We start from the raw sequence: 227207 nt of genomic DNA on the forward strand, positions 1-227207 counted from the left end.
GAGGGGAAACGCCCGGTCTCATTCCGAACCCGGAAGCTAAGCCCTCCAGCGCCGATGGTACTGCACTCGGGAGGGTGTGGGAGAGTAGGACGCCGCCGGACTCAACGTGAAACAGTAGGCCCACCCCATACGGGGTGGGCCTACTGTCATTTCTAGGCCTAAATCTGCAGTTCGAGTCGGGCCCTCACATTCGTGGGCCAGCCGATCTGGAGTGTGCGCTTTGCCGGCACTTCAGCCCACCTCTGATCGGGCGTCGGCGTCTTTGTCTTTACCCGAGCTTTCCGTCAGGCTCGAGCCGCTGGAGGCCGTGCGTAAGCCCCGTCCTGGTAACCGTGCTGCTCGACGAAAAAGGAAAGGCCGTGCTCTGTGAGCACGGCCTTTTTTGTTTGGGTCGTCAGCGCTTTTCGGCGGCGTTTCGGATGTCTCGCATCAGTGGGGCCGCCTCGGCTTCGGTGCGGTTGTTGAACATGGCCAAGGCCAGGCTGCCGTGGTCGGCCCAGCCGCAGACGGTCAGGTCGCCGTCTGGGGTCTTGGTGATTCCGCACTTCATGACGCCGGCCAGTGGGCCGGGGTCCACCTCGTGCAGGTTGGTGACCGAGCCCTCCTTGTCGGAGATCAGGGTCATGGCCGAGTCGAGGTCGCGGGACGGGGTCCAGATCAGGCCGGTGCCGCCCAGGAACAGGACGTCCTTCTCGCCGGCCTCCTGGTAGACGGCACCCACCGTGTGGTCTAGCTCTACCTCGGCGGCCAGGGCCGTCTGTAGGTAGTCGGCTGTGGTTACGCCGTTTTCCGAGCCGTCAACGACCAGGTTGCCGATGCGCTGAGGGACGGACATCGTCGCGTCCTTCTGGGCGATGATGCGCCAACTGGTTACACCCAGCGTTGCCACGCCTGCGGCCGCTATCAGGAGGACGACGACGATCAGGACACGGCGTACGGGGAAACGGGGTTTTGTCTCGGCATGCGCGTCGGCCTCGCCCTCGTCGGCGGCGAACTCCATGGAAGGGTCGGGCGGCAGGGTGCCGATGTCGATCGGGTTGGGGCCGGGCTCGGGCATTGCAGGAGCGTAGCAAGCACGGGCGATGCGAATTCGGGGTTCGGGCGAGGCATCACTAGACTTGTCGGGTGACCGAGACGACCCAGCAGCGCACCCCCGACAGCCGGCCCACCGGTGGCCTCTCCGCCCAGTATCAGCCGGGCGAGGTAGAGCAGCGGCGGTACGAGCAGTGGGTAACCGAGGGCTACTTCACCGCCGACCCGGCGAGCGACAAGCCCGCGTTCTCGATCGTCATCCCGCCGCCCAACGTGACCGGCTCCCTGCACGTCGGGCACGCCCTTGACCACACCATCCAGGACACGTTGTCGCGTCTCAAGCGGATGCAGGGCTTCGAGGTGCTGTGGCTGCCGGGCATGGACCACGCCGGCATCGCGACGCAGAACGTGGTGGAGCGTCAGCTCGCCGCGCAGCAGCTGTCGCGGCACGACCTGGGGCGGGAGGAGTTCGTCCAGAAGGTCTGGGAGTGGAAGGCCGAGAGCGGCGGCAAGATCCTCGGGCAGATGCGCCGGCTGGGCGACTCGGTGGATTGGTCGCGTGAGCGGTTCACGATGGACGAGGGCCTGTCCCGTGCCGTGCAGACGATCTTCAAGCGGCTCTACGACGACGAGCTGATCTATCGGGCCAACCGCATCATCAACTGGTGCCCGCGCTGCCTGACGGCGCTCAGCGACATCGAGGTCGAGCACACCGACGACGAGGGCGAGCTCGTCTCGATCCGTTACGGCGACGGGCCCGACGCGATCGTCGTCGCGACCACGCGGGCCGAGACGATGCTGGGTGACACCGCGGTGGCCGTCCACCCGGACGACGAGCGCTACAAGCACCTGATCGGCACCGAGGTCGAGCTGCCGCTCACCGGGCGGCGCATCCCGATCGTCGCCGACGAGCATGTCGACCCTTCCTTCGGTACGGGTGCGGTCAAGGTGACGCCGGCGCACGACCCGAACGACTTCGAGATCGGCCAGCGGCACAACCTGCCGAGCATCACCATGATGGACGAGCGTGCGGTAGTCACCGTGCACGGTCCGTTCGAGGGGCTCGACCGTTACGAGGCCCGGCCCGCGATCGTCGCCGCTCTGCGCGAAGAGGGCCGGATCGTGGCCGAGAAGCGGCCGTACGTGCACTCGGTCGGGCACTGCTCGCGGTGCAAGACGACCGTGGAGCCGCGGCTGTCGCTGCAGTGGTTCGTCAACACGGGTCCGCTGGCGAAGAAGGCCGGCGACGCCGTACGGGACGGTCGCGTCACGATCGAGCCGGCCGAGCTGTCCAAGCGTTACTTCGCCTGGGTCGACAACATGCATGACTGGTGCATCTCGCGTCAGTTGTGGTGGGGCCACCGCATCCCGGTCTGGTACGGGCCGGACGGCGAGGTCGTCTGCGTCGGACCGGACGAAGAGGCGCCGGCCGGCTACACCCAGGACGAAGATGTGCTCGACACCTGGTTCTCGTCGGCGCTGTGGCCGTTCTCGACCATGGGCTGGCCCCAGCAGACGGCGGAGCTGGAGAAGTTCTATCCGACCAGCGTGCTCGTCACCGGCTACGACATCCTGTTCTTCTGGGTCGCCCGGATGATGATGTTCGGGCTCTACGCGATGGACGACGTGCAGCCGTTCAACGTGGTCAACCTGCACGGCATGGTGCGCGACGGCCAGGGCAAGAAGATGTCCAAGTCGTTCGGCAACGTGGTCGACCCGCTCGACTGGATCGAGCGGTACGGCGCCGACGCCACCCGCTTCACGCTGGCCCGCGGCGCCAACCCCGGCTCCGACGTGCCGATCAGCGAGGAGTGGTGCCAGGGCTCGCGCAACTTCTGCAACAAGCTCTGGAACGCGACCCGGTTCGCGCTGATGAACGGGGCCACGGTCGAGGGTCCGCTGCCGGCTCAGGACGAGCTGTCGGCGATCGACAAGTGGATCCTGTCGCGCCTGCAGCACGTGATCGGCGAGGTGGACGAATACTTCGCCACGTACGAGTACGCCAAGGTCTGCGACACGCTCTACCACTTCGCGTGGGACGACGTCTGCGACTGGTACCTCGAGCTGTCGAAGCCGGTGCTGGCCTCGGACGATGCCGCCCCGAGCCGGCGCGTTCTGGGCCACGTGCTCGACCAGCTGCTGCGGCTGCTGCACCCGGTGATCCCGTTCGTGACCGAGGAGCTGTGGATCGCGCTCACCGGTGGCGAGACGATCGTCAAGGCGCAGTGGCCGGCGGCCGACAAGGAACTCATCGACGACGCCGCCGAGGAGGAGCTGGCCGCGCTGCAAAAGGTCGTGACCGAGGTCCGGCGGTTCCGCTCCGACCAGGGGCTCAAGCCGAGCCAGCGGGTCGCGGCGGCGCTCACCGGCCTGGGCAACGTCGGCATCGACACGCACGAGTCGCTGATCCGCTCGCTGGCCCGGCTCGACCCGCCGGCCGACGGCTTCACGGCCACGGCGACGCTCGCGGTGTCCGGGGCGATCACGGTCGACCTCGACACCCGCGGCACGATCGACGTGGCGGCCGAGCGGGCGCGCCTCGAGAAGGACCGCGCGGCGGCCGAGAAGGAAGCGGCCCAGTGCCGGGGCAAGCTCGGCAACGAGTCGTTCATCGGGAAGGCACCCGAGCAGGTCGTGGCGAAGATCAAGGATCGCCTGGTCACGGCTGAGGCCGATCTCACGCGAATTGCCGCGGCTCTGGAAGCGTTGCCCTCAGCATGAGCACTTACGCCGAGGTGGAAGCCGCGCTCGACGGGCGCGGCTTCACCCGCATCGCCTTCGACATGCAGAAGATCCGGGACCTGATGGACGTGCTCGGCAGCCCGCAGCGGGCCTACCCGGCGATCCACCTGACCGGCACGAACGGCAAGACCAGCACGGCCCGGATGATCGACGCGGTGCTGCGGGCGCACGGCCTGCACACCGGGCGCTACACGAGCCCCCACCTCGAGACCGTACGCGAGCGGATCAGCCTGGACGGCGAGCCGATCTCGGAGGAGAAGCTCGCGGCCACGTACGACGAGGTCTCGCCGCTGGCCGACCTGATCGACGCCCGCAACTCGGAGCCGCTGACCTACTTCGACCTGACGACCGCGATGGCGTACGCGGCCTTCGCCGACGCCCCGGTGGACATCGCTGTCGTCGAGGTGGGACTGGGCGGCGAGGAGGACGCGACCAACGTCATCGAGGCCGGGGTGTGCGTGATGACCCCGATCGGGCTCGACCACACCGAGTGGCTCGGCGACACCATCGAAGACATCGCCTGGGCCAAGGCCGGCATCATCCACAAGGGCGCCACCGTGATCAGCTCGCTGCAGACCGAGGAGGCCATGCGGCCCATCCTCGAGCGCTGCGCCGAGATGGGCGCAACCCTGGCCCGCGAGGGCAGCGAGTTCGGCGTGATCGAGCGGACCCAGGCGGTCGGCGGTCAGGTGCTCACGCTGCAGGGGCTCGGGGGCGTGTACGACGAGATCTTCCTCCCGCTCTTCGGGGCGCACCAGGCGCAGAACGCGGCGCTCGCGCTGGCGGCGGTCGAGGCGTTCCTCGGGGCGGGTTCCGGGAAGCAGTTGGAGCTGGAACTCGTACGGGAAGGCTTTGCTCAGGTCGACTCGCCCGGGCGTCTGGAGAGGGTGCGCAGCGCGCCGACGATCCTGCTCGACGGTGCGCACAACCCGCACGGCATGGCGGCGACGGTGAGCGCGCTGGAGGACGAGTTCTCGTTCCGGCACCTGGTCGCGGTGGTGGCGGTGCTGGCCGACAAGGACGCCTCGGGGCTGCTCGACCTGCTCGAGCCGGTGGCGGCGCGGATCGTGGTGACGCAGAACAGCTCGCCGCGGTCGATGCCGGTGGACGAGCTGGCACAGCTGGCGACGGACATCTTCGGCGAAGACCGGGTGACGGTCGCGCAGACCATGCCGGACGCGATCGAGGAGGCGGTGGTGATCGCCGAGGAGGACACGTCGGGCGAGCTCAGCGGGGTCGGCGTCATCATCACGGGGTCGGTGGTCACGGTCGCGGACGCCCGGAAGCTGCTGAAGCGATGACCACGCCCCCGCCACCCGCCGACGGAACGGACGGCGAGGCTCCACGGTCGGGGCTTCGCAATCCCCAGGCGGCCGTACGGGGCTTGGGTGCGGGAACCCTCGTCCTCGAGGCCATCGTGCTGCTGCTCGGTATTCAACCGATCCGGATCATGGGCGGCGACCTCAACGAGTGGGGTATCGCGTCGGTGATCGCTCTGGCCGTGCTGGCGGCGCTGCTGGCCGGGATGATGCGCCGCAGCTGGGCGTGGAACGCGGGCACCGTCCTGCAGGTCCTGTTGCTGGCCAGCGGCCTGTTCCACTGGTCGCTGGCCGTCCTGGGGCTGATCTTCGGGGCGGCCTGGGTCTACGCCCTCTACGTCCGGCGGACGATCCTCGGGTAGGCCTCCCGCCCAGGTCCGCTCCTGGGCGGGCCCGGTCGGGGTCGGCTCAGCGGATGGCTCGCCACTGGGTGATGGCGATGTTGTGGTCGTCGGGGTCGCGGAAGGTGGCCGACCAGAGTTCCAGGCGGTCGCCGCGGTTCACCGGGCGCGGCGGGTGGACGAACTCGACGCCCTTGGTCACCAGTTCCTGATAGACGGCTTCCACGTCGCCGACCTCGAGGTTCAGGTAGATGAGCCGGCCCGCCTCGGCGGACAGGTCGTGGACCGTGCGCAGGACCAGCCGGGTATCGCCCGAGGCGAGCACGGCGCTGCCGTCGCCGCGGTCGATCTCGTAGAAGCCGAGCGTGTCCCGATAGAACGCGGCCGACCGGTTCAGGTCGGTGACCAGCACGGTGATGCCTACGCCGTGGATCGCACCGGCGGGGCCGGGACGGGCGCTCGGATAGGCGGTGATCACGTCGGCGGCGCTGTCGTCCGGGTCGGAGTTGCCGGCCAGGTCGGCCCAGGGACCCCGGTCCTGTGCCGCGGCGGCGGCAGCGGCTGCGGCCAGTGCGGCCGCGGCGGGGGACGTCTTGGGATGCGTCGGGCTGCCCGGTCCGGCGACCGACGTGTGCGCGTTCCGGCCGTCGGCGGCGGGCTCGGAGCTCGTGGCCGCCTGCGGGTCGTCCGGCTGCTCGGAGGCGGGCGCTGAACTCGGATCGGGCTGATTCGATCCTTGGGCGGCCGACGACTGCACGAAACCGGGCGGGGGCAGGCGGGTGGTGGTCTCCTCGTCGAGCAGGGCGGACTCAAAGAACGGGGCGGCCTCGGGTGAGGGCGAACCGATACCCCCGGGACCGGAACTGGCCGAAGTGCCGGATGCAGGGGCGTCGGGTTCGCTGGGAATTGCGCCCGAGGCAGTGGCGGACGTGTCGCTCTGGTCGACTCCGAGGCGCCCAGTTCGCGATGCGTCGGAAGAGGCGGGTTCCCCGTGAGCCGTAGTGGGCGACGGCTCGTCGGGGAACGGGTCGGAGGCCGGACCCGTGGATGGCGCCGGAGATGTGGGCCGGGCGAGGGGTGTGGTGACCTCTTCGTCGGCGATCGGTTCGCGGGTGGGGCGGTCGCGGTCGGTCACCTTGCGGACGGCGGCTGCGGCGGCTGCGGCGACCGCGCCTACGGCTCCGGCGAACAGGCCGGTGTGCTTCTCGGGCTGAGCGGGAGCGGGCTCGGGCTCGGCGGGGGTGCTGGCGTCGTGGGCCGCGTTCGTGACGAAGCGGGTGGACGGGTGGACGCGTGGGTTCTCTTCGACCGGGGGCGCGATCAGGTCGTCGGCCACGGCGCCGGCCGCCGCTGGAGTGGACTCGGGGGCCGGGTCGGGGTCGCCGTCGAGGAGGAGGTCGATCTCGTCGTCCGGTGCCGGGCGGGCCGACGGGGTGGACGGGCGCGGTGTGGAGGGCGGGGGCGCGGTCGGCGGCGGAGTCGTCGGTGGCGGTGCCGTCGGGAACGAGCTGACCGGCGACGGGGTGGGCGGGGTCGACGCGACGGTCGGCTCGGGCCGCTCGTAGGGGTGCGGGTCGTCGAGCGGGATGTCGGTGCCCAGGGCGTCGTCGGGGTGGGGCTCACGCTGCGAGGGCGGACCGGACGGCTCGGCCGAGGCGGTGGCGGTCGCCCCGCGGCCTCGGGGGTGGGGGCTGGGACGCGTGCCGGTCGGGCGGGACGCCGCGGCGCCGGCCGCAGCACCGGCGGCGGCTGCGCCCGCGGTGGCGGCCGCGCTGGGCGACGCATAACCGGAGCTGCCGGCAGCGTCGGGCGATGCGTAGTCCGAGTCGGGCGACGGATAATCGGAGGCGGCGGCAGCGCGGGGCGGCGGGTAGTCCGAGTCTGCGTCCCGGCCAGGCGTCGCGTAGTCGGAGCTGGCGGCAGCGCGGGGCGCCGTGGAGCCCGAGTCGGTGGTAGCTGGGCCGGGCGGCGCGTAATCGGAGTCTGCGGCGGAACGAGGCGATCCGTGACCGGAGTCGGCCGGCGCCGAGTCAGGAGCGGCCGCGGATTCGTCGGCCGGGTCGGGATCGGGGTAGGACGAGGACGCGTACGCGGCGTTGTCGCGGGCGGCGGCCCGGCGGGGCAGCGGCGTCGGCCGGTCGTTGTGGTCGACGAACTCGCCCTCGACGATGCGGCCGGCCGGCGTGTCGCGGACCACGACCGGGCTCTCCGAATACTCCTCCGAGTCGTGGCTCGCGTCGGTGCGGGCGCCGCCGCTCGGGCCCGGCGGGGGCGGCGGTGGCGGCGGCGAACTGCCCGGCGGCGGTGGCGGCGGGGGATCGTCGTCGTCGCGGTTCCAGCCCTCGTCACGGGCGCGGTTGGTCCACGGCGGGGGCTCGAGGTCGCCCAGCAGGTCGGCGTCCAGGTCGGCGTCGGGATCGTCGTAGTCGTCGGTGACCGGTGGCGGCGGGTCTTCGCCGCGTTCGCGGGGCGCGGCCTCTTCCCAGTTGATCCGGACGCGGCGCATGTCGTCGACGTCGACCGTGATCGGCAGGGTGTCGCCGGGCTCGGGCCACTTCACGACCGGGATGCGGGACTCGTTGATCTCGACCTCGCTGGTCGGAAGACCGGGGGCGACGATCACCGCCTGGATGCGGGCCCGGCCGTAGACCGAAGTCGACGCCGGGGGCGGGGTGATCGAGCGGACCTCGGCGCTGCCGGCCACCCAGGCCCGGGCGCCCCGGCGCACCACGTTGACGACGCCCAAGGCCACCGCCAGGGCGAGCAGGGCGACCCCGAAGATGACCACCCCCAGGCTGGACATGCCGAAGCCCAGCGCGACCACGAAGACCGCGATCGTGCCTGCGACCGCCGCGACCAGCTTCCGTGCCGGCGCGATCGGACGTCCGGTCTGGTTTGCCAATGTGGACCTCCCGCTCGTCCCCGTCAGGTTATTGCCCGGCTCAGTGTGAGCGAAAGTGCGGTAGTACCGGCGTTGGTGCTCGCTGCCAACGTGGTACCGATAGGCTGAACGTAGCCCCTCAATACCCATGGAGGACTCGTTGTCCAGCCCCACCGAGCGTTCGCTCGTGCTTCTCAAGCCTGACGCGGTCCGTCGCGGACTGCTCGGCGAGATCCTCGGCCGGTTCGAGCGCAAGGGCCTGGTGGTCGAGGCGATGGAGCTGCGCACGATGGACGCGGCGCTCGCCGACCAGCACTACGCCGACCACGTCGACAAGGCTTTCTACCCGCCGCTCAAGGATTTCATGACGTCGGGCCCGCTGGTCGCGGTGGTCCTGTCGGGCGACGAGGTGATCGAGGTCGTACGCGCGATGATCGGTTCGACCGACGGCCGGAAGGCGGCCGCCGGCACGATCCGGGGCGACTTCGCGCTGTCGAACCGGGAGAACCTGGTGCACGCCTCCGACTCGCCGGAGAGCGCGAACCGCGAGCTCGCCCTTTGGTTTCCCAAGCTCTAGCTAGAGCGCGTCGAGCGACGCCCGCCGGCGTGACTCGACCTCGAATATCTTGAGCAGCACGACGGCCGCGACCGCGTAGCCCGCCCCGACCAGCAGTTCCTGGCCGAGCGCGGGTGCGGCCGCGGCCAGTCCGTCTCCGGCCGCGAGTCGCCGGGCCGCCTCGGCCGCGTGCGTGATCGGCAGCCATCCACCGACGGTGACCATCCAGCCGGGTAGCTCCGACGCGGGCACGTTGACCCCGGTGAGCAGCAGCAACAGGGCGACCGAGACGTTCGAGACGACCCACACGTCGCGGAACCGCAGCCCGAGCGCCCCCAGCGTCAGCCCGAAGAAGCCGCACGCCAGCGAACCGGCGGCCATGGCCAGCAGCAGCCCGGGCAGGGCACCGAGCGGAATCCGGAGCCCGAGCAGCAGGGCGCCCACGGCGAGTGTCACCACGGCAATCAGAAGACCATTTCCCGCGTACGGGATGACCCGCCCCCAGAAAATAGCCGTGCGACTGCGAGGCGACAGCAGCACATGGCCCAGCGTCCCGTAGCGGCGCTCGTTGGCGACCGCCATCGTGCCGCCGAACACGCAGGCCAGTGACGCGGTGAGCACGGCGTTGCCGACGATGTAGAACCGGTCGTCGGCCACCTGGAGCTGCCGGCCCAGATAGGCGAAGAACAGCAGCTGGAACAGCGGCCCGACCAGCAGCGTGCCGACGAACATGCCCGGCGTCGTCCAGTTGAACAGGGCGCGGTAGGCGATCACGCCGCCCAGGCCCATCAAGCGCAGCGTCTTCATGCGAGGGCCAGGGTGGCGGCCGCACGGGCGCGGCGTTCGACGTGAGTCAGGGCCAGTCCGCCCAGCACCAGGCAGAGCAGGCTGACGCCGAGGCAGATGCCCACCGACGGCCAGACCGGTCCGCCGCTGGTCGCCTCGCGCAACGCCCGCGCACCCCAGGTGGTGGGCAGCGCGGCCGCGATCGGCGAGGTCCAGGCGGGCAGCACGGTGATCGGCAGGAGCATGCCGGAGACCAGCCAGACCGGGTATTCGAGCGTGTTGGCCAGCGCGTTCGCGTTGCGCATGAGCACGAACGTCGACGCCAGCAGCAGCCCGAACATGCCCAGGGCGACCACGCAGACGACGGCCGCGACGACGAACGCCACCGGATGGGCGAAGTCGAGCTTGATCCCGTACAGGAAACGCCCCCAGAGCAGCGTGGCGAGCAAGGCGTAGATGCCGGTCAGGCCGGTGGCGATGGTGATCGGGAGGATCACCAGGACCGGACGCCGGGGCGCCAGCATGATCATCTCGAGGGTGCCCATCCAGCGCTGGGTCTGGATCGCGCCGCCCGACCCGAACAGCACCGACGACCACACGCCCATGACGCCGGCGCCGACCGCGGCCTCGAGCAGACGGTGCTCCTCGCCGCCGGAGCGGAACAGATAGACCGCCAGGGTGGCCTGCACGACCGGCACGACCAGGGCGATCGCGAGTTCGAAGGGGGAGCGGCTGATCTGCTTGACGTGCATCAGCGTCCCGATCGCGAGCATGCGGACGGTTCTCATGCGGCGCTCACGATCGCCACGTATGCGTCCTCGAGCGTCGGTTCGCGGCTGTTCACCCGGCCGAGCCGGATCCCCGACAGCTCCCGCAACACGTCACCCTGAACGTCCACGTGCGCGTCCGAGTGGACGGTCAGCAACTGCAGAGCCCCACGAGCCTCAACCGCCGTTTCCCGTACGCCCGGAAGTCCGCGCAACGCATCCACAGCGCTCTCCGGCACGCCGTACGCCTCCACCTCGACCACTCGGCGCCCGTCGGCCCGGCGGCGCAGTTCGGACGGCGTACCCAAGGCCTGGATCTGCCCGTCGGCGATCACCGCGATCCGGTCGCACAGTTCGTCGGCCTCGGCCATGTAGTGCGTCGTGAGCAGCACGGTCGTCCCGGTCGCGGCCAGGTCGGCCACCGTACGCCGCAGTTCCCGCGCGGCCACCGGGTCGACCCCGATCGACGGCTCGTCGAGAAACAGCACGTCGGGCCCGTGCAGCAGGCCCCGGGCGATGTGCAGGCGCTGCCGCATGCCCCGCGAGTAGCCCTCGACCCGCTCGCGTTCCCGCCCGGCCAGTCCGACCAGGTCGAGCAGTTCGGCGATGCGGCGCTTCTGCTCGCGCGGCGCCACCCCGTACAGCTCGGCGAAGTAGCGCAGGTTGTCCAGCGCGGACAGCCGGTCGTACAGGCCGCGATCACCCCCGAACACGTACCCGATCCGGCGCCGCACCTCCCGGGTGTCCTTCTCGACGTCGAAACCGCACACCCGGGCCGTGCCCGAGGTCGGGATGAGCAGCGTGTTGAGCAGCTTGATGGTGGTCGTCTTGCCGGCGCCGTTGGGCCCGAGCAGCCCGAACAGTTCGCCGCGGCCGACCGTGAAGGTCACCCCGCGGACCGCCTCGACCTCGGTGCGGGTGGGCCGGAGCCAGCCCGTACGGGCTCGGTAGGTGCGGCGCAGGTCCACCGCCTCGATGGCGTGGTCACTTCTCCCCATGCGCCGAACGCTAGGGAATCGACCGGCGTCTAGGAAACGAATTCGGTGCGCGCCGAATCCTCGCCCAGCAGGGTGACCAGGGCCGTCCCGGCCGGTTCGAGGCCGTAGAGGACCCGGCGGCCGGCCCGGCGCCGATGGACCACCCCGGCCGCGAGCAGGCCGCCGAGGTGTTCCGAGATGGTGCTGGGGGCGAGACCGAGCGTGGTGGCGAGGCCGGTGGTGGTGGCCGGGACGCTCAACGCGCGCAGCACGGCGGCGCGTCCCCGGCCGAGCAGAATCGAGAGGCGGTCGTCGGCGAGCGGGGGAGCCGGGGTCTCGGCCAGCACCGCCGCGCCCCGCGACTGGTAGGTGACCATGACCAGGTCGGGCTGGTCACCCGAGCACATCAGGGCACCCCGCGAGAAGATCAGCGGAACCAGGAGCAGCCGCTGGTTGACCGCCTCGAAGGACTGCTCGAGCGGCTTCTTGAGGGTGAGGACCGGCCGCTCCCAGCTGATCCGCTCGTGCAGCCGGGAGAGCAGCGCGTCGGGCCCGTCGGCGGCCAGCGCCCGGGCCCGCAGCAGCACCTCCTCGTCGAGCGCGGCCCGCATGACCGGCCAGTAGGGAGCGATCGCGGTGTCCCAGTACTCCTGCACGCCGTCGGCCAGCCGGCCGAGCGCCGCCCGCTGGTCGTCGCGGAAGGGCCGGATGAGCTCGGGCAGGTCGCCGTCCGGGTAGTGCTTGGCCAGCTCGGACTCGATCACCGCGGGTGAGGTGTCACGCAGCTGGTCGAGCTGCTCGCCGATGGTCGGCATCGCGGTCAGCGGCGGCGGGATGAGAAAGTCGGGCGAGACCGACGACAGCTGAAAATAGAGTGAGACCGGCCCGGTCAGCGCCCGCGCCCGGCGGGCCCACGCCTCGTAGGGCCACGGCACCGTGGCGGGGTTGCGCTGCAGCAGAAAGACACTGCACGCGACCTCGGCCAGCGGGCTGATCGCGATCCGCGTCCGCGACAGCGTCGGCTCATCGATCTCGATCCGGATCACCGGTGAATCGTAGGCCGTCGCCGGCGGATCTCGACCTCCTCGAAGCAGTGCCGAATGCCAACGTTCAAGGGGGCGTCACCCGGGGGCCATGCGGGATCGATAGGCATCGTAGTTATGACTTCGATCTCACGACGTAATCTGTTGCGCGCCGGGGTGGCCGGTGGCGTGGCCGGGCTGGCCGGGGCCGCGCCCGCGTATTCGGCGGCCGGGTCGCGGCCGGTGCTCACCCATGGCGTCCAGAGTGGTGATCCCTTAGGCGGGTCGGCCGTGGTGTGGAGCCGCGCGGACCGGCCGGGACGGCTGTGGGTGCATGTCAGCAAGCGGCCCGACTTCCGCGGGGCGCGGGTGCTGCGCGGGCCGGTGGTCACGCCCGGCACCGACTTCACCGGCAAGCTGACTTTGCGCGGGCTGCCGGCCGGCGAGCGGCTCTTCTACCGGGTGCGGGCGGAGAGCCTGGAACGGCCCGGACTGTTCGGCGCTCCGGTCAGCGGGTCGCTGCGGACGGCACCTGCCCGGCGCGAGGACGTTCGCTTCGTGTGGACCGGTGATGTCGCGGGTCAAGGGTGGGGCATCGATCCCGCGTACGGGGGAATGAAGCTCTTTGAATCGATGCGACGGCGGCGGCCGGACTTTCTGCTGCACAGCGGGGACACGGTCTATGCCGACGGGCCGCTGGCCGAGACGGTGACGCTGCCCGACGGGCGGATCTGGCGCAATCTGATCACCGAGGAGAAGCTCAAGGTCGCCGAGACCCTGACGGAATACCGCGGCCAGTACGCGTACAACCTGCTGGACGACGCCTACAAGGCGTTCGCGGCCGAGGTCGCCCAGATCAACCAGTGGGACGACCACGAGGTCACCAACAACTGGTATCCGGGCGAGATCCTGGACGACGCCCGCTACACCGAGAAGCGGGTCGACGTGCTCGCCCAGCGGGCCCACCAGGCCTACCACGAGTGGGTGCCGACGCCGATGCGGAGCGGGCCGGTCTACCGCAAGATCTCGTACGGGCCGCTGCTCGACATCTTCGTGCTCGACATGCGCACCTTCAAGGACGTCAACGACGGCAACACGTACGCCGACCCGAATCGTGGCCTGCTCGGGCGGGAGCAGCGCGAGTGGCTGATCCGGGGTCTGCGCGAGTCGCGGGCGACCTGGAAGGTGATCGCCAACGACCTGCCGCTGGGCCTGGTCGTGCCGGACGGGGCGACCGCGCAGGAGGGTGTGGCCCAGGGTGACCCGGGGGCGCCGAAGGGCCGCGAGCTGGAGTTCGCCCAGGTGCTGCAGTCGGCCCACCGGCACCGGGTGACCGGGATCGTGCTGCTCACCGCCGACGTGCACTACACCCAGGCCGTGCACTACGACCCGGCGCGGGCGGCGATCCAGGACTTCACGCCGTTCTGGGAGTTCGTGTCGGGACCGGCCCACGCGGGCGCCTTCGGTCCCAACGCGCTCGACGCCACGTTCGGCCCGCGCACGGCGTTCGTGAACGCCCCGCCGGTGGCCAACACGTCGCCCGCCGAGGGCTTCCAGCACTTCGGCGAGGTCGAGATCGACGCCGAGACCAAGGCGTTCACCGTCAACCTGCGGGACCGGGAGGGCACGTCGCTCTGGAGCACCACCTTGCCGGCGCCGCGGCGCTGAAACCGGGTGGGGCCTGGCGACCTTGCGCGCGCAGGCGGAAGCTGACCGTGTGAAACCGGCAACCCGGCCCGGAGATTTGCCGCCGTTGCGGTGAATGTCCGGGCCGGTCGCCGGAGTGGCAGGGACTTCCGGGATTTCGTCCGATACCCTGACCGCGCTCCCCACACGTTTGCGCACGTCCTTTGTCCCCCGGAGGAACCCCAGTTGCCGCTGCTCTATACGATCGGCAAGCTCACCGTCGGCAACGCGATGATGCTCGGATGGCGCCCGCGCGTCGAGGGCCTCGAGTACATCCCCAAGACCGGCGGTGTCATCTTCGCCGGCAACCACCTCTCCGTGGCTGACGAGCTCTTCCTCGGCTCGGCGCAGCCCCGCCACCTCGCCTTCTGGGCGAAATCCGACTACTTCGACGGCACCGGGGTCAAGGGCTGGTTCAACCGCAACCTGATGAACGGTCTCGGCGCGATCCGGGTCGAGCGCGGCGGCGGGCGGGCCGCGCTGACCGCTTTCGACGGTGCGATACCGGTGCTCAAGGCGGGTGACGCGGTCGCCATCTATCCCGAGGGCACCCGCTCGCCCGACGGCAAGCTCTACCGGGGCCGCACCGGGGCGGCCCGGCTCGCGGTCGCGGCCAACGTGCCGATCATCCCGGTCGGCATGATCGGCACCGAGAAGGTGCAGCCCATCGGCCAGGTTCTGCCCCGGCCGGCCCGGGGCGTGGTCACGGTCAAGTTCGGCAAGCCGATCGACCCCGAGGGCCGCGCCGACGACCGCACCTCGCTGCGGCAGCTCACCGACGAGTTGATGGCCGAGATCCAGAAACTGACCGGCCAGGAATACGTCCCGAGGTACGCCCCGGCCAAGGCACCCAAGGAGAGCTAAGGCGCTCGGCTCCCGCGCGCCTTCTCCTGCTCGACCAGCGCGTCCAGGTCGGCGAGCCGGCGCAGGCCGGTGAGTGGCTGCCGCATGCGGTGATTGCCGGTGAGGGCCTGCTCGTTCCGCGCGAGGAAGGCCCAATACCCGGCGGTGAACGGGCACGCGTCGTCGCCGACCCGCTTACCGGGGTCGTACCGGCATCCGCCGCAGTAGTCGCTCATCCGCTTGATATAGGCGCCCCCGCCCGCGTACGGCTTGGAACTCATCCGCCCGGCGTCGGCGAACTGGCTCATCCCGATCACGTTGGCCGTCATCACCCACTCGTAGCCGTCGACGAACGAGCGGTGGAACCAGTCGGCCACCGCACCGGGCCGCCAGCCGCGCTGCATCGCGTAGTTGCCCAGCACCATCAGGCGCGGAATGTGATGCACCCAGCCCCGGTCGCGGACCCCGGCCAGCACATCGGACAGGCAGCGGGCCTCGACCGCGTCCGCGTCCAGGTCGGCGAACCAGCGCGGCAGCTCCTTACGGGCGTGCAGTTCGTTGGCGGCGCGGTACTCGGGCTCGAAGTACCAGTACAGGTGCCAGATGAAGTCGCGCCAGCCGATGATCTGCCGGACGAAGCCCTCCACTCCGGCCAGAGGAGCATTCCCTTTCCGGTACGCCTCCTCAGCGCGCTCGACGACCTCGAGCGGGTCCAGCAGCCCGAGGTTGATCGACGAGCTGAGCAGGCTGTGGCTCATCCACGGGTCACCGGCGAGCATGGCGTCCTCGTACGGGCCGAACGTGGGCAACCGGTGGGTCACGAAGTGGCGGAGCCGGGCCAGCGCCTCGCGCCGGGTGGCCGGGAAAAGGCGCGGGCCGTCGTTGCCGATGAACTCGATGCCGTCCTCGCGCTGCCACCGGTCGAGGTCGGACCGCACCTGCTCGTCGATCTCGTCCTCGGTGATCGCGGGCGCGGGCGGGACGTCGAGCCGCTCGGCGCCGCGCGGTGGTGGTTCCCGGTTCTCGTGGTCGAGGTTCCACTTGCCGCCGGCCGGCTCGTCGCCGTCCATCAGGATGCCGTGGCGCTGCCGGGCGTCCCGATAGAACTCCTCCATGCGCAGGTGGTCGCGACCCTTGGCCCAGGCCGTGAAGTCGGCCGGGGCGGTCACGAAACCGCGCGGTGGCAGCACCTCGACGTCGGGCAGACGATGGACCAGCGCCCGGGCTGCCCGCGAGGTCGGGTGGCAGACGGTCACCTTCTGCGTGACCGCCTCGGCGTAGGTGTCAGCCCGGACCAGCCGGACGCCGTCGTCCTGGGCCCGGTGCCGCAGGGCGGACAGGATCAGGTGCGCCTTCTGCCGGTGGAAGGCCCGGCGCCGGAACACCGCCTTCGACTCGACCAGCAGCACCTCCTGGTTCGGCTCGTCCAGGAAGTGCGGGCCGAGCTGATCGGCGAAGAGCCAGCGGCGGGTCATGCCGTCATGCTGCCCGGTAACCCGGCCGATCAACCCGGAGTCAGCACCGCATCGCGCAGACGGGCGACCAGATCGGCGCTGTCGTCGATCGAGCGGCGGGTCAGCAGGACGGTGGCCAGGCTGCCGTGGTCGGCCCAGGCGCAGACGACCACCGCGGCACCGCCGTCGCGGCCCACCCCGCACTGCTCGTGCGCGCCGAACTCGCCCAGGTCGAAGCTCTGCACGTCCTTGAGGCCGTACTCGGCGGCGGTGCTGGTCAGGTGGGCCGACACGTCGGAACCCGGGGTCAGCCGGAAACCGGTCTCGCCGAAGACGGTGACCCGCTTGCCCCGGCTGTCGCGATAGACGCCGGCGAAGCCGTTGGGCCCGGTGTCCTCGGTGTCGCGCAGCTTGAGGTCGGCGAACGAGTTGGGCAGCGCGGCGGACACCGGATATTGGTCGCCGGCGGGGGACTGGGTCCAGGCCAGCGGGCCGCCGCAGCAGCAGACCACGCCGATCAGGCCGAGCAGGGCCAGGCGGCGGCCCCAGCGGCGCTTCCGCCGGGGCGGGGCCGGCATCGGGCGGGCGGCCGGGCGCGGGGCCGCCCACGGCGGTGGGGGCGGGACCGGGCGGGCGTAGACCGGCAGCCGGTTGACCGGGGGCGCGGCGTTCTCGCGGCGTTTGCGGGCCTTCCGCTCCTTACGGGAGAGCTTGGGGGCGTTCCGGGTCGGCGGCGGGGGCGCGGGGACAGGCGGACGGTTGGTCGGCTTCTGCACCGGCGGCGGAGGCGGCGGGGGCTGTGGCGGTGGGGGCTGTGGCGACGGGGGCTGTGGCGCAGCCGGGGGCTCGATCCGGGTCGGTGGCGGTTGCGGGGCGGCCGGGGGCTCGATCCTCGTCGGGGGCGGCAGCGGCGGGGCCGGTCTCGGGGTCGCCGCCTCGGCCTCGGTGCCCTCGAGGTCGAGGCCGTACGAGTCCCACGGCGTGTCCTGATCGGCCCAGGGGTCGACGGCGGGCGTGGTGGCCCAGTGATCGTCGTGCGCACCCGGCGCCGGGGTCTCGTGCGGCGCCTGGTTCCGGCGCCACCACGGCTTCTTCGGGTTCGTCTCGGGCACGGCGGCCGAGCCGCTCCAGCGGGCCGGCGCGTCCACCGTGGAGGGTTCCGAGCCGTTGTCCAGCCGGGTCGGGTCGGGCACTCCGTTCGCCGGTCGAGTCTCCTCCGGCTGCGGGTCGGCCATCCGTCGATCTCCTTCACTGCCGGGCATGATCCCCGGCGAGGCGGTCAACTCCCAGGTTAGAGGCGGTATGCCACCCACCCGCCCGGCCGGGGGACCGGACTCGGGATGCAAATGCCGGACAACCAGGGCGATGTGCAAGACGCTGTGGAGCCGTATGGTTACCGGGACATGAGAACGACACAGAGAAACGCCGTCACTTTGACCGGTAACGCGACCGGTCAGCCGATGGTTTTCGCCCACGGGTATGGCTGCGACCAGAACATGTGGCGCCTCGTCGCTCCGGCCTTCGCGGACTCGCACCGGCTCGTCCTTTTCGACCACGTCGGCAACGGAAAATCCGACCTGTCGGCCTATGACGATGACCGTTACTCCTCGCTCGACGGATACGCCGACGACATCCTCGAGATCCTGCGCGACAACGATCTGTGGAACGTCGTCTTCGTCGGCCACTCGGTGAGCGCCATGATCGGCGTGCTCGCGGCGATCAAGGAGCCGGAGCGGTTCGCCCGCCTGGTGCTGATCGGCCCCTCGCCGCGCTACATCAACGAGCCCGACGAGGGCTACACCGGCGGGTTCGGCCGGGCCGACATCGAGTCGCTGCTCGACTCGCTCGACAGCAACTACCTCGGCTGGTCGAGCACGATGGCCCCGGTGATCATGGGTAACCCCGAGCGGCCCGAGCTGGGCGAGGAACTGAACAACAGCTTCTGCCGCACCGACCCCGAGATCGCGAAGAAGTTCGCGCGGGTCACGTTCCTCTCCGACAACCGTGACGACCTGCTCAAGCTGCGGACGCCGGCCCTGATCCTCCAGTGTTCGGACGATGTGATCGCGCCCGGTGTCGTGGGTGACTACGTGCACAAGCACACGGCCGGGAGCACCCTCGTCCAGATGAACGCGACCGGCCACTGCCCCAACCTGAGCGCCCCGGAAGAGACCATCAACGCCATGAAGGCCTGGCTGTAGAAGCGGCGGACCGTGAGTGACTCTGGTGGGCCGGACGTGACGCAGGAGTTGCGCCCGCCCTGGGACGAAGACCCCGACGACCTGTACGACCACGCGCCGTGCGGGTATCTGACCACGCTCCCGGACGGCACCATCGTCCGGGTCAACCAGACGTTCCTGAACTGGACGGGATACACGCGCGGCGAGCTGGTGGGCCACCGGAGATTCCGTGACCTGCTCACCTCGGGCGGGCAGATCTATCACGAGACTCACTACGCCCCGTTGCTGCGCATGCAGGACGAGGTGCACGAGCTGGCGTTCGACGTGGTCTGCTCGGACGGCCGCCAGCTGCCCACCCTGGTCAACTCGACGCTGGGCCGCGACGACGCCGGTTCGCCCAAGGCGATCCGCACGATGGTCTTCAACGCCACCGAGCGCCGCCAGTACGAGAAGGAACTGCTGCTGGCCCGCCAGATCGCCGAGGCCTCCGAGCGCCGGGTCCGGGTGCTCCAGCAGATCGTGGCCGACCTGGCCGCGGCGCCGACCGAGGCCGAGGTGGCCGAGGCGGTGGTGCGCGCGCCGGAGTCCGCGTTCGGCGCCGCCAGCAGCAGCATCTATCTGGTCGACGTCGAGCGTGACTGCATCGTCGCGGTGGCCTCGACCGATCCCACCACCGGCAACTGGGACGACATGCCCCGCTCCTCGCCGCGGGCGGTGGCCCGGGTCGCCGAGCGCGGCGATCTGCACGTGGTCGGCTCGGTCGCCGAGGCCCGGACGCACTTTCCCGAGCTGGTCGAGACGATGCGCCGCTCGGGCCGCAACACGGTGGTGTTGCTGCCGCTGACCACCGGCCCGGCCGACGAGAGCGCCACGGTCGAGACGCTCGGGGTGCTGGCGTTCAGCTTCAAGGGCGAGCGCCGGCTGACCGACGGCGAGCTGCGGGTGGTCCGCCTCCTCGGCCAGCAGGCGGGTCAGGCGCTCGACCGGGCCCGCCTCTACGACGACGCCAACCGGCGCGAGGAACGGGCCACGTTCCTGGCCGAGACCACCCGGTCGCTCGACGAGGTGCACCGGCTGCTGGCGCGCACCCGCCGGCTGATCGAGCGGGCGGTCCCCGAGATCGCCGACTGGGCCGAGGTCCGGCTGCACGTGGGGGCCACCCCGGTCGTCGAGGCCGGCGGCGGACCGCGGCCCGACGAGGAGCTGCTGTCCCAGCGTCTGGGCAAGGTGGCCGCGAGCGGCGAGCCGGCCTTCCCCGGCGAGGGCGACCAGCTCGACTGCTCGGTGCTGCCGCTGACCGCCCGCGGGCTGGTGCTGGGCACGCTGGCGCTGCGGATGGCGCCCGACCGGCGGGGCGCCGCGGCCGAGCGGGCCTTCCTGGTCGAGCTGGCCGACCGGGCCGGGCTGGCGCTGGAGAACGCGCGGCTCTACGAGCAGGAACGCCAGATCGCCCGGACACTGCAGCGCAGCCTGCTCGCGGGTGCGCTGCCGGGCGGTGACACCAGGTTCGCGGTCGAGACCCACTATCAGGCCGCCGCGCACGATCTCGAGGTCGGCGGGGACTGGTTCGACGCGTTCCTGATCACCAAGGACAAGCTGGCCGTGGTGGTCGGCGACGTGGTGGGCCGGGGAATAGAGGCCGCCACGACGATGGGGCAGCTGCGCAGTGCCGTACGGGCCCTGGCCGGGAACGAGAACGGCCCGGCGCGGCTGATCGAGGGGCTGGACCGGTTCGTCGAACGGGTCGAGTCGGCGCGTATGGCCACGGTCGCCTACGTCGAGATCGACCTGCCGGCGGGCGAGGTGGCCTACTCGTGTGCCGGTCACCTGCCTCCGCTGCTGCAGGAGCCGACCGGGTCGCCGGAGTACCTGCTCCAGGCCCGCTCGGCCCCGCTCGGGTCGCGGGCCGGCAACACGGTGCGCACCGAGCACCGCCGCCGGCTCCCACCGGGCAGCCGGTTGCTGCTCTACACCGACGGCCTCATCGAACGCCGCACCCGCCCCATCGACAAGGGCTTCGAGCTGCTCGCCCGCGAATATGCGCGGCGGCGGGACGCGCCGCTGCAGGGCCTGGCCGCCGGTCTGGCCGACACCCTGGTCGGCCGCGACCACAGCGACGACGTCTGCATGCTCTGCCTGACGCTGGGCACCGAGGAACGCATCGAGCGCACGATCGGCGCCGACCGGATGCAGATCGCCCTACTGCGGGCCGACCTGCGCGCCTGGCTGGTCGCCCACGGCGTGGAAGCGGAGTGCCGCGACGCCGTGCTGCTGGCGTGTTCCGAGGCGGTGGCCAACGCGATCGAGCACGGCTATCGTGACGATCCGTTCGGGATGATCGATGTCGTGGCCACGGTGACCGACGACGCGGTCGAGGTGCGGGTGACCGACCGCGGCACCTGGCGCGGGCCGGTCACCGACGTGGCCCGCGGCCGGGGGCTGCAGCTGATCCGGGAATCGATGGATCAGGTGCTCTTCGACCGCGGCGACGGCACCACGGTCACCATGCGCAGGGGCCGCCAGGAGGCGTCGTAATGGAGTTCACGCGCGGTGGCCTTCCGGTGCCGACGGGGCAGCTGGAGCGGTGGGTCACCTTCTCGCGGTTCGGTGACGCCGAGCTCGTCTCGCTGAGCGGCGAGATCGACCTGGCCAACGCGCCCGAGATCGGCAAGGCGATCGTCGAGCGGATCCAGAAGGCCGGCAAGGTGCTGATCGACCTGACCACCGTCTCGTTCCTCGACAGCGCCGGGGTACGCCTGCTCGACGCGTTGATCGGTGATCTCAACGAGCACGGCAAGCCCACCCGGCTCGTGGTCGGGGAGTCGGGGGCGGCCCGGATGACCCTCCAGCTGTGCGCCTTCCGCGAGGACGTGCTGGCCACCGATCTGGACCGGGCGGCAGCGGAGATCGGCGGGTAGCCGCGTACCCTAGAGGCCCATGAGCGTACGTTCCGTCTTCCCGCAGCTCGAGCAGCTGCTGCCCCGGGTCAGCAAGCCGATCCAGTACGTGGGCGGCGAGCTCGGCGCCGTCGTCAAGGACTGGGACGCCACCACGGTGCGGTGGGCTTTGATGTATCCCGACGCATACGAGGTGGGCCTGCCCAACCAGGGCGTCCAGATCCTCTACGAGGTGCTCAACGAGCAGGCCGACGTGCTGGCCGAGCGCACCTACGCGGTGTGGCCCGACCTCGAGGCCCTCATGAAGGAGCACGGCGTCCCGCAGTTCACGGTCGACGCGCACCGCCCGGTCCGGGCGTTCGACGTGCTCGGCCTGTCCTTCGCGACCGAGCTCGGCTACACCAACATGTTCTCCGCCCTCGACCTGGCCGGCATCCCGATCGACAGCGCCGACCGCGGCGACGACGACCCGATCGTCCTCGCCGGCGGCCACGCCAGCTTCAACCCCGAACCGATCGCCGACTTCATCGACGCCGCCGTGCTCGGCGACGGCGAGGAGGCCGTCCTCGAGATCACCGGCATCATCCGGGAGTGGAAGGCCGAGGGCCGCCCGGGTGGCCGCGACGAGCTGCTGCTGCGCCTGGCCCGCACCGAGAGCATCTACGTCCCGCGCTTCTACGACGTCGACTACCTGCCCGACGGCCGCATCCAGCGCGTGGTGCCCAACCGGCCCGACGTGCCGTTCCGGGTCGCCAAGCGCACGACGATGGACCTCGACGCGTGGCCCTACCCCAAGAAGCCGCTGGTACCGCTGGCCGAGACGGTCCACGAGCGCTATGCGGTGGAGATCTTCCGCGGCTGCACCCGGGGCTGCCGGTTCTGCCAGGCCGGCATGATCACCCGCCCGGTCCGGGAGCGGTCGATCACCACGGTCGGCCAGATGATCAAGGACGGGCTCGAATACTCCGGATTCACCGAGGTCGGCCTGCTCTCGCTGTCCAGCGCCGACCACTCCGAGATCGGTGACATGTGCTCCGGCCTGGCCGAGCAGTATTCCGGCACCAACGTCTCGCTCTCGCTGCCCTCGACCCGGGTCGACGCGTTCAACATCGACCTGGCCCAGGAGCTGTCGAAGAACGGGCGCCGCACCGGCCTGACCTTCGCGCCCGAGGGTGGCTCCGAGCGCATCCGCAAGGTCATCAACAAGATGGTGACCGAGGAAGACCTGATCCGGACGGTCGTCACCGCCTACTCCAACGGCTGGCGGCAGGTGAAGCTCTACTTCATGTGCGGCCTGCCCACCGAGACCGACGAGGACGTGCTGCAGATCGGCCGGATGGCCCACGAGGTGATCAAGGCCGGCCGCATCGCCGCCAACAGCAAGGACATCCGCTGCACGGTGTCGATCGGCGGGTTCGTGCCCAAGCCGCACACCCCGTTCCAGTGGGCGCCGATGGAGCGTCCCGAGGTCATCGACGCGCGCCTCCAGATGCTCAAGCAGGAGATCAACTCGGACCGCTCGCTGGGCCGGGCGATCGGCTACCGCTACCACGACGGCGAGCCCTCGCTGATCGAGGGACTGCTCTCGCGCGGCGACCGCCGGGTGGGCACGGTCATCCGCCGGGTCTGGGAAAAGGGCGGCCGCTTCGACGGGTGGAGCGAGCACTTCTCCTACGCGCGCTGGGTCGAGTCGTGCGCCGAGGTGCTCCCGCAGTTCGGGGTCGACCTCGACTGGTTCACGACCCGCGAGCGCGAGCAGTCCGAGGTGCTGCCCTGGGACCACCTCGACTCGGGCCTCGACAAAGACTGGCTCTGGCAGGACTGGCAGGACTCCCTGACCGAGTACGAGCAGGACGACTGCCGCTGGACCCCGTGCTTCGACTGCGGTGTCTGCCCGTCGATGGACACCGAGATCCAGATCGGTCCCACCGGCAAGAAGCTGCTGCCGCTGACCCCGGTCACCTCGATGCGGATGCCGGTCTGACATGGCCAAGAATCAGCCCGTCGGCGGTCAGGCCCCGGTCGTCCAGCGCATCCGCATCCGCTACGCCAAGCGGGGCCCGCTGCGCTTCACCTCGCATCGTGACTTCGCCCGCGCGTTCGAGCGGGGTCTGCAGCGGGCCGGTGTGCCCATCGCCTACTCGCAGGGCTTCACCCCCCACCCCAAGATTTCGTACGCGAGTGCGGCGCCCACCGGTGTCGGCAGCGAGGCGGAATACCTGGAGATCGGTCTGCAGCGCGAGGTCGACCCGGCCGATCTGCGTATCGCGCTCGACGCCGCGCTCTCCCCGGGGCTCGACATCGTCGACGCGGTGGTGGCCGGGACGGGCAGCCTGGCCGACCGGATCGACGCCTCGCACTGGCTCGTGGAACTTCCTTCGGTCGATCCGGCCGACGCCGCAGCCGCCGTCAAAGCCTTCACCGAACTCGACGAAGTGCTGGTCGAGCGCATGACGAAGCAGGGCCGGCGCTCGTTCGACGCCCGGCAGGCAGTGACGAGCATCGCTGTCGTGGAGCAGTCCGGCCGACCTTCCGAGGCGGACGGCGCACCGTGTGCGATAATCGACCTTGTCGTACGACTGGTGACGCCCGCCGTACGTCCCGATGACGTCCTTTCCGGCCTGCGCGTGGCGGCGGGCCTGGAGCCGCCGGTGCCCGCGAGGGTGACCCGGCTGGCCCAGGGCACGCTCACCGCGCAGGGGGAGATCGTCGATCCGTTGGACGCGGATCGCGAGCCGGCCCTTCCGGGGTAAGGACTGCTTCATCGGCGGGCGCCAGCGGCAGCCGGCGCCCGTTGACAGACTTCGGCAGCCCGTCCGTTCATTCGGCGGGACCGAAAAACTTGCGGCGACCCTGCGTGGCAGCGCTCAAACGCGCCCGGGGCCGCCAGAACTGGAGAGCGCCCCATGCTCGATAACGAGCCCCGAGACACCTCGGGAGAACAGGGCGGTGAAGCGGGCGGAACCACTCCGCCCGAGACCGCCGCCGTCACCACCCCTGCGCGCCGCACGCGTGCACCGCGACGCAAGGCCGCGGCACCCGCGGCCGAGGCTCCGGCCGACACGTCCGGTGCCGAGCCGGCCGCCGACGCCGCCCCGGGTTCGTCCGACCCGGCGGCCGACGAGGCGCCGGTGCCCGCCAAGAAGGCGACCCGCAGCCGGCGTAAGGCCGTGCCGGCGGCTGCTCCCGCCGTGACGCCGGAGGATGCCGAGGCGGCTGTGGCCGCTGAGAACGCCGCTTCCGCGGAGGCGGCACCGCCGGTCAAGGCGACCCGGGCCCGCCGGAAGAAGGCGGCCCCCGCCGTGGCGGCGGAGGAGCCGGCGGTCGCCGAGACCCCAGCCGTCGCGGAAGCCCCAGCCGTCGCGGAAGCCCCAGCCGTCGCGGAAGTCCCGGTTGCCGCGGACGCCCCGGCGGTCGCCGAGACTCCGGCCGAGCCGGTCCGGGTCGAGGCCCTGGTCGAGGGCGAGGAGCCGGCCGTCGAGGAACCGGACGCCGAAGGCACCCCGATCATCGGGGTCATCCCGCTCGACACCGACTTCGTCGAGGAGACGCCGGCCCCGCGCCGGGGACGCCGTGCCGCGGCCCTGCCGCCGGCCGTGCTGTTCATGCCGCCCGACCCGACCGAGGCCACCCCGCCCCCGCCGGCCCGGCGCACCCGCCGCGGTGCCGCCGCCGTGCCCGCGGTGGCCGCCGAGACCCCGGCCGAGACTCCGGCCGTCACCGAGGCCGAGGCCGGGGTCGCCGAACTGCCGGTCGCCGTCGAGGAACCGGCCGAGACCACCCGGCGCAGCCGTCGCCGCCGCCGCGGTGCGGCCGACGACGCCGAGCCGGCCGCCGCCGAGGTGACCGCTCCGCCGATCGAGGAGCCGGTCGACGAGACCGACGAGAGCGCGGACGACGTCGAGGACGGCGTCGACGACGAGAACGAGGACGACGAGGACGGCGCCGCGGGTCGCCGGCGCCGCCGTCGGGGCCGCCGTGGCCGCGGCCGGGGCAAGGGTCCCGCCGAGGACGGCGAGCAGGACGAAGCCGAGGACGGCGCCGAGGCGTCGGCCGATGAGGAGTCCGAGGACGACGAGGAGTCCGACGACGGCGAGGGCGTGACCCGCCGCCGCCGGCGCCGGCGTCGCAAGGGCTCGAGCGGTGACGCCGAGACCGGCGGCATCGAGGACGGCGTGCACACCGTCGTCCGGGTGCGCGAGCCCCGGCGGACCGACGAGGTGCAGGGCGTCTCCGGCTCGACCCGGCTCGAGGCCAAGCGCCAGCGCCGCCGCGACGGCCGCGAGCAGCGCCGGACCCGTCCGCCGATCCTGAGCGAGTCGGAGTTCCTGGCCCGTCGTGAGGCGGTCGACCGGGTGATGGTCGTACGGCAGAAGCCCGACCGGACCCAGATCGCCGTGATGGAAGACGGCATCCTGGTCGAGCACTACGTGTCGCGCAGCACGTCCGGCACGATGGTCGGCAACGTCTACCTCGGCAAGGTGCAGAACGTGCTGCCGAGCATGGAGGCGGCGTTCGTCGACATCGGCCGGGGCCGCAACGCGGTGCTCTACGCCGGCGAGGTCAACTGGGACGCGACCGGGCTCGAGGGCCGGGCCCGCTCGATCGAGCAGGCGCTGCGCTCCGGCGACTCGGTGCTGGTGCAGGTGACCAAGGACCCGATCGGGCACAAGGGCGCCCGGCTGAGCAGCCACATCGCGCTCAGCGGCCGCCACCTGGTCTACGTGCCGAACGGCAACGCGTCCGGGATCAGCCGCAAGCTGCCCGACACCGAGCGCAAGCGCCTGCGGGACGTGCTGAAGAAGCTCGTGCCGGACGGCGCCGGCGTGATCGTGCGGACGGCGGCCGAGGGCGCCAGCGAGGACGATCTGGCCCGCGACGTCAAGCGGCTGCAGGCGCAGTGGGAGGAGATCCAGCGCAAGTCGGCCGAGGGCCACGCGCCGGTCGCCCTCTCGGAGGAGCCCGACCTGGTCATCCGGGTCGTGCGGGACCTGTTCAACGAGGACTTCCGTGAGCTCATCGTGCAGGGCGACTCGGCGTACGGGGAACTCGAGAACTATCTGAACTCCGTGTCGCCTGACCTGCTCGAGCGCATGCACCGCTACACGGGCACCGGGGACGTCTTCGCCGACAAGCGCATCGACGAGCAGATCCTCAAGGGCCTGGACCGCAAGGTGTTCCTGCCCTCGGGCGGCCACCTGGTCTTCGACCGCACCGAGGCGATGACCGTGGTCGACGTCAACACCGGTAAGTACACCGGGGCCGGCGGCAACCTCGAGGAGACGGTGACCCGCAACAACCTCGAGGCGGCGGAGGAGATCGTCCGGCAGCTGCGGCTGCGGGACCTCGGCGGCATCGTGGTCATCGACTTCATCGACATGGTGCTCGAGAGCAACCGCGAGCTGGTGCTGCGGCGGCTCACCGAGTGCCTGGGCCGCGACCGCACCAAGCACCAGGTCACCGAGATCACCTCGCTGGGTCTGGTGCAGATGACCCGCAAGCGGATCGGGTCGGGCCTGCTCGAGGCGTTCAGCGAGACCTGTGACCACTGCAAGGGCCGCGGCGTGATGATCCACACCGAGCCGGTGCCCGAGAAGCGGACCAACGGCGGCTCCAACGGTGGCGCCGGCAACCAGGTCAAGGCGGTCGCCGCGGCGCCTGCGCGGACCGAGTCGGCTCCGGCCGCCCAGCAGCAGCCGGCGAGCAGCAAGTCGCGGCGCCGTCGTGGTGGCGGTGGCGGTGACCCCGTTGCCGAGGCACCGTCCGAGGCGCTCGAAGTCGCGCCGCCCGCTCAGCCCGAGACCGCTCAGCCCGAGATCGCTCAGCCCGAGACGGTCCGGCCCGATGGGGACGACCCGGCGGCCGAGACCGCGGGGCTGCCGCCGGTGGCCGGGTCGGGCATCGTCACGGGCCGCGCTGTGGTGACCAAGGCCGACACGGCCGATGACGACTACGACATCAGCGGCTACGACCTGTCGCGTTACGAGTCGGAGCCCGTGGCCCCGCCGGCGGATCCGGAGCCGCTGCGGCTCACCGGGGCCGACGACCCGGACGCGGCCGACGACGAGGACGAGGACGACGAGGGCGACGACGAGCCGGTGGGCGCGGGTGCCGGTGGGCGCCGGCGTTCGCGGCGGGGCGGGGCCCGGCGGCGTACGCGTCCCTGACGACTGATCGATGGGGAGCGGTTCGGTAAAGAAAGTTAACTGACCGGACCGCTCTCGTCGTGATGTCGGTTACCCTCTCGGGATCGATCAGCCTTCCCCCGAGGAGACCGACCCCCCATGCACCGCTTCTCCCCGCGTCACGGCCTCGCCGTGTGTGCCGCCCTGGGCCTGCTCGCCCTGACGGCCGCCTGCTCCTCCGACGACGCGACCGATGCCGCCGCCGCGAACCCGTCCGCCGGCGCTGTGGGCGCCACGGCGTCGCCGCTCAACCCGCCGGACCCGTCTGTCGCGGCGGCCGCCGACGCCGCGCTGAGCGGCAACACCAAGGCCATCTGCGCTCAGGCTCAGCGGGCCCGCACGACCTTCGGCGAGCAGTTCGTGGCCAACCAGAAGCTGAAGATCGACAACGCGAGCAAGGACGCCGCGGCCAAGAAGGCGGCCGCCGACAAGTCGGCCCGCGACGTGAACAGCTTCTCCTATGCGCTGGCCGACATGGCCGGGCTCACCACCGACGCGCCCCTCAAGAAGGCCTTGACCGACATGAGTGCGCAGGTCAAGGCGCTCAAGGGCGATGTCGGCAAGCTGGACACCGAGAAGATGGACGCGTTCGCCGTTAAACTGGACAAGGCCTGCGGCAAGGCCTGACCTGCATCTGTTGCGGCCCCGCACGCGGCCCCGGTTTGGGATCGGGCCTCGTCATGAAGTACGCTTTCCAACGGCGCTTTTCCAGGCGTCGTGTTCTCGTGCAGGCCCGGGTTCGAGTCGGGCGAGAGCCGAGAGCCCAGCTCCATCCGCCAAGCAGCGATTGTCGCTGCGTAAGTCTCAGGGAGTCCGCGTCCGATGTACGCGATCGTCAAGACCGGCGGCAAGCAGTACAAGGTTGCCGAGGGCGACGTGATCGAGGTCGAGAAGCTCGCGGGTGCGCCCGGCGATGCGCTCAAGCTCGCCGCGATCCTCCTCGTCGACGGTGACAACCTGGTGACCGACGCGGCCAAGCTTGCCAACGTGACGGTGTCCGGCGAGATCGCCGAGCACACCAAGGGTCCGAAGATCCGGATCCACAAGTTCAAGAACAAGACCGGTTACCACAAGCGCCAGGGGCACCGTCAGCCGCTGACGAAGATCAAGGTCACCGGCATCAAGAGCGGGAAGTAGGACCACTCATGGCTCACAAAAAGGGTGCATCCAGCTCCCGCAACGGTCGTGACTCCGCCGCCCAGCGGCTCGGTGTCAAGCGCTTCGGTGGCCAGCTGGTCAGCGCCGGCGAGATCCTGATCCGCCAGCGCGGCACGAAGTTCCACCCGGGCGACCTGGTCGGCCGTGGCGGCGACGACACGCTGTTCGCCCTGGCGAACGGCAACGTGCTGTTCGGCACGAAGCGCGGTCGCAAGACCGTCAGCATCGTTCCGTCAGCGGAGTAAGTTTGCTTTCAAGCGGGCCGCGGACCTCCGGGTCCGTGGCCCGCTTTGTTTTTCCTCTAGGAGTGAGCAGTGACCACGTTCGTAGACCGCGTCGTGCTGCACCTGCAGGCCGGTGACGGCGGGCACGGCTGCGTCTCGGTGCGCCGCGAGAAGTTCAAGCCGCTCGGCGGCCCCGACGGCGGCAACGGTGGGCACGGCGGTGGGGTCACCCTGGTCGTCGACCCTCAGCTGCACACGCTGCTCGACTTCCACTTCCACCCGCACATCAAGGCCTCCAACGGCGGCGGTGGCGCGGGCGCCAACCGCGACGGCGCGAACGGCAAAGACCTCGTGCTCAAGGTTCCCGACGGCACGGTCGTGCAGACCGCCGACGGCGAGGTGCTGGCCGACCTGATCGGCGCCGGCACCACCTATGAGGTGGCCCGCGGCGGCCGCGGCGGCCGCGGCAACGCCTCGCTGGCCAACACCCGCCGCAAGGTGCCGGGCTTCGCCGAACTGGGCGAGCCGGGCGACCAGCTCGACGCCGTGCTCGAGCTCAAGAGCGTGGCCGACGTCGGCCTGGTCGGCTTCCCGTCGGCCGGCAAGTCGTCGCTGATCTCGGTCATCTCGGCGGCCAAGCCCAAGATCGCCGACTACCCGTTCACCACCCTGGTGCCCAACCTCGGCGTGGTGCAGGCGGGCGACCAGACCTTCACCGTGGCCGACGTGCCCGGCCTGATCCCGGGCGCGGCCACCGGCAAGGGCCTGGGCATGCAGTTCCTGCGGCACATCGAGCGCACCTCGGTGCTGGTGCACGTGCTCGACGCGGCGACGCCCGAGATCGAGCGGGACCCGCTGGCCGACCTCGACGCGATCGAGGCCGAGCTGGCGGCGTACGGCGGTCTCGAGGAGCGCCCGCGGCTGGTCGTGCTCAACAAGATCGACATCCCGGACGGGCGCGACCTGGCCGAGATGGTGCGGCCCGACCTCGAGGCCCGCGGCTACCGCGTGTTCGAGGTCAGCGCGATCACCCGCGAGGGCCTCAAGGAGCTCGTCTTCGCGCTGGCCGAGACGGTCGCGCAGCACCGGCTCGAGAAGCCCGCGCCCGAGCCCAGCCGGGTCGTGGTGCGCCCGCGGGCCGTCGACGAGGCCGGCTTCACGATCGAGCAGGACGACGAGGGCGTCTTCGTGGTGCGCGGCACCAAGGTCGAGCGCTGGGTGCGGCAGACGAACTTCGACAACGACGAGGCCGTGGGCTTCCTGGCCGACCGGCTCGACCGGCTCGGCGTCGAGGAGGCGCTCGGCAAGAAGGGTGCGAAGGCCGGCGACCCGGTGCGCATCGGTGAGCGCGAGTTCGACTGGCAGCCCAACGCGGGCGAATACGTGTCGGGCCCGCGCGGCTCCGACTCCCGCCTGGAAGAGGAGAACCAGCGTCCGTCGGCGGCCGATCGCCTCGCCGCGCGCAAGTCGCGCCGGGTGCGCTCCGACGACGAGCTGCTGCACATGGCGGCCGACGGAACGGTCACGACCGTGTCGAACGCCCACCGGCCGGTCCTGGTTACCGATGAGGACGACACCGACGAATAGGGCGTAGGCCAGCTTCACGCAACCATCCGGAAAGGGTGGGTGCCTAAGGTCACCTCGTGATGATCGAAGCCAGGCCCGCCCTGGACCCCGAGCTGGCCGCCCTCGTCGCGGCCCAGCAGCACGAGGGCGGCCAGGACTTCGTGCCGGACGACCGGGCCGCGTACTTCGTCGCGGTCGTCGACGGCCGGGCCGTGGCCTGTGCCGCCTGGCAGCCGGTGCCCGAGGCGGGCGTGGCCGAGCTGAACCGTCTCTACGTGCGACCGGCCTTCCGGGGTCGCGGCATCGCCCGGCAGCTGATCGTCGCGATCGAGGAGGAGGCGCTCGCCGAGGGCCGGCCCGTCGTCCGCCTCACGGCGGGGGCCGAGTCACCCGCGGCGATCGCCCTGTTCCAGTCCTCGGGGTACGACCGTTCCGGTGCCTGGTTCACGAAGCGGCTGGCGGCGTTAGTTCAGTAGACCGATGGCCTCCCGGGTGCGGCGTACGGTCTCAGCTGCTCGCGGCTGCACCGACGCACGCCCCTTGGCCAGAATCTCGCGTACGTGGGAAGGGTCTTCGGACAGCTCGGCATACCGGGCCCGGATCGGCGCCAGCACCGCCTCGACCGCGTCCGTGACCTCCCTTTTCAGCGCGCCGTAGGACGTGAACTCACCCGGCTCGCGATCGGTGCAGGCGCGCAGGATGTCGAGCAGATTGCTGACGCCGGGCTGCGCCTCCCGGTCGTAGCGCACGACGCCCACCGTGTCGGTGACCGCGCGGGAGATCACCCGGCGGATCGTCTCGGGCGGATCGAGCAGCCCGATCCGGCCCGCGGCCGACGGCGCGCTCTTGCTCATCTTGCGGACCGGATCGCTCAGGTCCATGATCCGGGCGGCCGACTCCGGGCGAATCCCCTCGGGGACGGTGAAGGCCGGGCCGTAGCGCGCGTTGAACCGGGTGGCGATCGTGCGGGCGAGCTCGAGATGCTGGCTCTGATCGTCGCCGACCGGCACCTGGTCGATGTCGTGGACGAGGATGTCGGCCGCCATCAGCACGGGGTAGGTGAGCAGGCTGAGCCGGACGTTGCCCCCGCCGGCCGACTTCTCCTTGAACTGGATCATGCGGGCCGCCTCGCCGTAGCCGGTGACGCATTCCAGCAGGTAGTGCAGCTCGGTGTGCTCGGGGATCTGGGAGTTGGCGATGATCGCGGTACGGGACGGGTCGACACCCGCCGCGAGCAGCACCGTTGCGACTGTGAGGGTGTTCTCGCGTACGCGGGAAGGGTCGTGCTCCAGGGTTAATGCGTGCAGGTCGGCGATCATGGCGATCGAGGGTCTGTCCTGAGCCGCCACCAGCGGGCGCATGGCTCCGATGAGGTTGCCGAGGTGCAGGTGGCCGGTGGGCTGGAAACCGGTGAGACGGCGTGTCATTTCTTCTCCCGAGGATGAGGGCTGCCTCTCCCGGGACATGACAACGGCCGCCCGGGAAGGGGCGGCCGCGAAGTGTGGATGCGCGTGGGGTGAGCCGCCCGTCAGGGCAGCCACCAGGCAAGGTTCGCGATGCGCATGGAACCCACGATAGCAGCGGTCCGGCGCGTATCGGATGATGGAGCGCATGCCTAGCTTGACCCGCGCCGAGGCCACCGCCCGGGCCGCCACCGTCGATGTCCAGGAGTACGAGGTCGATCTCGACCTGACCACCGGGGGCGAGACCTTCGGTTCCCGGACGGTGGTGCGGTTCGGCGCGCGGGAGGGCTCGTCGACCTTCCTCGAGTTCGAGCCGGTGTCGGTGGTCAAGATGACGCTCAACGGGTCGCCGCTGCCGGAGTCGGCGCTGGTCGACGGCCGGATCGAGCTGACCGGCCTGGCCGCGTCGAACGAGCTCGCGGTCGAGGCGGTCATGCGCTACTCGAACACCGGCGAGGGCCTGCACCGGTACGTCGACCCGGCCGACGGTTCGGTGTACGTCTATCAGCACATGTTCATCAACAACGCCGGCCGGATCCTGCCCGCGTTCGACCAGCCCGACCTCAAGGCGTCGTTCCGGATCAGCGTGACCGCGCCCGGGAGCTGGCGGGTGGCCGCGAACGGACCACTGGTGTCCGGCCGGGACGGGCGGTGGGAGTTCGCCGCGACCAAGCCGATCTCGACCTATCTGTGCTCGCTGATCGCCGGGCCTTACCACGAGGTCACCGACACCCACGACGGCATCCCGCTGGCCCTCTACGCCCGGGCCGCGCTGGCCGCCGAACTCGAGGCCGAGGCGCCCGAGATCTTCGAGATCACCAAGCAGTGTCTCGACCGCTACCACGAGATCTTCGACATCCGGTACCCGTTCGGCCACTACCAGCAGGCGTTCGCGCCCGAGTTCAACTTCGGCGCCATGGAGTATCCGGGTCTGGTCGTCTTCCGCGACGAGTTCATCTACCGGTCGGCGGTCACCGAGAGCGAGCGCGAGCACCGGGCCACCGTGATCGCCCACGAGATGGCCCACATGTGGTTCGGCGACCTGGTGACCATGGCCTGGTGGGACGATCTGTGGCTGAACGAGTCGTTCGCCGAGTACATGGGCACCCGGATCGCGGCCGAGGCCACCCGCTACACCGGCACGTGGACGACCTTCGCGATGCAGCGCAAGGCGTGGGGCCTGCGCGCCGACCAGCACCCGTCGACCCACCCGGTGGCGCCGGCCGAGGTCACCGACACCGACCAGGCGCTGCTCAACTTCGACGGCATCTCGTACGCCAAGGGCGCGGCCGTGCTCCGCCAGCTGGTCGCCTGGGTGGGCGACGAGGCGTTCCGGGCCGGGGTGAACGCGCACTTCGCGGCCCACGCCTACGGCAACGCCACGCTGGCCGACCTGCTGAGCGCGCTCTCCGAGTCGAGCGGGCGCGACCTGACCGCCTGGGCCGACGTGTGGCTGCGCCGGGCCCAGGTCAACACGCTGCGGTCCGCTGTCACTTCGGACGGCTCCCGCTACACCTCGGTGGTCATCGAGCAGAGCGCGCCCGACGCCTTCCCGACGCTGCGACCGCACCACCTGGGCATCGGCCTGTGGGACCGCCGGCCCGACGGCACGGTCGCGCGCCGCAAGCTGGTCGAGGTCGAGGTCGACGCCACCGGCCGGACCGAGGTGCCCGAGCTGACCGGTGAACCGGTGGCCGACCTGCTGCTGCTCAACGACGGCGACCTGACGTACGCGAAGATCCGGCTCGACGACGAGTCGAACGCCGCCGTGCCGGTCATGCTGCCGCTGCTCGGCGACTCGCTGGCCCGCGCCGTGCTCTGGGCGGCCACGCTGGACGCGGTCGTCGACGGTGAACGCCCGGTCGCCGAGCTGGTCACGCTGGCCCTGGCCGCGCTGCCGGCCGAGTCCGAGGTGGTGATCGTCGAGGACGTGCTGCGGGCCACCCGCAGCCTGGTCGACCGCTACTCGACCCCGGAGACCCGCCCGGCCGCGCTGGAACTGGTCGCGCAGGCCGCCGACCGCCTGCTCGCCGCCTCCGAGCCGGGGGGATCGCGCCAGCTGGCCGCGGCCCGCGGACTGATCGGCGCCACCGTCGACACCGCCCGCCTGGGCGACTGGCTGGCCGGTCGCGAGGTGCCGCCGGGGCTGGCCGTCGACGACGATCTGCGCTGGCTGATCGTCTATCGGCTGGCCGTGCTGGGCGCGGCCGGTCCCGAGGTGATCGACGCCGAGTTCGAGCGCGACCGCAGCGCCACCGGCGAGCAGTGGGCCGCCCGGTGCCGGGCCGCCCGCCCGGACGCGGAGGCCAAGGCGGCCGCGTGGGCGGCGATCATCTCCGACGCCACGCTGTCCAACCGGCTGGTCGAGATGACCGCCTCCGGCTTCTGGCAGGCCGAGCAGCTCGACCTGGTGCGGCCCTATGTGGCCCGGTACTTCGCCGAGATGCCGGCCATGCTGCGGATCCGCACCGGGATGAGCGCCGAGCGTACGGCCACGGCCGCCTACCCCGACGTGATGGTCGAGCCGGAGACCCGTGAGCTGGCCGCGCGCCTGCTGGCCGACGACGATCTCGACCCGATCCTGCGCCGGGTGGTGCTGGACGCCGACGACGATCTGCGGCGTGCGCTGGCCGCCCGCAGTTGATCTATGCTCGTTTCGTGCCAACAAGGCGGATAGGCATCATGGGTGGGACGTTCGACCCCATCCATCACGGTCACCTGGTGGCCGCCAGCGAGGTGCAGGCGCGCTTCGACCTGGACGAGGTCGTCTTCGTGCCGACCGGTCAGCCGTACGAGAAGGGCCGGGTCTCGCCGGCCGAGGACCGTTACCTGATGACGGTCATCGCGACGGCCTCCAACCCGCGCTTCCACGTCAGCCGGGCCGACATCGACCGCGACGGCCCCACCTACACCATCGACACCCTGCGTGACATGCGGGCGGTCTTCGGCGCCGACGCCGCGCTCTTCTTCATCACCGGCGCGGACGCGCTCAACCGCATCCTGAGCTGGAAGGACGCGCTCGAGATGCTGGCCGCGGCACACTTCGTGGGCGTGACCCGGCCCGGGTTCGAGCTCACCTCCGACCACCTGCCGGAAGACAGCGTCACGCTGGTCGAGGTGCCGGCCATGGCGATCTCCTCGACGGCCTGCCGCGACCGCGTGGCGGCCGGTCAGCCCGTGTGGTATCTGGTGCCCGACGGTGTCGTGCAATACATCGCGAAGCGGGGCCTCTATCGGGGGTCGGGAAATGTCCCACCTGTGTGAGAGGCTTGATGCACCAACCCTCCAACGAGAGGCCACTCTTGCCCGTCAGCGAACGCGCGCTTGAACTGGCGATGACGGCCGCACAGGCCGCCGCCGACAAGAAAGCGCAAGACATCGTCGTGATCGATGTCGGAGACCAGCTCTACATCACCGACGCCTTCGTGATCGCCTCCGCGTCCAACGAGCGCCAGGTTTCCTCGATCGTCGACGCCATCGAGGAAGCACTGCTCAACCTGCCGGAAAAGGCGAAGCCTGTGCGCCGTGAGGGCGAGCGTCAGGGCCGGTGGGTGCTGCTCGACTACGTCGACATCGTCGTCCACATCCAGCACGCCGAGGAGCGCGAGTTCTACGCCCTCGACAAGCTGTGGAAAGACTGCCCGACCATCCCGTTCGTCGACCGTGACATGGTCGAGGCCGACGCGTCGTGAGCCTCAGCCGACTCATCGTCTGGCGGCACGGCAACACCGACTGGAACGCGTCCAACCGCGTCCAGGGGCAGACCGACGTCGCGCTCAACGCGCTCGGCCGTCAGCAGGCCGTCGACGCCGCCGAGATCCTGGTCAAGCTGAAACCCGACGCGCTGGTGTCGAGCGACCTCAAGCGGGCGTCCGACACCGCGGCCGCGCTGGGCGCGCTGACCGGGCTGTCGATCGGCTACGACAAGCGGCTGCGCGAGCGCTACTTCGGTGCCTGGCAGGGCCTCACCATGCCCGAGGTCGCCCAGCTGCACCCCGACCAGCACGCCCGCTGGACCGCCGGGCAAGAGGTCGGCGGCGACGTCGAAACCCTCGACGAGCTGGGCCAACGGGTCGCCGACGCGCTGCGTGACGCGGCCGCACTGGCGCCCGCCGGGGGCACGGTCGTGGTCGCGACGCACGGGGCCGCCGCCCGGCAGGGCATCGGTCACCTGCTCGGCTGGCCGCTCGAGCAGCTGCGCACGCTGCGCGCCCTGCAGAACTGCCACTGGGTCGAGCTGACCCGCGACGACAAGCGGGGCTGGCAGGTCGCGGCCTACAACGTCGGGCCGTTCAGCGACCGGCCGGTGCCGCCCCCCGTCTGATCGGCCTGACGAGGGAACCGTCGATGATCCGGTAGCGTCCAAGCCATCATGGTGACTCGTACCGTTCCCGCCGTTCTGCTCCTTCTGCTGGTCACGGCCGGCTGTGCCAACAACGCGTCCGACACCGGGGCCGCCTCGGCGCCCGCGCCCTCCGCCTCGGCGTCCGACGTGGTCGACCTGCCCGTGCCGTCGGCCAAGACCAGCGGCCCGGCCGGTGAGCCGACCGGCCGGCCCAACGCCGGCGGCCAGACCATCACCGGCACGGTGACCGCCGGGGTCGAACCCAACTGCCTCGTCCTCACCGACGGCACCGGCTCCCACCTGCTGATCTTCGACGACGCGGCGATGCGGGCCGACGCGGTCGTGGGCAGCACGGTCACCGTCTCGGGTCAGTCCCAGCCGGGCATGATGTCGACCTGCCAGCAGGGCGTGCCGTTCGTGGTGGTGTCGGTCAAGAAGGGGTGACCCCCGCGCTCACCTGGGCTTCTGATCGGCTACCGTGCCCGCATGCCCGTCGCGGTCGTCACCGACTCCACCGCGTACCTGCCCGCCGAACTCCGCGGCTCGTATGAGCTGACCGTCGTGCCCCTCACGGTGATCATCAACGGCGCCGACGGGCTCGAAGGCATCGAGATCCAGCCGGCCGAAGTGGCTCGGGCCCTGGGCGAACGCCGGGCCGCGGTGAGCACCTCGCGGCCGGCCCCGGCCCAGTTCGCGGCGGCCTATCGCGAACTGCTCGACGGCGGCGCCGACGGCATCGTCTCGGTCCATCTCTCGTCCCGGCTCTCCGGCACCCACGAGGCGGCCGAGCTGGCCGCGGCCGAGTTCGGGTCGCGGGTCGAGGTGGTCGACAGCCACACGACGGGGATGGGGCTCGGGTTCGCCGCCCTGGCCGCGTCCGCCGCGGCCCGTCAAGGTCAAGACCTGGTTTCCGTACGCCGGGAAGCCGTCGAGAACGCGGAGCGGGTGAGCACGCTCTTCTACGTCGACACGCTCGAGTTCTTGCGGCGGGGCGGGCGGATCGGGGCGGCGTCGGCGCTGCTCGGCACGGCCCTGTCGGTCAAGCCGATCCTGCACGTGGTCGACGGGGCGATCGTGGTCAAAGATCGGGTCCGTACGGCCGGGCGGGCGCTCGCCAAGCTGGTCGATCTGGCCGTGGAAGCCTCCGGCGAGGGTGCTGTCGACATTGCCGTGCACCATCTGCAGGCCCCGGACCGGGCGGCCGCCCTGGCCGATCAGGTGATCATGCGGCTGGGGGACCGGCTGCGGGACTGCTACATCACCGAGATCGGGGCGGTCGTCGCGGCGCACGTGGGGCCGGGCGTGGCCGGGATCGTCGTGCACCGGCGCGCCTAAGCCTTTTTGTAACGGACCGGGTCGGGGCCTTCGGCGGGGATCAGGCTCGGGGCGAGCTCGGGCCAGGGGAGCGTACGGTCGCCGATCTGCACCTCGTCGGCCCGCGGGAGCAGGGATTTCTCGTCCCAGACGGCCCGGGTGCGCCAGCCCGTGTCGTCGTCGCCGACCAGTTCGATCCCGGCCGTCGGCTCGGTGAGGTGGGCGGCCTGGCGGGTGTACTCCTGGACGGCCAGGATGCGCTCGGCGCGCTGGACGGCGTGGTGCAACGGATTGCCGGGTCCGGCTGTGAGATGCACCGTGCACCCCTGGTCGTCGCTGACGTACGCCATCGGGGTGATCGGGCGGGGCGACCGGGCGTAGAGCTCCTCGGCCTGGGCGAACAGGGCCGGGAGATGCGGGCTGCCGGCCGAGGTGATCAGCAGGGTGCCGCGCTCCGGGGCGAACGCGACCGGTGAGCCGCCGACCTGCGGGTCGAGTCGTTCCAGCCAGTGCTCGAGGAGCAGGTGCGAGACCCAGTAGGCGTCGCCGTCGTCGACGAAGCGGATGACCTCGGTCGGGGTGCCGTGCAGGGTGACGGCCTCGAGGTTGGCGCGGGCGGCGGCGAAAACCTCGTGGGGGCGTACGGACCAGGAACGCAGTTGATCTTCGGTCACGTAGGTCATCGCCTCGGGATGGTCGATGACGACGTATTCGTACAGGTAGGGCATCGCTGGCCGGCGCAGCGAGTTGCCCGGGGTGGTGCCGCGCAGCACCGGGCGCAGCAGAGGTTGCGCGATCGGCCAGGTCGCCGGGACCGGATCGGGGGTGAGGCCGGCGACGTACGCATGGATGCGCTTCCGCCGACCCTTCCGGGGTTGCGTCAGCAGCGGCGTGAGCTCCAGGAACTCCGGTTCGATCTGGACATTTGTGGTGTATCGGACCTGAAAGGTGCGGGCGTCGTAGCGGACCGTCTCGAAACCGGCCCGGCGCAGGTCGCGCATCACCTGGGCGGCCAGCCTGGCCCGGGCGTAGCGTCGCAGCAGGCCCACCCCGTACGCCTCTTCCTCAGCTCTTCCGGACCGTCGCCCGGACCACTCGCGCATCGAGATCTTCGTCGTAGATGACCTCAGCGTCCAGACCCGACCGGGCGGTCGCGGCGATCGCCTCTCCGGCCTGCGCCTCGGTGATCTCGGAGAGCAGGATGCCGCCCTTTGCCAGCCAGGTGGGAGCGCTCCCGGCGACCCGGCGAAAGATATCAAGACCGTCGGGGCCGCCGTCGAGGGCCATGCGGGGTTCGTGGTCGCGGGCCTCGGCCGGCAGGAACGGGATGTGGTCGGTGGCGACATAGGGAACGTTGGCGATCAGGACGTCGACCCGGTTTTGGAGCGTGCTCGGGAGAGCGTCGTAGAGGTCACCGGTGTGCACGTCGGCGATGCCGTTGTCGCGGGCGCAGGCGGTGGCCACCGGGTCCAGGTCGGCGGCGTGCAGTTCGATGCCCGGACGCCGGTGGCGGACGGCCAGGCCGAGCGCGCCCGAACCGCAACAGAGGTCGACCAGAACCTTCGGGTCGTGCTCGGCGGCGACCCGGACGAGCAGCTCGCTGCGCACCCGGGGGACGAAGACGCCGGGCCGCAGCCGGACGCGGACACCGGCGAAATCGGCGTGCCCGACGACCTGCTCGAGGGGCTCGCCGCCCGCCCGGCGCTCGACCATGCGATCCCGGTGCTCAGCGTCTGTCGCGGTGGCTTCGATGATCGCCGCCTCGTCTTCGGCGAAGACACAGCCAGCCGCACGCAGACGCTCCACGACGGTGGCGCTTGCACACGCCGGCATGATCGCCGGGTTATCCACAATGCACCTCTGTCCACAGGGCTCGGAACTCGTCGGCGCGGAAACGCCTAGCTTCGTCGGCGTGCGAGAGCGGAAATCCACCGACGACGCCGCGGCGCAGAGGCTGCGGTCGGTGCTGGCAGGTTCGGTACGCGACCTGCCGGCATCGGCCGCTCCGCGCCCTGACCCATCCTTCACCTACCCGGCTGCTTCCGCTGCCCCCGGCCCGGCCTCCTACGCCTCCGGGCCGGTTGGGCCGTCGGCCTCCTACACCGCTGGGCCGTCCTCGGCCTCCTACTCCGCTGGGCCGTCCTCCGCCTCCTACGCCGCTGGGCCGTCCTCGGCCTCCTATGCCTCGGGGCTGGCCGGGCTGGCTGAGGTGGGTGACCCGTTGGAGTGGTCCGACATCATTCCGGGCTGGCCCGACGACGTGGACCTGGAGGCGGCGCCCAGCGCCGGGTTTCACCCACCCGAGGTGGTTGCGGCTTCCAGTCCTCCGGCTGGCCGCTCGTCGGCGGCCGCGGATCCTTATCGGCCGGGCACCCCGTGGGCCACGCCGCCGGCTGCGAGACCTACGCCGGACCCGGCTCTGACCGACGTGTCGGGCATCGAGCCGAGCGCCCCGTCTGCGTCGGTCGCGTCCGGCGCCCCGAGGCGGGCAGCTGCGCTGCTCGCGGATCGTGCGTCGGGTGTGGCGTCGGGCGTTGTCGCCGCGCCGGACTTAAGTGCTGCGTTGCTCGCGGATCGTGGGCCGGGCGTTGTCGCCGCGCCGGACTTGAGTGCTGCGCCGCTCGCAGACCGTGCGTCGGGCGTTGTCGCCGCGCCGGACTTGAGTGCTGCGCTGCTCGCGGATCGTGGGCCGGGTGTGAGCGCGGCGCCGACCGTTGCCACCGTGTCCGGCGTAGGTGCTGGGCCGTTCGCGGATCGTGGGCCGGGTGTGAGCGGCGCGCCGACCATTACTACCGCACTGGGTGCTCCTGCTTTGCCTACTGTCACGACCTTGCCGCAGGCTTCGGTTCCGCTGGGTGCGCTTGATCGGTCCGCTGCCACCACCCGGGCGGCTTCCGTCCCGCGTCCGGCGGGAGTGCCTCCGCGCTCGACGGGAGTGCCTCCGCGTCCGACGGGAGTGCCTCCGCGCTCGACGGGAGCGCCCCCGCGTCCGACGGGAGCGCCTCCGCGCTCGACGGGAGCGCCTCCGCGCCCTACGGGAGAGCAGGTCGGGTCATTTCCGTCTGCAGCCCTGGCTGGGGCAGGGCCGCAGGTGGTGTCGCAGTCTTCGGCGGCCGCCCTGAGGGCCGCTACCGGGGCACATCCCGTCACCGATCTTCGGAGCTCGCACCTCGCCGACGTGTTGCCGGCCGCCGAGCCGTTTCCGTCGGAGGCCGGGGTGTTGCCTGCGGGTGAGCCGTTTCCGTTGGAGGCCGGGGTGTTGCCTGCGGGTGAGCCGTTTTCGTCGGGGGCCGGGGTGACGCGCGCGGCCGAGTCATTTCCGCGGGGGAGCGATGTGATGCCTGAGGGTGATTCGTTTCGGTCGGCGGCTGACGGTGTCCGGGCCGCCGTGCCCGGTCAGCGGCCGGTGCCGTCGACTGTGTTGCCTGGTCAGCGGCCCTTGCCGCCGCCGGGGTGGGTGTTGCCGGACGCGACCGATCGGTTTACTGAGCCGCCCTCGGAGAGTTACGTGTTCGATCCGGACCACGATCGGTTCTCGGCCACCTCGTCGAGTCTGCCTGAGCCGGAGGAGCAGCTCAGTTCGGCCGGGGCGTTCGGTGGGGCGGATGACGGTGGGCGGCGGTTCGGGATGGGGGCGTTCGACCCGGGGCGGCGCGGAGTTCGCGCGCTGGCTGCGGTGGCGGCTGTCGTCATTGTGATCGCGGCCGTGCTCGCCTGGCGGGCCCGGCCCCAGGTCGACGCGGTGGCGCCGGGGCCGCTGGATGCGATCGAGACGACCAGCAGTGCCGACGGCGACGCGCCGGTGAGCGTTCGTGGTTCGGCGTCCGCGGCCAGTGAGGTGGTGGTCGCGGTCGGGGGCAAGGTGCGCAAGCCGGGACTGGTGCGCCTGGCCCCGGGTGCTCGGGTGGCCGACGCGCTCACCGCGGCCGGGGGCGCCGAACCGGGGGTGGACGTCGCCGTGCTCAACCTCGCCCGCAAGGTGGTCGACGGCGAACTCATCATGGTCGGGGTCACTCCGCCACCGGGCGTGGTGCTCCCGACCGGTCCGGCCGCGCCCGCGGGTGGAGCACCCGGTGCCGGTGGACTGGTCAACCTCAACACCGCCACGCTCGCCGACCTGGACGGCCTGCCCGGCGTGGGACCGGTGCTGGCCCAGCGCATCCTCGACGCCCGCGACGCCCAAGGCGGCTTCAAGGCCGTCACCGACCTGCGCAAGGTCGACGGCATCGGCGACGCGCGCTACGAGCAACTCAAAGACCTGGTCACCGTATGAGAGCCCAGCTTGGCCGCCGGTCGGCGTGCTGGAAGCGCCGTGCGGACCTGCTCAGACATCGTGCGCCGCGGGCGGATGTCACCGGCGACGATCGCTGGTCGACGAACCGGGCATCGAGGGGTGCGGGGGCCCGTTCAGCCCCCGGGAGGAGCGAGCAACCGTCGTGCGTTGGGGCGGGCGTTCGTTGAGCGGCGGTCAACGTTCCGGATCGGCTCCTCGGAGGGTGGATCAACCCCGGAAGGACGGCCAGCGCTCGGGCGACGAGCGGAAGAGTGTCGCTGACCTTCGGTTGGCGGGCTTTGCCGTCGCGGTGTGGTTGTCGGCGCTGGCCGCCCTCTACCTGTCGGCGCGGGTAGGCATCCTGCTCGGCGTGGGCGCTGCGATTCTGGCCGCGATGGTCGTCGCCTGGTTGGCCGCCGGGCACGGCCGGGCCGGGGCGGACCGTGCCCAGGCGGCCGCGGGTCTCCACGAGGCCGGCCTGTGGAGGCGAGGAGCTGGCGAAGGCGGCACAACGGCCCCGAAGACAAACCATTTTGCGCGAAACGCTGGGTCGGCGGCTGCGAGTGGTGTCGGCTCTTCCGGGTCGGCGGGTGTTCCGGGGTCTGCGGTGGGGCGTTGGGCGTGGGCGGGGCGGTGGGTGGGGGTGGCTGTTCTGCTCGGGGTGGCGTGCGGGGCGATCGCGACGGGAGCGCGGGTCAGCGTTCGGGAGGCCGGGCCGCTCGTGGACCTGGTGCGGGCCGGGGATCCGGTGTGGCTGGACATGGTGGTCCGGGATGATCCGCGAGCTCTGCGTGGGTCGGTGGGCGGGCCTCCGATGTACATCGTGGCGGTTGATCTGAAAGGGGTGCGGGCGGAAGACGCGGCGCCGCTGCGGCTGTCGGCGCGTGCTCTGGTGCTGGGCAGCGATCCGGGGTGGCGCGGGTTGTTGCCGGGGCAGCGGGTGACGGCGACCGGCAAGCTGTTGCCGCCGCGTGGTGGGGACCTGCGGGCCGTGGTGGCCTCGGTGCGGGAGGCGCCGCGACCGGTGGGGCGGTCGTCGTGGGCGCAGCGGGCGGCCGGGGTGCTGCGGGCCGGGCTGCAGCGTGCGTGTGCGCCGTTGCCGGACCGGCCGGGCGGGCTCCTGCCGGGGCTGGTCGTGGGAGACACGAGCCGGCTCGATCCGGCGCTCGAAGAGGACTTCCGGACTACCGGCATGACGCATTTGAACGCGGTATCCGGGGCTAATGTGGCAATCGTCCTGGGTGTCGTGTTGTTTGCCGTGCGGCGGACCCGGGCCGGGCCGGTCGTCACGGCGCTGGTCTGTGCGGTGGCGCTGGTCGGGTTCGTGATTCTGGCCCGGCCGTCGCCCAGTGTGGTGCGGGCGGCCGCGATGGGGGCGATCGGGCTGCTCGGTCTGGCCTCCGGACGCAAGCGGGCGGCTCTGCCGGCGCTCGCCGCGGGCGTGGCAGTGCTGATCGTGGTCGACCCCGAACTGGCGTCGGACGTCGGGTTCGCGCTGTCGGTGCTGGCCACCTCGGGTCTGCTGCTGCTCGCGCCGGTGTGGCGGGACGGGCTGCGCCGCCGGGGCTGGCCGCCGGGCGCGGCCGAGGCGCTGGCCGTGCCGGCGGCTGCGCAGGTCGCCTGCGGGCCGGTCGTCGCCGGGCTGTCCGGCACGATCAGCATCATCGCGATCCCGGCCAACCTGCTCGTCGTGCCCGCGATCGCCCCGGCCACCCTGCTCGGCGTGACGTCGGCGGTGATCTCGCCGGTGTGGCCGGCCGGAGCCGAGTTCACCGCCTGGCTCGGGCACTGGCCGGCGCAGTGGCTGGTGCTGGTCGCAACCTACGGCGCCCGGGTGCCCGCGGGGGCGCTGCCATGGCCGGGCGGGCTCACCGGGGCGCTGCTGCTCGCCGTGATCACGGTCGGGCTGCTGGTCGCCACGCGGCGCCCGCTGATTCGCAAGCTGGTCACCGTGGTGGCGCTCGGGGGAGTGCTCGGAGCGCTGCCGGTGCGTCTGCTGGCCCCGGGCTGGCCGCCACCCGGCTGGCTGATCGTGGCGTGCGCGGTGGGCCAGGGCGACGCGATCGTCCTGCCGGCCGGGTCCGGTCGCGCGGTCGTCGTCGACGCCGGGCCCGAACCGAACGCGGTCGACCACTGTCTGCGCCGGCTCGGCGTCCGGCAGGTGGTGCTGTTCGTGGTCAGCCACTTCCACGTCGACCACATCGGTGGGGTGGCGGGCGTGTTCCGGGGGCGGGACGTCCGCGCCGTGGTCGGTCCGGACTGGCCCGACCCGCCGGCCGGACGAGCGTCGGTGGCCGCCACCGCGGGGCGGGTCGGTGTGCTGGGCGTGGGGCCCGGGTGGGCGTACGGGAGCGGGAATTTGACCTTGAAGGTTCTCGGGCCGGTCGAGCCTCTGCGGGGCACGAACTCGGACCCGAACAACAACTCGCTGGTGCTGCGAGCCGAAGTGGACGGCCGGACAATCCTGCTGCCCGGTGACGCCGAGACCGAGGAACAGGACGACATGCTGGCGCACCTGGGCGCGGACGCGGTGCGGGCGGACATCCTGAAGGTGGCGCATCACGGGAGCAGCTACCAGTCGCCGCGGTTCCTCGACGAGATCCGGCCCTCGGTGGCGCTGGTGTCGGTCGGGGCGGACAACGATTACGGGCACCCGAACGGGCCGCTGCTGGCGCGGCTGGCCCGGGGTGGGGCGCGCGTGCTGCGTACCGATCAGTTGGGTGACCTGGCCGCGGTGGCCAGCGGGCGTGGGTTGGCGGTGGTCGCGCGCGGGGATCCGCCGGCTCCCTGACCGGTTGCGGATCGGCCGGTGCCTTGACCGGCTGGGGATCTGCCGACTCCCTGACCGGCTGGGGATTCGCCAGCGCCTTGACCGGCTGGGGATCTGCCGACTCCCTGACCGGCTGGGGATTCGCCGGCACCTTGACCGGCTGGGGGTTCGCCGGCGCCCTGACCGGCCGGGTGTGCTTGGCCGACAATGCGGGGATGGAGCGCGAGACGATCACGGCGGGGGATATTCGGCTGCGGCCCTTCGAGGAGGGCGACATTCCCTGGGTGTACGAGGTCTCGCTGGACCAGCGGGTACAGAAGTATGTGCAGCTCCCGATTCCGTACCGGCTCGCCGACGCGGAGTTCTTCGTGCGGGAGATGGCGGTGGCGGCGTGGGACAACGGGAGCCGGGCGGAGTTCGTCGTCGAGCCGGAGGCGGGCGGGACGGCCCGGTGGGGGCGGGTCGGGTTCGGGCTGGACGGCGCGGGGGCGGGGCAGATCGGCTACTGGATGGATCCGGCGGCCCGAGGGCGGGGCGTGGCCACGGCGGCGGTGCGGGCGCTGTGCCGGTGGGGCTTCGAGGTGCTCGGGCTCGGGTTGATCGAGTGGCGGGCGGAGGTCGGCAACCACGCGTCGCGGCGGGTGGCGGAGAAGGCCGGGTTCCGGGTCGAGGCCGTGTTGCGGCAGCGACTCGTGCACCGGGGCGGCCGGGTCGACGCCTGGGTCGGGTCGATGCTGCCGTCCGAGCTGCCGACACGCCCGGGTTAAGCCGTTCAGTCAGCATCGGTCCCGGGGCGACAGTGGTCGATGGCCGTTCGGTGTGCGGTTCCGGGCGGGGCAGACATCCAGCCTGATCGAGCCGCGAACGGCCGATTCGGCGCATGGCCGGGTGCCGATATGTCGGCTTTCGCATTCCCTGACTCATGAGTCGGCGCTAAGGAGTGAGGCTCGCGGAAACGTCAGCCCTTCGTGCAACGATGTTGGGCGTGAACACCGCGCCTCCCGCTTCGTTGCTGCTCGTCCAAGGCGATGAGGAGCTGCTCGCCGCTCGTGCGGTCACCGCCGCCGTCGACGACGCGAGGGCGGCCGAGCCGGGGGCCGACGTGCGGGAATACGAGGCGGGCACCCTCATGGTCGGTGAGATCGCCGAGATGTTGAGCCCGTCGCTGTTCGGCGGGCGGCGCGTGCTCGTGCTGCGCAGTGGGCAGGATGCGAAGAAAGACCTGATCACCGCCCTGGTGGCGTACGCGAAAAACCCGGACCCGGACGTCACCCTGATCGTCACCCACCTGGGCGGCGCGAAGGGCAAGGCGCTGGCCGACGGGTTGCGCTCAGCGGGCGCCACTGTGGTGCCGGCGGCCAAGCTCAAGGGCGATCGGGAGCGGATCGCGTTCGTGCGTGACGAGTTCCGGCGTAACGGCGGGAAATGCGACGAGGCGGCCGCGTCGGCGCTGCTGGCGTCGGTCGGCAACGATCTGCGTGAGATAGCGGCGGCCTGCTCACAGCTGCTCGCCGACACCGACGGGCGGGTCACTGAGGCCGTCGTGGCCCGCTACTACAAGGGCCGGGCCGAGGTCAGCGGCTTCACGGTGGCCGACGCGGCGATGATCGGCGACGTGCCGGGGGCACTCGAGGCGCTGCGCTGGGCTCTGCACGTGGGTGTCGATCCGGTGCCGATCGCCGACGCCATCGCCGACGGTGTGCGCACGGTGGCCAAGGTCGCCTCGGCCGGGCGGGGAAATCCGTACCAGATGGCCAGTTCGCTCGGCATGCCCGCGTGGAAGATCCAGCGGGCCCAGGAGCGCAGCCGGGGCTGGACGCCCGAGGGGCTGGTCGACGCCATGCGCGCGGCGGCCGACTGCAACGCCGCGGTCAAGGGCGGCGCCGAAGATCGTGGCTATGCACTCGAGCAGGCCGTGTTCGCGGTGGCCGCCGCCCGTCGTTCGGGTGGGGCGCGATGAGGCCCGAGCCGGAGGCGTTCGTGGGGCACCGGCCGCTCTATGCCCGCATGCTGCGCCTCAAGCATCTGACGCCGAGCGGGTTCCTCTGCTTCGTCTTCCTCGAGGGGGCGGTGGCGCTGGGCATCCTGCTCGCCTTGGCCGAGCTGGTGAGCTGGTGGGGCGTGCTCGTGCTGCCGGCCACGGTCGCGATCATGGTGAAGCTCAACGATCTGATCGCCGGCTCGGTGACTCCGCCGGTGCGGGCGCCGGCTCCGGCGGCCGCGATGGCCAGTCGCAGGGTGGCGGAGCACGTGCGCCCGTCGGACGAGGCGACCACCCGGCTCCCGGGCATGATCAGCCGCGAACGGGGTGCGCCGATCATGCGGCCCTGGGCCGAGCGGGCCGAGGCCCAGCAGCAGTGGATCCGCCAGTCGGCGACGCGCCGTTACGAATAAGGCGCTCGGCTTCGCGGCGCTCTACGCGTGATGTCGGCCGGTTGGGTGCTGCTTCGGGTTGGTGCTTGGACTGAGCGGCGGCGTGGGTGACGTCGGTCGCTGGGCGTTTGCGGCGGGTGAGGCCTGACGGCTACTCGTCGTTACGAGAGGTGGCTGACGGTCACGCGCTGCTGCGAGGCGAGAGCGGACGGGCGTCGTAGCGAGTCGGTCACGTGGGCAGCGCCCAAGGGATGAGCGGCGCGGCTTGAGGCGGCGCGGTGGGGTGCTGTCTCATGGCGTGCGCGCGGGCGATTTCTGAGCCGGCGCGTCCGGGCTTGAGCCGCTGAGCGGGCGGCGCGTCCGGGCCCGAGTGGGGCGGGACGGCGCGGCAGGCCCGAGCGGGACGGCGCGGCGGGCCTGAGTGGGGCGGGGCGGCCCGGCGGGCCTGAGTGGGGCGGGACGGCGCGGCAGGCCCGAGCGGGACGGCGCGGCGGGCCTGAGTGGGGCGGGACGGCGCGGCGGGCCTGAGTGGGCGGGACGGCGCGGCAGGCCCGAGCGGGACGGCGCGGCGGACCTGAGTGGGCGGGACGGCGCGGCAGGCCCGAGCGGGGCGGCCCGGCGGGCCTGAGTGGGCGGGGCGCGTTGGGCTTCAGAGGGGTGGGCGGCCCGGGGCGCTCGGCGGGGGCGGCCCGGGGCGCTCGGCGGGGGGCGGCCCGGGGCGCTCGGCGGGGGGCGGCCTGGAGGCGTACGGGGAAACGGTCTTGATCTGGAACAGCAAAACCGGGCACCGCATCGAGCCTGTCAGGCCCGGCGATGCCCGGTCGGAGCCGGTGCGATCAGGCGGAGAGCGCCGAGACGCGCTTGGCGATGGCCGACTTGCGGTTGGCCGCCTGGTTCTTGTGGATGACGCCCTTGCTCGCGGCCTTGTCGAGCTGACGAGAGGCGTCACGCAGCAGCGTCGTCGCGGTCTCCACGTCGCCGGCCGTGCTCGCCTCGTTGAGCTTGCGGATCACGGTCTTCAGCGACGACTTGACCGACTTGTTGCGCAGCCGGGCCTTCTCGTTCTGCCGGTTGCGCTTGATCTGGGACTTGATGTTCGCCACGCGACAGCCTTGTCCTGACTAGGTGTTCGGAAACTGGTCACAGCGGGGGTGGTCACCACCGTGATTTGTCAACCACAGCCTGTTCACCACACGCGATGAACCAGACTACCAGCACCGCCGCGAGCCGCCAAAACGGCCTGTCACCAGCCTCGGCGGGCGGCCAGCCAGGCCAGCGCCTGCTCGCCACTGAACCGCTGGTGCTGGCGGCTGTGCGGGGAGGCGCTGCTCGGGCCGTCGTCCGCCCGCACCAGCCAGTATCCGGCCAGCGCAGCCAAGGCACCGTCGACGCCCTCGGTGGGGGCGTTCCAGCCGTCCAGGTACGAGTCCGCGTCGAGCCCGCTCGCAAACACGGTGACCAGCAGCGTCACCGTGTCGAACCAGGCGGCGCCGCGGGCCGGCCAGGTCCAGTCGCAGAGCCGCGCGTGGCCGGAGCGGTCGATCATCAGGTTGTCGATCCGCAGGTCGCCGTGCATGAGCGCGTCGCCGCCGGCCAGCCCGGGCAGTTGCTGCTCGAGCCGGGTCAGATGGGCGAGCCGGGTCGGCGCCACCGTGCCGTGGGCCGTGCGGGGCATCGGCTCGCGGCCGGCGGCGATGCGGGACCACCAGGACATCTCGCCGCGCAGGATCTCGGGCAGGTGCGGCACGCCGGCCTCGAGCAGTTCGCGGCTCGGCGTGGCCAGCGCGTCGGCCGCCGTCCGCCAGGCGGTCAGGGCGGCGTCCAGTTCGGGTGGTGACCACGGCAGGGCGGGCACGTGGCCGTCGACCGGTTCGAGGCACACCACGAAATAGTCGCTGTCGACCATGGTCCAGAGCGGCCTCGGCGCGGCCACCTCGGCGGGCAGGTGGGACGTGATGTAGGCCTCACGGGCGTACCACTCGGAGGTCGGATCCTTCAGCGGCGCCGCCTTGACGAACGCGGCCGGACCGTCGGCGGTGGTGATCAGCGCGGCGAAGGCCCGGGTGAAGCCGCCACCCGCGCTGCGCACGTCGCTGACGGGGGCGCCGAGACGGGCCGCGACCGCCCGGCGGAGGCTCTCGGGGAGGTCGGGCCAGCCGGGGCGTACGGCTGTAGCGCCGTAAGGCACGTCGGGGAGCGAAATCGACCGCACCGTCCCATCCTGCCCTCCCGGGTTTTGTCGTACCCCACTGGCAGGATCCTCACTATGCGAACCGACGACTTCTGGGCGGTCATCAGCCGCGCGACCGCCGAGCGGCCCGCCTCGCCCGCCGAGGTGGCCCGACGTGCCGTGGCCGACCTGGCCACCCGCGATCCGGACGAGATCGTGGCCTGGGGTCGGCATCTCGACAAGGTCATGGCCGCCTCCGGCACCCAGGATCTGTGGGCGGCGGCCTACCTGATCAACGGCGGGGTCGGCGAGGACGGCTTCGACAGCTTCCGTGGCTGGCTGATCGCGCACGGGCGCGAGGCGGTGGCCCGCTCGGTCAAGGCGCCCGACTCGCTGGCCGACGTGGCGGTGATCAAGGCCGCGGCCGACACCGGGGCGGTCTTCGAGGCCGAAGAGGTGCTGTCGATCGCGGCCGAGGCCTATGCCGAGGCCACCGGGTCGCCCCTGCCCGAGGGAGACCGGCCGGTGATCCGGCCCGACGTCGCCGAGCTGTGGGATTTCGACAACGAGGAGGAGATGCATCGGCGCCTGCCCAAGTTGTCCGCCCTGTTCCTGGCCGAGCCCGCGTGAAGCCGAGCCCGCGTGAAGCCGAGCCCGCGTGAAGCCGAGCCCGCGTGAAGCCGAGCCCGCGTGAAGCCGAGCCCGCGTGAAGCCGAGCCCGCGTAAACGGGTCGAGCGCCGGCCCTCCGGTCGGCGAGACTCCGGGGCATGGGGTTTGTGGTGTCAGTCAGCCGGAACGAGACCTACTCGTTCACCAAGCCGGTGCACGGCGAGATCGTGCTGGTGGCCGGGCTCGGGGTGGAGGGGGATTCGCACGCCGGGGTGCATGTGCGGCATCAGGGCCGGGTGCGGGCCGATCCGACTCAGCCCAATCTGCGGCAGGTGCACCTGATTCACGAGGAGCTGTTCGGCGAGGTCGGTGACAAGGGCTACCAGGTCCGGCCGGGAGATCTGGGCGAGAACGTGACGACCCGCGGGATCGATCTGCTCGGGCTGCCGTTGGGGACGGTGCTGCGCTTCGGGCCGCCGGCGCCGAAACACCTGGACGGCGATGTGGGCGCGGCGCTGGCCGGAGTCCTGGCCGCGGCCGACGCGGCCACCCTGGATGAGCCGACCGCCCGAGCCGCCGACGCGGTGCGAGCCGCGGTCGAGCGTGCGGCCGCGGACCCGCGGCCGGCGGTGATCGTAGCCGGGCTGCGGAACCCGTGCGCGCAGATCAACGGGCTCCAGCCGGGCCTGCTCAAAGAGATGGTCGGCCACGACGCGAACGGCAACGTCGTCCGGAAGGGCGGCGTCATGACGGTCGTGCTGCGGGGTGGAGTCGTACGGCCGGGAGACCCGATCTTCGCCGAGCTCCCGCCGCCCCCGCGCCTCCCGCTCGACCGGGTCTGAACCGCCCTCGCACGGGCTCCACCGCGGACGTGGGACGATAGATGGCGCCGGCGGCTCGCCGGCGCACTCCCAGCTCGACAAGAACGGATGACCGTGCCTGGACCGCTCGACCCCGGCGTGAACGTGATCGGTGCCACCGACCCCGGTCGCATCCGCAACTTCTGCATCATCGCCCACATCGACCACGGCAAGTCGACGCTGGCCGACCGCATGCTGCAGATCACCGGAGTGGTCGACCCGCGCCAGATGCGCGCGCAATACCTCGACCGCATGGACATCGAGCGCGAGCGCGGCATCACCATCAAGTCGCAGGCCGTCCGCATGCCGTGGACCGTGCGCGAGGGTGGTCAGCAGGGCGAAACCGCGGTCCTCAACATGATCGACACCCCGGGGCACGTCGACTTCACGTACGAGGTCTCCCGGTCCCTCGCCGCCTGTGAGGGCGCGGTCCTGCTGGTCGACGCCGCCCAGGGCATCGAGGCGCAGACCCTCGCCAACCTGTACCTGGCGATGGAGAACGATCTGCACATCATCCCGGTGCTCAACAAGATCGACCTGCCCGCGGCCCAGCCCGAGAAGTACGCCGAGGAACTGGCCAAGCTGATCGGCGTCGAGCCCGACGACGTGCTGCGGGTGTCGGGCAAGACCGGCGTCGGCGTCGATCACCTGCTCGACGAGATCGTCCGCCAGTTCAAGCCCCCGGTCGGCGACGCCGACGGCCCAGCTCGCGCGATGATCTTCGACTCGGTCTACGACGTCTATCGCGGCGTGGTCACGTACGTCCGGGTCATCGACGGCCGTATCGAGGCGCGCGACCGCATCAAGATGATGTCCACCGGTGCCGTGCACGAGCTGCTCGAGATCGGCGTCGTCTCGCCCGAGATGGAGAAGGCCGGCGCGCTCGGTGTCGGCGAGGTGGGCTACCTGATCACCGGCGTGAAGGACGTCCGTCAGTCCCGGGTCGGCGACACCGTGACCGGCAACAACCGCCCGGCCAAGGAATCGCTCGGCGGCTACAAGGACCCGAAGCCGATGGTCTATTCGGGCCTCTACCCGATCGACGGCTCCGACTACCCGGCGTTGCGTGACGCGCTCGACAAGCTCAAGCTCAACGACGCCGCGCTGACCTACGAGCCCGAGACGTCGGCCGCGCTGGGCTTCGGCTTCCGCGTCGGCTATCTCGGCCTGCTGCACCTTGAGATCATCGGCGAGCGGCTGGAACGCGAGTTCAACCTCGACCTGATCTCGACCGCGCCCAACGTGGTCTACCGCGTCTACACCGAGGACGCGGAGGAGCGGATCGTCACCAACCCGAGCGAGTTCCCCAACGGCAAGATCGCTGAGATCCACGAGCCCGTCGTGCGGGCAACCGTGCTGGTGCCCAACGAGTACGTCGGCGCCGTCATGGAACTCTGCCAGAGCCGCCGGGGCAGCCTGCTCGGCATGGAGTACCTCTCGTCCGAGCGGGTCGAGCTGCGCTACACGCTGCCCCTGGCCGAGATCATCTTCGACTTCTTCGACCAGCTGAAGAGCAAGACCAAGGGCTACGCGTCACTCGACTACGAGCCGACCGGCGAGCAGGTCGCCGATCTGGTCAAGGTGGACATTCTGCTCCACGGAGAGCCGGTCGACGCCTTCAGCGCGATCGTGCACAAGGACAAGGCGTACAACTACGGCATCACCATCGCCGCCAAGCTGCAGAAACTCATTCCGCGCCAGCAGTTCGAGGTGCCGATCCAGGCCGCCATCGGCAGCCGCATCATCGCCCGCGAGACGATCCGCGCCATCCGCAAGGACGTGCTCGCCAAGTGCTACGGCGGCGACATCAGCCGTAAGCGCAAGCTGCTCGAGAAGCAGAAAGAGGGCAAGAAGCGGATGAAGATGGTCGGCCGGGTCGAGGTGCCGCAGGAGGCGTTCATCGCCGCCCTGTCGACCTCTGACGGCGCGGACACCAAGGGAGCAAACAAAAAATAAGGCGGTTTGGTTTTTCGACCACTCGGGAACTCTGGGGCTCGACGGACGCAACAACTGCTTCACCCCGAGAGGAACCCCCCAATGACTGTCACCGGCATCATCACCGCCCTCATCGTCGGTCTCATCATCGGCGCCCTGGGCCGCCTGGTCGTACCGGGCAAGCAGAACATCCCGATCTGGCTGACCCTGGTCATCGGTGTTGTCGCCGCGCTGCTGGGCACCGTCCTGGCCCGCGCCGCCGGCGTCGCCGACACCGCGGGCTTCGACTGGATCGAGCTTCTGTTCCAGGTCGTGCTGGCCGCGATCGGTGTGGCCCTGGTCGCCGGTTACGGCGGTCGTCGTCGCATCCACCGTTGAGTTTCTTCGAAGCGCCGGACCATTATGGTCCGGCGCTTCGCCATTTGCGCCAAGCGCGGCGGTTCTTCGCGGATTCCGATCAAGATCAAGAGCCGGATGTCCCAGCCGGGTGGTGGGTGACGGACCGTCGCTCCCGCGGGGACCCGGGCGTTCCGAGCTGGCCGCTGGCGCGTCCAGAACGCTCGGCCCACCCGGGCGACGTGAGTGAGTGGTTACTCTCAACCCCGAGCGGGGGCGGGTGGCGATGGGCATGTGGCTGGCGACCGTGTCGTTCGAGGACGGTTCGGTCATCTACGCGCAGTACAGCACTGTGGTGGAGGCCCTGCTCGAGTCGCTTTACGAGTCGGCCTGTCCGATCGGAGGCACTCTGCCCGATGGCAGCCACTGCTATCGCGCGACGGTCACGGGTGAGCCGCTGCGGTCGTCACGATCGAAGCCGCCGTCCGCATCGGACGATATGCGCCTGGTCGAGATCGAAACAGAGCCGGACGCCACACGCTGGTACGCGCTCTACTGCCCGAGCCGGCAAATGATCGTGGGTCCGCCCTCCAGTCATCACCAGTCGCGGCTTCACGAGGAGTTCGACCTGGTGCGCGACCCGGCCGGCGTCCGGCATCTGCGCCGCGACACCGGCGACGACGTGACCGCCTGTGGTCATCACCGACCCGGTCCGGGCCTAGGTTTCCTGCGTCCAAGGAACGGCTTCGACATCGAGCCACCGGATCCCGGACCACCGACAGACCTCTACGCCGAGTGGAACAGCCCGGACCTGTGCCGCCAGTGTCTGCTCGCATGCGCATCCGAAACATGGTCGTGAGACGCCCGACCGTGGACGGTCCTGAGCGCTGAGCGCGGTGGCAAAGCCTGTGATGGGGTCGACGCGTCGGTGAGCGGCGGTCTCGTCGGGGCCGCGCGTGGTGGGCGTGCTGCTGCGGTGGCATGGTGCAGGAACGCTGACGGCGATGGTGCCGTGCGCGGCGCCTGTGTACGACGGACGCGTCAGTCAGCGGTCGAGGTGGTGTGAGCGGCGGCGTGTTGGAGGCCGCGCTCGGTGGTGTGCTGCGTGAAGGCGCTGGGTGCCAGCCCGCCGCGTGGCGAGCGCGACGCCGACCCCGCCGACCCGACGCGAGGCTGTGAGGCGGCGACTGCTGTGCCGGCGCTGTAGGGGTGGTCAGTAGCGGAACTTGTGCTGGGCGCTTCGGCGGTTTATCCAGGCGGGTAGTTCGTCCAGCTGGTCGCGGTGGGGGAGGCGGTCGATCGGGTCCTGGCTGTCGGTGACGGTGTGCATGGTTACCACGAAGCCCTGCACCAAGCGGTCTTCGCGCAGGTCTCGGTAGGTGGCCTCGACCAGAGCCTGACTGTGGTCGGGGCGGCGCAGGGCGCAGAACATCGTGCCGTCGCCGCCGGTGGCGAACGCTCGGCGGATCTGGCCTCGGTCGTCGGGGTGGACCAGGTCTTCCAGGGTGGCCAGCGGGGAGAGTTTGTCGTCGCCCAGCAGGTCGTGCAGGGCCGGGCTCGCGTAGCGGATGCGCTGGTCCTCGTCGAGCACCAGCATCAGGTCGGCGGTGTTGCTGATGACCGCCCGCAGGTAGAGGTCGCTGTCGCGGCGGCCGACGGCCTCGACCAGGCTGATCCGGTCGAGTGCCAGCGCGGCCTGGCCGGCCAGCACCTCGAGGGCGTCGTGGGCGGCGGCGAGGGCGTCGCGGCGGCCGGTCAGCACCAGGGCGCCGCCGCTGGGGCGGGCCACGGCCAGCGGTTCCAGCCAGAGCGGGCAGACCAGGGTGGACTCCTCGCCGGACCGGCCGGCTGAACTGTTGGTGGACGAGCCGGCGAGGCGCCGGCCGAGCCACTCAGCGGCCCGGCGCACCCGGGCGACCAGGCCGGACAGGCCGAGCTGACGAACGAGCCGGGCGATGCCACGCCGTAGCCGGCGGAGGGAGCGGCGTGCGCGAACCGCCCGGCGGAGGCCGGTGCCCGACAGGCCGAGCCGGCGAACGAGCGCACGCGAGCCCCGACCACGGAAGCCGCCTACGCGGGCGCGGGCGGCCGGCTCATGGGGGGAGGGCTGCGGGTCCTCGATCCACCAGCTGCGCGGGCGACGGCCGGCGGGGGCGGGTGGCAGCTGTTCCGTGGCCAGCTGACGGTCGTCGGGGGCGAAGACGAGCCGGCGGATCGCGTCGCCGGGCATCAGGGCGGCCACGGCCTGCCGGACCGCCTCGTCGACCGCGGGCACGTCGGCCGCCGACACCAGGGCGGCGCTCGCGCTGCGCAGGCCCCGCTCGCGGGCCAGGGCGTGGCTGTTCAGGGTGACCGAGTCAGCCAGGCGGGTGATCGTCAGGGTGAGCGTGATGGCGCCGGCGATGGCGATCGGGACGCCGTCGCGGACCTCGCCGTGCAGGGCCTCGATCAGCAGCACGGTCGGCGGGGTCGCCACCGAAACGCCGAGCAGGGCGGCCCAGTGGCCGCGCCAGTTCGTCGTGCGCGGGGTCATCGGCTGGGTGAGGCGCACCATCGACGGGTGCAGGGCGGCCAGGCCCCAGCTCACGTAGAGCACACGGTAACCGGTCTCGGAGGCCTCGTCGCGCAACATCGGATACAGCACGTCACCGCACAGCAACCCGATCGAGCCGAGCAGCAGGAGCATCGCCGCGATGTTGCGCGGGGCGGCCAGGTTGAGGCGCAGCGCGACCGCGACCAGCAGCAGCGAGCCGATCACGTCGGACGCCGAGATCTCGCCGATGATGCCGTTGTCGCCGATCACGAAGACCCACACCACGAGCAGCGCCGAGCAGGCGAAGGCCAGCAGATCGATCAGCCGGGCCCGGTCGACCAGCACCGAGCCACCCTGCGTGAAGTGCAGCAACGAGCCGGTCACCAGCACGAACATGGCGAGGTAGAAGCCGGTCGCGGTGGGCATCTCGTCAAATGCGTAGAAAACGTCGCCGATGGCCAGGGCGGCGATCGCCCCCGCCAGCAACAGCCACGGCACGACCCGCGCGGGGCGGTGCCATCGCAGGCCCATGATGATCGCCGTGCAGCTGCCGGCACCCAGGAGAATCCACTCGATCGCCCTTGACACGTTCTACTTAGTACCAGGGCGGTAGCTGTCTGTCCATGTCGATGTATACGCTACGCAACTGCGTACCCGAATCGTCCGCCATCACTGTCGGTGACGACAAATCACGCCGAGTTTGGCCGGGGCGGGTCGAAACGCCGACGTCAGTTGAAGACTTCGGCGACGACCCGGCCGGTGCCGACCGCACCTTCCGCGGTTACCGCCTGCCACTTGCCGTCGGGGGCGTGCCATTCGAGGTCGCCGAAACGTACCCGTTCGAGGCCGGTGGCTGACGCGTGCGCCACCAGCCAGTGCGCGTAGCGCCAGCCCGAGTTGGCGCTGGTGACCTGGACGGTCAGTCCGCCGTCCTGTTTCGCGGTGGCCGACTCGGGCAGGCCCTTGCCCCAGTCGAGCCGCAGGCCGTCCATCAGCGCCGCGGCCGCCGCCGCCCCGCGCAGCACCGGCGAGCCGGTCACGCTGCACTCCACCGCCCCGGTGGCCCGGCCGGTGAGAGCCTTGGCCAGCACGGTGGACTCGTCGGCCCATTTCTCGTACGCATTGGGGTAGGCCGACCGCTGCACCTTCTGCGCGGCGTCGGTGACCCGCATCTTCTGGTAGCCCTTGACCTTCTTGAGCGACGCGTAGAACTTGTCGGCCGCGTACCGCGGGTCCTTGATCTGCTCGATCGTGCCCCAGCCCTGGCTGGGCCGCTGCTGGAACAGCCCGACCGAGTCGCGGTCGCCGTCGTCGAGGTTTTCCAGCTTGGATTCCTGCAGGGCGGTGGCCAGTGCGATCACCACGGCCCGCTCGGGCATGCCGCGGCGCAGGCCGACGGCGGTGATCGTGGCGGCGTTGGCCATCTGCACGTAGTCGAGGGTGACCTCGCCGTCGGCCCGCACCGTGCACTCCGGGCCGATCTTGGGCAGCTTGATGCCGTTGGAGAAGGTCCGGACGACCACGAACACGCCGAGCGCACCGACGAGCGCGATAATCGCGAGCGCCACGATCGGTGTCCTGCGCAACCCACACTCCTTACGAGCCTTGTAAATCCGAGCCGACGATGGCGACAAGAGTAGTCAACGAGGTCACCCGATCCGCGTCACCCGTCCGACGCCGGAGCGGCGGGAACCCAGCTCGCGGGCCGCTTCTCGCGGAATGCGGTCATGCCCTCGCGCCCCTCGGCCGAGCGGAAGTACCCCGCCGACCGGGCGGACAGCTCGGACAGCTCGGCCCGGATCGGCGTACGGCGGAGAAGTTGTTTGGTCCCGGCCAGGGCCAGCGGCCCGCCGAGCACGAGGCTGGCGCAGTACCGGCGTACGGCATCGTCCAGGTCTTCGGCCGGCACAGCCGTGGTGACCAGGCCGATCTCGGCCGCGCGGGCCCCGTCGAAGACGTCTCCGGTGAGGTAGAGCTCGGCCGCCGCGCGCGGGGCCAGGCGGGGCAGCACGGTTGCGCTGATCACGGCCGGGATGACGCCGAGGCGTACCTCGGAGAACGCGAACGTCGCCTCGAGCGTGCAGACCGCGATGTCGGCTGCCGCGATCAGGCCGAGCCCGCCGGCCCGGGCCGGACCGGCCACCCGGGCGACGACCGGCTTGGGAAACTCCCAGAGAGCTCCCAGCACGTCGGCGATCATCTCGGCCGGCACCCGGCCGTCGGCGCGGGCCGCGGCCGTCTCCTTGAGGTCGGCGCCGGAGCAGAAGACCGGGCCGGTGTGCGTGAGCACGACCGCGCGTACGGCGTTGTCGGTGAACGCCTCGCCCAGGGCCTCGAGCAACTCGGTCATCAGGGGCGTGGAGAGGGCGTTGCGGTTGGCCGGGGAATCGAGGGTCAGGGTGGTCACCCCGGCGGCGGTGACGGTACGGACCAGAGCCATGGCGGAACCCTAACGTCAGGCGTGCACACTTGATGGATGGCCGGCGCACTGGAACATGGCGAACCCGTACCCTCCGACGGGTCGCTGCCCGATGAGGCGACGGCACATGTGGGGAAGAACGGTTTCGCCGTCTACGTGCACGTGCCGTTTTGTGCGAGTCGCTGCGGATACTGCGATTTCAACACCTACACGTCGACCGAACTGGGCGGTGGCGCGACCCGCGAGACGTACGCCGACACCGTCCTGCAAGAGCTGGAACTTGCCCGAAAGACCATAAACCCGGAGCAAGTAGACACGGTCTTCTTCGGGGGCGGCACTCCGACGCTGCTCGACGCCGACGACCTGGGCCGCATCCTCGAGGGCATCGACGACGCGTGGGGCCTGGCGCCCGGGGCCGAGGTCACCACCGAGGCCAACCCGGAGTCGGTCGACCCGGCCTACCTGCGCCGCCTGCGCAAAAGCGGCTTCAACCGGATCTCGCTCGGCATGCAGTCGGCCGCGCCGTCCGTGCTGCGGATCCTCGACCGCAAGCACACCGCGGGCCGGGCGCCCCAGGCCGCGACCGAGGCCCGCGAGGCCGGATTCGAGCACGTCAACCTCGACCTCATCTACGGCACACCGGGCGAGACGGCCGACGACTTCGCCGCGTCCCTGCGCAGCGTGATCGGGGCCGGGGTCGACCACGTGAGCGCGTACGCCCTGATCGTCGAGGACGGCACCCGGATGGCGGGCCGGATGCGCCGCGGCGAGATCCCCTACCCGTCCGACGACGTGGCCGCCGATCGCTACCTGGCCGCCGAGGCCGCCCTGAGCGAGGCCGGGTTCCGGTGGTACGAGGTCTCCAACTGGGCGACCAGCGACGAGGCGCGCTGCCGGCACAACCTGCTGTACTGGACCGGGGCCGACTGGTGGGGTCTCGGGCCGGGCGCCCACAGCCATGTCGGCGGGGTGCGCTGGTGGAACGTCAAGCATCCGGCGGCGTACGCGAAAAGGCTCTCGGACGGGGTCTCGCCCGGTCACGGCCGGGAACTGCTGACCGGCGAGGACCGCCATGTCGAGGACGTGATGCTGCGGGTTCGGCTGCGCGCGGGCATCGCGCTCGACCGGGTCGATCCGGCCGGCGCCCGGCAGGCACTCGCGAACGGTTTGCTCGACGCCGACGCGTACGGGAAAGGGAAATTGATCCTGACCCTGCGCGGGCGTCTGCTGGCCGACGCGGTGATCCGCGACGTGGTCTGACGGAAAACACGGGAACACAGAAGACGCGCCGGGCCCCGTACCCGGCGCGGTCCCGCGTTACTTGATCAGGTTGATGGTCATCGGGTAGTTGTACGGCTCACCGTTGGTCGCCTTCACGCCGGCGATCACGCCGAAGATGATGGCGATCAGGGCGGCGATCGGGAAGATCGCGAAGCCGATGGCGATGCAGGTCGTGGCCCAGCCGATGATGCCGACGATGGACCAGACGATCTGGAAGTTCAGCGCCTTGACCGCCTCGGCCCGCACGGCCGGGGACTGCTGGCCCTTGGCCATCATCGCGATCAGCGGCACGATCCAGCCGCCCAGGCCGCCACCGACGAAGGCGCCCAGCGCGCCGCCGAAGTGAGCGATCTGGATCCACGTCTTGTCGTCCGCGGTCTGGCCGCCGCCGTAGCCCGGGCCAGGGCCGTAGCCCTGCGGAGGCTGCTGCTGGTAGCCGTACTGCGGTGGCGGGGTGCCGTAGCCGCCGCCCGAGGTGGGCGGCGGGGCGCCGTAGCCACCACCGGACGTGGGCGGAGGAGCTCCGTAGCCGGGCCCGCCGGAGGACGGCGCGCCGTACGGAGGCGGCGGGGGCGGTGTCGAACCCGAACTCGGGTCGTTAGCCGCATAAGGGTTGAACGGCGCGGTGGGGTCGTGCGGGTTACCTTCACCGGGCGGGCGAGGTGGTTCAGTCATGGCTGACACCGTAGAGCCGCAGTTCAATGCGGTCGAGAGCGACATGCTGATCGAGTCGGTGAATAGACAGTCCACTCGATCATCGCGCTCGGGTCCGTGGCGACGTAGACTGGCACTCTGTCGACTGGAGTGCCAACCGGGGGAGGGGTCGGATGAGTCTGGATGACCGCAAGCTCGAAGTGCTGCGGGCGATCGTCGAAGACTACGTCGAGACCCAGGAACCGGTCGGCTCCAAGTCGCTCGTCGAGCGCCACCAGCTCGGTGTCTCCCCCGCTACCGTGCGTAACGACATGGCGGTGCTGGAGGAAGAGGGCTACATCCGGCAGCCGCACACCAGTGCCGGCCGGGTGCCCACCGACGCCGGTTACCGGCTGTTCGTCGACCGGCTCAGCCGGGTCAAGCCGCTCAGCCCGGCCGAGCGCCGGGCCATCGAGCGCTTCCTGATCGGCGCGGTCGACCTCGACGACGTCGTGCACCGCACCGTACGGCTGCTGGCCCAGCTGACCCGCCAGGTCGCCGTCGTGCAATATCCGTCGCTGGCCCGCTCGTCGGTGCGCCACCTCGAGCTGGTGCCGATCTCGACCACGCGCATCATGCTGGTGATGATCGCCGACACCGGCCGGGTCGAGCAGCGCCTGGTCGAGCTGCCCCAGCCGGTCCCGGCCGACGACGTCACCGACCTCCGGCGCCGGGTGAACGAGAAACTCGCCGGGCAGAAACTCGCCGACACGCCGCCGCTGGTGCAGGGCCTGGTCGACGACTGCGCCCCCGGCAGCCGCGCCACCATGGCCTGCCTGGCCTCGGTACTGCTCGAGACGTTGGTCGAGCGCAGTGAGGAACGCCTCGCCTTGGCGGGCACGGCTAACCTGACTCGTGGGGGCGTGCTGGACTTCCAGGGCACGCTGCGCCCCGTCCTCGAGGCTCTCGAGGAAGAGGTCATCCTGCTCAAGCTGATCGGCGATCTGGAACCGAGCACCACCCGGGTCCGGATCGGCGACGAGAACCAGATCGACAACCTGCGGTCGGCGTCCGTGGTCAGCACGGGTTACGGCCCGGGCGCGACGATCGTCGGGGGGCTGGGTGTGCTCGGTCCCACCCGGATGGACTACCCCGGCACGATCGCGACCGTGCGCGCGGTGGCACGCTACGTGGGCGACCTTCTAGCCCAGAACTGACGAGGATTGCGGAGCCTGTGGCCAAGGACTACTACGGCATTCTCGGTGTGAGCCGGGAAGCCACCGACGACGAGATCAAGCGCGCCTACCGCAAACTGGCTCGGCAGTACCACCCGGACGTCAACCCGGACCCGGAAGCGCACGAGAAGTTCAAGGACATCAACGCGGCGTACGAGGTCCTGTCCGACGACCAGAAGCGCCAGATCGTCGACCTGGGTGGCGACCCGCTGGCCCCCGGCGGCGGCATGGGCCCCGGCGGTGCGGGCGGTCCGGGCGGCGCGTTCGTCGGCTTCCAGGACATCATGGACGCGTTCTTCGGCTCGGCCGCCGGTGGCAACGCCCGCGGCCCGCGCCCGCGCACGCGCCCGGGGGCCGACGCGATCCTGCGGCTCGAGCTCGACCTGGTCGAGACCGCGTTCGGCGTCGAGGCCCCGATCACGGTCGACACCGCGGTGCTGTGCACCCAGTGCTCCGGCGCGGGCACGGCCCCGGGCACCCACCTGGCCACCTGTGACACGTGTGGCGGCCGGGGCGAGGTGCAGAGCGTGCAGCGCACGTTCCTGGGCCAGGTCGTCTCGTCCCGCCCGTGCGCGACCTGCCAGGGCCACGGCACGGTCATCCCGCACCCGTGCCCGACCTGCGCCGGTGACGGCCGCGTCCGCACCCGTCGCTCGCTGACCGTGAAGATCCCGGCCGGCGTCGAGGACGGCATGCGCATCCGGCTGGCCCAGCAGGGCGAGGTCGGCCCCGGCGGCGGCACCCCGGGCGACCTCTACGTCGAGATCCACGAGCGCCCGCACGACGTCTACTCGCGCAAGGGCGACGACCTGCACTGCCGGGTCACGCTCCCGATGACCGCGGCCGCGCTCGGCACCCGCCTGACGATCAAGACGCTCGACAGCGAGGAGGGCATCGAGGTCAAGGCCGGCACCCAGCCCGCGTCGACGCTGCGGATCCGCGGCAAGGGCGTGCCCCACCTACGCGGCCAGGGCCGGGGTGACCTCTTCGTGCACCTCGACGTCAAGACGCCGACCAAGCTCACCGCCGACCAGGAGCGGATGCTGCGCGACTTCGCCAAGACCCGCGGCGAGGACGTGGCCGAGCTGAGCAAGCAGGGCGGCTTCTTCAGCCGGATGCGCGACGCCTTCAACGGACATTAGTTCATCAAGGTCAAGAGCTTCATGTCCTGGTGGGGTGCAGGGCGGCTTCTTCAGCCGGATGCGCGACGCGTTCAACGGACATCAAGTTCAAGAGCTTCATGTCCCGGCTGAGTGCGGTGTACAGACCGTCGCTCCCGCGGGGGCCGCGACACGCTTCGCTGGCCGCTGGCGCGTCCAGAACGCGAAGCGTGCCACGGCGACCTGCGTGAGTGGCCGCGCAGTGTCCGCTGCGCGGCCACACGATCAGTCGTCGCTGGGGAACAGGCGCATGTCGGCCACGAAGGACACGATGTAGCCCGAGTGGTCGCGGCCCACCCACGTCGGATAGGCGCCGTCTCCCCAGCCGCTGGACCAGGCGATCATGTCGCCGTCGGCCACCGCCGTGAAGCGGGGATCGCGCAGGTCGAAGGCCTCCCACTCCTCGCTGAGGCGTTCGCGGTTCTCTTCGTCGACGAAGCACGCCATGCCCGCGTCGACGCCGAAACCAAAGAACTCGCCATAGCCCAGATCGAGCAGGTCCTGGCCGTCGCGCAGAGCCAGCTCCCAGGTCGCGGCGCGGCGATCGTTGATGTCCAGGCGCGCGGCCGCCACCCGCGTATGGCCAGGGTCGTCGGTAAAGGTCGCGAGGCTGATCGTCACCGCATAGGAGCCTGGCGGCGCGGTGACCAGGAACGGCTCCTCGCCGTAGTCGAGGGATGACGGGTCGGCGGCGACCAGGCGGCCGGACGGCAGGTTGAGCTTGCCCGCGGGAACCGTGGAGATGCGCATCCGGCGATCGCCGACCGTGCGCTCGGTGCCGTCGGTGAACAGCGCCTCCACCCCGCGCGGCTGCAACGGGCGCGGCGGGTGCCACGGCCGCTCGGCCGACCGGCGGACCGGGAGGCCCGCCGCGCCGGCCTCCGGAGCGACCCGGAACGGGCCGTCGGCCACGCGGGGGACGGCGCACACACCGGAGAAGGGCGGGACGCAGGACTCGGCGTGGATGCGGCCGGACCGGTCGAGCAGGGCGTTCCACCGGCCGAAGGACGGGATCGGCAGCCGGGGCGGGGTGAACCCGTTGTCGGCGAACGTGCTGCGGCCGCCCCGGTCGCCGGCCGGCTCGATCGAGTCGTTCCGGCGACCGGCGAGCTGCCAGTCGATCCGGTGGCGGGCGGCGTTGGCCGGGTCGTCGGACGACGCCCGGTTGGCCGACTCGCGCAGGAACAGGTCGCCCTCGCGGGCCCGGCGCCACTCGTGGGAGCCGGTCACCCGGCCCGCAGAGTCATGATGCTCGACGGCGCAGTAACCCTCAGTCCATGAAATGTTCAATACGCTGTGTAGGCGTCCACCGGCGAGCAGCACCACTGAGTACGGCTCGCCGGCGGAGTCACGCGACTCGGCCTCGTCCTGGGTCAGGGGGTTGATCAGCCCTTCGTCCCAGCCCTCGCAGTACACCGCCGCCAGCGTCGTCTCCATGAGCGGCGATCTTATTCAGTGACGCTGGGGTTCCGCCGCCCCGCAGCTGCTACAAATTGCAGTGAAGAGCAAGCGGAGAGCAAACGAAGAGCGTCAGCGCGCGGCGAAGGTTCGACCCGCGTGGATGGCCGCCTCGTGGGCCGCCTTCTTGAGATCGTTGGCCGCGTCGATGAACGGCGCCATGGCCGGCGTGACGGCGGCGAGGGTCAGCTCGCGCTCGATGAGGGTGAGGTCGGCGCCCCACACGTCACCGATGATGCGGCGCAGGAAGTCGGTGTTGTGGTCCCAGCCCTCACGCGGCGAGCCGGGGCCGTAGCCGCCGCCCCGGGTGGTGAGCACGATGGCGGGCTTGCCGTCGAGCAGGCGCTCGTTGGGGTCGGTAGCGCCGGCCAGCACGAGGTCGATCCAGGTCTTGGCGTGCTGCGAGACACCCCAGTTGTAGAGCGGCAGGGCCAGGATCACGGCCTCGGCGTCGCGCACCTCGGCGGCGATCCGGTCGGCGAAGGCGAGCGCCTCGCGCTGCACGGCGGTGCGCTGCTCCTCGGGGGTGAACTTGGCGTGGATCGCGTTCGCCCAGGCGTCCGCGGGCAGCGGCGAGGAGCCGAGGTGCCGGCGCACGAAGGTGGTGCCCGGGCGGACCGCGGTCCACTCGGCCTCGGCGATGTCGGCCAGCTCGCTCGAGGCCGAGGCGGGGCCCTGGATGCTCGAGTCGATGCGCAGAACAGTCATGGCGATGCTCCCAACGGGGTTGAATGTTCAATGCGAATGCTGACACCGTCGGCTTGAACATTCAAGTGCGGGGACGGGTTATCCTTCCGGCGTGAGCATGGACACATCCCCCGAGCCGCCCTGGCTCGACAGCGATGAACGCGCGGCGTGGATGACGCTGATGGCGATGGTCATGACCCTGCCCACCGCCATCGAGGCCCAGCTCAAGCGCGACTCGGGCCTCAACTTCTTCGAATACTCGATCCTCAGCTCGCTGTCCCGGCCCGAGCGCCACGCCGTGCAGATGAGCAACCTGGCGCACATGGCGGGCGGCTCGCTGTCGCGGCTCTCCCACGCGGTGAGCCGGCTGGAACGGCAGGGCTACGTGCGCCGGCGGACGGGTGGCGAGCCCGGTGAGTCCCGGTGCACCGAGGCCGTGCTCACCGAAGAGGGCATGGCCGCGCTCGAGGCGGCCGCGCCTGGACACGTACGGGAAGCTCGTCGCCTGGTTTTTGATCATCTGACCCCGGCGCAGGTGCGGCAGTTGCAACGGATCGCCCGCGAGATCGCCGGAGCGTCGGCCCCCGACACGGCCCGGCACATCGACGCCGAGATCGAAGCGGCCGACCAGGCCGAGCAGCCGCTGTACGGCTGCTGAAGGGGCGGCTGCTGAAGGGTCAGCCGTCGAGCTTGCCGCGGGCGCGATCGACCAGCGTCGGCAGCAGTTCGCTGCGCCACATCTCGAGGTGCACGCTGCCGCTGGACATGCCGCCGTGCGCGAACTGCTCGCGGAACACCCACGGCGCCGCCTCGCCGGCCAGATCGACCTCGGCCACGCGTTCGAAGGTCGCGATCAGCAGCCGCTCGACCTCGCCGACCGACGGCGGCAGATAGGTGCCGGTGAGCTGCTCGCACATGGCGCGCCAGACCCAGGGGTCGCCGCGCAGACCCCACCGCACGGGTTCCGGGTCGAAGAGGTCGGTGACGAGGCGCACATCGATCAGCGTGCCACTTGATCAGGAAGACTGCACGGCGGGAACGGCCGCCGCCAGCGCCCAGTCGTGACCGATGTCGGCCGCCGTCCGGAGCAGCTTGGGCAGATGATCCTCGACCAGCGTCTCGAGGGACGTCTCGGCCGCATGCACGGTCACGTTGATCGCTGCTACGACCCGCCCGTCGCCGTCCCGCACGCCGGTGGCGATCGACCGGATGCCGGGCGCGAGATCCTGGTCGGCCAGGGCCCAGCCCTTGGCCCGCACCTCGCGCAGCGACGCGTCGAGCTCGGCCGGCGTCGGCTGCCAGCGGGCGTTGATGCCCGAGCGGGACGGCTCGGCCAGCACGGCGGCCAGCTGGTCGGCGGGCAGCGCGGCCAGCAGCACCTTGCCCATCGAGGTGGCCGGGGCCGGGAACCGGGTGCCGATGGTGACCGCGAGCGTGACGATCTTGGGGACCGCGACCCGGGCCACGTAGACGATGTCGGCCCCGTCGAGCTGGGCCATCGAGGTCGACTCGTTGGTCTGGGCGACCAGCTTCTCCATGTGCGGGCGGGCCACGTCCCACATCGAGAGGGCGTTCACGTACGCCATACCCAGCTCGAGCACCCGGGGCGTGAGCGCGTGCCCCCGGCCGTCGGCCCGTACGTAGCCCAGCGCCTCCAGCGTGATCAGGATGCGGCGGACGGTGGGCCGGGCCAGCCCGGTGACGCCGGCGATCTCGCTGAGCGTCATGGCCGGCGTGCCCGGACGGAAGGAGCGCAGGACGTCGAGCCCTCGGGCCAGAGCCTCGATGAAGTCGGGTCCGGCGCCCCTTCCGATGTCCGTCATGGAACGGGACCCTACTTGGTGTACTGATACGGGTTGTGCAGGATCCGGGCCTCGGGGATGTCCGGGTTCATGCCCTGCTTCCACGCGTCCTCGCCCATCGTCGAGCGCAGGTGCTCGATGGACGCCTCGACCTTGGCCCGTGCGGTCGCCAGGTCGGCGTCGACCAGCTTGCCGTCGCGCTTGACGACCCGGCCGCCCACCACGACGGTGTGCACGTCGCCGCGCTGCGCCTGGAAGGCCACATGCCCGTACGCGTTGAGCAGCGGAAACATGACCGGCGAGCTGTCGTTCTTGATCAGCACCAGGTCGGCCTGGCGGCCCGGGGTGAGCGCCCCGATCGTCGAGTCCATCCCCAGTGCCTTGGCCCCGCCCCGGGTGGCCCAGTCGACGACCTGCTCGGCCCGCAGGTGGTGGTGGGTGACCGTCTCCTGCTTGCTGTGCGCTTCGAGGTGCTCGCGCGCCCGGTCGGCGCTGAGCGTGGTGCGCATGGCCGAGAACAGGTCGCCGCTCCACCAGACGCTGGTGTCCATCGACAGCGAGACCGGGATGCCGTGCTTGCGCAGCTGCCAGGTGGGCGGGTAGCCCTGTCCGGCGCTCTGCTCGCTCTCGGTCGAGACCGACACCGAGCCGCCGGTGGCCGCGATCCGGTGGTAAGAGTCGCTGGACAGGGTCGCCGCGTGCACATAGACGTTGCCCGGGTTCATGAACCCGCCGTCGTGCATGAGCCGGATGCCGTCGTCGTTGGTCGCGCCCCACACGCCGGCGTGCGTGGTGACCGGCACGCCGAGTTCGCGGGCGACCTCGAAGGCCGCCTTCTCGGGGAACGCCGGGTCACCGGTGACGTCGAACGCCATCTGGAAGCCGGCCAGCTTGCCGCCCTCGATGCGCCGCCGGTAGAACTCCTGGAACTCCTTGGAGGTCGACCACTCCCACGGGCCCTGCTGGATGTTCCCGTACGCGAGCACAAAGCGCCCAGGCACAGCCTCGAGCGCATCGACCGCCGCGTCCGCGTGGTCGACGCTCTGCAGGCCGTGTGACCAGTCGACGGTGGTGGTGACGCCGGAGTCGATCGCCTCGAGCGCGCCGAGCAGGTTGCCGGCATAGATGTCCTCGGGCCGGAAGTGCTTGCCCGATTCGAGGTAGTACCAGACGAAGTACTGGGTCAGGGTCCAGTCGGCGCCGTAGCCGCGCATGGCGGTCTGCCACATGTGCCGGTGTGTGTCGATCATGCCGGGCATGAGGATGCCGCCGGTGGCGTCGATCTCCTCGTGGCCGTCCGGCGCGGTCAGGTTCGGGCCGATCTCGGCGATCTTGTCGTCGACGACCAGCACGTCGGCGTTCTCGAGCACGGTGTGCGAGTCGTCCATGGTGAGAACCAGGCCATTGCGGAAGAGCATCGTCGCTCCCTTCAGAAGATTTCCGGACCACTGTCCGCTGGGCGGTCAGGCCGAGTGGCGTCAGTGTGCGCCCGGTCACTTGCATGGTCAAGGGTTTGTTTCCGGCTGATCAACCGGTCGTTGACACGGCTGGTGACGCGGGGGAAGCTGATCCAGCGGACGAGTGTCCGCAGAACGGGCGGTACGCATGTCTGAGAACGGCCCCCTGGCCGGCCTGGTGGTCGCGGACTTCTCCCGGATCCTCGCCGGGCCCTACGCCACGATGCTCCTGGCCGACCTCGGCGCGCAGGTGATCAAGGTGGAGAGCCCCTCCGGGGACGACACCCGCACCTGGATGCCGCCGACGCGCGACGACGTCTCGACGTACTACCTGGGCATCAACCGCAACAAGCGGTCGATCGCGCTCGACCTCAAGAACGAGGCCGACCTGGCCGACGCGCGGGAGCTGGCCCGTCGCGCCGACGTGATGATCGAGAACTTCCGGCCGGGCGGGCTGAAACGGTTCGGGCTCGACTACGACACCGTCGCCGCCGGCAACGAGAAGATCGTCTACGCCAGCATCAGCGGCTTCGGCACCGCGGCGGGCGCCGGCCTGCCCGGGTACGACCTGATGGTGCAGGCCATCTCGGGGCTGATGAGCCTGACCGGCGACCCGGACGGTTCTCCGTACCGGGCCGGGATCTCGGTCTTCGACGTGATGGCGGGCATGCACGCGAACATCGGCATCCTGGCCGCGCTGCACGCCCGCACGTCGACCGGGCGCGGCCAGCACGTCGAGGTCAACCTGCTCAGCTCGGCGCTCTCCGGCCTGGTCAACCACTCCAGCGGGTACGTCGCCGGCGGCACCGTCCCGTTCCGCATGGGAAATGCCCACCCCAGCCTTTTCCCGTACGAGCCACTGCCCACCGCCGACGGCGAACTGATCGTGATCGCGGGCAACGACGGGCAGTTCCGCAAACTGTGCCAGGTGCTCGACCTGCCCGACCTGCCGTCCGACCCGCGGTTCGGGCGCAACCAGGACCGGACGGCGAACCGGGAGGCGCTGCGCCCGATCCTCGTCGAGCGGCTCTCCCGGCGTACGAAAAAGGAATGGTTCGACCTGCTGATCGCGGCGGGCGTGCCCTGCGCCCCGATCAACACGATCGACGGCGGCGTCGCGTTCGCCGAAGAGGTCGGGCTCGACCCGATCGTCACCACCGGCGGGGTGCCCGGCATCCGCAACCCCATCACCTTCAGCGAGACCCGGCCCCGGTACGAGTTGCCGCCGCCCGGGCTCGACGAGCACGGCGAGGAGATCCGCAAGTGGCTGAGGAGCTGAGCTTCCCGACCGGCCTCGGCACGTCCACCCCCGAGACCATCTCGCTGCTCGGGCAGGACCTGGCGGCCGACCTGATGGGAAAGGTGGGGTTCGGGGAGCTGGCGTTCTGGCTGGTCGCCGGGCGTCGTCCGTCGGCCGGCGAGGTGCGCGTCTTCGAGGCGGTGCTGGTGGCGCTGGCCGATCACGGGTTCACGCCCACGGCGATCGCGGCCCGGCTGACCTATCTGTCGGCGCCCGAGTCGCTGCAGGGGGCGCTCGCGGCCGGGTTGCTCGGCGGGGGCTCGCGGTTTCTCGGCGTGACCGAGGACTGTGGACGGTTTCTCGCGGGTTTGTTGCGCGACGCCGGACCTTCGCCTGACTTCGAGGCGATCGCTCTCGACGCCGTCCGCGCGGCCAAAGCCGACAAGAAGTTCATTCCCGGCCTGGGGCATCCGGTACACAAGGAACTCGACCCGCGCACGCCGGTGCTGATCCGGATCGCCGATGAGGAAGGGCTGCGCGGGCCGCACCTGCAGCTGTTCGAGGCGATCGGCCGGGTCCACCCGTCGGTGCTGGGGAAGACGCTGCCGCTCAACGGGGCCGGCGTCTGCGGCGCGGCGCTGGCCGACCTCGGGCTTCCGGTCGACCTGCTGCGCGGGTTCGCCTTGCTGGCCCGCACGGCCGGACTGATCGGCCAGATCGCCGAGGAACGCCGTACGCCGATCGGCATGGACATCTATCGCTTTGTTGATCGAAACGCCGCCTACACGCCCCGAGAGGATTGAGGCATGGCCAGCATCGTCGCGGTCATCGCGTCCACGCACCACCCGTTCTACTACAAGGCCAGCACGGCCACCGGCGAGGACCGCCCGCCGTTCGCCGACGAGTGGACCCGCAAGATCCTGGCCTTCCGTGAGACCCTCACCCGGGCCAACCCGGACGTGCTGGTGATGGTCGGCTCCGACCACTTCCACCAGCTGTGGCTCGACAACATGCCGCAGTTCCTGGTCGGCAAGGCGCCCTTCTACGACGCCAACTGGTACAACGAGGAACGCGAGTTCGGCCTGCCCCGGATGCTGCTCAAGGGCCAGGAAGACCTGTCGACGCACATCCTGCGGGCCGGCCTGGACGACGGTTTCGACCTGGCGTTCAGCAACGAGCTGCGGATCGACCACAGCATCACCTGCCCGATCATCACGCTGCGGCCCGAGGCCGACCTGCCGATCGTGCCGATCTACACGAACATCTTCGCGCCGCCGCTGCCGCAACCTTCTCGTTTTGTGAAGTTGGGTGAGTCGATCCGGCGCATCGTCGAGAGCTGGCCGTCGCACCTGCGGGTCGCGGTCATCGGCACCGGGCACCTGTCGCTCGAGCTGGGCGGGCCGCGACAGTTCGGCCCGCACGGGCCCGACCCCGAGTTCGACCAGCGGGCGGTCGAGTGGATCGCGAACGGCGACCTCGACAACTGCCTGCGCGAGGTGACGCTGGACAGCCTGCACGCGCCGGGCAACGCCACCCACGGGTTCATGGACTTCATGCTGATGATGGGCGTGGCCGGGGCCGGTGCGAAGGCCGACTACGTGGACACGCTCGACCTGTTCCACACCATGGAGGCGTACTTCACCTGGTACCCGACGTCGGGAGGTGTTTCGTTGTGAGCAAGTACCTGCTCAACAAGTTTCTGTACACCGTGGACCGCGATCCCTCGCTCGTCGAGCGCTACCGGTCCGACCCCCGGGAACTCGTGACCTGGTGGGAGGCTTCCTCGGCCAACGAACTGCTCAACTGCACCGATGCCGAGGCCAGCACGTGGCTGCGCTTCGACGACGAGGAGCGGGCGGCGCTGATCGAACATGACCACGTCCGTCTTTTTGAAATGGGCGCGCACCCGTTCCTCACGCTGACGCTGTTCATCGCGATGTTCGAGCGGGACAACACCGAACCGCTCGAGTACCAGAAGGCGTACGGTGCCCGGATGGCCCACATCAACCTCCCGTACCCGGACATCGCCACATGATCCCGGCGGCCGTGCTGCGGGTGTGCGGCCGGCCGCCGTCCATCGAGGACCGGCCGCTGCCCGTGCCGCACGCGGGTGAAGTGCCGATCCAGGTCGCGGCGGCGCCGATCACGCCGCTCGACCTGCTCTGCGCGTCGGGCACCAGCTATTTCGGGCAGCCCGCGACCCCGTACGTACCCGGGGTGCAGGGCGTCGGTCATCGCGACGACGGCACGCCGGTCTGGTTCGCCACCTCGGCCGGCATGCGACCGGGCGACGGCAGCATGGCCGGGGCGGTTTCCATCCCGTACGTGGATGTGGTGCCGCTCCCGCCCGCCGCGCCGCTGACCCTGATCGCCGCGCTCGGCCTCTCGGCGGTGGCGGCGCACGCGGCGCTGACCCGGACCGGCGGCCTCGCGCCGGGCGAGGTCGTCGTGGTGCTCGGCGCGGGCGGCGTGGTCGGACAGGCGGCGATCCAACTCGCGCTGCTCGGCGGCGCCTCCCGGGTGATCGCCGTGACCCGGTCGGCCGCCGCGCGAGATCGCGCGCTCTCGCTCGGAGCGGAAGAGGCCGTCGCGCTGGAACCGGTCGCCACCCTCACCGAGCGCCTGCGGGCCGTGTCCGGGCTGGTCGACCTGGTGCTCGACCCGATCTTCGGCGAGCCGGCCGCGGCCGCGCTGCCGGTGCTGCGGCCGGGCGGGCGCCTGGTCAACCTGGGCAGCTCGGCCGGTGCGACCGCACCCCTCGACTCGGCGACCTTGCGCAGCGGCTCGCTCAAGATCCTGGGCTACACGAACAACGCGCTCTCGGTGGGGGAGCGGGCCGATTCGCTCGGCGTGGTCGCGGAACACGCCACGGCGGGGCGGCTCACGGTCAGCCACGAGGTCGTCCCGTTCGCCGACGTGGCGGGCGCCTGGTCACGGCAGGCCTCGGGGTCGGCCGACGGGCGGATCGTGCTCGCGCTCTGAAGTGCGCTCGTCGTCGCGACTTGTCCGAGCGGCGCGATCGCCGTGCGGCCCGCGCTGGTCTCGCGGGTTATCTGGGCGGCGCGATCGTCTGGCGGCCCGCGATCGTCTGGCGGCCTTGGGTGCGTGTGGGTGGCGGGAAGATACGTACGGGAAAACGGCTTTTTTGACCAATCGGACCAACCGTCGTCTGGTCCGCCGCGCTTATGCTCACGCGTCGTGACTTCGATGATCTCGGTGGCGGGGAAGCGATGAAGCGTCCCGCCGCGCCCGCGCTGGACGACTCGCGCATCGAGCGATGGACCGCTGCCGCCGTGCCGTGGTGGGTCACGCGGGTGGTGCTGATCGTCGCGTGGTTCATCGCCTTCCTGCTGGCGGTGTTCAACGACTCGACCACCTGCACGCCCGCCGATCCGAGTGTGTGCGGGCCGGACGTGTCGTTCGCGGTGGCGATCGTCGTGCTGCTGGCCACCCCGATCCTGCTGTGGTGGATGCCACTGGCCGGGTGTGCGGCCGGGGTGCTGTTCGCCGTCCTCGACCTGGTCTTCGACGACCAGCGGGCCGCGAACATCGCCTTCGCGTTCCACGGTCTGCTCTGCGTGGCGGTGGCGATCCTGCTGGTCGAGGCGCGGGGACGGCAGACGACGATCGTGGCCGAGGTGGCCGAGCCGGTGCATCTCGACCCGGCCGTCGCCGCGCGGGTGCGGGACAGCTTTCCGCGCTGGGGCGGCCGATCGATCATCGCCGTCCTGCTGCTCGTCGCGGGCGTCGGCGGGTTCGGCTGGTACGACCATCGGGCCGGTCAGGTGGCGCGGCACGAGGCGGCGGCAGTGCACGTGGACGGGGTCGTGCGCAGCGCCGACAACGCCGCGGGTGAGATCGTTGTGGACGTTCCTCAGCCCGTACGGGTAAACGGTCTTCTGAATTCCTATGAGCCCGGGCAGGTCGTCCCGGTGCTGGTCGACGGCTCCTGGGTCAAGCTCGTGGCCGAACCCGAAGACGTCACGCCCTGGCTCAGCGGTGGGCTCGGGGCGATCGCTCTGGCCCTCCTGCTGCTGATCCGCGAGCAGCGCATGCGGGCGGCCCGGCGGCGTCTGCTCAACGGCCCGCTGCCCGCCGTCGAACTGACCGCCGAGCCGGACGACGACGGCCGCGCGGTGCTGCACGGCGGGATGGCTGTGGTGCCGGTCGAGGCGTCCCCGCTGGAGCTGGAAAAACCGCTCCTGACCGGCGAGGACGTGCCCTGGGACGACAAGTGGACGGCCGAGGAGGTCGAGGACTTCGGCCAGGACTGGCGCGGCCCCGGCCGCCGGGACGAGCCGCAGACCGTGACGGTGGCCGGCGACCTGCGCGACGGCGGCTGGGTCCTGCTGATCAGCGACTCGCACGTGCTGGTGCCCGAGGCGCCGCTGCGCATGCCCCGGAAGCGGCCCGAGATCACCGATCCGCTTCCCGGCGACCCGCTGCCGGCGGCCGAGCTCGCGGGTGACCTGCCCGAGCTGCCCGTCGAGGTGGGCCGCACCCGGCGTGACCGGGTGTTCGGCGCGCTGTCGATGCTCGGCTTCGCCGCGCCCGTCGCGGTGGCGGCCGGTCTGCCCGAGGGCTGGTGGCAGACCATCATCTTCCTGTTCGGAGGCGGCTCCTTCGTCTACTCGGGGTGGGCCCGTCTCAGCGACCGGCTGACGCTGACCCGCGGCGGGCTCGTGCTGCACGATGGCCTGCGGGTTCACCATGTGCCGTGGCCGCGCCTCCACGGCGTGCGGGTCGACGGCGGGAAGGTGTGGCTCGCGTGGGAACCGAACATCGCCGCCGAGACCAACGGGGTGTCCGAGGAGTGGGGCGCGGTGATGCTGCGGTTGCGCGACCTCGCCCAGGCCGCCGGCGACCCGGGCGGCCAGGCCACGAGCCGGCTGCTCGGCGGCGGCCTGGCCGTCGTCCTCGTCTACGTCCTGGCGGCGATCGTCTCGGTGCTCGTCTAGAGCCGGACGATCTCGAGCTCGCGCAGGCGGTCGCGGTTCGTGGTGGCGTGCAGGGCGGTGATCCGGCCGTCGACGACGGTCAGGGTGACGACCAGCAGGGTGTCGCCGGCCGGGGCGACCTGGATGCCCAGTTCGCCGTCGATGAGAGCGGGGAACGCGCCGCGGGCCCGGCCGAGGTAGAACTGGGCCACTTCGCGGGCGCCGTGCATCTCCATCGGCAGGTCGCGGAGCTGCTCGTCCATGCGCAGGTGCACGTCGGGGTCGAGCAGGCTCAGCAGGGTCTCGAAGTCGCCGTCGCGGGAGGCGGTCAGGAAGGCGTCGACGATCTCGCGGCCCGCGCTGCGGTCGGCCGGCCGGCCGTGGACCCGGCGGCGGGCCCGGCTGGCCAGCTGGCGGGCGGCGTCGGGGGAGCGGCCGACGATCGGGGCGATCTCGTCGAATGAGACGGCGAACAGGTCGTGCAGCACGAAGGCCAGGCGCTCGGCCGGGGTCAGGCTCTCTAGGACGACCAGCAGCGCGACGCCGACCGAGTCGGCCAGCACCGCCTCGTCCTCGGGAGTGTGGGCCGTCGGCGCCTCTTCCAGGGCCGTCTCGTGCCGGGACTTGCGCGAGCGCAGCATGTCGAGGCAGATCCGGCCGACCACCGTGGTCAGCCAGGCGTCCAGGTTGTCGACGTGACCGGTGTCCGACCGGTGGAGGCGGAGCCACGCTTCTTGGACGGCGTCCTCCGCCTCGGCCGCCGAGCCGAGCATCCGGTAGGCCACGGCCCGTAGCCGAGGGCGGTTGGCCTCGAAGCGCTCGTCCATGACGACCTCCTGGTTGTGTCCTGCGTCACATCGGTCACATCGGCGCGGTTGCGTCCGTCGCATGACCGACGAAGAAAACCAAGCCGATGTGACGGCCACACACGAGGAGAAATCATGCAGGCTCGGATGGACAACCCCGCCGCCTTTCTGCCGGACAGCATCAAGGCGATCAACATCCTCTACAAGTCGGCCCACTCGGTCGGCGTCGACCCGAAAATTCTCGAGCTCGTCCACCTGCGGGCCAGCCAGATCAACGGGTGTGCGCCGTGTGTGGAATCGGGCGCCCGGGCCGCCCGTGCGGCCGGCGAGACCGACGAGCGGTTGTTCACGGTCGCGGTGTGGCGTGAGACGCCGTGGTTCAGCGCGGCCGAGCGGGCCGCGCTGGCGCTGGCCGAGCACGCGACCCGGCTGGCCGACAGCCCGGACGCGGTGCCGGACGCGATCTGGGACGAGGCGGCCAGGCACTTCGGGGAGAAGGAACTCGCCGCCCTGGTGCTGTGGATCGCGACGACCAACTTCTTCAACCGCATCAACGTCACCACCCGGCAGCAGGCGCCGGAGAACTGGGGCTGAATTCGAGGGCGGCACGGGTCTACCATCCGGGGCATGACGGGGAGTGCGGTGCCACGTACTGTGCGCGTGGCGACCCGGCTGGCCTGGCTGATGGTGCCGGCCGGCGTCCTGCTGGTCGCGGCCGGTGTGCTCGACCTCGTGTGGTGGGCCTCGCCCGACGCTTCCCGGCTGACGGCGCTGATGCACTCGCTCGAGGTCGACTATGGACTCATCCCGCCCGCCCTGATCCGGGACGGGCGGGGAGCGGTCACCCTGATCGTCTTGGGTGCGGCCTGTTTCGCGTACGGGGGAATGGCGCCCTTGATCTCGAAGGGTGTGCGGCGGGCCCGCGGTTGGGCGATGGGCGTGGCGGCCGTGGTCTTCCTGATCGGGTTGATGACCGTCGGCGCCGACGCCAGCCAGCCGCGTTACCTGCACGACTACTTCCAGTCGATGACCGCGGCGACCATCGGTGCCCGCATCCCCGAGATCGAGGCCGTGCTCTACCCGGCGTTCTATTCGTGGTTCGAGGATTTCGCCCAGGGGTTCGGCACGCTGGTCGCGCTCGGGGTCGTCGTGTCGCTCATCTGGGCCACGGTCGTCGACCCCGAATACTTCTGGGCGAAGGCCGACGAACCCGGCCCGCCCGACGAGTGGGACGCCGCGCTCGGCCGGATCCGGAAAACGCGGCGTCCCGAAGAGCAAGCCTGAACGCTATCCGCAGAGGGCGGTGTCGATCAGGTCGAGCGTGACGTCGTGGGCCGGCTTCGGCACCCCGGCGTCGCGCTGGAGCGAGTCGGTGTTGATGGTGACGACGACGCTGCGAGAGCCGTCCGGCGTCACGCCGTTGCGGGTCTTGAAGCCGGGGATGTCGCCGCCGTGCGCCCACGAGCCGCCGCACGAGTTGGGCACGAACATCAGGCCGAGGCCGTAGCGGGCGCCCGGCCAGCCCGACCGGAACGCGTCGTTGGTCGGGACCGTGCGCTTCATCTCGGCCAGCTGGGCCGGCTTCAGCACCCGGCCGCGCATGAGCGCGCGCAGGAACGTGTTGCCGTCGTCGACGGTGCTGATCATCTCGCCGGCCGACCCGCCCCACGTCGGGTTGAGCCGGGTCGCGTCGATCGCCTCACCGTAGTCGGGGTCCTCGGGCGAGGCGTCCGGGCCGGGGAACCGCTCGTAGCCGACCGCGTGCGGGCTCGGCAGGTCCGGGTTGTTGCCGGGCAGCGTGGTCCCGGTCAGCCCGAGCGGCCGGACGATGCGGTTGCGCACCTCGATCCGCCAGTCGTGCCCGGTCACCTTCTCGATGATCAGGCCGGCCAGCATGTAGTTGGTGTTCGAGTAGGACCACTTCGTGCCGGGCGCGAACTCGCGCGGGAACTTCATGGCCAGCCCGACGGCCTCGGTGCCGGTGAGGCTGTCGTACCGGTGCTGCTCGAAGCCCTCCTGCGAGAACAGATAGGTCATCCCGTTGAGGTAGTCGGGCAGCCCGCTCGTCTGCTGCAGAAGCTGCCGTACGGTGATCTGCCGCCCGTCGTTCCCGTTACCGCGCACCAGTCCGGGCAGCCAGCGGTCGACCTTGTCGTCCAGGCTCAGCCGGCCCTCGCCGACCAACTGCAGGAGCGTGGCCGAGACGTACGTCTTGGTGAAGCTCCCGATCCGGAAATGCGCCCGCCACGGCACGTCCCCGCTGCGCACCCGGATGTCCCGGCGGTCGGTGTCCACCTCGAGCAGCACGGCCGGGGCGCCCTGCTCGCGGAGCTCGTCGGCCTGCCGCTGCAGAGTCGCCGGGCCGCCCCCGGGCACGGTCAGGGTGGCCGCCACCATCGTTGTCACCAGCAGATTCATCATGGGTTCGACGCTATTGACGATATTGATGACTGTCGTCACCCGAGGACGGGAACCCGGCGTACCCCGCTGGGGGTAGGCCGGGATACCCCGCGCAGTCGATGCCCGTACGGGAAAGCCTGGATACCGTGAACCGGGTGCGAAGAGTGGATTTCCTGCTCGCTGCCCTGATGACCGGGCTGACCGTGGCCACCCTGTACGGCTGGAGCGACAGCCCGCCGGGGGTCGCGCTGGTCGTGCTCGCCGTCCTGTCGGTCGCGCCGATCGCCCTGCGCCAGATGGCCCCGGTGCTGACCATGGCCGTCATCGTGGTGGCGCTGGCCGTGGCCGTCCGGTTCGGCGGCGAGGGTTTCCCCAGCGGGGGCATCGGGCTTCTGGTCGCCATGTTCTCGGTGGCCATGCTGCGGCCGCGCCGGGTGGCGGCGGCGTGCTTCGCGGCGACCGTGGTCCTGATGGCGTTCGTCTGGCTGTCGGTGCCCGGTGAGATGGTGTGGTCGCAGGTGATGCAGTCCGGGCTGGTGCTGATCGGTGCGTGGGCGCTGGGCGAGGCCACCCGCCGCTGGAGCCGGGCCGCCGTCGCCGCCGAGCGGGCCGTGGCCGAGGAGCGCGTCCGGATCGCCCGCGAGCTGCACGACATCGTGGCCCACCACATGTCGGTGATCACGCTGCAGTCCGGGGTGGCCGAGTTCGTCGTCGACAGCGACCCGGTGACGGCCCGGACGGCGATGGCGACGGTGAGCGACGCCGGCCGGGACGCCATGCTCGAGATGCGGCGCCTGCTCAACGTGCTGCGGGTCGACGGCGACGCGGTCGACCTGCGGCCGCAGCCCGGGCTCGACCTGCTGGAGGAACTGGTGGCCCGGATGCGGGACGCGGGTCTGGCCGTCACCCTCGACGTGACCGGCGAGCGGCGGGCGCTGCCGGCCGGGCCCGACCTCTGCGCCTATCGGACGGTGCAGGAGGCGCTGACCAACGTGCTCAAACACGCGGGGCCGGACGCGCGGGCGTCGGTCGCGCTGGATTACGGCCCTTCAGTTCTGACCGTACGGGTGCAGGACGACGGAGTCGCTGGTCCGTTTGTCGTGGGCCATGGGATCCGGGGCATGCACGAGCGAGCCGCCCTCTATGGCGGCGTCTTGTCGGTCGCCCCGGATGTCACCGGGTTCTCGGTGGTGCTGAGGTTGCCGGCATGAGCATTCGCGTCCTCGTCGCCGACGACCAGCCGCTGATCCGGGCCGGGCTGGTCGCACTGCTCAGGGCGGCCCAGGGCTTTGAGGTGGCCGGCGAGGTGGCCGACGGTGAACAGGCGATCGCGCTGGCCGCCGAGTCCCGGCCCGACGTGGTGCTCATGGACATCCGCATGCCGGTGCTCGACGGGCTGGCCGCGTCGCGCCGGATCCTGGCCTCCTCGTTTCCTCCCAAGATCATCGTCCTGACGACCTTCGATCTCGACGAGTACGTCTACACGGCGCTGAGCGAGGGGGCGTCCGGCTTCCTGCTCAAGGACATGCCGCCGCAGCGGATCATCAGCGCGGTCCGGGCCGTCGCCGAGGGTGACATCCTGCTCGCGCCGCAGATCACGCAGCGGCTGGTGGAGACGTACTCCTCGTTCGGCCGCGCTTCGTCGGAAGCACTCGATCAGCTCACTCCGCGGGAGGCCGAGGTGCTGCGGCTGGTCGGCAACGGACTGTCGAACTCCCAGATCGCCGGGCGGCTGGTGCTCAGCGAGGCGACCGTCAAGACGCACGTGAAGCGGCTGATGGGCAAACTCGGGTTGTCCAGCCGGGCGCAGGCGGTCGTGGTGGCGTACGAGAGTGGCCTGATCGTCCCGGGTCGTCGGTAGACCAGTCCGGCCGACCTCTGGGATCTGCCTGAGTGGATCCGGTCCTCGGGGTGGACCGCACCCGCGTTCCGGTAGCGTGCCGGGGGTGTCTGCGCCGCTCTTCCTGGTCGCCGCCCTGCCGACGGGCTCCTCGTTCACGCTCGACGGGCCCGAGGGCCATCACGCCGCCGACGTGCAGCGGCTGCGTGCGGGCGAGACGCTTGTTCTCGCGGACGGCCGCGGCGGCAGTGCCGTCGGCCGGGTCACCGCGGTCGGTAAGGGTGTGGTCTCGGGGACCGTCGAGTCCCGATCTCTGCAGCCGGCGCCCGACCCGCGGCTGGTCGTGGTGCAGGGCATCGCCAAGGGCGACCGCGGTGAGCTGGCGGTGCAGGCGATGACCGAGATCGGCGTCGACGAGATCCTGCCGTGGGCCGCCTCGCGGTCGGTCACGCAGTGGCGGGGCGACCGCGGTTTCAAGGCCCGCGACAAGTGGGCGGCGACCGCCCGTGAGGCGGCGAAGCAAGCGCGCCGCTCGTGGCTGCCGGTCGTCGGCGGTGATCCCGACTGCTCGACCAAGCAGGTCGCCGCACGGCTCGGCCCGGCCTCTTTCGTGCTGCACGAGGAGGCCACCGAGCGGCTGACCACGGTGCCACTGCCCACGTCGGGCGAGATCGTGCTGGTGGTCGGCCCCGAGGGTGGCATCAGCGACGCCGAGCTTTCTGCTTTCTCCGCGGCGACTCCCGTGCGGCTGGGCCGCGAGGTGTTGCGCACGTCGACGGCCGGGGTGGCCGCGTTGTCGGTGCTCTCCGCGCGTCTCGGCCGCTGGTAGCGCTTATCCACAGGCCTGGCCCTCGCAATGCGGGGCTGTGGATAAAGTGAGCCTCTCCCCTTGACAGCGCGCTAGCGTGGGCCAGCCCCCTGGGTGGGTGGGGAAGTAAATCAGCGCCGGGCTTTGCGGCCGCGGAAGCGGCGCCGCTCGAGGCCCGGCATCACGATGTGCTCGTTGAGGCCCTCGCCCGTCGCCACCTGTTCCGACACCCGGGCGGCGACCCGCCGGGTCAGCAGGCGCTTGAGGCCCCACCCGCGGATCTCGCCGGCGAACGACCCCACCGGCCGCCGCAACCGGCGTCCCTGTTCGGCGATGGCCGGCTCCAGGTCGGCGAACGGCACGTACAGCGCCCGCGTCGACGCCGACCCCAGGTATTCGAACGGCTCCGAGCCGGCCATCGGCACCAGCGGCGCGCCGAGCAGCATCAGGTTGCGGTGGGCCCGGTGGTCCAGCATCACGACGATGTGTTTGACGTTCGCGCGCTTCCCGGCCTGCAGGAAGGTGCGGTAGAGCAGCGAGCTCACGACGAGACCGCGGCGGTACTCGGGCAGCACCCCGACGGTCGCGAAGTCCCAGATCTTGCCGCCGTCGTGCAGGCCGTGCGCCTCGACGATGTCGGACAGGTCGCGGCCGATGTGGTCGGGGGCGTCGTCGAGGGTCTTGCCGCCGCCCTCGATCACCCGGCCGGCGCCCGCGGGCCGGCCGGTCTCGCGGTCGAGCACCAGGAAGTGCAGGCTGTGCGGGTCGTGGTGGCCGTATTCGCGGGCCATGGTCGCCGCGTCGTTGCCGAACGCGGCCTCGAAGACCTGGCGTTCGACGGTGCGGGCGACGTCGGCCATCGGGTCGTCCGGGCCGACCGCGAGGGCGGTGAAGCGGCCGCGGGTGGAGTGGGCGGCCAGCGCGACGACGCAGCGGCGGGCGATCTCGGCGGGGGAGAGGTCGTAGGCCATCAGAACCCCTTGGCGACGATCTCGGTGGTGCGGAAGTAGTTCTCGGTGAACGTGACGACGTCGGCCGGGTCGAACGCCTTGCACGTGTAGATGTCGACGCTGAAGAACGACACCGGCCGCTCCCACGAGTAGAAGTGGGCGCCCGAGGTCTCCCAGTGGATCCAGCCGGCCCAGCCGTAGAGGTCGCTGACGTGGGTCACCGGCTCGATCAGCGTGATCATGTCGGTCACCACGGAGAGCTGGCTCAGATAGTCCTTGATGTGTTCGTCGGTGATCACGAACGTCGGGTAGCCCTCGACCACCAGTCGCTGACGGTGGATCATCGGGGCCAGGTCGCGGTAGGTGTCGTTACTGGCAGTGGGGAGCGTCAGCGACATGTGATCGTGTCCTAGCAGGCGAATCGGGAGAATCGGACGGATCCCACTGTAGTCCGAAATTACGCTGCGTGAGAATGGCAATCATCACACTGCGTTACGACTCAAGCTGATCATCTACGGATCATCTACGGAGAGAATGGTTAGGCTAACCTTCCGTCATGGTCGCGAGGTGCGGGCCGAGTCTTGATCTGGCAGCCGCGCCGGGCCAAGGTCGATAGTCGATGAGCGTCAATACAAATCTTCTCGGGCGCGCGCTGCTCCGCAACCGGGGCCGGGTCGCGTCCGGCAGCCTGCTCATCGGCGTGCATCAGGGCTGCGAGGCGCTCGTGCCGATCCTCATCGGCGTGATCGTGGACCGCGCGGTCGCCACCCGTGACCTGTGCATGCTGGCCGTCTGGGTCAGTGCCCTGGGCGCCCTCTACCTGCTGCTCACCGTCGCCTACCGGACGGGCGCCCGGCAGCTCATGCGGGCGATCGCGGACGAGGCGCACCGGCTGCGGCTCGAGGTGGCGGCCAAGGTGCTCGACCCGCGCACCGAGGTGCGCACCGGCGACGTCCTGACCATCTCGACGACCGACGCCGACACCACGTCCTACCTGCTCGACTACCTGCCCCGGCTGTTCGGGGCGCTGGTGGCCACCGCGATCAGCGCGACCGGGCTGTTCCTCATCTCGGTGCCGCTCGGCCTGGTCGTGCTGATCGGCATCCCGGTTGTGCTGATCGGGCTGCAACGCGCGGCGCCCCGGATCATCCGGCGGGTCATCGCCCGGCAGGAGGTCGCCGGCCGGGCCGCCTCGCTCGCCACCGACCTGGTCACCGGGTTGCGGCCGCTGCGCGGGATCGGCGCGCAGGAGGCCGCGGCCCGCCGCTACCGCGAGGTCAGCCGGGAGTCGCTCGGCGCCACCATGCGGGCGGCCAAGACGCTGGGCTGGTTCCAGGCCGCCTCCGACACGGTGAGCACACTGGTCGCCTGTGGCATCGCGATCCTGGCCGGCTGGTTCGCCCTGACCGGCCGGATCTCGGCCGGCGAGCTGGTCACCGTGATCGGGCTGGCCGCGTTCCTGGGCGAGCCGTTCGCCACACTGTCGGCCGCGCCCGGCTGGTTCGCCTCGTCGCGGGCGTCGGCCCAGCGCATCGAGGCCATCCTGGGCCGGGTGCCGGCCGGGGTTCCGGCGGGTGACAACCCCATTCCGCCCGTACGCGGTGAGTGTGTCGGCGTCGTGGCCGAGCCGGACGCCTCGGCGCTGGTCGCGCTCTTCGACGACGGTTCACCCGACGTCCTGGTCGCCCCGCATCTGCCCGAGCTGTTCAGCGGCACGATCCGCGACAACCTGATCGACGCCGAGGGTGACGAACTGCCCGCCGTGCTGCGGGCGTCGGCCGCCGACGACGTGGTCGCGGCCCACCCGGACGGGCTCGACCACGCCATCGCCGACCGCGGCGCCGCGCTCTCCGGCGGCCAGCGTCAGCGCCTCGCCCTGGCCCGGGCCCTGCTCGCCCGGCCCCGCCTGCTGGTGCTGCACGAGCCGACCACGGCGGTCGACGCGGTCACCGAGCACGCCATCGCGCGCGGCATCCGCGACCTGCGGCACGGCCCCGGCTCGACTCTGGGCACGTTGCTGGTCACCACGTCGCCGGCGCTGCTGGCGATCACCGACCGGGTCGTCGTGCTGCGCGACGGCGAGGTGGTGGCCACCGGCACCCACGCGTCGCTGGCCGCGACGGACGACGACTATCGGACGGCGGTCCTGCGATGACCCACGCCCTGCCCGTCGCGACACCCCGTCAGACCTGGTCCTGGCTGGCCGGGCAACTGGCCGCCCGACGGCTCGAGGTCGCCCTGACCGTCGCCGCCGGGCTCGGTGCCGCCGGGGCCTCGGTCGTGCCCGTCACCGCCCTGGGCATGCTGGTCGATCTGGTCCGCGACGGCGCGCACTCGGCCGCCCTGGTGCCCATCGGCGTGCTCGTCGCGGTGATCGCGCTGCTCGGCGGGGCCGCGGCCGGAGCCACCACCACGATGGTGAGCCGTCTCGGCGAGCGGATCCTGGCCAGCCTGCGCGAGGAGACGGTCGGGGTCGCGCTGCGGCTGCCCGCCCACACCCTCGACCGGGCCGGCCGCGGCGACCTGCTGGCCCGGGTCGGCGCCGACGTGGCCGCGGTCGGCACGGCGGCGGCCGAGGTGATGCCGACCGTCATCTCGGCGCTGTTCCTGGCCGTGCTCAGCGTGACCGCCATGTTCGGGCTGGACTGGCGGCTCGGGCTGGCCGGGCTGGCCGCCATGCCGCTCTACCTGCTGGCGCTGCGCTGGTATCTGCCCCGCTCGGCGCCGATCTACGCCGCCGAGCGCGCCGCCGTCGGTGCCCGCTCCCAGCTGCTGATGGAGAGCATGCAGGGGGTGCGCACCGTGCACGCGTACCGTCTGGAAAGCCGTCACCTGGACGCCATCGAGGGCGCCTCGGCCCGGGCCCGGGACCTCTCGGTCGGCGTGTTCGCGCTGTTCACCCGGTTCGTCGGCCGGATCAACCGGGCCGAGTTGCTCGGCCTGGCCACGATCCTGGTCGCCGGTTTCTGGTACGTACGGGCGGGCTTCGGTGTCACGGTCGGCGAGACGGCGGCGGCCGCGGTGCTGTTCCACCGGCTGTTCAACCCGGTCTCGATGATCCTGTTCACCTTCGACGAGATCCAGGCAGCCGGCGCCGGGCTGGCCCGCCTGGTCGGGGTGGGCACGCTCGCGGTCGCGCCGACCGGCACCCGCATTCCGGCCGCGGCCGACCTGACCCTGCGCGACGTGACCTTCGGCTACGACGAGCGGGTGCCGGTGCTGCGCGGGATCAGCCTGCGGGTGGCCCCGGGGGAGCGGGTCGCGCTGGTCGGCTCGACCGGGGCGGGCAAGACCACGGTGGCCTCGATCGCGGCCGGCATCCTGCGCCCGCGCACCGGCACGGCCACCGTGGGCGGGGTGCCGGTCGACCAGATCGAACCCGGCGTGGTGGCCATCGTCAGCCAGGAGACCCACGTCTTCGCCGGGCCGCTGATCGAGGACCTGCGCCTGGCCGGCCCCGAGGCGAGCACCGAGAGCGCCGAGGCCGCCCTGGAACGGGTGGGCGCGCTGGACTGGGCCCGCTGCCTCCCGCTCGGGCTGGCCACCGTGGTCGGTGAGGGCGGCCATCCGCTCACCGCGGCCCAGGCCCAGCAGCTCGCGCTGGCCCGGCTGGTGCTGCTCGACCCGGCGATCGCCATCCTCGACGAGGCGACCGCCGAGGCCGGCAGCGCGGGCGCGCGGGAACTGGAGGAGTCGGCGCTGGCCGCCACCAAGGGCCGGACGACCCTGCTGGTGGCGCACCGCCTGACCCAGGCCGCCGGGGCCGACCGGATCATCGTCCTCGAGCACGGGATCGTGCTCGAGGAGGGCACCCACGACGTGCTGGTCGCCGCGGGTGGCCGCTATGCCACGCTCTGGTCGGCCTGGCAGTCCCGCTGCTAGACCTCCAGCGTGGCCGTCAGTCGCGGGTCGTCCAAGGCGTGCGCGGCGATCACCCGGTACTCCCCGGTACGCCGCACCCAGCCCCCGTCCGCCCACACCTCGAACGTGCGGGGCGGCAACGGGATCCGTACGGTGACGGTCTCCTCCGGATGGGCCTCCACGTTCTCGAATCCCGCCAGCCAGCGCTCGGGCCGCTCCGGGTCGACCGGCGACGATCCGATGTAGAGCTGCACGACCTCCCGGCCCGCGCGCGCCCCGGTGTTGGTGATCGTCACGACGGCCTCGGTCTCGTTGACGGTGAGTTCGTCGTACCGCCAGCTCGTGTAGCCCAGCCCGTGCCCGAAGGCGTAGAGCGGCGCGACCCCCGACCGCAGCCAACCCCGATAACCGACAAAGACGCCTTCCCCGTACGCCACCACGCCGTCGGAAGGCACAACGGCGAGCACCGGGCAGTCCTCCTCCCGGCGGGGCCACGTGGTGGGCAGGCGCCCGCCCGGCTCGGTCACCCCGAGCAGCACCTCGGCCAGCGCCGCGCCCGCTTCCTGACCGCCGAACCAGGTCAGCACGGTCGCCGCGACCTCCTCGGCCCACGGCATCAGCACGGGCGAGCCGGCGTTGACGACCACGACCGTACGGGGATTGGCCGCAGCCACCCGCGAGACCAGCTCGTCCTGGCGGCCGGGGAGAGCCAGCGTGGTCCGGTCGAACCCCTCGGACTCGGTCTGCTCGGTGGTGCCGACCACCACCACGGCCACGTCCGACTCGCCGGCCAGCCGCACGGCCTCGGCGATCATGCCCTCCTCGTCCGGGCCGGGCCCGCGGTGGCCGAGCGTGGTCGACACGGTGTGGGCCATGCCGCGCGCGATCGTCTGGCGCAGCACGACCGGCACCGCCTCACCGGCGTCCAGCCGCACGTGGACCCGCTGCTCGCGTGGCGACAACAGCAGATCGGCGCGGGTGGCTGTGGGTGGGTGCAGGGTTCCCGCGTACGCCTTCGTCCCCGCCACGGACAGCTCGAAGGTGCCGAACCCGGAGACCGCGAACGTGTGCTCGCCGCCCTCGGCGGGGGTGAACGTCGTCTCGAGGAGGATCTCGTCGACGCCGGCCGGGTCGAGGCCCCCGGGCAGCGAGCCGATCCAGCGCACCGCGGCCGGTTCGACCTCGAACGAGTGGCCGCCCATGGTGACCTTGGCCGGGGTCCAGCCCGGACCGTGGGCGGCGGGCAGGAACGGACGCGGGTCGGCACCGATGGTGAACTCGACGTCCACCCCGGACAGCGCCTGCTCGAGACCGGCCAGCGGCGAGATCACGTACGGCGGGGACACCTGGGCGCTGCCCCCGCCGAGCACCCGGGCGTCGGTCGCGAGCGCGCCGATCACGGCCACCTTGGTCAGCGCGGCCGGTTCCAGCGGGAGCGTGTAGTTCTCGTTGCGGACCAGCACGAACGAGCGGCTCGCGACCTCGCGGGCGATCGCGTTGCCGTCGAGATCCTCGGGGACGGTGACGGCCGGGCCGCCGTCGAGCACTCCGACACGCTGGGCCAGGAGCAGGACGCGCCGCACCTTGTCGTCGATGACCTCTTCGGGCACCTCCCCGGCCCGTACGGCGGAAACGAGTTTCTCTCCCCACGGGCTCTCCAGCGCCGGCATCGCGATGTCCAGCCCGCCCAGCGCGGCCCCGACCGTGTCGCGGGCGGCCCGCCAGTCCGACACGACCACGCCGTCGAAACCCCACTCGCGTTTGAGGATCTCGTCCTGGATCGGGCCGTTCTGGGCCATCGACTGCCCGTTCACGCTGTTGTAGGCGCTCATCACGCCCCAGCCGCCGGACTCGGCGACCCGCTCGAACGGCGCCAGATAGATCTCGCGCAGGGCCCGCTCGCCGATCCGGACGTCGACCTCCATCCGGTCGGTCTCGAAGTCGTTGCCGACCAGATGCTTCACCGTGGTGCCGACGCCGTGCCGCTGCACTCCGCGGACGAAACCGACCGCGATCTCGCCGCTGAGCAGCGGATCCTCCGAGTAGCACTCGAAATGCCGGCCGCCCAGCGGGGTGCGCTGCAGGTTCACCGTCGGCCCGAGCAGCACGTGCACACCCTTGCGCCGCGACTCCTGACCGAGCAGTTGCCCGGCCCGGTCGGCCAGCTCGACGTCCCAGGCCGCGGCCAGCGCGGTCGGACTGGGCAGCGCGATCGACGGGTCGTCGGGCGCCCAGCCCACCCCGCGGACGCCGATCGGCCCGTCCGACATCACCAGCGAGCGCAGCCCGATCCGCTCGATCGCCGGCAACGACCAGAAATCCTGCCCGGCGAGCAGCGACACCTTCTCCTCGAGGCTCAACTGCCCGAGCAGGTGCTCGACATCGGTCATGGAAGCGCTCCCATCCGTACGGCTGACTGTTGCCACCTTAAGATCGTGCGGATGGAGAACCACAGCGCCTCCGCCCGCTACGAGCGCGTCGTCCGCCGGGCTCAGGCCGACGGCCGCGTCCCCGCCCTCTCGGTCGCCCTGCACCGGGCCGACCGCGAGCCGTGGGTCTTCACCGTCGGCGACTCCGGGAATATCGGGCACCCGCTCACCCCCGACACCCGGTTCCGGATCGGCTCGATCACCAAGACGTTCACCGCCGTGCTGGTGCTCCAGTGCCGCGACGACGGGCTCCTCGACCTCGACGACCCGATCGCCCGGCACCTGCCCGTACCGGCCCACGGCGACGCGACGGTCCGGCGGCTGCTGTCGCACACGGCCGGGTTCCAGCGGGAGCCGTACGGGGACATCTGGGACACCCTCAAGGCCCCCGACGCGGCCGAGGTGCTGACCCAGCTCGACCGGGCCGAACGGGTGCTCCCCAACGCGCGGCGCTACCACTACTCCAACCTCGGCTTCGCCGTGCTCGGCCAGCTTGCCGCCCACCTGCGTGGCGGCACCTGGGCCGAGATCGTCGGCGACCGCATTCTCGGCCCGCTCGGGCTCACCGCGACCACCCTCAACCCGCCGCCCCAGGCCGCGGTCGGCTACCTGGTCGACGACTTCTCCGACGCTGCCCGCCCCGAACCGCAGACCGACCTCGGCGGCGTCGCCCCGGCTGCCCAGCTCTGGAGCACCGCGAACGACATGGCCGCGTGGGGTGCCTTCCTGGCCCACCCGGCGACCGCCGACCCGCAGGGCCGGGTGCTGGCCGCCGCCACCGTCGACGAGATGCGCTTCCCGGCCACCGTGACCCACGAGTCGGTGTGGCAGAGCGGCTTCGGCCTCGGCCTGATCATCGAGCCGCAGAGCAAATGGGTCACCCACGTCGGGCACGACGGCGCCATGCCCGGGTTCCTGGCCTCCGCGTACGGGCGCAGGGGTGGCGAAGGCGTCCCGGCCGGACTGGGCGCGGCGGTGCTCGGCTCCTCCGGCACGGCCCGCGTGACCAACGAGATCGTGCACGAACTGCTCCGGCTCGCCGTCGAGATCGACCCGGCCGACATCACCCCGTGGCGGGCCGCCCCACCGGCGCCGGTCGCCTACCGGTCGATCCTCGGCCCCTGGTTCAGCGAGGGCACCCAGTTCGTCTTCTCCTGGCACGACGGCGCGCTCCAGGCCCGGCTGCCCGACCTGCCCCGCGACTTCCCGCCGTCGATCTTCGAACCGCTGCCCGGGCAGCCCGACGTGCTGCGGACGGTCAGCGGGCGCGAGACCGGTGAGCTGCTGCGACTGACCCGCGACGAGGCCGGCGCGGTCGTCCGCATGCACTGGGCGACCTATCGCGTCACGCGCGGTCAGGAGGGCTTCGACGGAGGGCTCGCCTCGGACGGGCCGGCGCCGCTTCCCGGCTCTCTTTCCGGGCGATAATGGCATCGGCGGCCGGGCGGCCGAGCGGATACGATGGCACGATCCTTCAGTACGCCGTCCCGATCGGGCGACGAAGAGTATGAGAGCAGGTGGGTGAGGCCCTCGTGGCCGCCCTATGACCGGTACGCCGAACCCTTCCAGCGCGGGCTCCAGCGGCGCGGCGCGGGTGCAGACCAAGATCTCGGTCGCCGACCCCAAGATCATGGTGAACCTGCTGGGTGCCAAGGACGAAATCCTGCGGCTCATCGAGCGAACTCTCGCCAGCGACGTGCACGTCCGCGGCAACGAGATCACCATCACCGGTGACCCCGGCGAGAACGCCACCGCCGAACGACTCTTCTCCGAGCTGATCGAACTGATCGAGCGCGGCGAGACGCTCAGCGTCGACTCCGTGCGGCGCACCGTCGCCATGCTCGAGGACGCGACGGCCGAACGCCCGGCCGAGGTGCTGACGCTCAACATCCTGTCCCGCCGGGGCAAGACGATCCGGCCCAAGACGCTGGGCCAGAAACGTTACGTCGACGCCATCGACGAGAACACGATCGTCTTCGGCATCGGCCCGGCCGGCACCGGCAAGACCTACCTGGCCATGGCCAAGGCGGTCCAGGCGCTGACGGCCAAGCAGGTCAGCCGCATCATCCTGACCCGGCCGGCGGTCGAGGCGGGCGAGCGGCTGGGCTTCCTGCCCGGCACGCTCAACGAAAAGATCGACCCGTACCTGCGGCCGCTCTACGACGCGCTGCACGACATGCTCGACCCCGAGTCGATCCCGCGCCTGATGGCCGCGGGCACCATCGAAGTCGCCCCCTTGGCCTATATGCGGGGTAGGACTTTGAACGACGCGTTCATCATTCTCGACGAGGCGCAGAACACGACTCCCGAGCAGATGAAGATGTTCCTGACCCGGCTCGGGTTCGGTGCCAAGATCGTGGTCACCGGCGACGTCACCCAGGTCGACCTGCCCGGCGGCACCACCAGCGGTCTCAAGATCGTGCGTGAGATCCTGCAGAATGTCGAAGACGTGCACTTCGCCGAGCTGTCCAGCTCCGACGTCGTGCGCCACCGGCTGGTGGCCGAAATCGTTGACGCCTACGCGCGTTACGACGCCGATCAGGAACAGGCCGCCACACAATCCGTCCACGCCGTGCCCGGTCGCGCCGCCAGTGGTGGCCGCAACGGGCGTAGGCGCTGAATCAAGGGGTAAACGCACCACTATGTCCATCGAGATCGCCAACGAGTCGGGAGTCGAGGTCGACACCGACGCGATCCTCGCGGTGGCCCGGCACGCCCTCGACGAGATGGGAGTCAACCCGCTCGCCGAGTTGTCGATCCTGCTCGTCGACATCGACTACATGGCCGAGCTGAACCATCGCTGGATGGGTGGTGACGGCCCGACCGACGTGCTCGCGTTCCCGATGGACGAGGGCAGCGTCGACCACGGTCCGGGCGAGGCCGGCACCGGCGAGCCGGCCCTGCTCGGCGACATCGTGCTCGCCCCCGAGGTGGCCTCGAAACAGGCCGCCGCGGCCGGGCACTCCGCCGCCGACGAGCTGCACCTGCTCACCGTGCACGGCGCGCTGCATCTGCTCGGCTACGACCACGCCGAGCCGGAGGAGGAGCGGGAGATGTTCGCCCTGCAGAACCGCCTCCTGCAGAGCTGGCGGGCCGGCCGCTGATGGACCCCGCAAATCTATTGGCGGCAGGCTCCGCGTCGGCGGGCCTGCCCGACCTCCAACTGATCGTCTTCGCGGTCGCGCTGGTCTTCCTGGCCGGCCTGGCCTCGATGGCCGACGCCGCCCTGGGCAGCGTCTCGACGGCGCGCGCGGCCGAGATGGCCCGCGAGGGCGAGCGTGGGGCCTCGGCCCTGGCCGCAGTCGCCTCCGACGTGGTGCGCCACCTCAACCTGCTGTTGCTGCTGCGGCTGCTGTGCGAGCTCACCGCCACCACCCTGATCGCGCTGGTCGCGGTGGACAGCTGGGGCATCGGCTGGACGGCGGCGCTGGTCACCGCGGGCACGATGACCGTGGTCAGCTTCGTCGTGGTCGGCGTGGCACCGCGCACGGTGGGGCGCCAGCACGCGTACGCCGTGGGCAAGGCCGCCGCCCCGCTGGTCCGCTGGCTCGGCAAGGTGCTCAACCCGCTGGCCTCGCTGCTCATCCTCATCGGTAACGCGGTGACCCCGGGCAAGGGCTTCCCCGAGGGACCGTTCGGCAGCCAGGTCGAGCTGCGCGAACTGGTCGACCTGGCCGAGCAGCGCGGCGTCGTCGAGCACGGCGAACGCGAGATGATCCACTCGGTGTTCGCACTCGGTGACACGATCGCCCGCGAGGTGATGGTGCCGCGCACCGAGATGGTGTGGATCGAGGCGCCGAAGACGCTGCAGCAGGCGCTCTACCTGTTCCTGCGGTCGGGCTTCTCGCGCATCCCGGTGATCGGCGAGAGCGTCGACGACGTGCTGGGCGTGCTCTACCTCAAAGACGTGATCCGCCGGACCCAGAACGGCGACCCGGCGTCGACGGCGCAGGCGGTGGCCGACCTGATGCGGCCGGCGACGTTCGTGCCCGAGTCGAAGCCGGTCGACGACCTGCTCTCCGAGATGCAGGCGGCCCGCTCCCACCTGGTGATCGTGGTGGACGAGTACGGCGGCACGGCCGGCCTGGTCACCATCGAAGACATCCTGGAAGAGATCGTCGGCGAGATCACCGACGAGTACGACGTGGAACGCCCGCCGGTCGAGCACCTCGAAGACGGTGCGGTGCGGGTCACGGCCCGCCTGCCGATCGAAGACCTCGGCGAGATCTTCGGGGTCGAGCTGCCCGCCGACGAGGTCGAGACGGTCGGTGGCCTGCTCGCCCAGACACTGGGCCGGGTGCCCATCCCCGGCGCCCAGGTCGACGTGGGCGGCCTGCACCTGATCGCCGAGGGCACGACCGGGCGCCGAAACCGGATCGACTCGGTGCTGGTGCGCCGGGTCGAGCCGGCGCCTTCCCCCGATACTGATGAATCCGGTACCGACACTGAGACAGAGGAAAGACAGCACGCTGATGCCTGAGATCGCTTTGAGTGCCGAGGACACCAAGCTCGTGACGCTGGCGCGGAGTGCCCGCGCGCGGGTGGGGGCGGCCGAGGGCGCGGCGGTACGCGACCAGGACGGGCGCACCTATGCCGCGGCCACGGTGGCGCTGCCGAGCCTGTCGGTGAGTGCGTTGCAGCTGGCGGTGGCGTCGGCGGCGTCGTCGGGGGCGACCCTGATCGAGGCGGCGGCGGTGGTGACCGAGGCGGATTCGCTCGAGAGCGCGGGGCAGGCGGCCGTGCGCGATCTGGCGCCGACCTCGCCGATCCACGTGGCCGGCCCGTCCGGGGCGCTGCTCGGCACGGTCACCGCATGAGCGACGAGCGTTCGAACAAGTCCGGCGGCCGTTCGACCGGCCGCTCGACCGGCGGGGAGCGTTCGGCTGATCGATCCGGGGGCGGCTCGACTCGTGCGGCGCGTTCGTCCGGCGGGGAGCGGTCGGGCGCGGAGCGTTCCGGCGGCCCGGCGGCTGGTGAGGCGCGTGCGGCGGGCGGAGAGCGGCGGCTCACGGCCGGGGAGCGTAACGAACTCAGGCGGCAGGAGCGGCGAGCCGCGCGACGGGCCGAGAGCGGCTCCGACGGCCGGCAGGGGCGGGGAGCGTCCAGCATCCGGCGCTCGGCGGCCGCGCCGGACGGGCGTCGCGGCGGCGGTGCGCCCGGTGAGCGTCGTGCCGGCGGTACGCCTGATGGCCGCGGAACGGCCGGGGCGGACGGTCCGCGGGCGGGTGCCGCGGGTGGTCAGGGCCGCGATCGTGCGGTCGGCTCCGGGAGGGTGAGCGAAACGGGTCGGAAGCCGCGAACTCGCGGCGCTCGGGGACGGAGTGGTTCTGACGTCGGGCCGAAGACCTCGGAATCCGGCGTTGAAGACACGACTCGTACGGAAAAAGCATCTGGTGAACACCACAGGCGCAGTCATCGGCATCGTGAGGCGGCACGGGTCGAGCGGACCGATGACGTCTATCGGGCCGGATTCGCGTGTTTCGTCGGGCGGCCCAACGCCGGCAAGAGCACGCTGACCAACGCGATCATCGGGCAGAAGATCGCCATCACGTCGAACAAACCGCAGACCACCCGGCACGTGATCCGGGGCATCGTGCACCGCGAGAACGCGCAGCTCGTGCTGGTCGACACGCCCGGTCTGCACCGGCCCCGCACGCTGCTCGGCGAGCGCCTCAACGACCTCGTGCGCGAGGTGTGGAGCGAGACCGACGTGATCGGCGTCTGCTTCCCGGCCGACGAGCCGGTGGGGCGGGGCGACCGGTTCATCTCGAGCGAGCTGGCCGAGCTCAAGGCGACCGTGATCGCCGTGGTGACCAAGGTCGACCTGGTCGATCCGGCGACGTTGACCAAGCACCTGCTCGCGGTGAGTGAGCTGTACGACTTCGCCGAGATCGTGCCGGTCAGCGCGGTCTCCGGGCATCAGGTCCAGACGCTGGTCGACGTGCTGGTCAAGCATCTGCCGGAGTCGCCGCAGCTCTATCCGGACGACGTGCTGACCGACGAGCCCGAGCAGGTGCTGATCGCCGAGCTGATCCGCGAGTCGGCGCTCGAGGGGGTGCGCGACGAGTTGCCGCACTCGATCGCGGTGCTGGTCGAAGAGATGATGGTCGAGGGCGGCCTCACCAAGATCTATGCGGATCTGTACGTCGAACGGGACAGCCAGAAGTCGATCGTGATCGGCTCGCGGGGCGTCCGGCTGAAAGAGGTCGGCAGCAAGGCCCGCGCCGAAATCGAACAATTACTTGGCACCCGCGTGTATCTCGATCTTCATGTGCGGGTAGCCAAGGAGTGGCAACGTGATCCACGTCAGCTCCGGAAGCTCGGCTTCTGATTTAAACCTCCCGATACCTGGATTATGGGATAATTCACCCTGGTTTGCGGGTTTAGGGGCAACTGGGTAACAACAGGTGTCATGCGAAACCGGTACCTGGATCTGCTGCGCGCCGTCGCAACCGTCCGGGTCGTGGTCTATCACTCGACCGGCTGGGCGGCGCTGACCATCGTCTTCCCGGCCATGTCGGTGATGTTCGCCCTGGCCGGCTCGATGATGGCCGCTTCGCTCGACCGCTACGGCCCGTTCGCGGTCGAGCGCCGGCTGCATCGCCTGCTGCCGTCGCTGTGGGTGCTGGCCGCGATCGCGGTGCCCGCCATGCTGGCGGTCGGCATGGCCTGGGACTGGCAGGTGCTGCTGTGGGCCTTCCCGATCGTCGACCCGCCGGCCGAGGGCTTCTGGCTGCAGGGCCTGGCCGCGATGTGGTACCTGCGGGATTTCCTGTGGTTCGTCCTGCTCTCGCCATTGCTGCTGCCCCTGTTCCGCCGGTTCCCGCTGACCACCATTTCCTTCCCGTACGTGGCCCTGGCCGTGATCACCTTCGCCGGGATGAACCCGCCGGTGATCGTCCGGGATCTGGCGCTCTACGGCGGGGCGTGGTTGCTCGGTTTCGCCCACCATGACGGGATGCTCGCCCGAGCCGTCACACCGTCACCGTCGGCGAGGCGCGTCCGGTCGGCCGGGTTCATCGCGCGTTACCGCTGGTGGCTCGTGGGCGTGCTGGGCGCTACCGGTGCGGTCTGGGCGCTCACTCATCCCGGTCCGCGCGGTCTCGACCTCAACGACATCCCACTGGCCAACGCGCTCTGGTCGGCCGCGTTCATCCTGGTTGCGCTCGGCTTCGCCCCGCAGGTGGCCCCACGCCGCATCCTGACCGTGCTGAACGCCCGCGCCCTGACCATCTACCTCTGGCACGTGCCACTGATCATCGCCGTGGTGCGCCTGGCCGAGGCGACCGGCCTACCCGTGCAGGGCTGGGTCGGCATCGTGTGGCGGCTCGCGGTGGTCACCGCCGGGCTGGCGATCGTCGTGCTGGCCGTCGGCTGGGTCGAGGACATCGCGGCGGGCCGCCGTCCCGCCCTGATCCCCGGCCGCACGCGCCGGATCGCGCCGGTCTCCCCGGCTCCCGCCGGCGCCGGCGAGCTGACTCCTCAGCGGGCGCGTACGACCAGCGGCTGAGCGACCACCCCGACCGCGCCGTCCGCGTCGAAGAGTTCGCCCGACGTCAGCCCGAGCCCGTCCCCGCTCAGCGCCGTCCGGCAGGCCAGGTGCACCCATTCGCCCGACGGCGGGCGCAGCAGCGTGGTCGTCATGGTCGGCGGGATCGAGAGCCACGTGTCCATCGGCAGTACCGCCGAGATGCCGTTGGCCGAGTCGGCCACGATCAGCGCCCGGTCCTGCCCCTGGATCTCCTGTCCCTCGATCAGCGGTTCGCGGACCCGGGTCCAGACGTGCTTCTCGCCGTCCGGCTCACCCAGCGCACCCTTCGTCGTCCGCCACTCGATGGCGCGGCCGTAACCCCACTCGTCGTACCCGGGAAAGGTCGTCGCCGCCTCGGGCCCGGGCAGGGGATCGGCGTGGTCGGCCGGAGTGCTGATCGGCGGTGTCGGGCCGGGCGCGATGTGCCAGGCCCTGGCGGTCACCGCGACCCGGCCGTCGACGACCATCCGGGCCTCGTTGAGCGTGGTCAGCCGGCCGGGCTTGATCGGCGTGACCTCGACGTGGAAGTCGCGGCGCGGGATCGGGCCCAGGAAGTCGACCGAGATGCGCGCCAGCCGCAGGCCGTCGACCGAGAGCACCCGTCCGAGGAGCGCGGCGGGCGGGCCGCCGTGCTGCATCTCGGTGTCCCAGGGGCTCTCGGTCGAGCGGGTCGGACGGTAGTGGTCGTCGCCGAGCGGGAGGTAGAAGCTCATGCCGCCGATACTGTCGCATCCCCGCTGCCGGTGCGCAGATCGAGCACGTTCTTGGCGGCCGGGTTGCTGACCAGGCCGTTGACGCTGGCGTCGCCCGAGCCGGCGCTGGTGACGATCTTGTAGTCGCCCTGTGGCACCTGCACCTGCACGGTTCCGCTGGTCGTCTGGGCGGTCACCGAGTTCGGCGTGGTCAGCGTGGCGCTGATGTCGCCCGAGGTGACCCGCAGCTCGAGCGGGCCGGCCATGTCGATCACGTTGATGTTGCCCGAGGTGGCCTCGACCCGGGTCGCCTTCTTCGCGTTGACCACCCGCATGTCGCCCGAGGTGGCCCGCAGCTTGACCGTGCCGGCCGGGTCGGTGACGTTGATGTTGCCCGAGGTCAGCTTGACGTCGGTGTCGCCCACCGCGTCGAGCGCGATGTCGCCCGACTTCAGCTCGCCGCCCACCTTGACCCCGGTCGGAGCCACGATTTCGTACGACACCGAGCAGTCATGCCCGCACGACGTGTCGACGACCAGCGTGCTGCCCTCGAGGCGGTACGACTCGCCCGGGTCACCGGTGGTGCGCCGGACGATCCGCTTGATGCTCGTCTCGGTCACGGCGGCCGCGCGGATCGTCACGTCGCCGCTGCTGCCGTCGAGCCGGATGTCGGTGATCTTGGTCTTCTCGGTGTCCTCGAAGGTCATCTTGGCCCCGACCACTCCGGCGCACCCCGTCAGGGTGGTGGCCGCGGTCGCGGCGATGAGGGCGAAGACTCCGGCGCGCCGGGCGAGTGTCGTGGTCATGGTGTCGACGCTATGGCCCGGGGCCCGGACCACACCATCGGTCCTGTCACTGACCGTCCCCCGAGATGACCCTGAGATCCGGGTCAGGGTCGCTCGTACCGAGGGGGCAGAATGTCTAGGTGCCCGCCGTCGGATACCGCCGCCACCTCTACCGCGACGACGCGGTGGTGCTGCGTGTGCAGAAGCTCGGCGAGAGCGACCGCATCATCACCCTGCTCACCCGTCGCCACGGCCGTCTGCGCGCGGTCGCCCGCGGCGTACGGCGCACGTCGTCGCGTTTCGGGGCCCGGCTCGAACCGTTCGGCCACATCGACCTGCAACTCGCCGGCTCGCCCGAGGGGGTGGGCAGCTCGCTGCACTCGGTGAGCCAGGTCGAGGCGATCTCGCTGTTCGGCAAGCGGCTGCTGGGCGACTACCCGCGTTACACGGCGGCCTGCGCGATCGCCGAGACCGCCGAGCGGCTCACCCCCGAGGAGCGCGAGCCCTCGCTGCGGCTGTTCCAGCTCACCCTGGGCGCGCTCAAGGCCCTGTCGGTCGGCGAGCACGCGAGCAGCCTGGTGCTCGACGCCTACCTGCTGCGCGGCATGGCGGTGGCCGGCTGGGCGCCCGCGATCGCCGAGTGCGCGGTCTGCGGCACCCCGGGTCAGCACGCGGCCTTCTCGGTGCCGGCCGGTGGCGCGGTCTGCCCCGACTGCCGCCCGCCCGGCGCGGCCCACCCCAGCCCGGCCACGCTCGGCCTGATGAACGCGCTGACCACCGGCGACTGGACGGTGGCCGACGCGGCCGAACCGCCGGTGCGCCGCGAATGCAGCGGCCTGGTCGCCGCCCACCTGCAATGGCACATGGAGCGGGCGTTGCGCTCGCTGCCGCTGGTCGATCGACGGGAGAACCCATGACGCCGCGCCCACCCACCCCGCATCTCTCCGGCGCCACGCCGCCCGAGCTGCCCAGGGCGGCGCTGCCGAAACACGTGGCCATGGTGATGGACGGCAACGGCCGCTGGGCCAAGGAGCGTGGCCTGTCCCGCACCAAGGGCCACGAGCAGGGCGAGTTCTCGCTGTTCGACACCATCGAGGGTGCGATCGAGCTGGGCATCCCCTATCTCTCGGCCTACGCGTTCTCGACCGAGAACTGGAAGCGCTCGCCCGAAGAGGTGCGTTTCCTGATGGGCTTCAACCGCGACGTCATCCGCCGCCGCCGCGACCAGCTGGTCGACCTGGGCGTCCGGGTGGTGTGGTCGGGCCGCCGGGGCCGGCTGTGGAAGAGCGTGATCTCCGAGCTCGAGACGGCCCAGGAGATGTCGAAGAAGAACAAGACGCTCACCCTGCAGTTCTGCGTCAACTACGGCGGCCAGGCCGAGATCGCCGACGCGACGGCGGCGATCGCCCGGGACGTGGCCGCGGGCAAGCTCGACCCGTCACGGGTCAACGAGAAGACCATCCAGAAATACCTCTACCACCCCGAGGTTCCCGAGGTCGATCTGTTCCTGCGGCCGTCGGGCGAGCAGCGCACGTCGAACTTCCTGCTCTGGCAGTCGGCGTACGCGGAAATGGTCTTCCTCGACACCCTGTGGCCCGACTTCGACCGCCGCCACCTCTGGTATGCGTGCGAGCTCTACGCGTCGCGCGACCGGCGTTTCGGCGGCGCGATCCCCAACCCGGTGAGCCCCACATGAGCCGGCTCTGGCTGGCCCGCCACGGTCTCGCCACCGGCCCGGGTGATGTCGGGCTGGCCGAGGACGGTCGCCGGCAGGCCGCGCTGCTCGGCGAGCGGCTGGTGGGCGCGGGCATCACCCGCATCAACCACAGCCCGCTGGCCCGTGCGGTCGAGACCGCCGCGATCGTGTCGGCGGCCCTGCCCGGAGTGCCGGTCGAGGTCGCCGCGGAACTCGACGACATCGATCCGTCCGACGACCCGGCCGCGTCCGACGCGATGGTGGCCCGGTTCTCCGACCGGCCGGCCGACGAGCTCTGTATCACCCACAACTTCCAGGTCGCCTGGTTCCTGCGGGCCGCGCTCGAGGCGCCGGCCGAACGGTGGGTGGGGCTCAACTCGTGCAACACGGGCGTCACCGTGCTGCGGTCGCGGCCGGGGAAGAAGCCGCATCCGCTGGTCTTCAACGACGTCACCCACCTGCCGCCCGAGCTGCGCTGGACGGGTTTCCCGCCCGAACTCAGCCTGCCCTGACGATCAGCCCGCGGCGATGCCTGCCCTGACGATCAGCCCGCGGCGATGCCTGCCCTGACGATCAGCCCGCGGCGATGCCTGCCCTGCCCTCGTCTGTGGTCAGCCCGTCGGCGGTCAGGATGCGTACGGTCGCCTCCACGTCGGACAGATCGGGCAGCACGGCGTGGGCCCCGGCCAGCACCAGGTCGGCCATCTTGGTCCGGCCGGTCGCCACGGCCACCGCGAACGCCCCGTTGGCCAGCGCCGCCGTCACGTCGTGCTCGGTGTCACCGATCACCACCGGCTGGAACCGTTCGCCGTACTTGGCCTCGGCCCGCTCCAGGCTGCGCCGCACCAGGGTCGCGCGCACGCTGTCGTCGGTGCCGTAGCCGCCCACCTCGGCGTCGAACGAGTCGCTCAGCCCGAACGCCGCGACCTTGGCCGCCGCCACCTCGGGCACGTTCCCGGTGACCAGGGTCTGCACCACGCTCGGCTCGTCACCCAGCCGGGCCAGCACCGCACGGACGCCCGGCATCAGCTCACCCTGCTCGGCGAACAGGTGCTTGATGCGGTCGATCTCGGCCACGTAGCGTACGAAAAAACGCTCGGGAGTGCAGTCGGTGACCCCGTGCGTCGCGAAGACCTCGGCGCAGACGTCCATGTCGGTTCGCCCGCCGAAGTTGGGCGTCGCCCGCCACGCCACCCCGCCGGTGACCGCCGCGAAGGCCGCCTTCCACGCCATCGTCGTCACCCCGCCGCCGCGCAGCAGCGTGTAGTCGATGTCCCACATCACCAGGCGTCTCACTCGCGCAACGCCTCTTCGATGTGCTCCACCTTGGCCGTCAGCGCGCCGGTCACCCCGGGTCGCACGTCCGCCTTGAGCGTCACGCTGACCCGGGGCGCCTTGGCCGCCACGGCGTCGACGGCCTGTTTGACGACGGCCATCACCTCGTCCCATTCGCCCTCGATCGTGGTGAACATGGCGTCGGTGCGGTTGGGCAGCCCGGAGGCGCGCACCACACGCACCGCCTCGGCCACCAGATCGCCGACGGAGTCACCCTCGCCGAGGGGCGTCACAGAGAAAGCCACCAGCACCCGCTCATCGTGGCAGGTCAACCCCCGGAGCAGAAAGGCCTTCCGGTACGCCGTGAGAGCGCTCTCAAGCAGCCACGCCCGTGTTTTTCCAGCTGACAGGCGTTCCCAAATTGATCGCGCTCTCTCGCTCGTAACCGGTTCCGCGTTCAGCCGCGGGTCGCCGCGGCCAGTGCGGCCCGGATCGTTTCGGCGCTCGCGGTGGTGCCGGGCAGCTCGCCGTACGGACCGTAGGGCGGCCCGTAGACCGGCGTCCCCGGCTCCTGCCGCCAGCTGTCGGCCAGCGACCCGGCGTCCACGGCGTCCCACCCGATCGCGTCGAGGAACTCCGTGGCCGTCCGCTTGGCCTCCGCGTCGTCGCCCGCGATCGGCAGCGCGGACCGGTCGGCCGCCCCCGACGGCCGGCCCAGCGCGCCGAGGTGACCCGACCACACGTTGTTGAAGACCTTCACGATGCGCGCGCTGCCCAGCGCCTGCTGCTCGACCTGCGCGCTGGTCAGCTCACCCCGGTCGATCGCCTCGACATGGCCGTCGCGCTGCGGGTAGTAGTTGTTCGTGTCGAGCACGACCTTGCCCGCCAGCTCCGCGGCCGGCAGCTGCGCGAACGCCTTGAACGGCACACTCACCACCACGACATCGCCCGCCGCGGCCGCTTCGGCGGCGGTGGCCGCACGCGCCTGGGGCCCGAGCTCGTCCGCGAACTCCTTCAGCGTCTCCGGCCCGCGCGAGTTGCTGATCACCACGTCGTAGCCGGCCGCCACCGCGAGCCGCGCCACCGTGCCGCCGATGTTACCGCTACCGATGAATCCGATCGTCGTCATGATCGCGACAACCGCGCGCCCCCGACCCGAATTCCGTGATTAACAACGTAGCAATGACCTGTATAAACCGGTATCGGGTAGCCGGCCGAGTGGCATAATCCCGCGCCGCCGCTACCGTTCCCGCAGTGATCACTGCTGATGCCGCCGGCACCTGGACCCTGGGCGACCACCTCGTCAACCGCATGGGCTTCGGCTCGATGCGCCTGACCCCCGACCCCGACCGAGCCGTGGCCATCCGAGTCCTGCGCCGAGCCGTCGAGCTGGGCGTCAACCACATCGACACCGCAGCGTTCTACTTCTCGCCCGGCGGCATCCTCGGCACCGGCAGCGGTCCCGCCCGCTACGCCACCGAGCTGATCCGGGAAGCCCTTTCCCCGTACGACCCCAGCCTGTTCCTCGCCACAAAAGTAGGACCCGGGGTCCTGCCGTCCGGCGAGTTCGAGTCGGCCACCACGCCCGAGCGTCTCCGCGCCCAGGTCGAGGAAAACCTGCGCCGCCTGGCCGTGGACCGCCTCGACCTGGTGAACCTGCGCCTGACCGCCCGATCCGGCTCGGTCGCCGACCGCGTCGCCGCGTTGGCCGCGATGCGCGACGAGGGCCTGATCCGCCACCTGGGCATCTCCAACGCCACCCTCGACCAGGTGAACGAGGCGGCCACCATCGCCCCGGTCATCTGCGTCCAGAACAGCTACGCCCTCGACCTGCGCCGTGACGCCCACATGCCGGCGGCTCTGGCTTCGCGGGGCATCGCCTTCGTTCCGTTCTTCGCCATAGCCGGCCCGAACCGCGAAGAAGGAGCAACCACCACCCACGCCGACGCCGTACGCGAGATCGCCGCCGCCCACCACGCGACACCCCACCAGGTCCGTCTGGCGTGGACCCTGCACCAGGGCGAAAACGTCCTGGCCATCCCCGGCACGGGCGACGTGAGCCACCTGGAGCAGAACATCGCCGCCGGCGCCCTCCACCTGACCCCGGACGACCTGGCCCGATTGGCCTGACGCGAGGGAGCCGTCCGAACTGTTCCCAGCGGTCGCGAGCGGCTGAAACAATCGGTGACCTTCATCGGGGCGGAGGGTGATTGATGGGCCGGGCCATGTTGCGGGTCCTTCAGGCTCTGTTGGGCACGGTGGGCGGCCTGCTGATCGCGCCGTACGCGGTCAACATCGACACCGGTGGCGAACCTCCGGATTGGATGCGGCCCTACGTCGGGCTGCTGTGGCCGCTGGCCCTGGCCTGCATCGTGCTGATCATCGCGCTGGAGGTCTGGGACCGGCTCGGCGGCCGGGATTCCGCGACCGTGACGGGACGTCCGGATGATCCCCGCAACATCCGCCGGGCGTTGCAGCAGGTCTCGCGCTATGTCCAGGCGCGCCAGGCCGGCCTGCTCGCCGAGCGGATCAGGCTGACGCTGGGCGAACGGCCGGACGCCGTGCGGCAACCCATGCACATGGTGCAGAGGGTCAGCGGCGCGGAGTTCCAGTTGAGTGACGACGCCGGGATCCTCGATGTCTTCGACGACATGGACGAGTCGATGCTGATCCTTGGAGCGCCCGGGGCCGGCAAGACGACACAGTTGCTCGACCTGGCCGCCGCCCTGGTCGGCCGGGCGGAACAGCAGACCGCGGATGGCGGGCCGGCCGGAATGCCCGTGCTGCTCGACCTCGTCGGCTGGTCGCGACCGCGAAGATCGCTTCTTGATCGTCTGTCCCGGTCCGACCCGGCGCCGCCCCGCCTGGCCACCTGGATCGAGCACGAACTGCAGGAGCGCTATCGGATTCCGGCCACGGTGAGCCGGGCATGGCTCCGCGAGGGTCGCATGATCCTGCTGCTGGACGGTCTGGACGAGGTGCCCGACGCCTACCGGGAGCGCTGCGTGACCGAGATCAACGGCCTGGACGCCCCCGACCGGTCGAGCCGGATCGTGGTCTGCAGCCGCGAAGCCGACTACGACCGCCTGACCTCCCGCCTCAGCCTCCAGGGAGCCGTGGTCATTCGCCCGCTGACCGAGGCCCAGGTGACGGCCTATCTGTCGATGGTCAGTCCGCGGCTGGCCGGGGTGGCCGCCGTGCTCAGTGCGGATGACGACCTCTGGGAGTTGCTGACCACACCGCTCATGCTGAGCGTCCTCGTCCTGGCCCAGGACAACGAGGACTGGCAGGTCCTGCTGCACGGACGCAGCCGCTCCGAACAACGCCGGCTGATCTTCGACTCCTACGTGGTCGAGATGATGGCCCGGCGCCGGGAGCGCGAGGTGGAAGGGCCGGTCCATGCGGTGCGGGCAATACGCACTCTGGCCTTGGTGACGATCGAACTCGATTACGGTGTGATCGTCCGATCATTGCGAAGCGGCACGCTGCGCACGTCAGCGTGCCGGCCGATCGTCGACGCGGCTCGAATGTGGATCGCTCCGGTCAGCTGCGTCTGCGTCGCTGCAGTCGGCGTGGCCGGGGCCTGGAGATTCGGGTCTTCCGTGCGCGGCGTCGCTTTCCTCGCCATGCTCCTCGCGGCCATGGCAGTGATGCCACGGTGGAGGCGGGCCGGTCGGCTTCGGCATGCCAGGACGCTCGTCACCGGATGTCTCGGTGCTGTTGTCGCGGCGGTGGCGACCTCGACGATAGTGCTGGTGGCGCTGGCTGCCCTCGTCCGGATGCCGTTCGGGCCGGCCGGGATCGTCACTGCTCCGCTCATCGTCGCCTTCATCGCCCGGGGCGTGTGGTTTCCCCACCGAGAAGCTTCCGAGGCCTGGTGCCGACGTCTGCTGGTCGTCGGCGTCGTAGGGTCCGGTCTGGCGCTGGTCTTCGTACAGATACAAGGGCAGTCCGGGGCCGACCGGCTCCTCGCCGGGATCTCTTTGCTGTCCGGCATCCTGAGTCTCGCCACCGTCCTAGGGATCGCGATGCCGGTGGGCTTTCACCTCGATCCATACACGCGAAACCGGACGACCGGACGGCTCTGGCGAACGTTGGAGTTCGTCCTGATGCTCCTGCTCGCCCCCGCGTATGGCTTCCTGCTGGTCGACCCGGTCGCCGACACCGAGCCGCGGTCGCCGGTGACCTTGGTCGCCGCCTCCCTCTTCCTTGTCTTCTGCGCCGGAGCGTCCATTGCCGCCGTGCTGTGGCCGCTCGTGGTTGTGCTGTCCTTCCGAGCTGCCGGTGAGCCGAATCCCTGGCGTCAGTCCTATCTCCGGTTTGCCGCCGATCGAAGTCTGCTGGTGCGGACCGCAGATGGCTACCGCTTCGTGCATCTGTTGATTCGTGATCATCTGGCCCACAGCGATCCGGAGGTCCTCGGCGCGGCGGTGATACGCCGCCGCGCCGAGTTGACGGGCGCGTGAGTCAGGCGCGGAGCAGGGCGGCGATCTCGCGGGCCAGTTCGGTGCTGGCCTCGATCTCGGCCTTGCGGATCGAGACGCTCTCGACGTTGAAGCCGTAGGGCATGCCCAGGCGCTCGCAATAGGACTTCAGGTCCCGGGCGATGGCCAGGCATTCGCGTCGCGAGGTCTCCAGCGGATCGTCCGACTCGCGGAGTTCGGTGGCCAGCCACGGTGGCACCTCGACGCCCAGCCAGTCGAGGAACTCCAGGGTCTTGGGGGAGCCGCACAACGAGAGCGTGAAGATCAGCGGCCGCGGGGTGATGTCCGCGTCCTTGCAGGCGTAGAAGTAGTCGGAGACCAGGTTCTTCGTCTCGTTCAGGTCGTAGATCACCTGGGAGATGAAGAAGGTGCAGCCGCGTTCCTGCTTGGTCAGCATGCGCAGGTGTTCGTCGCCGTGGCGGGCGTGCCGTTCGCCGATCACCACGGCGCCCAGCGGGAGGGCGGGGGAGACCTCGTGGTGCAGCTGCTGGGCCCGGCGCAGCGAGGTCTGCACCGGCTTGGTGCCCGACGAGGAACCCACGAAGACGGTCAGGATGTCGGGGGAGGAGCCGGCCAGCCACGTTCGCAGGTCGTTCTCCGCGTATTTGCCGACGCAGCGGTAGATGATCGTGGGCTTGTCCCAGTCGCCGAGGTGGTCGGTGTGGAACGACGCCGGGTCCAGGGTCGGCAGATAGGGGAACGGGCGCTTGTCGGAGTTGCGGTCCGACTCGTCCTCGATGTCGTACAGGATCAGCCCGTCGAGATCGAGGTCGGCGAGCCGGCCCACGGTGATCTCGGCGATCTCCTTGACCCGCTCGGGACTGTTGGCGCGCTTGGGCGGGGTGATGCTGAAGAGCATCACCCCGCCGCGAGCTGAAGCGATCTTCGACTGCAACGAGTTACCAGACACCAGCCAAGCGTAGAGAATGTCCTACTTGTGGTCGGCGCAGCAGGGGGTGGGATCCCGCGTTTCGAACGGGACGAGCACCCCGCCCGCGGCCGGCATCGTCACCAGCACGAGGTCACCGTTGCGGAACTGCGGGCGTACGAAATCGCGGGTGTCCACGATCTGATCGGAAAGGGCCACGCCCGAGCCGAGCACCTCGACCCGGTCGATCGCCGTGGACTCGATCAACGCGCCGACAGTGAGCTGGCCGGTCAGAGTCGAAGAGCCCGGAAAAATCACGGCACGACCGAATTTTCCGGACAAAGCCGCGTCGGCTGCGGGCTGCAGCTCCACCGAAGTCTCGAACGGCGACGCCGAGACCAAGCTGATGGCGACGTGCGGGAACGGCGTCTGCACCAGGTGCGTGCACGCGGAGACCGGCGCCGGATCCAGGGAGAGGATCCAGTGATCGGCGGCGCCGACCTCCCGGTGACCGAGGGAAACGCCCACGGTCGAGAGGCCGGCAACCGAGCGGTACAACGTCACTTGGGGAGGACCCAGATCGGGTTGGTGTAGAACCACAGGTCGCCCCACGGGTCGGCGTCGCCGACGACGTCGAGCTTCGGGCCGACCGGGTCGACCGACGCGCCCATCAGGCCGGGCTGGGTGCGGTTGCCGTCGGTGCCGCGGACGCGGACGTAGAACGGCTTGTCGAGGCGGCCGAAGTTGTAGGTCAGAGTGACCCGCTTGGCGCCCTTCGAGATCTCGAACGACTTGACCACCTTGGTGTTCGGGGCGGTGAAGGCGTCCTTGTCGGTGACCGGGCCGGTGACCGAGCCGACGATGACGTCGACGCGCTTGAGCACCGGGATGAACTGCGCCCAGTTGGGCACGTCCTGCAGATCGATGTCGAGCACGATCTCGGTCGCGGTGCCCCGCTTGACCTGCAGCACGCCGCCGAGCGGGGTGCCGGAGTGCGAGCGGCGGTCGCCGTCGACCCGGACGCGGGCGTCCAGGCCCTTGATCAGGCGGCCGTGGTCGACCCAGACGCGGCCGGCGCGCAGGCCGTCCATGACCTGCTTGTAGCCCCACGACGACGCACCGACGGTGGTGCGGCCGTAGAAGCCGGGCCAGAAGTCGCCCGCCGTGGTCAGCGTCTTGCCGGTGTAGACCGGGTCGTTGTACTTGCCGTTGACCTCGAAGTTGCTGTCCGGGCCCCGGTCCGACTGGTCCAGGTAGTTGACGTGCGAGTCCGAGTTGACGGTGATCCACCACGCCTTGCCCTCGGCGAGCAGGCTGTCCCACAGGCCGCCGACGGTGGAGGTCATCCAGTCGAAGCCGCCCCAGGTGCGGTAGCTCTCCAGCGGGTAGCCCGCGTACGAGGCGGCCGACGGGTTGTTGTCGTAGTAGCCACGCGCGCCACCACGGCCGTTCGGGGCCGGGATGCCCGCGGCCTGGTGGCCGGGCGCGCCCTCGAAGCCGATGGCGACCGTCGGGTCGGCGTCGCGCCAGTTGCGGATCTCGTGCGGCGAGTCGATGCCGCGGCGGGCCGGGTGGTTGGCCAGGAACAGGGCGGCCTCGACCTTGCGCGCCTTCACCTGCGAACCGAGGAACTTGATGCCGGCGATCGCGGCGGCCTCGTTCTGCTCCGGCGTGTTGGTGGTGGGCAGCAGGTTGCCGTCGTAGTTGGTCTCGAACTGCTTGAGAACCTCGACCTCGTGCTTGCTGGGCGCCACGAAGACGGTCGCGTGCTCGGCGGCCGGGATGTTCCACTCGAGACCCTGGAAGGTCAGCAGGTCCCGGATCTCCTCGCGGGTGGCCCGGATGTCCGGGTTCACCTTCTCGACGCCGATCTTGGCGTGCGTGACGCTGCCGTGGTCGGTGATGACGACCCAGTCGAGACCGAACGCGTGGCCGTGCTTGGCCTGGTCGATCACCCGGTACTGGGCGTCCGAGCTGTACTGCGTGTGGATGTGGTGGTCACCCGCGAGCCAGGTGAAACCGCCCTTGGCGGAGCCGCCGCCCTGCGGGCCGTGGCTGTGCGGCAGGCCGGCGGCCTGGGCGGCCGACGGGGTGGCGAGCACGGAGGCGGCCGCGCCCGCGCCGAGCAGGCCGGCGCCGCGCAGGAAGCCACGCCGTGAGACGTCGGACGGCGACAGTTCGCTGTCCGGGATGCTCAGGTCGAGGGCCGGAGGAACGTCGCCGCCGGTGGTCTCGAGGTCGTGGTCGTGATGGTGGTCGTGGCCGTGACCCATATCAGTGATCTCCCACAAATGGATGCATGCGTACGTCGCCACACATTCGTCGTGATAGATCAACAAAGCATGTACCGAGGTTGACTTTCGTCAGTACGGGCGACTGCCGTTCGGGTCGGGTGGCCCGCCTACCTGCGCATCTGATGTCCGGATCGTGAAGTTGACCCGCGGCGATACCGGCGAAAGTCAGATGATGGGGCGGAACAGGCCGAGGGTGATGGACGTACCGAGGGCCAGGGCCGACAGCACCAGAGCCCCGGCTATCAGCGCGATGTCGGCCGTACGAAAGGACTGCTTGCGTGCGTACGTGCGGGGCAGCCCGGAGTCGAAGCCGCGCGCGTCCATCGCCACGGCCAGCCGTCCGCCGCGGCGCAGGGCCCCGACCAGCAGGGCGAAGGCGGTCGAGACGAAAAGGCGTACGGCCGCAAACGGGTTGTGCCCGGCGTCGATGCCCCGGGCCCGCCGGGCCAGGGTGAGCATCTGCCACTCGGCACCGAGCAGGGGAAGCAGGCGGAATGCGGCCAGCGCGCCCACCGCGAACCGGGCCGGGGCCTTCGCGTTCTGCACCAGCGCGTCGGCCAGGTCGGTCGGGTCGGTGGTGGCGAACAACAGCACGCCCGGCACGGCCACCGCGAACAGCCGCAGGATCAGGCCCAGGGCCGACATCAGCACGCCGGTCGTGACGTCGAACGGGCCCAGATCGAGCAGCAGGGTGCCGCTGCGGTTGGCCGAGAACAACACCATAGTGATCAGCAGGCCGAGCGACGCCACCAGCACCGGCCAGGCCCGCCGGGCCAGAGTGGAGTAACGCAGGCCGAAGAACGGCACCACGGCCAGTTCGATCGCGAGCGCGAGAGCGGGCGTCAGCGGGTCGAGCGTGGCGATCAGCGGCAGCGAGAAGAGCAGGGCGGCGGCCAGCTTGGCCACCGGGTTGCGCCGGGCCAGCGGCGCCGCCGGATCGGCGATCGGCTCCAGGGCGAGGGTCATGAACGTGGCCGCCGGTGGGGGAGCGGGTCGTGCCGGCGGGCCGGGCCGAGCGCGAACGTGCGGTCGGCCACCGTCTGCACGAAGTCGTCGTCGTGGGTGACGGCCACGATCGCGTGCCCGTCGTCGCGCAGCGTGGCCAGCAGGGTGACCAGCTCGATCCAGGTGCGCCGGTCCTGCCCGAAGGTCGGCTCGTCGAGCACGAGCAGCCGGGGCGCGGTGGCCAGCGCCGTGGCCACGCTCAACCGGCGGGCCTCCCCACCCGACAGCGTGTACGGGTTGGCCGCCGCCAGTTTCGTCAGCCGCAACCGTTCGAGCAGGTCGGAGACGGTAGCCGCGACCGCCGCGGGTGCCTTGCCGAGCCGCCGCGGACCGACCGCGAGCTCGTCGGACACCCGCGCGGTGACGAACTGGTGCTCCGGGTTCTGGAACACCGACCCGATCCGCCCGGTCAGGGTGGCCGCTCGCCATTTGTGCGGCGGTCGCTGATCGCCGAATCCGCGCACCCGGCCCCCGCTCGGCGCCAGCAGCCCACCCAGCAGCAGCGCCAGCGTCGACTTGCCGGCCCCGTTCGGCCCGGTCACGGCCAGCAGCTCGCCCGGCCCGGCCCCGAGGCACACCGGCGCGAGGCGTTGATCGACCGAGACCTTTTCCGCCCGTACGAGCTCAGGAGTCGCCGCCGATGCCGACTTGAGCGGTGGAATGGTGAACCCGGGCACCCACACGCCCTCGTCGGCCAGCCGGTCGCCGTAGGCCGCGAACACCATCTCGGGCGTCCCGTCGGCCCGCACCCCACCGCCCGGCTCGAGCACCACCACCCGGTCGACCAGCGGCAACACCTCGGCCACCCGGTGCTCGACCAGGATCATGGTGGTGCCGGTCAGAGATCCGAGGCTTTCCCGTACGAGGGTGGCGCCGGCCGGATCCAGATTGGCTGTCGGTTCGTCGAGCAGCAGCAGTCCCGGCCGCAGGGCCAGCACCCCGGCCAGCGCGAGCCGCTGCGCCTCCCCGCCGGAGAGGGCCGCGGTCGAGCGGGTGATCGGATAGGGGAAGCCGACCCGGTCGAGCGCGTCGCTGACCCGCGGCCAGATCTGGGCCGGCGGCACGCCCCGGTTCTCCAGCCCGAACGCCACGTCGTCGCCGCTGCGCGCCATGACGAGCTGGGTCTGGGGGTCTTGGAAGACGATGCCGACCTGGTCGCGGGCCTTGCGCGGGTCGAGTCCGTCGATCTCGATCGTGCCCTCGGCCTCGCCCGAATCCTCCGGGAGCAGGCCGGACAGCGCGGCGAGCAGGGTGCTCTTGCCGGCCCCGGAAGGACCGAGCAGGAGCACCCGCTCGCCGTGCGCGATGTGCAGGTCGACGTCGCGGACGGCCCAGGCCCGGCGGCCCGCGTGCCGCCAGCCGAATCCGCGAAGGACGACCTCACTCATTGGTGTGATTGATATCAAATCAGACGAGCGCGCGCGACCGACCGGCCGGGAAACGGTCGAGCACCCCCGTCTGGGCCAGTGCCCGGGTCAGCAGCACGGCCCCCAGACCGGCGATCACCAGCGAGGAGGCGGCGGTGATGAGGACGTACGGGATCCGGAACGAGCCCCACGCCGTGTCGGGATACCAGACGAAGACGTCGTAGACCGCCGCCACGATTCCCGCCGTCGCCCCGGCCAGCAGCGCCACCGGCAGGCGGTAGACCTTGTAGGCGAAGATCGCGAAGATCAGCTCGGCGCCGAGGGCCTCGAGCGGCCCCTGCACCGCGATCGTCCAGCCCCAGCTCGTGCCGATCGCCACCGACACGAGTGCGGCCAGCGAGAGCGTGTAGAACGCGGCGCCGGGCTTGCGGATGATCAGTGCCCCGAGCACGGCCGGCACCAGCCAGACGCCGTAGAGCAGGGCCCGGCCGGGCAGCGGAATGGCGTCGGCGGGGCCGTTGTAGAGCAGGCCCCACGCCCAGAAGATGACGCCGAAGGCCACGGCGACGATCGAGGCTATGACGATGTCGATCGTCCGCCAACGGTTGTTCATGATGAACCTCCCAGTGGGTACCGGGAGGAGACGCACGCCATGGCCGGGCGGACCCGGACACGGCGCGGCTGGAGAAAAGACCGAACTTCCTGCGCTGGCATTACCCAGATCAGGTGCGAGGGTCTGCGGTTGCCCGCACTCTCAGCGCTGTGCGCTCCCCTGTCGGATGAGGTGTTCCGTCACCGGAATACCTCGCTATGTTTCGATGACGCTAACACCGCAGTTCGCAGGGCGAAAGCGAGGGAGAGATCACATGGAGATCAAAGCCCGGGGGCTGACCTTCGACGTGTACGAGGGCGGACCGGCCGACGGCGATCCGGTGCTCCTGCTGCACGGCTTCCCGCAGGACCACCGCGAGTTCGATCTGCTCGCGCCCCGGCTGCACGAGAAAGGCCTGCGCACGTACGCCCTGGACCAGCGCGGCACCTCGCCCGGCGCGCGCCCGTCCGACGTCGGCGCCTACCGCCTGAGCGAGCCGACCGCCGACGCGGTGGCCGTGCTCGACGCTCTCGGCCTGGAATCGGCCCACGTGATCGGCCACGACTGGGGTGCGATCGTCGGCTGGTGGCTGGCCGCCGGGCACCCCGAGCGCGTACGCACCCTGACCGCGGTCTCGGTGCCGCACCCCAAGGCACTCGGCCTGGCCTTGCGGACCCGGGCCTCGCAGCGCGCCCGCATGTCGTACTTCAAGGTGTTCCAGTCGTCCATCGCCGAACGCTTCCTGCTGGCCGGCGACGGCGCGGTGCTGAAGGCCATGCTCAAGCCGATCGGCGAGCGCGGCCTCCAATACGTCGAGTCGATGCGCGACGACCCGGGCCGGCTCACCGGCGGCCTGAACTGGTACCGCGCCTCGGCGTCGCGCCAGAACCAGGCCGGCATCGTCAGCGTCCCCACCACCTATGTCTGGAGCGACAAGGACGGCGTGGTGACGCTGGCCGCCGCGTTGCGCACCCGAGACTGGGTCGAGGCCGACTACCAGCTGGTCGCGATGCGCGGGATCAGCCACTGGGTGCCCGAGCAGGCCTCGGCCGCCCTGGCCGACGCCGCGCTGAAGCGCATCGGCAAGGCCTAGTTTGGTCGTTGTCTATTCAGGGGAAACCGCTGCGTCATGGTGGCCGAGAAGTCGCGCATCAAGAACGAGACCGAGAAGCAGCGCTGGGATCGCAACTTCGCCGACCTGCTGCAGGAGCTGCGGGTCGCGCAGACCGGCATCCAGATCCTGTTCGCGTTCCTGCTGACGCTGCCCTTCAGCAGCGGCTTCCCCAAGGTTTCGCAGTTCCAGAAGGACACCTACGTGGTGGCGCTGCTCGCGACGGCGGCCGCCACCGCCATGATCATCGCGCCGGTCGCCTTCCACCGGGCGTTGTTCCGGCAGGGCCGCAAGCCCGAGCTGGTGCGCTACGCCCACCGGATGGCCACCGGCGGGCTCGGGTTCCTGCTGGTCGCGCTGGTCGCGTGTGTCCTGCTGGTGCTCGACTTCATCCTCACCCGGTGGATCGCCTGGGTCTTCACCGGTCTCGCGGCGGTCTTCTTCCTGAGCTTCTGGGTGGCGATCCCGTGGTTCCGGCGGACCTGGCTGGACGAGGACGCCGAGGAGGAGGACGAAGAGGTCAGCGGCGGGCCGACTTTAGACCGAGACGCTTGAGTTCGAGCTCGGCCAGCGAATCGACCGCCGAGGCGTCGCCGTTGCGCCAGCTCTGCGCGATGTCGGGGCCGAGCTTGGCCAGCTTGTTCAGCGGCTGGGAGGCCAGGGCGCGCAGGGCCAGCAGGTCGCGGCCGGCGGGCTGATCCCGTACGGCGGAAGCAACCGCGGCCCGGCGCATCCAGCGCAACCGCAACGGCAGCCAGAGGAAGAGCACCAGGGCGAACGGGACGGCCACCGCGATCAGCGCCACGATGATCGCCATCGTGTCGACGACCTCCTGCTGCTGACGGCCCGCCTCGGCCAGCGAACGGGCCGCGTCGGCGGCGCCGGTGAACGGCTTGACCAGCTGGTCACCGACCAGCGGCACCTTGCCGACCTTGCCGCCGGCGTCGCTCAGGTTGTCGGCGATGCCGCCGCCGGCGCTCTCCAGCTTGGCGCCGGGGACGCCCAGTTTCTGCACCATGTCCTGCACCCAGAGACCCGCGCGGACCCACGCGTAGACCCAGAGCACCACGAAGATGTCGGTGAGGAGCTGGCGGACGGCGGTGGGGATCCGGTCGGCGTAGAGCTTCACCGGCTCAGCGTCCCATGTCGACCGGCCTCCCGCTTGCCGGGTTTGTCCGCGGCCGTCTCAGTACTTGGCGGGTTTGTCCGCGGCCGTCTCAGTGCTTGGCGGCGCAGTCCGGGCATGTCCCGAAGATCTCGAGCGTGTGCGAGACGTCGACGTAGCCGTGCCGGTTCGCCACCTTGTCGGCCCACGACTCGACCGCCGGGCCCTCGACCTCGACCGCGGCGCCGCACTCCCGGCACACCAGATGGTGGTGGTGCCCCGAGCTGCACCGGCGGTAGAGATGCTCGCCGCCGGGCGGGCGCATGACGTCGATCTCGCCCGCGTCGGCCAGACCCTGCAGGGTGCGGTAGACCGTCGTCAGGCCCACCCGTTCCCCGCGTTCGCGCAGCCGGGCGTGCAGCTCCTGGGCGCTGTAGAAACCCTCGGCCTCGGACAGCACGGCACTGACCGCGGTGCGCTGCTTGGTGTTGCGCTGCGCGACACTCTGTTCGGCGCTCACGAACGAACCTCCCTCGCGTGACTGACCGCGTCGGCGACGATGTGCGCGACGTGATCGTCCACCAGCGAGTATGCGATCTCTCTGCCACGTCGTGCACCGCGGACCACCCCGGCGCCGCGCAGCACCCGCAGATGCTGCGACACCAAGGGCTGCGGCGCACCGAGCTTCTCCACCAGCTCGTGGACGCAGCGCTCGCCCACGCCCAACTCTGCCACGATCGCCACCCGGATCGGAGCCGACAGGGCGCGCAGCAGCTCACCGGCCGATTCGTACGCCTCGTACCCGCTCGTCGTCGTCATCGGACCTCTGCCTCCTGCAGCACCACGTCGGGCGGTTCGATCTCACGCGGCGGCTGGGCCCGGCGGCGCAGCAACCGCCGGGCGGCCGCGGCGGCGGTGATCGCGACGAACACGGCCAGGGCCAGGATCACGGTGGTGGCGCCGGGCGGGGTGTCGGCCTCGGCCGAGACGACCACCCCGGCGCCGGCCGCGACCAGCCCGATCGTCATCGCCGCGACCATCGTCGTGCGGAAACCGCGGGTCACCTGCTGGGCCGCCGCCACCGGGATGACCATCAGGGCCGAGACCAGCAACAGCCCAACCGTACGCATCGCGATGGTCACCGTGACCGCGGTCGTGACCGCCATCATCAGGTTGAGCGCGCGCACCGGCAGGCCACTGACCCGGGCGTACTCCTCGTCGTTGCAGACCGCGAACAGCGCCGGCCGGAACACCACCATGGCGACCAGCACGGCCAGCCCGAGCACCGCGATCACCGCGATGTCCTGGGGCGAGGTGGTGATCAGCGAGCCGAACAGATATTGCACCAGGCTGTTGCTGTTGGCGTCGTTCGACAGCGCGACCAGCACCACGCCGCCCGCGATGCCGCCGTAGAACAGCAGCGCCAGGGCCAGGTCGCCGGACGTGCGGCCGCGTTCGCGGATCAGCTCGACGCCGACCGCGCCGATCGCGGCCACGATCACGGCGCTGATCACCGGCGACTGGTTGAGCAGCAGTCCGACGCCGACGCCGGTCAGCGCCACGTGGCCGATGCCGTCGCCGATCAGCGACAACCGGCGCTGCACCAGATAGATGCCGAGGGCCGGAGCGGCCAGCCCGATGATCAACGCGCCGATCAGGGCTCGGATCATGAAGTCGTACTGGAAAAGGTCCATCTCAGTTCGCCGTGATCCGGTCGGCGGGGGCCACGCAGATGCCAGGGGCCGGCTGCACGGCGTGGGGGTGCACGTGGTCGTGGCCGGGGTCGGCGTGGTGGCCGAACGGCTCCGGCGGCGGACCCTCGTGCGCGACGCGGCCCTCGTGCACCACGACCGCGCGGTCGATCAGCGGCCGCAGCGGGCCGAGCTCGTGCGCGACCAGCACGATCGTGCCGCCGCCCTCCTCGAACCGGCCCAGGGCGCCGGCGAACGCCTCCTGACTGGCCGCGTCCACCCCGGCGGTCGGCTCGTCGAGCACCAGCAGGTCGGGCTTCCCGGCCAGGGCGCGGGCGATCAGCGTGCGCTGCTGCTGGCCGCCGGAGAGGGTGGTGACCGGGTCGTTGATCCGGTCGATCAGGCCGACGTCGGTCAGCGCGGCCTGGACCGCGGCCTTGTCGACGGCGCCGGCCGGGCGGAAGATGCCGCGCCGGGCCAGCCGGCCCGAGGCGACGACCTCGCCGACCGTGGCCGGCACCCCGCTGCCCGCGCCGAGTCGCTGCGGCACGTAGCCGACCCGGGCCCAGTCGCGGAACTTGCGCTGCGCCGTGCCGAACAGCTCGATCCGGCCGTGGCTGAGCGGGACCAGCCCGAGGATGCTCCGGACCAGCGTGGACTTGCCCGAGCCGTTGGCCCCGAGGATCGCGACCACCTCGCCGGCGCTCACGGTCAGCGAGATGTCGTGCAGGATCTCGCGGCCGTCGTACCCGACCGCGGCATGACGCACCGATACGACGCTCATCGCGTACACCCCAATCCGGCGGACAGCGCCGCCAGGTTCTGCCGCATCACCGAGAAGTAGTCGCCGGTCTCGTCGACGAGACCCTCCAGCGGGTCGAGGACGGCCGTCTTGGCGCCGACCTCGCGGGCGAGCGTCTCGGCCACCGCCGGGCTCACCAGGGTCTCGAAATAGATGGTGGTGGTGCCGGTTCCGCGGGCCTCCTGGGCCACGGCGGCGAGCCGCTGCGGCGAGGGCTCGGCCTCGGGTGAGATGCCGGTGATGCCCACCTGGTGCAGGTCGTAGCGACTGGCCAGGTAGGCGAAGGCGGTGTGGCTGGTCACCAGTTCCCGGCGTTCGCAGGTCTTCAGGCCCCGGGCGAACTCGTCGTTCAGGGTGTCGAGCTCGGCGTGCAGGGCCAGCGCCCGCGAGGTGTAGCCGGCGGCGTTCCCGGGGTCGGCCTCGCCCAGCCGGGCGGCCAGCGCGTCGGCGATCGTGGCCAGGCGTACCGGATCGAGCCAGACGTGCGGATCCTGGCCGCTCTCGGCCTCTTCGTGCTCGTGGCCGTCGCCCGCACCCGCTTGGAGAAGTGTGACCACGGACGCGGCATCGAACGCGCGGTCCTTGGCCTCCTGGCCGATGGCCTCGTCGACAGCCGGCTGGAAGCCCCGGACGTAGACGGCCAGGCCCGCGCCGGCGACGTCACCGACCTGGCGTGGGGTCAGTTCGATGTCGTGCGGCTCGGCGCCCGGCTTGGTGAGGTTGGTGACGCTGACCGCGTCGCCGCCGATCCGCTCGCTGAGGAACTGGAGCGGGTAGAACGCCGTGACGATCGAGAACTTGCCGTCCCCGCCGGCCTGACCGGACTGATCGCCGCAACCCGCGAGCGCGGTGGCGAGGAGCAGGACAGATAGCAGGCGGCGCATAACACCCACTGTCGCCGACAATGATAATGATTGTCAAAAGCGCATGAGTCAGCCCGGTTACAACGCCTTGGCAATGATCACCGCGACGAGCAGCGCCAGGATGATCAGCCGGAGGGCGCGGGTCGAGCCGGACTGCACCGGCCAGGTCGTGAACGTGAGCCCGGCCAGGCCCAGGGCCAGCACCAGCAGCAGGGCGGCGCCGACGATGCCGGGCAGGAACAGGCCACCGAGCATCACCACGAGCGCGACGATGAACGCCGTCGTCGGGTTCACCCGGGCCAGCCGCCGGACCAGATTGTCGTCAGAACTCAAGGGCTACCCTTCCTCGCATGCTCGTGCTCAACCGCTTCGTCGTGCCCGCGGACACGCGGGACACCTTCGTGCCCCAGGCCCACGCCGCGCTGGCCGCGCTGGCCGAGCGCCCCGGCTACCTCTCCGGCCGCCTGACCCGCGCGCTCGAAGACCCGGAGTGCTGGACCATGGTCACCGAGTGGGAGTCCGTCGGAGCCTACCGGCGGGCCCTGGGCGGCTTCGACGTCAAGGTGCACGCGGCCCCGCTGCTCTCCCAGTCGGTCGACGAGCCGTCCGCGTTCGAGACGCTGGCCAGCGCCGAGCCCGGCGCGGCGGTGGTGGTGGCCGAGAGCGACCGGGCCGCCGAACCCTGGCGCTGACGACTACTGTTGGTGTCATGACGACGGCGCCTCATGTTCCCGTCCCGCCGCCGGGGCCGGGGGTGCAGCCGCCGTTCCCCGCGCCGCCGGTCGAGGGCAAAGGCCGGCGGATCGGCTGGGGCCTGGGCATCGGCGCCGGTGTGATCGTGCTCATCTGCGGGGGCGGTCTGGCCGCGCTGATCGGTCTCGGCACCTCGGTCCAGGGTGCGCTCGACGAGCAGGCGCAGTCCGCCGTCGACGACTACCTGACCGCGCTCAAAGACGGGCGCTACGACGCGGCGTACGGGGAACTCTGTTCGAAGGCCAAGCTCAACGAGACCGCGGCCGACTTCCGCACCCGGGTCGCGGCCGAGCAGCGGATCGACCGCTGGACGCTGGGCAGCCTCGACACCATCAACCTCACCGTGCCGGTGACCGCCACCTATGCGAACGGCCAGCAGGGCGATCTCGAGGCCGGCCTCGACCAGAACGAGTCGACGGGCCAGTTCGAGGTGTGCGAGCTCGGGGAGTAATCTCGCTGTTTGTCCTGATCCTTAGCTCTCTCTTGGTCCCCGCCGACACCCAGCCGGCGTAGGAGGATTTGTGCCCGCCGAACGTATCGATTCCGTCGTCAGCCTGGCCAAGCGCCGTGGCTTCGTCTTCCCCTCCAGCGAGATCTACGGAGGAACCCGCTCGGCCTGGGACTACGGTCCGCTGGGCGTGGAGCTGAAGGAGAACGTCCGCCGCCAGTGGTGGCGTCAGATGGTCCAGCAGCGCGACGACATCGTCGGACTCGACTCCGCCGTGATCCTCTCCCGCGACGTGTGGGCGGCCTCCGGTCACCTCGACGCCTTCGTCGACCCGCTGACCGAGTGTCAGTCCTGCCACAAGCGGTTCCGCGCCGACCACCTCGAGGAGACGTACGAGGCCAAGCACGGCTCGCTGCCGACCTCGCTGCAGGAGCTGAACTGCCCCAACTGCGGCAACAAGGGCACCTTCACCGAGCCCAAGATGTTCAACGGGCTGATGAAGACCTACCTCGGTCCCACCGAGAGCGCCGAGGGCCTGCACTACCTGCGGCCCGAGACCGCGCAGGGCATCTTCGTCAACTACAACAACGTGGCCACCGCGGCCCGCAAGAAGCCGCCGTTCGGCATCGCCCAGATCGGCAAGAGCTTCCGCAACGAGATCACCCCGGGCAACTTCATCTTCCGTACGCGTGAGTTCGAGCAGATGGAGATGGAGTTCTTCGTCGAGCCGGGGTCGGACGAGCAGTGGCACGAGTACTGGTTGCAGGAGCGCTGGAACTGGTACCTCGGGCTCGGCCTGTCCGAGACCAACCTGCGCTTCTACGAGCACCCGAAAGAGAAGCTCTCGCACTACTCGAAGCGCACGGTCGACATCGAATACCGGTTCCAGTTCGGCGGTACGGAATTCGCCGAGCTCGAGGGCATCGCCAACCGCACCGACTTCGACCTGTCCACCCACTCCAAGCACTCCGGCGTCGACCTCTCGTACTTCGATCAGGAGAAGCAGGAACGCTGGGTGCCCTACGTGATCGAGCCGGCCGCCGGTCTCACCCGCGCGGTGCTGGCGTTCCTGCTCGAGGCGTACGACGAGGACGAGGCCCCGAACACCAAGGGCGGCGTCGACAAGCGCACGGTCATGCGCTTCGACCCGCGCCTGGCTCCGGTCAAGGTGGCGGTGCTGCCGCTGTCGCGTAACCCGGAGCTGTCGCCCAAGGCGAAGGGGCTGGCCGCCGACCTGCGCAAGCGCTGGATCGTCGAGTTCGACGACAGCCAGGCGATCGGCCGGCGCTACCGCCGCCAGGACGAGATCGGCACGCCGTTCTGCGTCACGGTCGACTTCGACACCCTCACCGACGACGCGGTGACGGTGCGCGACCGCGACACCATGAAGCAGGAGCGGGTGTCCCTCTCGAACATCGAGGACTACTTGATCAAGCGCCTGCCGGGTTGCTAGGCCTCGCTCCGCTCGGCGGGAATTTCGCCCCGGGAGGCCGATGACTTGGGCGCGAAAAATGGCCTCGCTTCGCTTGCCATTTTCCGAGCCCAAGTCATCGACGGGCGAAATTCGACTTTGGTAGCGCTGGAGGACAAACCCTCTTAGTCGAAGTCGAAGCCGCCGGGGCGGTCGTTCCGGTCGGCGATGAGCCCGGCCAAGGTCGCCACGGCGATCTCGGCCGGGGTCCGGGCCCGGATGTTGAGCCCGATCGGCCGGTGCACCCGGGCGATCTGCTCGTCCGGTACACCCAGCGAGCGAAGGGCCGCCACGTGCGGCCCTTCTTTCTTTGGGTTGCCCATGATGCCGACATAGCGGGTCGTCGCCGCGAGCGCCTGCTTGAGCACGTCGCCGATCTCGGCCCGGTTGTGGTCGGTCAGCACGACATCGGTGTGCTCATCGAGGTTGGCCGCGGCCAGATCGTGCACGACCCGATCACCGCGCGGCCGGGGCGTGCCGGCCAGCTTCGTCTCGTCCGGCTCCACCAGCACCGTTTGAAAGCCCAGCTCGGGTGTCAGCCGCAGGATGGCCTCAGCCACCGGCGACGCAAAAACCACCACAAGCCGCCGAGCGTCACTCATGCCCCGACTGTGCCAGATCCACGACGTGGGCGCAGGCCGATCGAAACCCTTGATGCACGACAGCTGTGCGAGCGACTAGTATGTACCTACGTTGGAACGGTCCGGAAATGAAGAATCCCCGGACCGCTTGCATAGCAGAGGCTGTCCGGGGCCTTCGTCTCAAACCCCGGCCGCATGCAAGCAGAGGCTGTCCGGGGTCTTCGAGAACAGGTTAGCGCGCAACGGGGGAGGAGAACAGAAAGTGCGTGCTGAGTTGCCCGAAACGGCAGTTATGACCCAAAGGCTGTCACCCGAAAGATTGAGGCCCTACGCCATCGCTGTCGGCGGCGACCTCGCGGCGTCGCTCGATCTTTACTCGTGGAACACGGAGATATCGGCCGCCTTGGCCGCGACCATTGGGCACGTCGAGGTCATTCTGCGCAACGCGATCCATGAAAGCCTGACCGTGTGGTCGGCCCGGGAGTTTTCGGAGCCGAAGTGGTACCTGGATGCCGGCCACCTGTTGCAGGCGCGGGCGATCGATGACATTCGGGTCGCCCAGCGACGAGCCGTTCGCGACCGCCGGCACAACGAGACGCCCGGACGAGTCGTGGCGGAGTTGAGTCTTGGATTCTGGAAGTATTTGTTGGCCAATCACTACGACGCGACGCTCTGGCGTCAGGCGCTCCATGAAGCCTTCCCCGGTCAGGAACGGCGCCGCGTCATCAAGGACGCTATCGAGGTGCTGCATCTGTCACGCAACCGGATCGCACACCACGAGCCGATGTTCAACCGGCCACTCGCCGACATCCAGTTCACCGCGCTGGAACTGGCGGGGTGGATCTGCCCGGTCAGCCGAGCGTGGATCGAGCGGCGCTGCTCGGTGAGCAGCGTGCTCGCTCGGCGTCCCTAGCCCCCGCCGCCGGATGCGGCCGCTGCGGATGCCTCGGCGTCCCACTTGCTCAGGACCACGGCCAGCACGAAGAGCTGGAGGGCCGATGCCAGGGTGGGCAGTTCGACCGCGACGCTGTTGCCCCAGAAGCTTGTCTTGCGGATGCTGCCGACCGCGGTGTCGCCGAGCACCAGTTCCTCCTCGCTCGACCAGAACGAGCGCCGGCGGAAGTTGTAGGTCTGCCCGCCGGCCGAGACCGTCCAGCGCTTGCGGCCCACCCGGTCGGCCGAGGCCACCTGAGTGCCGGCGTCGTCGACCATGCTGTAGTGGCTGCCGCCCCAGCCGCTGGCCTTGACCCGGAACCGGTGCCCGCCGAGGGTGAACTCGCCGCCGCTCTTCCAGGTCGACTTGTCCCAGGTGGCGATTTCCCGCCCCTGATCGGTCACGACGTAGCTGCGATTCCAGCCGCTCTTCTTCCGGGCCTCCATGACCTTGAGCGTAGAGAAGGCCGGCAACGCGGGCGCGATTCGGGGCGCGCGGGGTGGTCATGGCATCCTCGAAGGCGTGACTGCACCGCTCATGCTCGGCGATCGCGCCGTGAATCCGCCCGTTGTGCTCGCGCCGATGGCCGGCATCACCAACGTGGCCTTCCGGCGACTGTGCCGCGAGCAGGGCGGCGGCGTCTACGTGTGCGAGATGATCACGACGCGGGCGCTGGTCGAGCGGATCCCCAAGACGCTCAAGATGGTGGCCTTCGCCGAGGACGAGGATTTCCGCAGCCTGCAGCTCTACGGCGTCGACCCGGACGTGACCGCGGCCGCCGTGCGCATGGTGGGGGAGGACGGGCTCGCCGACCACGTCGACCTCAACTTCGGCTGCCCGGTGCCCAAGGTGACCCGCCGGGGCGGGGGCTCGGCCCTGCCGTGGCGGCGCAAGCTGTTCGGGCGGATCGTGCGGCAGGCGGTCGAGGCGGCCCGGCCGTACGGGATCCCGCTGACGATCAAGATGCGTAAGGGCATCGACGACGACCATTTGACGTACGTGGAAGCGGGTTTGATCGCGCAGGAGGCGGGCGTGGCCGCGGTGGCGCTGCACGCGCGCACGGCCGAGCAGCGTTACTCGGGGCAGGCCGACTGGGACGCGATCGCGACGTTGAAGCAGGCGCTCGACGTGCCCGTGCTCGGCAACGGTGACATCTGGGAGGGCTCCGACGCGCTGCGCATGGTCGCGCACACCGGCGTCGACGGCGTGGTGGTCGGCCGGGGCTGCCTCGGGCGGCCGTGGCTGTTCGCCGATCTGGAGGCCGCTTTCACGCAGGGCGCCGACTACAAGCCCGTACTGCCGATGCTGGGTGAGGTCGCCAAGATCATGTCGCGGCACGCCGAGCTGCTGGTCGACGCGCTGGGCGACGAGAAGCACGGCTGCGCCGACTTCCGCAAGCACATCGCGTGGTATCTGAAGGGCTTCCCGGTCGGCGGCGAGCTGCGGCGGCGGCTCTCCATGGTCGCGTCGCTGGCGGAGCTCGACGACCTGCTGGGCAAACTCGACCCGGGCGAGCCGTTCCCGGTGAGCGAGCTGGGTCAGCCGCGTGGGCGGGTCAACGCGCCGGGCAAGGTGACCCTGCCGCAGGGCTGGCTGGACAGCCGAGACGACGACACGGTGCCCGAAGGGGCCGAGATGGAGAACAGCGGCGGTTAAGACTTACGGGACGTACTGCTGACGTACGGCTACCGCCTTGCCGTCGCGGATAGTGATGACCCAATAGCGCGAGGGGCGGCTGGACACGATGCGTGACAGCTGGGCCAGGGTCAGCTTCTGCGCAGTGGTGGTGTCGCTCGGCGGCAGGTAGGTCAGCGAGGCATCGCGCGTGACGCGGATCGTCCGCAGATAGCGACTGTGGTTGCGGTAGTAGTAGTCGTTGCACCATTCGAAGTCGCCGATGGTCTCGCCGTCCTCGACGCAGGCCCGGTGGGCCGCCGCGCCCCAGAACCACTGCAGCTGGTCGAACGTCAGCGAACGCCGCCGGGTGTCGATCGAGCGCAGAAGCGCATAGCGCACGTCGGCTTTCTCGCGAGCGGGTTGTCGCAGGCGAGCCGACGGCCGCGCCGCCTGCGCAGTCGAGAGCCGGGTGGCTGCTTGCGCAGTCGAGGGCCGGGTGGCTGCTTGCGCAGTCGAGGGCCGGGTGGCTGCTTGCGCAGCCGAGAGCCCAGTGGCTGCTTGCGCAGCCGAGAGCCCAGTGGCTGCATGCGCAGTCGAGGGCCGCGTGGCCGCATGCGCAGCCGAGGACCGGGCTACTGGCTCCGCATTCGCAGCCGACGGCGTTATGACGATAAAAGCGGACAAAGTCGCCGCGATGAGGATTCCCCGCATGCCGTTCATCGTCGTCGGACACCGGACCGCAGGACGAGATCAGCCACCCGTTCGGGGCGGCAGCCGCGCTCCAGCGTCGACGCCTCGGGCGAAGGTGCGCCTCGGGCGAAGGTGCGCCTCGGGCGAAGGTGCGCCCGGGCGAAGGTGCGCCCGGGCGAAGGTGCCCAGGCGAGGGCGGCGTCAGTCCGGCGGCGCCATCGTGCCCTGGGCGACGGAGACCAGCTCGTCGGTCAGCTCGATCACCGCGGGCAACGTCACCGGAGTGCCCGCGTCGTAGCGGACCGCCCAGCTCAACCCGTCTTGCCCGCTCACCCGGCGGCCGACCACCCGCACCCCGCCCGCCCCCGACGGCAGCGGGTGGTGGGTCGTGTAGGCCACCGACTTGGTCACCCGGGTGCGCACCTGGTCGGGCAGTTCACCCGGCTCGAGCAGCAGGCTCACCAGGATCGGCCCGTCGACCAGCACCGAGTAGCCCTCGCGCTCCTCGGCCAGCTCGGCCGGCGTGATCCGCAGTTCGCGACCCGACCAGCCCGCCTTGTGGATCTCGTGCCAGCCCAGCGGGGCCGCGCGGCCGGGCAGCCAGAGCCCGAAGTTCGTCGCCACGACCGCCTTGTCGTCGGCGACCAGCGACCACGCCACGACCCGCTCGTCGGGCCGCAACTGGGGCTTGAGGGCCGAGGGAAGGGACGGCTTACGCCGAAGGAAGCTCACAGTCCACCTGCCGCCTGCTCGCGCAGGGCCCTTGCCTGCTGTTCGAGTGAGAAGAGCTCGCCGGCCAGGGCGAGGTAAGCGTCCTTGTTGGCCACCGGGTTGACCCGCTGCACCTTGGACTTGAGGTCGCGGATGCGGGTCGTCACCGCGCCCATCTGCAGCCGGGCCAGGGTGACCTGCACATAGTTCGGGTCGACCGCGCCGTCCACCCGGAGCGGCTCGACCGCGAGCTGCGAGATCATGCCCTGCCCGGCGAGGTCGGTGCAGCTGTCCCGCACCTTCTCGATCCAGACGACGCCACCGCTGGTCACCGAGGCGGCGCCGCCGGCCGCGTCGATCGCCGCGCGGACCGCCTGATAGACCGGGTCGGCGTAGTTCTCGGTGCCGACCACGTCGAACATCGGCCCGGCCAGCACCGGTTCCTGCAGGGCGAGCTTCAGCGACTCGCGCTCGACCAGGCGCTGCGGCGCTTCGAAAACCGCCGGCCGGGATTCCGCGGCCTCGGAGGCGCCGCGCATGGCCGTGGCGACCGCCCGCTGCACCGGCTCGAGGTCCATCCCGAGATCACCGGCGAGTTTCCGGGCGTACTCGGGACGCTTCTCCCGGTCTTTGAGCTTGGCGACGAGGGGAGCGGCGCGGCGCATCGCCTCGACCCGGCCCTCCACGGTGTCGAGATCGAACTTCGCCAGCGTCTGCCGCAGGGCGAAGTCGACCAGCGGTTCCCGTCCCGCGATCATGTCGCGTACGGCCAGATCGCCCCGGGCCAGCCGCAGCTCGCAGGGGTCCATGTTGTCCGGGCTGACCGCGATGAACGTCCGCCCGACGAAGCGCTGGTCCTCCTCGAAGGCGCGCAGCGCCGCCTTCTGCCCGGCCGCGTCGCCGTCGAACGTGTAGATGATCTCGCCGGTGAAGCTGTCCGAGTCCATCAGCAGGCGTCGCAGCACCCCGATGTGGTCGAGGCCGAACGCCGTGCCGCAGGTGGCCACCGCGGTCGGCTCGCCCGCCTCGTGGCAGGCCATCACGTCGGTGTAGCCCTCGACGATCACGGCCCGGCCGCGCTTGGCGATCTCGCGCTTGGCGTGGTCGATGCCGTAGAGCACGTGCGACTTCTTGTAGAGCGGCGTCTCGGGCGTGTTCAGGTATTTCGGGCCGTCGTCGTCGTCGAACAGCTTGCGCGCGCCGAAACCGATCACGTCACCCGACAGGTCGCGGATCGGCCACAGCAGCCGCCGCCGGAACCGGTCGATCATCGACCCGGAGCGGGCCGGCTTGGTCAGGCCGGCCGTGTTCAGCTCGTCGGCCGTGAAGCCCTTCTGCCGCAGATGCTTGGCCAGCGCGTCCCACGAGTCGGGGGCGAAGCCGCAGCCGTACCGATCGGCCGCGTCGCGCCCGAACCCGCGCTCGGCCAGGAACTGGCGGGCCTTGCGGGCCCCCGGCGTGGCCAGTTGCTCCCGATAGAAGTCGGTCGCCGCGGCGTGCGCGGCCAGCAGGCGCTGCCGCTGCCCGCTCTGCGGCCGTGGCCCGCTGGGCGCCCCGGTCTCGTCGTAGCGCAGCTGAATGCCGGCCCGCCCGGCGAGCCGCTCGATCGACTCCATGAACGACAGGTGTTCCGCGTCCATGAGAAACTTGATCGCGTCGCCACCCTGGCCGCACCCGTGGCAATAGTAGACATTTCGGGCAGGGGCGACCGTGAACGACGGGGTCTTCTCGTCGTGGAAGGGGCACAGCCCCTTGAGGTTGCCGCCGCCCGCGGGCCGCAGCGTCACCGACTCACTGATGATGTCGGCGATCGACGTGCGGTCGCGGACCAGTGCGATGTCTTCGTCCTTAACCCTGCCCGCCACGGCATACATCCTGCCTCGTGTCAGGTCCGAGCTGCCACCAGGGTCCTATGCCAGCTCACCGCGGCCGTGTCGGTGAGCGACGCCACCTGGTCGATCACCACGCGCAGCGCCTCGGCGTCACTCTCCGCTGCCTCGTAGAGAGGGGCGAAGATCAGATCAAGGGCTTCCGGTGTACGCGTCAACGCCTGCACCAGCTCGATCAGGATCACCCGCTGCTGCTCGTACCAGTCCTCGGCCGCCCGGGTCCGCATCACGTAGCGCAGAGCCATGCCCTTGAGCAGCGCGCACTGGTTACGCACGGTTCGCGGCACGATCAGGTCGGCGGCGTACCGGCGTACGGGGGCGGTGCCGAACCGGCTCTGGGTGGCGCCGACCGCCGAGGCGACCAGCCGGCCGGTCAGCACGCTGGTCATCCGTTTGAGGCCGACTTGGGCCCGGTAGCTGCCGTCGTAGCCCGCGACCTCGGCCACCACCGGGTCGGCGAGCAGCTGGTCGAGGGCGGCCGCCAGTTCGTCGACCGGTTCGTCGGAATACACGTCGGCCACGTCGGCGCACAGGGCGGCCCGCTCGTCGGCGTCCTCCAGCAGCGGCCGGAACGCCAGATAGCCGCCGTGCACCCCGTCCTCGACGTCGTGCACCGAGTACGCCACGTCGTCGGCCCAGTCCATCACCTGCGCCTCGAGGCAGGTGCGCTCGCCCCGCCCCTCGGTCGAGCGGATCCAGTCGAAGACGGGGCGGTCGTCGGCGTACACCCCGAACTTGCGTCGTCCGGTCTGGAGCGGCCACGGATATTTGCAGCTCGCGTCGAGCGAGGCGCGGGTCAGGTTGAGCCCGGCCCCGGGCACCTTGGCCTCGAGCCGGGTCAGCACCCGCAGGGTCTGGGCGTTGCCCTCGAACCCGCCGCACGACTCGGCCGCCACGTGCAGCGCGGCCTCGCCGTTGTGGCCGAACGGCGGGTGGCCCAGGTCGTGGGCGAGGCCGGCCACGTCCACCACGTCGGGGTCGCAGCCGAGCCGTTCGCCCATCTCGCGGGAGATCTGCGCGACTTCGAGCGAGTGGGTGAGACGCGTCCGGAGGAAGTCGTCGGAACCCGCCGTGTGCACCTGGGTCTTGGCGGCGAGCCGGCGGAATCCGGCCGAGTGCAGGACGCGGGCGCGGTCGCGTTGATAGGGGGTGCGTCCGTAGCCGCTGTCCTTGGCCGGTTCGGGTATCCACCGCTGGGCGTCGAACGCCGTCATGTGATCAGCCTAGGCGGGCCCCCCGACACTATTCGCGCTTGGAGGAAAGCACGCAGAACTCGTTGCCCTCGGGGTCGGCCAGCACCACCCAGCTCACATCGGCGCCCTGGCCGATGTCGGCGTGCCGGGCGCCCCGGTCGATCAGCCGTTCGACCTCGGCCTCCTGGTCGTCCGGGCGCAGGTCGATGTGCAGGCGGTTCTTGACCGTCTTGGCGTCGCGCGACCTCAGGAACAGCAGACCGGGCAGCTCGTCGCGGCTGCGGCGGATCTCCACCTCGTCCGGCTCCTCGAGCACGATCACGTAGCCGAGCGCCTCGGCCCACCAGCGAGCGAGCCGCGCGGGGTCCTCCGCGTCGACGACGATCTGCTCCCATTGGCTCGGCATACACGTCTCCTTCATCGAAAAGTGGCGATCATGTTACGCGCCCACCCCTATTGAACCCCGTCGGAAACAGCGCACTGACGGTCCGGCGACAGTCCTCGATGCGACCGAGGATGACTGGCGTGATTCCAGGTTCACCGGCCACGGCCGGGCTGCGGCGTCTGCTCACCGAGTTGGGGGAGTCGGCGCGTACCGGCGCGTTGCACATCGGCGGACGTCCCGGCGGTGTGCTCTATCTGATTTCCGGGCGTATCGCGTACGCCGAGACCCCGGTCTGCCCCGGCATCGGCGACCGTCTCGTGGCGTCGGGCCGGGTCCCGGCGACCGCCTGGCGCCGGGTGCTGGCCGAGGGCCGCGGCTCGCAGCGGGTCGGCCGGATGCTGCTGCGCGACGGCCTGATCGGGCAGAACGAGCTCGCGCTGCGCGTGGTGGCGGCGATCGCCGACGCGACCTACGAGTTGCTGCAGTCGGCCGAGGCGCCGGTCTTTTTCGTGCCCGGCGAGCGGCACTGGCTGGGCCCGGTCAACGGCGTTGAGCTGGGCGCACTCGGCCATCGGCGGGCGCGCCGGCTGCGCTCGGAAGCGGCCCGCCGCAACCGGCCGACCATGACGCACAGCGGGTGCGACTGACAACCGAGCTGTGGTCAGAGGATGGCCCACGGTGACGGCGAGAGGAGAGAAGTGCCGGGCGTCGATCACTGTCTACAGGAGGCCATGGCGATTCCTGGTGCCGTCGGGGCCAGCATCGTCGACTACACCACCGGCTTCCCGGTCGCCACGACCGGGACCGCCCCCAATTCCGACCACGAGGCCGCGGCAGCCGGAACGGCCGACGTGGTGCAGGCCGCGACGAGCCGGTCGCTGTTCGTCTCGGCCGTTCCGCACGACCTGCTCGAAGACCTGATCATCACCACCGCCGGCGGCTATCACCTGCTGCGCCTGGTCCAGACCGATTTCGACAGCCGGCTGGTGCTCTACGTCTGGCTCGACCGGGTGCAGGGGAACCTCGCGGTGGCCCGGCGCCGCATGCAGAAGCTCGCCGACGAACTGGTCGTCGCCACGTGACGGAGGAAAGGAGTTGACCGTGACAGCCTCGCGGGCCGTGTCACCGGCGCACCTGCTGACGCAGATGGCCGGCGAGCGGCAGACCGGCGTCCTGGTGGTCGGGGGCCATCCGGGCGGCGCGGTCTACCTCCTCGAGGGTCACGTGATCTATGCCGAGTCGCCCGCCGCGCCCGGGGTCGGCGAGCTTCTCACCGCGTCGGGCCGCCTGGCCGGGCGTACGTGGCAGAACGCTCTTGATCTGGGCACCTCGACCGCCCGGGTGGGCCGGCTGCTGGTCGAGCAGGGCCACCTCACCCAGGGCGAGCTGGAGTTGTGTGTGCTGGGGGCGATCTATGACGCGGCGTACTTCGCGCTCTCGCCCGTCTCGGCCCCGGTCGAGTTCCTGACCGGCGCCACGCACTGGCTCGGGGCGGTGGTGCACGTCGAGCCCGAGGCGGTCAACCGTGAGGTGGCCCGCCGGGTGGTGCTGCTCGACGAGATCTTCCCGGACGCGCGGGTCGACACGACGGCGGTCGCCCCGGTGGTCCGGCCGCCGCGCGAGCGGATCACGCTCACCTCGTTGCAGTGGGAGCTGCTGGTCCACGCGGACGGGCAGCGCACCCCGGCCGATCTGGCGTTGCTGCTCGGCAAGGCCGGTTACACCTGCGTGCAGGAGCTGCGCCGGATGGCCGCGCTCGGGCTGATCGAGCTGCCCGAGATCCCCGCGCCGGGTCCCGAGTTCGTGCGCCTGCCCCGGGCCCGGGGGACAGCGGTCGACGCGCATCGGCCGGCCCCGCCGCCGCCCGTGGAAAAGAAGACCGGGGCTTATCCCGTACGGGAGGAAAAAGCTCTTCCCGTACGCCTGGACGACTCGCCCACCGTGCCTGTGGTCGCCGGGGCGCGGGTGACGGCCTCGGTGCCGGTCCCCGCGCCGCCACCGCCCGACCCGCCACGCCACCTGATCGCGGACGAACCCCGCCCGCCCCGCCTGGCCCGCCGCAAACCCGGGGCCAAGCTGCCCAAGGAGGTCGCCGGCGAGCCCCCGCCGGTGCATCCGGGCACCGATGAAGTCCTGCTCAAGCGCATCCGTACCGCATTGCGGGCCTTGCGGTGACGCGCGCACCCCCGAGGGAGAAAGAGAGAGGCGAGGATGACGGTGGATCCGGCGGTGCTCGAGGAGCTCGACCGCCTGCGAGGCCGGCTGCACGAACTCTCCGGAAGCGTGCTGGCCAGCACCGACGGGCTGGTCCTGGCCCACGACGCGCACAACATCGAGCCGGACAGCATCGCCGCGCTGGCCGCCGCCCACCTCGCGCTGGCCCGGCGCTTCGCGTACGCCGTCGACCACGGTGAACTGCGCGAATCGGTGGTGGAGTGCGACCGCGGCTACATCACCTCGTACACGGCGGGCCCGAACGCCCTGCTCACCCTGGTCACCTCGGGCGACGCGAACCTCGCCATGGTGCACCTCGAGGCGCGCCGGTGCGTACGCCGGCTCGTCCGGATTCTCAAGGTCGAGCAGCCGAGGCCGCGGCCGGAGATCCCGCAACAGCCGGGGCCGGCCGGCCCGCTGACCCGGCGCACACCCATGGCAACGCTCACGAACAGCAACGCCCGCCGTCGGCAGGCAGCGGGCTGAACCAACGGACCGGCCCCGACAAGCGGTCCGCCATCCCACCGCAACGGAGGACATTTCCATGGCTGACATGGACACCGCACTGAAGGAAATCATGGAGATCGACGGCGCCGTCGGCGTCGCGCTGGTCGACCACACGAGCGGCATGGCCCTCGGCACGGTCGGCGGCGGCAAGGACCTCGACCTGACGGTCGCCGCGGCCGGCAACACCGACGTGGTGCGGGCCAAGCTGCGGGCGATGGAGATGCTCAACATCACCGAGAAGATCGAGGACATCCTGATCACCCTCGATTCGCAGTACCACATGATCCGCCCGCTGACGAGCCGGTCCGGCAAGGGGCTGTTCCTCTATGTGGCGCTGCGGCGCGACCGGTCGAACCTGGCCATGGCCCGGCACCAGCTCAAGCGCATCGAGAACGACATGGACGTCTGATCCAGCTGATCACCAGGGCCGGGGAGCACGCGCTTCCCGGCCCTGATTAGTGTCTGAGCTGTGTCGGTACCCGAGATCGTGCGCGACGTCGTGGGCGGTGCGGTCGGGTACGAGGCCGGCCTCGACGCGCTGACCGTGGCGCCCGCCGGCGAGGTGGACGCGGCCTTGGGCGGGGCCCTGCGGGACGCGTTCGAGCGGCTGTTCCGCGGCGGATGGCAACCGGCCGAACTGCATCGGGTGGTGGCCCGGCTCGGCGATCCGGTGCAGGCGGCGCTCGTGGTGGACGCGGCCACGGCGTACGGGAAACGCTTCTCCGGTGTTGATCCTCGCTGGCAGGAGCAGGTCGCACGGCTGCCCGCGGCGCCCCGCAGGCCCGACCGGATCACGTTGCTCGACTCGACGCTCGGGCTGCTGATCGAGCTGCGGCGCCTGCCGGTGATCGAGGTGCTGGTGCCGCCGCCGGGTGCGACCTCCCCCGTACCGGATAAAGCGGACAGCAAGGTCCTCGAGCGGGTCCGGGCCCTGCTCGCCAAGGCCGAGTCGACCGACTTTCCGGCCGAGGCCGAGGCCTATTCCGCCAAGGCGCAGGAGCTGATCGCCCGGCACAGCATCTCGGAGGCGCTGGCCTCGGCCGACCGGGTCGAGGTGGTGCCGTTCGCCCGGCGGATCGGCGTCGACCATCCCTACGAGAGCGAGAAGGCCAGCCTGCTGGACGCGGTGGCGCGGGCCAACCACTGTCACACGGTGTGGTCGCCCGAGCTGGGCTTCTCGACCGTCTTCGGGTTCGACGCCGACATCGACGGGGTCGAGCTGCTCTACACGTCGCTGCTGGTGCAGGCCAACCGGGCGATGGCCCGTGACGAACCGGGCAAGGGCAAGGCGCGGATCAAGGCGTTCCGGCGGAGCTTCCTGGTCGCCTACGCGGTGCGTATCGGGGAGCGGCTGGCCGAGGTCACCCGCACCGCCATCGCCGGCCAGGCCGATCTGCTGCCGGTGCTGCGCAACCGCGACGTCCAGGTTCTCTCGGTGATGAACAAGGCGTTTCCCCGTACGGTCCGATCGCGCGGCAGTCGCATCGACAGCCTCGAAGGGTGGGAGTCGGGACGGGCCGCGGCCGACGAGGCCGAATTGGGTTGACGGCCGGGGTTGTTCACCGCGCTGGTCGCCCGGAGGTAATCGGCTCGTTTCTGTCGTACCCCTCTCCTAGGGTTTCACCGTGACCTCCCTCATCCACGCGCGCGGCCTGGTCAAGCGGTTCGGCGACTTCACCGCGGTCGACGGCATCGACGTCGACGTGCGGCGCGGCGAGGCGTTCGGCTTCCTCGGGCCCAACGGCGCGGGCAAGAGCTCGACCATGCGCATGATCGGGTGCGTCTCGCCGCCCACCGGCGGCGTGCTCGAGATCCTCGGGATGGACCCGCGTCGCGACGGCCCGGCGATCCGGGCCAAGCTCGGCGTCTGCCCCCAGCTCGACAACCTCGACATCGAGCTCACCGTGCGGGAAAACCTGACCACGTACGCGCGCTTCTTCGGCATCTCGCGCAAGGAGGCCCGCCGCCGCGCCGACGAGCTGCTCGAGTTCGTGCAGCTGGCCGAGCGCGCCGACAGCAAGGTCGAACCGCTCTCCGGCGGCATGAAGAGGCGCCTGACGATCGCCCGCGCGATGGTCAACCAGCCCGAGATGGTGCTGCTCGACGAGCCCACCACCGGCCTCGACCCGCAGGCCCGCCACCTGGTGTGGGAGCGGTTGTTCCGGCTCAAGCAGCAGGGCGTCACGCTGGTGCTGACCACCCATTACATGGATGAGGCGGAGCAGCTCTGCGACCGGCTGGTGGTGATGGACGGCGGCCGCATCGTGGCCGAGGGCTCGCCCCGCTCGCTGATCGAGCAGTATTCGACTCGCGAGGTGGTCGAGCTCCGCTTCGCCACCGAAGACCAGGCGGCCTACGCCGACAAGCTGGCCGGCATCGGCGAGCGGCTCGAGGTCCTGCCCGACCGCATCCTGCTCTACGTGGCCGACGGCGACGGCGCGGCCGACGAGGTCAACCGGCGCTCGCTCAGCCCGGCCAGCGTGCTCGTCCGGCGCAGCAGCCTGGAAGACGTGTTCCTGCATCTCACCGGCCGGACGCTGGTGGACTGATGACGGCACCGCTTTACGTTCTCGAATATCACCTGGTCAACTACCGCCGCACCTGGCGGTCGAGCGCGCTGTCGACGCTGGTCATCCCGCTGCTGACGCTGCTGGGTTTTGGTGTCGGCGTGGGCGCGTACGTGCGTGGCGGGGTCGAGGGCGTGCCCTACATCGACTGGATCGTCCCCGGGCTGATCGCGTCGACGGCCATGCAGGCCGCGTTCGGCGAGGCCACCTGGCCGGTGCTGAGCTACTTCGAGTGGCTCAAGGTCTATTTCGCGCAGGCCGCGGCGCCGCTGCGGGTGGGCGACATCCTGGGCGGCCATCTGGCCTTCATGCTGTTCCGGGTCGTGCTCAGCGCGGCTGCGTTCCTGGCGATGGCGGCCGCCTTCGGCACGCTGCACTCGTGGTGGGCACCGCTGACCCTGGTGGTGGCGCTGCTGGTCGGCTTCGCGGCGGCCGCGCCCACGATGGCCTACGCGGCCAGCATCACCAGCGACAGCTATCTGATCATCCTGATGCGGTTCGCCGTGCTGCCGATGTCGCTGTTCTCCGGGGTCTTCTTCCCGGTCGAGTCGCTGCCCGTGCTGCTGCGCTGGGTGGCCTACGTGTTCCCGCTCTGGCACGGCGTCGAGCTGAGCCGCGACGCGATGCTGGGCCTCGCCCCCGGGCTGCTCGGCGTCGTGCACGTGGCCGTGCTGCTGGCCTGGTGCGCGGCCGGCTGGCTGCTGGCCGTGTCCCGGTTCCGCCGACGGCTGGTGATCTGATCATGGTGACGCTGGTGATGCCGCGGCTGCTCTCCTTCGAGGGCACGGCCCGGCGGTCGGCCTCGGTGACCGAGCGCAACATCTCGACCCTGCGCTCGGCCTACTGGGTCGTCATGGTGTCCGGTTTCCTCGAGCCGGTGCTCTACCTGTTCTCGATCGGCGTCGGCGTCGGCGCCCTGATCGGCGACATCACCCTGCCCGGGGGCGAGGTGGTGGGCTACGCCGAGTTCGTCGCGCCGGCCATGCTCGCCGCGTCGGCCATGACCGGGGCGCTGTCCGAGACGACGTTCAACTTCTTCGGCAAGATGAAGTTCGTCCGCCTCTACGAGGGCATCCTGGCCACGCCGGTCCGCCCGATCGAGATCGCGCTGGGCGAGCTGGCCTGGGCGATGGTCCGCGGGGTGATCTATTCGGCCGCGTTCGTGGTCATCATGACGCTGATGGGCCTGACCACCTGGTCGCGCGCGGTGGTCATGCTGCCCGCGACGCTCCTGGTCGGCCTGGCCTTCGGTGCGCTCGGCATGGCCGTGTCGACGATCATCCGCAGCTGGCAGGATTTCGACCTGATCGCCTCTGGTCAGTTCGCGCTGTTCCTGTTCTCGGGCACGTTCGTCCCGCCCACGGCCTACCCCGAGGTGGTCCGCTGGCTGATCGAGGCGACACCGCTCTACCGCTCGGTCGACCTGATCCGCGCCCTGAGCACCGGCACGACCGGCTGGACCCAGCTGCTCGACGTCGCCTATCTGCTCGCGCTGATGGCGCTGGGCCTGACCGTGGCCGGCCTCCGAATGACCAAACAGCTCTGCAAGTGACCCGCTGCGGGTGTTCTCTTCTGCCCTTTCCTTTCCGCGTGGGGCGGAAGTGAACGGCTGCGTTCCCGAACGAGGGGAACGTGGTTAGGGGTGGTCCGTGGCGGGCATCACCAGTTGCGGGGGCGTTAGCGCACTTCGCGGCGGGGCCGGGGTGGCGTGCGCAGGCGACCCTGAAACCGAGGACGCCGTGCGCCTGGAGGCACCCGATGAAGTTGCTGCGACGCAAGCACGACGACGAGAAGGCGACCGCCACGCCGCCGACCGCTGGTTCTCCAGCCGCTGATTCTTCGGCAGCTGGCTCTTCGGCAGCTGGCTCTTCGGCAGCTGGCTCCTCGGCCGCTGGCTCCTCGGCCGCTGGTTCTTCGGCCGCCTCCGATGCGCGGGCCAAGGGCGCCGAGGATTACGACCTGGAAGCGGCCGCGACCACCCGCACCGGCGAGGACAACGCCGACTATCGCAAGGCCGTGCCGCCGGACGCCGGGCCCGACAAGCCGTCGCAGCTGCGGTTCCAGGGTCTGGTGGCGGCGATGAAGCGTACTTTCAAGCAGTTCTCCGAGGACAACGTCTCGGACTGGGCCGCCGCGCTGACCTACTACGGCGTGCTGTCGATCTTCCCGGGCGCGCTGGTGCTGGTGTCGATCCTGGGTCTGCTCAGCAGCGACGGACAGCAGACGGTGCAGGACACGGTCGGCGAGATCGCCAACAACCAGCAGATCGAAGACCTGGTCAACACGGTTCTGAGCCAGGTGCAGGACACCGGCACGGCCGGGTTCGCCGCGATCATCGGTCTGCTCCTGGCCTTCTGGTCGGCGTCGGGCTACGTGGCCGCGTTCATGCGCGCCTCGAACGCCGTCTACGACGTGCCCGAGGGCCGGCCGATCTGGAAGACGCTCCCGATCCGGGTCGGCGTCACCGCGGTCATCGGCATCATGCTGATCCTGTCGGCCGTGATCGTCGTCTTCACCGGCGACCTGGCCCGCGTGGTCGGCGAGCAGATCGGGCTCGGCGGGGTGGCCGTCACGACCTGGAACATCGCCAAGTGGCCGGTCCTGATCATGCTGGTCAGCCTGATGTTCGCCATCCTCTACTGGGCTTCGCCGAACGCCAAGACCGGCGGGTTCCGCTGGGTCAGCCCGGGCGGCATCTTCGCCGTGCTGCTGTGGCTGGTCGCGTCCGGCGCGTTCGCGATCTACCTGGCCAACTTCGCCAACTACAGCAAGACGTACGGGACCCTGGGTGGTGTCATCGCCTTCCTGGTCTGGCTCTGGATCTCGAACATCGCGGTCCTGCTGGGCGCCGAACTCGACGCCGAGCTGGAACGCGGGCGGGCCATCGCCGCCGGCCACGACCCGTCCGAGGAGCCGTTCCTCGAACTGCGCGACGACCGCAAGCTCAAGAAGGGCAGCGAACACGGCCTGAGTACCAACTGACCCTTCTCCTCGTGCATGAGAGAACCCCGGCTACCACCCTCAGCCGGGGTTCTTTCGGTTGTCCACAGTTGCGGGTTGTCCACAGGGCGCCCCCTCGAGCGGGGCAAATTTCGTCACAATGGCGGTGGACGGTGGCCCCCAGGGTGGGTGGGCCGTGCCCCCGCGACGCGTAAAGCAGACCTAGGTCAACGGGCGATAACGAACCTAACTTTTGCTGCAAGAGACAAAAGTTGGCGATGATCTTCGAGAAGGTATGGACTCCGGAGGCACAACATGCCTACTGTGACGGGCACAACACCGAGGGATTACTCCGGTGTTAAGCGCCTCCGGAGGTCTCCGTGCACGTCGCCGATGCTCCCCACTTGCGGGTCTTGCGCCTGCTGCGCGACGAGGGCCCGGTCTCGCGCGCGGAACTGGGGGACCGCCTCGAGCTGACCCGGCCGCGGCTGCTGGCCGAGGTCGAGCGTCTCGTTGCCGCCGGTCTGATCGCCGAGGCGGGCATGGCCGCCTCCCGCGGCGGGCGCCGGTCGACGCTGGTCGAGCTCGACCCGCGACTCCGGTTCGCGGCGGTCGACCTGGGCGCCAGCTCGATCGACATCGAGGTGACCAACGGACGGCTCGAGCCGGTCGCGACCTATCGCGAGACGGCCGACATCCGCTCGGGGCCGCGGACCATACTGCAACGGGTCAACGAGCTGCTGCACAAGGCTCGCACCGACGGGGCGTACGAGAAGCTCGACGCGGTCGGCATCGGCGTCCCGGGGCCGGTGAGCTTCCGTGACGGCGTTCCGGTGTCGCCGCCGATCATGCCGGGGTGGGACCGTTATCCCGTACGGGAACTCCTCGCCCGCGAGCACGGATGTCCCGCCGTCGTCGACAACGACGTGAACATCATGGCGATCGGCGAACGGCACGGCGGTGTCGCGCACTCGGTCGACGACTTCCTGTTCGTCAAGATCGGCACCGGCATCGGCTGCGGCATCCACCTCGGCGGCACGGTCTACCGCGGTGTCGACGGCTGCGCGGGCGACATCGGCCACATCCAGGTCGACGCGAACGGCCCGGTCTGCTCGTGCGGCAACACCGGCTGCCTGGAGGCGCTGTTCAGCGGTTCGGCGCTGGCCCGCGACGCGATCGCCGCCGCCCGCTCGGGCGAGTCCCCGGCCCTGGCCGAGCGCCTGGCCGCGGCGCTGGCGGCCGAGGAGAGCCGGGAGGACCGCGGCGACGACGAGCGCGAGCCGGTCATCTCGATCACCGCCCGCGACGTCGCCGACGGTGCGGCCGAGGGCGATGTCACCTGCATCCGACTGATCCGCGAGGGCGGCCGCCGGGTCGGCGGTGTCCTGGCCACGCTCGTGTCCTTCTCCAACCCTTCGATGATCGTCATCGGCGGCGGCCTGGCCCTTCTCGGGCATGTGCTGCTGGCCGAGATCCGCAGTGTGGTCTACCGCCGGTCGCTGCCCCTGGCCACCGGCAACCTCCCCGTTGTCCTTTCGGAGCTGGGCAGCCGGGCCGGTGTCACCGGTGCCGCCGTGCTGGCCAGCGACACGGCATTCGAGCAGGCGTCATGACCGAACCCGCCCCCGCCCTCAAGACCGATGAGACCGTCCCGGCCCCGCCGCCGGCCGACGAACCCGGCGACGGCCCGCACGACGTGGTGCTGCGCCTGACCGACGTGGTGAAGACCTTCCCGGGCGTACGCGCCCTCGACGGCGTGCAGCTCGAGGTGCGCGCCGGTGAGGTGCACTGCCTGCTCGGGCAGAACGGCGCCGGCAAGTCCACCCTGATCAAGACGCTGGCCGGCGTGCACCACGCCGACGGCGGCGAGATCACCTGGCTCGGCCAGCCGTTCGCGCCGGCCAATCCGCAGGCCGCCATGCGGGCCGGCATCGCGACCATCTATCAGGAGCTCGACCTCGTCGACGACCTCAACGTCGCCGAAAACGCGTTCCTGGGTCACGAGGACGCCCGCTTCGGCTTCAGCCGGCGCCGCGCCGCCGCGCAGAAGACCCGCGAGATCCTGTCCCGTCTCGGCCACCCGGAGATTCCGCCGCGCACCCACGTGCGTGACCTGCCCGCGGCCGGCAAGCAGATCGTCAGCATGGCCCGTGCCCTGTCGCACGACGCCAAGCTGATCGTCATGGACGAGCCCAGCGCTGTGCTCGCTCATGACGAAGTGGGCAACCTGTTCCGCATCATCCAGGGGCTCACCGCCCAGGGGATCGCGGTCATCTACATCTCCCACCGGCTCGAAGAGATCCGCGAGATCGGCGACCGGGTCACCGTGCTCAAGGACGGCCGCACCACCGCGGCCAACCTGCCGGCCCGCACCACCCCGACGCGCGACCTGGTCAGCCGCATGACCGGACGCTCGATCGAATACGTGTTCCCGCCGCGCCGCCCGGCCACCGAGGAAAAGCCGCTGCTGGTCGTCGAGGGCCTGAGCCGTAAGGGCGAGTTCGCCGACGCGAACCTCACGGTGGCGCCGGGCGAGATCGTCGGCATCGCCGGCCTGGTCGGGTCGGGCCGCTCCGAACTGCTCGAGACCATTTTCGGCGCCCGCCGTGCGGACGCCGGCACGGTCACCCTGAACGGCAAGCGCGTCACGGGGGTCGGCCGGGCCGTGCGCCAGGGCATGGGCATGGCCCCCGAGGAGCGCAAGAGCCAGGCGCTGCTGCTCGATGAGCCGATCTACAAGAACATGACGCTGGCGTCGTTCTCCGGCTTCGCCAAGGCCGGCTTCACCGACGCGAGCGGCGAGCGCAAGGCGGCCGAGAAGACGGCCGACCTGCTCGAGCTGCGCCCCCGCGACGTGACCCGTCCGGTGCGCACGCTGTCCGGCGGCAACCAGCAGAAGGTCGTGGTCGGCCGCTGGCTGCTCGACGACACCAAGCTGCTGCTGCTCGACGAGCCCACCCGCGGCGTCGACGTCGGTGCCCGGGCCGAGCTCTACCAGGTCATCCACGACCTGGCCGCCCGCGGTGTCGGGGTGCTGCTGGTCTCCAGCGAGGTGCCCGAGGTGCTCGGACTGGCCGACCGCGTGCTGGTCATGCGCGAGGGCCGCATCATCCACGAGGCGCCCGCCGAACAGATCGACGAGGCCGCCGTTCTCGACCTCGTCATGGCGGGGTCCCTCACGACTGAGTCCATTCTGGAAGGGGAGCCAGCATGACTACCCAGACGGCGCCCCCTGAGGCGCCCACCAAGCCGGAACGCCGCAAGCTCGACGAGAACACCCTGCGCAATCTGGGTCTGGTCGGCGTGCTGGTGCTGCTCATCGTGGTCGGCATCATCACCAAGCCCGACCTCTACAGCGACCCGACCTGGGTCAAGAACAACTTTCTGACGATCCTGCAGCAGGCGTCGGCGATCGGCGTGGTCACGGTCGGCATGACCTTCGTGATCATCGGGGGTGGCATCGACCTGTCGGTCGGCGCGATCGTCGCCATCGCCGGCGTGTGGTCGACGACGCTGGCCACTCAGAGCTACGGCGCCGGGGGCATGATCTTCACGGCGATCATCGTCGGCACGGTGGTCGGGCTGGTCAACGGCGTGCTCATCGCGTACGGGAAACTGGTCTCCTTCATCGCCACGCTGGCCATGATGGTGGCGGCTCGTGGTCTGGCCGCGCAGATCTCCGGCAAGCAGACGCAGATCTCGACCAACTCCACGATCAACGACATCGCCAGCACCCGCCCGCTCGGCATCCCGTTGCTGGTCTGGATCCTCGCCGTGGTCGTCCTGCTGGGCTGGGTGCTGCTCAACCGCACCACGTTCGGCCGGCGCACGGTGGCCGTCGGCGGCAACCCCGAGGCGGCCCGGCTGGCCGGCATCAACGTCAAACGGCACACCATGCTGCTGTTCGCGCTGTCCGGCCTGTGCTGCGGCATCGCCGCGATCATGCTCACGTCCCAGGCGACCAGCGCGCAGGCCGCCATGGCGAACCTCTACGAACTCGACGCGATCGCCGCGGCGATCATCGGCGGCACGCTGCTCAGTGGCGGCCGGGGCACCATCGTCGGCGCGCTCTTCGGCGTGCTGGTCTTCTCCACCATCACCAACCTGTTCGCCATCAACAACCTCCCCACCGAGGTCCAGAACATGGTCAAGGGCGGGATCATCGTGGCCGCCGTCCTGATCCAGCAGTTCCGGTTCCAATCGCTCACCAAATTGCTCAAGCGCTGATCTCTTTCGCCCGGCTTCGCTCGGTCCGGGCACCCCCTTGGAGGAATCATGTCCGCTTTGTCCCGTAGGCGCATTCTGTTCGGCGGCGCGGCTGTCGGCGCCGGCGCCCTTCTCACCGCCTGCACCAGCAACGAGCCCGACAACACGGCGCAGGTGAACACGAACACCGACGCGAGTGCCAACCCCAACGCGGCGTCGGGCGAAAAGGTCGTCATCGGCTTCTCCGCCCCGGCCGCCGACCACGGCTGGCTCGCGGCGATCACCAACAACGCCAAGGCGCAGGCCGCCGCGTACTCCGATGTGGAGTTCAAGGCGGTCGAGGCGGGCACCGACGCGGCCGCTCAGCGGGCCGCCATCTCGACGCTCGTCGCGCAGAAGCCCAACGTGATCGTGATGCTCCCGTACGACGGCAAGGAACTCGACGCGGCCGGCCTCGAGGCCATGCGGGCCGGCATCCCGGTGATCAACCTGGACCGGGCGTTCCCGTCCCAGGCCGCCTTCCGGGTGCAGATCAAGGGCGACAACTACGGCATGGGCCTGGCCGCCGGTCACTACATCGGCGAGCAGATGAAGGCCAAGAACGTGGCCAACCCGATCATCGGCGAGATCCCCGGCATCGACTCGCTCGAGCTCACCCAGGAACGCAGCGAGGGCTTCAAGGTCGCCCTGGCCGAGTACGGCTTCAAGGTCGCCAACCGCCGTCCGGCCGAGTTCACGGCCGACTCCGGCCAGGCCGCCGCGACCGCCCTGCTGCAGGCGCTGCCCAAGATGGACGCCCTCTGGAACCACGACGACGACCAGGGCATCGGCGTGCTGGCCGCGATCAAGCAGACCAACCGCAGCGAGTTCTTCATGGTCGGCGGGGCCGGTTCCAAGGTGGCCATCGACCAGATCAAGGCCGACAACTCGGTGCTCAAGGCGACCGTGACCTACAGCCCGTCGATGGCGTCCTCGGCCATCTCGCTGGCCCGGCTCATCGGGCAGGGCAAGGGCATGAGCGACCTGGTCGAGCTGCAGGTGCCCAAGGAGATCACCCTCGCCTCCGAGACGATCACCAAGGACAACGCGGACAAGTACGCGAAGCTCGGTTTCTGACCGGGCCGTTCCACAAGAAGGAGATTCGATGTCGGAACAGCTGCGGGTCGGCATGGTCGGCTACGCGTTCATGGGCGCCGCGCACTCAACCGCGTGGCGAACCGTCAACCGCGCCTTCGACCTGCCGCTGTCGGCACGGATGACCGCGGTCAGCGGCCGCTCCCCGGAAGGGGTGGCGGCCGCCGCCGCGAAGCTCGGCTGGGACGAGCACACCACGGATTGGCGATCCCTCATCGCCCGGGACGACATCGACTTGATCGACATCTGCACCCCGGGTGACACCCACGCCGAGATCGCCCTGGCCGCCCTGGCCGCGGGCAAGCACGTGCTCTGCGAGAAACCCCTGGCCAACACGGTGGCCGAGGCACGCGAGATGGCGGCGGCCGCGGCCCAGGCCGCTTCTTCCGGCGTACGGGCGATGTGCGGCTTCAACTACCGCCGCGTCCCCGCCGTCGCCCTGATGCGGCAGATGGTGCGCGACGGGCGCATCGGCGAGATCCGGCACGTGCGGGCCACCTACCTGCAGGACTGGATCATCGACCCGCAGTTCCCGCTGGTCTGGCGGCTGCGCAAGGAACTCGCGGGCTCGGGCGCACTGGGCGACATCGGGGCGCACATCATCGACCTGACCCAGTTCGTCACCGGTCAGTCGATCACCACGGTGTCCGCGCTGACCGAAACGTTCATCAAGCAGCGGCCGTTGACGTCGGGTTCGGCCGGCTTGGCCGCCTCGTCGGACGGCAGCGGACTCGGCGACGTCACGGTCGACGACGCGGCGTTGTTCCTGGCCAAGCTCGACGGGGGAGCGGTGGCCACGTACGAGGCGACCCGGTTCGCCACCGGCCGCAAGAACGCGCTGCGGGTCGAACTGAACGGGTCGCTCGGCTCGCTCGCGTTCGACTTCGAACGGCAGAACGAGCTCGAGTTCTACGACGCCGCGCTGCCGACGACCGAGCAAGGTTTCAGCCGGATCCTGGTCACCGAGGCCGATCACCCGTACATCGGGGCGTGGTGGCCGCCGGGTCACGGCATCGGCTACGAGCACACGTTCACCCACGAGGTGCGCGACCTGATCGAGGCGATCGCCACCGGTCAGCAGCCGACCCCGTCGTTCGCCGACGCGCTGCAGGTGCAGCTGGTGCTCGACGCGGTGAGCCGCTCGGCCGAGTCGGCCCAGTGGACCTCGGTCGAGCCGGCCCTGGAACCGGCCCTCGGGGGATAACAGTCGTCCGTCGCGGACCGGCGAGGGAACTGCGCGGTTGCGCCCCGCGCCGGCCGGTCCGCGACGGAGTCTCCACGGTCACCGGGCCGGCAGTGCGAGTCAGCAGACGATGCGGTCGCGGACGGCCGCGAACTCGTGCGGCGCCAGGGACACGGCCGCCGCGAAGTCGTGCATGCCAGCGAAACGGCCCCGGGCCGAACGCGCGGCCACCGCCTGCGCCGCCCGTTCGGGAGTGAAACCGGGCAGGCCGGCCAGTTGGTGGACGGTCGCCGTGTTCACGTCGAGCAGTCCGCCCGGCGGCGTGACCGCCTGGAACTGGGTCGACGCGAACGGGTCCTGCGGCGGCGGATAGTGCTGCGGCGGGTACGGGTCCGGCTGTACGGGCGGCGGCGCGTAGGCCTGCGGCGGAGCGAACGGGTCGGGCGGCGGTGCATAAGCCTGCGCCGGGCCGAACGGATGCGGTGGTGTGTGCACCGGCGGCTCGGCGCCGACCGGCGGTCCGTAATACGGCGTCGGGGGCTGGTTGTACCACGGACGGTAACCGGCCCGCCAGCGCAGCCACGCCGAGTTGATGATGAACGCGTGCGCGATGGAGACGGCCCACGACGTGAACAGCAGCGCGTAGGTGACGTTCTCGCGGATGGAGCCCTCACCGGCGCCGGCGCCGGTGAAGAACGTGACGTTGGCGATGAGCGAATAGACGATGCCCGGGATCCACCAGGCCGGGCGTCGCGCGCGGACACCTACGTAGAGGAAACCGACGGCGGAGAGACAGCCGAGACTGAGGATCGGGGCCAGGACCCAGACACTGTGGGCCAGGCGCCACGACAACTTGGTGGGACCGGGCGGCGGCCCATTTCCGTACCCCGGACCGGGTGGCGGCCCATTTCCGTACCCCGGGCCGGGCGGCGGCCCGTATCCGTACCCCGGATCGGTCAAGGCCGCACCTCCACGTTCTGTTCAGGGTCCGCGGTCGTAGCCGCACACGTCATGGAGCCAATGATCGTAATAGCCGCGTACGGCCGTACGATCACGGTGGTCCAGGTCAAGCCACTCGCGCGCCGCCGTCTCCGCTTGATCGGACAGCCACTCGCTCTCGCCGAGCATCCCCCACAAAAGGTAGAGGCTCGTGGCGAACTCCTCGGTCTCGAGGTGGTCGTGCAGCGCGGCCAGGATCGCGGCGGCCGGCATCGCAGGATCGCCGGCCGCGATCACCTCACGCATCAGCGCACCGATCTCGTCGAGATAGGTGGGCCCCGGGCGCTGATCATTCACAGAAGGACGATGACACGGTTACGTGGCGCGATGGTTACCGGGTCATCCGTTCACCAGCCGGGTCAGGTTGGTCAGGCTCGTGACCAGCGCCGTTGTGTAGCCGAGGATGCGCCCGGCCCACTTCACCACGGCCGACGCGATCTGCGCGGCCACGATCGGGATGGTCACCACCAGCAGCGACTCGGCGGCCCAGACGATCACCCGCGCCACCAGGTCGGCGATCAGATCGCGGACGATGTCGCGGGTGAACATGACCAGGTTGCCGGCCGCCTCGGTGGACACCGACATGGTGGCCGCCAGCGACGACAGCCCACCGATCGCGTCGACGTTGCTGGCCATCAGGCTCTGGTACGTCGTCGCGGCCGGGCCGGTCCAGTCGGGCAGGTCGGCGGCCAGCGCACCCTGCAGGTCGGCCGACATCGCGGCCAGCTCACCGGCCATGTTCTGCCAAGTGGCGGCGTGCGCGGCGACCCGGTCGGGCATGCCCGCGAGCTTGTCCAGGATCTCGCGCAGCGGCTCGAAATGCTCCATCGCCCAGCCGAGCCCGTTGGAGAGCAGCGCGCTGAACGGGTCGATCACGGCCGACGCGGCCTCGAGCGCGAACGCCCCACCGGCCAGCGCCTGGTCGACCCAGCTGCCCCCGGCGATCGTCTGGTGCAACCCCTGGAAGCTGTCGACCAGCGACGCCCCGGACGTGCCCGAACTGGTCGACGCGACGGCGATCAGATTCGTCATCCGTGCCCGCCCGCCTTGCGCACCCGCTCGGCGGCCGCGTCGTCGGCGATCTCGTAGTCCTGGCTCGTCCGGACGAGCGCGTCCGTGGCCAGGCGGAGATTCTCTTCCACGTACGCGTAGAGCTCGTTCTGTTTCGTGTGCCGCGCCTCGAGGATGCCCGCCATCCACCCACAGAGCAGTCCGTACGCGGCATGGTCGGCCACGATCGCGGAGCTGGCCGCTTTCACGGCGGCGAACCGCATCTCCACGGCCTCGACCTTGGCTGCGTGCGCCCGGATCTGCTGGGCGTCGACCGAGAACCCGTCACTCATCGACCGCCCCCAGCCGCTCCGCGATGGCCCGCCCCGCGATCGAGTCGGGCCCCATCGTCTCGTCGATGATCTGGCGACTGAGCCGGGCCGCTTTTCGCCGGGCACTCTCGAACGCCGTCATCACAGCCCGGTCGACAGCATCGGGAGCGACCCGCTGAACCCGATCGGTGAACCGCACGCCGACCAGCACACCGCTCGAGTCGATGGTCACCTCGACCAGCCCGTTGCCGTCGGTCGCACTGATCCGAGCGTCGGCCAGCCGCTCACTCATCGCCTGCGCGGCCGCGGCGGCCCGGTCGACGCGCCCTTTCCAGTCGCGCAGATATTCGCGCGAGCTGTCCGGGTCCAGAAGAGGCTCGGTCACCCTTCAGTCCTATCGTGCCGAGTCAATGGCTTCCCGGACCATGACCGCCAGCTCGCGCAGATAGGCGGCGGCGCCGCGGTCGGTCGGGTCGTCGTCGAGCGGGCGACCCCCGTCACCGGCAACCAGGTAGAGCAGGGTGTTGGGCGGCTGCTCGTGGGTGAGCAACGTGTCGATGGCCTCGAGCGCCTGGTTCAGCGAGCGGGCGCTGTGGCGCGCGGTCATACCCAGCTCTTCACGGATCTCGGCCGGGCCGTCGGTGTCGGCGACGTGCGCTCGCAGCAGCCAGCCCACCTTCTCCACCGGCGAGCGCGCGTCCATCTCAGCCATGCGCGCCCGCAGCGGCTCGGGGATCTGGGAGGCATCCATGCCGTTCACCCTAATGTCCGGCCGGGAAGGCGCTGACGATGTACGGCTGGGCCGGGTCGGAGCCTTCCACGAGTCTGATGCGCATCTTGACCAGGCTGGCCGGTAGGTATTCGGCTTGGCGTGGACCGAAGCCGTACATGCCGCCGTTCATGAATCCCTCGCCGACACGGTGACCGGCGTTGAAACGAGCCTCGTGTACACCGTCCATGGCCAGGTCACTTCGGATCTCGTCCCAGTTGCGCTGGACATACTCGTTCACCTCGCGGGTCATCACTGTGGGGCTGTCCCACTTGAACGACTGATTTTCCGGCCCGGTCCACCCGGTATCGCCGTAGATGCGACCCTCCACGGTCTTCTGACCCGGATCGCGATGAAGCGGGATGTCGTGGCCGTGTCGATCGAGTGTGTGTGCGCGTGGATGAGCGGCGTCGTTCTCTCGGATGTCGAACTTCGGCGGGTCGGCACCTAGCTGGTCATATTTACGCATGACCTCGGCCAGCGAGAGGTCCTCCGTGCTGCGTGCCGGGGCGTTACTGCGACCTGTGGGCGTGTTCGCGCCCGAGCCGGCCCGACCCTGCAGCGCCACGTGCTGAGTCGACTGTTGTGCGGCGGCGATGTTGTCAGCCGGCCTGCCCCCGCCCGCACCGCGTGGCCGGGAACTGTTCGGCGGCGGCCCGTCCGGCGGGTCGCCGCTGGATCCGCCGTGACCGCGTGGGCGTGTCGGCACCGGAAAGACGGTAGCAATGAATGTCAATTGATCAATTTGCTGTGGTGTCGATCGGGCCGCATGTGCCGCTGAGGCCCCGGAGTTCGGAGCCGCGACTCTGGTGTGGACTCCGCCGGAAAGGTATTTCCACGATCATTCGGGCGATCATGTGAGTGCCGGTCCGGAATGATGGTTGAACGGCTCTGAGCTGGGACAAGCGTCACAGTTCCGGAATGCAATGGGCTGTTCGGCGAGAAAAGCGTCACACCTGTGGTGTGGCAATTCGAAGATCGTATTCGTAGGCTGTTCGCAAACCACCGGAGAGAGGGAGCGGACCACTGATCGTCGCGGACGTTCCTCTCGACCGCGTGGTCTCGCTCTCCGGGGTCGGCGCCGATGATCTCGCGCAGTCGATCGCCGGCGGCCGCGATGATCTGGCGCCGCTCGTCATGCGGGTGCCGCCGGGGTGCCGCACGCCGGGTGACTTCGTCTCGGCCGCGGTGGCCGATCTCGAGCGGGTGGCCGTCGAACTGCTGCCGGCCTGGTTGCCCGAGGCCGATGCCGCCCGGCCCGACGTGGGTGGGCTGGCCGCGGCCCGTCTGCTCGCCACTGATCGGGCCGCCAAGAGCCGCTTCCCCCGGACGTTCCTGGTCGATCTCGCCCTGCTCGCCCTCACCGGGCGCCGGCCGGCCACGCCGCTACCGTTGCGCATCCGGGCGCGCGAACTCGCTCGCCTGGTCGCCCACGCGTTCGACCGGCGCCGCACCGTCCTGTTGATCAACGGGTGCAAGAGCGACGCGATGATCGCGGGGGCCGAATGGCTCGTGCACAACGGCGGACCGGCTGTCTGGCTCGTCGGCGCCGGCAGCGAACGCATCGTCGACTTCTCCGCGACTGAACCCGTACGGGAAAAGAACCGGCCCGACGCCGGACGCCCGCACCACGCGAGTGAAGCCGAATCGGCTCTCGAAGCGGCCCTGGCCGGTGAACCATGGGCGATCGGGCGCCGGTGGAATGCCACCTATTCCACGAATGCGCTCACCCCACCCGTACGGCTGGATCTGCTCTGGCCGGATGTTCGCTGTGTGGTCGAGATCGACGGGCCCGAGCATTGCCACCCGGTCCGTTTCGAGGCCGACCGCCGCCGCGACGTGCAACTTCAGCTGGACGGTTATGCCGTTCTCCGTTTCACCAATGCCCGGATCAGGTACGACGTCGGCGCCGTGGTTCATCAGATCGGAACCTTTGTGCGGAGCCGGCGGGACAACTCGGAAGGACACGACCATGGCCGGCGATGACCTGACCCCTTCGGAGGCCGCGATTCTCGTGGTGCTGATGGTCGAGGCGCGTGAGGTGCTCAATACCGAATTGCGGGACCGGTACGGGCTCGACGTCAGGAAGAGTTATCGCGACAAACTGGCCCGGCTGCATTACGTGTCGAGTCGCCGCAGCGGCCGCACCACGGCACTCCAGCTCGACGACAAGGGCTGGGTCCGGATGCAGAGCGATTTCCAGTTCGGAAAGACCGCTCTCGGCGCCGCCCTGAACGCGCTGCACACCCAGACGAGGGACCGGATCGTCGAGCGCAGCGGTGCGGCCAACCTGACCGAACTGTTCGCCCGCAGCGAGATGCGCGCGACGCACGACGCCGACCTGCGCCCGCGGATCGTCAGCACCTACCACGCGCTGGCCGGCAAGCCGGGCGAGTGGGTGAGTCTGCGGCGGTTGCGACCGTTCCTGGCCGAGGTGCCCCGGGCCGAGGTCGACGACGCGCTCGGCCGGCTCAGTGACGACGGGACAGCCACGATCGTTCCCGAGTCGAACCAGAAGACGCTCACCACGGCCGACCACGATGCGGCCCTGCAGCTCGGCGGGCAGGAGAACCACCTGCTGGCGATCGTCTGATGAACGAGGCGGAACGGGCGGCGCTCAAGTCGCTGCGATTCGACTGGGCGCCAGTGCCGGACGACATCTGGCGTCCGCTGCCGTTCCACGTCGAGGGGCTGCACCTGGCCGCGCTGCGCGAGATCGCCGACGGGTTCGGCGAGGCCGAGACCAGCCGGGACGCGAGTCCGCTGGGTCTGGTCGTGCAGGGGTCGCGGGGTTCCGGCAAGACGCATCTGCTGGGCCGGGTGCGGCAGGGCGTGCACGAGCGGAAGGGCTACTTCTTCCTCGTCGGACTGCTCGACGCGGGCACATTCTGGGACAGCGTGCTCGCCGCGATGCTCGACGGGCTGGCCCGGCCCGTGCCCGGCACCGGCGGCGAGACACAGTTGACCCTGCTGCTGCAGCGGCTCTCGGCCATGGTCGGGGCGCCCCGCAAGTCGCGTCGAGCGGTGATGGGGCAGACCGATCTGACCCGGGAGGATCTCGACGCGTTCGTCGAGGGGCTGGGCGCGTTCGACCGGCAGGTGGCGCGGTCGAGTCAGGAGACGGCCCGGGCGCTGGCCCTGAGCGCCTCCGACGACGTCGCCCACCGTGACCTGGCCGAGAACTACTTCCTCTCGGGCGAGGAAAATGTGGCCGGCGAGCGCCACGTCTGGGGCATGCGCCGCCAGCCCCGGCCGGCCCAGCTCATCGTGCAGGACCTGTCGTGGCTGCTCGCCCTGACCGGCCCGTCGGTGATCGCGATCGACCAGATCGACACGCTGATCGCCCAGGTCGCGGTGCAGAGCGACCCGACCCTGGCCCGCATGTCGGTGGTGGACCCCGAGCAGGCGCTGATGCTGGCCCGGATGGCCGACGGCCTGATGACGCTGCGCCAGATCACCCGCCGGACGCTGACCGTGCTGGCCTGCATCCCGAACTCGTGGACGATCATCTCGACGGCCGCGACCGACACGGTGGCCGACCGGTTCCGGCTCACGCCGCCGCTGCAGCGCATCAACGACGACGAGCTGGCCCGGGCGATCGTCGAGAAACGGTTCGCGCTGCGTTACCGCGAGGCCGGGTTCGCGCCGCCGTTCCCGTCCTGGCCGATCGCCGCGTCGGCCTTCACCGGGGCCGGTCGCTACACCCCGCGTCAGCTGTTGAAAGAGATCGATTCCCACGTACGGGGGTGTCTGGACGCCGCCGAAGTGGGCGTTCTCGGTCAACTGGGCACCCAGCAGCCGGTTGACACAGGCGGCGATCTCGACGGCTTCGACGCGCGGTTCGCCGAACTGCGGAAGGCGGCCGACGTGATCACGCCGCTCGGCCGCGAGACCGAGAACACGGCGGTGCCTCCGCTGCTCGCGGCCGGGCTCACCGCCTGGATCCTCGAGCACGGAGACGCCGGAACCGGGTTCGATGTGGACGGACCGCCGAGCAACGATCCGCCGCTGCACGCCCGGCTGAAGCTCATCCTCAACGAGCAGACCGACGACCAGGCGCACTGGTCCTTCCGGGCGATCAGCGACGAGCACCACCACAGCGCGGCGCTGGCTCGCATCCGGAAGGCGTCGGTGGCCGCGGCGGTCGAGGCTCCGAACCGGCGGCTCGTGCTGCTGCGCAACGGGAAGTGGACGGCCGGGCAGGCCACCAGGAACGCGCTCGACAAGCTGGAGCAGTCTGGCGGGATGACGCTCGGCCTGAACGAGGACGATCTGCGGACGATGTCGGCGCTGCGGGTGATGCTGGCCGAGACCACATCGGAGCTGCAAGGCTGGCTGACGCAGCGCCAACCGGCGCACGGGCTCACGTTCCTGCAGCAGGCGCTGGCGAGCGTGTCCCAGACAGATCAACTTCCTTCCCCCGTACGGGAAAAAGCCTCGCCGCCGGTTTCCCCGCCGACGGTGCACGGGCCCGCGTTCACGGTCGGATACGGCTATGACGACGGGCTCGCGGCCCAGTTGCCGCTCGAGGCCCTCCGCAAGCACGCGACGGTCTTCGCCGGGTCGGGTTCGGGCAAGACGGTGCTGATCCGGCGCATCGTCGAGGAATGTGCCCTGCAGGGCGTCTCGGCGATCGTGCTCGACCCCAACAACGACCTGGCCCGGCTCGGCGAGGCCTGGCCCGAACCGCCCACCGCCTGGCGCCCGGACGACCCCGGCCGTGCCGCCGACTACCTGGCGAACACCGACATTGTCGTCTGGACCCCGCGGCGCGCCGCCGGACGACCGCTCAGCTTTCAGCCGCTGCCCGACTTCCGCAGCGTGCGCGACGACGCGGACGAGTTCGCCGAAGCGGTCGAGGCGGCCGTGGCCTCGCTCGCCCCGCGCGCCGGCGTCACCGGCCGCACCAACAAGGCCCAGCTCGGCCTGGCCGTCCTGCGCAAGGCGGTCGAGCATTACGGCCGGCGCGGCGGCAGCCGGCTCCAGGGGCTGATCGACACGCTGGGCGACCTGCCCGACGACCTGATCGACATCGACGGCGCCGACAAGATCGGACTGGGTCTGTCGCAGACGCTGACGGCCGCGATGGTCAACGATCCGCTCTTCGGCGGCGAGGGCACGCCGATGGATCCCGGCCTGCTGCTGACCCCGGCCGACGGCAAGCGGGCCCGGGTCTCGGTGATCAGCCTGATCGGCCTGCCCTCGGACGACGCCCGGCAGAGCTTCGTCAACCAGCTGCAGATGGCGTTGTTCGCCTGGATCAAGCGGAACCCGGCCGGCGACCGCCCCCTGCTCGGTCTGCTGATCATGGACGAGGCGCAGACGTTCGCCCCGTCCGGCGCCCTGACCGCCTGCACGCAGAGCACGCTGGCGCTGGTCGCGCAGGCCCGCAAGTACGGCCTGGGCCTGATCTTCGCCACCCAGGCGCCGAAGGGCCTGCACAACCGGATCCCGGGCAACGCCGCCACCCAGCTGTACGGCCTGATGAACAGCCCGATCCAGATCGAGGCGGCCCGCGACATGGCCAAGGCCAAGGGCGGTGACGTCCCCGACATCTCCCGCCTGACCACCGGCGAGTTCTACCTGGCGGCCGAGGGGGCCGCACCCCGCAAGGTCCGGACGCCGTTGTCGCTGACCCATCACCCGCGCAGCCCGCTGACCGCCGAGGAGGTGCTCGACCGGGCCCGCGACTGATCAGTTTTCGAGAAGCGGTGCGGCCGGCGCGATCGGCGAGCTCACCCCCGAGGTCGAGTCGCGCATCGCTGACCTGGTGAAGCGGGCCGCCGGATAGCATCGGGGAAATGAGTGATCAGAACGGCTGGCTCGAGCTGCTCGGCAAGAATCCGGACCACTCGCAGTGGTACATCGACCGCTTCCGGAAGATGGCCGAGTCGGGGGCCGACCTCGACGGCGAGGCCCGTTTCGTCGACGCGATGCTCGCCCGCGGCTCCCGGGTGCTCGACGCCGGCTGCGGCACCGGGCGGGTCGGCGGCTATCTCGCCGGCGCCGGGCACGAGGTGGTCGGGGTCGATCTCGATCCGGTGCTGATCGAGGCCGCCCGGGCCGATCACCCGGGAGCCGAGTGGCTGGTGGGAGACCTGAGCCGGCTCGATCTGCCCGAGCCGTTCGACCTGATCGTCTGCGCCGGCAACGTCATGACCTTCGTGGCGCCCAGCACCCGCGTCGAGATTCTCCGCCGGGCCGGGCGCCACCTGCGGGCCGGTGGGCGCTTCGTGGTCGGATTCGGCTCGGGGCGTGGGTACGACTTCGACGACTTCCGCGCCGACACGGCCACCGCCGGCCTGACCACCGACCTGCGGCTCGGCACCTGGGACCTGCGGCCTTGCACGCCGGAATCCGACTTCCTGGTCACTGTTCTGCGCGTCGCTTAACACTTCGGAAAAAATCTCCCGTTCAAACGGTTGCCCGCGGCGTGGGCTGCGTCATAGTCTCGCATCGTTCAAACGATTGAGCGATCCGAGAGTGAGCACACCGTGGCCTTCGACCTTCTGACGCAGCTGGGCGGCGACGAGCCCATGGCCGCCGTCTTCTCGCAGGAGCGGGCCGTCGCCGACTGGCTGCGGGTCGAGGCCGAGCTCGGCCGGGCGCTGGCGGTGGCCGGGGTGATCGACGCGGCCACCGGCGAGCGCATCGCCCAGGCCTGCCGGGCCGACGTGATCGACCTGCCCCGGCTGTGGACCGAGTCGGCCAACGTGGGCTATCCGATCTTTCCGCTCGTACGGATGATCTGCGCGGCGCTCGAAGACGGTGACGCGGCGTTCGTGCACTACGGCGCCACCACGCAGGACATCATGGACTGTGCCCTCGCCCTGCAGGTCCGCGACGCCGCGACCCGGTTGCTCGAGCTGACCGGTGTGGTCGGCGACGGCCTGGCCGGGCTGGTCGAGCAGCACGCCGGCACCGTGATGGCCGGCCGCACCCACGCCCAGCAGGCCGTGCCCACCACCTTCGGCGCCAAGATGGCCGTCTTCCTGGGCGAGATGACCCGGCACCGGGCCCGCCTCACGCGGGCCCGCGACGCTGTCTCGGTCGTCTCCCTGTTCGGCGCCGGCGGCACCTCGGCCGCGCTCGGCGACGCCGCCGACGCCGTCCGCACCGACCTCGCAGCCCGGCTCGGCCTGGCCGACACCGCCGCGCCGTGGCACGTGGCCCGCGACCGGATAGGCGAGCTGACCCAGGCGGCCGCGCTCGCCGCGGCCACCGGCGTGCGGCTCGGTCGCGAGGTCGTCGACCTGTCCCGCACCGAGGTCGGCGAGATCGCCGAGGCCGACGGCATGTACCGGGGCGCCTCCTCGACCATGCCGCAGAAGGCCAACCCGATCTCGTCCGAGCTGGCCGTCGGATTCGGCGTGATGGCCGAGGCCAACGCGCAGGCCGTGCTGCGGGCCCTCGAGGCCGGCCACGAGCGCGCGGCCGGCGAGTGGCAGGTCGAGTGGCAGGCGGTGCCGGCCACGCTCACCGCCGCCGCCGGGGCCCTGCGCGCCGCGGCCGCCATCGCCCACGGCCTGCGGGTCTTCCCCGAGCGCATGGAGGCCAACCTCCGGCTCGACGGGGGCCGGCTGATGGCCGAGGCCTACATGATCGCCCTGGCCGCCACCCTCGGCCGGGACAAAGCACACGAGCTGGTGTACGGCGCGGTGCGCGACTCCCGATCCGAGGGGTCGTCGTTGCGTGACGCCGTACGCGCCAAGGTCGGGGACGTCACCTGGTCCACGATCGCGGACACCCTTCCCGAGCCGTCCTCCTACGTCGGTTCCGCCCGCAAGATCTGCGACGCCGCCCTCACCGAGTGGCGCGCCTGACTTTTTCAAGGAGCACCCCGATGCACTTCTCCCGGAGCCTGGCCGCCACCGCCGGCCTGAGCCTGTTGCTCGTCGGCGCCGCCGCCTGCGACACCGAGTCCCCGTCCGAGAGCACCCCGGCCGGCGCGTCCGCCCCGGCCAAGCAGCTCACCTTCGGCCTGGCCAACCAGCAGGAGTCGGTGACCTTCCCGGCCGCGCTGGCCAAGGGGGCCAAGGCCAAGGCCGACGAGCTCGGCATCAAGCTGGTCACCCTCGACTCCCAGGGCGACCAGCAGAAACAGGCCAGCCAGGTGCAGGACCTGATCGCGCAGAAGGTCGACGGCATCATCCTGGTGCCGCTCGCCCCCGGGCCCGGCCAGGCGCTGGTCGACCAGGCGGCGAACGCGAACATCCCGGTCGGCACGGCGCACGGTTACGTCGGCTCGGATCGGGACGTCTCCGACCCGTACGCGAAACTGAAGTTCATCGTGACCGAGAACGAGCAGGGCGCCGGTCAGACGGCCGGTGACCTGGCCGTCAAGGAGGTCAGCGGCGGCAAGGTGGCGGTGATCACCGGCGCTCCGGGCTTCGACGAGAACACCACGCGGGTCGAGAAGTTCAAGGCCGCGCTCGACGCCAAGGGCGGGTTCACGGTGGTCGCCACCCAGCCCGGCAACTGGACCAAGCAGGACGGTCAGTCCGCCTGCCAGAACATTCTGGCCGCCACGCCCGACCTGGCCCTGATCTACGCGATCAGCGACGACATGGCCGTCGGATGCGCCGCGGCCGTGAAGTCGGCCAACTCCCAGGCGAAGATCATCGGCGTCGGTGGCTCGGCGGCCGGCATCGCGGGCGTCAAGGACGGCACGCTGCTCGGCACGGTCTGCTACAAGCCGTACGACTCGGGCGAGATGGCCGTGCAGATGCTGCACGACGCGGTCACCGGCAAGCTGACCGGCGCCCCCAAGACCACCTTCTACGACACCCCCGGCGTGACCAAGGCCAACGTCGACTCGTGCACGCCGCAATGGTGACGACCGCTCCGGTTCTGGCCGTTCGTGACGTCGAAAAGACGTACACGAGCGGCACCCGGGCCCTGCGCGGCGTCTCGATGCGGGTGTTGCCGGGTACGGTCCACGGCCTGATCGGCGCCAACGGGGCCGGCAAGTCCACCCTGATCAAGATCCTGTCCGGCTGGCAGCAGGCGAGCGCGGGCACGGTCGAGTGGAAGGGCGCGGCCGTCGACTGGTCGCAACCCGGCCAGGCGCTCGAGGCCGGCATGGCCGCCGTGCATCAGCACACCCCGCTGGTCGACGCGATGACCGTGGTGGAAAACGTGTTCCTCGGCCGGCGCGAGACGAAACGGTGGGACGCCGCCGCCCGCCGCGCCGAGCTGCTGGCGCTGTGCGAGCGGGTCGGCTACGAACTCGACCCGGGCGAGCTGGTCTCCGAACTGTCGGTGGGCGCCCGGCAGATGGTCGCGATCCTGCAGGCGCTGGCCCGCGACCCGGCTGTGGTGCTGCTCGACGAGCCGACCGCGGCCCTGTCGCCGGCCGAGCGTGAGGTGCTGTTCCGCTCGGTGCGGCGGCTGCGCGACGCGGGGACGACGTTCGTCTACACGTCACACTTCCTCGACGAGGTGATGGCGCTGACCGATCACCTGACCGTTCTGCGCGACGGGCTCGTGGTGGTCGACTCACCGACCGCCGACGTGACGGTGGAAAGCTTGGTCACCGCGATCGTCGGGAAGCGGCTGGCTCGTATGGAAGAGCAATCGCCGGCTGTGCGCTCCTTCGGCCCGCCCGTTTTGTCGGTCACGCAGCTCGCCTCGTCTGGACATTTCGGACCTATCGACCTGACTGTTCACCAGGGCGAGGTGGTCGGGCTGGCCGGGCTGCTCGGCAGCGGGCGAACCGAGCTGCTGTCGGCGATCTACCGGGCCGATCCGGCATGCACGGGCGAGGTGCGGGTCGATGATCATCCCGTACGTCATTCGCCCCGCGCGGCGGTCCAGGCCGGGCTCGCGCTCGTGCCCGAAGACCGCGCCCGCCAGGGGTTCGTGCGGGACTGGGAGATCTGGCGCAACATCTCCCTGCCCTACCTGAGCAGCATGTCGTGGCGGCGGTGGCTGCCGTCTTCGTCGCGCGAGCGCGCGCTGGCCGATCAGGCCGTCGGCGACCTCGGGATCGTGGCCGGGTCGGCCGACTCGCCGGTGGGGGAGCTGTCCGGCGGGAACGCGCAGAAGGTCGTGTTCGCCAAGTGGGTCTACGGGCCGGCCCGGGTGCTGCTGCTCGACGAGCCCTCGGCCGGCGTCGACGTGGGCGCCAAGGCCGACATCCTGCAGCTCGTCCGGCGGCTGGCCGACGACGGGCGCGGGGTCCTGATGGTCTCCAGCGAGTTCGAGGAACTGCTCACCGCCTGCGACCGGATCCTGGTCATCCGGCGCGGCGGGATCGTGGCCGACCTGCGGGTCGCCGACACCGACCTGCACGAGGTCACGGCGTTCGCCAGTGGCCTGAAAGAGGGGCAACCAGCATGAACAGTTCGTGGCGGCGCTCGCTGGCGCCCCGGGCGGCCGGAGTCGTGTACGCGCTCATCGCGCTCGTCGCGATCCTCACCATCACGTCGGCCGTGCAGGGCCGCCCGAGCTATCTGAGCAGCGTCAACCTCAGCAACATCCTGGACCAGTCGGCACTCATCGCGATCCTGGCCATCTTCATGACCGTGGTGCTGATCAGCGGCAACTTCGACCTGTCGGTGGCGTCCACGGCGGCGCTGGCGGGCACGGTGGCGTTGAAGACGATCGACTCGTACGGGCCGGTGGTCGCGCTGCTGGCCGCCCTCATCACCGGGGCGCTGGTCGGCCTGGTCAACGCGGTGCTGGTGCAGAAGCTCGGGGTCAACGCCTTCATCGTGACGCTGGGAACGCTGACCGCCGTTCGTGGAGTCGTGCAGGCGATCCTCGACGGCCAGAGCATCACCGCGACCGACACGACCCTGCTCGATATCGCGACGGCCCGCTGGACCCTGCCTCTCTGGGCGGCCATCGCTGTCGGCGCGCTCCTGATCGCCGGCGCTTTCGTTCTTGTCCGGCGCGGATCCTCGGTCGTGTCGACGGCCGGCCTGTGGTTCGCCGGCCTGGCCCTGATCCTGCTGGCCGTGTTCCGCCCGCTGATGCTCACCCAGACCGCACCCGTCTGGATCATGCTGGTGCTCGCCGTGGTCACGGCCCTGGTGCTGCGCTTCACGGTGGTCGGCCGCAACCTGTACGCCGTGGGCGGCAACCCCGAGGCGGCCCGCCTGTCCGGCATCGCCGTCGACCGCTACAAGATGGTGGCCTTCGTGGTCAACGGCACCGTGGCCGCCATGGTCGGGGTGCTCTACGCGGGCCGCTTCAACTCGGTCGACCCCACCGTCCTGACCGGCGGCGAGCTGACCGTCATCGCGGCCGCGGTGCTGGGCGGCACCTCCCTGTTCGGCGGTTCCGGCTACGTCGCCAAGTCGGTCGTCGGCACGCTGATCCTGTTCACGCTGAGCAACGGTTTCAACGTGCTGAACATCGGCTCCAACTACCAGAACGTCGTCCAGGGCACCGTCCTGGTGGCGGCGGCTTCGCTCTACACCGCCACCAGCACACGCGAGCGTCGCCGTTTCCGCTTGGCGCTGCGCCGCAACAAGGGTGAGCCCCCCGAATCCGCAAAGCCCGAGCAGAAAGTCCTCGTCGAACACTGACGCCAGCCGCCAATGTCGCCGAGGCTGAGGGTTCGGTCGCCACCGTCGCGCAAGCAGGACGTCCGAAAGCAGCGGACGGTGAGCTGGGACTGCACCGTGAGGGCGACAGTATCGTCCGCAACGGCCAGAAGATCCTGATGAGCCGCGAGAACGTCCTGGCTGTCGCGGAGAAGTACGGCCTGGATATGGACGGCGTCCGGTTCTCGCTGGACAAGAACCGCCGAGGCTCAGGTCCGGGGCGTGAGTTCTATGAAGCGCGTTGGTGGCAGACCCACAAGCACCTGCTTGAGGCGGAGTGAAGGACATGCCTGACGTGACAGAAGCTCAGCGCCGGTGGGAGGCGTGGTTCGACGTTTTCACGAAGATTCGCGACGCTTGGCCGGAAGAGGTCTCGGTGGCTTGCCCGGACGGTGACGGTGGGCGAATGACCATCACCTACACCGGTGATCCGGAGAGCCGGATCGGCTTCGCGACCCTGTGGTGCGACGTGGGACTTGACGGCATTTTCCTGTCCCGGGTCGGCATTCCGGAAGGCGCCGAGATGCTGTCGTTCGACTCGACGACGGAGGAGCGGGCGGCCGTCCTCCCGAACGTCAGGCTCATCCCGCCCGCTGAATAGAGCGCAGCGGTTTCTGTTATCGGCGGTGACGGGGGACGTCTCCCTGTCCGGTGGTCAAGACCGGACTCGTGAGGAGAAACCCGTGACGAACCCGACGACCGGCCCGACGCGTCATCGGCGGCGGTCGACGCGAGCCGTGACGATCGCCTGTGCCGGGGTGGCCGTCGTGGCGGTAGCCGTGTCAGTGGCGGCCGTCTCGCTCGCGGGCAGTCGATCCGAATCCAAGGCCGGCGCCGCGTCGCCTGTCGCCGCGACCGCCACCACAGGTGCGCCGGCCACGGCGACGACAGCGGCGGCCTCGCCATCGGCCTCAGCCGGCAAGCCGTCTTCGGCCGCCCCGTCCAGCGCTCCGAGCGCCTCGAAAGCACCCGCCGCCGGCTCCGGTGCGCCGGCGCCCAAGGGTGGCTGGATCTTCGTCGACCAGGCGGCCTATCAGAAGCAGGTCGACGCCTACAAAGCGCGCAAGACCGACCCCGTCCCGTCCGGCGTGGGAAACCTGCCGGAGTTCCGGGCCGACTGCAAGTACAGCCACCGCCGCGCCGACGACCCGATCGTCTTCCCCGGTCTGCCGGGGGCGTCGCACATGCACTCGTTCGTCGGCAACAAGGCGGTGGACGCCGACACCACCGCCGGTGATCTGATGAAGTTCACCGCGAGCACCTGCAAGCCCGTGGTCGACCACTCGGCGTACTGGGTGCCGACGCTCTACGAGGCGGGCAGCAACAAGCCCGTGGAGACGACCGGGTTCCGGGTCTACTACCGGTCGCTGCGGCAGAAGTCGGACGACATCAAGCCGATGCCCAACGGCCTGCGGATGATCGCCGGCGACGCCAAGAAGAAGGTGCCGACGCCGCGCGGCGCTCAGGGTCAGTTCTACTGCGCCTTCTACGGCCCGGGCGACCTCGACGGCATCGCCCGCAGCGAGAACGGCAACTGGCCGATCTGCGGCGAACCGGCCACCTTCCATTTCATGCTGCAGTTCCCGGACTGCTGGGACGGCAAGCACCTGGACAGCCCCAACCACAAGGACCACATCGCGTACGGAAATGAGAACGGCTGCCCGTCGAGCCATCCCGTACGCATCCCCGCCATCACGTTCGACATCCAGTACGGCGCGAAGGGCACCAAGGCGGGCTACTACCTGTCCTCCGACCCGCAGGGAAAGAGCGCGTCCTCGTTCCACGGCGACGCCTTCGTGATGTGGGACCCGGACGCCATGAACAAGCGGGTCAAGAACTGCGTCCTCCAGCGCAAGACCTGCGACAACGACGGCTACTACCGCTGAGGTGTTGCGGGCGGCCGATATGGTCGCTGATGGTGTGCCGGGAAGCCTGGTCGGCGTGATGATTCGCCGTCGGCCGGAGGTCCGCCATGATCGTCCAGATTCTGCTCGCCGCGGCCGGTCTCGTCCTGCTGACCGTGGCGGCCGACCACCTCGTGCTCGGGTCGTCGCGGCTGGGCCGCCGGTTGCGGATCAGCCCGGTGGTGATCGGCGTCGTCATCATCGGGCTCGGCACGTCGATGCCCGAGTTCCTGGTGTCCGGGCTGGCCGCGGCCCGCGGTGAGGTCGGGCTGGCGGTCGGCAACATCGTCGGGTCGAACATCCTCAACCTCAGCCTGCTCCTCGGCATCGCCGCGGTCATCGCCCCGGTTCCGGTCGCGGCGTCGGTGATCCGGCGCGAGGTGCCGCTGGCCGTCACCGGAGTGGTGCTGTTCGGTCTGCTCGCCCTGGCCGGTCTCGGTGTCGGCAGCGCGGTGGTGCTGACCGTGGCCTGCGCCGCCGCGCTGTGGCTGCTGATCCGCTGGGCCCGGACCACGGCGCCCGAGGTCGAAACGGCGGAGCCGACCGGATCGTGGCGGACCGATTCGGTTCGTACGGTGCTCGGCCTGGCCGGGGTGCTGGCCGGCGCGCAGATGCTGGTCGTCGGCGCCTCCGCGACGGCGACCATGCTCGGGGTGTCGCCGACCGTCATCGGGTTCACGCTGGTCGCGATCGGCACCTCATTGCCCGAGCTCGTCACGACCGTGCAGGCCCAGCGCCGTGGCGAGTCCGGCCTGGTGGTCGGCAACCTGTTCGGCAGCAACCTGTTCAACAGCCTGGCCGGCGGCGCGGTGATCGGGTTCGCCGACAGCGGCCGCCCGGCGCACGGCGCGCTCGCACTCGTCGTCGTCATGGTCGCGGGTGCGCTGCTGGCCGGCGGGCTGCTGCTCCGCGGTGGACGCCTGACCCGCGGGCACGGCGTCCTGCTCGGCCTGGCCTACGTGGCCGTCATCCCGCTGCTGCTCTAGACCGGGAAAGTGCCGTAGCGCCACTGGAACTGCCGGCCCGCCGACCAATGGTCGAGGACGGCGCGTTGCAGGGCGGTGCGGCGGGGGAGCTGGTCGAGGGGCGTCGACAACGTGCGGAACACGAATCGCTTCACCTCGACATCGGCGTCCAGCCCCACCGGTTCCTCGTACGGGGAAAGGGTGAAACGCTCCTGAAAGCGCACGATGTTGGACTCGGCCGGCAGGTATTCCCGTAATTGCGGGTCGAGCAGCCACGAGCCGCACGAGAACTCGGTGTAGCGCTCCTCGGGGAAGTGACGCGGGAAGAACTCGCGAGCCTGGTCGAGCGATTCCTGCACCGATAACGGGCTGAGCGGGCCCGACTCCGGGATGTGCAGGCCGATCGTCTCGCCGCGCTGGTGTTGCAGGCGGCCCAGTTCGTAGAGGCCACCGCGCACGTGCAGGGTCAGCCAGGCCTGCATGATCGGCCAGCCTTCGCCGTTCATGCGCCGGTCGACGGCGAGATTACGACCGAAATCGGCGAGCGTCGCCCATGAGACCGCGTCGGGGATCTCGCGCTCGCGGTGATAGGCGCGGACCACGTCGACCAGCGCGAGATAGCCGTACGCGAAATAACGCCCCACCGAAGGGCCGGGGGCGAGCCATTCGTGACCGCCGAGGTCGGCCCGCACCAGGGCGATCGAGCGGTCGAGCAGCCAGTGCAGCTCGGGTGTCCACGCGGGGGAGGGCCAGCCGGCGCGGAGGGAGGCGGCGTCGTCAGGCCGGACGGCAAGCCCGTCCAGCAGATCAGCCGAGGGCAGGGGCGCCGAGGGGAGGTCGCCCGCGAGACGGTGAACACGGTCGATTTCTTCGAACGGCACCCCGAGACGGGACGCGACGGCCTCCAAGTCCACGCGGACGACCCTACCTTGGCAACCCTTCGGGGGAGATTCACTCCACAAAAGACCCGTTAGGGTCGGGCGCGTGACGCGGGAAGCGCTTCAAGCGACGGTGCCGGTGGGGGTCAGGATGACCGCCCGCCGCTACGTGCAGGCCACCGTCGCCGTCGCCGCGCTCGGCACCGTCTGGTGCGTGGCCTACCTGGGCTTCGGCATCGGCGCCGAGGTCGTCGCCTACATCTTCGTGCCGATCAGCACCGCCCTCGCGACGGCTGCGGTGCACGGGCTGATCCGCCGGGAGAATCCGGCCGCGCGCCGGTTCTGGCGGGCCGCCTTCTACTCGCTCAGCTCGATCACGGTCGGTTACACCTGGATGGCCGTGGACATGTTCGCCCACGCCGACGAGGTCCGCACCCGCAGCATGACCCCGCCGGCGGCCGCCTTCGCCGTCCTCGGCTTCCTGATCGCCATCTGGGCGCTGGCCCGGGTGCCGGTCGTCGTCGCGGCCGGCGGCATCGAGCGCTGGCGCATGGTGCTCGACCGGGTGATCGCGTTCCTGGGCTGCTCGGCCGCGTTGTGGTATCTCGGGCTGGCCCCGATGCTGTCCGCCCGCGAGCCGTGGAGCCGGCAGGCGATGGTGCTGGTCGGGCTGGCCCTGATCGTGGCCGTCGGGGCCGCGACCAAGGTGTCCTACATCGCCGGCGGGCCGGTCGACCGGGTCGCCATCCGGTTCATCGCGGCCGCGGGCGGCGTTCCTGCCGGGGTCGACGCCGTGCTCGCGGTGCAGTACGGCTACCTCGCCACGGTGCCCGCCCAGGCGATCGTGATGCCGCTGGCGCCGGTGCTGATCACGCTCGGGGTGGCCGCGCAGAGCCGCGTCGATCACGGGCCGCCCCGCGAACCGGCCCGGGTCGGGGTGCTGCTGCCCTACCTGGCCCTGATCCTGGTCGACGTGCCGCTGATCGCGGTGGCGTTCGGGGCGCCGCTGCGCTGGCCGGTGCGGGTGGTGCTGATCGCCGCGGTGGTGGTGACCGCCCTCGTGATGGTGCGGCAATACCTCGCGTACCGGGAAAATGCCCGCCTCCTGCGCAACAAGCGGGTCCAGGAGGAACGCCTGCAATACGAGGTCAGCCACGACGGGCTGACCGGCCTGGCCAACCGGGCGTTGTTCCGCGAGCGGCTGGCGACCGTGCTCGAGAGCGGCTCCCCGGCGTCCGTGCTGCTCATCGACCTGGACGATTTCAAGGCGGTCAACGACCTGCTCGGCCACGGTGTCGGCGACCGGCTGCTGGTCTCGGTGGCGCGGCTGCTGCAGGCCGAGGTGGGCGATCGGGGTCTGCCCGCCCGGGTCGGCGGCGACGAGTTCGCGGTGGTGCTGACCGAGGCCGGCGCCGGCGCCATCGAGCTGGCCGAACGGCTGGTGGCGGCCCTCTCGCACCCGATCAGCGAGCACCGTCTGCTGGTGCAGGCCAGCATCGGGATCGCCGTGTCCGGGCCGGAGGTCACGCTCGACTCGATCCTGCGGGACGCCGACGTCGCCATGTACGAGGCCAAGCAGCAGGGCAAGGCGGGTTTCGTACGCTACGTGGACGGCATGGGCGAGCCCGTCCTGGCCCACATGCAACTCGGCGGCGAGCTGCGGCGGGCCCTCGACAACGACGAGTTCCGGGTCGTCTACCAGCCGATCGTGCGGCTCGACGGGCGCCGCGTGATCGGGGTCGAGGCGCTGGTCCGGTGGCATCACCCGACCCGCGGGGTGGTCGGGCCGGGCGAGTTCATCCCGGCCGCCGAACGTACCGGCCTGATCGTGCCGCTGGGCCGGTTGGTGCTGCGCGAGACGTGCCGGCAGGCGGCCGCGTGGCTGGCCGAGTTCGGTCCGGACGCGCTGAAGGAGGCCGGGCTCAACGTCTCGGCCCGCCAGCTGCACGACCCCGATTTCGTCGACGACGTGAGCGCCGTGCTGGCCGAGAGCGGGCTGCCCTGCGAGCGGCTGGTTCTCGAGGTCACCGAGTCGGCCGTGCTCCGCGGCCAGCAGGTCTCCCGGGCCCTCTACGCCCTCGACAGCATGGGCATCCGCCTCGCGCTGGACGATTTCGGCACCGGGGAGTCGTCGCTGAGCCTGCTGCGCGCGTTCCCGGCCGCGATCGTCAAGCTCGACAAGTCGTTCGTGGACGGCATCGAGATCGACGACGGTCAGCCCGCTGCCGCCGACGCCCGCAAGGCCGTCGCCCGGGCGGTGATCCAGCTCGCGCACGCCCTCGGCCTGGACACGGTGGCCGAGGGGATCGAGAGCCCCGAGCAGGTGGCCGCCCTGCGCGAGCTCGGCTACACCCTGGGCCAGGGCTTCCACCTGGCCGAGCCGATGAGCGCTGACGAGATCTCCCGCCTGCTGGCCGCCCAGCAGGATCAAGACCGGTTTCCCGTACGCGGGAAAGCCGTCCCCTAGGCGCAAGCAGGGTTGCTGAGCGCCTATAGTCGTGAAGCATGGGGCTGGTGTTCATCCACGACACGGAGTTCCGGCGCGACCTGCCGCCCGCGGCCCTGAACCGGGCCCTGGTCGCGGACGAGGCGCGTAACGCCCAGATCGTCGGCGATGTGGTCGCGGCGCTCGACCGCGGCCGGAACTGCCTGGTCCTGACGCGGTGGGTCGCCCATGTGGCCATCCTCGTCTCGCTGCTGGCGGCGCGGGGCCGGTCGGCGCTGCCGCTGCGGGGCGGCATGAGCTCGGTCGACCGCGGGTCCGCGGCCGAACGGCTGGCCCGGGTCGCGGCCGGGGACGGCGTGCTGGTCGTCGGCACCATGACCTTCGCCGGTCCGGGCGCGCCGGGGCTCGACACGCTCTTCCTGGCCGCGCCGATCTCGTACGACGGGCTGCTGGTCCAGTGCGCCGGGCGGGTGCTCCGGGCGGCCGGGGTCGCGGAGGTGCACGACTACCACGACCGGGAGGTCCCGATCCTGGATGCCGCCCTGCGTAGCCGGCGGCCGGGCTATCGGGCGCTCGGATTCGACTTCGCCGAACCTTCTTGACGTTTCGACGGCGCTCGCTCTAGGGTCGGTCAAACGATTGAACGACTCTGGGGCGGGCGCATGCGAGTGGACCTCGAGGGGCGGGCGGCCCTCGTCACCGGGGGTGGCGGCGGGCTTGGCAAGGCGGTCGCGGCCGCCCTGCTCGAGGCCGGGGCGACTGTGGTCATCGCCGACCTGCCGGGTGAGCGGCTCGACAAGGCCGCGGCCGAGCTCGGCGCCGGCGTGCACACCCTCGGCGTCGACCTCTCCGACCCGCTGACCTGCCGCGAGGCGCCCGAGCAGGCGGCCACGCTCACCGGTCGGCCGCTGCGCATCCTGGTCAACGCGGTCGGTGTCATGAAGACCCGGCCGCCCGCCGAGATCACCGACACCGAGTGGCAGCGGACGCTCGACGTCAACCTCACCGGAGTTTTCCACACCCTGCGGGCCGCGGCCGAGCGAATGCGGCAGACCGGCGGCGGCAGCATCGTCACGCTCAGCTCGGTCGCCGGCCGGTCCGGGCGGCCCAACGCGATGGACTACGCCGCCAGCAAGGCCGCGCTGCTCTCGCTCACCCGGTCGGCCGCGCAGGCCTACGGGCCCGACGTCCGGGTCAACGCCGTCTGCCCCGGCGTCTTCCTCACCGACATGTGGTCGGGCATCCTGGCCGACCGTGACCGCGAGTTCGGTCCCGGCGCCGGCCAGGGCTACCTCGACGACGTCGCCCACCGCACCCCGCTCGCCCGTGTCGGCGACCCCGCCGAACTGGCCCACGCCGTCGTCTTCCTGGCCAGTGACCTCGCTTCGTTCGTCACCGGCCAGGCGCTGAACGTCGACGGCGGACTGGAGATGGACTGATGGAGCCGCAGATGAACCAGCAACTGGCCGATCTCCACCAGATGTGGCGGATCCGCATCCTCGAAGAGACGATCCTCCAGCTCCGGCTGGCCGGCGACGTGGTCGGGTCGGTCCACCTCGAGAACGGTCAAGAGGCGGTCGCCGTCGGCGCCTGCCGCATGCTGCGCCGGCCCGACGCGGTCTTCAGCACCTATCGCGGGCACGGCTGGGCGCTGGCCCGGGGCGTACCGCCGGAAAAGATCCTGGCCGAGCTGCTCTACCGGCAGACCGGGGTCAACGGCGGTCGCGGCGGCTCGGCGCACTTCTCCGCACCGGAATACGGCTTCTACGGGGAAAACTCGATCGTCGGCGCCGGAGCCCCGATCGCGGTCGGCGCGGCGCTGGCGGCCCGGTTCGACGGCAGCGGGCGGGTCGCGCTCACCGTCTTCGGCGACGGCGCGATGAACCAGGGCGGCGTCACCGAGGCGATGAACCTGGCCGCGGCCCTCGACCTGCCGGTCGTGTTCGTCTGTGAGAACAACAAATACTCCGAGCTCACCCCGATCAACGACATGGTCCGCAACCCCGACCTGTCGGCCCGGGCCCACGCGCTGGGCATCCCGGCCGTCCGGCTCGACGGCAACGACCCGGCCCAGGTGGCGGCGGCGGTCGGCCTGGCCATCACCACGGCCGAGCACGGGCGCGGTCCGACCTTCATCGAGGCGTTCACGCGGCGGATCACCGGGCACTACATCGGCGACGCGCAGACCTACCGGCCGGCGGGCGAGCTCGAGGCCGACGAGAAGGACGAGCCCCTCGCGCGACTGCGTCATCTGCCCGGCTTCGACGAGGCTGAGCGCCGGGCCCGCGCCGAGATCGCCGCCGCCACCGAACGCGCGCTGGCCGCGCCCCTCACCGACCCGTCCACTGCCCGGGAGCACCTGTATGTCTGAGACGGCCAAGCTCACCTACGGCGGGGCGATCAACGCGGCGCTCGCCCGCTGCCTCGACCAGATGCCCGAGACGCTGCTGTTCGGCGAAGATGTCGCGCTGCCGGGCGGGGTGTTCGGGGTGACCCGGGGGCTGCGGAAGGCGTACGGGGAAAGGGTCTTCGACACTCCGATCTCCGAGACGGCGATGCTCGGGGCGGCGGTCGGCGCGGCGATGATGGGCCGGCGCCCGATCGTCGAGATCATGTGGGCCGATTTCATGCTGGTGGCGTTCGACCAGATCGTGAACCAGGCCGCCAACGTCCGCTACGTCTCCGAGGGCCGGCTGTCGGCGCCGATGACCATCCGGACGCAGCAGGGCAACGCACCCGGGGCCTGCGCGCAGCATTCGCAGAATCTGGAGGCGCTGCTGCTGCACGTGCCGGGCATCCGGGTCGCGATGCCGGTGCAGGCGCAAGACGCGTACGACATCACCCTCTCCGCGGTCGCCAACGACGACCCGGTCGTGGTGATCGAAAACCGCACGCTCTACGCCGGGGCCAAGGCCGAGGTGCAGATCGGCGGTCCGGTCGCCCCGATCGGCGGGCACCGTCTGCGCCGCGCGGGCGACGACGTCACCGTGGTCACGTGGGGCGCGATCATCTCGTCGGTCGAGGCCGCGGTCGACTCGACCGGCGTCAGCGCCGACGTGATCGAGGCGGTGTGGCTCAACCCGTTCGACACCGAGGCGGTGCTGGCCAGCGTCCGGCGCACGGGTCGCCTGCTGGTGGTGCACGAGGCGAATCTGACCGGCGGGTTCGGGGCCGAGGTGGTCGCCCGCGTGGTCGAGTCGGGCGTGTCGTTGCGCTCCGCGCCGCGCCGTGTCGGAGCTCTGGATTCGCGCATCCCGGCCGCGGTACAGCTGGCCCAGGCCGTGCTGCCCCAGACTTCCACGGTTGCGGCGGCGCTGGTGGAGATCACCGGATGAGAGGCGTCTGGCATTTCAGCTTCACGGTGGCCGACATCGACCGCTCGGTGGCCTTCTATCGCGACCTGCTCGGCTTCGAGCTCGTGCACCAGCAGGAGCAGAACAACGACTACACCCGCCGGCTGGTCGGCTACGACGACGCCGACCTGCGCATCGCCCAGCTGCGGGTGCCGGGCCAGCCCCGCGGGCTCTCGACCCACGATCTGGAGCTGGTCGAATACCGTACGCCGCGCGGCGAACCGTTCGGTCCCGGCCACCGTCATCGCCCCGGCGCCGCGCACCTGGCCATGTGTGTGGAAGATGCGCTCGCCGAGCACGCCCGCCTCGTCGATAATGGCGTGCGGTTCGTGAGCCCGCCGCAAGAGATCACCGCGGGCATCAACCGGGGCGGTTACACCTGTTACTTCACCGACCCGGACGACATCACGCTGGAGCTGGTGCAACCACCGGTTCGGACGGGGGACATGGGATGACGACGCGTCGCGTGACGTTGGTGGATGTCGCGCGGCTGGCGGGCGTCGACAAGGCGATCGTGTCGCGGGTGGTCAACGCGGACCCGAGCCTCGTCATCCGCCCCGACACCCGCGAGCGGGTGCTCGAGGCGATCAGCAACCTGGGCTACCGGCCCAACGTCGCCGCGCGCAGCCTGCGCACCGCCAAGGCGGGCACGCTCGGCCTGGTCATCCCCGACTTCGCCAACCCGGTCTACGCCGAGATCATCACCGGTGCCGAGAGCGCCGCCCTGGCCCGCGGTCACGTGCTGGTGACCGGCTCGTCCACCGGCGCCCACTCCAGCATGGACCGCTACCTCGACCTGCTCGGCCAGGGCCGTGTCGACGGGCTCATGCTGGCCGGCCCGACCACCGCCCGCGAGCAGCAGAAACTCGAGAGCCTGGGCCTGCCCTGGATGATGGTCAACCGCCGCGACACGGGCGAGCACCACCGCTTCGTGATCCTCGACGACGCCCAGGCGGCCAAACTCGCCGTCGAGCACCTCCTCGAGCTCGGCCACCGCCACATCGTCCACGTGGCCGGCCCGTTCGGTGCCGACACGGCCCGCCGCCGCGCGACCGGTTACCGCCAGGCGATGAAGAACAGCACCCATCCCGTACGTGCGGAAGACATCGCCCGCGGCGACTACACCCCCCGCGGCGGCGCCGAGGCCACGGCCGAACTGCTGCGCAAGAGCCCCGGCGCGACCGCCGTCTTCGTGGCCAACGTGGCCATGGCCGTCGGCGTGCTCGACACCCTGCGCCGGGCCGGCCTGCGCGTCCCCGAAGACGTCTCGGTCGTCGCGGTCCACGACCTGCCCCTGGCCGAGCATCTCGTGCCGGCCCTCACCACCGTGCGCATGCCGTTGCAGGAACTCGGTGCCCGGGCCGTCGACCTGCTGCTGACCAGTTCCCCCGAAGACGAGGTGGCCGAGGTCGTCGGCACCGCGATGGAACTCGTCTACCGGGAGTCCACCGCCCCCGCCCGCCCCTGACCTACTTGGCAACCGCCTTCTTGGCCGCGTCGCGGGCGGCCGGCATGGCGGCCCATTCGGCGGCGACGGCAGCCAGTTCGGCGCGGTGGCGGTCGGCGAATTCCTTCACCACTGGCTCGCTCGCGGTCGCCAGGGCATCGGCGTTGGCTTTCCGGCACAGCCCGTCCGCGGCCGCCACTCTCTTCTCCAGCGCCACTGCCTCCGACCAACCCGGGCCGTTCGGCACCCGGTGGACGACCGCCTGAAACTTCAGCTCGACCTGGCGGTGGGCGTCGCTGAAACTGTCGACCGGCATGCCGGCGACGTGTGTCATGCAGGTGCTGTACCACCCGATCAGGCGGGGCTCCCACTCGTGGCGGATCGTCGCTTGGTCATCGAGAAACTCCTGTTCCAGGGTGTCCCGTCCCGAGGGGCGAGGCCGGCCGTCCATCGAAGCCAGCTCCATCTGGCATTCGCCGAACCTGGCGATGCGACGACGCTCGGCATCGGTCATTCTCGGCGCCGGACCGTCCTGGAATCCGGCTCCCTCCAGGTATCGACGAGCGATACCGAAGTCGGTCATCGCGGGCGCGAACAACCACGGCAGATCGACGGCTCCGGTCTCGAAAACACCGCTGGGCGGCGTCCAGTCATCCACGGCGTCGTCGATACCCTTCCGCTCGGCGCATGCGGCGTACGCGGCCTGCATGACGTAGTGCTGCGCCTCCCAGCCGGCGGCCCGCTGCTCCGGCGAGCCGTAGATCCGAGCAACGACATCGGCCATCAGAGCCGGTCCGGAGCGGCCGTCGACCGGGATGGCGGTCGAAGGCGATGCGTCGCCTCCGAGGGCCGCCACCGCCGCTCCGGCAACGGCCAGGACCGCAAACGCCCTGATCACAGCGATCTCTCTTCCTGAAGGCGCCAGACATCTGTGCCGTGTCCAACGATTCGGGACCGTCGACGGACCGGCGACTCCCGGCTCGCGCGAACCGATACCGTGACGCGGTGATGGAGACGGTGCACCGGGTCCGGCTCGACGCGCCGGTCGAACGGCTGGTCGCCCATCCGCGCCTGGCGCTGGTCGCCGGCGTGGATGTGACCCGGCCGGCGGTGTACGTGTGGGATCTCGACCTGCGACTGGTCGGGGCAGTCAGTGCCGACGCTGACAGCTACGGCAACCTGCCCGTCTGGGAGCGGCACCGACAAGTACCCGAGCTGGCGTGGCACCCGCACGAGCCGGTGCTCCTGGTTGCCGCGGGTGGCGTGCTGTCGCGGTGGACCCCCGACGGCGTTACGACTCGGCCGGCCGGATATCGGAGCATCGCCTTCAGCCCGGACGGCGGCACGGTGTGGGCATCACCCGCGCGTGACGGTGGCGAGGATGCCTGGCTGGCATCGGATGCGGTCGATCATGACGACGGCGTGGTCGGCACCGGACCGCGCTGGGATACCGGCGTGGCCGAGCATCCGGCCGGCGGCCTCGTCCTCACCCTGGCCAGCGACCAGGGCGCAACGCTGGGCCTGTTCGCGCGGAGCGAGGATCGAAGCATGCGAATCCGCGGCCGAGCGCTCGTGCTCGACGCCGATGGGTACGAGACCCCGGTCTGGGCTCCGGACGGACGGCGCTTCGCGGTGCGCGGCAACTCCTATGTGCAGTCGCTGGATGTGTACTCGTTTCCCGGGCTGGAGCGGCAGTTGGCCCTCACCCTGCGGGAGCCGGCTCCGGCATCGACTCCGCCGGATTGGACCGAGTTCGCTTTGGACTGGCTGCGGAGAGACATCGCGTTCGGCCACGACCCGGACGTCCTGTGGATCGGTACTCCGGAGGGTGCGTTGCTCGCGCTTGACCTGGCCGCCGGGACGGTCACCGCTCACCCGGTGGGCGACGCCGGAGTGACCGCGCTGGCTCGCACGGCGAGCGGCCAGTTGGTCGTGGCTGACCGCGACGGCTGCGTGGCCCTGCTGTCTGTGCCAGGCGTCCCGGTCGCCCCGGATTCCGACGGAGTGGCCGCGTTCATCACCGGTACCGAGCCGATCGACGCCACGGGCTACCTGTGGGACGAGCTCGAGCTGACCGACGGCGTGCGGACATGGCGTGACGACGACCTGGACCGCGTGGTCGAGGCCGACGACGATGACCCGACGTGGCTGCGCCTGCAGGCCGCGATCAATCAGTTCGGCCGTGGTCGCGCTGAGCATCCGTAACGAGCGGTGTCGGCGTGCTGGTCAGGGGATGGTTGGCCAGGGCCTCCACCTGTACGTCCATCCAGCGCCACAACGGCAACGACGTCAGCGCGACGTGCAGCGCGTCGGCGTCGGGGACCGACCACACGCCCACGTTGGCCAGTCTGCCGGGCAGTCGCCACAGCTGCTCGATCGTGCCGTCGGTGACCAGTTCTCGCCCGCGCTCGGCCTCGGCGGCGAGCAGGGCGTTGCGCCGCTCATCGTTCATCTCCGGCGGGAGCATCGTCGTCAGCCGAACCAGAAACTTCACGCTCTCATCTCCGGCGGGAGCGTCGTCGTCAGCCGGACCAGAAACTTCACGCTCTCATCTCCCACTTCGCACGCGAGTAGATCGCCGAACGGTGTCACCAACGCAAGGAGGGGGCGTGCACTCATGGCGCCAGCAGAGCGTCCAGGTCGAGGTGGGCTCGGTCGAGGGCGGCCTTGCCCTCGGCGTCCTCGATGACGGCTCGCATCATCTCGTTGAGGATTGCGGCCATCCGGGGCCAGCGCGGGTCGGCCGGCACCGATCGGGAATGCTGGTGCGCGCTCTCGAGCACCTCGTAGTAGGGCGACAACGCGCGTACGCGGGGATCGGCCCAGCTGTCACGCCGGGTGGCCGAACCGCCGGAGAGCGCGGTCACGACGTCCATCTCGTGGGTGGTCAGGTGGCGGATCAGGTCGGCGCTGCGGGACGGGTCGGGGGCGCCGGCGGGGATGGTGAGCACCCAGTAGGCGTTCATCGTGACCGCGCCGGGGACGGGAGCGCAGCCGACCGTGCCGGGCTCGCACATGGCGGCGAAGCCGGCCCAGTTGACCATCATGGCGGCCTCGCCCGTGGCGAAGTGTTCGCCCGAGCTGACGCTGTCCCACGTGGCGGCGGCCGGGTCGACCACGCGGTCGACGTGCCAGAGGGCGTGCAGGAACTCGATCGCCTCGGCCGCCGCCGGACTGCTCAGCCCGGAACGGCCGTCGGGCCCGATCAGCTCGCCGCCCCGGCTCCACAGATGGGTCAGGAAGTCGTAGACGTTGTTGTGCTCGTCGGGGTAGCCGGCCTGGACCGTGCCGCGCAGGCCGTCGGCCGGGCGGTCGAACCAGAGCGCCTGGTCGCGGAACTGGGACCAGTCGGCCGGCGGGGCCAGCGGATAGCCGAACCGGGTGTGGAAGCCGCGCTGCTCCTCGGCGTCGCCGTAGAGGTCGGTGCGGTAGAGGAACAGCATCGGGCCGTCGTGGTAGGCCACGCCGTAGGAGCGGCCGTCGGCGCCGGTCTGCAGCGCCCGCAGCGCGGGCGCGTAGGCGCTCTGATCCTGCTCGATCGGCCTCAGCTTGCCGCTCTCGATGAGCGACGGCAGCCAGTCGGTGATCAGCATCAGCACGTCGGCCCGGCCGTCGGTGGCCAGCGTGCCCTCGACGACCTCGCGCTGCAGATCCTCGATCTCGAGCAGCTGGTGGCCCGCGTCGAGGCCGGCCAGCTGCGTGGTCAGGCTGCGCTCGAACCCGTCGAAGGCCCGGCCGAAGATCTGCATGGATTCCTCCGCGGAGAAGGTCGTTCAAACGATTGACTGAGTTTACACGGCGGGCCAAGATAGGAAACATGCTCGAGACGCTGCAGCCCATCGCCCACGCTTGTGATCTCACCGTCGACCTGGCGATCCGCCGGACGATCGGCGTCGTCGGCGCGGGCGCGATCACGCAGGTCGCGCACCTGCCGGCGTACGGGAAAGCGGGTTTGACCGTGGCCGGCATCAGCGATCTCGACGCCGGGCGGGCGGCGCGCGTGGCCAAGGAGTTCGGTCTGCCGCGCATTTACACGCTCGACGAGATGCTCGACGACCCGGCGATCGAGATCATCGACGTCGCCGTGGTGCCCGAGGCCCAGCCGGCGATCGTGCGGCGGGCGCTGGCCGCGGGCAAACACGTGCTGGCGCAGAAGCCCCTGGCCGTCGACTCCGGGCTCGGCGCAGAGCTCGTGACGGCGGCCGAGGAGGCCGGGCGATCGCTGGTCGTGAACCATCAGATGCGTTACGGCGAGGGCATGGCGGCCGCCCGCGCGATGGTCGAGGCGGGCTGGATCGGCGAGGTCACCGCGATGGTCATCGACGTCGACATCGAGACCGACTTCACCGCTTGGGACTGGCTGGTCACGTCGCCCCGGCTCGACCTGATGTATCACTCGATCCACTACTTCGACACCGTGCGGGCGCTGCTGGGCGATCCGAGCACGGTCTACTGCGTCGGCGGTCGCCGCCCGGGTCAGGCCGTGGCGGGCGAGACGCGCACCTTCACCACGATGACCTTCCCCGACAATGAAAGAGCGCTGGTCAAGGTCAACCACGAGAACCACACCGGCGACCAGTCGGCGACCTTCCGCATCGACGGCTCGGCGGGCTCGATCCGGGGCACGATCGGGCTGCTCTACGACTATCCGCACGGCCGCCCCGACACGCTCGAGGTCAACAGCCGGGTGCTGCCCACCGACGGCTGGCTGCCCTATCCGGTGACCACGCGCTGGATCCCGGACGCGTTCGCCGGCCCGATGCGCGCCCTGATGCGCGAGATCGCCGGAGTGGCCCCGGCCCCGACCACCGCCGCCGACGGCCTGCGCACCCTGCAACTCGTCGAGACCTGCTACGCCTCCCTCGAGTCCGGGTCGGTTCAGCCCTTCTGACGCTTCAACTTCAAACACACAAGCGGTCCCCGTACGCCCGCACTGAAGCGCTCGGCGGCGGCGAGGGCATTCAGCACCCGCCGTTTGGGCTCGAGCTGTCATCTATCGCGCGCTAGCCGAACCGCGGAAGACCAGCGGTCGCACCTTGGCCCGGGCGGTGAAGCGTGACCCGCGGACCGCGCCGGCCAGGCGGGCGAAGGCGCCGCCCGACGTGAGCAGGTCGGCCGGTCGGCCCGCCTCGACGAGAGAACCCTTCTCCAGCACCAGGATCAGGTCGGCGTCGGCCACCGTGGACAGGCGATGCGCGATGACGACCCGGGTCATCGGCAGGCCACGCAGACCGGCCTCGACCGCGGCCTCGGTGACCGTGTCGAGGGCGCTCGTGGCCTCGTCCAGCACCAGGATCGCCGGGTCGCTGAGCAGCGCCCGGGCCAGGGCGACCCGCTGGCGTTGCCCGCCGGAGAGGCCCGTGCCGCCGTCGCCCAGGCGGGTGTGCAGGCCCATCGGCAGCGCGACGATGTCGTCCCACAGCGCGGCCCGGCGGGCGGCCACCTCGATCTGTGCGTCGGTGGCGTCGGGGTGGGCCAGGGTCAGGGCCTCACGCAGGGTGCCGGCGCCCAGGTACGGCTCCTGCAGCACCACGCCGATCTGCGCGCGCAGTGTGGTCAGGTCGACCGTGGTCACGTCGATGCCGTCGACCAGGATCCGGCCCTCGTCCGGGCGGTGCAAGCCGGTGAGCAGGCCGACCAGTGTGCTCTTGCCGCTGCCGGACGCCCCGACCACTGCCACCTTGGAGCCGGGCCGGATGTCCGCGCTCAGACCCCGCAGCGCCCACGGCGAGCGGCGGTCGTAGCGGAAGCCGAGCCGGTCCAGCGTGAGCCGCCCGGCGAGGCGAGGGGTCGCCGGGCGGGGCTCGGGCTGCTCGACGGGGGCGTCGGCGATGTCGGCCAGCCGTTCGACCGTGGGCGGGAGCAGGGTGAACGCGGGTAGCCGGCCGGCCAGCGCGACGGCCGGGGAGACGGCGGCGACGGCGAGCGCGGAGAGCCCGGCCGCGCGGCCCGGCGACGACGCCACACCGGCGGCCACGGAGAGCAACAGCACCGGGCTGCCGACAGTGCCCGCCGTCAGCAGAGCCTCGCCGATCGCCGAGAAGCGGGCGGCCCGGAACGAGGCGTCGATGCCGCGCCGGAACGACTCCTCCCAGCGGGCCCGCACCCGCACCTGGGCGCCGGCCACCCGGATCGCGGCCATGCCGGACACGGCGTCGGCCAGCCGGGCGTTCTCCTCGCCGCTGGCCAGCAGTTCCTCGCGTTGCAGCGAACCGACCCGACGGCCCAGCCACAGCGCGATCGACAGCTGCACGGCAACGACACCGGCCGCGACCGCGCCCAGTCCGGGGGCGAGCACGGTGACCACGGTCAGGTAACCCAGCGCGAGCGTGGCGTCGAGGGCGGTCGCGACGATCGAGGCGGCCAGCAGATCCCGTACGGAAACCGCGGCCCGCACCCGGTCGACCAGGTCGCCCGCCGAGCGTCGCTCGAAGTAGCGGTAGACGACGTTGAACAGCCGCTCGACCGTCTCGGCGCCCAGCCGGTGGCCGATCCGGCGCTGGAGCGTGGTGATGGTGAGGCCGCGGGCGAGCGACAGCAGGCCGCTGACCACGGCGAGGACGGCCACGACGGCGAGCCAGGAACCGCCCAGCGGACCCTGACCGTCCAGGATGGCCGAGGTCGCCCACGGCACGGCCAGACCGGCGCCGGTGATCAGCAGTGAGGCGACCCCGAGCACGGCCAGCAGACCCGAGTGGGCCCGCAGGACCGGGAGGATCAGACGGCGTACGGGGGAAGGGGTCTTCTCCCATCGAGGCGCGGGACCGTCCGGCGCGGCCAGCAGCACCACTCCGGTCGTGCCCGCGCAGAACTCGGCCGGGGTCAGCCGGCGCCGCCCGACCGCCGGATCGACCACGTCCACGCCCCGCCGGCCGAACCGTTCGACCACCACGTAGTGGTCGCCGTTCCAGTGCGCGATCAGCGGCAGGGCCAGCTCCCGCAGGCGCGAGGCATCGGTGCGCAGCGCGGGCAGCGAGATCGCCCGGCCGCGCAGCCCGACGCCGGCCGCGGCGTCGCGCAGGTCCCGCAGGCTGAGCCCGTCGCGGCCCACGTCGAGGTCGGTCCGCAACCGGCTCACCGGGGCCGGCCGGCCGTGTGCGGCCGACATCATGGCCAGCACCGTCGGGCCGCAGTCGGTCGCCGCGACCTGAAGGATCACCGGCATCCGCCGACGGATCACTGAGCGTTGACCGTCCGTTCGCGGGCCAGCCAGAACCACTCGATCGACGCGGCGGCTCGTGCGTCGGCCAGCCACTCGTCGAAGCCGCCGCCGATCCGCGCGCGCAGCCGGGCCACCTCGGCGATGTTCGTGACCAGCGCGGTGAAGTCGTCGTGGGACAGCCCGCGCTCGTTCAACCAGCGCTCGGTCGACGCTGGATCGAGCAGACCCCGGGCCCGCCGGTAAGCGTCGGCCGCCGTCTGCACCTCCTCGTCCGAAAGGTCGACGGGGTCGCGTTCCAGCTCGGCGTGGATCAGGCAGGTGTCGACCAGACGGGCCAGCACGTCGTGGTCGTACCAGAGGAAGTCGAGCGCCGACAGGGCCTCGCTGACCCGCAGCTTGCGGCCGTCGATCCGGGCCAGGTCCTGGTCGGAGTAGCGGACCGCGCCGCGTTCGGGCCAGGGCATCGAGGGGGCGGGGCTGTAGGCGATCGAGAGGGTGCCGCCCGGTTCGCGGATCAGCACGTCGTACGCCTCCTCGTCGTGGACGAGGTGCAGGTCGGCGTCGGGCCAGCGCTCCTTCAGCGCCGCGAAGCCGGCCGGGATGTCACTGGAACGCAAGACCGCCGCGGTCTCGTCGAGCAGGGTCACTGGATTCCTCCGCACATGAGCCAGTCGGCGACCGCGGCCGAGATGGGCAGGCCGGTCGCCTCCTCGACCCACAGGTACTGGCCGCTGGGGTTGACTTCGATGAACACGTACCGGCCGTCGGGCGTCACGACCAGGTCGAACGCGCCGTAGCTGAGCCCGAGCCGGCGGACCAGATCGACACACCGGGCGGCGATGTCGTCCGGCAGTTCCCAGGAGGTGAGCCGGATGTTGGCCTGATCGGCCCGGCGCCAGTCGTGCCGCGCGTGGTTGGACCGCTGCGACTCGATGGCCGCGGTGAAGACCCGGTCGCCGACCACGGTCACCCGCAGTTCGACCTGCTTGTCGATCCGTTCCTGGGCGATGAACGGGCAGTGCCGTACGCCGTCGGCGTGCACGATGTCGCGATGGGTGACCGGCTCGGTGTAGCGGAGCCGGCCGCCGCCCAGATAGCCGAGCCCGACCTGCTTGACGATCATCCGGCCGCCGGTGTGCGAGAACAGGTCGAGCACCCGCCCGGGGTCGTTGCCGGCGACCGTGGCGGGCACCTCGAAGCCGGCCTCGAGGGCCAGCTGGAGCTGACGGATCTTGTGCTGGGCCCGTTTGACGACCGGCCGCGGGGCGGGCAGGGCGGGCACGTCGAGGGTCTCCCAGACGTCCGAGACGAACGTGCGGGACTCGTCGACGGTGTACTTCCCGGTGCCGCCGCTGAGATGAGCCGGCGCGACCGGGCGGCCGGGGCGGCGGAACCAGATCGCCGTGACGGCGTTCAGATCAGTGGTCTCGGGGCCGCGGACGAGCGTACGGGAAAGCCGGTTGTCTCTGATGCCGACCGAGAGCTGGGCTTTCGACGGAACCTCGGCCGGGTCGAACCGCAGCCAGGCGGCGCCGCGCGCTTTGAGCTCCCGTTCGACGGCGTCGGCGTGCACGTCGCTGGGGGCGGTGAGGATGAGAATCATGAAGTCTCCGGACCGGGCCGGCGGCCATCGTGGGAGAGGACCGCCGGCCGTTCGACTCAGAAGTCGGCGTCGGTGTCCTGGTAGGCCGCACCGGAGTTGTCGACGTCCCACAGCGTGTACGAGGAGCCGGGGCCGGGCTTGCCGCGGTCGTCCTTCTTCTTGCCACCGAGCATCGTGGCGAGCTGGTCGTCGTTCAGCTCGGCCCCGTCGGCCGGAATCGAGTCGATCTGCACGGGCTTGCGCATGCTTGTTCCTCACGTGTTCCCTGCAACCGGCCGGTCGACCGGTCGCAGGGAATTCTGTGTGCGCGCGCCCGCCCAGACACCGGGGAGAACCCTAGGTCGGCCCCGGGTTGTTCTAGGCTCGCGTCATGGGTGGTCAGCGGATTGCCACGACCCGGGACGGGGTGGCGTTCGCGGTCACCGGGTCGGGACCGCCGTTGGTCTATGTGAACGGGTGGCTCGGTCACCTCGAGCTGAGCTGGGCCATTCCGGCCGAGCGGGCCTTCTACGAGGCGCTCGCCGACGGGCGGACGCTGATCCGCTACGACCGGCCCGGCCTGGGTCTGTCGGCCGGAGCGAACGTCGACGACGCCGAGGCGCTGCGAGACGTGATCGAGGCGGCCGGACTGACCCGGTTCGACCTGATGGGCGCCTCGGCCGGGGCGGCGGTCGCGGCGGCCTGGGCGGCAGCAGAACCCGGGACGGTGTCGCGGCTCGTGCTCTACGGGGGCTGGCCGTACGGACCCGACGTCGCCGCGCCGGGGATTCGCGAGCACGTGCTCGGACTCGTACGGGAACATTGGGGTCTGGCTTCTGATCTGCTGACCGATGTCTTCGCGCCGGACGCCGACCGGGCCACGCGCACGGTCTTCACGCGTTATCAGCGGGAGTCGGCCGACGCCGCGACGGCCGCCACCATGCTGCGGGCGGCCTACGAGCTGGATGTGCGCGACGCGCTGCCCCGGATCACCGCGCCGACCCTCGTCGTGCAGCGCGAACGTGACCGGGCCGTGCCGCTCGATCAGGGTCGCCGGCTGTCCGACGGCATCGAAGGGGCGCGTCTGGAAGTCCTGCCGGGGCGGTCACACCTGCCCTACATCGGTGATGTGCCGCCGCTGACCGCGGTGATCCGGCGCTTCCTCGGCCTGCCCGCCCGGCATCGCGGCGCCGCGCCGACTCTGACCGCCCGGCAGCGGGAGGTGGCCGCCCTGATCGCCGACGGCTGCACCAACCGCGAGATCGGCGCGCGCCTGGGCATCACCGAACGCTCGGCCGAGGCGCACGTCGAGCGGATCCGCTATCGCATGGATTTCCGCTCCCGGGCCCAGATCGCCGCCTGGTTCATCGCCTCGTCCTTCGGCGATTGAGGTATTTTCCCGCCTGCGCGGGGCGCCCCGCCGAGACGACGATGACCGGCATGATGTCGCGAGCCTATGCCCTTTTCTCGTACGCCCTCTTCCTGATCTCGATCGTCTGGGCCATCGGTTTTCTGGCCGGTTGGGGCGACGGTCCCGCCAGTTCTTCTCCCACGACGGCGCTCCTGATCGACGGAACGCTGCTGCTCGCCTTTGCCGTGCAGCACACCGTGATGGCCCGGGCCGGCTTCAAACGCCGCATCCCGCCCACGATCGAGCGCAGCACCTATGTGCTCGCGGCCAGCCTGTTGTTGCTCGCGACTTTCGCCTTCTGGCAGCCGGTGCCCACGGTCGTCTGGCTGGCCGGGGCGCCCTGGTCGATCCTGATCTGGGTCGTCTACGCGCTCGGCTGGGCGCTGGCCATCGGTGCCACCTACATGATCGACCATTTCGAGTTCTTCGGTCTCAAGCCGGCCGGAAACCCCCAATTTCAAATGCGTTTCCTGTACGCCTGGATCCGGCACCCGATGATGCTCGGCCTCCTTATCGTCTTCTGGGCCACTCCGCGAATGACGGTCAGCCATCTGTTCTTCGCCGTGGCGTCCAGCGCGTACATCTTCGTCGGCGTCCGATTCGAGGAGCGGGACCTGAAGGCTCAGCTCGGGACGCCGTACGAGGAATACGCCCGGGACACCCCGATGCTCATTCCGCTCGGTTCTCGTGGGCGAGCCGCGCGCGCAGGTCGCCCTTGAGGATCTTGCCGACCTTGGAGCGGGGCAGGTCGTCCCAGATCTCGATCTGCTTGGGCGCCTTGACGCTGCCGATGCGTTCCTTGACGAAGGCCACCACCTCCTGTTTGTCGACGGTCCGGCCGGCCCGCAGCTGGAGGATCGCCGTCACGCGTTCGCCCCACTTGTCGTCGGGCAGGCCGATCACCGCGCAGTCCTGCACCGCCGGATGCTGCATGAGGGCCTGCTCGACCTCGGTCGAATAGACGTTGAAACCACCGGTGATCACCATGTCCTTGGCCCGGTCCACGATGTACAGATAGTTGTCGTCGTCGAGGTAGCCGATGTCGCCGGTGTGGTGCCAGCCGTGGGCCGAGGCGGCCGCGGTGGCCTCCGGGTCACGGTGATAGCCGCGCATCACCAGCGAACCGCGGGCCACGATCTCGCCGGTCGCCCCGCGGGGGAGCAGTTCGCCCTCCGGTCCCATGATGGCCACGGTGACCAGGGGCGACGGGCGGCCCGCGGAGGAGAGGCGGGACAGCGCGATGCTGCCGTCCGGCCGGTAGTGGTCGGCCGGCGACATGGTCGAGATCATCATCGGGGCCTCGGTCTGGCCGAACAGTTGCGCCATGACCGGCCCGATGCGGCGTAGCGCCTCCTCGAGCCGGGCCGCCGACATCGGGGCCGCGCCGTACCAGAAGCAGCGCAGCGACGACAGGTCGGTCTCGTCCAGGGTGGCGTGGGCGAGCACCATGTAGATGAGCGTCGGCGGCAGGAACGTGTGGGTCACGTGGTGCCGCTGGATGAGCCAGATGAACTCGGCCACGTCCGGCTTACGCATGATCACGATTTCCCCGCCCCGCGCCAGGACCGGGAAGCACAGCACCCCGGCGGCGTGGGTCAGCGGGGCCAGCGCCAGATAGACTGGCCGGTCGGGCCACGGGTAGCTCATCAGCGTGATCGCGGTCATCGCCTCGAGGTTGGCGCCCGTCAGTTCCACGCCCTTGGGCCGCCCGGTCGTGCCGCCGGTCCCGACGATCATGGCGAGGTCGTCGACAGCGGCAAGATCGACGCCGCCTGTCTCGGGGAAAATGTCCCTTTCAAGGCATATGAGCGTGTGCAGCTGCGGTAGTTGATCGCGGATCTTGGCGACCAGGGGCTCGAACGATTCCTGGTAGATGAGCGCCACGCAGCCGAACAGGTCGAGCAGCTCCCGGTTCTCCGAAGCCTCGTTGCGCGGGTTGATCGGGCACCACACCGCCCCGGCCCGGCTGATGCCGAACACACAGGTGAACGCGGTCGGATCGTTCCCGGAGAGCACCGCCACCCGCTCTCCGGGAACGATCCCGCGAGCAGCCAGCGCCCCGGCGATCTTCACGCTGAGCTGTCGCACCTCCCCGTACGTCCGTGTCTCCCCCTCCGTGGTGAGACACGGCGCGTCCGGGTCGAGGGAAGCTCCCTTGTCCAGATAGTCGGCCAGCCGCATGATCAGCGCTCGACCGTGACCGTCGGCTCGCGGACCAGCCCGAAGCTCTCCAGCACCCCGAGCAGCTCACGATGCCCGAACGCCTGGCAGCCGGACGCGAACCCGACCCGTCGGGGCGGTTGCTGCAGCAGGTGATAGGCCGCGTACGCCTGCATGAGCCCGGTCTGCTTGTAGTTCGAGTTGCCGTAGATGACGCAGTGTGCGCGCCCGAGCGGTCCCGACGCGTGCACCGAATCGACCGACTTGTTGAGCCGGGGGTTCTCGCGCGGCGGCATCACGTTCATCACCTGCGCGGCGGTGGCGGTCAGGGCCGCGTACCGCTCGTCCGGCGCCATGTCCTTTGTGGCCTCGACCGCCGCCGAGACGATTTGCGGTACGCCGTTCATCAGCGCCCGGTTGAACACGCCACCCAGCACCTTGACGTTGGCCACGCGCGGATCGCGCCGATACCAGACCGGGTGCGATGTCCCGCCCCACGGCAGCGCCAGCGCGAGCTCGTGCTGACCCGGCAGCACCAGCTGGTAGAGGCCGGCCTCCGGATCCCAGGCCTCGTACCGGTTCTGCTCGAGCCGGAACGCGCCCGAGGTGGCCGCGTTGACCAGGATCGTCAGCGTCGACGCGATGGTCGGGCTGCCACCCCAGAAGACGGCGATGTCCAACGTGTCCAGTCCCGGCTTCTCCAGGCACAGCTCGGCCGCGATCTCGCCGGTCGTGTACATCTGGGCGATGCCCGGGGCGAGCAGCAGGCCGGCCGCGGCGAAGTCGGCGCCGTACTTCTCGTCGCAGGTGATCATCCAGTCCTGCTCGCCGGTGGTGTCGAGGTAGTGCGTCCCCGCGGCCAGGCACGCCTCGGCCACCTCGGGCCCGTAGACGCTGAACGGCCCGACGGTGTTGCACACGACCGACGCGCCCGAGAACAGCTCGGTGAGCGACTTGACGTCGTGGGTGACCTCGGCGATCTCGTAGTCGGCGGTCTCGATGCCGGCCACGTTCTCCTGCATCGACTGCTTGAGCTTGCCCGCGTCCCGTCCGGCGGCGACGAACGGGACGTTGTACTCGCGCAGGTATTCGCAGATCAGCCGGCCGGTGTAGCCGGAGGCGCCGTAGACGACGACGGGTTTCGTGGCCATGTCACATCCCCATTCCGCCGTCGACCGGCAGGCCGACGCCGTTGATGAACTTCGCCGCGTCCGACGCCAGGAACACGACCGCGTCGGCCATGTCGCCGACCTCGCCCAGGCGGCCGCTCGGAGTGAGCTCGACGACCGCGCCGACCGCCTCCTCGGGCGAGCCGAACAGCCCGATCTGCGCGACGTCGTTGGCCAGGCCGGCACCCATGGCGGTGGGGACAAGACCGGGATAAATACAGTTCACCCGTACGCCGTACCCCAGCTTGCCGCTCTCCATGGCCGCCACCCGGGTGAGGCGGTCGACGCCGGACTTGGTGGCCGAGTAGACCGAGATGCCGGGGAAGGCGATGGTCGCCGCCACCGAGGCCACGTTGATGACTGATTTGTTACCCCCGTCCTGGCCGCGCATCGCCCGGAAGGCGTGCTTGATGCCGAGCGCGGTGCCGAGCAGGTTGACCTCGAGCTGCTTGCGGACGGCGACCGGGTCGAGGTCGACGATCAGGCTGGTGATCTCGATGCCGGCGTTGTTGACCACGATGTCGAGCCCGCCCAGCATGCCGGTCGCCTGCTCGACGGCGGTGGCCCAGTTGTCGTCGTCGGTCACGTCCAGGTGCACGAACCCGCTGAGCGATTCCGCGACCTTGGGGCCGAGGTCGTCCTGCACGTCGGCGATGACGACCTTGGCGCCGGCGGCGGCGAGCGCGCGGGCCATGCCTTCGCCCAGACCTTGAGCGCCTCCGGTGACGAGGGCCCGGCGTCCGGTGAGATCGATCTGTGTCATGAAAGCTCCCGGGAGGGGTCGAGAACGTCGTCGCCCCGGCTGATCGCGTCCGGCGCGACGTGAGACCCACATCACATGCCTCTTCTTGACAGTTGTCAAGGAAAGTTTGGACGCCTGTCAAGCCCGTAGGATGGGGTCCGTGGCCAACAAGACGGATCGCCGCCGGGACGAACTCGCCGAGTCGGCGCTGCTGACTCTCGGCGAGATGGGCTATGCGCGAGCCAGCCTGCGCGAGATCGCCGGCAACTCGCCGTTCAGCCACGGCGTCGTGCACTACTACTTCCAAGACAAGCTCGAGCTGGTCATCTACAGCGTCCGCTACTACAAGGCGCGCTGCGTGACCCGCTACGACGGCGTGGTCGCCGACTCGACCACCCCCGACGAGCTGCTCGAGGCCTTCGCCGCCAAGCTGGCCGAGACCATCCGCGACGAGGCGCCGATGCACCGCCTCTGGTACGACCTGCGCACTCAGAGCCTGTTCGAGCAGCCGCTCCGCGACGCCATCACCGAGATCGACGGCACCCTCGAGGCGATGATCTGGCGGGTCGTCGACCGCTACGCGACCCTGGCCGGCCGTCCGCCGTCGGTCCCGCGCGCGGTGGCGTACGGCATGCTCGACGGCCTGTTCCAGCAGGCGCTGCTGGCCCACGCCGCGCATGGCGCCGCCGCCCTCGACGGCCTGGCCGCCCAGATCCGCACGGTCCTGCCCCTCCTGCTGCGGCCGTAGCTTTCCCCGCAGCGCTTTCCCCGCAGCGGCTTTCCCCGCAGCGGCTTCCCGCATGCAGCCGACCACCAAGCTGGAACGGCGAGTGGTGAACGCCGCCGAGCAGGCGCTTGCTCGGCAGCGTTACGTGAGCCCGCTCGACGTGCTGACCGGGATGGGCTGGGTGCCGCCGGGTTCGGTGACCGACTGGCGGCAGGGTCGCGCACCGCATCTGGAGGCGGTGGCCGCGGTCCGGCCCGACCGGCTGGCCGACGCGCTCGAGGTCTTCCACCGCTGGGTGGCCGGCCGCGGACTGCGGGCCAGCGCGGTCGACTATGTGGCCGCGACCCGTGACCGGCGGCCGTTGCAGTTCACCGCCGAGGGTGGCGACGCGCTCGAGGCGGCGTACCGGACGCACTGGACCCCGGCCGACCTGACCGAGCAGCAGCGGGAACGGATGACGGCCCGGCAGAGCAAGGCGCCCGACCTGGTGGTCCTGATCGCGCTGCGCGACTTCACCTGCGCGAGCTGCGGGCAGACCGAGGCCGACATGCTGATGATGGAGGAGGGCGCGCCGATCTGCCTGGCCTGTGCCGACCTCGACCATCTGGTGTTCCTGCCCGCGGGCGACGCCGCCCTGACCCGCCGGGCGAAACAGGCCAGCCGGCTGTCGGCGGTGGTGGTGCGGTTCAACAAGTCGCGCAAACGCAACGAGCGACAGGGATTGCTCGTCGAACGGGCCGCGGTCGAGCTGGCCGAGCAACAGTGTCTGTCCGATGAGGATGCTCGCGCCCGCCGCCGCGAACGGGACCGGGAACGGCGCGAGGTGGCCGACGAGACGTTCCAGCACGACCTGGCCGAGAGGATCGTCCGGCTGTTCCCCGGTTGCCCACCGGAACGGGCGGCGGTGATCAGTGCCCACACCGGCGTTCGCGGCAGCGGCCGGGTCGGTCGCAGCGCCGCCGGTCGGGCGCTCGACCCCGACGCCGTGACCCGGGCCGTGGTCGCGACGATCCGGCACGAAGAGACCCCGTACGACGAAATGTTGATGTCCGGGGTTCCCCGCGACGAGGCCCGCGCCCGGATCCGGGACGACATCGACCGTTTCCTCTCCAGGTGGAGGCGTCCGGCATGAATTTCGATCGGCACACGCTCGTCCTTCTGGTCCGGCCGCCGGACGCACCCGAACTCAGCGACGCCGAGGCCGACGCGCTGCAGGATGCGCACCTGGCCTTCCGGGCCGACCTGCGCGACCGGGGCTACCTGATCGGCGGGGGACCGCTGGTCGACCAGGACGACGAGCGCCTGCGCGGCATCTCGGTCATGACCGTCGACCCGGAGACCGCGCGCGAGTTGTGCAGCGCCGACCCCGCCGTACGGGCCGGTCGCCTGGCCGTCGAGGTCATGACGTGGATGGTCCCGGCCGGCAACGTGCACTTCGAAAACGTCCGCGCACCCCGCTCGATGGCCGAGGTCAGCGCGCCGGAGCCGCCACCGCCGCCGTCGTGACCCGGCGTGCTGTGGCGACCAGGCCGGCCACCGCGTCCTCGGCTGACAGTCCACACAGGTCGGTCAGGGTGAACAGCGACTCGGCGCTGATCACGACGGCAAGGTCGCGCACCAACTGCTCGTCGGGTCCGTTCGCCTCGATCCACGGCGCCAGCGCGTAGTCGATCAGGGCGAAGCGCTGGGCCGGGCGCTCGCCCGCGGTCGAGGGCCGGGCGATGGCGGAGGCGACGACGACGCGTACGGCACCCTGCCGCCGCAGCACCGCCCGGCCGAGGATCTCGGCGGCCTGACCGATCCGCTCGACCGGGTCGTCGCTCACCGTCACCGCCCGCAGGGCCGCGACCTGATCCTCGACCGTGACGGCCGCGCGCAGCAGCGTCACGAGATCGGGAAAGTAGCGATAGGCGGTCGCGTCGGACACCCGCGCCGCGGCCGCGACCGCCGGCATCGTGATCTCGGCGCCGGTGTCGGCCAGCTCCCGGGCCGCCGCCACGATCGCCGACCGCGTCCGTTCCATCTGGTTCGTTCGTTGACTCACGGCTGGAGTTTACTCTCTTCGTGAGAGTACGCTCTCATTATGACTACGGTATCCATCGTCCGCCCCGGCGAGGGCGAACTGATCGTCAACGGCCCGTCCCAGATCCGGATCCTCGAGGACGGCGGCCACACCGACCACCGCCTGGGCATGGCCGAGATCAAGCTGCCCCCGCACACACCCGGCCCGCCCCAGCATCGCCATTCCCAGCACGACGAGGGCTTCTACGTGGTGTCGGGCCGCGTCCGCTTCACCGTCGGCGCGGACGACCATGACGCCGAGGCGGGCGTCTGGGTGCTGGTCCCGCCCGGTGCCCCGCACACGTTCGCCAACGTGACCGACGAGCCCGCGGTCATGCTGAACACCTTCACCCCCGACCTGTACGTGCAGTACTTCCGCGACCTCAAGGACATGGTCGAGTCCGGTCAGCCGCTGACCCGCGAATCCGTCGCCGCCGTCTGGACCAGATACGGCACCGAGCCGTACGCCTCGTGACCGCACTGCTGATCGCCAACCTCGTCGCCGCGGTGGCGAGCGTCGGCTTCGCGCTCATCGGCGCCTTCCGCCCCGCCGCCCTGAACCCGACCGACGACCGTTTCTACGGCTGGATGTACGCGACCCGCGGAGTCCCCCTGGGCGTGGCGGCCGGCCTGGCCCCCTACTTCGGGTCAGGCCCGGTCACCGCCCTGCTCCTGTTCGCCGCCGCCGCGGCCCAGCTGGGCGACGCCGTCATAGGGGTCGCCTACCGAAAGTGGACGATGATCGCCGGCGCCACCTTGCTGGCCGTCATCCACATCGCCATGGCGTTCGCCACGCTCTAGAGACCTTTCGCGGTCAGGGTCTGGCCCTGATCCACTGTGACGCTGCTGGCGCCCCGCCCAGCCCGCCCGGTCGCCGGGGGCAGGACTCGTGTCGTCAGGTGCCAGTCCGATCCGCGGTCGTCCCGGCAGCGAGGGCTGCATTGCCTGCACTTGGGGGCCGCACCGCAGAGGGTGTGCTAGCGGGTAAGGCCGCGTAGCGTTGCCAAGGCACTATCGGTATCGATGTGGAGGCGGCGTAACTCGCCGTTGTACGTCGCCCGCGCTTGGAGCCGTTCCTGCTCAGTGTTCGACGATCGCAGTTTGCCGGCGCACGCTCGTATCTTGTCGATCCGTTTGCTCAGCACGTCGGCCGCTTCTTCGATCATGTCGGGCGTAAGTTCGAAACTCATGACTCCCAGCATCAGCGAGGGTCTTTATGGAGGGCAAGGCATCCGCGTCGAGGCCGCGCGATCGGCAGACATTGTGAACCACCGCGATGTCGATCCAGCTAGCGGAGGGGGCGCAGGCCGGTGCGGATCTCGTCGACCAGGATGTCGGGCTGTTCGAGGGCGGCGAAGTGCCCGCCCCGCGCGGCCTCGCCGTAATGGATCAGGTTGCGGTACGTGTCCTCGATCCAGCTTCGGGGCAGGCGCGGGATGTCCCGGGGGAAGACGGTCACCGCGACCGGCAGCGTCAGCTGCGGGCCCGCGAACGTGCGTGAGCTGTTCTCCCAGTAGATGCGGCCGGACGACGCCGCGCTGTTGGTGAACCAGTACAGCGAGATCGCGTCGAGCATGGTGTCGAGGCTGAGCGCGTCCTGGGTCTTGGACTGGAACTTCTCGTAGATCCAGGCGGCCTGCCCGGCGGGGGAGTCGGCCAGGGCGAATCCGACGGTCTCCGGTTTCGTGCCCTGCAGGTGGTTCGATCCGCCGAGCCGGCCGGTGTAGAGGGCGAGACTCTCCACGGCGCGCTGCTCATCGGGCGTGAGGTCGTCCGGTATCCGGGCCGGAAAGGCGTACTGGGTGTTCAGGTGGATGCCGAGCAGGCCCTCGGGTCGCATGGCGCCGAGGGCGGTGGTGACGACGGCGCCCCAATCGCCGCCCTGTGCGGTCCATCGCGAATAGCCGAGGCGCCGCATCAGCTCCACCCACGCGCGGGCGATCCGTTCGACGTCCCATCCGCTGGTCGCCGGCTTCTGCGAGAACCCGAAGCCGGGCAGCGACGGAATGACCACGTCAAAGGCGTCAAAGGCTTTCCCGCCGTACGCCTCCGGGTCGGTCAACGGGCCGACCAGCCGCAGGAACTCGACGATCGAGCCCGGCCAGCCGTGCGTGAGCAGCAGAGGCATCGCATCCCGATGCGGGGACCGGACGTGCAGGAAGTGGATGTCGAGCCCGTCGATCTCGGTGCGGAACTGGGGTATGCGGTTGAGCTCGGATTCGAAGCGCCGCCAGTCGTAGCGGTGCTCCCAGTGGTCGATCAGGGCCCGGGCGTTCTCCACCCGGACCCCCTGTGACCAGTCGTCCACGGTTTCCGGGTCGGGCCAGCGGGTGCGGGCCAGTCGTTGCTTCAGGTCGTCGATCTCCGATGGTGCGATCGCGACGGTGAACGGGCGTACGGCGGCGGTGGTCATGATCCCTCCTTCATTGCACACTGGTGTGCAGCGTAAGTCATTGCACACTGGTGTGCAATGATGGCGCCGTGAACGCCCGTGAGCGCTCGATGAAGGAAACCCGCGACCGCATCCTCGAGGTCGCGCTCGAGGTGCTGGGGGAGAATCCGGACGCGGGCATGGGCGAGATCGCCTCGTCCGCCGGCGTGGTCCGCCGCACGGTCTACGGCCATTTCCCCTCGCGCCTCGACCTGCTACGGGCGCTGATGGAACGGGCCGTCGCCGAGATGGAGGCCGTACTGGCCGAGGTCAACGCCTCCGAAGCGGACGTTTCCTGGGTGGAGTTCGTCGCCCGCGTCTGGCCGGTGACACATCGGTATCGGGTGCTGCTCGCGCTGCGCCGGGGCGAACACGGCGAGACGATCCACGGCCTGCTCGGACCGGTCGACGAACTCCTCGCCGACCTGGTGCAACGGGGCCAGGACGCCGGCGTGTTCGCGCGGCATCTGCCGGCCGGGTTGCTGAGCCAGCTCGCGTACGGCGCCGTGTTCGCCATCGCGGACAGCGACCGGTCGGACCTCGGTTCCCGGGCCGCCACGATCACGAGCCTGCTGATGCTGGGCGTGCCCGAGGCGCGCGCCGTCGCGCTCGCCCCGGGCTAGCCCGTCTCGCAGAACGGCGGATTGCCGGAGGTGATGCCCAGATCCGGACAGCGGTAGCTGCTGCCCTGACTGTGATAACTCCACCCCGGCCCCGCCTTGTAGTGGAACAGGTAGATGCCGTCGCTGGGGGTCGGACCCTCCGGATCGGCCATCGCCCAGTCTCGCCAGCACTTCACGCTCGACGGCACGAAATACCAGTCCTTCGGCAGGTCGGCGAGCTTTTCCAGGGCTTTCGCGGAGGGGCAGTCGGGATATCGGGGACGGTCGCTGGTCGGCGCCGAAGAGTGCGGCGACGACGAAGGTGGCGCCGACGAATGCGGGGGTGACGGCGTCGGCGGTGCCGATGACGGCGGTGCGGATGACGGCGCCGTCGACAGGGAGGGGGACGGCGAGAAGGCCGGAGGCAGGGCCGGGCTCGATCGGTCGACGGTGGCGTAAGCGACCGCGCCACCCACGGCGAACACCGCCACCGCCGCCGCGCCGGTCGCCGCCCATCGGGCGCGCCGCTGTGACTGGCGCGATTTGCGGAGCGTCCGCTCGTACAGGTCGGCCCCGCCGCCGTGCTCGGCCAGGTCGGACATCGCCCGGCGCAGCCGCTCGTGGTCGTCGGACATCAGCCTTCCTCCCTCACGGCCGCGAGCAGGTCGGGCGCCATCGTCCGGATGCGGGCCAGCGCCTTGCTGGTCTGGCTCTTGATCGTGCCGACCGAGCAGTTCAGCAGTTCCGCCGCCTCGGCCTCGCTGCGATCCTCGAAGAACCGCAGCACCAGCACCGCCCGCTGCCGCCGGGTGAGACGGGCGAGCACTTCGTGCAGGGCGAGCTTGAGGTCCGTACGGACGGAATGGTCGCTGCCCGGCTCGGCCACCTCGGCCAGGTCGCCGGGCATCGACTCGGTCAGGCGACGACGCCGCCACCAGCTCACGTGCAGGTGGTACATCGCCGTGCGGGTGTAGGCCTCGAAATGCCCCGGATCGGCCAGCCGCAGACGGCCGCGATGGGTGCGGGCCAGCGCGTCCTGCACCAGGTCTTCGGCCAGGTGCCGATCGCCGGTCAGCAGGAAAGCCGTCCGCAGCAGCGCCGCCGACCGGGCCCGGACGAATTCGCCGAACAGGTCGTCAATCGAGTCCGGCATGCTCCCCGCCCGCCGAAGACCGGTGTCTGTCATGGATATTGGCAGAACGGGGCGGGCTCGTGGATGCCGAGGTCCTCGCACATGTATCCGCTGCCCTGGCTGTGATAGCGCCAGCCTTTGCTCGACACGTACCGGAAAAGGTAAATGCCGTCGCCGACACCCGGGCCCTCGGGGGCGGCGAAGGCCCAGCTCTTCCAGCATTTGACGCTCGGGAAATGCCAGCCCTCCGGCAGGTCGGCCAGCTTCTCGAATTCCTTCGCGGGCGGGCACACACCGGACCCGTGTTCGGGCCCGAGCGACCGCGACGAGGTCGACGGAGCCGGCACCGGCGCGGAAGAAGAAGGCGCCGGCGCGGATGAGGAAGCCGGCGACGAGGAAGGCGTGGCCGAAGGCGCCGAAAGAGCCGAGGACGGAGCGCATCCGAAGAGGATGAACGGGACGGCGAGAGCGGGCAGCAGGAGCGGACTGCGTACGGACATTTCACGTTCCCCCGAATCGTGGCAGCAGCACTACACCCGGGTACATGCGTTCCGGGGCGCGCAGGTTGCCGCGTACGGGAAAGAAATCTCAGCCCGGCTCGGACTCGTGACCGGCCGGATGGGAGCGCAGCAGACCGTCGTAGGCCCGCTCCGCCGTGATGTCTCCGGTGACCACCCGGTGGATCGTCCGGGTGATCGGCATGGCCAGCCCGTGCCGGTCGGCCAGTTGCACCGCGGCGTGTACGGTCTTGACCCCCTCGGCGACCTGCCCCATCTCGGCCAGGATGTCGTCCAGGCTGCGCCCGCGCCCGAGTTGCTCACCCACGTAGCGGTTGCGGCTGTGCGGGCTGATGCAGGTCGCCACCAGGTCACCCATCCCGGCCAGTCCGGCCAGCGTGCTCGGCTCGCCGCCCATGGCGACCGCGAGGGTGGTCAGCTCGGCCAGGCCGCGCGAGATCACGCCGGCCCGGGTGTTGTCGCCGACCCCGAGGCCCTGGGCGATGCCGGTGGCGATGGCGACGACGTTCTTGAGGGCGCCACCGACCTCGCAGCCGATCACGTCGTGGTTGGTGTAGACGCGCAGCAGACCCCGGCGGAACACCCGCTGGATCTCGTTGGCGACGGTGAGATCCTCGGTGGCGATCACCGTGGCCGCCGCCATGCCCGCCATGATCTCTTTGGCCAGGTTGGGCCCGGTCAGCGCGGCGGCCGGATGACCCGGCAGGACGTCCTTGATCACTTCGGTCATCCGGAGCAGGGAGTCGCGCTCCAGGCCCTTGCTGAGGCTGACCACCGGGATCCACGGGTGCAGGTCGGGACGGACCCGTTCCAGCGTGGCGCGGAACGCCCCGGTGGGCACCCCGACGACCAGCAACTCGGCGTGGGCGGCGGCCTCGGCCAGGTCGGAGGTGGCCCGGAGCCGATCGGGGAGCGGGAAGCCCGCGAGGTAGCGGTCGTTGCTGTGCTTGGCGTTGATCTCGTCGGCCGCGGCCGGGTCGCGCGCCCAGATCAGCGACTCGTGATCGCGGCGGGTGAGCACGGACGCGACCGTCGTCCCCCAGGAACCCGCACCGAGCACCGTGATCCGCATGGTTCCCCTCTCGCCGCCACCTCAGGTGGGTTTGAGAATACGGCTGCCGTTTGATCCGGGGACCCCCTTCCCGCCGTACTACCGCGTGGAACCCACGTGTCTACGGAAGGACGGTCGCGTTCGTGCAAGCCAGGGACCCGCGCCCGCGTGTCGCGTTCGTCGACCTGGCTGTCGACGACGAGCCCTGGCCGGACCGGCCGCGTCGGTACAAACGGCGCCGGCGATCCGCCCGTACGATGTCCGCCCTGCTCGTGATGGGTCTGGCCGGGGCCGCCGTGGGTGGAGTCGTCGTCTACAACGGTGATCAGCCATCGCCTCCGGCATCGGCGCCGGTCGCCCTCGACGCCGCCATCGAGGCCCGGACTCCCGCGGTGACGCGAGCCGAGCGGCGCGTCCCGCCCAAGCCGTCCGCCTCGGCGTCCCGCCCGGCGTCCACCCCGAAGCCGAAGCCGAAGGTCGTGCGACCGGTGGCCGGCCTCAACCAGGCGCAGATGAACAACGCCGCGGTCATCGTGCAGGTCGCGCAGAAGCGTGGCCTCCCGCGCCGGGCGATGCTGGTCGCCATGATCACCGGGCTGCAGGAGTCGCGGCTGCGTAACCTGGCCAACCCGACCGTCCCGGCCTCCCTCGACGAGAAGCACGAGGGGACCGGCGAGAACTTCGACTCGCTCGGGGTGTTCCAGCAACGCCCGAGTCAGGGCTGGGGCAGCGTGGACGAGTTGATGGACCCGCGCTACGCCGCCGACGCCTTCTACAAGCGGCTGCTCAAGGTCTCCGACTGGGAGTCCCGGACAGTCGGCGAGGCAGCCCAGGCCGTCCAACGGTCGGCCGTCCCGGACGCCTACGACGACCACGAGACCCGGGCCACCAAGGTGCTCGACGCCCTGCTGTGATGCGGGCGGTCACACCCACCGGCGTACGCGGGAAAGGTAGTCGGTGCAGGTCGACCCGAATCGCCGGGTGAGGTAACGCTCCTCGGGCCGGATGACCAACTGCCGCACAGCGACCCGGCCGTCAGGGCTCGGCCGCGACTCCGAGGTGCGTCAGCGGGTGACGGTGACGGCGGTTCCGTCAGTCCCCATGTCGGCGATGACGGCTTCGCCGTTGCCCATCGCGGCCATCCAGGTGAGCTTGTGCCGGCCCGGCTCGACATCCGCCGGGATCGTCCCCGGCAAGGTGAACTCGACGCTGCCGCGTCCGCCGATGGTGGTCTCTTCACAGTTGATGCGCTGCCACGGCCCGGTGCCGTCGGCGGCCACGCTCAGCCGGAAGACCGGGCACGAGCCGGACTTGTACTTGTCGGGGAAGACATTGTCGATGGTGACCGTGTAGGAGAATTCCTCGCCCGCGCGCAGGACGGCCGGCGCCTTGACGGTGGCGTTGAGGGACGCATAGTCCATGGGCGGCTCGACGTACCACTGGCTGACGTCGGCCCCGCAGACCCCGGTGAGCTTGTTCGAACCGGACAGCGGGAGCTTCTTCTCGCCGAACGTCAGGACGAGGTCGCGGTAGGACTTCGGCTTCTGACCGGCGGGACAGGTCGTGCTGCTCCGGATTTTGACACGGGCCGGCTCGCCCGGGTCGACCGTGGCGGGGAACTGGCGGGTGACATCGTCCTCGAGCGGGCCGAGGTTCACGACCGTGACCGGCTCGGACCGGCCGGTGGCGGTGTTGACGCCGGACAGCACCGGGCGTCCCGTCATGGTGCACCGCTCGCTCTCGTTGGGGCGCACGGCGAAGCCGGTGGACAGTCCCCACGGCGCCGACTGCACGATCCAGTCCACCTCATCCACCCGGTCGAGCCGGCACGGCTGGACGGCGGCCCGGGGGGATCGGCGCGCAATCGTCGGCGCGGCCGCCGGCTCGGCGCTGACGATCGAGTTCGGCGGCGGCTCGCGGTGGCCGGCGATCCCGACGCCGGCGAAGGCCACACCGGCCGTCAGGACCGCGGCCGCGGAGGTGACCAGGAGCGTGCGGCGCCGGCGGCGGGTGACGCCGGCTTCCACCCGGGCCACCGGGTCGGGCCAGGCCGCGATGGCGGACGAACCGGCGTGCATCGCGGTGCGAAGGTCCTCTTCGATCGTCTGCGGGTCGATGCTCATCGGACGCCTTCTCCTGCCGGTTGCGGGTGAATGTCGGAACCGAGCTCGCGCCGCAACCGGGCGATCGCCCGGGACGCGGTGCTCTTGACCGTGCCGGCCGAGCAGCCGAGCGCCTCGGCGATCTGGGCCTCGGACAGGTCCAGGTAGTAGCGCATGACGATCACCGCACGTTGCTGGCGCGGCAGGCAGGCGAGCAGCCGGAACAGCGACCCGTCGGACGGTTCGGCCCCCGCCACACCGACCTCGGGCGTGTCACCGACCAGACGTTCCCGGCGCAGCGACCGAACCCGGTTCAGATAACGGTTGGTGATCGTCCGGCGCAGATAGCCTTCCGGGTCGCCCTGCGCCTCGATCCGCCGCCAGGCCACGCCGGTACGCTCCAGCGCGTCCTGGACCAGGTCTTGCGCGAGGTGCGTGTCTCCGCACAACAGATATGCGTATCGCAGAAGCGCGGCATGTCTGACGCGCACGAACTCGGCGAACTGTTCGGGTGCCGCCCATCTCATCACAATGTCAGGACACTTCAGCGGCATGGACGGTTGTCAACATTCTCGAACTTCTTCCCCGCATCGTGCGGTCACCCCTGCCGCGTGCGGCGGAAGGCGATCATGCCGGGCACCGCGAGCAGAACCAGAGGCACGACCGGAACGGCCACGACCAGCCCGAGAAGCAGGGACAGCACATCGTCCCGGCGGCCCTCGGCGAACCACGTCACGGTCATCGCGGCCAGCCAGAGCAGCACCAGCACGGTGACGATCACCAGCGCGGCACGTTCCGCACGTCGCAGTGGCCGGACCGCGGAGAGGTCCTTCACCGCGGCGACGAACGCCAGCACCACGATGAGGAGCTCCGCGGTGGCCCAGACGGCCGGCCGGTCGCCCAGCCACGGCATGAGGTAGTTGGTCACGAGCAGCACCAGGTAGACCAGCGCAGCCGCGAGAACCAGCCGCCACCACAGGCGGGGCCGGACCGCTGTCACTGACATCCGGGGATCTTCACCTTTCCGTGCTCGCCGGTGCGGACGGTGGTGACGTCGGCTCCGCGAGTGACGGGCGACGGCAGCCAGGGGGAGTTCGGATCGTTCGCCAGGACAGTGAAGCACGTCCGCGGAGGGAGTCTGAGGCCCTCGGAGCCCGTTTCCCCGGCGCACGGCGCGTGCAGCGAGGCCAGGGCGGTCACCGCCGAACCGGCCTTCCGTTCGCCGCCGAGCAGTCCGTTCCAGCCGCGCAGGGCCGGGCAGATCTCGGCGTAGTAGCCGGCCCGGGACAGGGACATGTCACCCGTGCTGGTGACCTGCCACAGGCCGCGGGCCGCGGTGGCCACGTCGATGTCCTTCGGATCGGTGCCGGTGGTGGCGTAGTAGACCTGCGCCGAGTCCGCGGCGAGGTCGGCGCTGGTCACGAGGCGCCGAGCCGTCCCGGCTGCGCTGCCCTCGGCGCGGTAGAACGCATCCGCCGAGGCCCCCACCGGGAACGGCGAGCCGACCGCGACCACGAGGCCGGGGCGGGTCGCGCCGAGATAGGCGGCCCGGACCGAGGCGAAGGAGTAGCCCTCCAGGCGGGCCACGGTGACACCTTCGGACTTCTCGATGCGGTCGACCGCGGACCGGTAGCTCTCGGCCGTGCTGGTGGCGTCGCCGTTGAGGCAGCCCTGGCGCACCGCGGTGACCACGCCGGGTGAGGCGGGTCGCGGATAACGCTGAGTGGACTCGCGGTAGAACGACGTCATGGCCGCCTGGCAGGCCGGCTCGTAGCGGGCCATGACCCACGGCTCGTCCAGGACGAGCAGGTTGAACCCGCGGCGGTCGGCGTCCGCCGCCGTCTGCTCGTAGCGCGCGTCGATGTCGGAGAGGTTGGACACCCCAGGCCCGCCACCGTCGAAGATCATCGTCCGCGACGTCTTCCGGGCCGCCCGGAACAGCAGGTAGCGGTACGTCTTGCCGGCGACGTCGACCGCGTGACAGACGCTCTCGTACCGGGTCGACGGATCGGCGCAGACATTGCGGGTCGCCGCCGGTGACGGGGCGGCCGCGGGTGGGATGGCCGCCACCGGGGACGACTGTTCGCTTTCCTTCCGGCAGCCGGTGAGACACAACACCAGCCCGGCCAGAACGGCGACAAGAATCGGAAGGGGCCGGAGCCGCTCCCGAGAGGAGCGGCTCCGGCTGTGAATCATCGGTACCACAGGCCGTCCGTGTAGGTTTCTTCCCACTTGTTCAAACCGTTGACGCAAGGGGTGAACGGGATCCAGCCGCAGCTCGACATGGTGACCCAGACGTAGTCCGACCACACCGGGGTGGAACCGTTCGAGACGTATCGCGCGTACGAGTCGATGTACTTCTGGCTCGTCTCGTGCCCGAGATACTTGGTTCCGGTCTGGTAGTAGGAGCCACCGGCCAGATTCTGAATGCCGCCACAACCGACGAGCGGGATTTCCAGACCGCCGTAGGAGAACTTGGCGTTGTTGCATTCGAGGCTGCTCGGGAGCGGCCCGTAGTTGTAGGGGCCGCCGGTGATGCGGCTGTATCCCTTGGCCTCACGGAATCGAATGGTGAATTCCTGGACCTCCCGTCGGATGGCCGCCTCGGTCTGTCCGACGGTCATCTTCGAATAGCGGTTGTAGATGTATTCCGAGTTCGACTTCTTGAACTTCTCGTAGCAGTCGTACACCTGGTCGTCGTTGGCCCCCGAGGTGGGGTTGTCGAACCAGAGCGTGCGGCACGCGCCGGCCACCCGCGGCAGGCCCGAGCCGGCCGAGTGACCGGCCGCCGACGGCGTCACCGAGTCGGTCGGAACCTCGAACTCCGCGCCCAGACCGACCTCGTCGACACCCGGCTCGGTGACGACGACGGCGCTCTTCAGCTTGACGCCCTTCGGCACCACGGCGGTGAACTTGCGCCCGCCGACGTTGGCGCTGAAGGTGTCGAGGTCGGCGTCGGCGACGAGCTGCGACCGGCGCATCGCGTCGTCGACGTGCTTGCGGACCCGCTCCTTCAGTTTGCCGGTGGTCCGTTCTCCGGCGACCTTCTCGAATTTGTCCACCACGGTGAACTTCGGTTCGGCCTTCGGCTTGGCTTCGGCTGCGAAAGCAGTTCCCGGAATCATTCCCAGAACCGCAATCACGGCAGCACTCAGTGCCACCACTTTCCTCACGGAATTCCCCGTTCCTGGAAGGATGAATCGCTGCGGCGCCGTACGACGGATTGTGCCGCAACCGCGCGGATGACCGCGTTGCCGAGAGATTACTAAGCATCGATCGGGGCGTGGGGGCAGTCGGGTCGGGCGAATGGCGCGCGCTCACGGAAGGTGCTCGCGGAAAGGGGTCGGGCAGGCCCTTGATCAGGAGCGCGGGTTGCGGCCATAACTCAACGCAGAACTACATAAGTGGCGTAGATCACATTGAGAGACGTCTTTACAAAAACTGGGAGCGCGGTCGTTTAGAAAATAGTCAAAACAAAGCTAGTTGAGCCGGTAGAGAATGGTGCCGTCGACCTGGCGCTCGTAGGTGATGCCGAGGCCGCCGGCCGGGCGGGCGGTGACCGGCTCCCACGGGGTGTCCTTGAGCCAGTCGGGCAGGACCACGACCGACTTGATGCCCTCGGCCCGCAGCGCCGCGACGCTCGCCGGGTCGGGGAAGGTCTTGCTGGCCTCGCGGATCCGGGTCTGGCCGGTCGCGTCGAACGTGACGATGCCGTTCGGGATGCGCGGGAACCCGTTCACGGTCCACAGCATGATGCTCATCTCGAGGCTGCCGCTGCTGGGCAGCACCAGGATCGGCTCGGGCGCGTCGCGCATCGCGGCCGGATATTTCAGCAGCTCGGGGTGCGGGGTCCGGTTGACGCCCTCGACCGTCACCAGCACGAGCGGGATCAGCAGAACCAGTCGTACCGCGACGAACTTCGAGCGGGCCAGAACGCCGGGCTGCCACGGTGTTGCCTCGCGGGCCCGGACGACCAGCGCGGTGACCGCACCGGCGGCCAGGACGGCCAGCAGCAGGCTGGTCCACAGCGTGATCCGGCCGGGCGTGCGCAGCGCGGCCCAGCCCGGCAGGTGCTTGGAGAGCGTCAGATAGCCCGGGTCGCCGTGCCAGGGCAGGTTGGCGCCGAGGGTCAGCAGCACCGCCACGGCGACGCCGATGGTCAGCCAGACGCGGTGCCGGACCCGGAAGACCGAGAAGAAGATGCCGGCGGCGGCCAGGGCGATCAGGGTCACGCCGGCCAGCAGCGCCATTTCCGGGGCCCAGGGCAGTTCCGCGCGTACGGTGGCATGCCGCTCGCCCCACAGCCACGACGCCTCGGGCGCGATGAACAGGCCCCGCCAGGGCGGTGAGTACTGCTCGGTCCAGGCCAGCGACCGGTCGGCCTGCGGCTGGAGCTCCACGACCTTGGAATAGGCGAGTCCCATGAAGGCCGTGGCCGCCCCGAAGACCACGCCGCCGACCAGATCGGCGACCAGCAGCCGCCGACCGAACACCGGCCGCCCGCGCCGCCACCAGGCCCAGCCGAAGCAGACCGCGGCGACCAGGCAGACCCCGATCAGCACGTACGCGAACACGAGCCCGATGGCCAGCCCGAGAGTGATCTGCCAGGCGCCGACCAGCCACCCGGCCAGCGCCCACCCTGGGCTGTGCCGGTCGGGGCGATGGCCGCGGCGCAACGACCAGCCGTGGCCGCGCGCGATCATGGCCAGGCTCAGCGCGATCCCGCCGGACGAGATGACGTTGAGGTGCCCGTCGTGGGCGAGCCGCCAGGGTGCGAACGCCCACGCGACACCGGCCACCGCCGCCCCGAGCGGGTGCGAGCCCAGCTGGCGGGTCAGCGCGTACGCCCCCACGAAGGCGATCGCGTGCAGCAGGACGTACAGAATGTTGTAGCGCAGGACGGCGTCATCGAGGCCCGACCCGATCATGCCGAACGGCGCGTAGCCGAGCACGGTGTCGGTGAAGGCCAGCGAATGCGGGTCGGGATAGAACGTGTTCGAGTTCCACAACTGGGTCGGATCGGTCAGCAGGATGTGCCCGAGCCACGAGATCTGCCAGGCGAACAGGGCCGGGTCGCCGATGTCGCCGGGCACGGTGTGCCGGGGGTCGCGCAACGTCGGCCAGGTCAGCGCCGCGGCCAAGGCCAGTCCGCCGAGAACCACCAGGAACCACTCCCGGCGGGCCCACAGCCGTTTCAGCCGGCTCGGCGCCGCAACCGAGACGACTGCCTGCTCGCCGCTCTCGGCCTCAGTGGCAACGATTTCGCTCACCCCAAGCCCCCGGACTTCCCGGGCCGGCTCAAGCCGCCCCGACATGACGCATAGCGGAGCACATTGTCACACATCGATTCCGCCCAGGTGGCTCTCAGTTATCCGTCGAACCATTTACCTCCGGTCTCCGTGACTTTGAGGGTGAGCGGGAAACGGGTGGCCGGGCTGGACGGCCTGCGCGGCCTCTGTGCCCTGTATGTGCTGTTGTTCCACTGTTGGGCGTACACCTTCCGCGGCTTTCCCCGCTACCAGGGCCCGGCCTGGCTGAGCTGGCTCGGTTTCGGCCGGCTGGCCGTGGTGATGTTCCTGATCGTCTCCGGGTTCTCGCTGGCGCTGGCCGCCGCCCGGAACGGATGGCACCTGGGCCACCTGGGCCGGTTCGCGCGGCGGCGGGCGTGGCGGATCCTGCCCGCCTATTGGGCCGCCCTGGCGTTCAGCCTGGTCATCGCGTGGACGATCGTGCGCCAGCCGCATTCGGCCGAGCCTACGTCCGCGTCGGTGCTGGTCTACACCCTGCTGCTGCAGGACTTCGTCGCCGCACCGACCCCGAACGGCGCCTTCTGGTCGATCAGCGTCGAGGCTTTCCTGTACGCCCTGCTGCCGCTCCTGGTTCTGCTGTGCCGCCGGATCGGCCCGGCGGCGATGCTGGCCGTCGTCACCCTGCCGGTCGTCGTCATCGGCTTCGTCGTCTTCGACGGATCCCCTCCGCAGGGCGACAACTGGCTGGCCCCGCACCTGATCCCGGTCTTCGCGGCCGGCGTCGTGGCCGCGGGCGTGGCCGTCGCCGCCCCTCGCGTGCCCTGGGCCTGGCTGTCATTGCTGGCCGCGGTGCCGGTCGGCCTCCTGATCCTGCACCAGGGCGCCCGCTGGATGGTCGGCCACTACTACTGGGTCGACCTGGCCGTCGCCCCCGCCATGACCCTGCTCCTGCTGGCCATCGTGAGCGGCCGCCCGTCGGCGCTGGTCCGGCTGCTCGACTCACGCCCGCTGCGAAGTCTGGGCTCGTTCTCCTACAGCCTCTACCTGATCCACCTGCCGATCGTCGTCGTGGTCACCCAGAAACTGGTCATCCCGCGCCTGGGCCGCGACGTCACCGCGTTCACGGTCGCGACGCTGCTGGCCGGCGGCCTGTCCCTGGCCGGCGCCTGGGTGTTCGCCAAGCTGTTCGAGGCGCCCTTCCAGCGTTCCCGGGACGCGCTGCCGAAACCGGCCGACCAGGATGAGGCGACGCTGGGGTCGCGCCGCTAGGCTTGCGGGCAGCGATGATGCTCAACGGGTCTCGGCGCGCATCAGGCGGGGCGCACCTGGCCACCGCCGGTTCCGCGGTGGCCGTCGGCCTGTTCGGCTGGCTGGTGGCGCACACCCTGAACTTCTGGTTCATCGCCCACAGCCACGCCGGGCCGCTCAGCCTGTCGACGCGGCACGTGCACGAGGTCACCGCCGCCGCCACCGTGGTCGCCGGCGGCCTGGCCACGGCCGCTCTGATCGCCGCGTTCCTGGCCGGTGCCGGTCGGCAAACCGGGCGACCCCGATGGCGGGGCACCGTTCCGCTGGCCGCCGGGTTGTCCACGGTGGCGTTCCTGGCCGCCGACGCGATCGAGCACACCGTCCTCGGCCTCGAGAGCACCCCGCCGGTCGTCGTCGTTCTCGGCGCGCTGCTGCATGCCTCGTTCGGCGCCGGAGCCTCGCTCTACTGGCTGCGGTTCACCGGCGGCATCGCGCTTCCGTCCACCCGGTCGAATCCGCAACCGGTCACGGCCGCGCTTCCGATGGCGCCGCGCGTCCGTCCGTGGCGCCGGCTGCTCTGGGCCACCGCGGTCGTCGGCCGCGCTCCTCCCGTCGTCTGACGTCAGTTCACGTTCCTCGGTCCTCCCACGCGCGAGACGTGGGAGCGGCGAACGCTGCGCACCTCGACGTCCTTCGACCGCAGGAGACAGATCACATGCAAGTTCCTTCCCTCGTACGCCGTCGCGCGGCCACCTTTCGACGCGCCGTCGGCGAGTCCTACCGGGCCGGCGGAGTCCCCGCCGCGCTCGGCGAAGTGGTGCGCCTGACCGGCGAACTGTTCGCCCGGCCGGTCCGCACCTGGCGCGAACAGCGCCTCGACCGCAGCCGCCGGCTGGACACCCGGGCCGAGCCGACCATTGAGCCATCCGGCACCTTCGACGACGCGGTCGGCTACGCACCGATCCCGGTCCACCACTTCCGCCAGCTGCTCCGGGCACTGCCGCTCGGCGACCCGCGGGAGTTCGCGTTGATCGACCTGGGCTGCGGCAAGGGCCGCACCCTGGTGCTGGCCGCCGACCACGGGTTCGCCTCGGTCGTCGGCGTCGAGCTGGACGCCCGGCTCGCCCACATCGCCCGAGCCAACACGGTCGCCGTGCCCGCGGCCTCCGTGATCACCGGCGACGCGACCGACTACGCCTTCCCACCCGGCCCCGTGGTGGTCTTCCTGTTCAACCCGTTCGGCGCGGCCACCCTGACCGCCGTCGTGACGAACCTGGAGATCTCGCTCAAGGAGACACCGAGGCGGCTGATCGTCGCCTACTTCAATCCGGTGCACCGTGACGTCCTCGACGACAGCCCGGCGTTCCGGTTGAGCTCGGCCGCGCGGCACTGGGCGATCTACGAGTCCCGCACCGTTCGTCCGGCGACGCTCGTCCGCGGTGACCGAGAATCTCGCGGGTGAGACCCTGGGCCCGCCGCACGCTGGGCATTCTGCTGTTCGGAGCACTCCTGGCGGGCGGCGCGGCCTGTGACCACAGCTCGCCGCCGGAGGCGATGATTCGCGTCGACCAGGTGGGCTACACGCCGGGCGAGACCAAGACGGCGTATCTGCTGTCGCCGCGGGACGCTTCCGAGGCGCGGGTCACGGTGCTCGATGCGTACGGGAAAAAGGTCTGGGAAACGCGGGTCGGAGCGAATCGGGGGCCGTGGAACGCCGGGTTCCCGGACGTGCGGCCGATCGATCTGAGCGGGCTGACCCGGCGCGGCGTCTATCGGGTGCGGGTCGAGGGCGACGTCCGTGCCGAGTCGCCGCCGTTTCGCGTCGAGCCCGCCGCCGACCTCTTCGGGCCGCTGGCCCGCGCCTCCCTGTCGTATTTCCAGAACCACCGCGACGGCGCCGACCAGCTGCCGAGCCCCTGGGAACGCAAGCCCGCGCACCTGTCCGACCGCGCCGCCACCGTCTACGACCGGCCGTCGTTCGACGCCCAGGGCCGGTTGACCGACGACCTGTCCCCGGTGGGTGGGCCGGTCGACGTCGAGGGAGGCTGGTACGACGCGGGCGACTTCCTCAAGTTCACGCACACCACCGCGTACGTGCTCAGCGCGATGCTGATCGCCCGGCGCGACGGCCTGGTCGCCGACGGCTTGACGGCGGAGATCGAACACGGCCTGACCTGGCTCGACAAGATGTGGGACGCCGACGACGAGGTGCTCTACACCCAGGTCGGCATCGGGAGCGGCAGCAGCCGGTCCGGCGGTTTCCTCGGTGATCACGACACCTGGCGGCTGCCCGAGGCCGACGACCAGCTCGACGTCCGGCCGGGCGACGAACGGTACTACCAGCGCTACCGGCCGGTGTTCCGCGCGGCCGATCCGGGCCAGGCGGTCAGCCCCAACCTGGCCGGTCGGGTCGCCGCCGCGTTCGCCCTGGCCGCCCAGGTCGAGGCGGTGGAGCAACCCGATCGGGCCCGGTCTCATCTCGAGGCGGCGGCGAGCATTTTCCGCCTTTCCCGTACGGGCGATGCCGGTGAACTGGTGACCGCGGAACCGCGCAGCTTCTACCCGGAGGACCGGTGGACCGACGACCTGGCGTTCGGTGCGACCGAGCTGGCGCTGGCCGGGCGGGTGCTGGGGGATTCCCGTACGCGGGAATGGTCTGCGGCCGCCGCGAAATGGGCGCGGGTCAACGCCGGCCGGGGCGGCAACGATGCCCTCAGCGTCTATGACGTCAGCGCGCTGGCCGACGCGGAAGCCGTCCGGTTGCTCGGCGGCGGCAATGACCTGCTGCAGGACATGCGCCGCCGCCTCGACGCCGGGGTGCGGGCGGCGGCGGCCGATCCGATGGGGGCCGCGGCCGGCAGCGGAGGCTACGACTACGCGGCCCGCCAGCTCGGGTTCGCGGCGATGGCCGAGCTGTACGAGCGGGTCTCGGGTGACGAGCGGTACGCCGCGTTCGCCACCGCCCAGCGCGGGGTGGTGCTCGGCGCCAACGGCTGGGGCGTCTCGATGGTGGTCGGCGCCGGCAGCACCTATCCGCTCTGCCCGCACGACCAGATCGCGACGCTGACCCGGACCGAGGTGCCCGGCCTGAGCATGGCGGGTGCCGTGGTCAACGGGCCGAACCGGGCCGATCGCGTCCGTCTGCTGCAGACCACGAACGGCCCGGCGACGTGCCGGAACGACGCGTTGGCCCGCTTCGACCGCGACGACGTCCGGTTCACCGACGACAGCCGGATCTCGGCCAACACCGAACCGTCGATCGATTTCAGCGCTACCGGGCTGCTGGCATTCGCTCTGCTGGACTGACGTTCTCCGCTGCCTTCACCAGTGCGACACCGAGCACGGCGAAGATCGCGAACCAGACGCCGATGGCGATGCGCCCCGCCACCATCGGCCCGAACACGGCCGGGAACAGCGGCACGAAGACATAGACGCCGAGCGCCAGCGGCACCCATCGTTGCCATCCGCTGCCCTTCCACCCGGCCAGCACCAGCCCCACCCCGATCAGCACCATCGGGATCCCGTACGCGTTGTCGACCGCATTCGCCGTCTCGCTGGAAACAGGGGCGTTGGCGGCCGTGATGCCGAAGAGCTCACACGCCGCGAGCAGGACCATCCCGGCCGCCGCGATGATCAGGCCGGCCCGCGTTGTCCGGTGCGTCGCGGCCAGACGGGCGAGGCCGGCGAAGCCCGCGAGCATGCCGAGGTGATGGACGGCGAAGAAGACGTGGGCGACCGTGTATCCGGTCGCGTCGAAGGGATAGCTGTACCAGCCGGTTCCGACCTGGGGCGGCCAGACCAGCACCGCGACCGCACAGGCGGCGCCGATCAGGCTGGCGACGATGGTGATCAGGCCCAGCGTTCGCGTCGTCACTCGAGTCATGCCGGTGACGCTAGAAATCACCGGGCCGTGCGCACATCCGTGGAAACACTCAACCCTATATTGGCCTCATGAACGCGGGCGAGCTGCTGGAACAGGCGCGGGCGCGGTACCGCGCGGGCGAGGTCGAGGAGGCCTCGCTCCTCTGTGTCCGCCTGGCCGAGCTCAGCCGCGCGGCCGGTGACGTCGCCACGCTCACCGACGCCGCGGTGCTGATCCGGCGTCCGCTCGACCCGGCCGTACGGGCCCGGGTGCACGCCCTCGCGGCCGAGGCGCTGGCCGCGCTCGGTGACACCGATCCGGTGCGGTCCGCCCGGGTGCGGGCGCAGCTCGACGCCACCCGTGACCTCTTCCAGCCCGACCAGCCCCCACCCGTGGTGAATGGTGACGATCCCGAGACCGTCTTCCTCGACCTTCAGGCCCGGGTCAGCGCCGCATCCGTCGAAGACTGTCTCGCCCTGGCCCAGCAGACGATCGACCTGGGGCGGAGGGCGGCCCATCTGGAGTACGAGGCCTGGGGACGCCGCTGGCGGATGGACGCCTGGGCGACGCTGGGCCGCTTCGCCGAACTGCACGACGAGATCGCGCTGGCCCGCCCCCTGGCCGAACGACTCGGTCCCGATTGGCGCGCGCTGCACCTGCTGACCCGTGCCTCGGAAGACCTCCGGCAGGGCCGCTACGCCGAGGGGCTGCTCCTGGCCGACGAGGCCCGCGACGTCGGCCGCCCCGGCGGTGAGGCGAGCTATCTGCATCTGGTCTTCGAGTTCGGCGCGGCCCGGGAGACGGGGGAGCGCATCCAGGAGGTGACTGCGGCCGTACGGGAGGTGGTGGCCGGCCTGCCCTTCCAGGCGCGCAGCTGGCTGGTCGTCGCGCTGGTCGCCGCCGGCCGATCCGAGGAGGCGAGTGAACTGTGGCACGCGCTGGCCCCCTACGTGGACCGGATGCCGGCCCACACGCCCGAGTTCCTGATCGCCGCGGTCGGCAACGTCGACGTCTGCGTGGCTCTGCGTGACACGACGACGGCGGCGAAGCTCTACGAGATCCTGCTTCCGTACGACGGACTCCATGCGATCGCGCACGCCTACGGTCCGTACGTGGGACCGGTCGCTCTGGCTCTGGGCAAGCTGGCCCGGCTGCTCGGCCGCACCGAGGTCGCGAAACAGCACCTGACCGACGCCCTCGCCGCGGCGCAGCGGGCCGAGTCACCCCCGAAGACCGCCCAGGCCCGCGCCGAACTGGCCCAGCTGCTCGGCCCTCGCACCCGCGCCGGCCGCGAACACGCCGAGCTGGCGCTGGGCCTGGCGACCCGGTTCGGCTTGAAGCCGCTGGCCCGCGACCTCGACTCCTGGCTGAGCCCCGGCCGGCGAGACCCGGCCCTGACCGCCCGCGAGAACGAGATCGCCGCGCTGGTCGCCGAGGGCCTGACCAACGCGGGCATCGCGGGCCGGCTGACCCTCTCCGAACGAACCGTCGAGAACCACGTCAGCCGGATTCTGCACAAGCTGTTGCTGACCTCCCGCACCGCCCTGGCCGTCTGGTACACCGACCGCCGCTAGGCACCGGGCCGCACAGAGAAAACCGACCGGGCGGTATTTACATACCGCGCGGTCGGTTCTAGGCTCGTGGCATGACCCCACGGACTCCGGCGACGGCCAAAGGCGAGGCGACGCGCGCGCACCTGCTGCGTGTGGCCGGGGGGATCTTCGCCGAGCGTGGCTACACGGCGACGACCCAGAGCGATCTGATCGCCGCGGCCGGGTTGACCAAGGGGGCGTTCTACTTCCACTTCGCCAGCAAGGCCGAGCTCGCGCTGGCCGTGCTCCGCGATCAGAAGGGCCGGTGGCTGACCCAGGTGGGGGAGCGGGTGCTGTCCGAGCCGACCGCTGTCGACCAGCTGCGCGCTCTCGTGCCGGCCATGCTCGATCTGCACGAACGGGAGCCGGCGGCCTGGAGCATCACCCGGCTGACCCGTGAGCTGGCGGCCGATCCGGCGCTGGCCCCCGAGGTGGCCAAGACGCCGGCCGAGTGGGTCGCGCTGATCGCCGACATCATCCGCCGCGGTCAGGCGGCCGGTGACCTGCGGGCCGGGCTCGACCCCGAGCTGATCGCCGCGGTGCTGGTCGGTGCGTTCGACGGCATCAAGGATCTGACCGACGTCCTCGAGCCCGGTGTCGCGGGCGGCCCCGCCTTCGCCGCTCGGATCCGCACCTGCCAGTCCCTCGTGGAGCTGGCGCTGGTTGTGCCCCGCTGAGTTTTTCGTACCTCAGAAACATACCAACCGCCCGGTTTTCTAAGGAGATCATCATGCAGTTCACCGGACAGACCGCCCTGATCACTGGTGCATCGAGCGGCATCGGTGCCGCGTACGCGAAGGAATTGGCCTCTCGCGGCGCCGACCTGGTTCTCGTGGCCCGCGGCGAGGCGGCCATGCAGAGCCTGGCCGAAGAGATTCGTTCCCGATACGGGCGCAAGGTCGAGGTGATCGTCGCCGACCTGTCGGTTCCCGGTGCTGTTGCCCGGCTCGATCGCCCTGTCGATGTTCTGATCAACAACGCCGGCTTCGGCCTGCACGGCGAGTTCGCCGAAGCCGACCCGGCCCGGCTGACCGCCATGATCCAGCTCAACTGCGTGGCCCTGGTCGACCTGACCCGGCACTTCCTGCCCGGCATGGTGGCCCGCGGCCGGGGCACCGTGGTCAACGTGGCCAGCACGGCCGCCTACCAGCCGGTCCCACACCTGGCCGTCTACGCGGCGACCAAGGCGTTCGTGCTCTCCTTCACCGAGGCCCTGCACGCCGAGGTCAAGGCGTCCGGCGTACGCGTCCTGGCGATCAGCCCCGGAGCCACGCAGACCCAGTTCTTCGAGGTGGCCGGCGAGAAGGCCGCGTTCGGCCGCCGCCGCGACGTGCGCCAGGTCGTCGCCAGCACGATGCGGGCCCTGGACCAAAACCGCCCGAGCCGCATCGACGGCGTGGTCAACGCGCTCGTGGCCAACAGCACCCGCTTCGCCCCGAGGCGCATGATCCTGGCGATGGGCAACCGCACCTTCGGCGCCTGAACCGGGCCCGCTTCAGGGCTTGCGGGCCAGGCCGATCAGATTGTCCAGCCGCTGGGCCGGCTTCGCGTCGCCGGGCTCCGGGCGCCATTCGGTCACGTCGACGAGGTCCGGCTCGACGAATTCGAGACCGTCGAAGTAGCCGGCGATCTCTTCGGGGCTGCGCATGGCGTACGGCGGGTGTCCGCTGTGGAATTGCCGCGAGCGCAGGACCGGCTCGCGCCGGCGGCGCACTGCGAACCCAGCAGGATCCGCGCAACAGCCGGCCCCTCACTGTCGCCGCGGTGAGGGGATGTCAGGAGTGTGCCATGCGCGCCAGCGCCGTATGGCTGATGACATGACTTTGACATCGGAGATCCGCGAGTGAGCGCGTATTTGCAGGGGAATCTTCACCCGGCCCGGCGGCGGCTACAGAGTTGGAACAATCAAGAAATGTCAGAGTAATGACGCGCGGTCAGTCTGCTTGCACCAGCAGCACCCTCCTGGACCTCTACTTCCGCACCCTTCATCAGGAACGGAGTTCCCACATATGTTTTCCACCAGCAAGCGGATGCGCGCGCTCGTGGCGTCGAGCGCCGCGGCCCTTCTCCTCGCCGGTTGTGGCGCCCGAGCCGGCGACGACACGGCCGCCGCCGGGTCGTCCGCCGCCGCCAGCTGCGTCGACACCTCCGGCGCCACCATCAAGCTCGGCTTCCTCAACTCGCTGACCGGCGGCATGGCGATCTCCGAGAAGACCGTGTCCAATGTGCTGCACATGGCGGCCGACGAGATCAACGCCAGCGGCGGCATCCTGGACAAGAAGATCGAGTACGTCCAGGAGGACGGCGCGACCGACTGGCCCACCTTCGCCGAGAAGACCGAGAAGCTGCTCACCCAGGACTGCGTCGCCGCGATCTTCGGCGGCTGGACCTCGTCCTCGCGCAAGGCCGTGAAGCCGGTCGTCGAGAAGCTCAACGGCCTCTTCTTCTACCCGGTGCAGTACGAGGGTCTCGAGTCGTCGCCGAACATCTACTACACCGGCGCGACCACCAACCAGCAGATCATCCCGGCGATGGACTTCCTCGCCTCCAAGGGGGTGAAGACGCTGTTCCTGGCCGGCAGCGACTACGTCTTCCCGCGTACCGCGAACGCGATCATCAAGCTGTACGCGGCCAAGCTCGGCATCAAGATCGTCGGCGAGGAGTACGTGCCGCTGGACAAGGACGACTGGACCAGCCAGGTGGCGAAGATCGCGGCGGCCAAGCCGGACTTCATCTTCAACACCATCAACGGCTCGTCGAACGTCGGCTTCATCAAGGCGTACTACGACGCCGGTCTCACTCCCGCGAAGACGCCGATCATCTCGGTGTCGATCGCCGAGGAGGAGGCGCCGGCCATGGGCCACGAGGTCACCGGAAACTACGCCTCCTGGAACTACTTCCAGTCGCTGAAGACCGACACCAACCCGAAGTTCATCGAGAGCTGGAAGGCCTACCCCAACAGCAGCGGCGTCACCTCCGACCCGATGGAGGCCGCCTACATCTCGCTGTACCTGTACAAGTCCCTGGTCGAGGCGGCCGGCTCGTTCGACGTCGACAAGGTGAACGCCGCGGCGAAGGCGAAGCCCATCACGTTCGACGCGCCGGAGGGCAAGGTCACGCTCGACGGCGAGAACCACCACATCTCCAAGCCGGGCCACATCGGACGGATCAACGCCGACAACCAGTTCGACATCGTCTGGGCCTCCGACAAGTTCATCGAGCCGGACCCGTACCTCGAGGGCTACGACTGGTTCCCGGCCGACATCCGCAAGCAGCTCACGGACGCGGCGGGCTGATCACCTCCGGGGGTCGCGTGTCACGGCACGCGGCCCCTCCGACCCTCCACAGAGACGCTAGAGAGAGCGAACGCACGTGGACGCATTGATGGCACCACTGCTGAACGGCAGCGCCCAGGGCGCGCTGCTTCTGCTCGCCGCGCTGGGCCTCTCGCTCACCTTCGGCCAGATGGGCGTGATCAACATGGCCCACGGCGAGTTCCTCATGATCGGCGCGTTCTCGGCCTACCTGGTCCAGCAGGTCATCTCGGCCAGCGACCTGTCGATCCCGGTCGCGTTGCCGGTCGCGTTCGTCGTCGCCGGCCTGTTCGGCCTCGTGCTCGAGGTCACCATCATCCGCTGGATGTACCGCCGGCCCCTCGACACCCTGCTCGTCACGGTCGGGGTGGGTCTGATCCTGCAGCAGGCGGCCCTGCAGATCTTCCCGTCCCAGGGTGTGCCGGTCGAGAAACCCAGTTGGCTCGACGGGCAGTTGACCGTCCTCGGCTATGGCTGGCCGCTGCGGCAGGTGTTCACCATCCTGCTCGCGTCCGTCTGCGTCGCTGTGCTGTCGGCCTGGCTCAAATACACCTCGTTCGGCCGTCGCATCCGCGCGACCGTGCACAACCGGGACCTGGCCGAGACCGCGGGCATTTCCACCCGTACGGTCGACCGCCTCACGTTCTTCGTCGGTTCGGGTCTGGCCGGTGTCGCCGGCGTGGCCGCGTCGCTCATCGGCGGCACGAACTCGCAGATGGGCGCGCAGTACATCATCCCGGCCTTCCTCGTCGTCGCCGCCGGTGGCATCGGCCAGCTCAAGGGCACGATCATCGCCGCGTGGGCGGTGGGTGTGGCCCTGGCGTTCTTCGCCTACTGGACCACCGGCAGCCTCGCGCAGGTGCTCGCCTTCATCCTCGTGATCGTCTTCCTGCAACTGCGCCCGCAGGGCCTGTTCACGGTGCGAACCAGGAGTCTGGTATGACCAAGAACCAGGAGTCTGGCATGACCAAGATGAAGCCATGGATCTCGCTCGGCGGCATCGGGGTGCTCGCCGTCCTGCTCCTCGCGGTCGCCCCCCTCGTGCTCTCCGATCACTGGCTCAACAACCTCGGCAAGTACAGCTGCTGGGCCATCGCCGCCGTCGGCATCGGCCTGGCCTGGGGCCGGGGCGGGATGCTGGTGATGGGGCAGGGCGTGTTCTTCGCTCTCGGCGCCTATTCGATGGCCATGCACCTCACCCTGGAGACCGCCGGTGACCGGGTCCCCGGGTTCATGGTGCTCTACGACCCGCTCGCGCCGCTCCCGATGTTCTGGGAGCCGTTCCGCAGCACGGGTTTCACCCTGCTGGCGATCGTGCTGCTGCCGGTGGTCGTGGCCGGCGCACTCGGCTACGCGCTGTTCAAGCGCCGGGTGAAGGGCGCCTACTTCGCGATCCTGACCCAGGCGCTCGCCGTCGCGCTGGCCACCCTGATCAGTTCCACGATCCGCGAGACCGGCGGCGACACCGGGCTCAGCGACTTCAAGTATTTCTTCGGCTTCGTGCTGAACGACCCGGCGAACCGGCTGATGGTCTATCTCATCGCGGCCGGGCTGCTCATCGTGTGCCTGCTGGCGGTCTGGCAGTTCTACCGCAGCCGCTTCGGTGAGCTCCTCGTCGCCACCCGGGACGCCGAGGAGCGGGTGCGCTTCCTCGGCTACGACCCGGCCAACGTCAAGCTCGTCGCCTTCGTCGTCTCCGCGCTGATGGCCAGCATCGGCGGGGCGATGTTCGTGCCCATCGTCGGCATCATCACCCCGGCCGAGATCGGCGCCGCCGCCTCGATCCTGATGATCGCGGGCGTTGCCCTGGGCGGCCGCGCGTCGCTCTTCGGCCCCGCGCTCGGCGCGATGGCGGTCGGCTGGGGGCAGTCGAGTCTCGGCTCGACCTGGCCCGACGGCTGGCCTTACGTCCTCGGCCTGTTGTTCATCGTCGTCATTCTTTTCCTCCCGTACGGGTTGTCGTCCCTCCCGGCCCGATTCGCCGCATTGCGCCGACGACCCCCCAAGGAACAGCCCGCTCCGGCGCCCGCGCCCGCAGAGCTGGAAGAGGTCCACTCATGACCGGCGCTTCTCTCGTTGTCACGGACCTCCGCGTCGAGTTCTCGGGTTTCGTCGCGGTCGGCGGCGTCTCGTTCGACGCGCACCCCGGCGAGGTCCGGTTCCTGATCGGCCCGAACGGCGCCGGCAAGACGACCTGCATCGACGCCATCACCGGGCTGACCAAGGCCACCGGGTCGGCCCGGCACGGCGACCAGGAGTTGCTCGGCCGGCCGGTCCACAAGATCGTCCGCCTCGGGGTCGGACGTACGTTCCAGACCGCGAGCGTCTTCGACGAGCTCACCGTGCTGCAGAACCTCGACATCGCCGCCGGGCGCCACCGCTCCTCGTTCTCACTGTTGCGGGCCCGCCGTGGCGTCGATCCGTCGATCGAGCACGCGCTGGAGGAGACCGGACTCACCGGCGAGCTCACCACGCCGGCCGGCATCCTGTCGCACGGCCAGAAACAGTGGCTCGAGATCGCGATGCTGCTCGTGCAGGACGCGAAGGTGCTGCTGCTCGACGAGCCCGTCGCCGGGATGAGCCAGGACGAGCGCACCGCGACCGGTGAGCTTCTGCAGCGCATCGCGGCCAAGCGCATCGTGCTCGTGGTCGAGCACGACATGGACTTCATGCGCCGGTTCGCCACCCGGGTGACCGTGCTGCACCAGGGCCAGGTGCTCTCCCAGGGCACGGTGGCCGAGGTGCAGGCCGACCCCAAGGTGCAGGAGGTCTACCTCGGCACCGCCGGCGCCGCCACCACTGCCGCCATGGCCGTCGTGCTCGAAAAGGAGGGGTGACATGCTCGAGCTCACCGACATCGAGGCCGGCTACGGGCGTACGCAGGTGCTCCACGGCGTGACCGTGCCGACCGGCAAGGTGGTGGCCGTGCTCGGCCACAACGGCGCCGGCAAGACGACCCTGCTGCGTCTCGCGATCGGCCTCATCAAGCCGTCGAAGGGCCGGGTGTTCTTCGACGGCGAGAACATCGCGTCGCTGGCCCCCAACAAGCGCGTGGCCCGCGGCATGGCGTACGTGCCCCAGGGCCAGCAGGCGTTCGGCCAGCTCACCACGATGGAAAATCTGCAGCTGGTCGCGGACGGACGCCGGCGCGGCAAGACGCTCATCGACGCGCAGCTGGCCCGCTTCCCCGCCCTGGAGAAGTTCGCCACCCGCAAGGCGGGCCTGCTCTCGGGCGGCCAGCGTCAGCAGCTCGCGATCGCCCGCGCGCTCATCACCGAGCCGAAGCTGCTCATCCTGGACGAGCCGACCGAGGGCATCCAGCCCACGATCGTCGCCGAGATCGAGCACACCATCATGCAGCTGGCCGGCGAGGGCATCAGCGTGCTGCTCGTCGAGCAGCACATCGGCTTCGCTCTCGAGGCCGCCGAGCGCTACGTGGTACTCGCCTCGGGCTTCGTCGCGCAGACCGGCGAGGGTGGTTCGGCCGCCGCCGCCACCGTGCGGGCCGCCATGGCGATCTGAGCCGCCATGACCCACGTCCGCAATGCCGTCGTAACACCGGACAGCGACGATGCCCTGTGTCGACGGACAACGCACGTGCGGCGGCGGAGGACAGTCTCGAGGACTACGCCTTCCGCTACGTGCCGCGCACCTTCCGGCGGTGGAGCGCGGCCTCGGTCGGCGCGACCGCCCTCGGGTCCATCGCATTCCTCGCCGACTTCTCGATCGGCGCGAGCATCGGCATCGACCACGGCACCGACAACGCCGTGCTCGGCATCCTGTTCGCGTCGGTCATCATCCTCGTCGTGGGCGTCCCGGTCGCCTACTACGCCGCTCGCTACAACCTCGACCTCGACCTCATCGCCCGTGGCTCCGGATTCGGCTACTACGGCTCGATCATCACGACCGTGATCTTCGCCGGCTTCACCTGCATCTTCTTCGCTCTGGAGGGCGCCATCATGGCGCAGGGGCTGCAGGTGGCGACGGACCTGCCGTTGTGGCTCGGCTACCTCATCTCGACTGTCGTGGTGATCCCGATCGTCATCTACGGCATGCGTGCGCTGGAACGCCTGCAGTTCTGGACCACGCCCCTGTGGCTCGCCCTCGCCCTGCTGCCGCTGCTGTGGATCCTCGTCTCCGACCCCGAGGCGGTAGGCGCCTTCACGTCGTTCACCGGCAACTCCGACGGTTCGATCAGCTTCGGCGCGGTCGTCTCGAGTGCGGCCGTGTGCTTCGCCCTCACGCCACAGCTGGCCGAGCAGATCGACTATCTCCGAGCCATGCCCCCGCGTACGAGGTCGAACACCCGCTCGTGGTGGACGTCGTTCGTGTTCTCCGGTCCGGGCTGGGTCGTCTTCAGTGGCACCAAGCAGGTGATCGGGGTGTTCCTCGCCGTCTACCTGCTGGTGAAGGTCGATCCCGATCTCGGGCACCGCGCGACCGAGCCGGTCCAGCAGTTCGTCGGGATGTACCAGACCCTCATCCCCGACTGGCTCGCGATCATTCTCGCCGTCGTGCTCATCGTGGTCGCCCAGGTGAAGATCAACGTGACCAACGCCTACTCGGGCTCACTGGCGTGGTCGAACGTCTTCACCCGAGCCGCGAAGCACTACCCCGGGCGTACGGTATTCGTGCTGTTCAACCTCCTTATTGCGTACGTACTCATGATGTTGGACGTTTTTACTCTGATCACCTTCGTGCTGAGCCTGTACGCCAACGTCGTCATGGCGTGGCTCGTCACGATCGCCACCGACATCGCGATCAACAAATGGGTGCTGCGCATCTCGCCGCGCTACCCCGAGTTCCGGCGCGGCATGCTGCACGACTGGAATCCGGTCGGGCTGGTGTCGGTGGGGCTCGCGTCGACGCTGTCGCTGCTCGCGTTCGCCGGGCTGCTCGGCCCCGCCGTCAAGCCGTTCTCGGTGCTGATCGCGATCGGCGTCGCGATGGTCACCACGCCGGTCATGGCCGTCGCCACGCGGGGCCGCTACTACCTGCGCCGCCGCTCCGACGGCATCGACTCCCCGCGGTTCGACGCCGACGGCAACCCTTCCGGCGAGCGGCTCCGCTGCCACGTCACCGGGTATACCTTCGAGCGGCCGGATATGCTGGCCTCGGCGGAGAGAGGGCCGCACGGCCAGGTGCAGTACGTGTCGTCGCTGGCGCTCACCCTCGACGATTCTGACCAGTACGTGCTCCCGCCGGAAGTCACCGGGCCCCCGCGCTGGGCATCCCAACGACGTGGGGGGACGTGATGGAGGAGCCGGTCGACACCGCGACCGCGATTCTCGCGAGTGCTGTGGTGCTGCTGCGCGAGCGCATGTTCGACGACATCTCCTACCGTGCCCTGGCCGACGAGGTCGGCATCTCGGAGCGCACGATCTACCGCCAATACCCCACGCGCGCGCACCTGCTCGCCGCCCTCTCGAACTGGATCGAGCAGACCCGCTTCCCGCTGCCGCCGTTCGTGACCGTGTCCGATTTCCGCGCCGCCGTGCACGAGCGTTTCCGGGCTTTCGACACCCTTCCCGCGTACGCGTACGTCGGCGCCCGGGCGTCCGCGATCTCGCCCACCCTGAACACCGAACCGGCCTACATCACCCGCGCGATCGAGGCGATGCTCGAGGTGGCGGCGCCGACGCTCAACCGGCGCGACCAGCGGCGGGTCGCGGCTTCCCTGCGCTACTTCTCGTCGGCGATGTTCTGGGCCCGCCTGCGCACCGGCTTCGACCTGGACGCCGACGAGATCGGCGAGGCGTTCGACCGCGCCGTCGACACCGTGCTGGCCAAGCTCCCCGCGGCCACCTGGGCCGAACCGTGACTGTCCCCGAACTGAGCGGCACACAGGCGGCGATCCTGGCCGCGTACGCCGAACTGATCGAGGAACTCGGCAGCGACGACGTCTCGTACCGGGTCATCGCCCGACGGGCCGGCATCGCCGAGCGCACGGTCTTCCGCAACTACCCCACACGGGTCGACCTGCTGCTGGCCACCGCGGCGTGGATCGAGGCCACGCTGTTCGCCCGCGAGGAATCACACTCGATCTTCGACATCCCGTTGGCCATCCGCGACGCGATGAACCGCTACGACGAGCGCCCAGAGCTGGCGCACGTTGTCGCTGAGACCGCCATGCGCGGCGTGAGCGGAGCGGCCCCGTCGCCCGACCGAGCCCACCTCGAGCGCTTGCTGGACGCCGAGGTCCCGTCCCTCGACGCGGCCCAGCGCCGGGCGGTCATCGCGGCCCTGTCCCATCTCGACTCGGCCGGCACCTGGGTGACGTTCCGCCGCGAGTTCGGCATGGATCGCCGAGACATAGCCGACGCCGCCGCCTGGGCCGCCGAGGCCGTGCTGGACAACATCCGCGACCGGACTTCTTTCCGGCATTGATCTGAGTCAATGTCTTGAGCGACGTTACAAGTCTTTCTATTTTGCCGGCAAGGTGTGGACATAATCCCGCGCGGCTATTGTAAGACTTCGGTAAGGAGTATTGACTAATTCTCGCAACGCATTGACGCTCGTGCTCGCCACGATTCAGTCAATGGTCCGAAGGTGAGAACCCATGAAAGCAAAGGCGCGTACGGCGGCGTTGGTGGCCGCCATCCTCACCGCAACCCTGGCCGCACCGCCCGGCTCCGCGGCCGCCGCCATCCCGGACCCACCGGCCGGCTTCCGGCTGGTCTGGGGCTCCGACTTCACCGGGGCGGCCGGCACCGGAGTCGACACCTCGACCTGGAACTACGACACCGGGCCGGGCAGCAACTTCGGCACCGGCGAGATCGAGACCATGACGAGCAGCACCCGGAACGTCTACCGGGACGGCAACGGGCGCCTGGTGATCAAAGCCGTGCACTCCGGCACCGCCCCTCGGGCCGGCTGGACCTCCGGACGGATCAACACCAAGGCCACCTTCGACGTACCGGCCGGCGGCGTCCTGCTGGTCCGGGCCTCCCTCAAACAGCCCGACGTGAACCGGACCAACGGCGCCGGCTATTGGCCGGCCTTCTGGATGCTCGGCGGCTCGCTGCGCACCGGCACGCCCTGGCCGGGCTCGGGCGAGATCGACATCATGGAGGACATCAACGGCCGCAGCTCGGTGTTCGGCGCATTCCACTGCGGAACCAATCCCGGCGGACCCTGCAACGAGTCGACCGGCATCACCAGCGGCGAGCGGCCGTGCGGCGGATGCCAGACCGGCTTTCACACGTACGCCGTGCAGGTCGACCGATCGGTCAGCCCCGAACGGATCCGCTGGTACCGCGACGGCGTCAACTATTTCACCGTCACCGCCAACCAGGTGCCCGCGGCCACCTGGAATCAAGCCATCCACCACGGTTTCTTCATCATCCTCAACCTGGCCATCGGCGGCGGCTTCCCGGACGCATTCGGCGGCGGCCCGACCGCGGCCACGGTCGGTGGACGCGCCATGACCGTCGACTACGTCGCCGTCTACCGGAGGAACCCGTGATCATGAGAGCCACAAAGTTCCTGGCCGCCGTGGCGCTCGCCGCCGGTCTCGGCCTCTCCGCCCCCGCCCCCGCCTCGGCCGCCGACTTCTGGGGCCCCACCGGCGACATCCCGGCCGCCACCCGGGTCATGACCTTCAAGATCCTGAACCGCACCAACGGCAAGTACCCCGACAGCCAGGTCTTCTGGACGTTCAACGGCCAGACGCGCTCGATCGCCGCCCAGCGCTACATCGACGTCCCGGTCGTCAGCGCGGCCCGCATGTACTTCCACCTGGGCTCGGCCACCAGCCCGTACTCCGACTTCATCGAGCTCAACACGACCGCGTCCTGGATCGGCGTCAACACCACCCGGGTCGACGGCTTCGGGCTCAAACTGGCCCTGCGCGTGCACGTGCGCGGCGGCGGGGACACCACCGTGGGCGAGACCCAGGCCGTGTTCGGCCAGACCCGGGCGGCGACCTTCGCGGAATTCGTCACCAACATGCCGGCGCAATTCAAACATCTGGGTCAGGTGCAGGCGCCCTACCGCATCCCGGCGCCCAGCCAGGACGCCGCTTTCCGAGCGGGCGGGCAATACGCCAACTACTTCACCGCGTACGCCCGATCGGTGGGCCAAAATGCCTCCACCGCCGACATCTTCGCCTGCGCCGGCCCGCTCGCCCAGCAGGCGGCATTGTGCGGCGCCCTCAACCGCCACGTGGCCCACCTGCCGCAGGCACAGTGGACCGACACGAGCCGCTACTACCAGAATGCCCCGGCCAACTACTACGCACGGTTCTGGCACAACCACGCCATCAACCAAAAGGCATACGGCTTCCCGTACGACGATGCCGCCGACCAGTCCAGCTACATCGCCCGAAGCAACCCGCAGTACATGCTGATCGCGGTCGGCTGGTAGCCGCACCCATCGGCCTCGACGTTCCGGCGCGGGTCAGTGCATCATGGGTCACCTTGCGGGGCAGCCGGTGTGCCGAGCGCGGAAGGATCAACGCTATGAAGACGGACGAAAAGACCCTGAAGCGGGTCTACCGAATGCCGTTCTCCGCGGTGTATCCGCACTACATCGCGAAGGTGGAGCGCAAGGGCCGCACAAAAACCGAACTCCACCAGGTCATCACCTGGCTGACCGGCTTCGAGGACGCCGACATCGAACGTCACGTGGCGCAGGAGACCTCGTTCGAGGATTTCTTCGCAGACGCTCGCCTGAACTCCCATGCCCCGCTGATCACCGGCGTGGTGTGCGGCGTGCGGGTCGAAGAGATCGAAGATCCGGTGATGCAGAAGGTTCGCTACCTCGACAAGCTGGTCGACGAGCTGGCCCGAGGCAAGGCCATCGAGAAGATTCAGCGATCCTGACAGCTGTCGGCCCGGCCTGCTGCCCACCAAGGGCAGCAGGCCGCACCGGATCGGGTTTTATCCCGCCGGCGTTTCGTTCAGGCCGAGACCACGCAGGGCGTCGTCGCTGTTCGCGTTTCCGCGCAGCGCGGTCAAGGACTTCAAGCGTCCCAGCAGGGTCGTGGACGATGCGGGGCATTTCAGGTCTTGAATCGCCGACAGCGTCTTTTCGTAGCGTTGGATGCGGCTTTCGAGATCCGTTCCAGTCGGCAGGCTGCCGTTCTTGAGCGCGACCTGAGCGTTCACCTGGGCTTGGGTGGGTGGGCAGCGGCCGGGAACGTTGATCCCGGTGGGGCCGACGCGGTCGGCGGTCGCGTTCGGGTCGCCCGGGCTGAAGCCCAGCGCCGGCACCAGAGCGTTGATGTCAGCGGAGCCGGCTCCGGCGTTCCCCGTCGATCCGCCCGCGGCCGCGTCACCGGGTCCTGGGGCGGCGGCCCGGTCCGCCGGTGTTTCGTTCAGGCCGAGACCACGCAGGGCGGCATCGCTGTTCGCGTTTCCGCGCAGCGCGGTCAAAGACTTCAATCGCCCCAGCAAAGTCGTGGACGATGCGGGGCATTTCAGGTCTTGAATCGCCGACAGGGTCTTCTCGTAGCGTTGGATGCGGCTTTCGAGGTCCGTTCCAGTCGGCAGGCTGCCGTTCTTGAGCGCGACCTGCGCGTTCACCTGGGCCTGGGTGGGTGGGCAGCGGCCGGGAACGTTTACCCCGGTGGGGCCGACGCGGTCGGCGGTCGCGTTCGGGTCGCCCGGGCTGAAGCCCAGCGCCGGCACCAAAGCGTTGACGTCACCGGTCTCGGCGGCCTGACTCATCCCCGTGCCGACCGCGAGCGCCGACCCGAGCAGCGCCGCGGCGGCACCTACAATCACCAGCTTGCGCGTCCGGCTGCTGACTCCGCGTCGATAGCTGCTGACTCCGCGTCGATACATGCACGGCTCCTCTTCGTCTCAGTACTGCTTGTGCCGAGATATACGAGCAGCGATGGGCACCAGTTCATGACGCTGAGCAAGCGTTCCTTAAACATCCTTAAATGCAACGCCCGGGCCGTGCAGCCGCCAGCATCATCGCGCCCACGTCCAGGGGTCGGCAGCGAGCCCGCCACCATCACCGTGAACGCGAGCAGCTTGGCCTACCAGCCGGATAGCGGCGGCCCGAACACCGCGACGGGCACCGCGGCGGAGGCGAGAATCAGGCGGCTGGAGGACGCAAGCCCGACGTGGGCGCAACGGGCTCGAACGACCGCGCCCACCGTAACGTGGGTCCGGGGGCCGCCCCAGATATAACGAGCGGGCCGAACGTTGCACCATGCGAACCGCAACGTATTCGTTGCCAGCCGAGAGTTACCGAGCCCGAAGCGCAAGTGGATGGTGTAGTAGCCGCGGCGCGACGAGGCTAAGCCACGTTGAGCTGGATGTTTCCGATCCGTGCGACGATGTCGAGGTGGCCGCCCAGGCCGACGACGTAGGCGCGCAGGGAGTCGAGTCCGACGGCGTCGCCATTCTCGATCTGGCTGATGCGCGCCTGCGACAGTCCGGCGGCTTCGGCGAGCTGGGCCTGAGTCAGTCCGAGCTGTTGGCGGATCTCGGCCAGTTGGGCGCCGCTGACGGAGGCGAGCATCTGTTCCCGCATCTGCTGCCGCCGGGCCACGCGGTCGCTGTTGTCCCAGGTGGGGTCGGCCGCCCGAGCCTTGGCCTTCACGTCGCGCCAGTTGGATGCCTCGGTCATGACTCCTCCTTTGCCTTCAAGCTGGCCAGATGTTCAGCGAAGCCAGTGTCGGCCAACGGGATGGCTGCGTGATACCAGGTCTGCCACCGCCCTGACTTGTCCCCGGCGACCAGGAACACCGCCTCCCGAACCGGGTCGAACGCAAAGATCATCCGCACCTCAGTCGTCCCCCACGAACCCGGCCAAGTTCCTTCATGTTGTGGAACGTGCTGCCCTTCAACCGATCCACCAAGGGCCGGCCAAGCGCCGGCCCTTGCTCGGCCAGGACGTCGATCGCCTCCGATACGAGGTCCGCGGTAACCGGATCGGTCTCGCAGAGGCCGAGGAACCAAGCCTCAACCTCTGGGTGCAACCGCACTTCCCACATCGACCCAGTATAAGAACGACTTATATTGCCCGGACGCGGTCCGCCAGCCCCGCTGCTTCGGCGGTGACGGAACTGTCAATGCAGACGATGCAACCGGTCGCCGAACGTCAAATGAAGTTCACTGGGTCTCGGCACACAGGTGCCGAGACCCAGACTTCAAATCAGAGCATCGACCGGATCGGCGGCAACTCGAAGCGCATCGCAGAGGGGTTTCCGGCCGAAGGACGCAAGCCCGACGAAGGCGTGACCGCACCGCCCAGCGCCCCACCGTAACGTGGGGTCTGGGGGTCGCCCCCAGGTAATAACGAGTGGGGCGGGCGGGACTCGAACCCGCGACCGAGGGATTATGAGTCCCCTGCTCTAACCCACTGAGCTACCGCCCCTTACCGGCGGCGATCCTAACCCGTGCCGCACAGCCACAGCCAGCGATCTCCCGCGTCGAAGCTGCGGGAAAGCGCGTCCCGACCCCGAAGCGCCGACGATTCAGGCGTTGACCCGGGTTCCGAGCCAGGAAAGTACGGCGCCGGCCGTTCGCCAGCCGCCGGCCAGCGCGCCCTGGATGGACGGGCTGTCGCGGTGGTCGCCGGCTACGAACAGGCCCTCGCCCAGGTCGACCGGCTTGCGCAGCTGGGCCTGGGGGACGCGGGCGGACGGCAGCGCAAACGGGATCGCGATCTCCTCGAGCATCTCCCAGTCGTCCGTCGGTACGCCGTACAGGCGGGACAGTTCCACCCGGATCACCGTCTCGGAGGCGGGGGACGGGGCCGAAACGCCGACCACCGAGGCGGCGATCAGGGATTTGCCGGGCGGAGCGTATTCGGGCGCCGCGTTGGACAGGACGATCGTGTTGGCGATGATCTCGCGCCGGTCGCCGTCGAGGATCAGGGTGGGCTCGTCGATGGGGGCGTGGTCGGCGCCGAAGTAGAACGTCGTCAGGCCGTGCATGTCGGGGCGGGGGAGTTGCGGCAGTAGTTCGGAGGCGGAGCCGGGGTCGGTGGCCACGATCACCGAGCGGCAGTGGATCTCGCCGCCTTCGGTGACCACCCGGCCCGGTTCGACCGAGAGGGTGCGGGCGCCGATCAGCAGCTGCGGGTAGGGCAGCGGGCCGGCGATCGCCGCGGGCAGGGCCGCCATGCCGGCTGCGGGTACGCCCATTCGGCCGCGCGCGAAGGAGCGCAGCACCATCGCGAACACGTGGCTCGACGTGTCGAGGGAGCGGTCGCCGAAGACGCCGGACAGGAACGGGCGGATGACCTCTTCGATCATCCGGTGGGACAGGCCGGCCTTGCGCAGCATCTCCTGCGTCGTCGTCTCGCGCGCTTCGAGCAGCTTGGCCGCGGGCAGCGTCGCGCATTTGGTGGCGAGCGCGGCGAACTTGAGGCGGTCGCTGAGCGTGCCGACGCCCGAGGTGAGGGTCTGCGCGGCGGCGAGGGGCTCACGCACCGGGTTTTCCAGTCGGTGCAGTTCGCCGCCCCGCCGCACCAGCACGCCGGGCGTGAAGTAGCGCAGGTCGAGCGCTTCCACGTCGACCAGGGCGGGCAGCCGTGGGTAGGCCGTGTTGATCACCTGGAAGCCGCGGTCGAAGTGCCAGCCGTCCACGACGTCGGTCGCGACGCGGCCGCCGACCCGGTCGGAGGCTTCGACCAGCAGCCATTCCACGCCGGCGCGGTCGAGTCTGCGGGCAGCCGAGAGTCCGGCGAGACCGCCGCCGACGATGACGACGTCCACCTCGACAGGTTGCGACACGAGCACCTCACAGGGGACGAAACCAGGCGGTCCCAGCCTAACGGCGCCAGGTGATCACGGCACGAGAAACGGTCAGGGCAGGTAGGCGACCTCGGGGAAGGAGGGGGACGGCCCGTCGAGGAGCCGCTGCGGCCGCCCGCGCAGATGCTCGTCGAAGAACGCCACCGGATACGCCTGATCGATCCGCACCGCCCGGGCCGGATCGAGGTCCCCGATCCAGGTACGCAGTTCCGCGTCGCTCATGCCGGTGATCCGCGCGACCTGGGGCATGAGAACCTGCAGGTCCCCGTACGCCCCGTGGAGAGCCCCCGCCGCCCGTACGTTCAACCGCCAGCCCCGCAGCTGGTCCCAGAACTGGGCGATGGCCGGTTCCAGAGCCCGTGTGTACTCGGCCGTCATCATCATGAACGGCCGGTCGACGACGCCCGTCATCAGCGGCAGCATCGGCGCGTCGATGGCCAGCCCGGCCCGCACCCGCCGATCGGCCAGCATCACCCGCGCCGTCGCCGTCCCACCCTTGGACCAGCCGAACATCCCGATCCGCCCCAGATCGAGACGGTCGGACGGCCGCGAGAAGAGGTGATCGAGCACGAACCGCGCGTCCGCCTCGTACACGGCGGGCGTGAACGATCCTTCGACGGGCGTGACCACCCGTCCGTCCGGCAGCCGGCTGTACGCGTCGCCGAGGTGGTCGATCGCGAACACGACATAGCCCCGCGAGGCCAGTTCCTGCACGATGACCGAGCTGCCGTTGCGATGGTCCCGGGCTCCGTGCGAGAAGACCACGACAGGCGATTTCCCCGTACGCGCCCTCGGCGCCCCGATCCGCCCGGATGTGAGCGGCGTGGCGATGAGATCGGCCGGATAGCCGGCGTCGACGAGGTATTTCCGCAGCACCGCCGGCTCCATCCAGGGCGCCCGGGGAAGGCGCCCGGCGTCGCGGGCCGGATACCAGACGCCCACCATCAGTTCCCGGTGCCCGGCCTGTCCGGTGAACGGGTCGGGCCGGGACCGGTCGAGCAGGCGCAGCGCAGTCGTGCCGACCGGATAGGGCCCGGTCGGCCCGGGCAGGGTGAGCCGGGGCGGTGCGGCCGCAGCGGTGCCGGCCCCGAAAGGAGCGGTGGCCGCGGCGGCGCCGGCCCCGAACGGAACAGTGGCCGCGGCCGCGAGACCGGTCGCCAGAAGTCGCCGACGAGAGATGGACATGCGAGAGATGGACATATGAGCCTCCCCGTGATTCGTAGACCCCGAGGGTATACACCGGGTGTATAGAGGTCAATGAGAAAGCCCGGCACCGAAGTGCCGGGCTTCTCGTCAGGGAGACTCAGCAGGACAGATTGCCACCCGGGTCCACACCGAGGATCGAGGCGAACCGCTGGTACGCATCGATCCGGCTCTGCACCTGGGCCGGGTTGCCGCCGTTGCACTCCAGCGACCCGTTGATGCTCCGGATCGTCTCGCCGAAGCCGGCCCCGTTGACCATCGCGGCGTGCGGCGTCATCGAGCCCGGCCCGTTCTGGGTCATCCAGTACCAGAGCCCGGTCTGCCAGGCCACCGACGAGTCGTTCTTGACCAGGTCGGGGTTGTTGAGCAGGTCGATGCCGAGCGCGTCACCGGCCGCCTTGTAGTTGAAGTTCCAGCTCAGCTGGATCGGACCGCGCCCGTGGTACGCGGACTGACCGGCCGGGCACCCGTACGGCTGAGCGGAGTCGCAGTAGAGCGGCCAGTTCGCCTGGTTCAGCTCCTCGACGTAGACCAGCCCGCCCGACTCGTGGTTGATGTTGGCCAGGAAGGCGGCCGCTTCGCGCTTCTGCACGTCCTCGCCGCCGGTCCCGGTGAACTCCGGGAACTTGTTCATGGCGTCGATCAGGCCCGAGTACGAGTAGAAGTCGATCCGGTTCGGGAACATCTCCTGGAACTGGGCCTCGGACACGGGCAGGGTGGCCGCCGAGGCGCTGGTGCCGGTGATCAGTGCGGCCACGCCGGCGGTGAGAGCCAGGGCAGCGGCAATGAGACGACGCTTCATGATCACGCTCCGATGTTCAGGTCGACGCAGGCGTAGAACGCCATCGCGGTGTCGGCCACGTTCCAGCGGGCCAGGACGGTCTGCGGGCCGGTGAAGCCCTGCATGTTCACGGTGTGGGTCTTGGTGGCGCCGGGCTGCGCGCCGCCGTCGTCGAACGACGCCAGCAGCGTGTCGCCGATGAAGTACTCCCACGTGGTGGTCGAGTGCCGGGCCGTGAGCACCCAGTCGAACGTCACCGACTGCCCGGCCGTGGCGCGCGGCCACGCCTTGCTGTTGTCGTTGAGCACGGCGAACCGGGACCCGCCGCCGTTGCAGTCCTTCGAACCCTTGGCCGCTTCGACGCTCTGCGGCTCGTACTGGACGTCACCGCAGTCGGCGACCGCACCGCTGGCGCAGTTGGCCTGCCGAGAGGGCGGGGATGAGATGTAGCCGTGCGCCGAGGCGGGGGAGATGCCCACGGTCAGGGCGGCCACAGTGGCGCCGACGGTCAGGGCCGGGAGTGCGAACTTCTTTTTCAAGAGAGGACTCCTTCGCTGAAGGCTCGAGGCGTGCAGGGCCGCACGCTTGTCGAGAGGGGGCTCAGGTGAAGGGAGGGGCTCGGGGGCGCGTAAAGGCCCCCGAGCGGTAGCTCAGTTGAAGAGATGGGGCTCGGGGGCGCGCAAAGGCCGCACGCCCCCGAGCGGTAGCTCAGTTGAAGGGGGAGAGGTTGATGCTGATCGACGTCGGGTCGCCACTGTGCACGAGCGACTCCTGGTTGGCCACGTCGTCGAAGGCGAACGCGTACGCCTTGCCGTCGGCCATGTTCTCGTGGATCAACTTGCCGTACAGGTTGGCCGGGTCGTTCTGATAGAACGTGCCCGGGTCGGTGCTGGGCTCGACGTCCTGCGTGCCCAGGGTGCCGCGGAACAGCGCCGCGCACAGGCTGCGCGCGATCGGCCCGACGACCAGGTCGTTCGGGGCCCCGAGGTTGCCGTCGCAGCCCCAGACGTTCGACGAGGTCGGCTTGTTGAAGCTGGCCACCTGCGCGCCGGTGGAGTCGGTGAAGTTCATGACGTCACCGCTCGTACGGCCGGTGAAGATCTTGTCGGGCTGCTCGGCGAACGGCTTGACCGTCAGGTCCTTGCCCGCATACGCGGCCCAGGCCCGGTCGATGTAGCCGCCCAGGTAGTCCGGGTTGAAGCCACCGGCGTCGGCACCCTTGCCCGGCGCGAGCACGCGCAGCACGGTTCCGTCGCCGCGGGTCTGCACCAGCTTGGCGAACTCGGGGTCGGCCTTCATACCGTCGACGACCGCGGTGTGGCCGCCCGGCTTGAGCTCACCGGTCTTGAGCGTCTGGCCGTCCGAGCCGGTCACGCTGACCGAGTGCGGCACGGCGAACATGTCCACCTGCGAGCTGTTCAGCCACACACCGGAGTCGTTGTAGGTGAACTCGCTCCAGTCGAACAGGACGTCCCGGCTCGGGTCGCCGCCGGCCCACGGCGCGGGCTGCACCAGGCCACCGGTCTCCGAGATGCGGAAGTCGAGCTTGTCCCCGAACGACATGTACATCCGGCCGGACAGGCCCTTCGGCACCTGGAGGGTCTTGCTGGCACCCTGCGCGGGCCCGTCGATCGCCACGTCCGGCGCCGGCGTGGGCGGACTGCCCCCGGCCGGCCAGGCGGTGAAGGTGCCGCCCTCGTTGACGTAGCCGAGCTTGCCGCCGGACTCGCCGAGCACGTAGAGGTGCACGGCCTCGCTCCGGCCGGAGTCGTTGGTGACGGTCAGGGGGAGCAGATCCGGTCCCGCCGCGAAAGCGTTCGGGACGACACCCACGGCTGCGGCGATCGCAACGGTCGCCACACCGGAGACGAGCAGGGATTTGCGATTCAGTCGCATAGGCACTCCACAGTCCAGCCCCGTATTGGTGCGGGCCCGGCGTACCGGTAGGGATCCCGCACCGGCCGGAATGCTTCGGGGGCGGACATGGAAGGGGGGCGCATCCCGGCCGTGACGCTCAGTGCGTAGAGCGCTCTCTAAGCACTGTTCCCCGCCTGTTCGACCGTGTCAATCGATGACCATCACGCCATAGCACAGTTTCTCAGGCGCGCAATTCGACCCTGTTCACGCAGGTCGGGGGTGCCCGTTGAACTTTCGGGAAGGAATGTTCACGAAAGGGCAAGGCCACGCTCCGTGACTCCATTAACACACCCCCGACCCCCTTTTCCCGTACGGGCGTGAGCCGTCCCCGGTGCTTTTGTTCAACGTCTTTCCCCGTACGGGAATCAGCCCTGCCCCTGCTTCAGAAAACCTTCACGCCCGTACCGGAAACGCTGTGTCCTTTATTGATTTCCCGCGCGCGCGGGAAGCGGGTTGAAGCGCGAGTACTCCGGTTCGGTCCAGCGCAGCGGCGACGCGTGGTCGATGCGGACGACGCGTTCGACGGTGAAGTCGACCAGGCGTTGGGCACCCGGAACGGCCGCGGCGTGCGCCGGATCCCAGTCGACGACCGCCGTGCCGGTGAGGTGCGTCAGCGTGCCGGTGGACCAGTCCGGCAGCAGCAGCCCGGCACGCGGGTTGACCTCGAGGTTGCCGAACGTGTTGAACATCGAGTTGCCCACGTAGTCGGGCCAGCGCAGCCGGGTCGGGCTCAGCGCGCGTAGAAAGCCCGGATTGCCCCCGCGGTGCGAGGCGTCCGCGTTGCCTTCCGGGTCGGCGGTGGCCACGAAGAAGGTGTCGGTGGCGTTGATGAACCCCATCTCGCCCGCGGTGAGCCGGGTGCCGAGGCGGGGGACGCCGGGCGGGACGTCGTCGCGGACGGGCACCCGCCGCTGGATGTATTTCGGGCAGTTGGGATAGATCTGGGCGAGCTCGATCCGCAGTCCGTCGCTCGCCGGCCGGGCCGTGCCGTTCATCCGGATGCGGCGCCTGGTGCCGGGTTCGATCGCGATCAGGCCGACCCGGGCCGGTCCGGCGAGCACGTCGTGCAGCGGATCGGTCGCCGCCGGCGCCGCGGCCACCGTGATCGTCGAGCGCCCGGTGACCGTGATGAAGCCCGGTTCGCCGGTCAGCAGCGTGGCCCACGGTGCGCCGTTCCGATCGACTGCCCCGACGACCAGCATCGGCTGCTCGGCCAGGAACGCCCGGCCCGCCCGCGGCATCTCGTCGTTGATCAGCACCGACACGTGGGCGGCCTCGTCGAGCAGCCCGGCCCGCTGCTGCGCGATCAGTTCACCGCGGTGATAAGGCGTCATGCCCGTCCCCGTCACGTTCGTCTCCTAACCTTAGAAACTCAATTTAGCGGTTAGGTGATGGCGCTGCAACCAGTGAACGGCGTTTGACCGGTTAGACTGAGTGACGTGACCGACCCTCGCCCCCTGACCGGGGAGCCCCTGCCGCTCGACCTGGTCAACACGCGCTGGAGCGACGACGACGGCGCGTACGACCTGTTCGATCTCCCCGGCGGGCTGGGCATCTGGCTGTCCTCGGCCGGCCTGGCGGGCTCGGTGCCCGAGTCGCCCGAGACCCTGGACGCGCTGCGGCAGACCCGGGCCGCGCTGTTCGGGCTGATGCAGCCCGAGCCGGCCACCCACGAGATGCTCAACGAGACGCTGCGCCACGGCCGGATCGTTCGCCTGCTGACCGAGGACGGCCCGCAGGCCATCACTGAGACTGACACTCCGGCCTGGCGTGCCTCGTGGCTGGCGGCCGAGCACTACCTGCGGTTGCTGGAGGAGAACCCGTCCCGCATCCGCAAGTGCGCCAATCCGGTCTGCCCGCTGCGCTTCTACGACGTCTCGAAGTCGGGCGCCCGGCGCTGGTGCTCGATGGCCTCGTGTGGCAACCGATCCAAGTCCCGCACCCACTACCGCCGGCACAGTCGGTGAAGCTGCGTTCCTGAGCAACCGGAATGCCCCATGAACAACTGACAACTGCGTCGAAGGCTGGCAACGTGATGGGGTGACCCGCGACGCCCTGGGCCGTCTGCGCCTGTTGTTCCTGCTCACCCTGCTCCTCGGCAGCGTGTTCGCGCTCTTCCAGATGCGTGGCGACGGCCCGTACGCCCTCACTACCGCCACCGGGGTGCTGACCGGGCTTCTTCTGCTCCGGCTGGCCGAGTTCCGGACCGGCCGGCTCGTGCCGGCCTGGGTTGATCTGCTGGAACTGGCCGGGGCGGCGGCGATGCTCAGCATGGCGGCCAAGATGGACCCGGTGCTCGGGGTCGCCTTCTTCTCCTTGCTGTCACGGGCCGCCACCGGCCGGCTGCGCCGCCTGCTGCCCCTGCTGGCCGGCTATCTGGTGGTGTTCACAGCCGGCTCGCTGCTGCTGCACATCCCGGCCCTGTACGGCGCGTACGGCGGGATGGTGATTGTGCCCTTGCTGGTTTTCGGCATGCGGCTGCTGCTTCTGCGGTTGCGCGCGGAACAGCAGAAGCACACCCGGATGATCGGCGAGGTGCTGAGCCGGCTGCCGCTGCCGGTCCTGGTGACCGGCTCGGAGGGCGAGGTGTTGCTGACCAACCCGGCCGCCACCGAGCTGATCGGCCCGCTCGACGAACTGCGCGCGACGCTGTCCGACGGCACCCCGGTCGACCCACGCCGGATGCGGCCCGGCGAGTCCGGCCTCGAGTTGCGGCTGACCCGCGGGGACAGCCAGGTGCTGCAGGTGGTGGCCGAGACGGTGCTGACCGAGCACGGAACGATCGTGGCGCTTCAGGACGTCACCGCGCAGCGGGGATACGAGGAACGACTGGAGTACGTCGCCTATCACGACTCGCTGACCGGGCTGCCGAACCGGGCGCAGCTGTGGCGCCGCCTGGCTGAGGTGGCCGACCGCCCGTACTCGATGTTGCTGGTCGACCTCGACGGCTTCAAGCAGGTCAACGACACGCTGGGACACCTGGCCGGCGACGAGCTGCTGTGCTTCGTGGCCGAGCGGCTACGCGCGGCGTGTGGCCCGACCGCAACCGTGGCCCGGCTCGGCGGCGACGAGTTCGCGGTGCTCCTGCCGGACGCCGACGAGCACGCTGCCCGCACCGTCGCCGATGCCGTGCGCAGCTCTTTCCACCAGGACGTCCACCTGACCACCGGCCCGGTCCGCGTAGGCGGAAGCCTCGGCACAGCCGTAGCCACCCCCAACTGCACCCCCGACGAGGTCCTGGCCACCGCAGACGCAGCAATGTACGCCAACAAACACGCCCGCCTACCCTAGGCCCGTCACTCCCAGACCCCACGAGCCATCGCGTGCCGGCCGTTGTTCCGTTCCGAGCCCCACGACGCGCGGAGCGCGAGCCCACCTGTGTCGGCCGTTGTTCCGAAGCGCGAGCCCACCGCCTGCCGGCCGTTGTTCCGAAGCGCGAGCCCACCGCGTGCCGGCTGTTGTTCCGAAGCGCGAGCCCACCGCGTGCCGGCTGTTGTTCCGAAGCGCGAGCCCACCGCGTGCCGGCTGTTGTTCCGAAGCGCGAGCCCACCGCGTGCCCGCCGCCGTACCACTCAGCGCCACCACCGGAACGTGGGGTCTGGGGGCTCGGCCCCCAGGTAAGAAACAGAGCGAGGCCCCAGTCTGCGCACTCCGCAGACAGGGGCCTCCGACTCGCTCCCCCGATTGGACTCGAACCAATAACCTGCCGGAATTGACAGACAATAGCTTCTTTGCCTGATTGAAGCCGCCAATAAAGGCTCTGAGCTGCAACGTCAGACCGGCGTCCTGCTCGACATTGATCGTCGTTTCTCGACATTGCGCATCGTTAAAGGTGAGTAATTTCGGGGGTTCTCATGGCGCGGCCGCCACTGGCGATCGGCACCGCAGGCAAAATCAAAGTCACCGGAGCGGGCGCGGCTTGGCGCGCTCGCTGCCGCTTCCGTGACTACGACGGCGTGGTCCGCGCGATGGAACGCAACGGCACCACCAAGTCAGGCGCCGAACGTGCGCTGAAGGAAGCGGTCCGCGACCGGGTCCGCGTCGATCCGACCGCCGAGATCAACCCGGACACCAAACTCAGCATCGTCGCCGAAGCCTGGTGGGCCGGCTTCTCCCTAAGCGACAAGTCACCCGGCACCAAGCGGATCTACCGAGAACGTCTCGACGCGCAGATCATCCCGTCGGTCGGCAACATCCGCTGCCGCGAACTCTCCGTCGGCACCGCCGAACGCTTCCTCCGCGCCGTCGAAGCCAAA

At 70.4% G+C, this 227207-nt stretch carries 225 protein-coding genes, 1 tRNA gene, 1 rRNA gene, 4 pseudogenes and 1 riboswitch (1 of these 232 running past the window's edge); of the genes and pseudogenes, 136 read left to right on the forward strand and 95 right to left on the reverse strand.

Annotation, left to right across the window (positions count from 1 at the left end):
• Positions 1–101: ribosomal RNA gene (gene rrf / locus KOI35_RS39945) — 5S ribosomal RNA — on the forward strand; the annotation flags it as partial.
• Between the two features lie 293 nt (positions 102–394).
• Here rrf and KOI35_RS39950 read toward each other — a convergent pair.
• The gene (locus KOI35_RS39950) at positions 395–1057 is read right to left on the reverse strand and encodes a hypothetical protein (protein WP_215794682.1); all 663 of its coding nucleotides are present in this window, start codon (positions 1055–1057) and stop codon (positions 395–397) included.
• Between the two features lie 68 nt (positions 1058–1125).
• On the opposite strand from KOI35_RS39950, the gene KOI35_RS39955 reads away from it, so the two are divergent.
• The 3 genes from KOI35_RS39955 to KOI35_RS39965 are packed head-to-tail and all read left to right on the forward strand — an operon-like array spanning position 1126 to position 5455.
• Positions 1126–3753: a valine--tRNA ligase gene (locus tag KOI35_RS39955; RefSeq protein ID WP_215794684.1), complete on the forward strand. Its 2628-nt coding sequence runs from the start codon at positions 1126–1128 to the stop codon at positions 3751–3753.
• A complete protein-coding gene (locus tag KOI35_RS39960) occupies positions 3750–5075 on the forward strand; it encodes a bifunctional folylpolyglutamate synthase/dihydrofolate synthase (protein ID WP_215794687.1) in 1326 nt (441 codons plus the stop codon). Before KOI35_RS39955 ends, KOI35_RS39960 begins: the two co-directional genes overlap by 4 nt.
• On the forward strand, positions 5072–5455 hold the full coding sequence (locus KOI35_RS39965) for a DUF4233 domain-containing protein (protein ID WP_215794689.1): 384 nt from the start codon (positions 5072–5074) through the stop codon (positions 5453–5455). Before KOI35_RS39960 ends, KOI35_RS39965 begins: the two co-directional genes overlap by 4 nt.
• A gap of 46 nt (positions 5456–5501) precedes the next feature.
• Here KOI35_RS39965 and KOI35_RS48640 read toward each other — a convergent pair whose 3' ends face one another.
• Positions 5502–8336, reverse strand: coding sequence for a VOC family protein (locus tag KOI35_RS48640; RefSeq protein WP_281420504.1), 2835 nt, complete (start codon positions 8334–8336; stop codon positions 5502–5504).
• A gap of 127 nt (positions 8337–8463) precedes the next feature.
• Here KOI35_RS48640 and ndk point away from each other — a divergent pair, with 127 nt between their 5' ends.
• Complete coding sequence (ndk, locus tag KOI35_RS39975; protein ID WP_215794691.1) at positions 8464–8892, forward strand: nucleoside-diphosphate kinase; 429 nt, start codon at positions 8464–8466, stop codon at positions 8890–8892.
• On the opposite strand, the gene KOI35_RS39980 is transcribed toward ndk, so the two are convergent.
• From KOI35_RS39980 to KOI35_RS49180, 4 genes are read right to left on the reverse strand one after another with little or no spacing between them, the layout of a single operon-like run.
• On the reverse strand, positions 8893–9678 hold the full coding sequence (locus KOI35_RS39980) for an ABC transporter permease (RefSeq protein WP_215794693.1): 786 nt from the start codon (positions 9676–9678) through the stop codon (positions 8893–8895).
• A complete protein-coding gene (locus KOI35_RS39985) occupies positions 9675–10445 on the reverse strand; it encodes an ABC transporter permease (protein WP_246614574.1) in 771 nt (256 codons plus the stop codon). Before KOI35_RS39985 ends, KOI35_RS39980 begins: the two co-directional genes overlap by 4 nt.
• Positions 10442–11422 (reverse strand): ABC transporter ATP-binding protein, encoded by a 981-nt coding sequence (locus KOI35_RS39990; protein ID WP_215794695.1) that lies wholly within the window; start codon positions 11420–11422, stop codon positions 10442–10444. The genes KOI35_RS39985 and KOI35_RS39990 overlap by 4 nt, the downstream gene beginning before the upstream one ends.
• 29 nt (positions 11423–11451) lie before the next feature.
• Positions 11452–12447, reverse strand: coding sequence for a winged helix-turn-helix domain-containing protein (locus KOI35_RS49180; protein ID WP_215794697.1), 996 nt, complete (start codon positions 12445–12447; stop codon positions 11452–11454).
• Positions 12448–12561: 114 nt separating this feature from the next.
• On the opposite strand from KOI35_RS49180, the gene KOI35_RS40000 reads away from it, so the two are divergent.
• Positions 12562–14091: an alkaline phosphatase D family protein gene (locus KOI35_RS40000; protein ID WP_215794699.1), complete on the forward strand. Its 1530-nt coding sequence runs from the start codon at positions 12562–12564 to the stop codon at positions 14089–14091.
• A gap of 204 nt (positions 14092–14295) precedes the next feature.
• Positions 14296–14973: a lysophospholipid acyltransferase family protein gene (locus tag KOI35_RS40005; protein ID WP_215794701.1), complete on the forward strand. Its 678-nt coding sequence runs from the start codon at positions 14296–14298 to the stop codon at positions 14971–14973.
• On the opposite strand, the gene KOI35_RS40010 is transcribed toward KOI35_RS40005, so the two are convergent.
• Together KOI35_RS40010 and KOI35_RS40015 are read right to left on the reverse strand one after the other, a co-directional pair.
• Complete coding sequence (locus KOI35_RS40010) at positions 14970–16427, reverse strand: cryptochrome/photolyase family protein (RefSeq protein WP_215794703.1); 1458 nt, start codon at positions 16425–16427, stop codon at positions 14970–14972. The genes KOI35_RS40005 and KOI35_RS40010 overlap by 4 nt on opposite strands.
• A gap of 29 nt (positions 16428–16456) precedes the next feature.
• Positions 16457–17641 carry a hypothetical protein gene (locus tag KOI35_RS40015; protein ID WP_215794706.1) on the reverse strand — a complete coding sequence of 395 codons (1185 nt, stop codon included), beginning with the start codon at positions 17639–17641 and terminating at the stop codon, positions 16457–16459.
• Positions 17642–17809: 168 nt separating this feature from the next.
• On the opposite strand from KOI35_RS40015, the gene KOI35_RS40020 reads away from it, so the two are divergent.
• From KOI35_RS40020 to KOI35_RS40070, 11 genes are all read left to right on the forward strand, one after another.
• Positions 17810–18607 carry an alpha/beta fold hydrolase gene (locus KOI35_RS40020; RefSeq protein WP_215794708.1) on the forward strand — a complete coding sequence of 266 codons (798 nt, stop codon included), beginning with the start codon at positions 17810–17812 and terminating at the stop codon, positions 18605–18607.
• Positions 18608–18619: 12 nt separating this feature from the next.
• Positions 18620–21121, forward strand: a complete 2502-nt coding sequence (locus KOI35_RS40025) for a SpoIIE family protein phosphatase (protein ID WP_308121363.1) — start codon at positions 18620–18622, stop codon at positions 21119–21121.
• Positions 21121–21504, forward strand: a complete 384-nt coding sequence (locus KOI35_RS40030) for an STAS domain-containing protein (RefSeq protein WP_215794710.1) — start codon at positions 21121–21123, stop codon at positions 21502–21504. Before KOI35_RS40025 ends, KOI35_RS40030 begins: the two co-directional genes overlap by 1 nt.
• Positions 21505–21523: 19 nt before the next feature.
• Positions 21524–23467: a TIGR03960 family B12-binding radical SAM protein gene (locus tag KOI35_RS40035; protein ID WP_215794713.1), complete on the forward strand. Its 1944-nt coding sequence runs from the start codon at positions 21524–21526 to the stop codon at positions 23465–23467.
• Position 23468: 1 nt separating this feature from the next.
• A complete protein-coding gene (locus tag KOI35_RS40040) occupies positions 23469–24236 on the forward strand; it encodes a TIGR03936 family radical SAM-associated protein (protein WP_215794715.1) in 768 nt (255 codons plus the stop codon).
• Between the two features lie 153 nt (positions 24237–24389).
• Positions 24390–27650, forward strand: coding sequence for an Rne/Rng family ribonuclease (locus tag KOI35_RS40045; protein ID WP_246614575.1), 3261 nt, complete (start codon positions 24390–24392; stop codon positions 27648–27650).
• A 117-nt stretch (positions 27651–27767) separates the two neighbouring features.
• Positions 27768–28295 carry a hypothetical protein gene (locus KOI35_RS40050; RefSeq protein ID WP_215794718.1) on the forward strand — a complete coding sequence of 176 codons (528 nt, stop codon included), beginning with the start codon at positions 27768–27770 and terminating at the stop codon, positions 28293–28295.
• 195 nt (positions 28296–28490) lie between these two features.
• Positions 28491–28805: a 50S ribosomal protein L21 gene (gene rplU, locus KOI35_RS40055; RefSeq protein ID WP_215794721.1), complete on the forward strand. Its 315-nt coding sequence runs from the start codon at positions 28491–28493 to the stop codon at positions 28803–28805.
• Positions 28806–28813: 8 nt separating this feature from the next.
• The gene (gene rpmA / locus KOI35_RS40060) at positions 28814–29071 is read left to right on the forward strand and encodes a 50S ribosomal protein L27 (protein ID WP_215794723.1); all 258 of its coding nucleotides are present in this window, start codon (positions 28814–28816) and stop codon (positions 29069–29071) included.
• Positions 29072–29140: 69 nt separating this feature from the next.
• Positions 29141–30637, forward strand: a complete 1497-nt coding sequence (gene obgE / locus KOI35_RS40065) for a GTPase ObgE (protein ID WP_215794725.1) — start codon at positions 29141–29143, stop codon at positions 30635–30637.
• Between the two features lie 59 nt (positions 30638–30696).
• Complete coding sequence (locus KOI35_RS40070) at positions 30697–31092, forward strand: GNAT family N-acetyltransferase (RefSeq protein ID WP_246614576.1); 396 nt, start codon at positions 30697–30699, stop codon at positions 31090–31092.
• On the opposite strand, the gene trpS is transcribed toward KOI35_RS40070, so the two are convergent.
• Positions 31081–32043: a tryptophan--tRNA ligase gene (gene trpS / locus KOI35_RS40075; RefSeq protein WP_215794729.1), complete on the reverse strand. Its 963-nt coding sequence runs from the start codon at positions 32041–32043 to the stop codon at positions 31081–31083. The genes KOI35_RS40070 and trpS overlap by 12 nt on opposite strands.
• 184 nt (positions 32044–32227) lie before the next feature.
• Between trpS and pepN the strand changes: the two genes are divergently transcribed.
• Genes pepN through KOI35_RS40105 form a run of 6 tightly spaced genes read left to right on the forward strand, consistent with a single transcriptional unit; the run spans position 32228 to position 37759 of the window.
• Positions 32228–34723, forward strand: a complete 2496-nt coding sequence (gene pepN, locus KOI35_RS40080; RefSeq protein WP_215794731.1) for an aminopeptidase N — start codon at positions 32228–32230, stop codon at positions 34721–34723.
• A gap of 14 nt (positions 34724–34737) precedes the next feature.
• Positions 34738–35343, forward strand: coding sequence for a nicotinate-nucleotide adenylyltransferase (nadD, locus tag KOI35_RS40085; RefSeq protein WP_308121364.1), 606 nt, complete (start codon positions 34738–34740; stop codon positions 35341–35343).
• A 38-nt stretch (positions 35344–35381) separates the two neighbouring features.
• Positions 35382–35771, forward strand: coding sequence for a ribosome silencing factor (gene rsfS, locus KOI35_RS40090; RefSeq protein ID WP_215794734.1), 390 nt, complete (start codon positions 35382–35384; stop codon positions 35769–35771).
• Positions 35768–36403: a histidine phosphatase family protein gene (locus KOI35_RS40095; protein ID WP_215794736.1), complete on the forward strand. Its 636-nt coding sequence runs from the start codon at positions 35768–35770 to the stop codon at positions 36401–36403. The genes rsfS and KOI35_RS40095 overlap by 4 nt, the downstream gene beginning before the upstream one ends.
• Positions 36404–36451: 48 nt before the next feature.
• The gene (locus tag KOI35_RS40100; protein WP_215794738.1) at positions 36452–36868 is read left to right on the forward strand and encodes a hypothetical protein; all 417 of its coding nucleotides are present in this window, start codon (positions 36452–36454) and stop codon (positions 36866–36868) included.
• A gap of 42 nt (positions 36869–36910) precedes the next feature.
• Positions 36911–37759, forward strand: a complete 849-nt coding sequence (locus KOI35_RS40105) for a DegV family protein (protein ID WP_215794740.1) — start codon at positions 36911–36913, stop codon at positions 37757–37759.
• Here KOI35_RS40105 and KOI35_RS40110 read toward each other — a convergent pair.
• Both KOI35_RS40110 and KOI35_RS40115 read right to left on the reverse strand, forming a co-directional pair.
• Positions 37756–38841 carry a DUF1444 domain-containing protein gene (locus tag KOI35_RS40110; protein ID WP_246614577.1) on the reverse strand — a complete coding sequence of 362 codons (1086 nt, stop codon included), beginning with the start codon at positions 38839–38841 and terminating at the stop codon, positions 37756–37758. The genes KOI35_RS40105 and KOI35_RS40110 overlap by 4 nt on opposite strands.
• A complete protein-coding gene (locus KOI35_RS40115; RefSeq protein ID WP_308121365.1) occupies positions 38804–39544 on the reverse strand; it encodes a putative protein N(5)-glutamine methyltransferase in 741 nt (246 codons plus the stop codon). The genes KOI35_RS40110 and KOI35_RS40115 overlap by 38 nt, the downstream gene beginning before the upstream one ends.
• A gap of 1702 nt (positions 39545–41246) precedes the next feature.
• On the opposite strand from KOI35_RS40115, the gene KOI35_RS40120 reads away from it, so the two are divergent.
• From KOI35_RS40120 to KOI35_RS48035, 5 genes and pseudogenes are all read left to right on the forward strand, one after another.
• The gene (locus KOI35_RS40120; protein WP_438870652.1) at positions 41247–42011 is read left to right on the forward strand and encodes a ComEA family DNA-binding protein; all 765 of its coding nucleotides are present in this window, start codon (positions 41247–41249) and stop codon (positions 42009–42011) included.
• A gap of 553 nt (positions 42012–42564) precedes the next feature.
• Positions 42565–44802: pseudogene (locus tag KOI35_RS40125) on the forward strand (ComEC/Rec2 family competence protein); the annotation flags it as partial.
• A 77-nt stretch (positions 44803–44879) separates the two neighbouring features.
• The gene (locus tag KOI35_RS40130; RefSeq protein WP_215794748.1) at positions 44880–45548 is read left to right on the forward strand and encodes a GNAT family N-acetyltransferase; all 669 of its coding nucleotides are present in this window, start codon (positions 44880–44882) and stop codon (positions 45546–45548) included.
• A gap of 209 nt (positions 45549–45757) precedes the next feature.
• Positions 45758–46741: a DNA polymerase III subunit delta gene (gene holA / locus KOI35_RS40135; protein ID WP_215794751.1), complete on the forward strand. Its 984-nt coding sequence runs from the start codon at positions 45758–45760 to the stop codon at positions 46739–46741.
• Positions 46738–47175, forward strand: a complete 438-nt coding sequence (locus tag KOI35_RS48035) for a hypothetical protein (protein ID WP_246614578.1) — start codon at positions 46738–46740, stop codon at positions 47173–47175. The genes holA and KOI35_RS48035 overlap by 4 nt, the downstream gene beginning before the upstream one ends.
• Before the next feature lie 815 nt (positions 47176–47990).
• Here KOI35_RS48035 and rpsT read toward each other — a convergent pair.
• Both rpsT and KOI35_RS40150 read right to left on the reverse strand, forming a co-directional pair.
• Positions 47991–48257: a 30S ribosomal protein S20 gene (gene rpsT, locus KOI35_RS40145; protein WP_215794753.1), complete on the reverse strand. Its 267-nt coding sequence runs from the start codon at positions 48255–48257 to the stop codon at positions 47991–47993.
• A 140-nt stretch (positions 48258–48397) separates the two neighbouring features.
• Positions 48398–49366 (reverse strand): phosphotransferase family protein, encoded by a 969-nt coding sequence (locus KOI35_RS40150; RefSeq protein ID WP_215794755.1) that lies wholly within the window; start codon positions 49364–49366, stop codon positions 48398–48400.
• 54 nt (positions 49367–49420) lie between these two features.
• Between KOI35_RS40150 and KOI35_RS40155 the strand changes: the two genes are divergently transcribed.
• The 5 genes from KOI35_RS40155 to KOI35_RS40175 all read left to right on the forward strand — a co-directional run bounded on the left by KOI35_RS40155 (position 49421) and on the right by KOI35_RS40175 (position 53924).
• Positions 49421–49954, forward strand: a complete 534-nt coding sequence (locus tag KOI35_RS40155) for a DUF4240 domain-containing protein (RefSeq protein WP_215794759.1) — start codon at positions 49421–49423, stop codon at positions 49952–49954.
• A 138-nt stretch (positions 49955–50092) separates the two neighbouring features.
• Complete coding sequence (locus KOI35_RS40160) at positions 50093–50776, forward strand: MOSC domain-containing protein (protein ID WP_215794761.1); 684 nt, start codon at positions 50093–50095, stop codon at positions 50774–50776.
• 93 nt (positions 50777–50869) lie between these two features.
• Positions 50870–52750, forward strand: coding sequence for a translation elongation factor 4 (gene lepA, locus KOI35_RS40165; protein ID WP_308121378.1), 1881 nt, complete (start codon positions 50870–50872; stop codon positions 52748–52750).
• 81 nt (positions 52751–52831) lie between these two features.
• Entirely contained in the window at positions 52832–53107 is a 276-nt protein-coding gene (locus KOI35_RS40170; RefSeq protein WP_215794765.1) for a GlsB/YeaQ/YmgE family stress response membrane protein, read from the forward strand.
• A gap of 238 nt (positions 53108–53345) precedes the next feature.
• Positions 53346–53924, forward strand: a complete 579-nt coding sequence (locus KOI35_RS40175) for a hypothetical protein (protein WP_215794767.1) — start codon at positions 53346–53348, stop codon at positions 53922–53924.
• A gap of 354 nt (positions 53925–54278) precedes the next feature.
• On the opposite strand, the gene KOI35_RS48040 is transcribed toward KOI35_RS40175, so the two are convergent.
• The 3 genes from KOI35_RS48040 to KOI35_RS40190 all read right to left on the reverse strand — a co-directional run bounded on the left by KOI35_RS48040 (position 54279) and on the right by KOI35_RS40190 (position 58038).
• Positions 54279–56186: a PAS domain-containing protein gene (locus tag KOI35_RS48040; protein WP_308121366.1), complete on the reverse strand. Its 1908-nt coding sequence runs from the start codon at positions 56184–56186 to the stop codon at positions 54279–54281.
• A 140-nt stretch (positions 56187–56326) separates the two neighbouring features.
• Positions 56327–57184, reverse strand: coding sequence for a hypothetical protein (locus KOI35_RS40185; protein WP_215794770.1), 858 nt, complete (start codon positions 57182–57184; stop codon positions 56327–56329).
• A 77-nt stretch (positions 57185–57261) separates the two neighbouring features.
• Positions 57262–58038 (reverse strand): enoyl-CoA hydratase-related protein, encoded by a 777-nt coding sequence (locus KOI35_RS40190; protein ID WP_215794772.1) that lies wholly within the window; start codon positions 58036–58038, stop codon positions 57262–57264.
• Positions 58039–58074: 36 nt separating this feature from the next.
• On the opposite strand from KOI35_RS40190, the gene hemW reads away from it, so the two are divergent.
• Positions 58075–59277: a radical SAM family heme chaperone HemW gene (gene hemW / locus KOI35_RS40195; protein ID WP_215794774.1), complete on the forward strand. Its 1203-nt coding sequence runs from the start codon at positions 58075–58077 to the stop codon at positions 59275–59277.
• Positions 59278–59334: 57 nt separating this feature from the next.
• On the opposite strand, the gene KOI35_RS40200 is transcribed toward hemW, so the two are convergent.
• A complete protein-coding gene (locus tag KOI35_RS40200) occupies positions 59335–59973 on the reverse strand; it encodes a DUF4870 domain-containing protein (protein WP_215794776.1) in 639 nt (212 codons plus the stop codon).
• A 152-nt stretch (positions 59974–60125) separates the two neighbouring features.
• Between KOI35_RS40200 and hrcA the strand changes: the two genes are divergently transcribed.
• Both hrcA and dnaJ read left to right on the forward strand, forming a co-directional pair.
• A complete protein-coding gene (gene hrcA / locus KOI35_RS40205; protein ID WP_215794779.1) occupies positions 60126–61148 on the forward strand; it encodes a heat-inducible transcriptional repressor HrcA in 1023 nt (340 codons plus the stop codon).
• A gap of 17 nt (positions 61149–61165) precedes the next feature.
• Entirely contained in the window at positions 61166–62308 is a 1143-nt protein-coding gene (gene dnaJ, locus KOI35_RS40210) for a molecular chaperone DnaJ (protein ID WP_215794781.1), read from the forward strand.
• Positions 62309–62551: 243 nt separating this feature from the next.
• On the opposite strand, the gene KOI35_RS40215 is transcribed toward dnaJ, so the two are convergent.
• Both KOI35_RS40215 and KOI35_RS40220 read right to left on the reverse strand, forming a co-directional pair.
• Positions 62552–63763 carry a DUF4241 domain-containing protein gene (locus KOI35_RS40215; RefSeq protein WP_215794783.1) on the reverse strand — a complete coding sequence of 404 codons (1212 nt, stop codon included), beginning with the start codon at positions 63761–63763 and terminating at the stop codon, positions 62552–62554.
• Positions 63764–63856: 93 nt separating this feature from the next.
• Positions 63857–64492, reverse strand: a complete 636-nt coding sequence (locus tag KOI35_RS40220; RefSeq protein WP_215794785.1) for an FMN-dependent NADH-azoreductase — start codon at positions 64490–64492, stop codon at positions 63857–63859.
• Between the two features lie 91 nt (positions 64493–64583).
• Between KOI35_RS40220 and KOI35_RS40225 the strand changes: the two genes are divergently transcribed.
• Positions 64584–65129: a MarR family winged helix-turn-helix transcriptional regulator gene (locus KOI35_RS40225; RefSeq protein WP_215794788.1), complete on the forward strand. Its 546-nt coding sequence runs from the start codon at positions 64584–64586 to the stop codon at positions 65127–65129.
• A gap of 19 nt (positions 65130–65148) precedes the next feature.
• On the opposite strand, the gene KOI35_RS40230 is transcribed toward KOI35_RS40225, so the two are convergent.
• From KOI35_RS40230 to KOI35_RS40240, 3 genes are read right to left on the reverse strand one after another with little or no spacing between them, the layout of a single operon-like run.
• On the reverse strand, positions 65149–65466 hold the full coding sequence (locus KOI35_RS40230; RefSeq protein ID WP_215794790.1) for a hypothetical protein: 318 nt from the start codon (positions 65464–65466) through the stop codon (positions 65149–65151).
• A gap of 21 nt (positions 65467–65487) precedes the next feature.
• A complete protein-coding gene (locus KOI35_RS40235; protein WP_215794792.1) occupies positions 65488–66294 on the reverse strand; it encodes an IclR family transcriptional regulator domain-containing protein in 807 nt (268 codons plus the stop codon).
• 11 nt (positions 66295–66305) lie between these two features.
• Positions 66306–67691, reverse strand: coding sequence for an amidohydrolase family protein (locus KOI35_RS40240; protein WP_215794795.1), 1386 nt, complete (start codon positions 67689–67691; stop codon positions 66306–66308).
• A 187-nt stretch (positions 67692–67878) separates the two neighbouring features.
• Between KOI35_RS40240 and KOI35_RS40245 the strand changes: the two genes are divergently transcribed.
• From KOI35_RS40245 to KOI35_RS40270, 6 genes are all read left to right on the forward strand, one after another.
• Positions 67879–69009, forward strand: a complete 1131-nt coding sequence (locus KOI35_RS40245; protein WP_215794797.1) for a CaiB/BaiF CoA transferase family protein — start codon at positions 67879–67881, stop codon at positions 69007–69009.
• Positions 68994–69773, forward strand: coding sequence for a citryl-CoA lyase (locus KOI35_RS40250; protein ID WP_215794799.1), 780 nt, complete (start codon positions 68994–68996; stop codon positions 69771–69773). The genes KOI35_RS40245 and KOI35_RS40250 overlap by 16 nt, the downstream gene beginning before the upstream one ends.
• Positions 69774–69776: 3 nt before the next feature.
• The gene (locus KOI35_RS40255; RefSeq protein WP_215794801.1) at positions 69777–70646 is read left to right on the forward strand and encodes a DODA-type extradiol aromatic ring-opening family dioxygenase; all 870 of its coding nucleotides are present in this window, start codon (positions 69777–69779) and stop codon (positions 70644–70646) included.
• The gene (locus KOI35_RS40260) at positions 70643–71005 is read left to right on the forward strand and encodes a hypothetical protein (RefSeq protein ID WP_215794803.1); all 363 of its coding nucleotides are present in this window, start codon (positions 70643–70645) and stop codon (positions 71003–71005) included. The genes KOI35_RS40255 and KOI35_RS40260 overlap by 4 nt, the downstream gene beginning before the upstream one ends.
• Complete coding sequence (locus KOI35_RS40265; protein WP_215794805.1) at positions 71002–71952, forward strand: quinone oxidoreductase family protein; 951 nt, start codon at positions 71002–71004, stop codon at positions 71950–71952. Before KOI35_RS40260 ends, KOI35_RS40265 begins: the two co-directional genes overlap by 4 nt.
• A 248-nt stretch (positions 71953–72200) precedes the next feature.
• Positions 72201–73928 (forward strand): PH domain-containing protein, encoded by a 1728-nt coding sequence (locus KOI35_RS40270; protein ID WP_215794808.1) that lies wholly within the window; start codon positions 72201–72203, stop codon positions 73926–73928.
• Here the strand turns inward: KOI35_RS40270 and KOI35_RS40275 are convergent.
• Positions 73925–74734, reverse strand: coding sequence for a sigma-70 family RNA polymerase sigma factor (locus KOI35_RS40275; protein ID WP_215794810.1), 810 nt, complete (start codon positions 74732–74734; stop codon positions 73925–73927). The two genes, KOI35_RS40270 and KOI35_RS40275, sit on opposite strands and share 4 nt — an antisense overlap.
• 114 nt (positions 74735–74848) lie before the next feature.
• Between KOI35_RS40275 and KOI35_RS40280 the strand changes: the two genes are divergently transcribed.
• Entirely contained in the window at positions 74849–75307 is a 459-nt protein-coding gene (locus tag KOI35_RS40280) for a carboxymuconolactone decarboxylase family protein (RefSeq protein WP_215794812.1), read from the forward strand.
• Between the two features lie 33 nt (positions 75308–75340).
• Positions 75341–75997 carry a hypothetical protein gene (locus KOI35_RS40285; RefSeq protein WP_215794815.1) on the forward strand — a complete coding sequence of 219 codons (657 nt, stop codon included), beginning with the start codon at positions 75341–75343 and terminating at the stop codon, positions 75995–75997.
• 3 nt (positions 75998–76000) lie between these two features.
• On the opposite strand, the gene KOI35_RS40290 is transcribed toward KOI35_RS40285, so the two are convergent.
• Complete coding sequence (locus KOI35_RS40290) at positions 76001–77134, reverse strand: serine hydrolase domain-containing protein (protein ID WP_215794817.1); 1134 nt, start codon at positions 77132–77134, stop codon at positions 76001–76003.
• A 134-nt stretch (positions 77135–77268) separates the two neighbouring features.
• On the opposite strand from KOI35_RS40290, the gene KOI35_RS40295 reads away from it, so the two are divergent.
• The 3 genes from KOI35_RS40295 (at position 77269) to KOI35_RS40305 (ending at position 79782) form a co-directional block, all read left to right on the forward strand.
• The gene (locus KOI35_RS40295; protein ID WP_308121367.1) at positions 77269–78324 is read left to right on the forward strand and encodes a sensor histidine kinase; all 1056 of its coding nucleotides are present in this window, start codon (positions 77269–77271) and stop codon (positions 78322–78324) included.
• Positions 78321–78974, forward strand: a complete 654-nt coding sequence (locus KOI35_RS40300) for a response regulator (protein WP_215794821.1) — start codon at positions 78321–78323, stop codon at positions 78972–78974. The genes KOI35_RS40295 and KOI35_RS40300 overlap by 4 nt, the downstream gene beginning before the upstream one ends.
• A gap of 85 nt (positions 78975–79059) precedes the next feature.
• Entirely contained in the window at positions 79060–79782 is a 723-nt protein-coding gene (locus KOI35_RS40305) for a 16S rRNA (uracil(1498)-N(3))-methyltransferase (RefSeq protein WP_215794824.1), read from the forward strand.
• A gap of 110 nt (positions 79783–79892) precedes the next feature.
• Here KOI35_RS40305 and KOI35_RS40310 read toward each other — a convergent pair whose 3' ends face one another.
• Together KOI35_RS40310 and KOI35_RS40315 are read right to left on the reverse strand one after the other, a co-directional pair.
• Positions 79893–80732 (reverse strand): lysophospholipid acyltransferase family protein, encoded by an 840-nt coding sequence (locus tag KOI35_RS40310; protein WP_215794827.1) that lies wholly within the window; start codon positions 80730–80732, stop codon positions 79893–79895.
• Positions 80732–81109: an S-adenosylmethionine decarboxylase gene (locus KOI35_RS40315; protein ID WP_215794830.1), complete on the reverse strand. Its 378-nt coding sequence runs from the start codon at positions 81107–81109 to the stop codon at positions 80732–80734. The genes KOI35_RS40310 and KOI35_RS40315 overlap by 1 nt, the downstream gene beginning before the upstream one ends.
• Before the next feature lie 221 nt (positions 81110–81330).
• On the opposite strand from KOI35_RS40315, the gene KOI35_RS40320 reads away from it, so the two are divergent.
• Both KOI35_RS40320 and KOI35_RS40325 read left to right on the forward strand, forming a co-directional pair.
• Positions 81331–82866, forward strand: a complete 1536-nt coding sequence (locus tag KOI35_RS40320; protein WP_215794833.1) for an ABC transporter transmembrane domain-containing protein — start codon at positions 81331–81333, stop codon at positions 82864–82866.
• Positions 82863–84593: an ABC transporter ATP-binding protein gene (locus KOI35_RS40325; protein WP_215794835.1), complete on the forward strand. Its 1731-nt coding sequence runs from the start codon at positions 82863–82865 to the stop codon at positions 84591–84593. Before KOI35_RS40320 ends, KOI35_RS40325 begins: the two co-directional genes overlap by 4 nt.
• Here the strand turns inward: KOI35_RS40325 and KOI35_RS40330 are convergent.
• Complete coding sequence (locus KOI35_RS40330) at positions 84590–86962, reverse strand: beta-glucosidase family protein (RefSeq protein ID WP_215794837.1); 2373 nt, start codon at positions 86960–86962, stop codon at positions 84590–84592. The two genes, KOI35_RS40325 and KOI35_RS40330, sit on opposite strands and share 4 nt — an antisense overlap.
• Before the next feature lie 51 nt (positions 86963–87013).
• Between KOI35_RS40330 and KOI35_RS40335 the strand changes: the two genes are divergently transcribed.
• The 7 genes and pseudogenes from KOI35_RS40335 to KOI35_RS40365 all read left to right on the forward strand — a co-directional run bounded on the left by KOI35_RS40335 (position 87014) and on the right by KOI35_RS40365 (position 94511).
• Positions 87014–88429 carry a serine hydrolase domain-containing protein gene (locus KOI35_RS40335; protein ID WP_215794839.1) on the forward strand — a complete coding sequence of 472 codons (1416 nt, stop codon included), beginning with the start codon at positions 87014–87016 and terminating at the stop codon, positions 88427–88429.
• A gap of 115 nt (positions 88430–88544) precedes the next feature.
• On the forward strand, positions 88545–89621 hold the full coding sequence (locus KOI35_RS40340) for a PhoH family protein (protein WP_215794842.1): 1077 nt from the start codon (positions 88545–88547) through the stop codon (positions 89619–89621).
• A gap of 22 nt (positions 89622–89643) precedes the next feature.
• Positions 89644–90105: an rRNA maturation RNase YbeY gene (ybeY, locus tag KOI35_RS40345; protein WP_215794844.1), complete on the forward strand. Its 462-nt coding sequence runs from the start codon at positions 89644–89646 to the stop codon at positions 90103–90105.
• The gene (locus KOI35_RS40350) at positions 90105–91481 is read left to right on the forward strand and encodes a hemolysin family protein (RefSeq protein WP_215794846.1); all 1377 of its coding nucleotides are present in this window, start codon (positions 90105–90107) and stop codon (positions 91479–91481) included. The genes ybeY and KOI35_RS40350 overlap by 1 nt, the downstream gene beginning before the upstream one ends.
• The gene (locus KOI35_RS40355; protein ID WP_215794848.1) at positions 91474–91818 is read left to right on the forward strand and encodes a cytidine deaminase-like protein; all 345 of its coding nucleotides are present in this window, start codon (positions 91474–91476) and stop codon (positions 91816–91818) included. The genes KOI35_RS40350 and KOI35_RS40355 overlap by 8 nt, the downstream gene beginning before the upstream one ends.
• A gap of 641 nt (positions 91819–92459) precedes the next feature.
• A pseudogene (era, locus tag KOI35_RS40360) lies at positions 92460–93332 on the forward strand (GTPase Era); the annotation flags it as partial.
• 81 nt (positions 93333–93413) lie between these two features.
• Positions 93414–94511 (forward strand): acyltransferase family protein, encoded by a 1098-nt coding sequence (locus KOI35_RS40365; protein ID WP_215794853.1) that lies wholly within the window; start codon positions 93414–93416, stop codon positions 94509–94511.
• Here KOI35_RS40365 and KOI35_RS40370 read toward each other — a convergent pair.
• Together KOI35_RS40370 and KOI35_RS40375 are read right to left on the reverse strand one after the other, a co-directional pair.
• Complete coding sequence (locus tag KOI35_RS40370; RefSeq protein WP_215794856.1) at positions 94484–95245, reverse strand: thioesterase family protein; 762 nt, start codon at positions 95243–95245, stop codon at positions 94484–94486. The two genes, KOI35_RS40365 and KOI35_RS40370, sit on opposite strands and share 28 nt — an antisense overlap.
• Positions 95242–96030, reverse strand: coding sequence for a DUF4097 family beta strand repeat-containing protein (locus KOI35_RS40375; RefSeq protein WP_215794858.1), 789 nt, complete (start codon positions 96028–96030; stop codon positions 95242–95244). Before KOI35_RS40375 ends, KOI35_RS40370 begins: the two co-directional genes overlap by 4 nt.
• 119 nt (positions 96031–96149) lie before the next feature.
• On the opposite strand from KOI35_RS40375, the gene recO reads away from it, so the two are divergent.
• Genes recO through KOI35_RS40390 form a run of 3 tightly spaced genes read left to right on the forward strand, consistent with a single transcriptional unit; the run spans position 96150 to position 98217 of the window.
• Positions 96150–96926: a DNA repair protein RecO gene (recO, locus tag KOI35_RS40380; protein ID WP_215794860.1), complete on the forward strand. Its 777-nt coding sequence runs from the start codon at positions 96150–96152 to the stop codon at positions 96924–96926.
• Entirely contained in the window at positions 96923–97705 is a 783-nt protein-coding gene (locus KOI35_RS40385) for an isoprenyl transferase (RefSeq protein WP_215794863.1), read from the forward strand. The genes recO and KOI35_RS40385 overlap by 4 nt, the downstream gene beginning before the upstream one ends.
• Positions 97702–98217: a histidine phosphatase family protein gene (locus KOI35_RS40390; protein ID WP_215794865.1), complete on the forward strand. Its 516-nt coding sequence runs from the start codon at positions 97702–97704 to the stop codon at positions 98215–98217. Before KOI35_RS40385 ends, KOI35_RS40390 begins: the two co-directional genes overlap by 4 nt.
• A gap of 61 nt (positions 98218–98278) precedes the next feature.
• Here KOI35_RS40390 and KOI35_RS40395 read toward each other — a convergent pair whose 3' ends face one another.
• The 3 genes from KOI35_RS40395 to KOI35_RS40405 form a co-directional block, all read right to left on the reverse strand.
• Entirely contained in the window at positions 98279–99001 is a 723-nt protein-coding gene (locus KOI35_RS40395) for an HAD family hydrolase (protein ID WP_308121368.1), read from the reverse strand.
• The gene (locus KOI35_RS40400; protein ID WP_215794867.1) at positions 98998–99291 is read right to left on the reverse strand and encodes an MTH1187 family thiamine-binding protein; all 294 of its coding nucleotides are present in this window, start codon (positions 99289–99291) and stop codon (positions 98998–99000) included. The genes KOI35_RS40395 and KOI35_RS40400 overlap by 4 nt, the downstream gene beginning before the upstream one ends.
• A gap of 146 nt (positions 99292–99437) precedes the next feature.
• Positions 99438–100109 carry an NADPH-dependent F420 reductase gene (locus KOI35_RS40405; protein ID WP_215794869.1) on the reverse strand — a complete coding sequence of 224 codons (672 nt, stop codon included), beginning with the start codon at positions 100107–100109 and terminating at the stop codon, positions 99438–99440.
• A gap of 125 nt (positions 100110–100234) precedes the next feature.
• Between KOI35_RS40405 and KOI35_RS40410 the strand changes: the two genes are divergently transcribed.
• Positions 100235–101110, forward strand: coding sequence for an aldo/keto reductase (locus KOI35_RS40410; protein WP_308121369.1), 876 nt, complete (start codon positions 100235–100237; stop codon positions 101108–101110).
• Between the two features lie 242 nt (positions 101111–101352).
• Positions 101353–103446: an NACHT domain-containing protein gene (locus tag KOI35_RS40415; RefSeq protein ID WP_215794871.1), complete on the forward strand. Its 2094-nt coding sequence runs from the start codon at positions 101353–101355 to the stop codon at positions 103444–103446.
• A 1-nt stretch (position 103447) separates the two neighbouring features.
• Here KOI35_RS40415 and KOI35_RS40420 read toward each other — a convergent pair whose 3' ends face one another.
• The 6 genes from KOI35_RS40420 to KOI35_RS40445 form a co-directional block, all read right to left on the reverse strand.
• Positions 103448–104374, reverse strand: coding sequence for a 5,10-methylenetetrahydrofolate reductase (locus KOI35_RS40420; RefSeq protein WP_308121370.1), 927 nt, complete (start codon positions 104372–104374; stop codon positions 103448–103450).
• A 21-nt stretch (positions 104375–104395) separates the two neighbouring features.
• Positions 104396–104896 (reverse strand): hypothetical protein, encoded by a 501-nt coding sequence (locus KOI35_RS40425; RefSeq protein WP_215794873.1) that lies wholly within the window; start codon positions 104894–104896, stop codon positions 104396–104398.
• Entirely contained in the window at positions 104893–106605 is a 1713-nt protein-coding gene (locus KOI35_RS40430; protein WP_215794876.1) for a PHP domain-containing protein, read from the reverse strand. Before KOI35_RS40430 ends, KOI35_RS40425 begins: the two co-directional genes overlap by 4 nt.
• A gap of 186 nt (positions 106606–106791) precedes the next feature.
• Positions 106792–107592, reverse strand: coding sequence for an energy-coupling factor transporter transmembrane component T family protein (locus KOI35_RS40435; RefSeq protein ID WP_215794878.1), 801 nt, complete (start codon positions 107590–107592; stop codon positions 106792–106794).
• Positions 107589–109019, reverse strand: coding sequence for an ABC transporter ATP-binding protein (locus KOI35_RS40440; RefSeq protein ID WP_215794880.1), 1431 nt, complete (start codon positions 109017–109019; stop codon positions 107589–107591). The genes KOI35_RS40435 and KOI35_RS40440 overlap by 4 nt, the downstream gene beginning before the upstream one ends.
• 19 nt (positions 109020–109038) lie before the next feature.
• The gene (locus KOI35_RS40445; RefSeq protein ID WP_215794882.1) at positions 109039–109611 is read right to left on the reverse strand and encodes an ECF transporter S component; all 573 of its coding nucleotides are present in this window, start codon (positions 109609–109611) and stop codon (positions 109039–109041) included.
• 68 nt (positions 109612–109679) lie between these two features.
• Positions 109680–109782, reverse strand: a riboswitch (TPP riboswitch).
• Positions 109783–109864: 82 nt separating this feature from the next.
• On the opposite strand from KOI35_RS40445, the gene KOI35_RS40450 reads away from it, so the two are divergent.
• Together KOI35_RS40450 and KOI35_RS40455 are read left to right on the forward strand one after the other, a co-directional pair.
• Complete coding sequence (locus KOI35_RS40450) at positions 109865–110683, forward strand: alpha/beta fold hydrolase (RefSeq protein ID WP_215794884.1); 819 nt, start codon at positions 109865–109867, stop codon at positions 110681–110683.
• A 36-nt stretch (positions 110684–110719) separates the two neighbouring features.
• Positions 110720–111256: a DUF6328 family protein gene (locus KOI35_RS40455; RefSeq protein WP_215794886.1), complete on the forward strand. Its 537-nt coding sequence runs from the start codon at positions 110720–110722 to the stop codon at positions 111254–111256.
• Here KOI35_RS40455 and KOI35_RS40460 read toward each other — a convergent pair.
• The 7 genes from KOI35_RS40460 to KOI35_RS40490 all read right to left on the reverse strand — a co-directional run bounded on the left by KOI35_RS40460 (position 111222) and on the right by KOI35_RS40490 (position 115495).
• Positions 111222–111830 (reverse strand): hypothetical protein, encoded by a 609-nt coding sequence (locus tag KOI35_RS40460; RefSeq protein WP_215794889.1) that lies wholly within the window; start codon positions 111828–111830, stop codon positions 111222–111224. The two genes, KOI35_RS40455 and KOI35_RS40460, sit on opposite strands and share 35 nt — an antisense overlap.
• An 88-nt stretch (positions 111831–111918) precedes the next feature.
• Positions 111919–112326 carry a Fur family transcriptional regulator gene (locus tag KOI35_RS40465; RefSeq protein WP_215794891.1) on the reverse strand — a complete coding sequence of 136 codons (408 nt, stop codon included), beginning with the start codon at positions 112324–112326 and terminating at the stop codon, positions 111919–111921.
• A complete protein-coding gene (locus KOI35_RS40470; protein ID WP_133872604.1) occupies positions 112323–112625 on the reverse strand; it encodes an ArsR/SmtB family transcription factor in 303 nt (100 codons plus the stop codon). Before KOI35_RS40470 ends, KOI35_RS40465 begins: the two co-directional genes overlap by 4 nt.
• Entirely contained in the window at positions 112622–113500 is an 879-nt protein-coding gene (locus tag KOI35_RS40475) for a metal ABC transporter permease (RefSeq protein WP_215794893.1), read from the reverse strand. Before KOI35_RS40475 ends, KOI35_RS40470 begins: the two co-directional genes overlap by 4 nt.
• Position 113501: 1 nt before the next feature.
• Positions 113502–114281 carry a metal ABC transporter ATP-binding protein gene (locus tag KOI35_RS40480; protein ID WP_215794895.1) on the reverse strand — a complete coding sequence of 260 codons (780 nt, stop codon included), beginning with the start codon at positions 114279–114281 and terminating at the stop codon, positions 113502–113504.
• Positions 114278–115183, reverse strand: coding sequence for a metal ABC transporter substrate-binding protein (locus KOI35_RS40485; protein ID WP_215794897.1), 906 nt, complete (start codon positions 115181–115183; stop codon positions 114278–114280). Before KOI35_RS40485 ends, KOI35_RS40480 begins: the two co-directional genes overlap by 4 nt.
• Positions 115184–115240: 57 nt before the next feature.
• A complete protein-coding gene (locus tag KOI35_RS40490) occupies positions 115241–115495 on the reverse strand; it encodes a DUF6703 family protein (RefSeq protein WP_215794900.1) in 255 nt (84 codons plus the stop codon).
• A gap of 17 nt (positions 115496–115512) precedes the next feature.
• Here KOI35_RS40490 and KOI35_RS40495 point away from each other — a divergent pair, with 17 nt between their 5' ends.
• The 3 genes from KOI35_RS40495 to KOI35_RS40505 all read left to right on the forward strand — a co-directional run bounded on the left by KOI35_RS40495 (position 115513) and on the right by KOI35_RS40505 (position 117816).
• Complete coding sequence (locus tag KOI35_RS40495; protein WP_215794902.1) at positions 115513–115854, forward strand: antibiotic biosynthesis monooxygenase family protein; 342 nt, start codon at positions 115513–115515, stop codon at positions 115852–115854.
• Positions 115855–115871: 17 nt separating this feature from the next.
• Positions 115872–116366 carry an Rv0361 family membrane protein gene (locus KOI35_RS40500; protein ID WP_215794904.1) on the forward strand — a complete coding sequence of 165 codons (495 nt, stop codon included), beginning with the start codon at positions 115872–115874 and terminating at the stop codon, positions 116364–116366.
• Between the two features lie 70 nt (positions 116367–116436).
• The gene (locus tag KOI35_RS40505; RefSeq protein WP_215794906.1) at positions 116437–117816 is read left to right on the forward strand and encodes a glycine--tRNA ligase; all 1380 of its coding nucleotides are present in this window, start codon (positions 116437–116439) and stop codon (positions 117814–117816) included.
• A gap of 143 nt (positions 117817–117959) precedes the next feature.
• Here the strand turns inward: KOI35_RS40505 and KOI35_RS40510 are convergent, their stop codons facing one another.
• Positions 117960–118436: an XdhC family protein gene (locus KOI35_RS40510; protein WP_215794909.1), complete on the reverse strand. Its 477-nt coding sequence runs from the start codon at positions 118434–118436 to the stop codon at positions 117960–117962.
• 241 nt (positions 118437–118677) lie between these two features.
• On the opposite strand from KOI35_RS40510, the gene KOI35_RS40515 reads away from it, so the two are divergent.
• Positions 118678–119328 carry an Abi family protein gene (locus KOI35_RS40515; protein ID WP_215794911.1) on the forward strand — a complete coding sequence of 217 codons (651 nt, stop codon included), beginning with the start codon at positions 118678–118680 and terminating at the stop codon, positions 119326–119328.
• Here KOI35_RS40515 and KOI35_RS40520 read toward each other — a convergent pair.
• Positions 119325–119795: a hypothetical protein gene (locus KOI35_RS40520; RefSeq protein WP_246614579.1), complete on the reverse strand. Its 471-nt coding sequence runs from the start codon at positions 119793–119795 to the stop codon at positions 119325–119327. The two genes, KOI35_RS40515 and KOI35_RS40520, sit on opposite strands and share 4 nt — an antisense overlap.
• 91 nt (positions 119796–119886) lie before the next feature.
• Between KOI35_RS40520 and dusB the strand changes: the two genes are divergently transcribed.
• A complete protein-coding gene (gene dusB / locus KOI35_RS40525; protein WP_215795188.1) occupies positions 119887–121005 on the forward strand; it encodes a tRNA dihydrouridine synthase DusB in 1119 nt (372 codons plus the stop codon).
• A 3-nt stretch (positions 121006–121008) separates the two neighbouring features.
• Here dusB and KOI35_RS40530 read toward each other — a convergent pair whose 3' ends face one another.
• From KOI35_RS40530 to KOI35_RS40550, 5 genes are all read right to left on the reverse strand, one after another.
• Positions 121009–121365, reverse strand: coding sequence for a hypothetical protein (locus tag KOI35_RS40530; protein ID WP_215794913.1), 357 nt, complete (start codon positions 121363–121365; stop codon positions 121009–121011).
• 492 nt (positions 121366–121857) lie between these two features.
• Positions 121858–122388 (reverse strand): hypothetical protein, encoded by a 531-nt coding sequence (locus KOI35_RS40535; RefSeq protein WP_215794915.1) that lies wholly within the window; start codon positions 122386–122388, stop codon positions 121858–121860.
• Positions 122385–124241 carry a DNA primase gene (gene dnaG / locus KOI35_RS40540; RefSeq protein WP_215794918.1) on the reverse strand — a complete coding sequence of 619 codons (1857 nt, stop codon included), beginning with the start codon at positions 124239–124241 and terminating at the stop codon, positions 122385–122387. Before dnaG ends, KOI35_RS40535 begins: the two co-directional genes overlap by 4 nt.
• 11 nt (positions 124242–124252) lie before the next feature.
• On the reverse strand, positions 124253–125470 hold the full coding sequence (locus KOI35_RS40545; RefSeq protein ID WP_215794920.1) for a deoxyguanosinetriphosphate triphosphohydrolase: 1218 nt from the start codon (positions 125468–125470) through the stop codon (positions 124253–124255).
• Positions 125471–125498: 28 nt separating this feature from the next.
• Positions 125499–125855: a VOC family protein gene (locus KOI35_RS40550; RefSeq protein WP_215794922.1), complete on the reverse strand. Its 357-nt coding sequence runs from the start codon at positions 125853–125855 to the stop codon at positions 125499–125501.
• Positions 125856–125974: 119 nt separating this feature from the next.
• Between KOI35_RS40550 and KOI35_RS40555 the strand changes: the two genes are divergently transcribed.
• The 15 genes from KOI35_RS40555 to KOI35_RS40625 all read left to right on the forward strand — a co-directional run bounded on the left by KOI35_RS40555 (position 125975) and on the right by KOI35_RS40625 (position 140606).
• Entirely contained in the window at positions 125975–126481 is a 507-nt protein-coding gene (locus KOI35_RS40555; protein ID WP_215794925.1) for a DUF4388 domain-containing protein, read from the forward strand.
• An 84-nt stretch (positions 126482–126565) separates the two neighbouring features.
• Positions 126566–126916 carry a roadblock/LC7 domain-containing protein gene (locus KOI35_RS40560; protein WP_246614580.1) on the forward strand — a complete coding sequence of 117 codons (351 nt, stop codon included), beginning with the start codon at positions 126566–126568 and terminating at the stop codon, positions 126914–126916.
• A gap of 19 nt (positions 126917–126935) precedes the next feature.
• Positions 126936–128009 (forward strand): DUF4388 domain-containing protein, encoded by a 1074-nt coding sequence (locus tag KOI35_RS40565; protein WP_215794929.1) that lies wholly within the window; start codon positions 126936–126938, stop codon positions 128007–128009.
• 36 nt (positions 128010–128045) lie between these two features.
• Positions 128046–128534 (forward strand): roadblock/LC7 domain-containing protein, encoded by a 489-nt coding sequence (locus tag KOI35_RS40570; RefSeq protein ID WP_215794931.1) that lies wholly within the window; start codon positions 128046–128048, stop codon positions 128532–128534.
• A gap of 58 nt (positions 128535–128592) precedes the next feature.
• Positions 128593–128964 carry a hypothetical protein gene (locus KOI35_RS40575; RefSeq protein WP_215794934.1) on the forward strand — a complete coding sequence of 124 codons (372 nt, stop codon included), beginning with the start codon at positions 128593–128595 and terminating at the stop codon, positions 128962–128964.
• A 60-nt stretch (positions 128965–129024) separates the two neighbouring features.
• Entirely contained in the window at positions 129025–130101 is a 1077-nt protein-coding gene (locus KOI35_RS40580) for a DUF2786 domain-containing protein (protein ID WP_215794936.1), read from the forward strand.
• A 79-nt stretch (positions 130102–130180) separates the two neighbouring features.
• Entirely contained in the window at positions 130181–131104 is a 924-nt protein-coding gene (locus KOI35_RS40585) for an ABC transporter ATP-binding protein (RefSeq protein WP_215794938.1), read from the forward strand.
• Positions 131104–131862 (forward strand): ABC transporter permease, encoded by a 759-nt coding sequence (locus KOI35_RS40590; protein WP_215794941.1) that lies wholly within the window; start codon positions 131104–131106, stop codon positions 131860–131862. The genes KOI35_RS40585 and KOI35_RS40590 overlap by 1 nt, the downstream gene beginning before the upstream one ends.
• A gap of 2 nt (positions 131863–131864) precedes the next feature.
• On the forward strand, positions 131865–132674 hold the full coding sequence (locus tag KOI35_RS40595; protein WP_215794943.1) for an ABC transporter permease: 810 nt from the start codon (positions 131865–131867) through the stop codon (positions 132672–132674).
• A 206-nt stretch (positions 132675–132880) separates the two neighbouring features.
• Positions 132881–134104, forward strand: coding sequence for a YihY/virulence factor BrkB family protein (locus tag KOI35_RS40600; RefSeq protein WP_246614581.1), 1224 nt, complete (start codon positions 132881–132883; stop codon positions 134102–134104).
• A 338-nt stretch (positions 134105–134442) separates the two neighbouring features.
• Complete coding sequence (locus tag KOI35_RS40605; RefSeq protein WP_215794946.1) at positions 134443–135675, forward strand: ROK family transcriptional regulator; 1233 nt, start codon at positions 134443–134445, stop codon at positions 135673–135675.
• Complete coding sequence (locus tag KOI35_RS40610) at positions 135672–137276, forward strand: sugar ABC transporter ATP-binding protein (protein ID WP_215794948.1); 1605 nt, start codon at positions 135672–135674, stop codon at positions 137274–137276. The genes KOI35_RS40605 and KOI35_RS40610 overlap by 4 nt, the downstream gene beginning before the upstream one ends.
• On the forward strand, positions 137273–138289 hold the full coding sequence (locus KOI35_RS40615) for an ABC transporter permease (RefSeq protein WP_215794950.1): 1017 nt from the start codon (positions 137273–137275) through the stop codon (positions 138287–138289). Before KOI35_RS40610 ends, KOI35_RS40615 begins: the two co-directional genes overlap by 4 nt.
• 48 nt (positions 138290–138337) lie before the next feature.
• Complete coding sequence (locus KOI35_RS40620; protein WP_215794952.1) at positions 138338–139384, forward strand: substrate-binding domain-containing protein; 1047 nt, start codon at positions 138338–138340, stop codon at positions 139382–139384.
• A 28-nt stretch (positions 139385–139412) separates the two neighbouring features.
• Positions 139413–140606: a Gfo/Idh/MocA family protein gene (locus KOI35_RS40625; RefSeq protein ID WP_215794953.1), complete on the forward strand. Its 1194-nt coding sequence runs from the start codon at positions 139413–139415 to the stop codon at positions 140604–140606.
• Positions 140607–140705: 99 nt separating this feature from the next.
• Here KOI35_RS40625 and KOI35_RS40630 read toward each other — a convergent pair whose 3' ends face one another.
• Genes KOI35_RS40630 through KOI35_RS40660 form a run of 7 tightly spaced genes read right to left on the reverse strand, consistent with a single transcriptional unit; the run spans position 140706 to position 144243 of the window.
• The gene (locus KOI35_RS40630; RefSeq protein ID WP_215794955.1) at positions 140706–141545 is read right to left on the reverse strand and encodes a helix-hairpin-helix domain-containing protein; all 840 of its coding nucleotides are present in this window, start codon (positions 141543–141545) and stop codon (positions 140706–140708) included.
• Positions 141546–141566: 21 nt separating this feature from the next.
• Positions 141567–141881: a hypothetical protein gene (locus tag KOI35_RS40635; RefSeq protein ID WP_215794958.1), complete on the reverse strand. Its 315-nt coding sequence runs from the start codon at positions 141879–141881 to the stop codon at positions 141567–141569.
• Positions 141882–141923: 42 nt separating this feature from the next.
• Positions 141924–142616, reverse strand: coding sequence for a WXG100 family type VII secretion target (locus KOI35_RS40640; protein ID WP_215794960.1), 693 nt, complete (start codon positions 142614–142616; stop codon positions 141924–141926).
• Positions 142613–142927: a hypothetical protein gene (locus KOI35_RS40645; RefSeq protein ID WP_215794962.1), complete on the reverse strand. Its 315-nt coding sequence runs from the start codon at positions 142925–142927 to the stop codon at positions 142613–142615. Before KOI35_RS40645 ends, KOI35_RS40640 begins: the two co-directional genes overlap by 4 nt.
• Positions 142920–143291, reverse strand: a complete 372-nt coding sequence (locus KOI35_RS40650; RefSeq protein ID WP_308121371.1) for a YbaB/EbfC family nucleoid-associated protein — start codon at positions 143289–143291, stop codon at positions 142920–142922. Before KOI35_RS40650 ends, KOI35_RS40645 begins: the two co-directional genes overlap by 8 nt.
• A gap of 9 nt (positions 143292–143300) precedes the next feature.
• Positions 143301–143657: a hypothetical protein gene (locus tag KOI35_RS40655; protein WP_215794964.1), complete on the reverse strand. Its 357-nt coding sequence runs from the start codon at positions 143655–143657 to the stop codon at positions 143301–143303.
• A 10-nt stretch (positions 143658–143667) separates the two neighbouring features.
• Positions 143668–144243, reverse strand: a complete 576-nt coding sequence (locus KOI35_RS40660; RefSeq protein ID WP_215794966.1) for a hypothetical protein — start codon at positions 144241–144243, stop codon at positions 143668–143670.
• A 488-nt stretch (positions 144244–144731) separates the two neighbouring features.
• Between KOI35_RS40660 and KOI35_RS40665 the strand changes: the two genes are divergently transcribed.
• From KOI35_RS40665 to KOI35_RS40720, 12 genes are all read left to right on the forward strand, one after another.
• Complete coding sequence (locus KOI35_RS40665; RefSeq protein ID WP_308121372.1) at positions 144732–145661, forward strand: endonuclease domain-containing protein; 930 nt, start codon at positions 144732–144734, stop codon at positions 145659–145661.
• Positions 145648–146268 (forward strand): hypothetical protein, encoded by a 621-nt coding sequence (locus KOI35_RS40670; protein WP_215794968.1) that lies wholly within the window; start codon positions 145648–145650, stop codon positions 146266–146268. Before KOI35_RS40665 ends, KOI35_RS40670 begins: the two co-directional genes overlap by 14 nt.
• Entirely contained in the window at positions 146268–149369 is a 3102-nt protein-coding gene (locus tag KOI35_RS40675; protein ID WP_215794971.1) for an ATP-binding protein, read from the forward strand. Before KOI35_RS40670 ends, KOI35_RS40675 begins: the two co-directional genes overlap by 1 nt.
• A gap of 107 nt (positions 149370–149476) precedes the next feature.
• Positions 149477–150067, forward strand: a complete 591-nt coding sequence (locus tag KOI35_RS40680; RefSeq protein ID WP_215794973.1) for a class I SAM-dependent methyltransferase — start codon at positions 149477–149479, stop codon at positions 150065–150067.
• 102 nt (positions 150068–150169) lie between these two features.
• Entirely contained in the window at positions 150170–151498 is a 1329-nt protein-coding gene (locus tag KOI35_RS40685) for a lyase family protein (protein ID WP_215794975.1), read from the forward strand.
• Between the two features lie 20 nt (positions 151499–151518).
• Positions 151519–152511, forward strand: a complete 993-nt coding sequence (locus tag KOI35_RS40690) for a sugar ABC transporter substrate-binding protein (protein ID WP_215794977.1) — start codon at positions 151519–151521, stop codon at positions 152509–152511.
• Positions 152493–154016, forward strand: coding sequence for a sugar ABC transporter ATP-binding protein (locus KOI35_RS40695; protein ID WP_215794979.1), 1524 nt, complete (start codon positions 152493–152495; stop codon positions 154014–154016). The genes KOI35_RS40690 and KOI35_RS40695 overlap by 19 nt, the downstream gene beginning before the upstream one ends.
• Positions 154013–155209, forward strand: a complete 1197-nt coding sequence (locus KOI35_RS40700) for an ABC transporter permease (RefSeq protein WP_215794981.1) — start codon at positions 154013–154015, stop codon at positions 155207–155209. The genes KOI35_RS40695 and KOI35_RS40700 overlap by 4 nt, the downstream gene beginning before the upstream one ends.
• Before the next feature lie 137 nt (positions 155210–155346).
• Positions 155347–155508, forward strand: a complete 162-nt coding sequence (locus tag KOI35_RS40705) for a hypothetical protein (protein WP_215794984.1) — start codon at positions 155347–155349, stop codon at positions 155506–155508.
• Positions 155509–155633: 125 nt separating this feature from the next.
• Positions 155634–155828: a hypothetical protein gene (locus tag KOI35_RS40710; RefSeq protein WP_215794986.1), complete on the forward strand. Its 195-nt coding sequence runs from the start codon at positions 155634–155636 to the stop codon at positions 155826–155828.
• Between the two features lie 82 nt (positions 155829–155910).
• Positions 155911–157113 carry a DUF1996 domain-containing protein gene (locus KOI35_RS48045; RefSeq protein ID WP_215794988.1) on the forward strand — a complete coding sequence of 401 codons (1203 nt, stop codon included), beginning with the start codon at positions 155911–155913 and terminating at the stop codon, positions 157111–157113.
• An 86-nt stretch (positions 157114–157199) separates the two neighbouring features.
• A complete protein-coding gene (locus KOI35_RS40720; RefSeq protein WP_215794991.1) occupies positions 157200–158117 on the forward strand; it encodes a sodium:calcium antiporter in 918 nt (305 codons plus the stop codon).
• On the opposite strand, the gene KOI35_RS40725 is transcribed toward KOI35_RS40720, so the two are convergent.
• Complete coding sequence (locus KOI35_RS40725; RefSeq protein ID WP_215794993.1) at positions 158114–159010, reverse strand: acyltransferase domain-containing protein; 897 nt, start codon at positions 159008–159010, stop codon at positions 158114–158116. The two genes, KOI35_RS40720 and KOI35_RS40725, sit on opposite strands and share 4 nt — an antisense overlap.
• 70 nt (positions 159011–159080) lie before the next feature.
• Here KOI35_RS40725 and KOI35_RS40730 point away from each other — a divergent pair, with 70 nt between their 5' ends.
• From KOI35_RS40730 to KOI35_RS40760, 7 genes are read left to right on the forward strand one after another with little or no spacing between them, the layout of a single operon-like run.
• Entirely contained in the window at positions 159081–161441 is a 2361-nt protein-coding gene (locus KOI35_RS40730) for a putative bifunctional diguanylate cyclase/phosphodiesterase (RefSeq protein ID WP_308121373.1), read from the forward strand.
• Between the two features lie 38 nt (positions 161442–161479).
• A complete protein-coding gene (locus KOI35_RS40735) occupies positions 161480–162022 on the forward strand; it encodes a DEAD/DEAH box helicase (RefSeq protein WP_215794995.1) in 543 nt (180 codons plus the stop codon).
• Between the two features lie 60 nt (positions 162023–162082).
• Entirely contained in the window at positions 162083–162859 is a 777-nt protein-coding gene (locus tag KOI35_RS40740) for an SDR family NAD(P)-dependent oxidoreductase (protein WP_215794997.1), read from the forward strand.
• Entirely contained in the window at positions 162859–163791 is a 933-nt protein-coding gene (locus tag KOI35_RS40745; RefSeq protein WP_246614583.1) for a thiamine pyrophosphate-dependent dehydrogenase E1 component subunit alpha, read from the forward strand. Before KOI35_RS40740 ends, KOI35_RS40745 begins: the two co-directional genes overlap by 1 nt.
• Positions 163784–164755: an alpha-ketoacid dehydrogenase subunit beta gene (locus tag KOI35_RS40750; RefSeq protein WP_215794999.1), complete on the forward strand. Its 972-nt coding sequence runs from the start codon at positions 163784–163786 to the stop codon at positions 164753–164755. Before KOI35_RS40745 ends, KOI35_RS40750 begins: the two co-directional genes overlap by 8 nt.
• Complete coding sequence (locus KOI35_RS40755) at positions 164752–165228, forward strand: VOC family protein (protein ID WP_215795001.1); 477 nt, start codon at positions 164752–164754, stop codon at positions 165226–165228. Before KOI35_RS40750 ends, KOI35_RS40755 begins: the two co-directional genes overlap by 4 nt.
• Positions 165225–166241 (forward strand): LacI family DNA-binding transcriptional regulator, encoded by a 1017-nt coding sequence (locus KOI35_RS40760; RefSeq protein WP_215795003.1) that lies wholly within the window; start codon positions 165225–165227, stop codon positions 166239–166241. Before KOI35_RS40755 ends, KOI35_RS40760 begins: the two co-directional genes overlap by 4 nt.
• 1 nt (position 166242) lies before the next feature.
• Here KOI35_RS40760 and KOI35_RS40765 read toward each other — a convergent pair whose 3' ends face one another.
• Positions 166243–167118 carry a hypothetical protein gene (locus tag KOI35_RS40765; RefSeq protein WP_215795006.1) on the reverse strand — a complete coding sequence of 292 codons (876 nt, stop codon included), beginning with the start codon at positions 167116–167118 and terminating at the stop codon, positions 166243–166245.
• 107 nt (positions 167119–167225) lie between these two features.
• Here KOI35_RS40765 and KOI35_RS40770 point away from each other — a divergent pair, with 107 nt between their 5' ends.
• On the forward strand, positions 167226–168425 hold the full coding sequence (locus KOI35_RS40770; protein WP_215795008.1) for a TolB family protein: 1200 nt from the start codon (positions 167226–167228) through the stop codon (positions 168423–168425).
• On the opposite strand, the gene KOI35_RS40775 is transcribed toward KOI35_RS40770, so the two are convergent.
• Positions 168388–168714 (reverse strand): muconolactone Delta-isomerase, encoded by a 327-nt coding sequence (locus KOI35_RS40775; RefSeq protein ID WP_215795010.1) that lies wholly within the window; start codon positions 168712–168714, stop codon positions 168388–168390. The two genes, KOI35_RS40770 and KOI35_RS40775, sit on opposite strands and share 38 nt — an antisense overlap.
• Before the next feature lie 121 nt (positions 168715–168835).
• The gene (locus tag KOI35_RS40780) at positions 168836–169969 is read right to left on the reverse strand and encodes an extracellular solute-binding protein (RefSeq protein ID WP_215795012.1); all 1134 of its coding nucleotides are present in this window, start codon (positions 169967–169969) and stop codon (positions 168836–168838) included.
• A 68-nt stretch (positions 169970–170037) separates the two neighbouring features.
• Here KOI35_RS40780 and KOI35_RS40785 point away from each other — a divergent pair, with 68 nt between their 5' ends.
• The gene (locus tag KOI35_RS40785; protein WP_215795015.1) at positions 170038–171111 is read left to right on the forward strand and encodes a Gfo/Idh/MocA family protein; all 1074 of its coding nucleotides are present in this window, start codon (positions 170038–170040) and stop codon (positions 171109–171111) included.
• Between the two features lie 102 nt (positions 171112–171213).
• Here KOI35_RS40785 and KOI35_RS40790 read toward each other — a convergent pair whose 3' ends face one another.
• Genes KOI35_RS40790 through KOI35_RS40805 form a run of 4 tightly spaced genes read right to left on the reverse strand, consistent with a single transcriptional unit; the run spans position 171214 to position 175230 of the window.
• Positions 171214–173385: a peptidase domain-containing ABC transporter gene (locus KOI35_RS40790; protein WP_215795018.1), complete on the reverse strand. Its 2172-nt coding sequence runs from the start codon at positions 173383–173385 to the stop codon at positions 171214–171216.
• A gap of 11 nt (positions 173386–173396) precedes the next feature.
• Complete coding sequence (locus KOI35_RS40795; protein ID WP_215795020.1) at positions 173397–174029, reverse strand: hypothetical protein; 633 nt, start codon at positions 174027–174029, stop codon at positions 173397–173399.
• On the reverse strand, positions 174026–174985 hold the full coding sequence (locus KOI35_RS40800) for an MvdC/MvdD family ATP grasp protein (RefSeq protein ID WP_215795022.1): 960 nt from the start codon (positions 174983–174985) through the stop codon (positions 174026–174028). Before KOI35_RS40800 ends, KOI35_RS40795 begins: the two co-directional genes overlap by 4 nt.
• Positions 174986–175041: 56 nt before the next feature.
• Complete coding sequence (locus KOI35_RS40805; RefSeq protein WP_215795025.1) at positions 175042–175230, reverse strand: putative ATP-grasp target RiPP; 189 nt, start codon at positions 175228–175230, stop codon at positions 175042–175044.
• A 125-nt stretch (positions 175231–175355) separates the two neighbouring features.
• Here KOI35_RS40805 and KOI35_RS40810 point away from each other — a divergent pair, with 125 nt between their 5' ends.
• Together KOI35_RS40810 and KOI35_RS40815 are read left to right on the forward strand one after the other, a co-directional pair.
• Positions 175356–176354: an alpha/beta fold hydrolase gene (locus tag KOI35_RS40810; protein WP_215795028.1), complete on the forward strand. Its 999-nt coding sequence runs from the start codon at positions 175356–175358 to the stop codon at positions 176352–176354.
• A 50-nt stretch (positions 176355–176404) separates the two neighbouring features.
• On the forward strand, positions 176405–177094 hold the full coding sequence (locus tag KOI35_RS40815) for a methyltransferase family protein (protein WP_215795030.1): 690 nt from the start codon (positions 176405–176407) through the stop codon (positions 177092–177094).
• Here KOI35_RS40815 and KOI35_RS40820 read toward each other — a convergent pair.
• Genes KOI35_RS40820 through KOI35_RS40830 form a run of 3 tightly spaced genes read right to left on the reverse strand, consistent with a single transcriptional unit; the run spans position 177045 to position 180467 of the window.
• Positions 177045–178556 carry an acyl-CoA synthetase gene (locus KOI35_RS40820; RefSeq protein ID WP_215795032.1) on the reverse strand — a complete coding sequence of 504 codons (1512 nt, stop codon included), beginning with the start codon at positions 178554–178556 and terminating at the stop codon, positions 177045–177047. The genes KOI35_RS40815 and KOI35_RS40820 overlap by 50 nt on opposite strands.
• 2 nt (positions 178557–178558) lie before the next feature.
• Positions 178559–179686 carry a DUF5938 domain-containing protein gene (locus tag KOI35_RS40825; protein WP_215795034.1) on the reverse strand — a complete coding sequence of 376 codons (1128 nt, stop codon included), beginning with the start codon at positions 179684–179686 and terminating at the stop codon, positions 178559–178561.
• A 1-nt stretch (position 179687) separates the two neighbouring features.
• Positions 179688–180467 carry an SDR family NAD(P)-dependent oxidoreductase gene (locus KOI35_RS40830; RefSeq protein WP_215795037.1) on the reverse strand — a complete coding sequence of 260 codons (780 nt, stop codon included), beginning with the start codon at positions 180465–180467 and terminating at the stop codon, positions 179688–179690.
• 139 nt (positions 180468–180606) lie between these two features.
• On the opposite strand from KOI35_RS40830, the gene KOI35_RS40835 reads away from it, so the two are divergent.
• Genes KOI35_RS40835 through KOI35_RS40845 form a run of 3 tightly spaced genes read left to right on the forward strand, consistent with a single transcriptional unit; the run spans position 180607 to position 182679 of the window.
• Positions 180607–181194, forward strand: a complete 588-nt coding sequence (locus KOI35_RS40835; RefSeq protein WP_308121374.1) for a TetR/AcrR family transcriptional regulator — start codon at positions 180607–180609, stop codon at positions 181192–181194.
• A gap of 52 nt (positions 181195–181246) precedes the next feature.
• A complete protein-coding gene (locus KOI35_RS40840) occupies positions 181247–182305 on the forward strand; it encodes a DUF2293 domain-containing protein (protein WP_215795041.1) in 1059 nt (352 codons plus the stop codon).
• Entirely contained in the window at positions 182302–182679 is a 378-nt protein-coding gene (locus tag KOI35_RS40845; protein ID WP_215795043.1) for a YciI family protein, read from the forward strand. The genes KOI35_RS40840 and KOI35_RS40845 overlap by 4 nt, the downstream gene beginning before the upstream one ends.
• On the opposite strand, the gene KOI35_RS40850 is transcribed toward KOI35_RS40845, so the two are convergent.
• Complete coding sequence (locus KOI35_RS40850; RefSeq protein ID WP_215795045.1) at positions 182645–183217, reverse strand: TetR/AcrR family transcriptional regulator; 573 nt, start codon at positions 183215–183217, stop codon at positions 182645–182647. The two genes, KOI35_RS40845 and KOI35_RS40850, sit on opposite strands and share 35 nt — an antisense overlap.
• A 39-nt stretch (positions 183218–183256) precedes the next feature.
• On the opposite strand from KOI35_RS40850, the gene KOI35_RS40855 reads away from it, so the two are divergent.
• On the forward strand, positions 183257–183709 hold the full coding sequence (locus tag KOI35_RS40855; RefSeq protein WP_215795047.1) for a cupin domain-containing protein: 453 nt from the start codon (positions 183257–183259) through the stop codon (positions 183707–183709).
• Positions 183706–184035 carry a hypothetical protein gene (locus KOI35_RS40860; RefSeq protein WP_215795050.1) on the forward strand — a complete coding sequence of 110 codons (330 nt, stop codon included), beginning with the start codon at positions 183706–183708 and terminating at the stop codon, positions 184033–184035. Before KOI35_RS40855 ends, KOI35_RS40860 begins: the two co-directional genes overlap by 4 nt.
• A 176-nt stretch (positions 184036–184211) precedes the next feature.
• On the opposite strand, the gene KOI35_RS40865 is transcribed toward KOI35_RS40860, so the two are convergent.
• Positions 184212–184424: a hypothetical protein gene (locus KOI35_RS40865; protein ID WP_215795052.1), complete on the reverse strand. Its 213-nt coding sequence runs from the start codon at positions 184422–184424 to the stop codon at positions 184212–184214.
• Between the two features lie 98 nt (positions 184425–184522).
• Positions 184523–185647, reverse strand: coding sequence for an epoxide hydrolase family protein (locus tag KOI35_RS40870; RefSeq protein ID WP_215795054.1), 1125 nt, complete (start codon positions 185645–185647; stop codon positions 184523–184525).
• A 68-nt stretch (positions 185648–185715) separates the two neighbouring features.
• On the opposite strand from KOI35_RS40870, the gene KOI35_RS40875 reads away from it, so the two are divergent.
• Positions 185716–186288, forward strand: coding sequence for a TetR/AcrR family transcriptional regulator (locus KOI35_RS40875; protein ID WP_308121375.1), 573 nt, complete (start codon positions 185716–185718; stop codon positions 186286–186288).
• Here the strand turns inward: KOI35_RS40875 and KOI35_RS40880 are convergent.
• From KOI35_RS40880 to KOI35_RS40895, 4 genes are all read right to left on the reverse strand, one after another.
• The gene (locus tag KOI35_RS40880; protein WP_215795057.1) at positions 186285–186902 is read right to left on the reverse strand and encodes a hypothetical protein; all 618 of its coding nucleotides are present in this window, start codon (positions 186900–186902) and stop codon (positions 186285–186287) included. The two genes, KOI35_RS40875 and KOI35_RS40880, sit on opposite strands and share 4 nt — an antisense overlap.
• Entirely contained in the window at positions 186902–187420 is a 519-nt protein-coding gene (locus KOI35_RS40885) for a SigE family RNA polymerase sigma factor (protein WP_215795059.1), read from the reverse strand. The genes KOI35_RS40880 and KOI35_RS40885 overlap by 1 nt, the downstream gene beginning before the upstream one ends.
• Before the next feature lie 29 nt (positions 187421–187449).
• Complete coding sequence (locus KOI35_RS40890; protein ID WP_215795062.1) at positions 187450–187899, reverse strand: hypothetical protein; 450 nt, start codon at positions 187897–187899, stop codon at positions 187450–187452.
• Between the two features lie 88 nt (positions 187900–187987).
• Positions 187988–188989, reverse strand: coding sequence for an NAD(P)H-dependent glycerol-3-phosphate dehydrogenase (locus tag KOI35_RS40895; RefSeq protein WP_215795064.1), 1002 nt, complete (start codon positions 188987–188989; stop codon positions 187988–187990).
• Positions 188990–189111: 122 nt separating this feature from the next.
• On the opposite strand from KOI35_RS40895, the gene KOI35_RS40900 reads away from it, so the two are divergent.
• Entirely contained in the window at positions 189112–189882 is a 771-nt protein-coding gene (locus KOI35_RS40900) for a hypothetical protein (protein WP_215795066.1), read from the forward strand.
• A gap of 150 nt (positions 189883–190032) precedes the next feature.
• On the opposite strand, the gene KOI35_RS40905 is transcribed toward KOI35_RS40900, so the two are convergent.
• From KOI35_RS40905 to KOI35_RS40930, 6 genes are all read right to left on the reverse strand, one after another.
• On the reverse strand, positions 190033–191091 hold the full coding sequence (locus KOI35_RS40905; protein WP_215795069.1) for a hypothetical protein: 1059 nt from the start codon (positions 191089–191091) through the stop codon (positions 190033–190035).
• Positions 191088–191597 carry a SigE family RNA polymerase sigma factor gene (locus KOI35_RS40910; protein WP_215795195.1) on the reverse strand — a complete coding sequence of 170 codons (510 nt, stop codon included), beginning with the start codon at positions 191595–191597 and terminating at the stop codon, positions 191088–191090. Before KOI35_RS40910 ends, KOI35_RS40905 begins: the two co-directional genes overlap by 4 nt.
• Positions 191598–191668: 71 nt before the next feature.
• Complete coding sequence (locus KOI35_RS40915) at positions 191669–192076, reverse strand: hypothetical protein (protein WP_215795071.1); 408 nt, start codon at positions 192074–192076, stop codon at positions 191669–191671.
• Entirely contained in the window at positions 192067–193140 is a 1074-nt protein-coding gene (locus tag KOI35_RS40920) for a hypothetical protein (RefSeq protein ID WP_215795073.1), read from the reverse strand. Before KOI35_RS40920 ends, KOI35_RS40915 begins: the two co-directional genes overlap by 10 nt.
• 122 nt (positions 193141–193262) lie before the next feature.
• Positions 193263–194132: a hypothetical protein gene (locus KOI35_RS40925; RefSeq protein WP_215795075.1), complete on the reverse strand. Its 870-nt coding sequence runs from the start codon at positions 194130–194132 to the stop codon at positions 193263–193265.
• Between the two features lie 417 nt (positions 194133–194549).
• Positions 194550–196268 carry a hypothetical protein gene (locus tag KOI35_RS40930; protein WP_438870653.1) on the reverse strand — a complete coding sequence of 573 codons (1719 nt, stop codon included), beginning with the start codon at positions 196266–196268 and terminating at the stop codon, positions 194550–194552.
• A gap of 213 nt (positions 196269–196481) precedes the next feature.
• Between KOI35_RS40930 and KOI35_RS40935 the strand changes: the two genes are divergently transcribed.
• From KOI35_RS40935 to KOI35_RS40950, 4 genes are all read left to right on the forward strand, one after another.
• Entirely contained in the window at positions 196482–197588 is a 1107-nt protein-coding gene (locus KOI35_RS40935) for an acyltransferase family protein (RefSeq protein ID WP_215795080.1), read from the forward strand.
• A gap of 17 nt (positions 197589–197605) precedes the next feature.
• Positions 197606–198187 carry a hypothetical protein gene (locus KOI35_RS40940; protein ID WP_215795082.1) on the forward strand — a complete coding sequence of 194 codons (582 nt, stop codon included), beginning with the start codon at positions 197606–197608 and terminating at the stop codon, positions 198185–198187.
• A gap of 95 nt (positions 198188–198282) precedes the next feature.
• Entirely contained in the window at positions 198283–199029 is a 747-nt protein-coding gene (locus tag KOI35_RS40945; RefSeq protein ID WP_215795084.1) for a class I SAM-dependent methyltransferase, read from the forward strand.
• A complete protein-coding gene (locus KOI35_RS40950; RefSeq protein WP_215795086.1) occupies positions 199026–200873 on the forward strand; it encodes a glycoside hydrolase family 9 protein in 1848 nt (615 codons plus the stop codon). Before KOI35_RS40945 ends, KOI35_RS40950 begins: the two co-directional genes overlap by 4 nt.
• On the opposite strand, the gene KOI35_RS40955 is transcribed toward KOI35_RS40950, so the two are convergent.
• The gene (locus KOI35_RS40955) at positions 200839–201450 is read right to left on the reverse strand and encodes a hypothetical protein (protein WP_215795088.1); all 612 of its coding nucleotides are present in this window, start codon (positions 201448–201450) and stop codon (positions 200839–200841) included. The genes KOI35_RS40950 and KOI35_RS40955 overlap by 35 nt on opposite strands.
• 68 nt (positions 201451–201518) lie before the next feature.
• Between KOI35_RS40955 and KOI35_RS40960 the strand changes: the two genes are divergently transcribed.
• From KOI35_RS40960 to KOI35_RS40970, 3 genes are all read left to right on the forward strand, one after another.
• The gene (locus tag KOI35_RS40960; protein WP_215795091.1) at positions 201519–203003 is read left to right on the forward strand and encodes a helix-turn-helix transcriptional regulator; all 1485 of its coding nucleotides are present in this window, start codon (positions 201519–201521) and stop codon (positions 203001–203003) included.
• A 71-nt stretch (positions 203004–203074) separates the two neighbouring features.
• The gene (locus KOI35_RS40965; RefSeq protein WP_215795093.1) at positions 203075–203698 is read left to right on the forward strand and encodes a TetR family transcriptional regulator; all 624 of its coding nucleotides are present in this window, start codon (positions 203075–203077) and stop codon (positions 203696–203698) included.
• A 53-nt stretch (positions 203699–203751) separates the two neighbouring features.
• On the forward strand, positions 203752–204504 hold the full coding sequence (locus KOI35_RS40970) for an SDR family NAD(P)-dependent oxidoreductase (RefSeq protein ID WP_215795095.1): 753 nt from the start codon (positions 203752–203754) through the stop codon (positions 204502–204504).
• 12 nt (positions 204505–204516) lie between these two features.
• On the opposite strand, the gene KOI35_RS40975 is transcribed toward KOI35_RS40970, so the two are convergent.
• Positions 204517–204735, reverse strand: coding sequence for an SAM-dependent methyltransferase (locus KOI35_RS40975; protein ID WP_308121376.1), 219 nt, complete (start codon positions 204733–204735; stop codon positions 204517–204519).
• A gap of 295 nt (positions 204736–205030) precedes the next feature.
• Here KOI35_RS40975 and urtA point away from each other — a divergent pair, with 295 nt between their 5' ends.
• The 11 genes from urtA (at position 205031) to KOI35_RS41030 (ending at position 215157) form a co-directional block, all read left to right on the forward strand.
• A complete protein-coding gene (gene urtA / locus KOI35_RS40980; protein WP_215795099.1) occupies positions 205031–206317 on the forward strand; it encodes an urea ABC transporter substrate-binding protein in 1287 nt (428 codons plus the stop codon).
• A gap of 88 nt (positions 206318–206405) precedes the next feature.
• A complete protein-coding gene (gene urtB, locus KOI35_RS40985) occupies positions 206406–207278 on the forward strand; it encodes an urea ABC transporter permease subunit UrtB (RefSeq protein WP_215795101.1) in 873 nt (290 codons plus the stop codon).
• A 20-nt stretch (positions 207279–207298) separates the two neighbouring features.
• Positions 207299–208396, forward strand: a complete 1098-nt coding sequence (gene urtC, locus KOI35_RS40990; protein ID WP_246614584.1) for an urea ABC transporter permease subunit UrtC — start codon at positions 207299–207301, stop codon at positions 208394–208396.
• Entirely contained in the window at positions 208393–209172 is a 780-nt protein-coding gene (gene urtD, locus KOI35_RS40995; protein WP_215795106.1) for an urea ABC transporter ATP-binding protein UrtD, read from the forward strand. The genes urtC and urtD overlap by 4 nt, the downstream gene beginning before the upstream one ends.
• A 1-nt stretch (position 209173) precedes the next feature.
• Complete coding sequence (locus KOI35_RS41000) at positions 209174–209857, forward strand: ATP-binding cassette domain-containing protein (RefSeq protein ID WP_215795108.1); 684 nt, start codon at positions 209174–209176, stop codon at positions 209855–209857.
• 56 nt (positions 209858–209913) lie between these two features.
• A complete protein-coding gene (locus KOI35_RS41005; protein WP_215795110.1) occupies positions 209914–211590 on the forward strand; it encodes a purine-cytosine permease family protein in 1677 nt (558 codons plus the stop codon).
• Entirely contained in the window at positions 211590–212156 is a 567-nt protein-coding gene (locus KOI35_RS41010; protein ID WP_215795112.1) for a TetR/AcrR family transcriptional regulator, read from the forward strand. Before KOI35_RS41005 ends, KOI35_RS41010 begins: the two co-directional genes overlap by 1 nt.
• Positions 212153–212722, forward strand: a complete 570-nt coding sequence (locus KOI35_RS41015) for a TetR/AcrR family transcriptional regulator (RefSeq protein WP_215795114.1) — start codon at positions 212153–212155, stop codon at positions 212720–212722. The genes KOI35_RS41010 and KOI35_RS41015 overlap by 4 nt, the downstream gene beginning before the upstream one ends.
• Before the next feature lie 172 nt (positions 212723–212894).
• On the forward strand, positions 212895–213800 hold the full coding sequence (locus KOI35_RS41020; RefSeq protein ID WP_215795116.1) for a glycoside hydrolase family 16 protein: 906 nt from the start codon (positions 212895–212897) through the stop codon (positions 213798–213800).
• A gap of 2 nt (positions 213801–213802) precedes the next feature.
• Positions 213803–214699: a glycoside hydrolase family 64 protein gene (locus KOI35_RS41025; protein ID WP_215795118.1), complete on the forward strand. Its 897-nt coding sequence runs from the start codon at positions 213803–213805 to the stop codon at positions 214697–214699.
• Between the two features lie 95 nt (positions 214700–214794).
• Complete coding sequence (locus tag KOI35_RS41030; RefSeq protein ID WP_215795120.1) at positions 214795–215157, forward strand: DUF2200 domain-containing protein; 363 nt, start codon at positions 214795–214797, stop codon at positions 215155–215157.
• A gap of 57 nt (positions 215158–215214) precedes the next feature.
• On the opposite strand, the gene KOI35_RS41035 is transcribed toward KOI35_RS41030, so the two are convergent.
• The 10 genes and pseudogenes from KOI35_RS41035 to KOI35_RS41080 all read right to left on the reverse strand — a co-directional run bounded on the left by KOI35_RS41035 (position 215215) and on the right by KOI35_RS41080 (position 224285).
• Positions 215215–216120 carry a hypothetical protein gene (locus KOI35_RS41035; RefSeq protein WP_215795122.1) on the reverse strand — a complete coding sequence of 302 codons (906 nt, stop codon included), beginning with the start codon at positions 216118–216120 and terminating at the stop codon, positions 215215–215217.
• 463 nt (positions 216121–216583) lie between these two features.
• A complete protein-coding gene (locus KOI35_RS41040; RefSeq protein WP_215795124.1) occupies positions 216584–216916 on the reverse strand; it encodes a helix-turn-helix domain-containing protein in 333 nt (110 codons plus the stop codon).
• Positions 216913–217068 carry a hypothetical protein gene (locus KOI35_RS48050; protein WP_246614585.1) on the reverse strand — a complete coding sequence of 52 codons (156 nt, stop codon included), beginning with the start codon at positions 217066–217068 and terminating at the stop codon, positions 216913–216915. Before KOI35_RS48050 ends, KOI35_RS41040 begins: the two co-directional genes overlap by 4 nt.
• 524 nt (positions 217069–217592) lie before the next feature.
• Positions 217593–217666: transfer RNA gene (locus KOI35_RS41050), tRNA-Ile, on the reverse strand.
• A gap of 100 nt (positions 217667–217766) precedes the next feature.
• Complete coding sequence (locus KOI35_RS41055; protein ID WP_215795126.1) at positions 217767–219029, reverse strand: NAD(P)/FAD-dependent oxidoreductase; 1263 nt, start codon at positions 219027–219029, stop codon at positions 217767–217769.
• A gap of 72 nt (positions 219030–219101) precedes the next feature.
• The gene (locus KOI35_RS41060; protein WP_215795128.1) at positions 219102–220235 is read right to left on the reverse strand and encodes an alpha/beta hydrolase family protein; all 1134 of its coding nucleotides are present in this window, start codon (positions 220233–220235) and stop codon (positions 219102–219104) included.
• A 118-nt stretch (positions 220236–220353) separates the two neighbouring features.
• Positions 220354–220962, reverse strand: a pseudogene (locus tag KOI35_RS41065) (chitinase); the annotation flags it as partial.
• Positions 220963–221066: 104 nt separating this feature from the next.
• Positions 221067–221573, reverse strand: a pseudogene (locus KOI35_RS41070) (lytic polysaccharide monooxygenase auxiliary activity family 9 protein); the annotation flags it as partial.
• A 169-nt stretch (positions 221574–221742) separates the two neighbouring features.
• Positions 221743–222930 carry a beta-1,3-glucanase family protein gene (locus KOI35_RS41075; protein ID WP_215795135.1) on the reverse strand — a complete coding sequence of 396 codons (1188 nt, stop codon included), beginning with the start codon at positions 222928–222930 and terminating at the stop codon, positions 221743–221745.
• Positions 222931–223373: 443 nt separating this feature from the next.
• Positions 223374–224285: a pyridoxamine 5'-phosphate oxidase family protein gene (locus KOI35_RS41080; protein ID WP_215795138.1), complete on the reverse strand. Its 912-nt coding sequence runs from the start codon at positions 224283–224285 to the stop codon at positions 223374–223376.
• Between the two features lie 105 nt (positions 224286–224390).
• Between KOI35_RS41080 and KOI35_RS41085 the strand changes: the two genes are divergently transcribed.
• The 3 genes from KOI35_RS41085 to KOI35_RS41095 form a co-directional block, all read left to right on the forward strand.
• Entirely contained in the window at positions 224391–224918 is a 528-nt protein-coding gene (locus KOI35_RS41085) for a CGNR zinc finger domain-containing protein (protein ID WP_215795140.1), read from the forward strand.
• A 73-nt stretch (positions 224919–224991) separates the two neighbouring features.
• Positions 224992–226242: a GGDEF domain-containing protein gene (locus KOI35_RS49185; protein ID WP_308121377.1), complete on the forward strand. Its 1251-nt coding sequence runs from the start codon at positions 224992–224994 to the stop codon at positions 226240–226242.
• Between the two features lie 563 nt (positions 226243–226805).
• A protein-coding gene (locus KOI35_RS41095; RefSeq protein ID WP_215795142.1) for a site-specific integrase crosses the window boundary here: on the forward strand, positions 226806–227207 show its beginning. The gene runs 756 nt beyond the window's last position; only the first 402 of its 1158 coding nucleotides appear in the window; it begins with the start codon at positions 226806–226808; the stop codon falls past the right edge of the window.

Origin of the sequence: Paractinoplanes bogorensis (assembly GCF_018829635.1) — a bacterium.
GTDB classification, from domain to species: Bacteria; Actinomycetota; Actinomycetes; order Mycobacteriales; family Micromonosporaceae; genus Actinoplanes; species Actinoplanes bogorensis.

Coding starts and splice junctions, on each gene's coding strand:
- KOI35_RS40815 (WP_215795030.1), top strand. CDS start 176,405: ATGATGTCGCGAGCCTATGCCCTTTTCTCGTACGCCCTCTTCCTGATC.
- hemW (WP_215794774.1), top strand. CDS start 58,075: ATGGCCGGCGCACTGGAACATGGCGAACCCGTACCCTCCGACGGGTCG.
- KOI35_RS40450 (WP_215794884.1), top strand. CDS start 109,865: ATGGAGATCAAAGCCCGGGGGCTGACCTTCGACGTGTACGAGGGCGGA.
- KOI35_RS48050 (WP_246614585.1), bottom strand. CDS start 217,068: ATGATCTTTGCGTTCGACCCGGTTCGGGAGGCGGTGTTCCTGGTCGCC.
- KOI35_RS41060 (WP_215795128.1), bottom strand. CDS start 220,235: ATGTCCATCTCTCGTCGGCGACTTCTGGCGACCGGTCTCGCGGCCGCG.
- hrcA (WP_215794779.1), top strand. CDS start 60,126: ATGAGTCTGGATGACCGCAAGCTCGAAGTGCTGCGGGCGATCGTCGAA.
- KOI35_RS40760 (WP_215795003.1), top strand. CDS start 165,225: ATGACGACGCGTCGCGTGACGTTGGTGGATGTCGCGCGGCTGGCGGGC.
- KOI35_RS40100 (WP_215794738.1), top strand. CDS start 36,452: ATGGTGACTCGTACCGTTCCCGCCGTTCTGCTCCTTCTGCTGGTCACG.
- KOI35_RS40780 (WP_215795012.1), bottom strand. CDS start 169,969: ATGCAGATCTTCGGCCGGGCCTTCGACGGGTTCGAGCGCAGCCTGACC.
- KOI35_RS40805 (WP_215795025.1), bottom strand. CDS start 175,230: ATGCGCAAGCCCGTGCAGATCGACTCGATTCCGGCCGACGGGGCCGAG.
- KOI35_RS40265 (WP_215794805.1), top strand. CDS start 71,002: ATGATCCCGGCGGCCGTGCTGCGGGTGTGCGGCCGGCCGCCGTCCATC.
- KOI35_RS40390 (WP_215794865.1), top strand. CDS start 97,702: ATGAGCCGGCTCTGGCTGGCCCGCCACGGTCTCGCCACCGGCCCGGGT.
- KOI35_RS40965 (WP_215795093.1), top strand. CDS start 203,075: ATGACCCCACGGACTCCGGCGACGGCCAAAGGCGAGGCGACGCGCGCG.
- KOI35_RS40840 (WP_215795041.1), top strand. CDS start 181,247: ATGCAGCCGACCACCAAGCTGGAACGGCGAGTGGTGAACGCCGCCGAG.
- KOI35_RS40245 (WP_215794797.1), top strand. CDS start 67,879: ATGTCTGAGAACGGCCCCCTGGCCGGCCTGGTGGTCGCGGACTTCTCC.
- KOI35_RS40010 (WP_215794703.1), bottom strand. CDS start 16,427: ATGACCCGCCGCTGGCTCTTCGCCGATCAGCTCGGCCCGCACTTCCTG.
- KOI35_RS40255 (WP_215794801.1), top strand. CDS start 69,777: ATGGCCAGCATCGTCGCGGTCATCGCGTCCACGCACCACCCGTTCTAC.
- KOI35_RS48035 (WP_246614578.1), top strand. CDS start 46,738: ATGAGGCCCGAGCCGGAGGCGTTCGTGGGGCACCGGCCGCTCTATGCC.
- rplU (WP_215794721.1), top strand. CDS start 28,491: ATGTACGCGATCGTCAAGACCGGCGGCAAGCAGTACAAGGTTGCCGAG.
- KOI35_RS40520 (WP_246614579.1), bottom strand. CDS start 119,795: ATGGAGGCCCGGAAGAAGAGCGGCTGGAATCGCAGCTACGTCGTGACC.
- KOI35_RS41075 (WP_215795135.1), bottom strand. CDS start 222,930: ATGCGACTGAATCGCAAATCCCTGCTCGTCTCCGGTGTGGCGACCGTT.
- KOI35_RS40735 (WP_215794995.1), top strand. CDS start 161,480: ATGGGGCTGGTGTTCATCCACGACACGGAGTTCCGGCGCGACCTGCCG.
- KOI35_RS40670 (WP_215794968.1), top strand. CDS start 145,648: ATGGCCGGCGATGACCTGACCCCTTCGGAGGCCGCGATTCTCGTGGTG.
- KOI35_RS40035 (WP_215794713.1), top strand. CDS start 21,524: ATGAGCGTACGTTCCGTCTTCCCGCAGCTCGAGCAGCTGCTGCCCCGG.
- urtA (WP_215795099.1), top strand. CDS start 205,031: ATGTTTTCCACCAGCAAGCGGATGCGCGCGCTCGTGGCGTCGAGCGCC.
- KOI35_RS40045 (WP_246614575.1), top strand. CDS start 24,390: ATGCTCGATAACGAGCCCCGAGACACCTCGGGAGAACAGGGCGGTGAA.
- KOI35_RS40655 (WP_215794964.1), bottom strand. CDS start 143,657: ATGGATGCCTCCCAGATCCCCGAGCCGCTGCGGGCGCGCATGGCTGAG.
- KOI35_RS40020 (WP_215794708.1), top strand. CDS start 17,810: ATGAGAACGACACAGAGAAACGCCGTCACTTTGACCGGTAACGCGACC.
- KOI35_RS40320 (WP_215794833.1), top strand. CDS start 81,331: ATGAGCGTCAATACAAATCTTCTCGGGCGCGCGCTGCTCCGCAACCGG.
- KOI35_RS40235 (WP_215794792.1), bottom strand. CDS start 66,294: ATGACGGACATCGGAAGGGGCGCCGGACCCGACTTCATCGAGGCTCTG.
- KOI35_RS40160 (WP_215794761.1), top strand. CDS start 50,093: ATGGGGTTTGTGGTGTCAGTCAGCCGGAACGAGACCTACTCGTTCACC.
- KOI35_RS40575 (WP_215794934.1), top strand. CDS start 128,593: ATGGCTGACATGGACACCGCACTGAAGGAAATCATGGAGATCGACGGC.
- KOI35_RS40300 (WP_215794821.1), top strand. CDS start 78,321: ATGAGCATTCGCGTCCTCGTCGCCGACGACCAGCCGCTGATCCGGGCC.
- KOI35_RS40000 (WP_215794699.1), top strand. CDS start 12,562: ATGACTTCGATCTCACGACGTAATCTGTTGCGCGCCGGGGTGGCCGGT.
- KOI35_RS40545 (WP_215794920.1), bottom strand. CDS start 125,470: ATGACGGCGTTCGACGCCCAGCGGTGGATACCCGAACCGGCCAAGGAC.
- KOI35_RS40600 (WP_246614581.1), top strand. CDS start 132,881: ATGAAGTTGCTGCGACGCAAGCACGACGACGAGAAGGCGACCGCCACG.
- KOI35_RS40405 (WP_215794869.1), bottom strand. CDS start 100,109: ATGACGACGATCGGATTCATCGGTAGCGGTAACATCGGCGGCACGGTG.
- KOI35_RS40710 (WP_215794986.1), top strand. CDS start 155,634: ATGACCATCACCTACACCGGTGATCCGGAGAGCCGGATCGGCTTCGCG.
- KOI35_RS40040 (WP_215794715.1), top strand. CDS start 23,469: ATGGCCAAGAATCAGCCCGTCGGCGGTCAGGCCCCGGTCGTCCAGCGC.
- KOI35_RS41030 (WP_215795120.1), top strand. CDS start 214,795: ATGAAGACGGACGAAAAGACCCTGAAGCGGGTCTACCGAATGCCGTTC.
- KOI35_RS40865 (WP_215795052.1), bottom strand. CDS start 184,424: ATGAGTTTCGAACTTACGCCCGACATGATCGAAGAAGCGGCCGACGTG.
- KOI35_RS40385 (WP_215794863.1), top strand. CDS start 96,923: ATGACGCCGCGCCCACCCACCCCGCATCTCTCCGGCGCCACGCCGCCC.
- KOI35_RS40640 (WP_215794960.1), bottom strand. CDS start 142,616: ATGACGAATCTGATCGCCGTCGCGTCGACCAGTTCGGGCACGTCCGGG.
- KOI35_RS40885 (WP_215795059.1), bottom strand. CDS start 187,420: ATGCCGGACTCGATTGACGACCTGTTCGGCGAATTCGTCCGGGCCCGG.
- KOI35_RS40940 (WP_215795082.1), top strand. CDS start 197,606: ATGCTCAACGGGTCTCGGCGCGCATCAGGCGGGGCGCACCTGGCCACC.
- KOI35_RS40015 (WP_215794706.1), bottom strand. CDS start 17,641: ATGGCCGACCCGCAGCCGGAGGAGACTCGACCGGCGAACGGAGTGCCC.
- KOI35_RS40825 (WP_215795034.1), bottom strand. CDS start 179,686: ATGGCCACGAAACCCGTCGTCGTCTACGGCGCCTCCGGCTACACCGGC.
- KOI35_RS40745 (WP_246614583.1), top strand. CDS start 162,859: ATGGAGCCGCAGATGAACCAGCAACTGGCCGATCTCCACCAGATGTGG.
- KOI35_RS40880 (WP_215795057.1), bottom strand. CDS start 186,902: ATGTCCGACGACCACGAGCGGCTGCGCCGGGCGATGTCCGACCTGGCC.
- urtB (WP_215795101.1), top strand. CDS start 206,406: ATGGCACCACTGCTGAACGGCAGCGCCCAGGGCGCGCTGCTTCTGCTC.
- KOI35_RS40845 (WP_215795043.1), top strand. CDS start 182,302: ATGAATTTCGATCGGCACACGCTCGTCCTTCTGGTCCGGCCGCCGGAC.
- KOI35_RS40215 (WP_215794783.1), bottom strand. CDS start 63,763: ATGGAGACGACGCTGGCGGCGGTGTACTGCGAGGGCTGGGACGAAGGG.
- KOI35_RS40495 (WP_215794902.1), top strand. CDS start 115,513: ATGCTCGTGCTCAACCGCTTCGTCGTGCCCGCGGACACGCGGGACACC.
- KOI35_RS40720 (WP_215794991.1), top strand. CDS start 157,200: ATGATCGTCCAGATTCTGCTCGCCGCGGCCGGTCTCGTCCTGCTGACC.
- KOI35_RS41010 (WP_215795112.1), top strand. CDS start 211,590: ATGGAGGAGCCGGTCGACACCGCGACCGCGATTCTCGCGAGTGCTGTG.
- KOI35_RS40190 (WP_215794772.1), bottom strand. CDS start 58,038: ATGGCTCTGGTCCGTACCGTCACCGCCGCCGGGGTGACCACCCTGACC.
- KOI35_RS40330 (WP_215794837.1), bottom strand. CDS start 86,962: ATGACCGATGTCGAGCACCTGCTCGGGCAGTTGAGCCTCGAGGAGAAG.
- KOI35_RS40455 (WP_215794886.1), top strand. CDS start 110,720: ATGGTGGCCGAGAAGTCGCGCATCAAGAACGAGACCGAGAAGCAGCGC.
- KOI35_RS40625 (WP_215794953.1), top strand. CDS start 139,413: ATGTCGGAACAGCTGCGGGTCGGCATGGTCGGCTACGCGTTCATGGGC.
- KOI35_RS40355 (WP_215794848.1), top strand. CDS start 91,474: ATGCCTGAGATCGCTTTGAGTGCCGAGGACACCAAGCTCGTGACGCTG.
- KOI35_RS40070 (WP_246614576.1), top strand. CDS start 30,697: ATGATCGAAGCCAGGCCCGCCCTGGACCCCGAGCTGGCCGCCCTCGTC.
- KOI35_RS39950 (WP_215794682.1), bottom strand. CDS start 1,057: ATGCCCGAGCCCGGCCCCAACCCGATCGACATCGGCACCCTGCCGCCC.
- KOI35_RS40615 (WP_215794950.1), top strand. CDS start 137,273: ATGACTACCCAGACGGCGCCCCCTGAGGCGCCCACCAAGCCGGAACGC.
- KOI35_RS40445 (WP_215794882.1), bottom strand. CDS start 109,611: ATGAACAACCGTTGGCGGACGATCGACATCGTCATAGCCTCGATCGTC.
- KOI35_RS40750 (WP_215794999.1), top strand. CDS start 163,784: ATGTCTGAGACGGCCAAGCTCACCTACGGCGGGGCGATCAACGCGGCG.
- KOI35_RS40270 (WP_215794808.1), top strand. CDS start 72,201: ATGAAGCGTCCCGCCGCGCCCGCGCTGGACGACTCGCGCATCGAGCGA.
- KOI35_RS40955 (WP_215795088.1), bottom strand. CDS start 201,450: ATGACTCGAGTGACGACGCGAACGCTGGGCCTGATCACCATCGTCGCC.
- KOI35_RS40315 (WP_215794830.1), bottom strand. CDS start 81,109: ATGTCGCTGACGCTCCCCACTGCCAGTAACGACACCTACCGCGACCTG.
- KOI35_RS40690 (WP_215794977.1), top strand. CDS start 151,519: ATGCACTTCTCCCGGAGCCTGGCCGCCACCGCCGGCCTGAGCCTGTTG.
- KOI35_RS41025 (WP_215795118.1), top strand. CDS start 213,803: ATGAGAGCCACAAAGTTCCTGGCCGCCGTGGCGCTCGCCGCCGGTCTC.
- KOI35_RS40705 (WP_215794984.1), top strand. CDS start 155,347: ATGAGCCGCGAGAACGTCCTGGCTGTCGCGGAGAAGTACGGCCTGGAT.
- KOI35_RS40895 (WP_215795064.1), bottom strand. CDS start 188,989: ATGCGGATCACGGTGCTCGGTGCGGGTTCCTGGGGGACGACGGTCGCG.
- KOI35_RS40290 (WP_215794817.1), bottom strand. CDS start 77,134: ATGATGAATCTGCTGGTGACAACGATGGTGGCGGCCACCCTGACCGTG.
- KOI35_RS40620 (WP_215794952.1), top strand. CDS start 138,338: ATGTCCGCTTTGTCCCGTAGGCGCATTCTGTTCGGCGGCGCGGCTGTC.
- KOI35_RS40350 (WP_215794846.1), top strand. CDS start 90,105: ATGGACCCCGCAAATCTATTGGCGGCAGGCTCCGCGTCGGCGGGCCTG.
- KOI35_RS40105 (WP_215794740.1), top strand. CDS start 36,911: ATGCCCGTCGCGGTCGTCACCGACTCCACCGCGTACCTGCCCGCCGAA.
- KOI35_RS40500 (WP_215794904.1), top strand. CDS start 115,872: ATGACGACGGCGCCTCATGTTCCCGTCCCGCCGCCGGGGCCGGGGGTG.
- urtC (WP_246614584.1), top strand. CDS start 207,299: ATGACCAAGATGAAGCCATGGATCTCGCTCGGCGGCATCGGGGTGCTC.
- trpS (WP_215794729.1), bottom strand. CDS start 32,043: ATGACACGCCGTCTCACCGGTTTCCAGCCCACCGGCCACCTGCACCTC.
- KOI35_RS40240 (WP_215794795.1), bottom strand. CDS start 67,691: ATGCTCTTCCGCAATGGCCTGGTTCTCACCATGGACGACTCGCACACC.
- KOI35_RS41000 (WP_215795108.1), top strand. CDS start 209,174: ATGCTCGAGCTCACCGACATCGAGGCCGGCTACGGGCGTACGCAGGTG.
- rpmA (WP_215794723.1), top strand. CDS start 28,814: ATGGCTCACAAAAAGGGTGCATCCAGCTCCCGCAACGGTCGTGACTCC.
- KOI35_RS40310 (WP_215794827.1), bottom strand. CDS start 80,732: ATGGCCTACGACCTCTCCCCCGCCGAGATCGCCCGCCGCTGCGTCGTC.
- KOI35_RS40280 (WP_215794812.1), top strand. CDS start 74,849: ATGCAGGCTCGGATGGACAACCCCGCCGCCTTTCTGCCGGACAGCATC.
- KOI35_RS40700 (WP_215794981.1), top strand. CDS start 154,013: ATGAACAGTTCGTGGCGGCGCTCGCTGGCGCCCCGGGCGGCCGGAGTC.
- KOI35_RS40905 (WP_215795069.1), bottom strand. CDS start 191,091: ATGAGCATCGACCCGCAGACGATCGAAGAGGACCTTCGCACCGCGATG.
- KOI35_RS40480 (WP_215794895.1), bottom strand. CDS start 114,281: ATGAGCGTCGTATCGGTGCGTCATGCCGCGGTCGGGTACGACGGCCGC.
- KOI35_RS41040 (WP_215795124.1), bottom strand. CDS start 216,916: ATGACCGAGGCATCCAACTGGCGCGACGTGAAGGCCAAGGCTCGGGCG.
- KOI35_RS40910 (WP_215795195.1), bottom strand. CDS start 191,597: ATGAGATGGGCGGCACCCGAACAGTTCGCCGAGTTCGTGCGCGTCAGA.
- KOI35_RS39985 (WP_246614574.1), bottom strand. CDS start 10,445: ATGAGAACCGTCCGCATGCTCGCGATCGGGACGCTGATGCACGTCAAG.
- KOI35_RS40550 (WP_215794922.1), bottom strand. CDS start 125,855: ATGCCGAGCCAATGGGAGCAGATCGTCGTCGACGCGGAGGACCCCGCG.
- KOI35_RS39990 (WP_215794695.1), bottom strand. CDS start 11,422: ATGGGGAGAAGTGACCACGCCATCGAGGCGGTGGACCTGCGCCGCACC.
- ybeY (WP_215794844.1), top strand. CDS start 89,644: ATGTCCATCGAGATCGCCAACGAGTCGGGAGTCGAGGTCGACACCGAC.
- KOI35_RS40275 (WP_215794810.1), bottom strand. CDS start 74,734: ATGGACGAGCGCTTCGAGGCCAACCGCCCTCGGCTACGGGCCGTGGCC.
- KOI35_RS40945 (WP_215795084.1), top strand. CDS start 198,283: ATGCAAGTTCCTTCCCTCGTACGCCGTCGCGCGGCCACCTTTCGACGC.
- KOI35_RS40740 (WP_215794997.1), top strand. CDS start 162,083: ATGCGAGTGGACCTCGAGGGGCGGGCGGCCCTCGTCACCGGGGGTGGC.
- KOI35_RS40960 (WP_215795091.1), top strand. CDS start 201,519: ATGAACGCGGGCGAGCTGCTGGAACAGGCGCGGGCGCGGTACCGCGCG.
- KOI35_RS40570 (WP_215794931.1), top strand. CDS start 128,046: ATGACGGTGGATCCGGCGGTGCTCGAGGAGCTCGACCGCCTGCGAGGC.
- KOI35_RS40485 (WP_215794897.1), bottom strand. CDS start 115,183: ATGCGCCGCCTGCTATCTGTCCTGCTCCTCGCCACCGCGCTCGCGGGT.
- KOI35_RS40830 (WP_215795037.1), bottom strand. CDS start 180,467: ATGACACAGATCGATCTCACCGGACGCCGGGCCCTCGTCACCGGAGGC.
- KOI35_RS40680 (WP_215794973.1), top strand. CDS start 149,477: ATGAGTGATCAGAACGGCTGGCTCGAGCTGCTCGGCAAGAATCCGGAC.
- KOI35_RS40800 (WP_215795022.1), bottom strand. CDS start 174,985: ATGATTCTCATCCTCACCGCCCCCAGCGACGTGCACGCCGACGCCGTC.
- KOI35_RS40970 (WP_215795095.1), top strand. CDS start 203,752: ATGCAGTTCACCGGACAGACCGCCCTGATCACTGGTGCATCGAGCGGC.
- ndk (WP_215794691.1), top strand. CDS start 8,464: ATGGAGGACTCGTTGTCCAGCCCCACCGAGCGTTCGCTCGTGCTTCTC.
- KOI35_RS40560 (WP_246614580.1), top strand. CDS start 126,566: ATGGCGATTCCTGGTGCCGTCGGGGCCAGCATCGTCGACTACACCACC.
- KOI35_RS40200 (WP_215794776.1), bottom strand. CDS start 59,973: ATGACTGAACCACCTCGCCCGCCCGGTGAAGGTAACCCGCACGACCCC.
- urtD (WP_215795106.1), top strand. CDS start 208,393: ATGACCGGCGCTTCTCTCGTTGTCACGGACCTCCGCGTCGAGTTCTCG.
- KOI35_RS40170 (WP_215794765.1), top strand. CDS start 52,832: ATGACTGTCACCGGCATCATCACCGCCCTCATCGTCGGTCTCATCATC.
- pepN (WP_215794731.1), top strand. CDS start 32,228: ATGCCTAGCTTGACCCGCGCCGAGGCCACCGCCCGGGCCGCCACCGTC.
- KOI35_RS40810 (WP_215795028.1), top strand. CDS start 175,356: ATGGGTGGTCAGCGGATTGCCACGACCCGGGACGGGGTGGCGTTCGCG.
- KOI35_RS40785 (WP_215795015.1), top strand. CDS start 170,038: ATGCTCGAGACGCTGCAGCCCATCGCCCACGCTTGTGATCTCACCGTC.
- KOI35_RS40790 (WP_215795018.1), bottom strand. CDS start 173,385: ATGCCGGTGATCCTTCAGGTCGCGGCGACCGACTGCGGCCCGACGGTG.
- KOI35_RS40440 (WP_215794880.1), bottom strand. CDS start 109,019: ATGAGTGAGGTCGTCCTTCGCGGATTCGGCTGGCGGCACGCGGGCCGC.
- KOI35_RS41080 (WP_215795138.1), bottom strand. CDS start 224,285: ATGACGCCTTATCACCGCGGTGAACTGATCGCGCAGCAGCGGGCCGGG.
- KOI35_RS40645 (WP_215794962.1), bottom strand. CDS start 142,927: ATGAGTGACGGGTTCTCGGTCGACGCCCAGCAGATCCGGGCGCACGCA.
- KOI35_RS40335 (WP_215794839.1), top strand. CDS start 87,014: ATGGAGAACCACAGCGCCTCCGCCCGCTACGAGCGCGTCGTCCGCCGG.
- KOI35_RS40855 (WP_215795047.1), top strand. CDS start 183,257: ATGACTACGGTATCCATCGTCCGCCCCGGCGAGGGCGAACTGATCGTC.
- KOI35_RS40610 (WP_215794948.1), top strand. CDS start 135,672: ATGACCGAACCCGCCCCCGCCCTCAAGACCGATGAGACCGTCCCGGCC.
- KOI35_RS40820 (WP_215795032.1), bottom strand. CDS start 178,556: ATGCGGCTGGCCGACTATCTGGACAAGGGAGCTTCCCTCGACCCGGAC.
- KOI35_RS40915 (WP_215795071.1), bottom strand. CDS start 192,076: ATGTCAGTGACAGCGGTCCGGCCCCGCCTGTGGTGGCGGCTGGTTCTC.
- KOI35_RS40110 (WP_246614577.1), bottom strand. CDS start 38,841: ATGCGCGAGTGGTCCGGGCGACGGTCCGGAAGAGCTGAGGAAGAGGCG.
- dusB (WP_215795188.1), top strand. CDS start 119,887: ATGCTCGGCGATCGCGCCGTGAATCCGCCCGTTGTGCTCGCGCCGATG.
- KOI35_RS40375 (WP_215794858.1), bottom strand. CDS start 96,030: ATGACCACGACACTCGCCCGGCGCGCCGGAGTCTTCGCCCTCATCGCC.
- KOI35_RS40675 (WP_215794971.1), top strand. CDS start 146,268: ATGAACGAGGCGGAACGGGCGGCGCTCAAGTCGCTGCGATTCGACTGG.
- KOI35_RS41020 (WP_215795116.1), top strand. CDS start 212,895: ATGAAAGCAAAGGCGCGTACGGCGGCGTTGGTGGCCGCCATCCTCACC.
- KOI35_RS41035 (WP_215795122.1), bottom strand. CDS start 216,120: ATGTATCGACGCGGAGTCAGCAGCTATCGACGCGGAGTCAGCAGCCGG.
- KOI35_RS40475 (WP_215794893.1), bottom strand. CDS start 113,500: ATGGACCTTTTCCAGTACGACTTCATGATCCGAGCCCTGATCGGCGCG.
- KOI35_RS39980 (WP_215794693.1), bottom strand. CDS start 9,678: ATGAAGACGCTGCGCTTGATGGGCCTGGGCGGCGTGATCGCCTACCGC.
- KOI35_RS39965 (WP_215794689.1), top strand. CDS start 5,072: ATGACCACGCCCCCGCCACCCGCCGACGGAACGGACGGCGAGGCTCCA.
- KOI35_RS40890 (WP_215795062.1), bottom strand. CDS start 187,899: ATGTCCGTACGCAGTCCGCTCCTGCTGCCCGCTCTCGCCGTCCCGTTC.
- KOI35_RS40430 (WP_215794876.1), bottom strand. CDS start 106,605: ATGGGTCACGGCCACGACCACCATCACGACCACGACCTCGAGACCACC.
- KOI35_RS40755 (WP_215795001.1), top strand. CDS start 164,752: ATGAGAGGCGTCTGGCATTTCAGCTTCACGGTGGCCGACATCGACCGC.
- KOI35_RS40340 (WP_215794842.1), top strand. CDS start 88,545: ATGACCGGTACGCCGAACCCTTCCAGCGCGGGCTCCAGCGGCGCGGCG.
- KOI35_RS40590 (WP_215794941.1), top strand. CDS start 131,104: ATGACGGCACCGCTTTACGTTCTCGAATATCACCTGGTCAACTACCGC.
- KOI35_RS40435 (WP_215794878.1), bottom strand. CDS start 107,592: ATGACCCTCGCCCTGGAGCCGATCGCCGATCCGGCGGCGCCGCTGGCC.
- KOI35_RS40370 (WP_215794856.1), bottom strand. CDS start 95,245: ATGAGCTTCTACCTCCCGCTCGGCGACGACCACTACCGTCCGACCCGC.
- KOI35_RS40470 (WP_133872604.1), bottom strand. CDS start 112,625: ATGACGACGACGAGCGGGTACGAGGCGTACGAATCGGCCGGTGAGCTG.
- dnaG (WP_215794918.1), bottom strand. CDS start 124,241: ATGTATGCCGTGGCGGGCAGGGTTAAGGACGAAGACATCGCACTGGTC.
- KOI35_RS40050 (WP_215794718.1), top strand. CDS start 27,768: ATGCACCGCTTCTCCCCGCGTCACGGCCTCGCCGTGTGTGCCGCCCTG.
- KOI35_RS39960 (WP_215794687.1), top strand. CDS start 3,750: ATGAGCACTTACGCCGAGGTGGAAGCCGCGCTCGACGGGCGCGGCTTC.
- KOI35_RS40595 (WP_215794943.1), top strand. CDS start 131,865: ATGGTGACGCTGGTGATGCCGCGGCTGCTCTCCTTCGAGGGCACGGCC.
- KOI35_RS40220 (WP_215794785.1), bottom strand. CDS start 64,492: ATGACTGTTCTGCGCATCGACTCGAGCATCCAGGGCCCCGCCTCGGCC.
- KOI35_RS40030 (WP_215794710.1), top strand. CDS start 21,121: ATGGAGTTCACGCGCGGTGGCCTTCCGGTGCCGACGGGGCAGCTGGAG.
- KOI35_RS40285 (WP_215794815.1), top strand. CDS start 75,341: ATGACGGGGAGTGCGGTGCCACGTACTGTGCGCGTGGCGACCCGGCTG.
- KOI35_RS40155 (WP_215794759.1), top strand. CDS start 49,421: ATGCGAACCGACGACTTCTGGGCGGTCATCAGCCGCGCGACCGCCGAG.
- holA (WP_215794751.1), top strand. CDS start 45,758: ATGTTGGGCGTGAACACCGCGCCTCCCGCTTCGTTGCTGCTCGTCCAA.
- KOI35_RS40870 (WP_215795054.1), bottom strand. CDS start 185,647: ATGACCACCGCCGCCGTACGCCCGTTCACCGTCGCGATCGCACCATCG.
- KOI35_RS40325 (WP_215794835.1), top strand. CDS start 82,863: ATGACCCACGCCCTGCCCGTCGCGACACCCCGTCAGACCTGGTCCTGG.
- KOI35_RS40510 (WP_215794909.1), bottom strand. CDS start 118,436: ATGAGTGACGCTCGGCGGCTTGTGGTGGTTTTTGCGTCGCCGGTGGCT.
- KOI35_RS40365 (WP_215794853.1), top strand. CDS start 93,414: ATGCGAAACCGGTACCTGGATCTGCTGCGCGCCGTCGCAACCGTCCGG.